We start from the raw sequence: 222,202 nt of genomic DNA on the forward strand, positions 1-222,202 counted from the left end.
CAGTCGCACATGTGGGACGGCTCGGCAGTGCCGATCGACGAGAACCTGACCATCGCGCAGGATCTGCTGAAGCTGGCGGCGGCCGCCAAGATCATCCTCGAGGTGGAGATCGGCGTGGTCGGCGGCGAGGAGGACGGCGTCGAAGCCGAGATCAACGACAAGCTTTACACCAGCCAGGAGGATTTCGAAAAGACCATCGATGCGCTCGGCGCCGGTGAGCGGGGCAGGTACCTGCTGGCCGCGACGTTCGGCAACGTGCACGGCGTGTACAAGCCCGGCAACGTGGTGCTCAAGCCCGAGGTACTGGCCGAGGGGCAGCGGGTGGCCGCGGAAATGCTCGGGTTGCCCAGCGGCTCGAAGCCTTTCGACTTCGTCTTTCACGGTGGCTCGGGGTCGCTCAAGTCCGAGATCGAGGATTCGCTGAAGTACGGCGTGGTCAAGATGAACGTCGACACCGATACGCAATACGCCTTTACCCGCCCGATCGCCGCGCACATGTTCACCAATTACGACGGTGTCCTCAAAGTCGATGGTGAGGTCGGCAACAAGAAGGCCTACGACCCGCGCAACTACCTCAAGAAGGCCGAGGCCTCCATGACCGAGCGCGTGATCGACGCGTGTAACGACCTGCACAGCGCGGGCCGCAGTGTGACCGCCGGCTGAGCCGGCAATCAGGCAAGGGCCGGCTGAGCCGGCAATTGGGCAGGAGCCGGCTGAGCCGGCAATCAGGCGGCGTCGAAGTTCTCGGTGGTGGTGTGCACGCCGTCTTCCTGTGATGACGCGGAATTACGGGTGAGCAGCACGGTGCCCAGGATCGCGATGGCCACCAGGGCGGCGATCACCAGCAGCACCGCGATCACCCAGCCCCAACTGCGCCGCGACGGCGCTTGCCCTGCGGCCGGCTGGGGTGCTCCTTCGCGCGGCGGAATCATCTGGGGCGTCGCGGCTTTCGCGGTCGGTGGGGCGAACACCTCGGTCTCGGGGTCCGGCGGAGTGTCGATCGTCTGCGTCGAACCGTCGAAGCCTGACGGTGCGGTGAAGCGCCGTTCTTCGTGCTGCTGTGCGGCTTCTGTCATGGCAGTCGCCGAGCCGATGATCTCGGTGGCGGGCTCGGATTCGGGGTCCACCCTCATTTGCTCGGTCTGGTCGTCGGTGCGCCCCGGCGTACCGACGTCGTCCGGCTCCGATGGATTCGACATCCCTGCTGCGGTCCTCCCGTACGTCGCTACCGGTGGAGCTTATCGGTCGGCGCGCAGAACATCGGTGCACAATAGGGCCATGACGCGGATGGGTGATCTGCTAGGACCGGAACCGGTGTTGCTCCCGGGCGACCCGGAGGCCGAGGACGAACTCGCCGCGGGGGAGAAGCCCGCCGTGGTGGCAGCCGCGCATCCGTCGGCGTCCATCGCGTGGGCCGTGCTGGCCGAGGGCGCGCTCGAGGACGACAAGGCGGTCACCGCCTATGCCTATGCCCGTACCGGTTATCACCGTGGGCTCGATCAGCTGCGTCGCAACGGCTGGAAGGGTTTCGGCCCGGTGCCGTTCAGCCATGAGCCGAACCAGGGGTTTCTGCGCTGTGTCGCGGCGCTGGCGCAGGCTGCCGACGACATCGGCGAGACCGACGAGTTCCAGCGGTGCCTGGACCTGCTCGACGACTGCGATCCGTCGGCCCGCGCCGAACTCGGTTTCGCCTAGGCCCTCACCAGGTCGATTCGCAGGGGCAGTCCCCGGCACTGTCCGGGGTTTCCACCTGCACCGTGGCGTGCTCCAGACCGCGTGCGGCCAACACCGCGCGCGCCTTGTCGAGCACCGTTGCGGCGTCGGCGGTGCTGGTCAGGTGCGCGGTCACCATGTCCTTGCCCGGCACCAGGGTCCACACGTGCAGGTCGTGCACACTGGTGACGCCGTTGACCCCGCCCAGTGCGCGGCGCAGCTCCGCGACGTCGATGTGGCGGGGAGAGGACTCGCTCAGGATGCGCAGGGCCGCGCGGGCCAGCGAGATAGCCCGGGGCAGCACCCACAGCGCCACCAGCACTGCAACCACCACATCGGCATACGGCCACCCGGTGGTGACCGTGACAATCCCGGCGATCAGTACCCCGATGCTGCCGACCGTGTCGGCCACCACCTCCATGTAGGCGCCCTTGACGGCGAGGCTGTCCTTGGAATGCGAGCGGAGCATGAACACCACGACGGTGTTGGCCAGCAGCCCGACGAGTGCGACGACGATCATCGGCACGCCGGGGACCTCGGGCGCGTGACCGAGCCGCTCGAACGCCTCGTAGAGAATGAACCCCGCGACGCCGAGCAGCAGCGCGGCGTTGGCGACGGCGGTGAACACCTCGGCGCGGTGCCAGCCATATGTCCGGGCCGGCGAAGCGCTGCCCTTCCGGGCGAGCAATACCGCCGTCAGGCCCATGAACATGGCGACCAGGTCGGTCAGCATGTGCCCGGCGTCTGCGAGCAGTGCAATGGAGTTGATGGTCAGTGCGGTGGCGAGTTCGACGACGAAGAAAATCGACAAGATAGCGGCGGCGGCGGCCATTCGGCTGATCTTGGTGTCCGGCGAATGGCTGTGATCGTGACCGGCTCCCATAAAAGCAATATATGCGCATAATCGCATATGTCGCAAGTGTCACGTCGGTCAAGGGTTGGCTGGCCAGTCACCTTTGCCCCATTTCCGGAATTGCGGGTGCCGGCGGCTCGTTGTTCATATCGCTATGACTTATGCCAGCTCCTTCGACGGGTCGGTGATCGTCCGCCTGACCGCACGCCTGTTTGCCTGGTGCTACGACCAGCAATTGATCAACGGCGTATCTGTTGAACCCGGCAGTCCGCTGGCGATGCACATCGAGCGGCTGACCTCCGACCGTCACCGCCGTGCGCTGGCAGCCACGCTGCGCCGGGTGCTGAAGGAAGCGCAGGCAGAACCGGTGTTCTTTCCGTCCCGGATACCGATGCATCGGAGCAGCGTCATATCGGCCGTCGACCTGATCAACGAGGTGCGACAACGCTTGGAGGGGCCACGGCCGGTCCGTGCCCACGGTGTTGCCCGGCTACGCATGCTGCTGGCCGACGGTATCGGCCCGTTTTATTCCGAGCGCCGCGATGATCTCACCATCGCGCTGCGCAGCGTCCTCGCCGACCTCTAGGCCGGTCGTCCGGTTACATCCAGGCTGACCAGAACCGGGTTAGCTGCCCGCCGACCTGCATCCAGAACCTCGACATACCGGACAGTTCGCAGACCCAGTAGACGAGGCCGAAGAACCACCGGTTGAGTGTCGGTGTGATGAGCAGGATCAGTAGGATGAAGAAACTCCACTGCTTGGCCGGTTCCAGTGCACGCTGCGTCTCGGGGCTCAGGTGCGGTTCCAGGGCGTTGTAGCCGTCCAGCCCCGGGATCGGCAGCAGATTCAGCACGAGCGCAGTGACCTGCAGAAAACCCAGGAACGCCAGGCCGGACCAGAACACGCCGTGCGCAGGGTCGAAGAACAACCGGGTGGCGCCGAGCAGCAGCACCGCGAGCACCAGGTTGGCCGCCGGACCGGCCAGGCTGACGACGGTGCGCTGGCGGGCTGTCATCCACGACGTGCGCACGTAGACCGCACCGCCGGGAAACCCGATCCCGCCGAGCGCGATGAACAGCACCGGCAGACCCAGTGACAGCATGGGATGCGAATACTTGAGCGGATTCAGTGTCAGGTAGCCGCGCACCGCGACGTCGTGGTCGCCGAACCGCCACGCCGTGAAGGCGTGCCCGAATTCATGTAGGCATAGCGACACCAGCCAGCCGGCCACCACCAGCACGAACACGCCCGCGTAGGCCAAGGCCGGGAACGGCACGGAGACCGCGCCCGCCAGCCAGGCGATCACCCCGCCTGCTGCGGTGATGGCGACGACGGCCAGGAAAACCGGGCTCGGTCGCACCGATTGATGCAGCGGACGGATGTTCACGACTCGACGCTACCGGTTGCTGTGCCGGTCAGCCGACCTTCAGCCAGCCCTCGGTATGCCGGTAGAACGTGGAACGTCGGACCTTGCGCGGCGCTGCCACGCCGTCGCGGGTGAGTTGCGCAGCCGTGGTGCCCAGCTGGGCGGCCCGCCCGGTCACCCAGGTCCGTGGACGTCCGCGTTCGGTGAGCACAGCCGCGCGCAGCCCCGGCAAGATCAGCGTGGGTTCCACGCGCACACCCGGGACCTCGCCGTCGAACAGCAGATGATCGTCCACCACGGCCTCGCCGTGCAGTGCGTGGCCGTCGATGCCGGACCATTGGGCCGCCGCCACGATCACCGAGCCGGTCTCGTCGCGGATCAGCGGTACCCGCCGTGCCGGGGCGCGCAGTGCGCGTCGAGCCGACCAGTAACCGGTGGTGTACGCGACCTCGACGTCGAGCCGGTCGGCCCGCAGTAACGCGGTCAACACGGCCGCCAGCTCGGCTTTCGTGCCGGTGACGATGATCCGGCGCTGGGCTGCCACGGCGTCGAGTTCGACGGTCGGCAGGCCGCGAAGCGGAGGGAGCGCGGTGCGGCCGAAGACGGCGACATCGGCTATATCGCGCGTCCGGTTGGGCAAAATGTGGGCTCCTCGCGTGTGCTGGGATAAGGTGACCTACCGGCTGCGCCACTTAAGACGCGGAGATAGCGGGAGATTACGCCATGCCGGCAATCGTCCTTATCGGCGCCCAGTGGGGCGACGAGGGCAAAGGTAAAGCCACCGATCTACTCGGTGGTCGCGTGCAATGGGTCGTTCGATACCAGGGCGGCAACAACGCGGGACACACCGTCGTGTTGCCCACCGGCGAGAACTTCGCCCTGCACCTCATCCCCTCGGGCATCCTCACACCCGGTGTCACCAACGTCATCGGCAACGGTGTGGTGGTGGACCCACGGGTACTGCTGGCCGAGCTCTCCGGTCTCGAGGACCGCGGGGTGGACACTTCGGGGTTGTTGATCTCGGCCGACGCGCACCTGCTGATGCCGTATCACGTCGAGATCGACAAGGTCGTCGAGCGGTACGCGGGCAGCAAGAAGATCGGCACCACCGGCCGCGGGATCGGTCCCTGCTACCAGGACAAGATCGCCCGCATCGGCATCCGGGTCGCCGACGTGCTCGACGAGAAATTGCTGGCCGAAAAGATCGACGCCGCACTGGAATTCAAGAACCAGGTGCTGGTCAAGATCTACAATCGCAAGGCGCTCGAGCCGGCCGAGGTGGTCGAGAACCTGCTGACCCAGGCCGAAGGTTTCAAGCACCGTGTCGCCGATACCCGGCTGCTGCTCAACCAGGCCCTGGAGCGCGGTGAGACCGTGCTGCTGGAGGGTTCGCAGGGCACCTTGCTCGACGTCGACCACGGCACCTATCCGTTCGTGACGTCGTCGAACCCGACTTCCGGCGGGGCCGCGGTGGGCTCCGGCATCGGCCCCACCCGCATCACCACCGTGCTGGGAATCCTCAAGGCGTACACGACACGCGTCGGGTCGGGTCCGTTCCCGACCGAGTTGTTCGACGAGCACGGCGCCTACCTGGCCAAGACCGGCGGCGAAGTCGGGGTCACCACCGGCCGGGCCCGGCGCTGCGGCTGGTTCGACGCCGTCATCGCCCGCTACGCCACTCGGGTCAACGGCATCACCGACTACTTCCTGACCAAACTCGACGTGCTCTCGAGCCTGGAGACCGTGCCGGTGTGTGTCGGCTACAAGGTCGACGGCAAGCGCACCGACGAGATGCCGATGACGCAGAGCGACATTCACCGTGCCGAGCCGATCTACGAGGAGCTGCCCGGTTGGTGGGAGGACATCTCGACCGCGCGGGAGTTCTCCGATCTGCCCGCCAAGGCGCAGGACTACGTGCTGCGGCTTGAAGAGCTTGCCGGAGCGCATGTTTCGTGCATCGGCGTGGGCCCCGGTCGCGACCAGACGATCGTGCGGCGCGACATCCTGGCTGAGAAGTGACTGGGCCGAATCCCTACGTCGAACAGCATGGCGGTTTCCCGGTATTCACGCCGGCCGATCCCGGACCGGGCTTCGGTCGGTTCGTAGCCGCGATGCGCCGCGCGCAGGATCTCGCGGTGTCGGCCAACCCGGATGGTGACGTCTGGGACGAGGCCGCCGACCGGGTCGAGGAACTCGTCAAGTTGCTCGCGCCGTATGAGGCGGCTGAGGGAGTCGGCCCGGCTAATCGGGTGCCGTCACTGCCAGGTGCGGGCAGCCTGCTGATGCCGCCGTGGACGGTCCGCAAGTTCGACCCCGAAGGCGTCGAACTGCAGGTCGAATTCGGCCGCTACTACGTAGGCGGCAACTACGCCGTGCACGGCGGGGTGCTGCCGCTGTTGTTCGACTCGGTGTTCGGCATGGTGATCCATGCGGCCGGGCGACCGATCAGCCGTACCGCATTCCTGCATGTCGACTACCGCAAGGTGACCCCGATCGACACCGTCCTGACGGCCCGCGGCTGGGTTAGGGAGGCCGAGGGGCGCAAGGCATTCGTCAACGTCGAATTACGTGACGTGGGTGGCAATCTGCTCGCCGAGGCCAACGGCCTGATGGTCAGATTGCTGCCCGGCCAACCCTGAGCCGTGCCAGGATGGCGCGGTGATCCAGCAGCATCTGCACCGATTGTCGACGCCGCGCGCGGCCGCATTGGCCGGCGTGTTGTTCGCGCTGCTGTTCGGCGCCGCCGTCGTGATGATCTGGTCGGCGCTGCCGGCGGGCGATGCGCCCGGTACCCAATGGACAGTCACCGGCAGCGTGCACATCCGGTTGGCCTCGACACTCATGCCGTTCGCCGGTATCGCCTTCCTGTGGTTCATCGGTGTGGTCCGCGACGGCTTCGGACATTACGAGGACAAATTCTTCGCGTCGGTGTTCCTCGGTAGCGGCCTGCTCTTCCTGGCCATGGTGTTCGCCTCGATGTCGGTGGGAATGGCGTTGGCGCACAGCGCCACACACGTGTCCGATCAGTCGGCCCGCACCGAGGTGGTGGCTTTTGCGACCATGCTGCTGGTTGCGTTCAGCAAGACCTATGCCATCCGGATGGGTGCGGTGTTCATGATCTCGCTGGCCACCATCTGGCTCAAGACGGGACTGATGCCACGCTGGCTGGTCTGGAGCACGTATGCGATGGCGGTGGCACTGTTGATCGCCGCTGACGTCTCGCTGTGGCTGGCTCTGGTGTTCCCGGCCTGGGTGCTGGTGGTCAGCTTGTTGTTGCTGGTGCGGGCCGGGGTGATCGGTGGAGGTCAAGAGCAACCGCTCCGAAAATGACGAGATGGCTGCTGCGGGCGCGGTTTGGCGGCCATCACATCATGTTCGAGGTGGTCGGCGCGACACCGTAAACCATGACAGTCTTCTACTCACGGTTCAGTGTCGCCTCTTCCAGGTCGAGCCCGCGCAGCACGGTGCGGAGCACCTCGTCGTCGATGTGTCCGGCGTCGCGCTCGGCGATGAATGTCTTTCGTTCGGTGGCAAGCATTTCCAGCCGTAACCGGCGGAACGCCGAGGTGGGGCTTTCGCCGATGTCGGCGTCGTCGCGGCCCAGTTGTTCCCAGGCGGCGTTGCGGCGCCTCGTATTCCACGTCCGCAGAATCTCGCCGGCCCGTTCCGGCACGTCGGTGCCGGCGGGCTGTTCGGCCAGCAGTTCGTCGAGCCGGTCGGCGGCGGCCCTGGCCGCCCGGTCCTGGGCGGCCGCGGTGGCGATCGCATCGGCGTGGGCCTCGTTGCCTTGCACTCCGAGGACTTTGATGAACCACGGCAGGGTCAGGCCGTGCAGCAGCAGGGTTCCGACCACCACGACGAAGGTGAGGAACACCAGCTGCGGGCGGCCGGGGAACGGGGCGCCGGAGAGCGTCGTGGCCGGCACGCCGAAGGCCGCGGCCAGGGAGACCACGCCGCGCATGCCCGCCCAGGCCAGGATGAACACCTGGCCGGGGGTCGGAGCAGGCTCACGGGCCCGCAGCTTCGCCGACAGCAGCCGCGGCAGGTAGGCGAAGCAGTACACCCAGATGATCCGCACCACGATCACCGCGGTGAGCACGGCCGCCGAGGAGATCGCCAGGGTGGCCGCCGAAATGCCCGTGAGCTCGCCGATCACCTTGGGCAGCTGCAGCCCGATCAGGAAGAACGCGAACGACTCGAGTACGAGCTGCAGTGCCTTCCAGACCGCGGTGTCCTGCAGCCGGGTCGCATAGCCGGCGTCGGTCTCCCGCTGGCCCAGCAGCAGGGCCGCGACCACCACAGCGATGACGCCGGAGCCGTGCACCTCCTCGGCGACGAGATAGATCGTGAACGGGGCCACGAGCCCGATCGCGCTTTCCACCAGCGGATCGTCGAGCCGGGTGCGGATGTAGTGCACCACCATGCCCAGGGCTACGCCCACCACGACGCCGCCGACCGCCGCCAAGGCGAACGTGCCCAGGCCGCGTTGCCAGGTGGCTGCCGCGCCTATCGACGCGGCGAGCGCCACCTTGTACGCGGTCAGGGCGGTCGCGTCGTTGAGCAGGCTCTCCCCGCCGAGCAGCGTCATGATGCGGCGTGGCAACCCGAGCCTGCGTCCGATCGCCGTTGCCGAAACGGCGTCGGGCGGCGCCACGATCGCACCCAGCGTGAGGGCGGCGGGGATGGTCAGCTCGGGCACCGTGTGGAATGCCACGATCCCGACGACCAGCGTCGTCGCCAGCGGCAACCCGACCGCCAGCAGCCCGATGGTCTGGATGTTCTTGCGCATCGCCAGGTAGCTGCTCTCCAGCCCGGCAGACCACAACAGCGGCGGCAGGATGACGTACAGCACCAGCTGGGGATCGAGGTGGACGTCGTGGAGAACCGGGATCGCGCTGGCGGCCAGCCCGGCCACGACCAGTGCCAACGGCGCCGAAACGTCGCAGCGGCGGGCCACGGCGGCCAGCAGCACCGAGACCACAAGAGCCGCCAAGAGTGAGACACCCACGTCGTCGATCCTCCTTCGCGTCCGGTCCTATCCTTGATCAACATGTTGAGGAGATCACGCCGGCAGGAGCCGACCGCGGTGCCCACGACGTGTGAGCACCTCGCCGCCGCCGTGGACGAACCCGAACCGACGACTCCGGGGCGGTGTCAGGAATGTGCGGAGGACGGGGAGAACAACTGGGCTCACCTGCGGATGTGCATGACGTGCGGGCACGTCGGCTGCTGCGATTCCAGCCCACGCCAACACGCCACCGCGCACTTCAAGCAGAGCGGTCACGCCGTCATGCGCTCGGCCGAGCCCGGCGAGAGCTGGCGTTGGTGCTATATCGACCATCGTGTCGGATGACGATCTGGCAGGCTGGGTGACGCGATGAGTGACTCGATTGACGCAGCCCTGGAAGAAGCCGAATCGGTGCAGGAAACCTCCGCTGTTCCGGAGGCGGTAGAGCAGCCGGAGCCGGACGTGGTGGAGCCCGACACCCCGCCGGGGGCAGAGACGACGGCAGAAGCCGATCCCGAGCCCCAAAAGCCCGCGCCACCTGCGGCGCGCCGCCCTACGGTGCTCATGCTGGGCGTAGGTGAGTCCGGCCGCGAGCTCGCGCTTGCGTTCGAGCGGCTGGGCGTGGCCGTCGTAGCCGTGGACCGCGGGGACGACGCCGAAGAACTCACCGCCCTGATCGAGCGGGAACGTCCGCACTATGTGGTGACCGAATCGGGGGCTGTCGCCGCAGACGCGTTGATCGCGGTCGCCGAGACGGGTGAGCGCGAGGTGCTGCCGACGCCGCGCGGTATCCGGCTCAGCCAGGACCGGGAAGGCCTGCGGCGGCTGGCTTCCGATGAACTGGGTTTGCCGACGGTGCCGTTCTGGTTCGCCGGGTCGGTCGATGAGCTCACGGCCGTCGCGGAGCACGCCGGTTATCCGTTGCTGGTCAAGCCGGTGGCAGGACCGTTGCGTGCCGGGCAGTCGGTGTTGCTGCGTCCCGACGATATCGAGCCGGCCTGGGAGCGTGCTACCTCCGTGGGCGGCGCGCAACGGGTGCTGGCCGAGTCGGTGGTCGAGGTGGAGCACCAGATCACCCTGCTGGTCATCCGCACCACCGGGCCTGCAGGCCCGGGCATGCACTTCTGTGAGCCGATCGGTCACCGCGAAGGTGACGATGACGCGTTGGAAGCGTGGCAGCCGCAGCGGCTCGCGCCGGCAGCCATGGACGGCGCGAAGTCCATCGCCGCGCGCATCGTCAACTCACTGGGCGGCCGTGGCGTGTTCGCGGTCGAGCTGCTGGTGCAGGGTGACGACGTGTACTTCGCCGACGTCGCGGTCGGTCTCGAGGACAGCGGGCTGGTCACCGTGCGTTCGCAGCGGCTCTCGCAGTTCGAGTTGCACGCCAGGGCGATCCTCGGCCTGGCCGTCGACACCATCATGATTTCGCCCGCAGCCGCCGAGGTCAGCTATGGCATCGGTGATTCCGACGCCGCGGCGGACAACGTCACCGCGGTGCTCGCCGACGCGCTGGCGACCTCGGAAAGCGACGTGCGGCTGTTCGGCCCCGGTGACGAATCCGACGGCCGGCGTCGGCTCGGGGTGGCCCTGGCCACCGCGCCGGATGTGATCGTTGCTCGCGACCGGGCCCGCCGGGTGGGCGCGGCATTACGCAAGCTCTTCTAGCCATGGCTGACGAAGCAGCGGCCGACCGGCCGACCATGGCGCCTTTTCTGGGTGCGTTGGCGATCATTGCGCTCGTCGTGATCGGCATTGTGGTGGCCAACCTGCGCAGTAGTGGTGACGGACTGTCCGAGGAGCAGCGGGTGGGCCGGGCCGCGGTGGGGCAGAACGACGCCATGCAACGCGAGAACTGGGGCTCGTTCACCGACTACACCTGCCGCGATCAGCGGGGTAATGAGGCTGATTTTCTTGCCCGGCAACGTGATTCGGTGGCCAAGCGGGGGGCCCGGTTTGTCGATGACGTGACGGGCGTACGGATCGACGGCGACCGGGCCACCGGCACTGTCGTCTACCACTTCGACAAGGCACCTGATACGAAGGTCGATGCCGAGACCACGTTCGTGCGCGAGGACGGTGCATGGCGCGTCTGCTCGGGTGTGAAAGACTCACGGCCGTGAGCTATGCCGGAGATATCACGCCGCAGCAGGCTTGGAAACTGCTGAGCGACGACCCTCGCGCCGTGCTGGTGGACTGTCGCACCGACGCCGAATGGCGGTTCGTCGGCGTGCCGGATCTGACCCAGCTGGGCCGTGACGTGGTCTACATCGAGTGGAACCGGACCGACGGCAGCCACAACGATGCGTTCATCGAGGATCTGCAGGAGAAGATCGGTGCCGAATCCGGTACGCGGCCTGTGGTTTTCCTGTGTCGCTCCGGCAATCGCTCGATCGTTGCCGCCGAGGCTGCGACCGCCGCGGGCTATGCCCCGTCCTACAACCTGCTCGACGGCTTCGAGGGCAACCTCGACGAGAACCGCCACCGCGGCGGCACCGGCTGGAAGGCCGTCGGCCTGCCATGGATGCAGGGCTGAGGACGGTATGACTGACAACCCATCTGTCCGGATTCCCGCACAGTTGCCGGACGGTCTCAGCCAGGCCACCATCGGGGTGCGCGGCGGCCTGCTGCGGTCGGAGTTCGAAGAGACCGCGGAGGGTCTGTTCCTCACGTCGGGATATGTCTACGAGAGCGCGGCGGCAGCCGAGAAGGCGTTCACCGGCGAGATCGACCGGTTCGTCTACTCGCGGTACGGCAACCCGACCATCGCGATGTTCGAGGAGCGGTTGCGACTCATCGAGGATGCTCCGGCGTGCTTCGCCACCGCCACCGGCATGGCCGCGGTGTTCACCTCGCTCGCTGCGCTACTGGGCGCCGGTGACCGCCTGGTTGCGGCCCGCAGCCTGTTCGGGTCCTGCTTCGTGGTCTGTAACGAGATCCTGCCCCGGTGGGGTGTGGAGACGGTGTTCGTCGACGGCGAAGATCTCTCCCAGTGGGAGGAAGCGCTGTCGGTGCCGACTCAGGCGGTGTTCTTCGAGACGCCGTCGAACCCGATGCAATCCCTGGTCGACATCGCCGCGGTGTGTGAACTCGCGCACGATGCCGGCGCAAAAGTGGTGCTGGACAACGTTTTTGCCACCCCTCTGCTGCAGCAGGGCATGCCGTTGGGCGCCGATGTCGTGGTGTATTCGGGCACCAAGCACATTGATGGTCAGGGCCGGGTGCTGGGCGGTGCGATCCTCGGCGACAAGGACTACATCGACGGCCCGGTGCGGAAGCTGATGCGCCACACCGGCCCGGCGATCAGCGCGTTCAACGCCTGGATACTGCTCAAAGGCCTTGAGACTCTTGCCGTCCGGGTGGACTACTCCAACCGTTCGGCGCAGACGGTCGCAGAGTTCCTGGAAGGCAAAGCCGGGGTGAACTGGGTGAAATACCCGTTCCTGCAATCTCATCCGCAATACGACCTGGCAAGGCGCCAGATGCGGGGCGGTGGCACCGTGCTGACTTTCGAACTTGACGGCGGCAAGGAACGGGCCTTCGAGATGCTCGACAAGCTGCGCATCATCGACATCTCCAACAATCTGGGCGACGCGAAGACGCTCGTCACGCACCCCGCCACCACGACCCACCGCGCCATGGGGCCCGAGGGCCGCGCGGCGATCGGCCTGGGCGACGGCGTGGTGCGCATCTCCATCGGCCTGGAAGGCACCGAAGACCTGATCGCCGACCTCGACCAGGCCCTGAGCTGAGCGTGTCCCGCGCATCCGACGCCAAGAAGGCCCGCCGCAAGAAGCGGCAGGCCACCCAGGAGTCGCGCTGGGTCCCGCACGAGGTCGTCGAGCAGTTGTCGGCGATGCAGGAAGCCGGCCAAGAGGTCATTGTGGCGGACCTGGTCGAGTTCGATGAGCGAATCACCGAGCGCGGCTGGGCTTTTGACGAGGAAACCTCCAACGACGACGTGGCGGCGTGGTTCTACGAACCGTCCGGTGCCGAGGTGGACGACGGCCTGCCCGTCACGTCCTTGTGGCTCGACGCGGCCGAGGATGGCGCGATCGTCAGGGTGGTGTTCGTTGGTCGCACCGACAGCTACGAGTTCGGCCACGCCGAATTCGTGGAGCACCTCGACGCCATCGAGGCCTATCGCGCCGGGGACCCGGTCCCGGAGTTCCCCTTCTAGCGCGAGCAGACGCGGCGGTCCTCGACACGCCGCGTTTCCGGTACCTCAATGCCTGCTCGCCGGTGAACTCAGCCCTCGATGATGCCCTGGGCGGCCTGTGCCCGGTCCTCATAGCTCTTGCGTTTGGCGGCGTCGTAGTTCAGGAACACCGTGTCGAGGCCCAGCGCCTTGTTGAGCCAGCGGCGCCCGCGGGGAGGCAGCAGCTGGGCGGCCTGAGCGGTGAAACGCAACGGCGGCGGCACCGACACCTGGGTTTTGGGCTTGTTGAGCGTCTTGATGATCGCGGCGGCGATGTCCTCGGGCTCGACCGGCTTGATCGGCCCGCTGGATTTGGTGCCGGCGATCAGTTCGGTGTTGGTGAAGGGTGGCATGACCACCGACACGTTGACCCCGTGCGGGGCCATCTCGTCGGCGAGCGCGGTGGACAGGCCGACGACCGCGTACTTGGCGCCGACGTAGACCACCTGGCCCGGCAGCGGGATGAGGCCCGACAGCGAGGCGATGTTGATGACGTGGCCGCTGCGACGCTTCACCATGTCCGGCAGTGCGAGGCGGCAGCCGGTGAGTACGCCGTACACGTTGACCTCGATGGACGACCGGATCGACTGCTCGCTCTGCTCGAGGAACGGGCCGATCGGCATGACGCCGGCGTTGTTGATCAGGACGTCGATGTGGCCGCCGCCGTCGGTGCGGGCCTTGTCGAGGAAGGTGGCGAAAGACTCCCGGTCGGTGACGTCGAGCGGATAGCCCGAGACCCGGCCGAGCTTGGTCAACTCGACGACCGCCGACTCCTGCAGCGCCACGTCTCGGTCGCCGATCACGACGCGAGCACCGCGGGCCAGCAGTGCCGCGGCGGTGGCGTAACCAATGCCGCGAGCAGCGCCTGTGATCGCGATGGTCTTGCCCCTGATGTTGTCCATGGCGGCAAACTTTACATGTGTCAAGTTTTGACTGGAAGGGGCCGACGGGTCAGCTGTGCCGGTCAACCATGTCGGGCGAGGGCCTCCTGCACCGCCTCGGCGATCGGTCCGCGCCACACCGGGCCGTGTCCCGGCACCAGCACATCGGTGTCGAGCCGGCCCAATACCGCCAGGCTGCGCAGGCAAGCCGCCTCGTCGTGATTGAACAGCGCGGGCAGCAGCTGCGGACCGGGCCGCGTTATCAGCGGGTGCCCGGTAACCAGAGCGTCCCCGCCGACCAGGACGCCGTCGACGATGAATGAGCAGTGTCCGCCGGTGTGTCCGGGCGTGGGGACCGCCACCGGTGTGCCGGGCAGCCCGGCTGCCACCTCCGGCGTGAGGGCCGCTGCGCTGGGTATGCCCGAATGGTCCAACCCGCCGTTGGCGATCAGCGCCGTCGTCCATTTGAGCCAGCGCGGCTGCCAGATGTGCTTGGCGACGTCGGTCGGCGAGGCCTGCTCAAGGTAGTCACGTTTGGCGTGGCCGACCTCGGCGGTGTGGCAGAACACCGGTGTGCCATGGGTTTTCGCGAACCAGATGGCCGACCCGAAATGGTCGATGTGGGCGTGGGTCAGCAGGATCGCGGCGATGTCGTCGATGCCGAAGCCGAGCTGCCGCACCGAGGTCAGCACGTCGTCACGCTGGCCCGGATATCCGGCGTCGATCAGCAGCAAACTGTCATCGTCGATCACCAAAGTCCAGTTGACCAGGTCGGTTTGTGCGATGTGCACGTGCTCGGTGATCGCGCTCAGAGCTGCTGCCATGCCGCGAGTCTATGGACTGGAGTAGAAACAAATCGTGGCTGAACTCAAACTTGGTTATAAGGCTTCTGCAGAGCAATTCGCGCCCCGGGAACTGGTTGAGCTGGGGGTGCTCGCGGAGGCGTCGGGGATGGACAGTGCGACGGTCAGCGATCATTTTCAGCCGTGGCGCCATGAGGGCGGCCATGCGCCGTTCTCGCTGGCCTGGATGACGGCCGTGGGTGAACGTACCGAACGGTTGATGCTGGGCACGTCGGTGCTGACGCCGACCTTCCGCTACAACCCCGCGGTGATCGCGCAGGCTTTCGCGACGATGGCGTGTCTGTACCCGGAGCGGATTTTCCTCGGAGTGGGTACGGGTGAGGCGCTCAACGAGATCGCGACCGGCTACGCCGGTGAATGGCCCGAGTTCAAGGAACGCTTCGCGCGGCTGCGCGAAGCGGTCAAGCTGATGCGGAAGTTGTGGCAGGGCGATCGCGTCGATTTCGACGGCGAGTACTACCGGCTCAAAGGCGCCTCGATCTACGACGTGCCAGAGGGTGGTGTCCCGGTGTACATCGCCGCCGGTGGTCCCCTGGTCGCCAAGTACGCCGGACGTGCGGGCGACGGCTTCATCTGCACCTCGGGCAAGGGTGAGGAGCTGTACAAGGACAAGCTCATCCCCGCGGTCGCAGAAGGTGCGGCGGCCGCGGGCCGCGATGTCGCGACGATCGATCGGATGATCGAGATCAAGATCTCCTACGATCCGGACCCGAAGCTGGCGTTGGAGAACACCCGGTTCTGGGCCCCGTTGTCGCTGACGGCCGAGCAGAAGCATTCCATCGGCGATCCGATCGAGATGGAGAAAGCCGCCGACGCGCTGCCCATCGAACAGGTCGCCAAGCGCTGGATCGTGGCGTCCGACCCTGACGAGGCTGTGGCCAAGGTCGCTGAATATGTGGGCTACGGCCTCAATCATCTGGTGTTCCACGCCCCCGGGCACGACCAGCGGCGCTTCCTCGAACTGTTCAAGACCGACTTGGAGCCGCGCCTGCGCAAGCTCGGCTGACGGCCACCGTTGCGCTGGCGGAAGTGTCGTGATCAAGGAATGCTGGAGCGGTGCCGGATGGGAACACCGCGACCGCGATCTACGTAGCGTCGCCCGAAGGGGATACCGGTAAGTCGACGATTGCGCTCGGAATCCTGCACCGGCTGGCCGCGACCGTGCCCCGGGTGGGAGTGTTCCGGCCCATCGCGCGGTTGGGCGAGGATCGTGACTACATCCTCGAACTACTGCTGGCCGGCGCCACGGCCGGATTGCCGTACGAAGACTGTGTCGGGGTCGACTACCAGCAGGTGCACGAGGATCCCGATGCTGCGATCACCGACATCGTCGACCGCTTCCACCGCGTCGCCAACCGGTGCGACGCGGTCCTGATAGTCGGCAGCGACTACACCGACATCGCCACCCCCAGCGAGCTCAGCATGAACGCACGTATAGCGGTGAACCTGGGTGCACCGGTGGTGCTCGCCGTCAAGGCCGCCGATCGCACACCCGAGGAGGTCGCGCACGTCGTCGAGGTGTGCCTGGCCGAGTTGAACCACCAACACGCCCACGCCGCGGCGGTGGTCGCCAACCGGTGCGACCCGGCGCAGATGGCCGCGGTGGCCGAGGCCCTCAAACCGTTGGGCACCCCGGCCTATGTATTGCCGGAGGAGCCTCTGCTCGTCGCACCGTCGGTGGCCGAACTGCAGGTGGCGGTGGACGGTACGGTGATCGCCGGCGACCCGCAGCTGCTGTCCCGCGAGGTGATGGGCGTGCTCGTTGCGGGTATGACGGCAGAGCATGTGTTGGAGCGGCTGACCGAGGGTGTCGCGGTGGTGACACCGGGCGATCGGTCCGACGTGGTGTTGGCCGTGGTGAGTGCCCATGCCGCCGAAGGCTTCCCGTCGCTGTCCTGCATCATCCTCAACGGCGGACTTGATCTGCATCCGGCCATCGCGTCGTTGGTGGAGGGACTGGGGCTGCGGCTGCCGATCGTGACCACCAAGTACGGCACGTTCGAGACCGCCAGCCGCGTGGCCGGCGCGCGTGGCCGGGTGACCGCGAAGTCGCAGCGCAAGATCGACACCGCGCTGGCCCTGATGGACCGCTACGTCGACGTCAACGATCTGCTGGCGCAGCTGACCATCCCGATCCCCACGGTGACCACGCCGCAGATGTTCACCTATCAGCTGCTCGACCGGGCCCGCTCCGACCGCAAGCGCATCGTGCTGCCCGAGGGCACCGACGACCGCATCCTCAAGGCCGCGGGCCGGCTGCTGCGGCGCGGCGTGGCCGATCTGACCATCCTCGGTGAGGAAAGCCAGATCCGGTCCCGGGCAGCTGAACTCGGCGTGAACATCGATGCGGCGCTCGTCCTCGATCCGCGCACCAGCGAGCTGTGCGATCGCTTCGCCGAGCAGTACGCCGAACTGCGCCGCAAGAAAGGCATCACCTTCGAACAGGCCCGCGAAACCATCCACGACGTCTCGTATTTCGGCACCATGCTGGTGCACAACGACATGGTGGACGGCATGGTCTCGGGCGCGGCGCACACCACCGCGCACACCGTGCGGCCGGCGTTCGAGATCATCCGCACCGCGCCCGGCATCTCGACGGTGTCCAGCATCTTCCTCATGTGCCTAGCCGACAGGGTGTTGGCCTACGGCGACTGCGCGATCGTGCCGGATCCCACCTCCGAACAGCTGGCCGACATCGCGATCTCGTCGGCCCGCACCGCTGCGCAGTTCGGCATCGAGCCGCGCGTGGCCATGCTGTCGTATTCGACGGGAACCTCGGGTGTCGGCGCTGATGTCGACAAGGTCAGGGCAGCAACGGAATTGGTGCGCCAACGCGAACCGGACCTGCTGGTCGAGGGGCCGATCCAGTACGACGCCGCCGTGGAGCCGTCGGTGGCGATCACCAAGATGCCGGACTCCCCGGTGGCCGGACGGGCCACGGTGCTGATCTTCCCGGACCTCAATACCGGCAACAACACCTACAAGGCAGTGCAGCGATCGGCAGGTGCCATCGCGATCGGCCCGGTGCTGCAAGGCCTGAACAAGCCCGTCAACGACCTCTCGCGGGGTGCGCTGGTCGAGGACATTGTCAACACGGTCGCGATCACGGCGATCCAGGCGCAAGGGGACTTATGACGTGCACGGTGCTCGTGATCAACTCCGGCTCGTCGTCAGTGAAATACCAGCTCATCCAACCCGATTCAGGGCAGCAGCTTGCGGACGGAATCGTGGAGCGTATCGGTGAGGACTCGTCGAGCGCCACGTTGACGGTCGGCGACCGCACATTGCATCGGGAAGGCCGGGTCGCCGATCACGATGCGGCGCTGCGGCTGGCGTTCGAGCTGTTTGGCGAGGCGGGGTTGAACCTCGACGATCTCGCGCTGGTGGCGGTCGGGCATCGGGTGGTGCACGGCGGCAAGGCGTTCTACCGACCCGCCGTGATCGACGACGCGATGATGTCCAAGCTCGAGGAACTGGCTCCTCTTGCGCCGCTGCACAATCCGCCGGCCGTGGTCGGTATCGAGGTGGCCCGGCGCATCCTGCCCGACGTGCCGCACATCGCCGTGTTCGACACCGCGTTCTTCCACGATCTGCCTGCCGCCGCGGCGACCTACGCCATCGAGCGCGAGGTCGCCGAGCGCTGGCATATCCGGCGCTACGGGTTCCACGGCACATCGCACGAATATGTGAGCCGACAGGCCGCCGAGTTCGTGGGACGGCCCTACGGCTCGGTGAACCAGATTGTGCTGCATCTCGGTAACGGTGCGTCGGCGTCGGCGGTCAGTGGTGGCCGCGCGGTCGACACCTCCATGGGGCTCACACCGCTGGAGGGGCTCGTGATGGGCACGCGCAGCGGCGACATCGATCCGGGCATTGTCGGTTACCTGTGCCGGACGGCGGATATGAGCATCGAGGATATCGACACCATGCTCAACCGCCGGTCCGGTCTCCTGGGCCTCAGCGGTCAGAACGACTTCCGTAAGTTGCATCAGCTGATCGAAACCGGTGACAGTGCAGCGCAATTGGCCTACGAAGTGTACATCCACCGGTTGCGCAAGTATGTCGGGGCCTACCTGGCGGTGCTGGGAACCACCGACATCATCAGCTTCACCGCAGGCGTCGGGGAGAACGACGCGGCCGTGCGGCGGGACGCGTTGAGCGGATTGGCAACGCTGGGCATCGAACTCGACCCTGAACTGAACGAGAGCCCGGCACGGGATGCTCGGCGCATCTCGGCACTGTCGTCACCGATCACCGTGCTGGTGATTCCGACCGACGAGGAACTGGCCATCGCCCGCGCCTGTGCCCAGGTGGTCCGATCCGCCTAGCGATGGACGGGTAGCGGCGGGCGGTTCTCGACGGAGTCACATCAGTCACAGCCGTCTCGGCTCCGGAAAGGGGGCTCGAGTTGCCCGCCTGTTGGCGACAAAGTCGCGGAAATCGCCACACCAATATCGCTGGTATCGCCCGTACCGCGTGAGTCAGTCTCACGCTCCACGCAGGCACCACAAGAACGATTCAGCCTCACTGGTTACGTGCCCGCGCTGCGAGCGACAAAGTCGATAGCAGTCGGGCGCAGCATATTTCGGTGTTGATGTGGCTGCCGTTACTGCCGGTTCTGATGAGATTCGCACCGCGGTGTCGCAGTGAACAGCGTTGCAGCTGAGACGGTTTCCGCGACTTTGTCGCTAACAGCCGGGCACAACGTACATGGTCTGCGAACAGTGACTGATGTGACAGGTGATTACAAAAATCCCAGCGGGCGACAGCCGGCTCCGACCACGGGTGTCGGGTCAGTTCAGAACGTGCTCATCGGCCGGACGCTGTTGGCCAGATCCACCAGGGCATAACGATGGGACTGGGTCGGGGCTATCCGCGCGAGCGCCCGTAGCGATGCCTCGACGCCGAGCTTGAGTCCGTGTTCGGTGAACGGGAAGCCCAGGATGTGGTTGCTGCTGGCGGTGTTGTCGGCCAGCCAGTCCATCGCGGTACCCAGCACCAGCGCCCGGATCTGCAGCACGCGAGGCTCGGTGTCGGGCAGTGCCTCCACCCGTCGAGCCGCGTCGCGGATGTTCTGCTCGGTGATTTCACTGGTCGATCGCCCGGAGAGCAGCGTGACCGCGCTCGTGAGCCGGGCCGCGGCGAAATGCCGTGAGGTGGGCGGCACTTCGTCGAGTGTTCGCACCGCTCCGTCGCGATCCCCGCTGACCGACTGGGCCCGGGCCAGACCGAAGCCCGCGGAGAGGACGCCGTTGTCGGTGCCCCATACCGTCTTGTAGAAGGTCAGCTCGTCGGCTGTACCGGCCAGCTCGGCCGTCGCGGCCAGCGCCAGCTTGGGTGCCAGCTCGCCGGGCAGGGTGTCCAGCACCTCGGTGAAATGCTTTGTCGCCGAGTCATAGTCGGCGGACAACATCTCGGCGACCGCGCGGAACCAGATCAGACGCCAGTTCCAGCCGACGCGGGTGGACAGATCGTCGAGCTTGCGGGTGGCCTTGGCCACGTCACCCAGATCGAGTAGCGCGCGGGCCTCCATCAGCGGCAACTCGACCGATTCGGACAGGTCGATGCCCTCGGCGTCGAGCGCGCCGTGACGTGCGGCGCGCAGCTGGTCGAGGGTGTGCACCGGCTGGCTCAGCACACTGGCCACCAGCACCGGCGCGCCCACATCGGTGCGGTCGACCAGCGGCACCGGCAGCGCCCGGATGATCTCTTGTGCGGTCAGCTTTTCCGAGTGCACCTGGCCGTCGACGTACACGTCGGTGTGTGCGACGAGCAGATCCACCCCGAACGTCGAGCGTGACGGGCTGAACACCGTCGACAGGCCCGGGCGCGGCAGCCCGCTATCGGTGGCCACCACCTCGCGCAGCACGCCGAGCAGCTGTGACGACATCTCCTCGGCGGTGGCGAAGCGCCGCCGGGGATCGGGATCGATGGCCCGGCGCAGCAGTCGCCCGAACGAGTCGTACTTGGTGAGCACCGGATCGTCGGACGGCAGCCCGTCGACATAGCGGCCCTTGCGGGTACGCAGGTTCAGCGTCAGTGCGGCCAGGGTCCGGCCCACCGTGTAGATGTCGGTGGCCACGGTCGGCCCGGTGCGCACGATCTCGGGGGCCTGGTAACCCGGTGTGCCGTACAGGTATCCGTAGGAATTGAGCCGCGACACCGCGCCGAGGTCGATCAGCTTGAGCTGTTCCTCGGTGATCATGATGTTCTCGGGCTTGAGGTCGTTGTAGGCCAATCCGATGGAGTGCAGGTAGCCCAGTGCGGGCAGGATCTCCATCATGTAGCCGATCGCCTCGGCGACCGGCAGCCTGGTGCCCTTGGCCTGCTTGAGCGATGTCCCTCCGACGTATTCCATGACGATGTAGCCGACTGGATTGCCGTGCTTGTCATCGTGTTCGACGAAGTTGTAGATCTTGACGATCCCCGGATGCGTCACCTCTGCCAGGAACTGGCGCTCGGCCATCGCGATGGCCTGCGCCTCGGCGTCGCCGGAATGCACCAGGCCCTTCAACACGACCGGCCGTTCGTTGACGTTGTGGTCGAACGCCAGATACACCCAGCCCAGGCCGCCGTGGGCGATGCACCCCTTGATCTCGTACTGGTCGGCGACTATGTCGTCGGGGGACAGTTGCGGCAGAAAGGAATACGCGCTGCCGCAGTTCGGGCACCACCCCTCCGACAGAGCCCGGCCGTTGGGCGAGGATCGGCCGACTGGCTTACCACAGTTCCAGCAGAACCGCTTCGATTCCGCCACCACGGGGTTGGTCATCAACGCGCTCAAAGGATCTCGCTCGGGCACCCGCGGCATTTCCACCAGACCGCCACCCAGCCGACGGATCGGCGAAACGATGCGCGTCGGCATGGTCGCGTGGTCGTATGCCTCGGTGTCGCCGAAAAGGGAAGACTTGCCGTGTTCCTCATCGTCGAAATCCGGCCGGAACACCGCTTGGGTGGCCATGGGCCGCACCGTTGACCGCGAATCCATGTCGAGGTCTTCGAGAGTGGCCGGTTGGGTACCTGGATCCTCGTCGGGTTCCTCGGGGATTTCAGGTGGCTGTGTCATCAGTCGATGTACCTCGCGACGGGAGGGGAGGGCGCCGGGCCCAGCACCGTCAACCACTTGCGGTACAACGTGTTCCACGTACCGTCGCGCCGGATACGTTCCAGCGTGCCGTTGACGAAGCGCACCAGGCCGGTGTTGTCCAGGTTCACCCCGATTCCGTAGGGCTCCTGGTTCATGCTGGGGCCGACGATGTGCAGATACGGGTCCTGGGCCACCAGGCCGGCCAGGATCGAGTCGTCGGTACTGACCGCGTCTGCCTGGCGCTGCTGCAACGCCACCAGGCAGTCGGCCCACGTCACCACCGAGACGATGATCGGCGCCGGGCTGATCTGCTGGATGCGTTTGAGCGACGTCGTGCCGTCGACCACGCACACGCGCTTACCGGACAGGTCCGAGGCTTGCGAGATGGCCGAGTCGCGCGGAGCCAGGATGCGCTGGTTGGCCATCAGATACACCGTCGAGAAGTTGACCTGCTTGCGGCGCTCGCAGGTGATGGTCATGGTCTTGACGACGATGTCGACCTTCTTGTTCTGCAGCGCGGCGATGCGGTCGGCCGACGACAGGATCCGATACTCGACCTGTGCCGGGGTGCCGAAGATGTCGCGGGCCACCTCGCCGGCGATGTCGACGTCGAATCCGGTGATCTCACCGGTGATCGGGTCACGGAAAGAGAACAGGTTGCTGCCGATGTCGAGCCCGACGACAAGGCGGCCCCGGTTACGGATGTCGGCAACCGCGGCGTCGGCATCGGCCTTGTTGTTGAAGGGTCGCAGGCTCGCGGTGCGGTCACACTCGTCGGTATCAGGGGCAGGCACCTGCACCGGCTGCGGCGTCAGTTCCTCCATGCCGGCCGGCGTGGGCGGCGCCAAGGTGAGTGCCGGGACGGTCAGGGCGGGCGCGGTCTGGCTGCAGCCGGCCACCATCAACATCGTCGCGAGCAGGATCAGAACTTTCCTCATTGCTCTCACCGATACTCACTGAGTCGTGGCCACAGGCCCAACGCCACCGCCACCGCGGCGGCCACGCTCAACACCGCGGCGCCGACGGTCGCGCCGGAGAGCACGCGGCGGGCGCTGACGATGTCGTTGCGCAACTGGTTGCGGCTCTGCTGGATGCCCTTTGACAACGCCTCGTCGAGCTTGTCGAAAGCCGGGGTCGAATCGTCCTCGCTGGTGCCGAGCGCCACCTGGGTGGCGGCCTGGTAATTGCCGACGGCGATGTAGGCGTTGATCCGATCGTCGGCGGCGCGCCAGCGGGTCAGCAGCTGGTCGGCGTCGGCCAGATCGGTCTTGTCCACGCCGTTGTCCCGGCCCAGGTAGGCCGCCAGTTGCTGTTCCATCGTGTCGATGCGCTGGTAGTAGGACTGCTTGCGCAGGCTCTCGTCGCCGCGGCGGATCAGCGCCAGGGTTTCGTCGGCGCGGGCCTGCTGCGCGGTGATGGCGAGGTTGGTCACGGTCTTGAGGGAATCGGCGGCGGTGTCTTTTGCGTTGCGGCTGTCCGATGTGGAGATCACCAGCGCCGTCAATACCCAGATCAGCATGATCAGCACGGCCAGCCCGCCCGCGACGAACCCGACATTGACCCGGCGCCGCGTACGCCGTGCCAGCCAGCGGTTGGCGAACGCCCCGAACATCAACGTCGCCAGCACCACCAGCACCACCGGCGCCGGGATCCGGGTCGAGGCCGTGGTCTCGGCGTCCACCCGGGCCGAGGTCTGCTCGTAGAGCCGCTGGGCGTCGGGCAGGATCTGAGACTGCATCAGCGCCGAGGCCTCCGAGAGGTACGACGACCCGACCGGATTGCCCGCCCGGTTGTTCGTGCGGGCGGTCTCCACCAGTCCGGTGTACACGGCGAGCCGGGCGTTGATGCGGCCCAGCAGCTGGACCAGCGGTTCGTCGGTGAGGCCGCTCGAGGCCCGGGTGACCGCGACAGACGCGTCGGTGATCGCTTGTTCATAGCGCTGCCGGACGTCGCGCGGCTCCGTGCCGGAGATGAACGCGGTAGCCGCGGCGGCATCGGCCACCGACAGCGTGGTGTAAAGCTGTCCGGCGGCGAACGCCAGCGGTTCGGTGTGGTCGAGCACCATGGCCAGCGCCTGCTGGCGGTGGTTGATGGTCGTCGAGGTGGCGACGGCGCTCGCGATGACGAGAGCTGCCAGCACCAGCCCGATGGTCAGGATGCGTCCCGGCGTCGTCCACAGGAACCACCAGCGCGGATGGGCAGGTGTCGTCGGCGACCGGGACGCGAGCGGCTCGGTCGACGGATGTGCCAACTCCACAGTCACCTGCGCGCGGACCTTTCCGGCTGTCGTACGGCTGTGCCAACTCTATAAAAGAATTCTAAGAGGTCGGGGGAGGGCTCGCCCGGGATCGACAACCGTCGAATCCGGCCACGTTACCTATCCTGTACGGGTGCGAGGCGACGGGGACGGCTGGGTGGTGTCCGACGACGGCGCCCGGTTCTGGGGCCGTCACGGCGCGGCCGGGCTGCTGCTGCGCGCGCCCTGGCCGGACGGTTCGGCCGCGGTGTTGCTGCAGCACCGCGCCCCGTGGAGTCACCAGGGTGGGACGTGGGCGCTGCCCGGCGGAGCCCGTGACAGTCATGAGTCCGCCGAGCAGGCCGCGGTACGCGAGGCACACGAGGAGACCGGCCTGTCCGGCGCCCAACTGATCGTTCGGACCACCGTCGTGACGGCCGAGGTGGCCGGCGCCGGCGGCACCAGCTGGACCTACACCACCGTGATCGCCGACGCGTCCGAACCGTTGGAGACCATCCCGAACCGGGAGAGTTCCGAGCTGCGCTGGGTGGCCGAGGCTCAGGTGGCCGAGCTGCCGTTGCATCCCGGTTTCGCGGCCAGTTGGCAGCGGCTGCGGGAGGTCACCGCGACCATCCCGCTGCTGGTCATCGACTCTCAGTAAGAGCGGATTTCAGCTCCGCGGCGGCGGCTCGAGGGTCGTCGGCCGCGGTGATGGCCCGGACCACCACGACCCGGCGGGCGCCTGCCGCCAGCACCTCGGGCAGCCGCTGCATGTCGATGCCGCCGATCGCGAACCACGGCTTGGCCGGGTTCAGCGCCGCTGTTTTCCGTATCAACTCGAGCCCGGGGGCCGGACGTCCCGGTTTGGTCGGGGTCGGCCAGCACGGTCCGACACAGAAGTAGTCGACGGGTTCGTCGATTGCCGCGGCCACCTGCTCGGCGTCGTGCGTGGAACGGCCGATCACCGGACGCGACCCGATGATGCCGCGTGCGATCGGCAGCGGCAGATCGTCCTGGCCCAGGTGCAGCACATCGGCCCGGGCTGCGAGCGCGATGTCGGCGCGATCGTTGACGGCGAGCAGTGCGCCGTGCCGGCGGGCCGCGTCGGCCAGCACCTCCAATGCGTCGAGCTCCTGGCGCGCCTCCAACGGGCCGAACTGTCGTTCCCCGGCGGAGCCCTTGTCGCGTAGCTGGATCAGATCCACTCCGCCGGCCAGTGCGGCGTCGGCGAATTCGGCGAGATCACCGCGCTCGCGGCGGGCGTCGGTGCACAGGTACAGCGCGGCGTCGGCGAGGCGGTCCGTGGGTTCTTGCACACCGCGACGGTAGTGCCTGCGTGCCGAGTAAGGTGAACTGGCAACACGGGAGTCCCGGGAACGGGGCTGAGAGTGGGCATACGTACCAGCCCTTACCGTCACACCTGATCCGGGTCATGCCGGTGTAGGGAGGAGAAATGGGTCCAGCACTAGCCGTCGTCGGCGGCGGCGTCATCGGGCTGTCCGTCGCCCGCCGGGCGGCCCTCGACGGCTGGTCGGTGACGCTGCACGCCAGCACCGAGCGTGGCGCATCCTGGGTGGCCGGCGGCATGATTGCGCCGCACAGCGAGGGTTGGCCCGGCGAGGAGCGGCTGCTGCAGATCGGCCTGGAATCGCTGCGGTTGTGGCATTCGAGCTTCGTGGATGGGTTGCCGCCCGAGGTGGTCACGGCGCGGGAATCTCTGGTGGTCGCCGTCGACCGCGCCGACGTCGCCGATTTGCGGACCGTCGCCGAATGGTTGGCCGCCCAAGGGCATCCGGTCGAGCTGACCTCGGCCGCCCGCGACGTGGAACCGTTGCTGGCCCAAGGCATCCGGCACGGCTTCCTGGCGACGACCGAGCTGGCGGTGGACAACCGCGCGGTGGTCGAGGGCTTGACCGCGCACTGCCGGCGGCTGGGCGTGCAGTGGGCGCCTGCGGTGGACTCGCTCGACGAGGTCGACGCCGAGCAGCGCGTCATCGCCAACGGCATCGACGCGCCGCGGCTGTGGCCGGGACTGCCGGTGCGGCCCGTCAAGGGCGAGGTGTTGCGGCTGAGGTGGCGCAGCGGCTGCATGCCGGTGCCGCGCCGGGTGGTCCGGGCCCGTGTGCATGGCCGTCCGGTGTATCTGGTGCCACGCGTCGACGGTGTCGTCGTGGGTGCCACCCAGTACGAGCACGGCCGCGACACCGCGCCCGTGGTCACCGGGGTGCGCGACCTGCTCGACGACGCCTGCGCGGTGATGCCGGCGCTCGGTGAATACGAGCTGGCCGAGACCGCGGCCGGGCTGCGGCCGATGACCCCCGACGGATTGCCCGTCGTCGAACGGCTCGACGACCGCACGCTGGTGGCGGCAGGGCATGGCCGCAATGGATTTCTGTTGGCGCCGTGGACCGCTGAGCGGATCGCGGCTGAGCTCGAGGTGAGCGTGGGAGCGAAATGATCACCATAACGGTCAACGACGAAACCATCGAGGTGGCCGAACAGACCACCGTCGCGGGGTTGCTCCAGACCCGGGGCTTTCCGGACAAGGGCATCGCGGTGGCACTGGACTGGTCGGTGATACCGCGCTCGGAGTGGGACCGCGCGCTGGCCGACGGCGCCCGCGTCGAGGTGGTCACGGCGGTGCAAGGTGGCTGATTCCGTGTTGAAAATCGGCGGCCACGAGTTCGGGTCGCGGCTCATCATGGGCACCGGCGGGGCACCCAACCTCGCCGTGCTGGAAGAGGCTCTGGTGGCCTCCGGCACCGAGCTGACCACGGTGGCGATGCGCCGGATCGACGCTTCGGGCGGAACCGGTGTGCTGGATCTGCTCAACCGGCTCGGGATTGCGGCGCTGCCCAACACCGCCGGCTGTCGCGGCGCGGCCGAGGCGGTACTGACCGCGCAGCTGGCCCGCGAGGCGCTGGGCACCGACCTGGTCAAGCTCGAGGTCATCGCCGACGACCGCACGCTGCTGCCCGATGCCATCGAACTGGTCAAGGCCGCTGAGCAATTGGTCGACGACGGGTTCATCGTGATGCCCTACACGAACGACGATCCGGTGCTGGCGCGCCGGTTGGAGGACACCGGATGCGCCGCGGTGATGCCGCTGGGCGCGCCGATCGGCACCGGGCTGGGAATCTCCAACCCGCACAACATCGAGATGATCGTCGCGCAGGCCGGTGTACCGGTGGTCTTGGATGCCGGCATCGGGACCGCGAGCGATGCCGCCCTGGCCATGGAGCTGGGTTGCGACGCAGTCCTGCTGGCCACCGCCGTCACCCGGGCATCCGATCCGCCCACCATGGCCGCGGCCATGTCGGCGGCCGTCACCGCCGGCTACCTGGCCCGCCAGGCCGGTCGCATCCCGAAACGCTTCTGGGCGCAGGCGTCGAGCCCTTCGCTGTAATCGGTCGCCGCGACGAGTTCCGCGAGCGTGAATCCTCTGTGAATCCAGGCAATTTTCTCGCAGGGGATTCACACTCGCGAAGGTGTCGGTGGCGCTCGGCACACTCCCTGCATGGGGGAGCCATTCATAGGGACGGAAGCCATCGCGTCGGGCAAGTTGACGGCGTATCAGCTACGCACCAGATGCGCGGCGATCTATCCGGGTATCTATGTGGGCCGCGACACCGTACTCACCGCCAAGTCGAGGGCAAAGGCTGCATGGTTGTGGTCGGAGCGCCGGGCAGTGGTCGCAGGACGGTCGGCCGCAGCGCTGCTCGGATCGAAATGGCTGGACGCACGGCAGCCAGCCGAGTTGATCTGTGACAATCGTCGCCCGCCCAAGGGGATACGCACTCGGTGCGATCGTTTCGAGGATGACGAGATCACAATCGTGGGCGGCATGCGGGTGACCACGCCGGCTCGCACGGTACTCGACCTGGCCTGTCGGTATCCCGTCGACCAGGCCGTGGAGCTGATCGACGCTCTCGCCAACGCGACACACGTGAAGCGGGCCGATGTGGAGTTGCTCGTCGACCGATACCGCGGACGTAGAGGGATCAAGAACGCGCGAACAGCACTGGGCCTCGTCGACGCCGGCGCAGAGTCGCCGCGCGAAACCTGGCTGCGGCTACTCGCAGGCCGAGCCGGATTTCCGAGACCGCGTACCCAGGTACCCGTCCATGACGAATATGGGGTGCTGGTAGGGGTTTTCGACATGGCCTGGGAAGACGTCAAGGTCGCCGCAGACTACGAGGGTGAGCAGCATCGAACAGATCGCCGCCGCTTCAATCGGGATATCCATAAGGCAGAGACGGTGACGCGCATGGGATGGACCCATATCCGGGTCACCTGCATGGATGGCGAGGCAGACATCATCAAGCGGATCTCGGCCGCCGGAGTTCCGCGAGTGTGAATCCTCTGCGAATCCAAGACAGTTTTCTCGCAGGAGATTCACACTCGCGAAGGTGTGGCTGATGACGGTCGCACACGGCGGTAGGGATACTGGACGGCGATGATCGAACTCGCCGGGCTGACCAAACTCTACGGAACCCAACGTGCCGTCGACGACCTGACGTTCACCGTCGAAGCGGGCGTGGTCACCGGGTTCCTCGGGCCCAACGGCGCAGGCAAGACCACCACCATGCGGCTGATCCTCGGCCTCGACCGTCCGAATGCCGGCACGGCCGTCATCGACGGCAAGCCGTATCGCGAGCTGCGCGATCCGCTGCGGACTGTCGGTGCGTTGCTCGACGCGCGTCAGGTCCACCCCAACCGCAGTGCCCGCAACCACCTGCGCTGGATTGCCGCCGCCAATCGGATCCCGGCCACCCGCGTCGACGAGGTGCTCGAAGCCGTCGGGTTGGACGCGGTAGGCGATCGGATCGCGGGGACGCTGTCGCTGGGCATGAGTCAGCGGCTCGGCATTGCCGCCGCATTGCTCGGGGATCCGCCGGTGCTGTTGTTCGACGAGCCCGTCAACGGTCTGGATCCCGAAGGCATCCACTGGGTGCGCTGCCTGATGCGTAGCCTGGCCGCCGAGGGCCGCACGGTGTTCGTGTCCAGCCATATGCTGGCCGAAATGTCCCACACCGCAGATCGGTTGGTGGTGATCGGCCAGGGCAAGCTGATCGCGTCGACGACGGTCGTGGAATTCGTCAGCGGGTCGGGCAACACCGTGCGGGTGCGCAGCCCGCAGTTGGACACCCTGGCCGAAGTACTCGCCGACGCCGGGCTGCAGACGGACGTGGATGCCGACGCGCTCACGGTGTGCGGTGCGGCCATCGAGGTGATCGGGGAACTGGCGGCCCGCAATTCGATCGTGTTGCACGAATTGAGCACGCAGGCGGCTTCGTTGGAGGAGGCGTATCTGAAACTCACCGACGACGCCGTCGACTATCGGGCGGGCAAGCCGTGAGCGCGTTCGCGGCGCTCGACGCCGAACGCATCAAACTGTCCACCACGCGCTCGCCGCTGTGGTCGATACTGGGTGTGGCCGCGCTGAGCCTGGGGGTGGCCGCCCTGCAGGGTTGGACTTCCTACGGTCACACCCCGCTGGCGCCGGGCAAGGCCGCGCTGGGGGTGGCGGTGTTCGGCGTGCCGGTGCTGATGATCTTGGCGTCGATGACGGTGACGGGCGAGTACCGCACCGGGCTGATCCGCACCACGTTGCTGGCGACACCCAACCGGACCTGGATATTGGTCGCGAAGGCGATTGTCGCGGCGGCATTTTCGTCGGTGTGTGCGGTGGTGATGGTGCTGGCGTCGATCCTGGTGGCCCGATTGTTCGCCGAACCGGTTGCGGGCGCACAACTGTCGCCGGCCAATTCGGCGACCTGGTCGGTGGCGGGAGGCTTTGCGCTCTACGCCGCGCTCGCCGCGGTGCTCGGGGTCGCCGTCGGTGCACTGGTGCGCTTCACGGCCGGTGCCGTTGCGGTGCTGTTGTTGTGGCCGCTGGTCGCGGAGCCGCTACTGGGCAACCTGCCATCCACGGGTGTGCAGCTCGGCCCGTGGCTGCCGTTCGCCAACATGTTCCGCTTCCTCGACGTGGAATGGCTGTTCCCGACCTATGCCATCCCGTGGGGTGAAACGGGTTCGCTGCTCTACTTCGTGGCCCTGGTTGCGGTCGTGTTCGTCGCGTCCGTTGTGGTGTTGAACAAGCGTGACGCCTGATCGGAGCCGTGGACCCGCTCCGGGATTGCACGACGACGGCGCACGCGTATTGCCATCCGGGTCGCGCGTAGTCCGGTGTCGGGCGGCCACTGGTTTCAGGTAGTCGAGCACGGCTGTCGGGCGGCACCTTGCGAGTCACGATGAATGTGGCCCCAACAGTGTTGTCCGGGTTGGGATTCTGTCCACCTAGGGCAGTTGTCCGGGGTCTTCGACGAGCGAGGGCAGACGTGATGACAGTTGACGACGCCGAGCGCCGCTATGAGGCCGCGTTGCGGCAGCTTCCCGAAGCGCATTCGTTGGCACTGCGCCTGTCCCGCGCCGGCGCGGCAGACGAGGTGATCTGCGATTACCTGCGAATCGAACCCGAAGGACTGGCGAGCGTTCTCGAGATCGCGCACCGGAAGCTGGCGATCGAGCTGGAGAAACTGCAGTGACGCCGACGAGCCGCCGTCATCATCCGGCGGCGCCCTCGACACCCGGTCCGGGATTTCCCTGCCCCGGGTCGGTGGGCAGCTCATCGGCGGGCGCCGGATTGTCACCGGGGCACACTTCGTGCCCCTCGCACTGGCCGAAGTCCCAGGTGCCGGGCGGGTCGTTTTCCGAGGGGACTCGGCCGACCGTCGGCTGGACAGGCGGCACGGCGGCCGTCGTCGGTGCTGGTGTGGAGGCCGTCCGCTGGCTTGGCGCCACGGATCTGGTCGGGGACGCAGTCGGGCGCGGCGCAGGTGCGGGATTCGCGCTCGCCGACGGGAGCGGCTGACTGGTCACCGCGGGCGGTGCGGTCGTCGCCGCGGGCACTGTAATCGTGACCGTAGGCGGCGTCGGCTGCGGTCCCTGGCTCTGACAGCCGGCAATCGACAAGGCCGCGACGGCGACGATGCCGAGCATCCGCAGTGCGCGGGCACCTCCGAAATGCCGGAGCTGGCCCCGGCTCGGACACCTGTCCACGCAAGCGTTCACGATTGCCCTCGCTCCTCCGCTGTCTGATCTCTGCGACGCGCCCGACGCTCTTCCGACTCACTGTCGCTGCCGCGACAATGAGCGGTATCCGAGCCGGACTACCCGAATCTCGCTTGCCCGTCACGACCAACTACCTGTGGTTTGCGGCCCCGACGCAACAACTACGCGAGGGCGCGATGGCAGCCGCGACGTGGCATACCGCCATGTTTGGCCGGTCTCGGCGCTTGTGTCGCTACGTGAAGTCGCTGATAGCCGTGGATAATTCGGCTCTCGTCGCGACGCCGGCCTTCACGGCCGCCCGGTAGATGTGACCTTCCACGGTCCGCACCGAAAGCGACATCGCCTCGGCGATATCACGGTTCGACATTCCCTGCGACACGAGAAGCGCGATCTCACGTTGTCGCGCGGTCAGCGGAAGCGAGATCTTGGCGGCGGTCAGCGCTGGGCTGACAGCGCCCCCGCACTCCTGGGCAAGGTGGCCGGCGCGGGCGCTGGCGGAAAGTGCGCTGCCGCGCAGACCGGCGCGGCGGTAGCTCGACGCGGCTTGGGCCGCCGCGTCAGCACCGGCCAGCATGTCACCCATTGTCTCGAAGTCTCGCGATGCGAGTTCTAGTGCGGCACTGTCGTCGTCAGCCAGCGCGCGTGCGTACCGGGCGGCGACGGCAGCCCGGGGCCCTTCGACCGATTGCGCCAATTCGGCGAGTCGGTCGGCGCAGGTGATGTCGCCCAGGTGAGCAGCGGTCTGCAGGCAGATGACCTCGCGCGCCGGCTGGCCGTGCCTGCGGGCGAATTCCGCGGCATGCGCTGCGATCTTGCGTGACTCGCCGGCCCGGCCACGGACCGCCTCCACCCATGCCGACGCGAGCAGGTAGCCGGACTCGACATAGGCGTAGGCCGGATGTCGACTGTCACGAGTGGCTTTCATGGCCGCTATCGCGGCATCAACCTGCCCGGAACGGGCCAAGGCCTCGGTGCGCAGGATCTTGAACCGATAAAAGATCCCACTGATTTCACCGTATCCGCCAATTCCGGCGCCGGCCGAATCGAGGCAGCGCACCGCAGTGGGCAGATCGCCCTTGGCCAGTGCGGTCATACCCACCGTGGCGGTCGCCATGGAGCTGGTTATGCCAGACAGTTCGGCGCACAGTCGATGCCGCTCCTCGGCGACGGCCGTCGCCTCCGCGATGAACCCGGCAGCCAGCAATGCGTAGGCATGGAATTCGGCCAGACCTGTGCCTCCGAAGCCCGCCTGGGGTGATTCGTGAAGCGTGGCATAGCCGGCGGTCGCCTTCTCGGCGGCTTGTTGCGGCTGTCCCAGGTCGCCCAACGCGATGGTCTGGGCGCAGAGGCCCATGATCGCGCCGAAATGGTCGAGATGCTGGGGGTTTACGGTCGCCATCGTGTCGAGAGCTTCGGCGGGTTGGCCGGCCAGGACCAGTTGGACCGCGCGGAAGGTACGGAGGTGGTCGTCGGGAGCGGTCTCATTCGCCAGGATCGCGTCGTCGATGACCTTCATGGCGTGTTCAGGGCGACGCAGTACCCAGAGCAGGTTGGCCGCCCGCAGGACCGCCGGGCCGACGAAACCGGTGGCGGGCAGTGCGTCAGGTTCGATCGCGCCGAGGAGTTGTTCTGTTTCGGTTCCCTTTTCGCGCAGGAACAGCACGTACGCGAGCAGCATCTTGTACTGGGGGTCTGCGCTGACCTCGACAGCGCCGGCGGCGAGGCGTTCGGCGAGTGCCAGGTCGAGCCGCGAACGGGCGACCGCGGCGGCCCAAGACAGCACACGCGGATCGGGAGTCAGATCCGATTCGAGCCACAACAGCCCTAGCCGAAGAGGATCTGCCCGGCTGGCGTCGGGTAGGCGTGCCATGGCCTTCGCGATGTCACCGCGCAGCCGGCGCAGCCGCAACGGGCCACACTGACTGAGCCGAACTTCGCCGTAGAGCGGATGACCGACGTAGACCAGGTCGGCCCCGGGCGCCACCTTGATCAGTCCGCGCTCCTCGGCTGCCTCGATCGAACTCTGTTCGGCCAGCACCGCCAGGCAGAACCGATCCAGGGGTTCGGCAACGGCCACCAGGTCGACGACCTCACGAACATCGCCGGGGACTGCGCCGATCTGCAATTCGACCAACTCGACAAGCGTTGGCGACATCGACGATTCGGCCGTCCACGTCCACTGGCCGGCCTCACATACCAGCCGCTTCTCTGCGCGTTCCTGCTCGACGAGGTGCCGCAGGTACAGCACATTTCCGCGGGTCAGTCTCCACATCCGTTCGGCGAACTCGTCGCTCACGACGCCCAGAACCGACTGCAGCAGCTTCTCGGACTCCGGGCGCGACAACGGCTGCAATTCAAGTCGGCGCAGCACGCCGTCTTTCCACAGCGTCGTCACCGCATCCGGTGCCGGTTCGCCGGTGCGGACGGTGGCGACGACCTTGGCCACGCGCTGCACCACCAGTTGATGTATCACCAGTGCGGACAGGTCGTCGAGCAGATGTGCGTCGTCGACGACGAGCAGCAGTGGCGCGTCGCCGGCGGCGGCCCGCAATCCGTCGACGACCTGGCGCGCCATGGTCGTCGGGGCCGCTTCGAGATCGTTGGTCCACGGCGCAAACGGGCCCAGTGGCACCGGACGCCCGGCCACCGTCCCGGCCACCCGATTGACCACCCAACCGGCGGAGGCCATCGCGTCGGCGGCCTCGCGAGCGAGCCTCGTCTTGCCTACACCGGCCTCGCCGGCGATCAGAACCCCACTGAGTTCACCGTCGGCAAAGGCTTCATCGATCAGGCGAAGCTCTTCCCCCCGGCCCGTCACGGGCCAGCGATCGCTCATGTTCGGATAGTAGCCAGCTCGAAGAGTCGCAAATGACGGCTTGGGCGATTTCCTTTTGCTCTCCACTGGTCGTTGTCAACGCCGCCCGCCGCCTCGGACACCCACTACGGTGGGTGCAATGCGACGCAATTTGACGGGGGCGGTCCTTGGTGCGGTCGTGCTGGCCGTGGCTTTGGCCGGCTGTGACAGCAAGACGGAACTCGATGCCGATACGCCGGCGGCCCCGCCCGCAGCCCGAGAATTCGCCGAACAGCTGCGTCACCAGGTGTCGGTGGACGCGATGATGGACCACCTCAAGAAGCTGCAGGAGATCGCCGACGCCAACGACAACACCCGCGCACTCGGCACGAGCGGCTATGACGCCAGCGTCGACTATGTGGTGAACACTTTGCGCGACAAGGGTTTTGATGTGCAAACCCCCGAGTTTGAGGTCCGCCTGCCGTTCTCCGAAGATCCGCAGGTCACCGTCGGCGGACAATCGGTGGCCGCCAAGCCGCTGCTGTACACGATCGGCACCGGGCCTGCGGGGGTGTCCGGCCCGCTGGTGGCGGCCCGCACCGGGGATTCCCCCGGGTGTGAAGCCAAGGACTACGACGGGCTGCCGGTGGCCGGTGCCGTGGTGCTGGTCGACCGCGGGCACTGCGCGTTCAGTGCCAAACAGACCGCTGCTGCCGAGCGCGGGGCCGTCGCCCTGATCGTCGCGAACAATCAAGACGGCGACCAGATGGGCGGCACTCTCGGCGAGCGCACCGAGGTCAAGATTCCGGTGGTCAGTGTGAGCAAGGCCGACGGCGCGCGACTTCGGGCCACTCCTGGCTCCACCACGATCAGACTCAACGCCGGGGTCCGCACCGAACACACCCGGAACGTGATCGCCCAGACGAAGACCGGTTCGACATCCGACGTGGTCATGCTCGGTGCGCACCTCGACAGCGTTCCGGAGGGGCCTGGTATCAACGACAACGGCTCCGGGGTTGCCGCAGTGCTGGAAACCGCTCTGCAGCTGGGTAATTCACCCGATATCAAGAATGCGGTGCGGTTCGGGTTCTGGGGCGCCGAGGAGGAGGGCCTGCGCGGATCGCACAACTACGTACAGTCGCTGGATCTCGAAGCGCTCAAGGACATCGCGCTGTACCTCAACTTCGACATGCTCGGCTCGCCCAACCCGGGCTACTTCACCTACGACGGCGACCAGTCCGCGCCGCCCGACCCCAACGGTCCGCCGCGAGTCCCGGAGGGCTCGGCGGGTATCGAGCGCACGCTTGCCACCTACCTGCAGAACGCCGGAAAGACGCCGCGCGACACCAGCTTCGACGGACGCTCCGACTACGACGGATTCACCCAGGCCGGCATCCCGGCAGGTGGATTGTTCTCGGGTGCCGAGGACAAGATGACGCAGGAGGAGGCAAAGCTGTGGAAAGGCAACGCAGACCAGCCCTTCGATCCGAATTACCACCAGCCCACCGACACCCTGGACCACGTGGATCAGACTGCGTTGCAGATCCACGGTGAGGGTGTCGCCTACGCCGTCGGGCTGTACGCACAGGATCTCGGTGGCCGCAACGGGATTCCGATCCGGTCCGACCGCACCCGACACGAGATCGACGCGTCGTGAGGGCTGGCTGGGGCGCCGCGACGCTGGTGGCCGTCGCCGTCGCAGGGTGTTCGTCAGCACCGCCACCGCAGGTCGATCCGCATGAGTTGGCGAGCCGGATCACCGTGGACGCCATGTACACCCACCTGCACAAGTTCGCCGAGATCGCCGAGGCCAACGGCGGCAACCGGGCCCAGGACACCCCCGGGTACGACACCAGCCTCGACTACGTATCGAATCTCTTGCGGAGCAAGGGCTTCGATGTTCAGACGCCGGAGTTCGAGCGGCTCGGTCCCATGCAGGGCGGTAATCCCGCTCTGGTTGTCGAAGGTACGCGGTACCCGGTCGTTCAAGCGTCGCTGCTGACCACGACACCACCCGGCGGCCTGAGCGCACCCACCCTGCACCCGACGAAGCTCGCGGGCTGCACGGCGGCGGACTACGGAACCAAGAAGATGACCGGGGCCATCGCCGTGGTCGATGACACCGGATGCTCGGTGGTGGTCAAACAAAACACCGCAGTGGCGCAGGGCGCGGTCGGGCTGCTGGTGGTCAGTACCGTCAGGCCCAGTCCCGCGGGGTTGTTCACCCAGGACTACTACCGGCAGCTCACGGTGCCCGTCGGCATCATCGACAAGACCGTCGACACTGCGCTGCTGCGCACTTCGGCCGCGGTCAAGCTCACGCTGGACGGCAGATCAGAGCTGATCAAATCACGGAACCTGGTGGCGCAGACCAAGACCGGATCGACTTCGGACGTGGTGATGGCCGGAGCGCACCTGGACAGCATCCGCGGTGGCCCGGGCATCAACGACAACGCCACCGGCGTGGCCGCACTGCTGGAAACCGCAGTGCAACTCGGTAGTTCGCCGCCGGTGCACAACGCGGTGCGGTTCGCGTTCTGGGGTGGGCAGGAGACCGGTGCTGACGGGTCGACGCAGTATGTGCGCGGACTCGACGAGAGTCAACTCGGGGATGTGGCGCTGTACCTCAACTTCGACACGTTGGGTTCGACCAACGCTGGATACTTCACCTATGACGGCGACCAATCCGCCGCGACGACTGTCGTCAAACCGGTTCCCGAGGGGTCGGCGGGCATCGAGCGCACCCTGGCCGGCTACCTCAACCTCGCCGGGGTACGCCCCGCCGACATGCCGCTGAGCAATACCACCGACTACAGCCCGTTCTTGGCCGCGGGCGTGCCGATCGGCGGCACCACCACGGGATCGTCCCAACGCAAAACGGAGGTGCAGGCGCGGCTCTGGGGCGGTAAGGCGGGGCAACCGTTCGACCCGAACTACCACACCCGGCGGGACACCATCGACAATGTCGATGCCCACGCACTGTCGATCATGGGTCCCGCCGTGGCCTTTGCTGTCGGCAGCTACGCGGCGTCGATCGACGGCGTCAACGGGGTGCCGTCGCACGACAAACGCAACCGGCACCAAGGCTGAATCAAAAAACAGCCGGATTCCGGTGAACCGGACTGCACGCCGTCCCGTAGTACGGGGTATGGGAATCGACTTTGGCCAGATTGTCAGTCACAGCACAATCGCCGGTGTTCACGGCGTTCTTCCGCCGCATCGATATACCCAGGACGAGATCACCGAGACGCTGCTCGACCTGCCAGGATACGACGAAGTCGCCGATGTGGTGCGGGCTCTGCACAAGAGTGCGAAGGTCAACAGCCGATACCTGGTCCGGCCGCTGGAAGAGTATGCGCAGCTCAGCGATTTCGGCGATACGAACGACCTGTTCATCGAACATGCGACGGAGCTGGGGTGCCAGGCGTTGTCGGGTGCGCTCGAAGAGGCCGGTCTGCGTCCGCAGGACGTCGATCTGATCGTTACCACGACGGTCACCGGGGCAGTGGTGCCTTCGCTGGATGCGCGGATCGCGGGAAAGTTGGGGCTGCGGCCCGACGTGCGACGCATCCCGATCTTCGGGTTGGGCTGTGTGGCCGGGGCGGCCGGCATCGCCCGGCTCAACGACTATCTGCGTGGCGCGCCCGACAAGATCGCGGTGCTGGTGTCGGTGGAGCTGTGTTCGCTGACCCGCAAACACCATCCATCGATGCCCACATTGGTCGCGGGTGCGTTGTTCGGCGACGGCGCCGCGGCGGTGGTGTCGGTCGGCGCGCAGCGTGCGCAACAGCTCGGCCCGAGCGGGCCCGACGTATTGGACTCCTGCAGCCATCTGTACCCCGACTCGTTGCACGCCATGGGTTGGGACATCGGCAGTGCCGGGTTCGAGATCGTGCTGAGCGCGGATGTGCCGAGCTTCGTGGGGCGCTATCTGGGCGATGACGTAACCGGTTTCCTTGCTGCACACGGCCTCAAAGTCGATGACGTAGAGTCCTGGGTGAGTCACCCGGGCGGCCCGAAGGTGATCGAGGCGATCATCAATACTCTCGAACTACCTTCCGACGCACTGGATTTGACTTGGCAATCGCTGTCGGAGGTGGGCAATCTGTCGTCTTCGTCGGTACTGCACGTGCTGCGGGACACCATCTGCAAGCGCCCCGCGCCGGGCAGCCCGGGTGTCCTGATGGCCATGGGGCCGGGCTTCTGCTCCGAACTCGTCCTGCTGCGTTGGCGCTGATGGGCCGCAAAGGCATGGCCGCCCTGATCGCCGCGGTCGCCGCCGAACGAGTGGTCGAGCTCGTGGTCTCCCGGCGCAACCTTCAGTGGAGTAAGGCCAACGGCGGCAAGGAGTTCGGCTCCGGGCACTACCCGGTGATGGTGGTCCTGCACACCGGCCTGCTGGCCGGCGCGCTACTGGAGGCACGCCGGCACCCGTTCCGTCCGTGGCTGGGTTGGCCGATGCTGACCCTGGTGCTGGCCGCACAGGGTCTGCGCTGGTGGTGTATCACGACGCTCGGCCGCCAATGGAACACCCGGGTGGTGGTGATACCCGGGGCGGAGCGGGTGACCGGCGGTCCGTACCGGGTGGTGCCGCATCCGAACTACGTCGCGGTGGTGACCGAGGGCGTGGCACTGCCGCTGGTCGGTGGTGCCTGGCGCACGGCGCTGGTCTTCAGCGTAGCCAATGCGGTGTTGCTGCGAACCCGGATCCGGGTGGAAAACGATGCGTTGCAAGGCTTGACGTGATTGATCTGCTCGTTGCGGGTGGCGGGCCGGCCGGCCTGGCCACCGCCATCCGCGCGGCCCGAGCCGGGCTTGAGACGGTGGTGGTCGAGCGCCGGTGCGGCCCGATCGACAAAGCCTGCGGTGAGGGGTTGATGCCGCATTCGGTCCGGCACCTCGAAGCTCTCGGCGCTCACGCCGACGGCCGGGCCTTTCGCGGCATCCGCTATCTGGATGGCTGCCGGGTGGCCGAGGCGCGGTTCACCGGCGGTGCGGGACGAGGCGTGCGGCGCACGGTGCTGCATGCCGCGCTGTCCGACGCGGCGACCGCGGCCGGCGTGAAGGTGGTGCAAGGCGAAGTGGGTGAGGTGAGCCAAGATTCGACGTCGGTGACCGCCGCGGGTTTCCGGTCGCGGTACCTGGCCGCCGCCGACGGTTTGCACTCGCCGATCCGCCGGTCGCTCGGGCTGTCGTGTGACAACGGGCCGCGGCGGCGGTGGGGGATCCGCCGGCACGTCGAGATTGCGCCGTGGTCGGACTGTGTCGAGGTGCACTGGGCCCGGGATGCGGACGCCACCGAGGCTTACGTGACGCCTGTCGCCGACGACTGTGTCGGCGTGGTGATCCTGACCTCGGGTCGTGGCCGGTTCGACGAACACATCGGGAAGCTTCCGCAATTGGCCGAGCGGATCCACGGACTGCCGCACGGGGCCGACCGGGCCGCGGGACCGTTGCGGCAGAAGGTCCGGGACCGCACCGCGGGCCGCGTGCTGCTTGTCGGGGACGCGGCGGGCTACATCGACGCGCTGACGGGCGAGGGGATGGGCCTGGCGTTCGGTGCCGCCGAGCTGTTGGTCGGATGTGTGCTTGCCGACCGGCCGGGCGACTACGACCGGCAGTGGCGGGCACTGACCAGGCGCTACCGGTTCCTGACGGCAGCGCTGTTGTACGGCAGCGGCTTTCGGCCCGTGCGGGCGAGCATCACGCCGGCTGCTGCGACGCTACCCGTCGTCTTCTCCGCGGTGGTCAACGCGCTCGGGGAATGACTTGCGCAGCCCGCGCGTCTGCGACTGTCTCCTCCTTGTGATCCGCGCCGGGATGGGTTCGGCGGCAACCACGGTGAAGGGTGTCTTTACCGGGAAGCCATGGTGATGGGATGTCACGTAGACCTCGCGGACAAGGGTGGCCAGCGCCAGGGTAGCTTCCAGCATCGCGAAGTGATCTCCCACGCAGGAACGCGGACCACCGCCGAAAGACAGGTACTGCCAACGGTTTCGGCCCGCCGAGCGATCCGGAGAGAACTGGTCCGGGTCGAGTGTCAGCCCGGCACGGGTGGCAGGATTAGAGTAACGCGTTACCCCAATTTACCCGTGCGTGGATTATCGCTGGTGGCGATGCATGTCACGGCCCGGTCGCCCCGGGTCCAGGAATCGGAGGTCGGGTACAACACGAACAGTTTGATGGCTGCTTCGTTGACGGCACCCGGTGCGTAATCGGTCAACGCCGGCCTGCACTGGTCGGTGTACTTCATCACCGCGGCGTCACCGGGGAAATCGCCGTCGGGCATGGTCAGCACCGAGAACACCTCGCCCTTGTGAGGCTGATCGCACGTCACGGTGTGGACATACAGCACCCTGCTGCTGTCTGGAATGTCGCCGAGGCAGTCGCCGGCCTTGACCTGCATGGCCTGTGTCGAGTCGCGGTTGACGACGTAGTAGACCACCGCCGCCGCGGCTACGGCGCCCGTCACGAGCACCGCCAGCAGGATCAGCACCCAGGTGAGCGTCGAGGCCTTCTTCTTCGGCTGGGCCGGAAACCGGCCGGGCTCCGACGAATACGGCTGCGGCGGCGGGGGCGGATAATGCCCGGGCGGGGTTGTCACACCAGCAACCGTAATGCGGCGTCGACGGCCAGGGCAGGCACGTCCAACGTCTTGGATCCCAGATCGTGCCGCGCCCCGGTGATCGCGATCAGCTCGGTCGGGCCACCGACGAGTGCCGCCGCGGCGGTGAGCTCGTCGAGCGTGCCGAACGGGTCGGCGCTGCCGTGGACGAACACCGTCGGCACCGTGATCCGCGGAAGGTGTTCGGTGCGGGCCCGTTCCGGCTTTCCGGGTGGGTGCAGCGGGTAGGAGAACAACGTCAGCACATCCACCGAGACCGCGCCGTCGGGATCTTCTCCCGCCACCGCCATCGATGTCTGCCTGCCGCCGTAGGAGTGCCCACCCGCGATCACCGGGCCGCCGGACAGCGTGCGGGCCAGCTCCACCGCCTCGGCGACACCGGCGCGGTCGCCGGCCGCAGATCCTGACGGCGGACCCTTGGGCCTGCGGCGCCGGTAGGGCAGGTTGTAGCGGAGGGCCAGCCAACCCCGGGACGCCCACTCGTCGCAGATCTTGACCAACAGCGGGGAATCCCGGTTGCCACCGGCCCCATGGGTGAGCACCACGACCCCGTGCGGCGTGCCGTCGGGCTGGTGCGCGATGCCATCGATCGGGACGAGACTCGCGTCCAGGTTCATCTGTTCAATCTGAAGAGCGCCGACACCGGGCCGTGGCCGTGGCCCAGCGGATAGGCCGCCCGCAGGCATTCGGTGACCCACCGTTTGGCGAACCCCACGGCCTCGGGCATCGAATAGCCGTGCGCGAGTGCACAGGCGGTCGCCGCGGCCAGGGTGTCGCCGGCACCGTGGTCGTTCCCGGTATCGACACGTTCGGCATCGAACTCGTGGAACTCCGCGCCGTCGAACAACAAATCCGGGCTGTGGGTGCTGGCCTGTAGGTGTCCGCCCTTGACCAGCGCCCACTGTGGCCCCAACGCGTGCAGGGCCCGGGCTGCGTCCTTCTGGGTGGCTGTGTCCACCACGTCGATGCCGGTCAGCAGCCGAACTTCGTCGAGGTTCGGGGTGACCAGCGTGGCCAGCGGGAACAGCCGGGTCCGCAGCGCGTCCAGGGCGCTGGGGTGTAGCAGCGGGTCACCGTGCATCGAGGCGCACACCGGGTCGACCACCAACGGCACACCCAGGCTGAGCTGGTCCCATGTTTCGGCGACGGTCTCGATGATGTCCGACGAGGCCAGCATGCCGGTCTTGGCGGCCTGCAGCCCGATGTCTGAGGCCACGGCGTCGATCTGGCCCGCCACGACGTCGAGCGGGATCTCGTGAAACCCCTTGACACCCACCGAGTTCTGGACGGTCACCGCGGTGACGGCGACCAGCCCGTGTAGGCCCAGCATGGCGAAGGTGCGCAGATCGGCCTGGATGCCGGCGCCGCCGCCGGAGTCCGACCCGGCGATCGTCATCACCCGGTGCGGGGCCTGGCCCGGTGGGGTCAATGGCAGGAAATTCACGTCTTCGGTCACAGAGCTAAGGGTAGATAGACGCGGTTGCCATGGTCGGCGAACTCTTGCGATTTCTCCGCCATTCCTTGTGCGATCTCGTCGGGCACGCCGTTGGACATATCGTCACGGATGGCTTCTCTCAGATCGGCGGTGATCCGCATCGAACAGAACTTCGGCCCGCACATCGAGCAGAAGTGCGCGGTCTTGGCCGGTTCGGCGGGCAGCGTCTCGTCGTGGAATTCGCGTGCGGTGTCCGGATCCAGTGACAGCGCGAACTGGTCGTGCCAGCGGAACTCGAAACGGGCCTTGGACAGTGCGTTGTCGCGTTCCTGTGCGCGGGGGTGGCCCTTGGCGAGATCGGCGGCGTGCGCGGCGATCTTGTAGGCGATCACGCCATCCTTGACGTCCTTGCGGTCCGGCAGGCCCAGATGCTCCTTGGGGGTGACGTAGCACAGCATCGCGGTGCCGGCCTGCGCGATGATGGCCGCGCCGATCGCCGAGGTGATGTGGTCATAGGCCGGCGCGATGTCGGTGGCCAGCGGGCCCAGTGTGTAGAACGGCGCCTCTTCGCAGAGTTCTTCTTCCAGCCTGACGTTTTCTACGATCTTGTGCATCGGCACATGTCCGGGGCCCTCGATCATCACCTGCACCCCATGGGATTTGGCGATTTTCGTCAGCTCACCCAGAGTGCGCAGCTCGGCGAACTGCGCCTCGTCGTTGGCGTCGGCGATCGAACCGGGCCGCAGCCCGTCGCCCAGCGAGAAGGTCACGTCGTAGCGGGCCAGGATCTCGCAGAGTTCGTCGAAGTTGGTGTACAGGAACGACTCTGTGTGATGTGCCAGACACCATGCCGCCATGATCGAGCCGCCGCGGGACACGATGCCGGTGACGCGGTTGATGGTCAGGGGGATGTAGCGCAGTAGCACCCCGGCGTGCACCGTCATGTAGTCGACGCCCTGCTCGGCCTGCTCGATCACGGTGTCGCGGTAGCACTCCCAGGTCAGCTCGGTGGGATCGCCCTTGGTCTTCTCCAGCGCCTGGTAGATCGGCACGGTGCCGACCGGCACCGGGGAATTGCGCAGGAGCCATTCGCGGGTCTCGTGGATGTTGCGACCGGTGGACAGGTCCATGATGGTGTCCGCACCCCAGCGGGTGGCCCACACCATCTTGTCGACCTCTTCGCCGATCGACGAGGTCACGGCCGAATTGCCGATGTTGGCATTGACTTTCACGCCGAACGCCTTGCCGATGATCATCGGTTCGCTCTCCGGGTGATTGTGGTTGGCGGGTATCACCGCGCGGCCGCGGGCCACCTCGTCACGCACCAGTTCGGGTGAAACCCCCTCGCGGGCAGCGATATAGGCCATCTCGGCGGTGATCTCCCCGGCCCGAGCCCGCTGCAGCTGAGTGCCGCGGTCGCGGATCACGTTGGATCGCGGCCGAAGACCCGCGGTCAGGTCGATCACCGCATCGTCATCGGTGTACGGGCCCGAGGTGTCGTACAGGTCGAGATGCTCACCGTTGGTGAGATTGACCCGGCGGAACGGCACCCGCACACCGTCGATCTCGCGGTAGACCTTGGTGCTTCCCGTGATGGGACCCATGGTCACGGAGGAAAGGTCGACGGAAACGTCAGACAGCGTCATTTACTACATCTCCCTACGCCGGCATTACCCGGTCAGGTTCATACGGTCGACGGGCCTACCCGTCCTCTCAGCGCACTCGGCGTGCACTCCCGTGTGGATTTGATTGTGCGGGTCCCAACCTAGCGCAGATACCACCGGTGGGATACAGCGGCGCGGTTCTCAGGAGATTGGCAGCGGCTATCGGGACTGCATTCGGATTGCCGTCCGTTGATTTACATAGCTAATATATACGTTCTGGGTGGTCCCGAACCTGACGATGATCTACGACGAAGAAGACGATGACGACTGAGACGACGACTGCAAATGAATCCGGCAGTGTTACCCCGCTGACCGGTGCCCGCACTGATTCGGCGGCAGCCGAGACAGCCCGCCGGCGGGTCCGGATGGACCACGACCATCCCTTCTACAAGTGGATCGCGCTGTCCAACACGACGCTGGGTACGTTGATGGCGACCATCAACGCGTCGATCGTGCTGATCTCCCTGCCCGCGATCTTCCGCGGGATCGGGCTCAACCCGCTGGCCCCGGCAAACGTCAGCTACCTGCTGTGGATGCTGATGGGCTACCTGGTGGTGACGGCGGTCCTCGTGGTGCTGTTCGGGCGGCTCGGCGACATGTATGGCCGGGTGCGCATCTACAACCTGGGCTTCGTGGTGTTCACCGTCGCGGCGATCGCGCTGTCGGTGGACCCGTTCCATCTCGGCGGCGGCGCGGTGTGGCTGATCGGATGGCGGGTGGTGCAGGGTGTCGGCGGCGCGATGCTGATGGCGTCGTCGTCGGCGATCCTCACCGATGCGTTCCCGGCCAACCAGCGTGGCATGGCGTTGGGTGTCAACATGGTGGCCGCTGTCGCCGGCTCCTTCCTGGGCCTGCTGATCGGCGGTGTGCTCTCCGAGTGGGACTGGCGGGCCATCTTCTGGGTTGGGGTGCCCGTCGGCATTCTCGGCACCATCTGGAGTTACCGGTCCCTGCGCGAACTCGGTGTGCGCAGCCCGGGCCGGCTGGACTGGGCCGGCACGGTGACCTTCGGTGTCGGGCTGACAGTGCTGCTCATCGGCATCACTTACGGCATCCAGCCCTACGGCGACTCGACCACCGGATGGCTGAATCCGTGGGTGCTCGGCGCGATCATCGCCGGGATACTGATGCTGATCGCGTTCTGTGTCATCGAATTGCGGGTCGAGAGCCCGATGATGAACATCCGGCTGTTCCGTAGCACCGCATTCGGGATGGGCAACCTGGCCGGCCTGATGAGCTCGGTGGGCCGCGGCGGCCTGCAGTTCATGCTCATCATCTGGCTGCAGGGCATCTGGCTGCCGCTGCACGGCTACAGCTTCGAATCCACCCCGCTGTGGGCCGGCATCTACATGCTGCCGATGACGTTCGGGTTCCTGGTGTCCGGTCCGCTCGCCGGGACACTGTCGGACCGTTACGGCGCTCGGCCGTTCACCGTCGGCGGCATGCTGCTCATGGCCGTGACATTCGTGGCGCTGGTGATGATCCCGGTCGACTTCAACTACTGGCTGTTCGCGGCACTGGTTTTCCTCAACGGGCTGGGCGGCGGCATCTTCACCGCACCCAACACCGCCGCGATCATGTCGGCGGTGCCTGCCGCCGAGCGCGGCGCGGCCTCGGGCGTGCGTGCGACGTTCTTCAACGCCGGCTCGTCACTGTCCATCGGTATCTTCTTCTCGCTGATGATCGTCGGGCTGGCCGGAACCTTGCCCACGGCGATGTCGAGTGGCCTTGAACAGCAGGGTGTTTCCGCTTCGGTCGCACAGCAAGTCGCTCAGCTGCCGCCGGTCGGCAGCCTGTTCGCGGCGTTCCTCGGCTACAACCCGATCGCCGAACTGCTGGGGCCGTCACATGCCCTGCAACAGCCGGGCGTCAACACCGATGTGCTGACCGGGCAGCAGTTCTTCCCGCAGCTCATCACCGAGCCCTTCCATTCCGGGCTCGTGGTGGTGTTCATCGCGGCCGCGGTGATGATGGTGCTCGGTGCGATTGCGTCGATGTTCAGCGCAGGCCGCTATGGGACGGAGGTGGGAGCCGACAATGCGGCCTGAGGCGGGAGCCGACAATGCGGCCTGATCGGTTCGGGCTACCCCTACGCTGACAAACGTGATCGAGAACGATGACGAGCTGGTCCAGATCCGCGGTTCGGTGCAGCTGCGGCGCGAACGGTGTGCGACGACGACCGCTGACCAGCGCCTGCTGCGCCGACGCGACGGCATCGGCTGGCTGCACACCGATCCGTGGCGGGTGCTGCGTATCCAGGGGGAGTTTGTCGAAGGCTTCGACGCGCTCGCCGAAATACCCGAGGCGGTAACGGTTTTCGGCTCGGCCCGGACCGGACCCGATTCGCCCGAGTACCGGTTGGGATACGAACTGGGAACCGCTCTGGTGCAGGCGGGCTATGCGGTGATCACCGGCGGTGGACCCGGTGCGATGGAGGCCGTCAACCGTGGCGCGAGCGAGTCCGGCGGCTACTCCGTCGGTCTCGGCATCGAGCTGCCCTTCGAGCAGCACCTCAACCACTGGGTCGATCTGGGGATCAACTTCCGGTACTTCTTCGTCCGCAAGACCATGTTCGTCAAGTACGCGCAGGCGTTCGTGTGCCTGCCCGGCGGATTCGGCACCCTCGATGAGCTGTTCGAGGCGCTGACCCTGGTGCAGACCCACAAGGTCACGCAGTTCCCGATCATCCTGCTCGGCGTGGATTACTGGTCGGGCTTGATCGACTGGATTCGCACCACGGTCCTGGCGAGCGGAAAGGTCTCTGAATCCGACCTGGCCCTGATCCAGTGCACCGACAGTGTGGCAGAAGCCGTGGAGCTCATTGGCGCGTCGGCGCGATAGCCGAGGAATAGCGCCGCGGTCTGCGCGGCCCAACTCAGGCGTTATCCGGTTCGAGCGGGTGGAGCGGCTCAGCTGAGTTCGATCAGTACCGGAGCATGGTCGCTGGGCTGCTTGCCTTTGCGTTCCTCGCGGACGATCTCGGCGTGGGTGACCCGCTGCGCCAGGGCCGGGGAGCCGAGGATGAAGTCGATCCGCATGCCCTGCTTCTTGGGGAACCTCAGCTGGGTGTAGTCCCAGTAGGTGTACACACCCGGTCCCGGGGTGAAAGGCCTTACCACATCGGCGAATTGGGATTCGACGATCGCGGTGAACGCGGCCCGCTCAGGCTCGGTGACGTGCGTGGCGCCCGCGAAGAATTCGATGTCCCACACGTCGTCGTCGGTGGGCGCGATATTCCAGTCGCCCACCAGGGCGATGGGTGCGTGCGGATCCTCGGTCAGCCATTTGCGTGCGTTGTCCCGAAGTGCGGCAAGCCATTCCAGTTTGTAGCGGTAGTGTGCGGAGTCCACGGCGCGGCCGTTGGGCACGTAGAGGCTCCATACCCGCACGCCGCCGCAGGTCGCCGCGAGCGCCCGGGCCTCCGCGACGGCCTCCCAGGCGGGTTGTCCGGCGAAGCCGATCTGCACGTCGTCCAGACCGATCCGCGATGCGATGGCAACCCCGTTCCACTGGTTGAACCCGACGTGGGCGACCTCGTAGCCGAGCGCGGCGAACGGCATGGTGGGGAACTGTTCGTCGGTGCACTTGGTTTCCTGCATCGCCAGCACGTCGACGTCGGCACGGGACAACCAGTCGGTCACGCGGTCGACACGGGTGCGGATGGAGTTGACGTTCCAGGTGGCCAGGCGCATGGGGTTAGAGCGTACGGGCGTCGACATACCGGCCATGGTGATGCAACCGGAAACCCATGGAGGCATAGAGCCCGATGGCGGCGTCGTTGTCGGCGAGCACCTGCACGTAAGCACGCGTCGCACCCGCGGTCGCACCCCAACTCATCAGGGCGTCACACAGTGCCCGCGCGTGACCCTGCCTGCGGCTGTTTTCCGCCACGCGCACCGACGAGATGCCCAGCCACCGGGTGCCGTCAGGCGCCGACGTCACTGCACCGCGGCCGACCGCGCGTCCCGGAAGGGAGGCGAATGTCAGTTCGCCGTCGACCACAGCGGTCAAGACGCCGACGGGTACCGCACGCTCGTAGCCGGCCAGCCAGTCCGCGTCCGGTTCCGACGCCAGTGTGACACTCGGCGTCGCGCGGTGCTCTGGCGTGCCAGATGGCGCAGCAGGCAGCGGGCGGACCATCACGCGGGTGAGCTTGATGCCGGGGGTGCGGATCGGCAGCAGCCGCTCGGGCAGCGCCAGCCACGGTGGCAGGCCGCGTTCGCGATACCAGTCCACGATCGCGGGCAAGTCGGCTATCTGCGCCGACATCTCCAGCGGCACGGCCGAATTGGCCCGGCTGGTGTCGCCACCACCGGCGCGCAGGAACCAGCCGCGGTGCCACTGGTGCGCGGTGCCCGGCCACGCCAGTGCGGCCGCATGTTCGAGCGCCCGGATCTCCGATGCGCGCACCGGGGTGTGGGACAGTTCGCGCACGCTCACGACATCGGCGGGGGAGATGTCTACGAGCTCACCGGATTTGGTGCGCACCAGCACCGTGGGTTCGGTCTGCTCCACATGCCCGACGACGTCGGTCAATGGTTTGGCCGAACCCGCTGGTAGGCGGTAGCGCAGGCTGACCCGGCTGCCCGGCGTCGGTAGTGCCGGCATCAGTGACCGAACGGGTCGTCATCCTCGCCGGGCATCCACGACAGGCCCGGCACACCCCAGTGGTTGCGCTTCACCGCGCGCTTGGCGGCGCGGGCGTGCCGGCCCACCAGCTTGTCGATGTAGAGAAATCCGTCGAGATGGCCGGTCTCGTGCTGGAGCATGCGGGCAAACAAATCGGTGCCCTCGACGGTGATGGAGTTGCCGTCGGCGTCCAGTCCTGTGACGCGGGCCCAGTCGGCCCGGCCGGTGGGGAATTGCTCACCCGGCACCGAGAGGCAGCCCTCGTCGTCATCGTCGGGGTCCGGCATGGTCTCGGGGATCTCGGAGGTTTCGAGCACCGGGTTGATGATCACGCCTCTGCGGCGCTGTGTGCGGCCGCGGGTGTCGGCGCAGTCGTAGACGAACAACCGCTTGGCGACGCCGATCTGGTTGGCGGCCAGGCCAACCCCGTTGGCGGCATCCATGGTGTCGTACATCGTCTGGATCAATTCGGCGAGATCCGCAGGCAGCGAACCGTCGGGGCCGACGGGTACCGGCTCGGTCGGGGTATGCAATACGGGATCTCCGACAATGCGAATCGGTACGACAGCCACGGGGAAAACTTAGTCGGTAATCCTCGTCGCCCGACTCGCGGGCCGAGGTGTCACCTCAAGCCAGAAAGCCGTGGTTGAATGATCGCCGAACCACAGCGATGTCATTTCTCGAGTGTCGGAAGGGTCCAAGGGAGCAATATGGACGGCGCCATGGCGCGGACTGAGCGATCCGGAGATGACTCTGATCTGACCGACGGGCTCACTCGCCGCGAGCACGATATTTTGGCGTTCGAACGCCAATGGTGGAAGTACGCGGGCAGCAAGGAAGACGCGATCAAAGAGCTGTTCTCCATGTCGGCGACGCGGTACTACCAGGTGCTCAATGCGCTGGTGGACCGCCAGGAGGCGTTGGCTGCCGACCCCATGCTGGTCAAGCGGCTCCGCCGGTTGCGGGCCAGCAGGCAGAAGGCCCGGGCCGCGCGGCGGCTCGGCTTCGACGTCACCTAGGCCTCCGCCGGTGACGGGTCGGGCAATCCGCTCGATACAGTGGACCCGATGAATCAGCGAGAATCCTCCGGGCTGCCCCTGCGTGCCATGGTGATGGTGCTGCTGTTCCTCGGGGTGGTTTTCCTGTTGATCGGATTCCAGGCGCTCGGCTCGAGCGACGACTCTTCGGGTGCGGAGTCCACGGTGTCCTCGACGACGACCACCACCACGACTACAGCTACACCCACTCCGAACGCGGCGCCAGATCCCGCGACGATCAAGGTCACGGTCTTCAACGTCTCGGACATTGCCGGTGCCGCCGAGACCACGGCCAACCGATTGCGGGACGCACACTTTGCCGACGTTCAGACCGACAACCTGACGATCGACGATGTCAACGGCACCACCGTGTACTTTGGGGACACGCCCGGGGAGAAGGAAGCCGCCGACGAGGTGGGCAAGGTGCTGGAGGCTCCAGTCGAACCTCGACGCGCCGAACTAAATGAGCAACCACCGGGCGTGATCGTGCTCGTCACCGGCTAGGCTTTGGCCCATGCTGAAGCCCGTCAGTGTCGCCGTCCTTTTCGCCGCCCCCGTTGTCGCGCTGAGCGCCTGCAGCCCACCCGGCCAGGTACCGTCCGACACACCGGGCACCACACCCTCGATCTGGACCGGGTCGCCGGCCCCGTCGGCAGCTCCCGGTGAGCACGGTGCCACCGCCACCGGGGCCCAGAGCGCGGGCGACACCCTGACCGCTGACCTCAAGACCGCTGACGGCACGTCCGTGGCGACCGCGGAGTTCCAGTTCGCGGACGGCTTCGCGACCGTCACGGTCGAGACCACCACACCCGGGCGCCTGACGCCCGGCTTCCATGGTCTACACGTGCACTCGGTGGGTAAGTGCGAGGCCAACTCGGTCGCCCCGACCGGCGGCGCCCCGGGTGATTTCAACTCCGCCGGCGGACATTTCCAGGTGCCCGGGCACACCACGCATCCCGCCAGTGGTGACCTGACCTCACTGGAGGTGCGTGACGACGGGTCGGCCAAGCTCGTGACCACCACCGACGCCTTCACCGCCGCCGATCTGCTGGCCGGCACCAAGACGGCCATCATCATCCACGAGAAGGCCGACAACTTCGCCAACATCCCGCCGGAGCGCTACCAGCAGACCAACGGCGCACCGCCGCCAGACGAGACCACCCTGGCAACTGGCGACGCCGGCAAGCGCGTGGCTTGCGGTGTTATCGGCACCGGCTAGCAGCCGCATCGATTTTGCCGGGTCACCCCGGCCGACAGTCGGTGTCGAGTGGGAGTTCGCTCTCGTCGACGCCGGCACCAGGGAGCTGAGCAACGAGGCTGCCGCGGTGATCGGCGAGATCGGCGAGAACCCACACGTGCACAAGGAGCTACTGCGCAACACGGTCGAGATCGTCACCGGAGTGTGCACCAACACTGCCGACGCGATGGATGATCTGCGCGGCACGCTGGGTACCGTGCGCCGCATCGTCGAATCCCGCGGCATGGAGCTGTTCTGCGCGGGGACGCACCCGTTCGCGAAGTGGTCGACGCAGCAGCTCACCGACGCGCCGCGCTACGCCGAGCTGATCAAACGGACCCAGTGGTGGGGACGCCAGATGTTGATCTGGGGTGTGCATGTGCACGTCGGTATCTCGTCGGCGCACAAGGTGATGCCCATCATCTCGTCACTGCTCAACCAGTACCCGCATCTGCTGGCGCTGTCGGCGTCATCGCCCTTCTGGGAGGGCGAGGACACCGGCTACGCCAGCAACCGGGCGATGATGTTCCAGCAGCTACCAACGGCCGGTCTGCCGTTCCAGTTTCAGTCGTGGCCCGAGTTCGAAGGCTTTGTCCATGACCAGAAGAAGACGGGCATCATCGACCATCTCAACGAAATCCGTTGGGACATCAGGCCATCCCCGCACCTGGGCACTGTGGAGGTACGCGTCTTCGACGGGGTGTCCAACATCCGCGAACTTGGCGCCCTGGTGGCGCTTACCCACTGCCTGATCGTCGACCTCGACCGCAGGCTCGACGCGGGCGAGCTGCTGCCCACCATGCCGCCGTGGCACGTGCAGGAAAACAAGTGGCGCGCAGCGCGGTACGGCCTCGACGCGGTCATCATCCTCGACGCTGACAGCAATGAGCGGCTGGTCACCGAGGATCTCGACGAGCTGCTCAACCGACTGGAGCCGGTGGCCAAATCCCTGCGGTGCAGCGACGAATTGGCCGCGGTCGCAGACATTTATCATTCCGGGGCGTCGTATCAGCGCCAGCGCCGGGTCGCCGAGGAAAGCGACGGCGACTTGCGTGAGGTCGTGGACGCACTGATCGGTGAGCTTGAGCTATAGGCCGGCCGACCCGTGACCGCGACTCCGATGTTCCCTCTCGAGACGGCGCTGCTGCCCGGTGAGGAACTGCCGCTGCGCATCTTCGAGCCCCGCTACGTCGTGCTGGTGAGTGACTGCATGGCCATGACGGAGCCGGCGTTCGGTGTGGTGCTGATCTCGGCGGGGCGTGAGGTGGGCGGTGGCGATCAGCGGTGCGACGTGGGCGCGCTTGCCCGGATCGTCGACTGCCAGAACCTCGGCACCGCCCGCTACGGGCTCAGATGTGTTATGGCCGAACGTATTCGGGTCCTGCACTGGTTGGACGACGCTCCTTATCCGCGCGCGGAGATCGAAGTCTGGGACGATGAACCGGGTGTCGTCGATGCATCGCGGCTGGCCGACGTGCAGGACCGCATGGTGGCATTGTTCGACCTGATCGGCGAGGCCCGGGGCATCCCGGTGCACAGTCGTGACATCGTCACCGCCGCGGCGGCCGACCCGGTCAATCCCCTCTACGCGCTGGCTGCGCGCGTGCCGATGGGGCAGGCCGACCGGTACGCCGTGCTGTCCGCGCCGAGCGAGGCAGCCAGGCTGGATGCATTGAGCGAAGCCGTCGACGCCGTGACGGCCATGGTGGAGTTTCAGTTGTCCGAGTAGCAGGATTGACGCCGATATGCGGGTTCTTATCGTCGACGACGAGCCGCGGCTCACCAAGACATTGAGCTTGGGGCTGCGGGCAGAGGGCTGGGTGGTCGTCACCGCCGACAACGGTGTGGACGGGGTGCATCACGCGGTCGAAGACGATTTCGACGTGATCGTGCTCGACATCATGTTGCCGGGGATGAGCGGCTACGAGGTGTTGCGTCGGATCCGGGCCGAACGGGTGTGGACCCCGGTGTTGATGCTGACTGCCAAGGACGGTGAGTTCGACGAGACGGATGCTCTGGACCTCGGCGCGGACGACTATCTGACTAAACCGTTCAAATTCAACGTGCTTGCCGCCCGGATGCGGGCCCTGCAACGCCGGTGTGCCCCGGAACGCCCGGTCGTCATGACGGCGGGCACGCTGTCGCTGGACCCGGCCCGTAAAACGGTTTTCCGTGAAAGTGTCCCAATTGAGTTGACACGCAGGGAATTCGGCTTGCTCGAATACCTCATGCGCAACAAGGACACCGTGGTGACCAAATCGGAGATCCTGAGCAACGTGTGGGACGCCCACTACGCGGGGCCGCACAACGTCGTCGAAGTGTATGTCCGGTACGTCCGCCGGAAGATCGACACACCCTTCGGCACCAACACCATCGGCACCGTCCGTGGCGTCGGTTACCGACTCGAGTCGGGAGAGTCCCCGGACGGCAACTGAACACGGACAGTGGTGCCGCCGCCGGGGCGTTCGGTGACGACGATGCGGCCATCGTGTGCCGCAACGATTTCGGCGACGATCGACAGCCCCAGGCCCGTTCCGCCGCTGCTGCGGGCTCGGTCGGAATCCAGGCGCACGAACCGGTCGAACACCCGGCGTCGGTCCTTCGCGGGGATTCCCGGTCCGTCGTCGGCAACCGCGAGCAGCACGGCGCCGTCGAGTTCGCTCAGGGTGATGTCGATGCATGAATTGGCATGTCGCGCAGCATTGTCCGCCAGATTACGCAACAACCGCAGCAGGGCTCTTGAGTCGCCCTGTAGGTGCACCGCGGTGATGTCGTGGTGTATCGAGAGCTGCGTCTCGCGGCGCAGTCGGTCGGCCTCGGCTCGGGCGATCGACTCGAGATCGACCTCCTCTTTGTGCAACTTCAGTCCCCGCTCGTCCGCGCGGGCCAGGAGCAGGAGATCGTCGATCAGCACCTGCATGCGTTGGGCTTCGGGAATCAACGTCGACTCGACCAGGTCCTGATCGAGCAGTTCCGGATGGGACTGCGCGACGTCCAGCGCCGAGATGATCGTGGCGAGCGGGCTTCGTAGCTCATGAGAGGCGTCCCCGACGAACTGGCGTTGCGCGTTGTGGCCCATCTCGAGCCGGGCGAGCGTGGCATTCATGGTTTCGGCAAGGGCGGCGATCTCGTCGTGGCTTTCTGGCATCGGAACGCGTTCAGACAGATCCGACGTGCTGATCTCGGCGACCCTCGAGCGGATCGCGTCGACTGACCGCAGTGACCGCCGCACCAGCAGATAGGTGGACACGGCCACCACGATGATCACCAAAGGCGCAGCGCTGCAAAGCAATATCGCCACGGTGTGGACAGTTTTCTCGACGGCCGCACTGCTGCCGGCGACCAGCACCGTGTAGTAGCGGCCGGGTGTGTTCACCCGTTTCCCGACGACGCGTAGGTCGTTGTCGGAGGCCGCTTCGGCCATCCGGGTCGGTGTCTTGCCGATGCCGTCGATGGGAACAAGCGGGGTGGACAGGGTACCCGTCGAACGGTAGATGACCGTGCCGTTGTCGGAGATCACCTGGACCGCCACTACCCGCTGGTCGGTGTCCAAGAGGGCAGTGTCGAATTCGTTGAGAGGCTGAGAGCGCAGCGCACTCGCGATGTCGTGCAGGCGGGTCGTTGCCGCGTCGTCGATCTCCGAGATCAGAAAGTGGCCCAGCAATGCGATCAGCGCCGCTCCGGCGATGATGTGCACCACGAGCACGACGGTGGCCGCGACGATCGCCGACCGCGTCGCGATTCCCCAGCCACGGGGCCGCAGCCGCTGACCGCGCAGAACAGCGCGTGACGTCATCTCGACAGTCTGAGCCCATTCGCCGTCATAGGGTGCGCCGGGGTCACATGTCGCAGAAGCCCGCCAAAACTTTTTATCAGCGTTCTCTCATCGAACTCCTGCCAACATTTGGGCTCCGGTCGGGAAGCCAGTGCAGATCATCAGAGGAGAAGTTCGATGTACCAGCCAGACAAGCCGCGCCACCGCGGGAAGATGTTGGCGGCAGTTGCCGGATTGGGCGCCATGGCCGTCATGGGTGTGGTCACCGCGATCGACGGCAGCCTGGCCACGGGGGGAGGAACCACCGATCAGGTCGCGATGAAGTTGGGCGCCACCGTCACGATGACCACGCCGCCCACCGCGCCGGAGACCCCGTTCGCTGCCCCGGCGGTGAAGGCTACGCCGAAGTAACGCCGGCCGGTCAGCCTTCGGGACGCTCCGCCAGGACGCCTTCGACGAATACCGACGGCACCCCGCCGTCATCGGAATCGTCGGGCGGTACGCGGTGATAGTGGGCCATCAGTTCGTCGGCCCCGATCGACGAGACCCGCCAGCGATGGTCGCGGAGCCAGGTCGCCACGTCGGCGCGTTGCTCGAGATACCAGAGTTGCGCCGGATCGGGCATGTTCTCGTCGGCCGTACCGGCCTGCTCGCGCAGCTGCTGCAAACGGGCTCGGCGGCGGGCCAGGTATTCCTCGGTGAAGAAGTCGACGCTGAATCCCTCGACGGCGATGCGGCTGTCGCGGGCCGACAGGTCGGTGACCCGCTCGAAAAGCAGATCCTGCGTGGCCGCAGGCAGGTACGGCAACAGACCCTCCGCCGACCACGCGGTGGGTTGCGATGGGTCAAAACCCGCCTGTCGCAATGCACTCGGCCAATCCCGGCGAAGGTCCACGGGTACCGCGACATGCGCGGCAGCCGGCCGGGCATGATGCGACTGCAACACGTCGGTCTTGAACTGCAGCACCTTGGGTTGGTCGATTTCGTAGACGACGCTGCCGTCGATCCACGGCAACCGCCAGGCCCGCGCGTCGAGGCCGGACGCCAGGATTACCGTCTGTCGCACCCCGTTCGCGCCTGCGGCGATGAAGAATTCGTCGAACCACTTGGTTCGCGATGCGGCGTAATCGGTAATGGTGCGGATCCGCTCGGCCATCGCGCCCTGCGGACGAGCCCAGCCCCGCTCGGCGGCGGCATCAAGAAACATCTGTGCGTACGGGTCGAGGAACAGCGGTGAATCGGATGCCGTCTCATGGGCTCGTGCGATGGCCACGCCCAGCGCGGTAGCTCCCACGCTTTCGTTGATGTCCCACGTGTCGTCGTCAGTTCTGCTCACTGTTTCCAGTGTTCCCGAACTTCGCTCGCTACGCGGGATCAGCCGTCGGCCAAATCGCGCATATCGTCACGGGTCAGCAGGTCTTCGCGGATGTTGTGCTCGCGGTAGGCGAGCTGTCCCACCCGATTGGCCACCACCGGTGCCGTGATCAAGGTGAACAGGCCGGTGAGGATCAGCATGCCGACGTCGGCATGGCCGCGTAGCTGAATCGCGGCACCGGCCAGCACCAACAGCAGGCCTAGCACCTGCGGTTTGCTGGCGGCGTGCATGCGCGACAGTGTGTCGGGAAATCGGGCCACGCCGATCGCGGCGGTCAGCGCCAGGGCCGAGCCGCCCAGGACCAGGACCGTGGTGACGATGTCGAGGATGTTCACGATGGCCCCCGCCTGTTGCGTGGTTTGTCGGTGTCAGGCACCCGGAAACGCGCCACGCTCACCGATCCGACAAAGCTGATCAATGCCAACGCCGTGAGGCTGTAGGTCACCGTGGTGTCGAGGCTGAATGCCGCCCACGTACCGATCGCGCACATCGTCACCGCCACCAGGGTGTCGAGCGCCACCAAGCGGTCCAGGGTGCTCGGCCCGGCCAACAACCGGAACATGGTGGTGGCGGCCGCGGCCGACAGCATCACCGCTGCAATGATCCAGACGGTATTCATGCGCGATCCGCCTTCGCTCCTCGCTGGCCATTCATGCGCGATCCGCCCCCTGCTCCGCCGCCGGCCGCCAATCCTTGTCCCGCTCGAAGGCCGCCACCAGCAGACGCTCGACCTGGTCGATCTGTCGATAGAACCGTTGCACCGACCGTTCCGAACCGACGTCGATGACGTGGAGATAGAGCATCCGGCGGGCCTGGTCGATCTCCAGCACGATTGACCCCGGAATGAGGTTGAAGATGTTGACGGCCAGCGCCAAGACCAGATCCGACTTGAGGGACAGATGCGCGCGTAGCACGGCGACCAATGGGGGCGGGCCAGGTCGGATCGCCAGCCACGCCACCTGCACCGAGGACAACACCAGGTAGTAACCCACCAGCACAGTGAGTTTCAGTAGTGACAGGGGGTGCAGCCGACCCTCGACCGGTACGGCGGGCAGTGGCAGCAACAGCGTGATCACCAACGCCACCACAAGTCCGCTCGCCATGTTGGCGATCGAAAACCGGCCCCACAACAGGCACCAGACCAGCATCAGGAAACACAGGATCCAGAGCCGCAGCAGTGGGCGTCTCATCACCCTCTCCTCTTCGCGCAAGTGCTCATGGGTGGTACGCACCTCCCAGGACCGCCGAGATGTACTGACCCCGGTCGAGCACCTCGGCGGCCGACCGCTCGGCGTAGGAGAAGATCGGTCCGGCGGCGACGGTCAGCGTCAGCCCCACCGCGATCAGCGCGGCGGTCGGTGCCAGCATCCCGATCGGCATGCGCCCCACGCTGTTTCGCTCGGCGAACTCGATGTCCTCGATGTCGTCGAGCAGCACCGCCGGGGCGGCTGCCGCCAGATGCCCCTCGGGTGCGTCGGCCCGGGCGCGCCAGAACGCTTTCGTCCACACCCGGGCCACGACATACAGCGTCAACAGGCTCGTGATGACAGCACCGGCCACCAGCGTCCAGGCCAGCGCCGAGCCGTTCTGCGCACCGGCCTCCAACAGGGCGACCTTGCCGATGAAGCCCGAGAAAGGCGGGATGCCACCGAGATTGAGGGCTGGTACGACGAATACGAAGGCCAGCACCGGGCTGGCCGCGGCCAAACCACCCAGCCGCTGCAGCGTCGACGCGCCAGCCTGCCGCTCGATGAGACCGACCACGAGGAACAAGGTTGTCTGCACGATGATGTGGTGGGCGACGTAGTAGATCGCCCCGGACATGCCCAACTCGTTGCCCAGTGCCACCCCGAACACCATGTAGCCGATGTGGCTGACCAGGGTGAAGGACAGGAGCCGCTTGATGTCGCTCTGCGCGATAGCGCCGAGAATGCCGATCACCATCGTCAACAGTCCGGCCACCAGCAGCACCGAGTCCAGCCCGCCGCCCGGAAAGAGCAGCGAGTGTGCCCGGATGATGGCGTACACACCGACTTTCGTCAGCAACCCGGCGAACACGGCCGTGACGGGCGCGGGTGCAGTCGGATAGGAGTCGGGCAGCCAGGCCGACAGCGGGAACACCGCCGCCTTGATGCCGAACGCCACGAGCAGGACTGCGAACAGAGCGTCGCGTGTGCCGGCCGATATTCCGTCGAGACGCAGCGCCAGCTCGGCCAGGTTGAGGGTGCCGGTGGCGGCGTAGACCAGCGCGATGCCGATCAGGAAGATCAGCGACGACACCATCGACACCATGACGTACGAGATGCCGGCGCGGACTCGATCAGGGCTGGCGCCGATGGTCAGCAGCACGAAGCTCGCAGCCAGCAGGACCTCGAACCCTACGAACAGGTTGAACAGGTCACCGGCCAGGAACGCCGTGCACACCCCGGCCGACAGCACCAGGTAGGTGGGCATGAAGATCGACACCGGCTGGCGTTCATCGCCGTCGCGGATACCCTGCCCGATGGCGTAGACCACCACGGCAAGCAACACGATCGACGACACCACCAGCATCAGCGCCGAGAGCCGGTCGACCACCAGCGTGATGCCCAGCGGACCCATACCCGGCACGCTCTGGGCCCAGCCGCCGACATGCAGCACCAGTGTGCCGTCGCGGTCGGCAAGGTAAACCAGTGCCGCGCACACCGCGACCACCGTCGCCAGCGCCACCTGCGTGATGACCCGCTGCAACCGTGGACGACGACCGGCCACCAGCGTGGCGGCCGCACCGAGCGCCGGGATCAGCACCGGCAGGGGGATCAATGCCTGGGCGTTCACTTGGACCCCTCGAAACCGGGCAGTGCGTCGAGTTCGTCGGCCAGTTCGGTGTCGATCGCCGGGTCGGGCTGGGGAATGTCTTCCGCTCTTTCCTCTTCCGAACGGCCGTCCGTGCCTGCTTGCTGCGACACCCGGGTGTCCTCGGGATCGTTATCGACCTCTTCGACGGTGGTCAGCCGATATGACCGGTAGGCCAGGGCCAGCACGAACGCCGCGACGCCCATGCTGATGACGATGGCGGTCAGGATCATGCCCTGCGCGAGCGGGTCGGCCGTCGTGGTGGCGCCCTCGCTGCGACTGCCGCGGATCGGCGGATTGCCCGACGCTCCACCGGCGGTCAGTATCAGCAGATTGACGGCGTTGCCGGCCAGCAGCAGGCCCAGGAGCATCCGGGTCAGGTTGCGTTCGAGCAGCAGATAGACCCCGATGCTGGTGAGGGCACCGATGAGCAGCAGAGGAACCAGGAACGTCGTCATCGCGTCACCGTCTTGGGCAGCCCGGCCGCGTCTGCCAGGTCGTTGTCCACCCGCGCGCCGAGGCTGCGCAGGACATCGAGCACCAGGCCGACGACGATGAGATACACCCCGAGGTCGAAGAACACCGCGGTGACCATTTTGACGTGGCCGAACACCGGGAGGTCGAGCTGAATCACAGCCGACGACAAGGCGGGTGCGCCCAAAGCCACCGAGGTGATCGCCGTGGTGGCGGACAGGGCCAGCCCGGTGCCCAGGATCTTGCCGGCGTCCAACGGCAGTGTCTCGCCGAGTTCGTAGCGGCCGCCGGCCAGATACCGCAGGACCAGCGCCAGGCCCGCGGTCAGCCCACCGGCGAAACCACCGCCCGGGTGGTTGTGCCCGGCGAAGAAGAAGTACGCCGACAGCACCATGATGAGCGGGAAGATGACGCGGGTCGCGACCTCGAGCACGAGCGATCGGTGCCGGGGATCGCGCAATTCGCTGCCGCGCAGCCAGGTGATGTCACCGGCGGCCGGGCTGTACGCGGCGGTGGGCCCGATCTCGGGCTGGCCGACGGCTTGGCTGACGCGGGGTGCGGCGCCGAACCGGCGGTGCCGGAACACCAGGGAGGCCACGCCCGTCGCCGCCACCAGCAGCACCATGATCTCGCCCATGGTGTCCCAAGCCCGGATGTCGACCAGCAGCACGTTGACGGTGTTGGACCCGTGCCCGCGGTAGTAGGCCGCATCCGGCAGCAACTCGGCGATGCCGGCACCCGTGCGCGCGGCCATCGCGTAGGCCGCCAGGGTGGTCACCGCGGCGCCGACAGCCAGCGCCAGCAACGCGCGTGGGAGCCGGTGGCGCTTGATGTTGGCCCGGTCGGCCTCGGCGGGCAGGGTGCGCAACACCAACAGGAAGATCACCAAAACCAGTGTCTCGACGAGGAATTGGGTCAGCGCCAGGTCCGGTGCGCCGTGGAACGCGAAGATCGCGCCGCAACCATAACCGGTCACGCCGACCAGCAGCACCGCGGCCAGCCGGTTGCGCATCACCACGGCACCGAGGGCGGCGGCCAGCATCACCACGCCTATCACCACCTGCAGCGAGGAATCCCACAGCGCGAAATTCGGGCGATCGCGCGCGCCCAGCGCCAGCACCGCGATCGGCACCAGCACAAGCGTCGAGAGAATCACCGACTGGGTGGCGGGCAGCGAGCCGCGTTGTGTCGCAGCGGTGATCCGGATCGACACGATGTCGAGCCCGCGGATCACCGCGTCGTACATGCGGTCCGCGTTGCCCAGCGGGAGGAATCCGGAGCCGGTGTGCGGCGACCGGTTCCGGCCGAAGAACACGGCGGTACCGACGGCGAGCACGATGGCCGACAGCAGCAGCGGCAGGCCAAGCCCGTGCCACAGCGCCAGGTGATAGCCCGACCCGCCGGGCATGGTTTTGGCGTATTCGTCGAGTACTGCGTCCAGGCCGGCGGGCCACAGTCCGAACACCAGGCCGGCGGCGGCCAGGATGGCCGGCGCGGCCAGGAATCTGGTCGAGGGCCGGTGCATTTCGGTGACCCGGATGCTGGGCTGCGGTAAACCTTTGGCGGCGAACGCACCCCATAGGAACCGCAGGCTGTAGATCGTCGTGAACACCGAGCCGACCACGATGCCGGTGAGCACCCACGGGGCTGCGGCGCCTAGTGTCGGACTGTGCAGCACGGTCTCCAGGTCGGCCTCCTTGGCGACAAACCCGAAGAACGGCGGCAACGCGGCCATGCTCGCGGTCGCGCCGACGGCGATGGTGAACAGGGGGCGGCTGTGCCGTCCGAGTCCGGCCAGCCAACGGATGTCCCGGGTACCGGTCGCGTGGTCGATGATGCCGACCACCATGAACAGCGTCGCCTTGAACATCGCGTGCGCGCACAGCATGGCGAGCCCGGCCAGCATCATGTCGCTGCCGCCGGCCCCGACCATGACGCTGATCAGGCCCAGCTGGCTGACGGTGCCGAACGCCAGGATCAACTTGAGGTCGTATTCGCGCACCGCCCGCCAGCCGGCCAACAGCATGGTGAGCAGCCCGAAGCCGATCACCATAGGCCGCCACAGCAGGGTGTCGGCGAAGCCGGGCGTCATCCGCGCCACCAGGTAGACGCCGGCCTTCACCATCGCCGCGGCGTGCAGATAGGCGCTGACCGGTGTCGGCGCGGCCATCGCACCGGGTAGCCAGAAGTGCAACGGGACGATGGCCGACTTGGACAGCGCGCCGACGAGGATCAGCGCCACGCCGATCGCGGCTGCCGTGCCGCCGGGCGGGGACGCGATCAGTTCCGACAGCAGATAGGTGCCGGCCAGGTGGCCGAGCACCACGATGCCAACCAGCATGGCCAGCCCGCCGAATGTCGTCACGAGTAAGGCTTGCGTTGCCGCGCGGCGGCTGGTCGCCCGCTCGGCATAGTGGCCTACCAGCAGGAACGACAGCACCGTGGTGGTTTCCCAGAAGATGTAGAGCACCAGCATGTTGTCGCTGACCACCAGGCCGAACATGGCTCCGGAGAACGCGACCAGCTCGGCGGCGAAGCTCGGGAGGCGGTTCTCCTTGTGCCCGTCATAGTGGTGGAAGTAGTCGCCGCAATAGAAGAGGACGAGCGCGCCTATCGCCAGCACCAGCACGCTCATGATCGCGGCCAGCGAATCGAAGCGCAGCGTGATGTCCATCGACAGTTCGGGGACCCATGGGATGTTCAGGGTGGGTACCCGGTCGTGGCTTGGCCAGTTCAACGCCACCCACACCAGCGACCCGAGTGGCACCAGCGCCAACGGATAGAACGCTGCCCGGCCCCATTTGGCGACCAGCGGAGGCGCAAGCGCGGTGGCTACCGCGTGAGCGACCAATACGGCGAGCATCGCACTCCGATCTGGTTGGGGTCGGGGTGTCGGACACCGATGAGCGCTGACGCGGAATCAACGGGCACACGTGGCGTCGGATTTCGGTCATTCTACGTGGGCCTCTACGTGGGCCGGTGTCACTAGCGTCATTTCCTGTGGGAACCCGTGAGGTTCTGGTGATAGGCGCCGGGCCGACCGCTCGGCTTTCGCCGAGATTCACCTCAGGGACAAAATCAGGCCGGGATTTGTCCCTGAGGTGAATGTGGGTGCCAGCCTCGGCTGAGTAACGCTCGCTCGACGCGGACCAGGACATCGGCGATGTCGTCCTCGGCGATGACGCGGATGACGATCCACCCCAGCTCTTGCAACCTGCGCAGGATCTTGTGGTCGCGGACATAGCGTCTGCGGTCGGTCTGGTGATAGGCGCCGTCGTAGTTGACGGCCACTCCGAACCGTCGCCAACCCATGTCCAAGATGGCCAGTCGTCGGGAGCGTCCCTCGACGACGGTGATCTGGGTTTCGTCCGGGGGCATGCGAGCATCGGTCAGCTGCAGGCGCAGCCGTGTCTCGGGTGGTGAGTCGGCGCCGGCGTCCACCAGCGACAACGCATCTTTCAGGCGGCGAATACCACGGACCGACGGATACCGGGCGATCAGTGGCAGCACGTCGTCGGTGGTGACGCGCCGGGTCCACGCCAGGGCGTCGAGTCGCGCCACCGCCTCGTCGCGCGGAAAGTGGCGGCCCAGGTCGAATGCCGTGCGTGCCGGTGTGGTCACGGTCAGGCCTGCGACCCGGGTGATTTCGTCGTCGGCCAAGATCTCGTTGCGCACGATCAGGCCTGTAGCGGGTCGGCTACTTCGCCAGATCAATTCGATCGGAATGTCGGCATCGACCCACGCGGCGCCATGTAGCGCTGACGCGGCGATACCTGCGATGACGGCGCGTCGGCCCGACCACAGCCAGGCACCCGCGGTGCGATCACGCAGCGTCGGCTCTGCACACGCGTACACGTCCGGGAACAGGCGCCGGTAGTGGTGTCGCAGGTCGTTGCGCGTCACCAGACCCTGTGCCAGCGCTTCGCTTCCGATGAATGCGCCTTTCATGCGGGCATGGTGTCAGCGGCCACCGACACCGCACCACATCAGAAGTACCGCAACCACACGTACACCCACGCAAGCGTCGTGCTCAGCAACGTCACCACGATGCCGTAGCGGGTGAACCGCCAGAAGCTGATCGCGTGCCCGGCACGTTGGGCGATGCCGATCGCGACCACATTGGCGCTCGCGGCGATCGCGGTGCCGTTGCCCGAAAAGCATGCGCCCAGCGCGAACGCCCACCACAGTGCCTGGCCCGTGCCGGCGTCCGGGGTCTGGGCCACCATGGATTCGACGACGGGCGTCATCGTTGCGGTGTACGGGATGTTGTCGACGAATGCACCGACGACCGCCGAACCGAACAACAGTGCGGTCGCCGCACCGAGCCAGTTGTCGGCGAATGCGGACTCGGCCACTGAACCGAGCCTACCGATCACGCCGGTGTGCACCAGTCCGGCCACCATGACGAACAAGCCTATGAAGAACACCAGCGTCGGCCATTCCACCTCGGGCAGGATCTCGGCCACGTCGATATCAGTGACCAGAAGCATCAGCCCGGCCCCGAGCAGCGCCACGACCGACGGTGCGACGGGTAGTACCGAATGCAGTACGAAACCGAGGATGACCAGGTTCAGTACCACCAGGGAGCGGACGAGCAGGCGGGTGTCCTTGATGGCCCGGCGTTCCTGTAGCGCCATGATCTCGTCGATGTAGATCTTGTCGGCGCGCAGGTCTTTGCGGAACAACACCCGGGTGAACACCACGAACAGCACGAAGATGATTGCCACCGCGGGCGCCATGTGGATCAGAAAGTCGTTGAACGTCAAGCCCGCCCGGCTGCCGATGATGATGTTGGGCGGGTCGCCGATCAAGGTCGCGGCGCCGCCGATGTTGGACGCGAGCACCTCGGCGATGAGATAGGGCTGTGGTGAGATCCGCAACCGGTCGCAGACCACCAGCGTGACCGGCGCGACCAACAGGATGATCGTGACATTGTCGAGCACGGGCGACGCGATCGCGGTGATCACCATCAGCATCACCATGAGCCGGAACGGCTTGCCGCGGGAGCGTTTCGCCGCCCAGATGGCGAGGAAATCGAACAGCCCGGTCTGTTTGACGACGCCGACGATGATCATCATCCCGAGCAGCAGGAAGATGACGTTCCAATCGATGCCTTCGTGCTCGGAGTAGAAGACCCGCTCGCCGGGGATGAGCCCGAGCAACGCCATCAGCCCGGCCGCGACCAGGACGGTCTTGACCTTGTCGGCCCGCTCTGTGGCGATGAACCAGAATGCGACGACGAAGATCCCCAGCGCCAGTATCGGGGCGAGCGAAGCGACGGGGGATACGACGGCGGCGAGCGAAGCGACGGGGGGCAGGTCGGCGGCGAGCGAAGCGACGGGGGGCAGGTCGGCGGCGAGCACCGGGGTGTCAGTCGCCTGGTCCGGCTACCGCCAGACTGGTCAGCAGCCGTTCGAGGGTCACCGCCCCGGTGAGCCGGCCGGTGTCGTCGACGACTGCGATGAGTGGACTGCGCTTGTTCGCCATCACCGTCGCGATCTCCAGCAGCGTCGCATCCGGTGACACGGTGGCCGGTTTGGCCACCGGAGTCGGGAGACAGTCGCCGACCGTCAGCTTGCCGGGGCCGTGCCAGAACAGGTCGGCGTGAATCTCGTCGACCGTGCGGACCAGCGCCGGATCGTCCTGGTAGGACTCGGGTATGGCCAGCCGCAGCACCTGGGTCCCGGGTAGCACGGCGACCGGCCGTTCTGAATCGTCGACCACCACCAGCCCGGGCAGCCGGTTGACCACCATCAGCTGAACCGCCTTGGAGACCGGGTCGTCGATCCGGACCGTCGGTGGGTGGACGGCGATTTCATGTGCTTGCATGTCTTCGTTCCAGTGGGTCGCTAGGGTCATGGTCCTCGTTCTCCGAGTCGCCTGGCATCGATCGGCCCAGTTTGTGCGGTGCGCCGGTGGATGACCATCGGGTCTGACACCCATTCCGTGGGGGATGTCGCCCGTATGGACAAACCTCGACGTTTCAAGCCACGCTGGTGGGGTGAAACCGGCGCGCACTCCGGCCACAGCGCTGTTCCGAAGAGTGTTTCTGATCAACGGGCTGATCTTCACCCTCGGCACGTTGATCCTGGCGGTGTCGCCGGCATCGGTGTCCTCGCGCATCAAGGCCACCGAGATCCCGGTGTTGGTGATCGGTTTGGCGGTGATCCTGGCCGCCAACGCACTGCTGCTGAAATCGAGCCTTGCCCCGCTGGATCGGCTCGCCGCGTCAATGCAGCGGGTCGATCCGCCCAAGCGCACCGATCGGGTGGATCACGGCAGCAACCACGATCTGCAGCAGCTCATCGTGTCGTTCAACGCCATGCTCGACCGGTTGGAGACCGAGCGCACGACGGCGAGCGCATTGGCACTGGCTGCGCAGGAGAACGAGCGTCAACGCATCGCCAGGGAGCTGCACGACGAGATCGGCCAGACTCTGACGGTTGCACTGTTACGGCTCAAGCGGGCCGTCGACCGCGCGCCGGGGCCGATCGCCGACGAACTCACCGATGCCCAGGAGATCGTGCGGTCCAGCCTCGACGAGGTCCGAGAAATCGCCCGACGGCTGCGCCCCGACGTGCTGGAGGATCTCGGGCTGCACAGCGCCCTCAACGCGCTGTGCACCGACTTCGGTCAGGCTTCGGGTATCGCGGTGGTCAAACACATTGCACCGCAATCACATCGGTTGCAGCCGGATGTCGAGCTCGTCTGCTACCGGATCGCACAGGAGAGCCTGACGAATGTGGCCCGGCACTCCGGTGCTCGTAAGGTATGGCTCGATATGCACACCAGCGCAACGGATTTGACGTTGCGAATCGCCGACGACGGGAGTGGCGGAGTGGAGTCCGAGGGGGCGGGCATCAACGGCATGCGTGAGCGGGCACTGTTGGTGAACGCCGAACTGACCATCACCTCTCCACAGGACGGCGGTACTGAGGTGAGGCTGGTGATCCCGCTCTGATGACTGCACGAATCCTGCTGGCCGACGATCATGCGCTGGTGCGCAGTGGATTGCGCATGATCATCGACGCCGAGCCGGACTTGCAGGTGGTGGCCGAGGCGGCCGACGGGTATGAGGCGCTGACCTCTCTCGGTGAAACCCCGGCTGATTTGGCCATTCTCGACATCGCGATGCCGAGAATGACCGGCTTGCAGGCCGCGCGGGAAATCAACCGCACGTATCCGCACGTCCGGATTCTGATCCTGTCGATGTACGACAACGAGCAGTATTTCTTCGAGGCGCTCAAGGCCGGGGCATCGGGTTATGTGCTGAAGTCCGTGGCCGACCGTGATCTGTTGGAGGCGTGCCGGGCGACGCTGCGTGGTGAGCCCTTCCTCTATGCGGGCGCGGTCACCGCGTTGATCCGGGACTATCTGCATCGGGCTCGGCAGGGCGGGGAACTGCCGGACACCATCGTCACGCCGCGGGAAGAGGAGGTGCTCAAGCTCATCGCCGAGGGTTACTCGACCCGTGAGATCGCGGCGACGCTGACCATCAGCGCCAAAACCGTTGACCGGCACCGCACCAACATCCTGGCCAAGCTCGGGCTGCGGGATCGGTTGGCGCTCACCCGCTATGCGATCCGGGCGGGCCTCATCGAGCCGTGAGCCCAGACCGGGATGGCATGGGACGCAACGCCGATGCCCCAACCCATGATTGGCCAGACGGGCCAGAAGTACCACCCGCCGCCGCCCAGCCCGACCGCCAGCCAGATGCCGACCATCAACACTGAGCCTGCCAGGTAGGCACCGAGATGGATGACGACGCTCAATCGGGCGGCCCTGGCCTGTGCGGTGCGCTGCCGAGGATCGTTGCGCCGCAGTTGGATGACGGGCAGATCGGCCACGAGTTGGTGTAACTCGGCGGTGGTGTGGGCGCAGAGCGCGCGCTGCAATCGATCTTCGTATTCGGTCATGGTCAGGTAGCCCTGCGAGAGAGCCTGTCCGAGGTCGTTCGCGGTCTTCTCGCGTTCAGGATCGCCGACGCGGGTGGGTTGCTGCATGACAGACATGACGCCTCCGTTGAACTTGTCAGTGACTAGTTCAACGATGAACCCTTATCTTGTCGGTGTCAAGATTAAATATGCACCCATGCCGGTCGCGGTCAGGATGCGACGATGCGGATGAATCGTGCGGTCTGGTTCCCGTGGGCGGCGGTGCGCGTCACTGGGATGGAGATTGCACGCCGGTGGCAGTGCCCCGTTCGGACTGCGTAGCGGCGCGGAGAATTACGAGGACCTGCTGGCCACCATGTTTGCCGCCGACCTGGTGGGCCCGGAGACCTTGGTCAGCGGCCGGAAGTGGCCCGCGTCCTTGGCGAGGATCATGGGGACTACAGGAACGCGTCGCGGTTGTTGATTGCCCACTCGAGGTAGGTCGTGGGCCCACGGCCAGTTATTTCGTGAACCGTCGGCGTGACGACGGCTTCCTGGGTCGTTTCGAAGGCCCATTGGCCCATGAGGAGGTCGAGGTATTCGGGTGGCAGCACCTGTCCGTAGAGTGCGCGCCCTTCAGAGTCCGAAAGCACGGTGACGTCGATGGGATCGGCGATGGCCTGGCTGATGAGGCCAATTTGATCTCGCATAGTCAAGGAATCCGGCCCGGTGAGGACGATCTTCTCCCCGTCGAGTTGTGAAGTCGTGATCGCACGTACGGCGACAGCGGCTATGTCCTCATCGGCTATCGGGGCCTGCTGGGATTCCGGGAAGGGCAGGCCCACATTGCGGTGCTCACGAATTTGTTTGGCCCAAAAACGAATTGCGTTGCGGGCGAATGCGCCAGGCCGCAAACATACAGCGGTGAAACCGCCGTCGGTGATCGCATTCTCCACGGCGAGGTGACGCTGTTTGTTGTATTCCACGAACGGTTCGTGGCGAGTGGTGTCGATCGTGGACAGCACGACCACCTTGTCGACGCCGGCCGCCTTCATCTCTTCGACCAGCCCCGGCAATGTGTCTGGTTGCGCAAAGCTGTAAAGGAAGACGGTCTCGACACCCTCAGGGGCCGCCCGCATCGTGTGTGGCTGATTGAGATCGCTCGGAAACGTTTGCAGCCATGGCCACCGCTGCGGATCGGGTCGACGACATGTCGCCCGTACCTCGACCCCGGCGTCACGCAGCTGGCCGACGATGCTCGAGCCCACCCCGCCAGCGGCCCCGGTTATCAGTATCCGCATTGTCATAACCCTTTCTTTGGCGTCGGACTCGACTTTAGGAATCACGTCATATCAGCACCAATCATGATTAGGAATATGCAATATTCGTGAGATGAATCTTGCTGGTGTCGACCTCAACCTCCTCGTAGTGCTGCAGGCGGTTCTAGAGGAACGGAGCGCCACCAAGGCCGCAGCACGGTTGCATCTGACCCAGCCGGCGGTCTCGAATGCGTTGGCGCGTCTGCGCGTGTTGTTGGGTGATCCGCTCGTGGTGCGCAGCGGGCGAGGCCTCAGCCCCACTCCTGGGGCGCTGGCTATTCAACCTCGGCTTGACACGGCACTGCGCCTCGTCGAGGGCATAGTGCGGGACCTTGACGACTTCGATATGTCGACGACGACCCGTGAGTGGGCCATAGCTTTCGCCGATCTGTACGGCCCACTCGTCCTGCCCGGGCTTGACCGCCGACTACAGCAGGAATCACCGCGGTCCAGTGTTCGCGTCACGGCGTTGGATCGCATCAGCGTTGTCGATGCCCTGGCCACCGGCGAAATCGATTTGTACCTGGGCCTACCCAGAACAGTCCCGTCGACGTGGCACTCAGAACTCGCCTTTGCCGACGACGTCGTCGGTGTCATCGCCGCCCACCATCCCGACGCCAACAGCGTCATGACACTCGACCGTTTCGTCGAGCTACCCCACGCCCACGTCCGAATCAGCCCGGGCCGAGGTCGCGAAGTCGATGACGCTTTGGCCCGCCTCGGGCACACCCGACGCATCTATCTCACCGTGCCGCACTACAGCTCGTTATTCCCTGTCGTCGAAAACGGTCACTGCATAGCTGTTGCTCCCCGCCGCCTGGCCCATTACCATGCACGCAACTCAGCAATCTCCCTCTTCGAGCTACCGCTTGCAGTACCGACCTACGACGTCCGATTGTTCTGGCACGAGCGGGTCGACAATGACCCCGGGACCGTAGCTCTCCGCAGAATTCTCCGGGACGTCCTGGACACCGAGCCTTCTGAAGCCGAAAAACCCGTCGCCCCGGCTCGCTAATCGCTAGCAAGCAACCTCGAGGCGCCGTCAAACGCGTCAGCCGTCGCTGTGCGTTTCTGCTCGTCGGGAAGCTGTGGCGAAAGGTAGCCGGCATCAACCGGTCCGGTAGCGTCGGGCGCTGTGGGTATCCTTCTCGCGCTAGGCGCGGCGAGCATGTACGGGCTCTCCGATTTCCTCGGCGGTGTGCTGTCCCGGCGGACATCGGTCTGGCGGGTGGCGTTCGCGGTCCAGCTCAGTAGCACGGTCGTCCTGGCGCTGGTGGCGGTGATCTTCGGTGGTGCGCCCAGCGGCGCAGCCCTGGCGTGGGGTGCTCTGTCCGGCGTCGGTTCCGGGGTGGGCACCGGGTTCCTGTACCGCGGGCTCGCCAGTGGGCGAATGAGCGTGGTGGCGCCGTTGTCGGCGGTCGGCGCGGCCGCCCTCCCGGTCCTGGTGGGCGTCGTCACCGGGGAGCGACCTAGCGTGTTGGCTTGGTTCGGCATTATCTGCGCCCTACCGGCCATCTGGCTGATCGCTACCGGCGAGGGCGACGAAAATGTCGGGGGCGGGCACGTTGCCCGGGGCGGAACCGGCGTACTCGACGGGATCGTGGCCGGTATCGGCTTCGGGTTCCTGTTTGTGGCGCTGGGGCAGGTGCCCGAGGGCTCCGGGCTGTTCCCGGCCGCACTCAGCCTGGCGGTGTCGGTGGTGGTCATCGCGATGCTGGCCAGCATATTGCGGCAAAGCTGGCTGCCGCGGGACCGGTACGCCGTGACATCGTTGGCGGTCGGCGTGGCCACTGCGGTCGCCACCATGCTGTTCCAGCTCGCCACGCAGTCCGGCCTGCTCGCCATCTCGTCGGTGCTTTCGTCTCTCTATCCGGCGTTCACCGTTCTGCTCGCGGTGGTGGTGTTGCGCGAGCGTATTCACCCGGGGCAGGCATTCGGTCTGGCGATGGCCGCCGGGGCGGTGAGCCTGGTCACCCTCGGCTGAACCTCGGGCGTCTGCCAATTCAGGATTGTCGGATGTCCACTCCCCGGGGATGTACCTGGTCGGCAATGCGATTGAGCGTCCAGCGCACGACGACCCGGTGACCGCCGGACCCGATGACCAGGGCGCGGTAGATCTTCCCGTGGAGTTGGGGGAACGCCGCCCAGGTCTGCGATCGCACCCGAGTCCGGTTCGGCGTCAGCACATCCAGTTCGAAGACCCATTCGTAGATCGAGAACGGGTGGCGCCCGGCGAGAACGAGGCGCTCGGGCGGGTGGCACTCGCCGATCCGGAATCCGAACGGCGCGTGCGGGTTCGTCGGGCTTCCGCACAGGACGCGTAGTACCGCGGCCCACGTTGTCGCCGCATCGGCGTCGATGGTTATGGCATGCTCGTCAATATAGGGTAAACGTTCCATATAGAAGGACCATACTAGATCGTGGCACCTCCGCGGAAGCATGAAACCGATGCAATCCTGGACGCGACGCGCGCGCTCGTCCTGACCGACGGGCCGCGGGCGGCCAGCGTCGCTGCGATCGCCAGGGCCAGCGGCGCGCCGGCGGGCACGCTCTATCACCGGTTCGGCAACCGCAACGGCATCTTGACCGCGGCGTGGCTGCGGGCGCTGGAGCGGTTCCAGTCGCGGGCGCTGGCGGCAGCGGGGGATACGTCGTTGGATTCGGCGGTGGCGATGGGGGTCACGGCGGTCCAGTTCGCCCGGGCTACACCCGAGGATGCTCGGCTGCTGCTGACCATCCGGCCCAGTGACCTGCTCGACGGCGAACCGGATGTGGACTTCGAGACCCGGCTCGCCGCCATGAACGCTCCGTTGATCGAGCGGTTGCGAGAGCTGGCTCGAGGGGTGTTCGGCAGCGACGACGCCCGCACCATGGACGCCATGGCGCGGGCCGTCGTCGACCTGCCCTATGCCGTGGTGCGCCGGCACGCCGACGATGCCGAGTTGCCGGTCTGGCTGGAGGACGACCTGGCGCAGGCCGTGCGTGCGCTGCTCTCGGTCGATCTGACCGGTTAGCCGGGTTCGACGATGATCCGGGCGTTCTGTGCGGTCTTGACGACGGCGCGGGCCAGTACCGATCCCGGTTCGGCGGCGCTGGTGACCAACGCGACCGTCGCCGTCACCGCCGGGTTTTCCAGCGGCACCACTCGCACTTCGGCGGGTGGGCGCAATGTGCGCAGCCAGGTTTGTGGCACGATGCTGGCCCACCGGCCGGTGCTGACGTGCGCCAGTAGTGAGACGACCGAATCCGCCTCGAGCCGCGGGGTGAGCGTGAGACCGTGGGCGATCAAGGCGTCGTCGAGGAGCTGACGGCCCCGCATGCCCGTGTTCAACAGGCACAGCGGCAGTTCCGAGGCATCGGCCCAGGTTGCCGGATTCGGTTGACTCGTCAGCAATTCGCTGCTGGCGATGAGCACCTGTCGCTCCTGGTACAGCGGCGTGACGAGCAGGTCGACGGTGTTCTGACCGTCCGGATAGATGATGCCCGCGTCGAGTTCAAACCGGCGGATGCGCTCGACGATCTCCGCCGAGCGCAGGCTGCTCTCCAATTGCACTCGTACCAAAGGATGTTCGAGGCAGAACGGGTCGGTGAGCAAGGCCACCGTACTGGACGCGGCCGGGATGACGCCGAGGCGCAGTTCACCGGTCAGACCCGTCTGCAGCGCGGCGACTTCTTGGATGAGTGCATCGTGGTCGGCCAGGATGCGCCGCGCCCACAACACGAGTCGCTCACCTTCCGGGGTGAGCCCGTCAAAGCTCTTTCCGCGCCGCACCAACGGAACCTTCAGCTCGTTCTCCAGCTTGCGGATGGCCTCGGACAGGCCCGGCTGCGATACGTAACACGCCGCGGCCGCTCGGGCGAAGTGCTTCTCCCGAGCGAGCGCCACGAAGTACTCGAGCTGGCGAAAGAGCATGAACCATTTGACCACGCCTGATAGGCGGTACCTATCACCGTGCTGAAACTTGCCCGTGGACACTTACATTTACATTTCCCGGCGGTCAGACTGAACGCATGGACAACGAGATCAACGTGACGGTCACGTCCTGCGTCGTGCGGGTGACCGACCTGGACCGGTCAGTAGCGTTCTACCGCGATATCTTCTCGTGCCAGGTTGCTGTGCACTCCGAAGACATGGCATTGCTGTTGACCTCCAAGGGTTTCCAGATCTACCTGCACGCCAAGGAACCCTTCGTGGCGCGCGGTAACGGGGTGCTCGGCGTGCACCACCTGGTGTGGTCCACCGACAGTGAGGCCGACCTGAAACAGATCACGCAGCGCCTGCAGACGTACGACCCGGCGACCTACGTCCACACCGACGCCGCGACGGGCCTGACCTTTGTGGACGCGTGCGGCCCGGATGCGGAGCGGATCATCATCACCCATCCCAGCCCGCGCGAGCTGCCCCGCTCGGCCATCGCGGATCGGTTCCGCAGCTGACCTAGCGGTGTCGAAGCAGTGATCGGTACAGGTTGTTCACTGCGTGGTTCCCTTCAAGCTTCCGATGGCCAACCCGTCTTTCGATGTGCCGCCGTGCGGCAACGGGGGCGGGTCGTCGAGGAAATCGATTGTGGGAGAGAAGAACAAGCCACCGGTGGCGGCGGTGGAGAAGTCCAGGATGCGGTCGGTGTTACCGGGCGGATCGCCGATGAACATGTTGTGCAGCATTCGTTCCGTGACCTTCGGGGTGCGGGCGTACGCGATGTAATACGTGCCTGCTTGCGCCCGTCCCACCTCACCGAACGGCATGTTGTGCCGGACGATCTTGAGCTCGGTGCCGTCCTGATCGGTGATGACGTTCAGCGCCAGATGTGAGTCGCGCGGCTTGTCGGCGTCAGGAAATTCGATGTCGTCGAGCTTCGTGCGTCCGAACGCGCGCTCCTGTTCCGTCACCGAGAGCGCATCCCAGCCCGCCATGTCGTGCAGGTACTTCTGCACGTGCACATAGCTGCCGCCGCGAAAGCCGGGATCCTCGTCGCCTATGGCGGTGGAACTGATTGCCAGTGCGCCGCCGGGGTTTTCGGTGCCGTCGACGAAACCGAGCAGGTCTCGGTTGTCGAAGAACCGGAACCCGTGCACCTCGTCGACCACAGTGATCGCATCGGCCATCGCCTTGTGGACGTGGCCGGCAAGCGCAAAGCACACGTCCATGGTTTGGGCGCGGATATGGAACAGCAGGTCACCCGGCGTGGCCGGGGCCCGGTGACGGGGTCCGGCGAGTTCGAGGAAAGGGTGCAACTCGGCGGGACGCGGGCCGCCGAACAATCGATCCCAGGCGGCAGAACCGATCGAGGTGACCATGGACAGCTGCTTGGTCGGATCGCGGAACCCGACTGCCCGTACCAGCCCTGACAGGTTGCCGAGCGCATCGTGGACGACGGCTTCCCCGCCCGCATCGATGGTCACGACCAGAAAGATCGCCGCGGGCGTCACCGGTGCAAGCACGGGTTGTGATTGCCCGCCGCTGCTGCACGCCGGCGTCATCATCGCGATCGTCTCCTCATATGTTGAGTTGCGCCGCCGGAGTTCAGGGGCTGGCTGCAGAGGACTCGGGCGGCGACGCCTGGCGGCCGATCCGCGCTGGCGGTCTGCCCAGACGATACGCACGAGCGCCACGATGCCGAATGCGCAGCGGAGCTTACTGTCCGAGCCGACAAGAACAATTGTCGTTCATCACAATCCACGACCGAGCAGCCAGGCGGGAGAAGTACGCTCGCATGCATGACCAACAAGAATGAACGCGAGGAAGCGATCGAGAAGATCCAGGAGCGCCGCGAAGAAGAGCGCGAACGGCTGGAGAAGGAAGAAGAACATCGCCTCCGTTAGCGACCGCTTCACGGTCGGCGACCACGTCACCTGGAATTCCGAAGCGGGCCACGTCAGCGGCACAATCATCAAGGTCCACACGCAGGATGTGGATTACAAGGGCTACACCCACCACGCCAGCCCGGACGAGCCTCAGTACGAAATCAAGAGCGACAAGACCGATCACGTCGCGATGCACAAAGGGTCTGCGCTGGCGAAGATCGGGCGCTGATCCGGCGAGCGCCGGCTGATCGGTATCGCCTATCGATAATTCGAAATCACGTCTTGGACGCAACCGGCCCTATCGCAACAGACTGGAACCTCCACCAGCGCGGACCGTTTTCGACCAGGAGGAGCCATGTGCGAGCCGACCCAAGCCGCCGAGCCTGATCGCTGGCGAACTCCGCCCGAACTACCGTCGATGTGGCAGGAATTCGCTTCGGTAATCCCGGCACTCGTCGGTGCAGGGTGGCGCCGGCTGCTGAGGGGCGTGACGGGTAGTTAGCGGAAACCTTTGCAGCGCATCAGAGAAGCGTCTGTTGCTCGGGTGGGTAGGTGAGTGACGTGCCCTCGACCAGTGCGAAATGGGTGAGTTTGTGCATTCGGTAGTCCGTCTCGGACAAGATCTCCACGGCCGGAACGCCGTGCGCATAGAGCGCATCGGCAACCAGCGAGCGGTGGCAGCGCCACGGCACTGCCTCGGCACACATGATGCACGTGCGCTTTTCGCGGCCGAGCGCGATCAACGTTTCGATCGCGTGCTGAAACGCCTCGGTCTGCATGTAATCGGCATAGCCGCGAAAGCTCTTGTTCTTCCACCCGGTATTGGATGAGTCCTTTCGGGCGTGCCGCAGGCCGCCCAACGCCGGCAGCGGGACGTATTCGATGTCCTGGGCGCGCAGGCTGCCGGCCAGCTCGCTGTCGTTGAACTGTGGATTGTGACGCGAACGAGGAATCGTGCGGATGTCCACGAGCCGCTCGATGCCGTAGGTCTTCAGCAGGTCGACAAAAGACTCGATCGGTAACGTCGAATGCCCGACGGTGAAAATCGCGCCGACGGGCCAGTGTGCTTCTTGCGGCGGAGGATCGCTCATCCAGCAGAGATGGCCTCCGGTCTTGTTCTACGCCTGGATGATTCGCGGGTCGTCGGGGCGGACTTCGCATTGCACCATCGCATCGGCGCGGTCGGGGTCGGCGGTCAGCCGTTCGTGGCCGAGTAAGGCCGCCGGCCGGACCACCGTACCTGTGCCGCACCCCGTCCATTGCACGGTGACGCCCTGCGGTTGAGGTGACGACTGAGTAAGTGCGCCCTCTCGCGCGGTGCCCACCGGGGCCACGTGATAGGTGCGGATGTCCTCGGACACCCCGTCAACGCTCGTCACGTCGTAGGCGAAGATGGCGACACGTTCCCCTTCGGCCGGATGCCCGGCCGGCCAGGGATCGTCGGCCATGCCCCCTGACGGATTTCCGATCGTCTTCGCGCTGATCGTCACGTCGCCCATGCTGTGTCCCCGATCCGGTTGAACCGTCTGCAGCCTATTGCGTAGTCGAGGCTGCAGACGGGTCAACCGGCGAGGTTTGTGCTTGAGCTCAAACCCGGTTGTGCGTGACGACAGGATCGGGTCAGGACTTCTTGGTTTCCCAGAAGATCTTGGCGATCTCGTCGATCTTGTCGAGGAGTTGTTGCGCCACCTCCGGATCGACCGAGCCCTTGGTGCCGGACGCGCCGGCAAGCTTGGTCGCCTCGTTCACCAGTTGATGCAACTGGGGGTATTTCTCGAAGTGGGGCGGCTTGAAATAGTCGGTCCACAGCACCCAGAGGTGATGCTTGACCAGTTCCGAACGCTGTTCCTTGATGATCAGCGCGCGGGTGCGGAACTCGGGGTCCTCGTTGGCCTGGTACTTCTCCGCGATGGCCTTGATTGATTCGGCCTCGATCCGCGCCTGGGCCGGGTCGTACACACCGCAAGGCAGGTCGCAGTGTGCACGGGCGATGACGCGAGGGGCGAGGAAGAACGGCAGTCGCATATGACTCTCTCCTGTACCAACATGAAAACTGCTGTGCGGGTAGGTAGCCCACGCACAGAGGGGATCGACCGTCGTTGCGTCGACTCCTTGCTGCGACATTACTCCTGCACCTGCTGACCGGGTTGGCGAAGTGGTAAACGTGCCGTGCGGCAATCTGGACCTCGTCGCGTACGGTTCGGTCGTGACCTGGCCGCGGAGCGTGAAGGTGATTGCGACGCTCGTCGCCGCAGCGGGTGTCGGCTGGATGTGGTCGCGGGTGTTCACCGTCGGAGTTTCCGGTCCGTCGATGGCGCCGACGTTGCACGACGGCGACGCGCTCGTGGTCTACCGGGTGCGGCGGGTACGACCTGGCGACGTGGTGATCGCGCGGTTCAAGAGCCGGCCTGATCTGCTCGTGGTCAAACGCGCCATCCGGCCGTACTGCGGTGGGTGGTGGATCGAAGGTGACAACCCCCTGGTAGCCGACGACTCCCGCAAGTACGGCGAGGCCGTCGTGACGGCCCGGGTCCTGTTCCGGTATGGGCGCGCATCATCGTGGTCCAGGCCCGATGGGTCGTAATCACACCTGTCACACCAGTACCTGGAAGTCTTGGGTGTACCTCACGAAACCCGCTATCACCGGTGGTATCAACTTTTCTGGTACTGCGGATAGTGGCACATTTCCAGAGGTGGTATGCCTCAAGGGCCACGACACGCCGAGGCCCGCACCATGCCGCTGTATCGGCGAGGTCGGCGTCCAGGCCGACCGGTGAGTGAGGTCAAGTGAACGAGGCGAGGATCGCGGAACTGGCATCGTGGGCCCAGAGCCGTCTTGCCGATCTCGTCGATCAGGCGTATGTCGCCACAATCGAACGCATTCCGCTGTACCGCACGGGAGGTCTCGTCCCTTCCAGGGAATTTCGCGAGTCCATCACGCAAAACCTGCGCTTCATCCTCAGTGCGGTGGCGCATCCAGACGCGGATGTGGATCTCACCGTCCCGGCTGCAACGGGTCGTCGCCGGGCACAGCAAGGTGTCCCGTTACCGGAGGTCCTCCGCGCATACCGCGTCAGTTTTTCGACGTTGTGGGAGGCGCTGGTTGCTCGGGCCCGGTGTGCTGTTTGACGCTGACCCCTAGCAGTCACGTCGTCATGAGCCGGCCCGGCGTGGGCTCCTTGATGACCAGCGCGACCACGATCGCGGCCCCGACGCCGATGATGGTGTCGATACCACGATCGGTGAGCAGCGCGAGTGGTTCGGCGGGTTGGGCGAGATCGGTCATCAGCATGATCAGCGGGGTGAAGAATCCCAGCGCGACCGCGTGGTGGTGCGTCATGAACAGCTCGGTGGGAAACAGCAGCGCCATCAGACAGATCGCCAGCACGTACTCGCTGGGTTGCGGGATGAGCACGACCGCGGCCACGACGAGGCCGATGAAGGTTCCGCCGAGGCGATGGATACCGCGCCGGATGCGGCCGCTGGTGTCGGCGGCGGCAAGCGGACCGGCAGCGGCGGCCATCGCCCAGTTGGCGTGGTCGACGCCCAGGAACAGACCGGCTGTCCCGGCCGCCGTGATGGCGATCGCGTAGCGGCTCGCGTGGATCAGCACGTCGCGGCTATCCGGTATCCGAATGCATGACCGCGGCTCCGATCCGGGGGTGGCGTCGAGAACGCCGAGCAGTATGCACAGCAAAGCTGTTGCAGCACATATCAATATCGCGGTCCACGGTGACACCCGGCCGCCGGGGACCGTGGCCACCGCGCCGAGGGCGAACAGACCGTAGAACGGGCCTGCGGGTTTGAGTGCGAGGCGATCCGTCGCGGCCGAACCGACTGTCGCGAACACCACGGCGGCGACGACGAGAACCCATGGCGCGATGTGGGAGTCGGCCAGCGCGACACCGATGGACACGCCGAGAGTCAGGATCACGGCGCCCTGGGTCTGTTCTGTGAGCCGGCGCCTTCGTGGTTCGACCCGTCCGTACATTCCGGTGATCGCGCCGAACACCGCGTAGATGATCAGGTCGGGACGCCCCGCCCACAGCAGCGCGACGCCGGGGACGGCCAGCCCGAGCGCGACGCGCAACGCCGGGCGGTGGTCGCCCATCGGCGGGGTCATGGCGATGCGCACCCGGGTGTACACCTCGACGGTGCGCATGGCTCACTCCGATCCGGTGAAAAAGATTGACGGACAACAGCAATCAGGTTGCCCAACCGGGGCGACGGACGTCAAAGCGGAAGTTCCGAGCTGTTGATCGGTGAGGCCTATCGACGCAGCGGGTCAGTTGTTGATCGACGGTGCCTATCACGCAGTCGGAGCCACGTCTTGGACGCCATCGCGGCAAGGGAACAGGCTGGAACTGTCCGGATTCCCCGACAAAACCGTTCGCCGACAGGGAGTAATGATGGCCAAGATCCTGTGCGTTTTGTACCCCGACCCCGTGACCGGGTATCCGCCGGTCTATGCGCGGGATTCCATTCCCACCCTCGAGGCATACCCGGACGGTCAGACGATGCCCAGTCCGTCTGCCATCGATTTCACCCCCGGGCATCTGCTGGGCTGCGTATCGGGCGAATTGGGGCTGCGGAAGTATCTGGAGGCCGCGGGACACGAGTTGATCGTGACGTCGGACAAGGACGGCCCCGACTCGGTGTTCGAGAAGGAGCTTCCAGACGCGGATGTGGTTATCTCCCAACCGTTCTGGCCTGCGTACCTCACGGCGGAGCGCATCGCCAAGGCGCCGAAGCTCAAGCTTGCGCTCACCGCGGGGATCGGTTCCGACCACGTCGACCTGGACGCCGCGATCAAAGCGGGTATCACGGTGGCCGAGGTGACCTTCTGCAACAGCATCAGCGTCGCCGAACACGCCGTGATGCAGATCCTCGCGCTGGTGCGCAACTACCTGCCGTCGCATGAGTGGGTGATCAACGGCGGCTGGAACATCGCCGACTGCGTCGAGCGCGCATACGACCTCGAAGGTATGGATGTCGGGGTGATCGCCGCGGGCCGTATCGGGCAGGCGGTGCTGCGGCGCCTTGCGCCCTTCGACGTGCGGCTGCACTACTTCGACACGCGCCGGCTGCCGGCCGAGGTTGAGGAGGAACTCGGTCTGACCTATCACCCCGACGTCCAGTCGCTGGTCCGGTCGGTCGACATCGTCGACATCCACGCACCGCTGCACCCACAGACCTATCATCTGTTCGACGCCGAGTTGCTCAGCACGATGCGTCGCGGCTCGTACATCGTGAACACCGCCCGCGCCGAGATCACGGTGCGGGATGACATCGTCGCGGCGTTGAGGTCCGGCCAACTGGCCGGCTACGCGGGGGATGTCTGGTTCCCGCAGCCACCGGCTGTCGACCATCCCTGGCGGACCATGCCGCACGAGGCGATGACACCGCATGTCTCGGGGACGACGTTGTCGGCGCAGGCACGCTACGCCGCGGGAACCCGCGAGATCCTGGAGGACTTCTTCGCCGGCCGCGACATCCGCGACGAGTACCTCATCGTGGAGGGTGGTCAGCTGGCAGGTACCGGCGCGAGGTCCTACACCGCCGACGGCTCGACCAGCCCGGGTAGCGCAGACCAGTAGATCGAGGAAGGTTTCGATCCCAAGTTCGGGGCCCGGCCGCTGCGCCGCACCGTGCAGCGTCAGCTGGACAACAAGCTGTCCGGGCTGCTGCTGAAAGGCACTGTGCGCTCGGGCGATACGGTCCGGGTCGACGCCGACGCGACCGGTCTGGTGATCGAGGCGGTCAGCCCCAAGGGTGCGGAGGGGACGGTTGACACCGACGGTGATGCGGCGGCGTCCGGGGACGGTCGGGTGGCGGCCAAGAAGGTCGCCAAGAAGACCCCGAAGAAGACACCGGCCAGCAAGGAGTGAGGTGATTCAGACCGGTGAGCCGACGTTCGCGTACTAGCCTCGAATCCATGGCAGGACCGAAGTTCTTTCTGGAGTGGCCCGTGCTGCGGCAGTTCCGCTCCGGTGACCTGTTGGGCCGCGGTCCCTCGGTGACTTCGGCGCGCACTCGGGCCATCGAGCCGCGCACGTCGACCGCCGACCGCATGGTGCAGTCCGTGTGCCCGTACTGTGCGGTGGGCTGCGGCCAGCGGGTGTATGTCAAGGACGAAAAGGTCGTGCAGATCGAGGGCGACCCCGATTCGCCGATCTCGCGTGGGCGGTTATGTCCGAAAGGTTCGGCGAGCGAGCAGTTGGTCAACTCGCCCGGGCGGCAGACCGAGGTGCTCTATCGGGCGCCGAGGGCCACCGAATGGCAGAAGCTCGACCTCGACACCGCGATCGACATGGTGGCCGACCGGTTCATCAAGTCGCGCCGCTACACCTGGCAGGAGCGTGACGAACAGGGCAGGCCGCTGCGCCGGACCATGGGCATCGCGTCGCTGGGCGGCGCCACGCTGGACAACGAAGAGAACTATCTGATCAAGAAACTCTTCACGGCAGCGGGCGCCATTCAGATCGAGAACCAGGCGCGTATTTGACACTCCGCCACGGTTCCCGGTCTGGGGACCTCCTTCGGTCGCGGTGGTGCGACGCAACCTTTGCAAGACATGGCCAATGCGGACTGCATTGTCATCCAGGGTTCCAACATGGCCGAGTGCCATCCGGTGGGCTTCCAGTGGGTGACCGAGGCCAAGAAGCGCGGGGCCACCGTGATCCACGTCGACCCGAGGTTCACCCGCACGTCGGCGGTCGCTGACAAACACATCCCGATCCGGGCCGGCTCGGACGTGGTGTTGCTCGGTGCGCTGATCAACTACATCCTGACCAACGACCTGTGGTTCAAGGAGTACGTGCTCGCCTACACCAACGCGGCCACTCTGATCAACGAGAACTACCGCGACACGGAGGATCTCGGTGGTCTGTTCTCCGGGTTCGACCCCGAGACCGGGCAGTATGACCCGACAACCTGGTCGTACGCCGATCAGGACGGCGGCGAGATCGGGTCGCCGGGCCAGGATGAGTCGAGCCGCAGCGCCTCGGACAGTGCCGCCGGTGACCAGTACGGAAGCGGCGGCCCACCCCTCGAACACGCCGGGGTGCAGCGCGACGACACTCTGCAGCATCCGCGGACGGTGTTCCAGATCGTCAAGCGGCACTACGCTCGCTACACCCCCGAGATGGTGCGGGACGTGTGCGGTATCAGTGTGGGCGACTTCGACTACCTGGCCCGGACCATAACGCAGAACTCCGGCCGCGAACGCACCACGTGCTTCGCCTACGCCGTCGGTTGGACCCAGCACACCCTCGGTGCCCAATTCATCCGCACCTCAACCATTTTGCAGCTGTTGCTGGGCAACGTCGGTCGCCCGGGCAGTGGCATCATGGCGCTGCGCGGGCACGCCAGCATCCAGGGTTCGACGGACATCCCGACGCTGTTCAACCTGCTGCCGGGTTATCTGCCGATGCCCAAGGTCGGCAGCCATGACACCTTCGCCGAGTACCTGGAAGCGGTCGGATCGAAGAAGCAGAAGGGCTTCTGGGCCAATGCCGACGCCTACACCGTGAGCCTGCTCAAGGCGTGGTGGGGAGACGCCGCACGGGAGGACAACGACTGGGCCTACGACTACCTGCCCCGTCTGAGCGGCCCGCACGGCACCTATCAGACGGTGATGGCGATGCTCGACGACGAGGTCGAGGGGTACTTCCTGCTCGGGCAGAATCCCGCTGTCGGGTCGGCACACGGCCGCATGCAGCGCCTCGGCATGGCGCATCTGAAGTGGCTCGTGGTGCGCGACCTCAACCTCATCGAATCGGCGACGTTCTGGAAGGATTCGCCCGAGATCGCGTCGGGTGAGTTGCGCACCGAGGACATCGAGACCGAGGTGTTCTTCCTGCCCGCGGCCACCCACGTCGAGAAGGCCGGATCGTTCACCCAGACCCAGCGGCTCGTGCAGTGGCGCCATCAGGCGCTCGCCCCGCCCGGGCAGTGCCAGAGCGAACTGGACTTCTTCTACAAGCTGGGCCAGCGGATCCGGGCCGCGCTGGCCTCCTCGACCGACGAGCGGGACCGTCCGCTGCTCGACCTCACGTGGGACTATCCCACCGACGAGCACGGCGAGCCGTTGCCGGAGTCGGTGCTCGCCGAGATCAACGGATGCCAACTGACCGGGCCGGACGCCGGCAAACCTTTGTCGACGTTCAACGAGCTGCGCGCCGACGGGTCCACCGCTGCGGGCTGCTGGATTTACACCGGGGTCTATGCGGGCGGCGTCAACCGAGCGGCCCGCCGGGTGCCTCGCGGCGGTCCTACACCCAACCAGTCGGAGTGGGGTTGGGCCTGGCCGGCCGACCGGCGGATGCTCTACAACCGCGCGTCGGCCGATCCGGATGGCAAGCCGTGGAGCGAGCGCAAGAAGTACATCTGGTGGGACGAGCAGCAGGGCCGCTGGGTGGGTGACGACGTGCCCGACTTCCCGGTGGACCGGGCCCCGCACAGCCATCCCGACCCGGCGCTGGGTGGGCCTGCTGCGCTGGCCGGTGACGACGCGTTCATCATGCAGCCCGACGGCAAAGGATGGCTGTTCGCGCCGCGCGGCATGCTCGACGGGCCGCTGCCCACGCACTACGAACCGCAGGAGTCGCCCGTCGCCAACGCGCTCTACCCGCAGCAGCAGAGTCCGTCGCGAGTCATCTTCCCGCGCAAGGACAACCTGAGCGCCCCCAGTGCCGGCGATCCGGGTGTCGACATCTACCCCTACGTCTTTACCACCTACCGGCTCACCGAGCACCACACGGCCGGCGGGATGAGCCGTTGGCTGCCTTACCTTTCCGAGCTGCAGCCGGAGATGTTCTGCGAGGTCTCCCCCGAGTTGGCCGCCGAACGCGGCCTGGAACCCTACGGCTGGGCCACCATCGTGTCGCCGCGCGCGGCGATCGAGGCCCGCGTGCTGGTGACCGAGCGGATGACGCCGCTGAAGATCGGCGGGCACACCGTGCATCAGATCGGTTTGCCGTATCACTGGGGTGTCGGCGGCGACGCCGTGGTGAGTGGCGACGCGGCCAACGATCTGCTGGGCCTCACGCTCGACCCGAACGTGCAGATCCAGGAGTCCAAGGCCGGCTCGTGCGACATCCGGCCCGGGCGCCGGCCGCAAGGCCCTGCGCTGCTGCGGTTGATCGAGGAGTACCAGTCCCGCGCCGGGGTGACCACCGAGACCGACAATGCGCGGATCACCGATCCGGCGCACGAGATCGTCTACCCGTCGCCCGAGCAGGACGATCCCGGCAAGGAAGGATGGTCACGGTGGTGACGTCCGGGAGGGAGCGCTGATGGGTCAGTTCGCGGGACCGAGCGATCCGGCGGCCGACGCGCACTGGGCGGAGCACACCGCGGAGCGCAAGGGCTTCTTCACCGACACCTCGATCTGCATCGGCTGCAAGGCCTGCGAGGTGGCGTGCAAGGAGTGGAACCGTAACCCGCGTGACGGCGACCTCGAGCTGCTCGGATCGTCCTACGACAACACCGGCGCTCTCGGCGCCAGCACGTGGCGCCACGTCGCCTTCGTCGAGCAGAACCGGGACCGCATCGAGGAGGCACGTGAGTCCGGCCGCGCGCTGGTAGGTCTCGGGATGCCGAGTATCGGTGCGCCAGAGCCGGATATCACCCCGCCTGACACTCCCGAATTCCGCTGGCTCATGGCCTCGGATGTGTGCAAGCACTGCACGCATGCCGGCTGCCTCGATGTGTGCCCCACGGGCGCGATGTTCCGGACCGAGTTCGGCACGGTGGTGGTGCAGGCCGACGTGTGCAACGGCTGCGGCACGTGCGTGGCCGGTTGCCCGTTCGGCGTGGTGGAACGGCGCAGCGACGGGACCGTCGCGACGACGACCGGACCCGGCGACCGTAAAGGCGAACAGCCCGAGGTGCCCAATCGCGGGGTCGCCCAGAAGTGCACGCTCTGTTACGACCGGCTCGTCGAGGACCAGACGCCTGCGTGTGCGAAGACGTGCCCGACGACGTCGATCAAGTTCGGTGACCACGACGATCTGGTCGTCGAGGCGCGCGAGCGGGTGGCACAGCTGCATGCCCAGGGGATGACCGAGGCCCGGCTTTACGGCGCCAACGAACTCGACGGGGTCGGCGGCACGGGCTCGGTTTTCCTGCTGCTCGACGAACCCGAGGTATACGGCCTGCCGCCGGATCCGCGCGTCTGCACTGCCGATCTGATGACGATGTACAAGCGGGCCGGGATCGCGGCGCTGGGAATGGTTGCGGCGGCGGCGTTCTCGTTCCTCCGCGGGGGGCGCCGATGAGCGCTTGCGCGAAGAGGAGACAATCGCGATGAGCGCTTGCGCGAAGAGGAGACAATCGCGATGAGCGAATTCGACAGCTATCGGCCGCCGGAGCCACCGCGGCGTCGGCGCGGCGGCGGCAAGCGTCGCCGCCGCGGTGCCGGAGCCGGCGGGGACGGCGCTCGTGAGATGCCGATGGTGCCGGATGCCGAATTCACTTCGTACTACGGCCGTCCGGTGGTCAAGCCGCCGCCATGGGGCCATGAAGTCGCGGCGTACCTGTTCCTCGGCGGGGTCGCCGGCGGGTCGGGTCTGCTGGGGCTCGGCGCACAGCTGACGGGGCGGGCCACCCTGCGGCGCAACGCCCGGCTGGGTGCGCTGGGCGCGGTCGGCCTCGGCGCGGTGGCGCTGGTCGCCGATCTGGGGCGGCCGGACCGGTTCTACAACATGATGCGCACCTTCAAGATCACCTCGCCGATGAGCGTCGGGTCGTGGATCCTCTCGGCGTTCAGCGGTGGCATCGGCGTCGCGGCGGTCGCCGAAGTCGACCGGATGACGGGGGAGCGGCTGCCGCTCGGACCACTGCGCCCGGTGCTGCGCGCCGTCGAGGGGCCGGCCGGGCTCGAGGCGGGCGTGTTCGCCGCGCCGCTGGCCGTCTACACCGCGGTCCTGTTGTCCGACACCGCGAATCCGACCTGGAACGACGCCCACCGGGACCTGCCGTTCGTGTTCGTCAGCTCCGCGAGCCTGGCTTCGGCCGGTCTGGCGATGATCACCACGCCGGTGGCCGAGACCGGCCCGGCGCGCACCCTGGCCGCACTCGGCGTGGTCGGTGACATCACGGCCATGAAGCTGATGGAGCGGCGCATGGACCCCGTGGCGGTCGAACCGCTGCATCACGGTACGGCGGGGGAGATGTTGCGGTGGGCCGAGCGGCTGGCCGTCGCCGGTGGCGTGGGTGCGGTGCTCGGTGGGCGTAACCGCCTCGTCGCCGCGGTCTCCGGCCTGGCGTTGCTGGCGGCCTCGGCGTTGACCCGGTTCGGCGTCTTCGAGGCGGGCATCCATTCCGCCAAGGACCCGCGCTACACCATCGAGCCGCAGAAGCGCAGGCTGGCCGCACGCCGCGCGGCAGGCATTACCGACGACTCGATCACCACGGCGGGCTGAAGCCGGTACGGTGGCGAGCGCTCTACCTGGCCCGCCTACGTACCGAGGTTGTTGTGGACTCTGCCGTGCGTTCTCGGTCGGGCTGATGCGGCCGCTGATCGTCGCCGCGGGCACGCGCCTGGCTCACAGCCGCCTCGAGCATCTCGAGCAGAGCTTGGCCGAACAACCTGAGCAGCGCCGTGCCTATGCTCGGCTGCTGACGCTGGTCGACGGGGCCGCCTTGTTCCTCGACGACACGCTCAGCGCGCTGGAGACCGGGCGCGCCGATGCGATGTTGCGGGTGTTGCGGTGAAATCTGTTGCAGCGGAAGCTGATTCGAAAGTGCCGACGGGGTGATGCGGTTGTGTGGAGGTTCGGCATTCCGTAAAGAGCTGGGCATCGAACGCCGTGCTCGACGGCCGCGCCGACGCCGCGGCGATCATCGACACCAACCATCTCGGCTTCGGCCGGGACGGTACCGTACCGCCGTCCAGTCTGCGGATCATCGGTCAGACAACGCCTTTCGACCACTGCAATATGACTGTGGTCGACACCGCACCCACCGCCGCGTCGATCTCGAGAACCTCGGGTTCGAAAACGGTGCGCACCTGCTGCTGCAACGTGCGCTGAATTCCGTGCTGCCCGGCCAGACCGTCGAAATCGTCGGCCGGGCACCGGCTCTCGCGGTCGACCTGCCCGCCTGGTGCCGACAATTCGGCCACCGGGTAATGCGTGGGGACGATTCCTGGACGGTCGAACCGGGAAACCGCGACCGATGGCTCGGCGCCGAACGCGCGGGCGCCCCCGACCCGGACGGTATCGTGGCCTCCGCACCTGCGCATTGGGGCCTGGCCGCACGGGTGCGTTGGTCGAGCGCGGCGCTACGACCCACTCGCCCTTTGACATTCGCGACCGCGACCTGGTCGACACTGCGGGCCTCAACGCGGACGTGTTCGACTCCGTTGTCCTGCTCGCGTCCGGCAGTTGGGAACCCGCCGCGATCGCAGCGGGTTACCGCGCCGTGCTCACGTTGCAGGCTGAAATGGACGAGGGGCGCCAGCGGCGACTGGTCCATCTCGGTTTCCCGGCAGACGAAGCCGCGGACATCTCCGCGCTGCACACGAGGAACTTCATGTAGTCACCTGTCACAGGTGTGGCTGGGCGAGCGTGCCGTCATCACGTCGATGAACCACTCCGTGCCGCGTACGCATCGAAAGTGGCAGCATCATCAGCAAATTCAGTGCGTGGCAACAGTGGGCCGCCGCGCCCCACCGACGTTTTTATTGCAGACTCCAGCTGGCGCGAGCGTCGCAGAGTACCGACTCGTCGACCTCGATGCCGAGCCCTGGCAGATTCGGGGGCAGCACGCCGCCGTCGACCTCGATCGGCTCGAACTTCGCTGTGCTCAGCGTGACCATGTCGGAGGTGTTCAGCACGCAGCGCAGCAGGTGGGTGGGCACCGTCGCGCCGAGGTGCACCACCGCAGCGTAGGAGATCTCCGACCCGACGGTGTCCTGCACGGCGACGATCAGGCCCGCGGCCCTGGCGATGTCGCGCTGGCGACGACCCGGCGTGAGCCCGCCGGCCGGGGTGACTTTCAGGCCGAAGCCGTCGGCGAGGTCGAGTTCGATCGCGTGGATCAGGTCGTCGTCGTTGCACGCCAGCTCGTCGATGATGAGCGGATACGGCGATGCCTTGCGCACCGACAGCGTCTCGCGCCAGGTGGCGCAGGGCGATTCGAGTACAAAATCGAGACCGTCGGGCAACAGGTTGAAGAGCCGGCGCGCCGTCTCCGGGCTGAGCCCGGTATTGGCATCCACCAGGAACCACTCGCCCGGCTGCCGGTCGGCCAGGCAGGCGACGATGCGCTCGGCGTCGACCGCGGGGCCGCCGTCGCGATCGGCGGTACCGATTTTGATCGAGTGCCCCAGGTAGCCGCGGGCGCGGTGATCGGCGACGCGGGCACGCATTTCCTCGGGCTCGCCGGTGTGGATCGACGAGATCAGTGGCAGCGGCACGTTGGTGCGCCCGCCGAGCAGCTCGCACACCGGCAGCCCGACCGATTTACCGAAGAGATCCCAGCACGCGATGTCCAGTGCCGCCTTCGCGTCGTTGTGCCCGAGCAGCGTCTCGTTCATCAGATCGTTGATCCGGTCGACCTGGCGGGGATCCTGCCCCAGTAACACCGGCGCGACCAGTTCGATCGCGGCGCGGGTGCCACCCGGGTGCGCGGCGACGTAGGTCGAGCCGAACGGCGTGCTCTCGCCCCAACCCACGGTGCCGTCGTCGGCGGTGATCCGCACGATCGAGGCGTCGAACGTCTCATAGGTGCGCCCGCGTGAGAGATGGTAGACCCCGCCCGAGTACGGCAGGTCGATCTGGAAGAGGTCGATCCTCGAAATTTTCATGGTGGGTGAGTTCCTAGTGTTCACAGTTGATTCGGGGGCTACGCGCGCGGCGCCCTAGGCGTCGGCTGGATCCGCGGTGATCTCGACGGGCGGTGGGATCAGGACGAGCTTGCCGGGGTACTTCTTCGCGATGAAGTCCTCCTGCGCCTGGTGGATCTCGCTCAGCGGGTAGGTCTTCGAGACCAGCGGCTTGAGCTTGCCCTCGTTGATGTAGCGCACGATGTTCTCGACGACGGCGTCCTCCTGGAAAGTGCAGCCGAACAGCGAGAGGTCGTTGAGGTAAACGGTGCGCAGGTCGATCTCGGCCAGCGGCCCGCCGATGGCCCCGGCGATGGCATAGCGGCCCCCGCGGCGCAGCAGAGTGAGCAGAGTGTTCACGCCGTCGCCACCGACGACGTCGACGACCACGTCGATCGAGCGGGGGCCAAGCTCGACGACGATGTCGGCGGTCCGGTCGATCACGCGGTCCGCGCCCGCGGCGAGCACGGCGTCGGCCTTGCTCGCCGAGCAGACCGCGATGACCTCGGCACCGCGCAGCTTGGCCAGCTCGACCGCCGCGAGGCCGACACCGCCCGAGGCGCCCGTGATGACAACCCGCTCCGCGCCCATATTGGCGCGGTGCAGCATCCCCTCGGCGGTCGTGAAGGCGATCGAGATGGTGCCCAGCTCGGCCGGGGAGAGGTCGGAGTGCACCGTGAACGACTCGCTCGACGGGGCGACCGCGAACTGGGCGAAGCCGCCATCGCAGTCACTGCCATAGGTCCAGCACTCGTAGGGACGACGGTCGACGTAATGGCGCATCAGGTTGCGCACCACCACGGGCTCCCCGATGCGGCCGGCGTCGACGTCAGCGCCGACGGCCACGATCTTGCCGTAGACATCTCCACCCTGGATGCGGGGGAAGCTCAGCGGCACCCCCGACCACGAGGCATCGTCGTGGTCCGCCTGGTCGGTGCCATCGCTCGCGGTCGAGTTGGTGTCGCCGCTGACGGCCTTCGAGTACCAACCGATGCGGGTGTTGATGTCGGTGTTGTTGATGCCCGCGGCCTCGACCTGGATCAGCACCTCATCGGCCCGCGGCTGCGGTACCGGCACATCGGTGCGGTACTCGAGCTTCTCGGGACCGCCGTGGCCGGTCAATAGCACGGCGGACATGGTCGCGGGCAGGGTCATCGCTGATCTTCCGATAGAAATTTGGTCATGATGTCCATTAATCGGACATTGTGTCCAAAATAATTAACGAGCCCGTATGAACGCAAGCCCTAAACTGGGCGCTCGGTAAGGGGAGGTGATTCGCATCGACGAGCACGTACAGGACATGGACGGTGAAGTCGATTCTGATCGCGAGTCGGATCCGTCCAATCAGCTGAACCGTTCGGCGCTTCGTGCCGCATCGCTGCTCATCGCCGCAGGCAATCACCCCAACGGGGCCAGCGCCGCCGAACTCGCCCTCGAGACCGGCGTCCCCCGCCCCACGGCCCATCGGCTGCTGCTCAGCCTTGCGCACAGCGGCCTGCTGACCCGCAACGGCGGCACCTTCGCGCTCGGCTGGCGCACCGCAGCGCTGGGTCGCCTCGCGGACCCCTATCGCGGCATCCTGCCCCGGGTCCAGCTGGTCCTCGATCGCCTCGCGGCCGAACTCAACGAGTCGGTCGAGTACACCGTGTTCACCGGCCCGACAACGCAGGAGACCATCGCGCAGGCCGCGAGCACCCGACTACTCGCCCCCTCACAGCGGTATGTCGGTCGCAGCTTCCCGCTGCACGCGAGCGCGACGGGCAAGGTCCTGCTCGCCGGCCTCGACGACAACCAGATCCGGGCACTGCTGCCCGAGCGTCTCGAAGCGATCACACCGCACACCATCACCGACCGCGAAGCGCTGATCTCGCAGCTCAACCAGGTGCGCACGCGCGGCTACAGCACGCTCGACAACGAGCTCGAGGAAGGCCTTTTCGTCATCGCGGTGCCCGTGCGCAGCACCAGCGGCGAACTCGTCGGCGGCCTCGGGCTCTCGGGCCTCGACCAACGTTTGAAGTCCGTGAGCGGCGAATCGTTGGTGGAGAGGCTGCGCAGCGCCGCCGCCGAGCTCGGGGAGATCGTCAGCGCGTCTTGACACGGTAAGCCGCGTGCAGGCACAGCCGGATCGCGGACGTGTCGTGCAGGCTCTCGATGAGGGCAAGGGCGAACAGGGCGATGACCCATGCAGTGATGGCGGCGAGCCACGCCGCTATCTGCGCACCTCGATGCCGTCCCCGGCCACTGTGTGCCCGATGACGGGATATCCGGGCACTTCACCGACCACGAGCAAGCCACCGGAGGTCTGGGCGTCGGCGAGCAGCAGTAGATCGTCCTCGGTGACACCCGATCCGGGGCGTAGATGCGGCCGCACCCAGTCGAGATTGCGGCGGGTGCCGCCAGACACGTAGCCGTCGCGCAATGCGTCGAGAGCGGCGTCGATCACCGGCACCGCACGACGGTCGATCACCGCGCCCACGCCCGAGGCCCGGCACATCTTGTGCAGGTGTCCGAGCAACCCGAACCCGGTGATGTCGGTGGCTGCCCGTGCACCGGCCGCCAAAGCAGCTTCGGACGCGTCGCGATTGAGCGCGGTCATCGTCGCCACTGCCTCGGCGAACACCTCGCCGGTCTGCTTGTGCCGGTTGTTCAGCAGCCCGACGCCGATCGGCTTGGTCAGTGTCAGCGGTAGGCCTGGCTCGGCGGCGTCGTTGCGTAGCAACCGATTCGGATCGGCCACACCCGTCACCGCCATGCCGTACTTGGGCTCCGGATCATCGATGGAATGGCCGCCGATCACCGGACACCCCGCCTGCGAGGCGACCGCAAGCCCGCCGCGGAGCACCTCGGTCATCAGCTCCATCGGCAGAGTCTCGCGTGGCCAGCCGACGAGGTTGATCGCGACCACGGGACGCCCGCCCATCGCGTACACATCGGACAGTGCGTTGGCCGCGGCGATCCGGCCCCAGTCGTAGGCGTCGTCGACCACGGGCGTGAAGAAGTCGGCGGTCGAGAGCACCGCGAGGTCGTCGCGGATCAGCACGGCTGCCGCGTCGTCGCCGTCGTCGAGCCCGACCAGGACGTTGTCCCCGGACTGGCCGACCAGCCCACGCACCGCGTCCTCCAGTTCGCCCGGCGGGATCTTGCACGCGCACCCTCCGCCGTGGGCATAACCGGTCAGGCGAACGGATTCCATGGCGCCAATGTAGCCGCTCGCGGCATTGGCTAAGTTGAGCGGCGGAGGCGTTTGGGTTCCTGGTGGGCCCCCCGGTCTTCAAAACCGGTGAGGCCGAGTATCTCGGTCTGGCGGGTTCGATTCCCGTCCGCCTCCGCCAGTTGTCGTTGTCGACGCTCGAGGAGGGCAAGTGACCCAGCTCGATCCGCGTCGGCACATCCCGCGTACCGACCAGCTGTTGGCGCTACCAGAGGTGCGTGAGGCCCGAAAACGCCTGGGCGACAGCGCTGTCCGCGCCACAGTGCTCAAGGCCCAGGAGCAGGCGCGGCAAGGGGCGCTGCCGCCAGGGGAGGTGGCGGCGACCGTGGTGGCGGCTCTGGCCGCGCGGGCACCGATGTCCCTGCGGCCCGTGCTCAACGCCACCGGTGTCGTCGTCCACACCAATCTGGGCCGCGCGCCGTTGTCGGGGGCGGCGGTGGACGCCCTGGTCGCGGCCAGCGGATACGTCGACGTGGAGATGGACCTCGCGACCGGCACCCGGTCCAAGCGCGGGGTCGCGGCTCGGCAAGCTCTGCTCGCGGCGTGTCCCGCGGCCGAGGATGCGCTCGTGGTCAACAACGGCGCCGCCGCGCTGGTGCTGGCCACCACCGCACTCGCGGCGGGCCGTGAGGTGGTGGTGAGCCGCGGCGAGTTGATCGAGATCGGTGCCGGGTTCCGCCTGCCGGACCTGATCGCATCCGCCGGGGCCAGGCTGCGCGAGGTCGGCACCACCAACCGCACGCATCTGCGGGATTACGCCGATGCGCTCGGCCCGGACACCGGATGTGTGCTCAAGGTCCACCCGAGCAATTTCCGGGTCACCGGCTTCACGTCGGCGGTCTCGCTGGATGAGATTCGAAACCTATTGCAGGACAAGGATATACCACTCGTAGCAGATCTCGGCAGCGGGCTGCTTGCGTCTGATCCGCTGCTGCCCGACGAGCCCGATGCCGCCACGGCGCTGGGCGACGGCGCCGACGTGATCACCGGAAGCGGCGACAAGCTGCTCGGCGGTCCGCAGGCCGGGATCGTGCTGGGCCGCTCCGACGTCGTGGCCCGCATGGCCCGCCACCCGCTCGCGCGTGCCGTGCGCGCCGACAAGCTCACCCTCGCGGCGCTGGAGGCCACGCTGTGCGGCGGGCCGGCCCCGGTCATCCAGGCGCTGCACGCCGACGCCGAGGGGTTGCGGACCCGGGCCGTACGCATCGCTGAAGCCGTGGGCGCGACCGTGGTTCCGCACGACGGACGTGTCGGCGGTGGCGGTGCCCCCGGTGTTCCGCTGCCCGGTTGGGCGGTCCGGTTACCCGAGGCTGTCGCGGCCCGGCTGCGGGCCGGCGATCCCGCGGTGCTGCCGCGGGTACACGACGGCGCCTGCCTGCTCGACCTGCGTTGTGTCCCCGAGTCCGACGACGAGCGGGTGCTGGCCGCGGTGCAGACCGCGCTGGGTGGCTGACGGTGCAGCAACACGTTGTCGCCACAGCCGGGCACGTCGACCACGGCAAGAGCACGCTCGTGCGCGCTCTGACCGGTATCGAACCGGACCGGTGGGCCGAGGAGCGTCGCCGCGGCCTGACCATCGACCTCGGTTTCGCGTGGACCACGCTGCCCTCGGGACGGGAGGTCGCCTTCGTCGACGTGCCTGGGCATGAACGCTTTCTGGGCAACATGCTGGCCGGGCTCGGGCCGGCTCCGGTGGTGTGTTTCGTGGTCGCCGCCGACGAGGGCTGGCGGGCGCAGTCGAGCGACCATCGCGACGCCGTCGCGGCACTGGGCATTCGGCACGGCCTGGTGGCGATCAGCCGCGTCGACCGCGCTGCGGACCGCGTCGACGACGTGATCGCACAGGTCCGCGCCGAACTGGCCGACACCGGGCTGCACGATGCCCCGGTGGTCGCGGTGTCGGCAGTCGACGGCACCGGTCTGAGTGAGCTGCGAACCACACTGGATGGCGTACTGGGTGCGCTGCCTGATCCGGCACCGACTGCCCGGGTGCGACTGTGGGTGGACCGATCGTTCACCATCACCGGTGCCGGGACGGTGGTGACCGGCACGCTGGCGGCGGGCACGCTGGCCGAAGGTGACCGGCTTCAACTGATCGGCCGGCGGCGGGTGCGTGAGGCGGTCGTTCGTGGTCTGGAATCTCGCAACCAGCCCTACCCCGCACTCGGCCCGGTGACCCGGGCCGCGCTCAACCTGCGCGGGGTGCCGGCCGATCAGGTCCGCCGCGGCGATGTGCTGTTGACTCCCGGCGCGTGGGAGACCACCCACATCCTCGATGTGCGCCGCGTCAGCGGCGCCGCGTTCAGCGATGCTCCCGAACGACTCACCGTGCACGTCGGTACCGCGGCGGTGCCGGCCCGGCTGCGTCCCTTCGACGCCGACCACGCCCGGCTCGTGCTCGACCGGCGGCTGCCGCTCGTGCTCGGCGACCGGTTGGTGCTGAGACATCCGGGTGGTCGTCGGGTGCTGGGCGGTGCTCAGGTACTCGACGCCGACCCGCCCGCACTGCGGCGCCGTGGTGACAGCGCCCGCCGGGTCGGTGCGCTGGCCGGGATGGATCCGCACGGCGATGTGCTCGTCGAGGTGGCCCGTCGGGGTGTGGTCACCGAAGAACACCTGCACCGGTTGAGCTTTCGGACCGATGAGGCACCGATAGGTGTCTGCGTGATCGGACACTGGTGGGTGCATGCGCCCACGTACGAGGCGTGGCAGCAACGGCTGCGCACCGCGGTGCAGGAGCTGCATGAGCGGGATCCGCTGGCCGTCGGCATGTCTCGCGGGGCTGCCTGCGATCTGCTGGCGCTACCCGACCCGGCGCTGCTCGACGAGATCAGCCGCGCCGCGGGTCTCGATCAGGCCGCCGGTCTGATCCGGCGGCCCGGCCGTCCCGACGATCTCGGCCCCGCTGAGACCGCAATCGCAGAACTGATAGAAAGATTGCGGGACAATCCTTTTCACGCACCCGAAGCCGACAACCTGACCGCCCTGCACCTGGGCGCGCGTGAACTCGCCGCCGCCGAGCGGGCCGGCCGGCTGCTGCGCCTACGCGACGGGGTGGTGCTGCTGCCGACCGCGCCCGCCCTGGCGATGCGTGAGCTGGCCCGGCTGGACCAGCCGTTCACCACCAGCGAGGCGCGCCAGGCACTCGGCACCACGCGCCGCGTCGCCATCCCGCTGCTGGAGCACCTCGATTCCCGCGGCTGGACCCGCCGGCTCGACGCCGGTCACCGTGAAATCGTGCGCTGACCGTCACGGTGCTGTTTGGTTTGCCCGCCTGCGGAAGGGGAATTACGAGAGACAGAAATCTGCCGAGGAGGTGGCCCGCGTGCCGAATTCATCTATCAAGAACGAAAAAATGTATCGGGATCTTCGCAAAGAGGGTGACTCCAAGGAGAAGGCCGCGAGGATATCCAACGCGGCTGCCCGGAAGGGCGCGTCCACACAGGGTCGCAAAGGCGGCAAGTCCGGCTCTTATGAGGATTGGACAGTTGCCGAACTCAAGAAACGGGCCAAAGAAATAGGTCTGTCGGGCTACTCGTCGCTGCGTAAGGCCGAGCTGGTCAGCAAGTTACGTCACCACTGACCCGGCCGCCGCTGAGCCGCAACGCCGCCGGTGCATTCGCGGGCACCGCCGGGCACTGCGGCGGGATCGGTTCGAGCCGCCGGTATTCGCCGCCGAGGAAGTGTGCCGTCATCGGGATGTCGAATATCTCGCCGATGCTCCTGTACGGCACGCCGTACATTTCGTCGGCCAAACGGTGCACCGTCGCGTTTGCGTTGCGACCAATCCTTGAGTCCCACATACAGAGACGCGGATTGGCCGGGATGATGCAGCGGCTGGCCGAGCCATTTCAGCCAGCGCGGCACCCGGCCGCCACCGTCGGTCATCACGGTGGTCAGCAGGGCCATCGCGTTGGAGCTCTTGCCGCGGCCCACAGCCTTCGAATTCAGTGATTCGTTGACCTTGTCCATGTCGGCGTTGTGCACTTGGGCACGCCGACCTCCGGGTTGATCGGGGATAAAGACGCGTTGCCGCCCCTGTTCGGCACGGTAATGTTTGCTCCGCATGTGCACTACGGGGAGAGGGGGCCGTGGCATGGGGATGCCGCCGGACAGCAGCCCATACGGGTCGCAGACGGTGACGGGTCCGGGGTGGCCGAACATCGACGAGGAGCAGCTGACCGCGGCGTCGACGTCCTATCAGAAGTTGGCTGCCAACATCACCGGCAGCATCGTGCCCGAGCAGACCAACCAGCTGATGAAACTCAACGAGGTCTGGCAGGGTGACGGGGCCATGGCCGCATCCGGCGAAGCCACCACCATGATCGGCCACCACGAGGCCAACGGGGCTCAGGCCCAGGCCATCGCGACCCAGCTCACCGCCATGGCAGCGGCCGTCGTGCAGACCAAGACAGCTGTCAACGCCACCGCGCAGCAGGTCCAGCATGAGGTTGAGATGTTGCAGGCGTTGCCGATCGACAACAAGCAGGAGTTGATCGAGGGCGTCATCAAGATGGGGCTGTCGCAGAACATTGCCACCGTGACGGCGGCGACCTCGGAGCTGGCCAGCAGCCTCGGCACCACTGCCAACATCCCGGCGGTCACCACGCCGCCCACGGCCCAGGCTCAGCAGGCCGCGCAGCAGGGTGGCGAGCAGATGATGCAGATGATGAGCCAGCTGCCGCAGCTGCTGGGGCAGATCCCGCAGCTGCTCGGCCAGATCCCCCAGCAGCTCACCCAACCGCTGCAACAGCTGACCCAGCCTTTGCAACAGTTGACCCAGATGTTCGGTTCAGCAGGCAAAGGCGGGGCCGGCAGCGGTCCGATGCCCTTCGCCGCGTTCTCCACTCATCCCGCAGCCGGGGGCTCCGGTCCGAGCTCGGGTGCTGGGCTGATGAAGGCGGCGTCGTTGCCGGGCTCCGGCGGCGGAAGCGCGCAGACACCGCTGATGGGCAAGCTCGTGGGCGGTACCTCGCCGGTGGCGGTGGCCACCGACCCCGCTATGGCCGGCAGCAATGCGTTCGGCGGGGTGGCTCCGGTTGCCTCCGGAGGCATGGGACCGATGGGCGCGATGGGGCATCGCGGCTCCGGTGGTGGCACTACACAGGGACTCGCAGTTCCCGCCCCTCTCGAGCACGAGCTCGACGACGGTGACGTGGACGATGACTGGTGAGCCGGCCGTCATGCGGGTAGGTGCGATCGAGTTTGAAAGAGGTGCCTCGTGAGCAGCACACCGTTCACCACCCCCGGCGCGCTGAATTGGTCTGCCGCTCCCATCCAGCTGCCGGAAATGCCGACCATCCAGGCCGGTGAGGACGCGATGAGCATGACGATCGCCGGCTTGCTGCCGACCATGGCGGCCGCGCTGACCGCCAACGTCACCGCGCTGTCGGCCAAAGAGAACACGTTCAACGGCAAACTCTCCGACGCGCAGGGCGCGTACGAGAACGCTGACCAATCCGGCCAGCAAGGCGTCGGGCAGCTGGGTCAGATGATGGGCCAGCTCGGCCAGATGGGTCAGATGGCCAGTCAGCCCGCGCAGGCCGCCGGCGGTATGGGTGGGCAGTTCGGCTCGCTGATGGAGCCCGCCATGAAGGCCATGGACGGTGCCAAGGGTGGCGGTGGTTCCGGGTCCGATGTTCCGGGGGACGGCACGTCCGGCGGAGGAGCGGCAGGTCGTCCCGGTGGCATCCAGCCGCTGAACGAGCGTGAGGCCAAGCTCAACGAGCGGGACGCCAAACAAGATGAGCGCGAGGCGCGGCAGAACGAACGCGATGTTCAGCAGGACCAGCGACAGGCCGGCCAGGATGCCCGTGAGGCACAGCTGAACGAGCGCTCACACCAGGCGCCGGCGAGCCCGCACAGTTCCGGAGCCGGGCCGAGTGAGAACCGGCCGAGTGTCGGGCCGGCTCCGGTCGCCCCCCAGCCGCATCGCCACGACGACGGAGACCTGTCGCGTCGGATGTAAGCCGGCACCCTTGTCCCAGGTTTGTCACTGCCCCCTGCTTGTCACTGTCCCCAGGGTGTCACTGTCCCCAGCTTGTCACTGTCCCCGGTTTGTCACGCCAGAGTGGCTGTCGGCCTCGAGCGTCACGCTGGCGTGACAACGTGGTCGGTTGGGCCGTAGCAGCCAAAGCACGCGTGGTCGAGCGTCACGCCAGTGTGGCTGTGGATGCCGAGTGTCACGCCAGAGCCTGTGGATAACGGAAGTGACGCCTCGGGCGTTGCGCGGCAAACTCTTTCGTCATGGGGGAGCCATTTGTCGGCAGTGAGGCCGTCGCGAGGGGCGAGTTGCTCAAGAGCGCGCTACGCACCAGGTACACCAGGGTCTTCCGGGATATTTATGTGAGTCCCGGTACCGAACTCACTCCGGAGATCCGTGCACGCGCAGCCTGGCTGTGGTCCCGACGACGTGGGATCATCGCCGGGAAGTCTGCGTCGGCGCTGTACGGGGCGAAATGGGTTGACGCTGCTGCGCCTCTGGAGCTGATTCACTCCAACAGGAACCCGCTCGCGGGTTTGAAAGTTCGTACCGAGCAGATCGACGAGGATGAGGTGGTTCGGATCGCGGGTCTGCCGGTGACCTCGTTGGCTCGCACGGCACTGGACATCGGAAGTTGGTATCAGCGCGATGAAGCGGTCGCCGCTCTCGATGCCTTGGCTGGTGCGACGGATCTCAAGTCCGCCGACGTCGACTTGTTGATGCAGCGATACGCCAGGCGCCGAGGTATCGAACAGGCTCGGACCGCGCTCGGTCTGATGGACGGTGGGGCTCAGTCGCCCAAGGAAACCTGGTTACGCCTGATCATCATCGACGACGGCATGCCTCGGCCGCAGACACAGATCCCGGTGTTCGACGGTCCAGGAGACCCGTTCGCGTTTGTCGATATGGGTTGGGAGGACATCAAAGTCGGCGTCGAGTATGACGGTGAGCAGCATCGACTCAATGACTGGCAATACCGGTGGGACCTGAGAAGGGCTGACCGACTGCAGCGGCGCAGGTGGATCAACGTGCGAGTGACCGCGGGAGACCGTCAAGGTGAGATTCTCCGCCGGGTCCGTGCTGCAAGGGCCTGTCGACTGTCACGCTAGCGTGACAGTCGACCGCGAGCGCCACTCCAGCGTGACGAAGCGGGGCGAAGCGGGTTCTGTAAGAAAGAGTTCCGCTGGCTCCTGCGCCCTGCGCGGTGGACACTCTGTCAGCCCGCCCCGGCAGTATGGATCCATGGCAACCCGCGAGCAGGCTCAGACGATTCTCGAACAACTGGCCGGACCCGCCGCTGTGCTGCGCGATGATCAGTGGACCGCGATCGAGGCGCTCGTGGTGCAGCGCCGCCAGGCATTGGTGGTGCAGCGCACCGGATGGGGAAAGTCGGCGGTCTATTTCATCGCGGCCAAGCTGCTGCGCGGCAGCGGGCGCGGTCCGACGGTCATCGTCTCGCCGTTGCTGGCCCTGATGCGCAACCAGGTCGCGGCCGCAGAACGTGCCGGGGTGGCCGCCGCGACCATCAACTCCGGCAACGTCACCGAATGGGACGCGATTCATCGACGGGTCGCTGACGGCGAGCTCGACGTACTGCTGGTGAGCCCGGAACGATTGAACAACCCGGACTTTCGTGACAACGTGCTGCCTGCGCTCGCAGCCGATGCGGGTCTGGTGGTGGTCGACGAAGCGCACTGCGTGTCCGACTGGGGGCACGACTTCCGGCCCGACTACCGGCGCATCCGCACGCTGATCGCCGAGCTGGGCGCCGACATCCCGGTGCTGGCCACCACCGCGACCGCAAACGACCGCGTGGTCAACGATGTTGCGGCCCAGCTCGGAGTCGGCGCCAGGGATGCCAAAGATACCCTGGTACTGCGCGGTGGGCTGGACCGCGAGTCGCTGCGGCTCGCGGTGGTCAAAGCGGGCAATCCTGCTCAACGTGCGGCTTGGATTGCCGCACAATTGGATTCGCTTCCAGGGTCGGGCATCATCTACACCCTGACCGTGGCGCAGGCCCACGATGTCGCCGCGCTGCTGTCCGAGCAGGGCCACAAGGTGGCCGCCTACACCGGGTCCACCGACACTGCCGAACGTGAGCAGCTGGAAGCCGACTTGCTGGACAACCAGGTGAAGGCCCTGGTGGCGACGTCGGCACTCGGGATGGGGTTCGACAAGCCCGACCTCGGCTTCGTCGTGCATCTGGGCGCACCGTCGTCACCGATCGCCTATTACCAGCAGGTCGGTCGCGCCGGCCGCGGCAGCTCCAGTGCGGAGGTAGTCTTGCTGCCGGGTGCGGAGGATCAAGACGTCTGGCGGTACTTCGCCTCTGTGGCTTTTCCGTCAGAACCCATGGTGCGCAATGTTATCCGGGCGCTCGACACCGAACGCCCACAGTCGGTTCCTACGCTGGAAACCCTCGTGGACCTGAACCGGTCGCGGCTGGAGATGGTGCTCAAGGTGCTCGACGTGGACGGTGCGGTGCGCCGCGTCAAGGGCGGCTGGATCAGTACGGGCGCGCCGTGGAGTTATGACGAGGAGCGTTACCGGGCGCTGGAGGCGGCTCGCCGCCGCGAGCAGCAGGCCATGCTCGATTATCTGGACACCGACGGCTGCCGCATGGCATTCCTGCGTGGGCAACTCGACGATCCTGAACTGCAGCCTGGGGAACGCTGCGACAACTGCACCGGAAGCCGCTACGCGACCGCTGTCGACGAGGCGACCCTTACGGCCACCCGGGAGCGGCTACGGCGTCCCGGCGTCCCGGTGGCCCCGCGTAAGCAGTGGCCGTCGGGGTTGGCCTCACTCGGCGTTGCGCTGTCTGGGCGCATCAACGCCGGCGCTGCCCCGGGGCGTGCCATCGGCCGGCTCACAGACCTGGGCTGGGGTGCGCGGCTACGCAAACTGCTCGCCGAGCCCGACCAGGAGGTGCCCGACGAGGTCGTGCACGCGGCGGTGGCAGTGCTGAAGGCCTGGAACTGGGAGCGTCGTCCGGTCGCTGTCATGGGCCTGGATTCGGTACGTCATCCGGTCTTGATCTCCTCGACCGTGCAGCGTCTGGCGCAGTTGGGACGGCTGATCGATTTCGGCACGCTGCGGTATGCACCGGATCGTCGGCCGGTGACCGCCGCGAACTCGGCCTACCGGGTTGCGGCGTTGGAGGGCTGCTGGGAGTCACCGCATATCGACTGCGACGGGCCCGTCCTGCTGGTCGACGACATGACCGACACCGGTTGGACACTGACGATGGCAGCGCGGGCGCTGCGGGACGCCGGAGCGCTCGAAGTGCTGCCGTTCGTGCTGGCCAGCACGAGTTAACCCGGACGCCCGGTGCTTTCGGATGGCGTGTGACGCCAAAAGGCCCTGCGCAGTTGGTGATCCGCGGCACACCTTTCCGCGGCACCTGTTACACCGCAGGCAATCCCACCCGCAGGGCGATTTCCTGCATATTTCCCACGCTGGTCACCACTTGCGGCGATGTCGGTTCACCGGGGGCGCTGTCGAACTCCAGCCGAACCAGTGCGCGGTCCTTGGTGAACATCAGAAGCGACACCGCTTTGGCGCCGTCGGGAGAGGTGCCAGTCACGATGGTGCCGTTCGAACCGACCGGAAACGGTTGCGGTGGCCCGCCGGTGACGATGGTGCTGACCGCCGACGATGCTTGTCGCAACGTGGCGGTGGCGGTGGCCGCATCGGGATAGATCAGGATCGTGTCGGCGATGGCCTTGGTGTCATCGGTGTTGACGAAAAACGCGCTGGCGCCGGCCATACCGTTCGGGTCGGTACTGGACGACCTGACCGTGAAGGTGTCTGGCGGAATGCTTACGTCGGCGGGTGTCAGCAGCAGACGGTTGTAGTTGAAGCTGCCTGGCTTCGTCGTTGCGCCGAGAGCCGGTGGGGTTGTCGCCGACGACGGAGCATCCGTGGCTGTGGTGGGCGTCATACCCCACCGGGCGGAGCCGGGATCGGAGGAATTACAACCCGCCGCCGAGATGGCGACGATCGTGGCGAGACCTGTAGTGAGTAGGTATTTCAGCGGCGATGACGTCGGGAAGAGCATGATTACTGTTCACAGTACGCGTGGCGATGAGCGGGTGCCCGGCCCAAGCGGGCAGGCTGCGGTATATGTGAGCGATATCGCTGTATTCATTCGATGGCCGCGTGCCCGGAGTGGACCCGACTGCTCCCGGAAGATCAGGAGCGAACGGAACCTGCACCACTCGAATTCCTCTGGCGCGCAACCGATACCGGTGCCGATACCGACTTCCCTTGCGGTGCAGGCCAATCCGGTCAGATGCTCGAATGGTCACACGGCCACACCGAGGGTGTATTGCGTCACTTGTCCGTCGGTTTCTCGTTGCCGACCACGCAGCGAGCAGTACTGGGAGCCACCGCCGCTGCGCCGACCGTAGGGTAGCTGGATGTCAGCCTGAACTACGGGCCAGTTTGCGCCAGATCCAGCTCGACGGCACATGGCGTCCGTGCAGGACGTACTCCCGGGTCGCGTCAATCAGCAGCGTGGAATCGAGCAGGCGGCGCGCGGACGGCCATCCGACGAGTAACAGCTCGTCGCCAAGGCCAACCACAGCGTTGTCGTCCGGCGCAACGTCCACCTCTGTGCTGTCGGCGCGCGCGAGCAGCAGTGGGACCGCATGCAACCGCTCATCGCGGTCGTCCGGGCTGCGCAGCAGGTCGCCGAGCCGTAGGCCGCCCCCGCGCAACGACGTCCGGAGCGCTGGGGCCTCCGCCATGGTCAGTCGTACTTTCCACACCGCCTGCAGGTTTTCGCCACACAACTGGGTAAGGCGGTCGATGACATCGGCGGCCCACTCATTGTCGAGTCGCGGTACCTCTTGCAGGAACCGCCACATCAGCGGCGCGGAGAGCTGTGCGTACACCTCGTGTGCGACGACGTCGGCAGGGACGAACAGGGAGTCCACGTCGACAGCGGCGAACAGCGGTGCGCTGGTCGCCTTGTTCTGCCGGGCCGCGATGAACAGCGTCGGGTTGGCCCGCCGGGCCGCAGCGATCAACGAAAGGTTGGTGGTGTCGTTGCTCGTTCCTGCCACGAACCCGCTCGCGTTCTCGATACCCGCGCGGGCCAGCACGCCCGGTTCATAACCGTGCCCCACGATTGATTCCGGGTCGTCGTCCGTCACGCTCTGCGGCTCCACCACAGTGACGTCGAGTCCCTCAGCGCGTAAATCGCGAGCAACTTCGCGCCCGAAGCGCCCGTACCCGCAGACGACCCACAGACCCTGCGGCGGCGGGGTTCCCCGAGGTGGCAACGGAGCTCCGGGCCCACTCTCCAACCAGGTCATGAGCTGGTAGGACGCGGGGGCGCGCAGCGCGACGCTGAGGTGATCGCCGAACCGATCGAACGGGTTGACCACCGTGGGCGCACCGAAGGCATGCATCCGTTCAGCAGTGATGGGCGAGATCGCCTGGGTGATCACCTGCAGATCCGGCCGCAGGAGAGCCACCGCCTGCACGACCGCGAGGTTGATCTCGTCGTCGTCGGTGAGCGCCAGTACCCCTTCGCACGAGGGCAGGTCTATACCGGCGACGGTGAGGTGTTCGGGGTCGCCGGCGTCTGCCGCCAGGCCCGGCACATCGGCGCGATATGACGCCAGCTCCAGGTTGGCGATGCGGGCGTCGTCGCGGTCGAGCACCACGAATCGCCGCCCCAGTGCATCCAGTGAGTCGGCCAGCAGTTCGCCGGTGCGCCCGTAACCGGCGATAAGGAGGAACGGTTCGCGCATCCGTTGCACCTTGCGGGTGAAATGCTGCAGAGCCAGGGCTTGCCGGAAGCTGCGCTCCTGCAGCAGCGCGAGCAGCGACCCGATCGCGTACGCCCAACCCACCACGGTGAGGTAGATCGAGATCGTCAACCACATCCGCTGGTTGTAGCTGAAGGCGTGCGGGATCTCGCCGAAGCCGATGGTGGAGGCGGTGTAACTCATGACGTAGAACGCGTCGAAGAACCCCATCCGCCAGGGCCGCCCCGCGGCGTCATGACCGGGGATCAGGGTGAGACCCACCGTACTGACCGCAAAGATCACGATCAGCACGATCAACGGTGCCCGCATCCGGCGCATGACCAGGAAGATCGATGCCGACGCTCGCCCGGCCGTGGACAGCGGGATCCGCCACCGTGGCGGACGGCCCGCGGGCTCCGCTTTGAACATGCGTGTCCAGAACACCAGCAGGCTCACGGCTGGTCCATCTACCGGCGGTGAAATGACACGGTTTCGACCAGCAACAAGGTTACCGACACGATGTTGGCGATCAGTGCGCCGCCGGACAGCGAGACCACGCTCGCTGTTGCCTCCCGCGTCACGTGCGCGGTCACGTAGGACGCATATCCCCAAACCAGTGTCGCCGCGATCAGCTGGAGGTCGGCGACCAGACTCGTAGCCAGGTGCACCGCCCCGATCTGGGTTCGGTCACCGAACTTGAGGACGGTCGCAATGAGGTTGACGACGACTGCCGCATAGAGCTCGTAGCTGTTGTGCACGCCGGGGTCGTCGATGTCGCCGATGAAGAATCCGAAGTTCAGGGTGGCGGCGAACAATACGAAGAATCCGAAAACGACTTTCTCGAGATTCATCCGCCATCCCCATCGACCGGTGTACGTGCCCATCGATCGTAGTGACATCGTCGTGAAACGTTTGCGTAATTCGGCAGGTCAAGACACCATGCCCGGGCGTCGCCGACACTTTCGGCTGGACCGGCGCGGTCGGTCTTCGAGAAACGAGACGTGTTCGCCGACCGCAGACGGCACCGGTGCGCCGAAGAACCTCCAGTTGCGCAGCACCGCAAGTCGTCTGGCTTCGGTGTCATCGTGGCCGATACCCATCGCGCCTTCACGATCCGGTCGCGCGCGGGACCCGAGGTGAGTATCGTGTGCCAGGGCTGCACGTTGGAATTGGACGGCGCATGCTGGCGAACTGAAGGGCCTCGTCGACGAGTTCGCGAGGCACGGCTTGTCCGGCGGGAACAGCCGGGGCGAGTGTCGTTGCAGGATCGCCGCCTCGAGGTCGTACGTGGCTCAGAACGGTACAGGCCGTGGGTGGGAACCGGGTAATCGCTTCGTGGAGATCTTGTAAAAGATGTGTGGTGGTTAAGTTTTCGCTATGTCTTCGGTTAGGCGACTTTCGCGAACAGGAGTTCCATTAGATGGTCGTCATAACCGTGATGGTGAGGAGGTGCACGATATGACACGACGCAAATTCCCACAGTGGGGGATCGGTGGGGTGGTCGCCGGCGGAGCGCTCTTGGCCTGCGCGCTCGGCTTGTCCGGTGTCGCCGATGCCCAGCCGGCACCGGTGCCTGCGAGTGTCCAGCTTGGGCCGGCTCCGCTCTTCCCGCCTCCGCCACCCCCGCCGCCTCCACCTCCTCCGCTTCTTCCGCCGCCACCCTTCTGGGGGCCGCCGCTGCCGCCCCCGGGGCCCCCGCCGCCACCGCCTCCGTTCTAGGGGCCTCCGAGCCGGCGTCGGTGACCCGAACATGACTGAGGCCCTGCTTGTTCCGGGACAGCTGATTTCCTCCCGCGAGCAGACGCGCAGGTATCCTGACACGCCGCTGGAGCGGGACCTGCGTGTCTGCTCGCGAGAGAAGGTTAACGTCCGGGCAGCTTCTGCACCGCCTGGATCAGCGGCGTGAAAGCCTTCTGCCACAAGGTCTGCGGAATCCGCAGCGGCGGATCCAGGTTCAGCACGCGCGCGGTTGAAATGGTCTGTGATTCAGTGTATTTGAGAATGCCGTCGGCGCCGTGGCGACGGCCGACGCCGGAGGCCTTCATGCCGCCCATCGGAGCGGCGGTGCTGCCGAACGCCAGCGCGTAACCCTCGTCGACATTGACGGTGCCGGAGTCGATCTGGGCCGCGATCGCCTCGCCTTCGGACTTGCTGGCCGCCCACACACTGGCATTGAGCCCGTACTCGGTGTCGTTGGCCCTCGCGATGGCCTCCTCGACGGAATCGACCGGGTAGATCGCCACCAGCGGACCGAAGGTCTCGTTGCGCCCGCACTCCATCTCGTCGGTGACGTCGGTGAGCACGGTCGGCTCGAAGAACAGCGGGCCGATGTCGGGCCGGGCATTGCCACCGGCAACGACCTTGGCGCCCTTGACCTTTGCATCGGCGACATGGCCCGACACGGTCTTGACCTGATCCTCGGAGATCAGGCTGCCCATGTCGGCGGTGAAATCGTATGCGGGGGACAGCTTCATGCTGCGCACCCGGTTGCCGAATTTGTGGGTGAATTCATCGGCGATCTCGCGTTCGACGTAGATGCGTTCGATCGAGATGCACAGCTGACCCGCGTTGGAGAAGCATGCTCGCGTCGCGGCCCTGGCCACCACATCGAGGTCGGCGCCCTTGGCGACGATCATCGGGTTCTTGCCGCCGAGTTCGGCCGAGAAGCCGATGAGTCGCCGGCCGCACTGCTCGGCCAGCGACCGGCCGGTCGCGGTGGAACCGGTGAACATCAGGTAGTCGCAGTTCTGCACGATCGCGGTGCCCACTACTGAACCGGGGCCCGGCACCACCGCGAACACATCGCGCGGCAGGCCCGCCTGATACAGCAGTTCGGCGTTGGCCAGCGTGCAGTACGGCGTCTGGCTGTCGGGCTTGACCACCACGGCGTTGCCGGCCAGCAGCGCTGGAATGGAATCCGAAATCGACAGTGTCATCGGGTAATTCCATGGTGAGATGACCCCGATCACGCCCTTGGGATGGTGATTGACCACGGTCTTGACGACACCGGGCAGCAGCCCCTGGACGCGCTTGGGGGCGAGTAGCTTCTCTGCCTCGCGCGCGTAGTAGCGCGCGTTCAGAATGATGTCGACGAGCTCTTCCTGAGCGGCCGAGCGGGCCTTGCCGGTTTCCGCTTGCGCGACGTCCATCAGGAATTCGCGATTCTTGGCCACGAGCTCGCGGTACCGCTCGATGATCGCGCAGCGTTCCTTGACCGGGTGCTTGGCCCACGCGACCTGAGCGGCCCTGGCCTTGGCGAAGGCCGCGGTGACATCCTCGGCGGTGCCGACCGGAATGGTGGTCAGCTCCTTGCCGGTGAACACCTCGTCGATCGGTTTGGTCGGGCGCGCATCCAGGTCGTCGATCGCGACGAGCTTGCGGAGCCGGGCGAAGTCGGCGGTGGACGGAGCGGGCATCGGGATTCTCCCTACTGGCCAGTAACTACGGTTATGCCCAACCTACCCGGTACCGGCGGTCCGACCAACCCTTCCGGACGCCGACAAATCCGCGAAACTTCGTCCTGTGGGGACAAGTAGTCCGACCGTCATCGAGATCGGTGTCGATGACCTGCACCGTTGCTTGAATTTCGCGGTAGGCCGCCGCGCCGACGCTACCGGTCGGGCAATCAGCGGGACGGTTCGTCGGCCGTGGGTGACAGCTTCTTGACTACGGCGTTCCCGACGATGCCGACCGCGATCATGCCGATTCCGAGCGCATCGGGCAGTGCGTCGGTAGCCCAGCCGAAGATGCCGGCGATCAGGATGAACATCGGCAACCAGTCGAATAGCTTCACCAGTGACGGTGCCGGTTCAGGCTCGCCGCGGCGGGCGGCGTCCCTGGCGCCGGCAAAGTCGGGATAGAACCCGGTGAACGAGATCGCGAAGAAGATCCCGGCGAGCTGCAATACCCAACCGGTCCAGAAATTGTTCGCGTCGTGCAGGACGGCGTCACCGATCAACCCGACCACCGCTGCGAACGTGAAGGCGCCGGCCCATACCGCCGAGATGACGTAGTTGATCCTGATGAACAGCGGCGTATTCCAATATTCCTCGGGCGCTTGTTCTTTCGCATACGGCAGGGTGAAGGGGCGGCGGATCACAATCGTCGTGACGACGAAGAGCGCCAAGGCGATGTTCGTGAGTTCGCCGGCCCAGAGTTCCATCCAGCTGATGACGTGCGCAGAGGCAACCAGTCCCACGGCCGCCAGAACCGCGAAGAAGGTCGCGCCGAAGACATCGAGGACATGGATCGCAATGCCGCGGCGACGTCCGAGCCACATCGTGAACAATGCCAGCCCCAGGGCGAAGCAGACGGCTTGCTCGAATCGGCCCGGCGACGATAGGACCGACATCAACACCCAAGGAGCGATGCCGGACAACGGTGATTTGAGATATCCGTCCAGAAACGTCGTCATGCCCTAAGACCCTATTGCCATCATCGTCAAAATGTGATGAAGCGTCGACGCTGGTGCTTGATCACCTTGAACGTCTCGGTGCGCGGCAGCGCAGCACCGACCCGCACATAGGTGGTCTACTCCTGGTGCGCCGTGCCGGTTGTGGCCAGAGCATCGAGGAATGCGCGCGCCCAGCGGTCGACGTCGTGGGCCAGCACCTGGCGGCGCAACGCCCGCATCCGGCGTCTACCCTCCTCGGGCGTCTGCATCAACGCCGCCTCGATCGCGTCCTTGACGCCCTCGAGGTGATGCGGGTTGATGAGGTAGGCCTGTCGCAATTCGGCTGCCGCCCCGGTGAATTCACTCAGCACCAAGGCGCCGCCCAGATCGCTGCGGCAGGCCACGTACTCCTTGGCCACCAGATTCATGCCATCGCGCAGCGGGGTGACGAGCATGACATCGGCGGCGACGAAGAACGCGATGAGCTCATCTCGCGGCACGGGCCGGTGCAGGTAATGCACGATCGGGTGGCCGACCTCGCCGTACTCGCCGTTTATGTGGCCGACCTGCCGTTCGATGTCCTCGCGCATCGCGATGTAGCTTTCGACGCGCTCGCGGCTCGGGGTGGCCAGCTGCACCAGCACGGTGTCGTCACGCTTGACGCGGTGCTCGTCGAGCAGTTCGGAGAACGCTTCCAACCGGACGTCGATGCCCTTGGTGTAGTCGAGCCGATCCACCCCGAGCAGGATCTTGCGGGGGTTGCCGAGTTCGACGCGGATCTGCCGGGCCCGCTGCCGGATAGCGCGGTCGCGGGCCTTGGCGTCGAGTTCCACCGAATCGATGGAGATGGGGAAGGCGCCCACCTTGACTATGCGAGAGCCGTACTGCACCTCACCGAAACGCGATCGCACGCCAATGCTGTGGCGTGAGGTGTTCGTCCCGATGAGGCGACGCGCCAGCACCAGGAAGTTCTGAGCGCCGCCGGGCAGATGGAAGCCGACGAGGTCGGCGCCGAGCAGGCCTTCGATAATCTCGGTCCGCCAGGGCATCTGCATGAACAGTTCGACCGGTGGGAACGGGATGTGCAAGAAGAAGCCGATGGTCAGGTCCGGTCGCAGGGTCCGGAGCATCTTCGGCACCAGCTGCAGCTGGTAGTCCTGGATCCACACCGTGGCGCCGGGCGCGGCGGCCCGAGCCGTCGCCTCGGCGAAACGCTGGTTGACCTCGACATAGCTGTCCCACCATTCCCGGTGGTACTCGGGTTTGACGATCAGATCGTGGTACAGCGGCCACAACGTGGCGTTCGAAAACCCCTCGTAGTAGTTGGCCACTTCGGTGGCCGACAGTCGCACCGGGTGTAGTCGCAGATCGTCCTGGACGATCGGTTCCTCGTCGCTGTCCGGAATGCCGGCCCAGCCGATCCAGGCGCCACGACGCTTTCTCAGCAGCGGCTCCAGGGCTGTGACGAGGCCACCCGGACTGCGCTTCCACCTCGTGATGCCGTCGGGTAACCGCTCAAGGTCGATGGGTAGCCGGTTGGCCACCACGACGAAATCGGACTCCCCGGAGGCAGCTGTCAGACTGCCTTCCGGAGACATTTACGCCTCGATTTTCGACGGTCCAATACCGAGCATCGACAGGAACATCCGGCATTCGTCGGCATCGGTGGCGTAGGTGGCCACCACCCTGCGGGCCTGGCTGGCGGTGCTGTCGGCTAACGGTTCCACATCGCCGATATCGGCGGGATCAGATTTTGCAGGCATGGGACAACTCTAGGCGACCGGACAGGGCCCGGTCGCCTAGCCGCCGATCAGCCGATGGAGCCGGTGACCGTCGGGCTGCTGCCGACGGATGAGTTCGGCGACGGCTGCGAGCCCTGCTGCTCTTCGGACAGCCCGATGCATTCACCTGTGTTACCGCCGGTGCACGGGATCGAGCCGCCGCCGCCGGGCTCACTGACCGACGGCAGTGACGGGTCGCCCGTGGTATCGCCGATCGCGGCCCCGCTGTTGGGCGCCGTGTGCGGTACGCACTCACCGCTGTAGAGGTCCTCTTCCTCGCCGCCGGGGCATGCGACAGCGGGAGCCGACGACATCGTCGGCAGGGTGCTTACGGTGATCACCGGGGCAGCGGCCGCGACGACCGCGAATCCTCCAGCCAGGATCATTCGTCGCATCGAGAACGGGAAGGTCGCCATCGTCACGCTTTCTGTAGTTATTCGACTGCTTGCCGACGGATTCTACGAAAGCTTGGAGCAGTCTGCATCGGTTATCCGGGTTGTCTGGGAGTTTGAGGCTACGGGCTTGCGCTGATCGTCGAACGAGGCACGGCCGCTGGCCCTTCGGCCTCGGCGTCCTCGGCCAGCCCTATGCACTGCCCGGCGTCGCCGCCGGTACAGGGCACGCCGTCGATCTCCGGAATGTCCGGATTACCCAGAGGGGCGGAGAACGAAGACGTATTCGGCGCCATGAAGGGCGTGCACGACGTCGTGAAAACGTCCTCCTCTTCACCGTCGGTACACGTTGCATGCGCGGCAGGGGACGAGAGTAGCGCCGAACCGGCGACGATCGCCGCGAATCCGGCGACCGCAGTGAGACGTAAGATCACACTCGGCAGCTTATAGCTGCCGAGTGCTTTCCTGCACGCGCTCTGGGGATTCGCTGTGTCAGCCGATGGAACCGGTCACGGTCGGGCTGCTGCCCACGGTCGACTGCGGAACCGGTTGCTGCCCCTGCGCCTGCTGTTCCTCGGACAGCCCGATGCACTGACCGGTGTTGCCGCCGGTGCACGGGATCCCGGCGACCTGCGGGAGCTCGGCTGGTGACGGGGTGTTCGGCGCAATATCCGCGATGCACACTCCTGTGAAGGTGTCCTCGGACTCACCGTTGGGGCAGTCGGCCAACGTGGTGGCCGGCAGAGTCAACACGGTCAACGTGGGGGCGGCGACGATTGCGAACGCAAGTCCTCCCGCCACGATGAACCGGCGTGCTGAAAGCTGGGAAAAGGCCATGAGTCTTACTTCCTCTAGAGTGCCTGACCAGTTTGCTGACTGCACGGTTGCGATGGTCGCTCCATCGCTGGCCACGATGTCGCCTGGTACTGCACAGGCTACGCTCTACTAGTGGAAAGTGTCGCACGATCAAGTGCGTGAGGACGGACTGCGGCGGCCTTCTGTGAGAACACTGTCTAGTTGCTGTAGAACCGGTGAGAGGCTCCGGTATGAGAGACATGCAGTGCGCAGTTTGTTAAGTGTCGGCGGCCGTCATAGGCGGCGCCAGAGCCTCGATATCTAGCGATGCGGCAGCCGCTCGTCGGCGCCGACGGGTCTAGGCGGGATGTTCGGATCCGGCTTCCCATGCGCTCAGTGCGCCCACTGCCGACCAGTCCAGCTCGCTGCCACCGGTGGCCAGCAGGGTCAGGAACCGATCGCGCAGCAGGCTCGCCACCGGTAGTGGCACGCGCAGCGCCTCACCTGCACTCAGCACGAGGTTCACGTCTTTGAGGCCGAGCGTGGCGGCGAAACCCGCCGGGCTGAATTCCTCGCGGGCCAGCAGCCCACCGTAGGTCCGGTACACCGGGGCATCGAACAGGGTGGAGGTCAAGATCTCGAGGTACTGCTGTTTGTCGATGCCCGCCTTGCCGACCAGCGCCATCGCCTCGCCGACGGATTCGATCACCGAGGCGATCAGGAAGTTGCCGCTGAGCTTCACCAGGTTGGCGGCTCTCGGTTCCTCGCCGAGTACGAACGTGCGCTGCCCGATCGCGTCGAGCAGTGGCGTCACCGCTTCCACCGCCGCAGGCACCCCCGCCGCCACGACGAACAGCTTGGCTGCTGCCGCCGCCTCTGGACGGCCGAACACGGGTGCGCTGACGAAGCCCTGGCCGGCCTCAGCGTGGGCTTCGGTGAGGCGTTCTGCCAGCTCCACGCTGATCGTCGAAGACGAGATGTGTGTGGCGCCGGCAGGCAGTTCTGCGAGGATGCCGTTGTCCCCGAACGTAACTGATTCCACCGCGTGGTCATTGGCGAGCATGGTGATCACCGCGTCGCCATGACACGCCTCCTCGACCGAGGCCGCGGGGTGCGCACCCTTGGCGGCCAGCGCCGCCACCTTGTCGGGTGACCTGTTGAATGCCGTGACCTCGTGGCCCGCTGCGAGCAGATTGGCGGCCATGGCCGCGCCCATGTTGCCCAAGCCGATGAATCCGATCCTCATACCTCCACTTGTACCGGCTGCGTTTGGCCGGCGGGGGAAAGATGAGGTTTCCGACGGTGGCGCTGGTCGTCACGAAAGCTTTGGGGGACAGGCCCCTTGGGGGTGGCGGTCTGGATCTAGGCTGGCCGGTATGCGTCCCATCGCGTTCGGGCTGGTGCTGGCCGCGGCTGTCGCGCTGGCTTCGGCACCCGTGGCGGCGGCCGTGCCCGCAGCTGCCGCCGGCCTCGTCGACGTACGCACGGTTGTGCCCGACGCGATCGTCGACCTGCGGTATGCCACCACCGACAACTTCGTCGGCCAGCAGCTCTACCCTGCCGATGCGCACTGCCTGGTGCACGAGTCGATGGCCGCTGGGCTGGCCGCGGCCGCCGCGGCGCTACGGCCGGACCGGCTGGTGTTCTGGGACTGCTATCGGCCGCACGAGGTGCAGGTGCGGATGTTCGACGCCGTTCCCAATCCCAACTGGGTGGCGCGCCCAGGCACGTCGGCGCGCAGCCACGAGGCAGGCCGGTCGGTCGACGTGACCATCGCCGGAGTCGACATGGGGACCGGCTTCGACGACTTTTCGCCGCGCAGCCTGGCATATGCGACCGAGGGGGTCAGCCCCGCCGAGCAGGCCAATCGCGCTCGGCTACGGCAGGCGATGCAGTCTGGAGGGCTGACCGTCTACTCGGGAGAGTGGTGGCACTTCGACGGGCCCGGCGCCGCCGATCCCCGGCCGTTCCTTGACGTACCGCTCGATTGATCCAGACCGGACCCGAACGGGTGTGGCAGGGTGTTCCTCGGAATGGCCAGCAAGGCAGCAGCTTTCGCAGACAGCCACTTCTGAGGTAGCCGCCGTCGAGCGCGGGGCGGATGCCGGCCCGCGTGGGTGGCGCATCCGGCCGTGATGGATAACGATTTGAAACCTCAACGATTTCAAAGTGATACGAAACACGAAGCGTGTCCTTCGCGCACACTACGGTCACTTGGTGCACCGTCGAACGGCCTTGAAAATTCCGCTGGCGCTGGCAGCAGCCGCGGCGCTACCTGCCCTGTCGGCGATGCCTAAGGCCACCGCCGACGCCGGGCGGTGGACGGCCGACCGCGCCAACGCGTGGCACCAAGCTCAAGGGTGGCTTGTCGGTGCGAACTACATCACGTCAACCGCGATAAACCAACTCGAGATGTTCCAGCCGGGCACCTACGATCCTCGTCGGATAGACGCCGAACTCGGTGCGGCCCGCCTGCTCGGATTCAACACCGTACGGGTTTTTCTGCACGATCTGCTGTGGGCCCAGGATCGTGGTGGATTCCAAAGCAGGCTAGGACAATTCGTTGGCATCGCAGCCCGCCATGGCATCAAACCACTGTTCGTCTTCTTCGACTCCTGCTGGGATCCTTTCCCGCGGCCCGGTGCCCAACGCGCGCCCCGGCCGGGTGTGCACAACTCCGGGTGGGTGCAGAGCCCGGGCGCCGAGCGTATCGCCGACCCGCGGTACCGCCGCGTGCTTTACGACTACGTCGTCGGGGTGATCAGCCAATTCCGCAACGACGACAGGGTATTGGGCTGGGATCTGTGGAACGAGCCGGACAACCCCGCGGGCCAGTACAGCGCAGTCGAACGCAAAGACAAGCAGCAGCAGGTCGGGGCGCTGCTGCCGCAGGTGTTCCATTGGGCACGGTCGGTCAATCCCGCGCAACCGCTGACCAGCGGTGTCTGGCAGGGGAACTGGGGCGCCGGCAACCGCAGCGCGATGAGCGGTTTCCAGCTCGACAACTCCGATGTCATCACGTTCCACTCCTACGGCACCCCTGAGCAATTCGAGGCCCGCATCGGGGAACTGGAGCCGTTGGGACGACCGATTCTGTGTACCGAGTACCTGGCCCGCACACTCGGCAGCACCATCGAAGGAGTGTTGCCCGTCGCGAAGCGCCACAATGTCGGTGCCTACAACTGGGGGCTGGTCGCCGGGAAGAGCCAGACGTACTTCCCGTGGGATTCATGGAGCCATCCCTACAAGACGCTGCCGAAGGTATGGTTCAGCGACCTGCTGCAGCCTGACGGAAGACCTTATCGGGACAGCGAATACCAGACCTTCCGCAAACTGGCCAGCACTGCGGGCGTGACGTAGAACTGGAGCTGCGGTCAGCCGGTCAGCGCTCATCGAGCCGGCCGCCGGGCCAACGGGGATAGCGGGAAGCCGAGATGGTCCAGCTTGTCGGGGTTGATCACCGAGCGGATCGTGCAGATGCTGTCGCCCTCGACGTCGACGGTCAGCACGTTGATGAGCCCGCCATCGGGATCGAACATCAGCAGACCCGGCTGACCGTTGACCGGCGAGCGCTGGAACCGGGCGCCGATACCGTGATAGGCGTGCACGATGCCGGCCAGCACCCGCTGTACCCGGTCACGCCCGAACACCGGTCGCGGCAGGCCCCGGCCCGCGCCACCGCCGTCGCCGTAGAAGGCCACGTCTTGCGCCAGTAGCTCCACGAGATTCTCCAGGTCGCCGTGCTCTGCGGCGCCGAAGAACCGGTCGGCCAGCTCGGCGCGGTGCGCGGCGTCGACATCAAAGCGGCGCCGGCCCGCCTCGATGTGCCTGCGGGCACGGTTGAGGAGCTGCCGGCAATTCGCGGGTTCCTTGTCGACGATGCGGGCGATGTCGTCATAGTCGTAGGCGAACACCTCGCGCAGCAGGAACACGGCCCGCTCCACCGGCGAAAGCGTCTCCAGCAGCACCAGGAATGCCATGGACAATGAATCCGATGTCGCCACCAGTTCTGCGACGTCGGAATCGGTGGAGGTGAGCAACGGCTCCGGAAGCCAAGGGCCGATGTAGGTTTCGCGCTGCACCCGGGCCGAACGCAGGTGGTCGATGGCCAGCCGCGTGGTGATCGTGGTCAGCAGCGAGCGCGGCGAATCCGCCTCACCGCCGCGGTCCAGATAGTAGAAGTAGCGCAGGTAGGCGGCCTGCACCAGGTCCTCGGCATCGGTGACGCTGCCCAGCATCCGGTAGGCGATCGAGAACAGCAGCGGCCGCAGCTCGGCGGGGTCTTCCTGGTCGGTCATGGCACCTCCCTGTCTTCCCCATAGACGATCCGGAGAGCGCATCTGTGACACCGGCGGGCATGTCACAGCCGACGGCGGTCGTTCGTCATCAGGTCTGCACACCCAGAAGAAGGGATACGACCATGAACACCGCACTGTGGACCGCGCAACTCGTCCTGGCCGGGATATTCGCGTTGTCCGGCACCGCCAAACTCACCATGAGTCGCCAACGGTTGCTCGCCACCGGTCAGACCGGGACAGCCATGTTCCCCCTGCCGGTGGTCCGGTTCACCGCGGGCATGGAGTTGCTCGCGGTGATCGGGCTGGTGGCGCCGGGACTCACCCGAATCGGTTTGGTACTCACCCCGCTTGCGGCCGCCGGTCTGTGCGTGGTGATGATCGGCGCCGCATGGGCACACAGCCGACTGCACGAGCCGCGCAGCGTCCTGGTCAATGCCGTGCTGTTCGGGCTGGCCGCATTCGTGTTCATCGGGCGGTTGCTTTAGCGAGTGATTCGGTAGCGCACGTGCGTCGCCAACGGCGAGTGCTCGGTCTCGACGAGCTCCAGCTCATTGACCGTGGTGTCGTCGAAGATGCGTTCCCCGCGTCCCAGCAGCACCGGGATGATGTCGAGGCGCAGCTCGTCGAGTTCGCCGGCCGCGAGGGCCTGGCGGACCGCGGAGGCGCCGCCGGCGATGTCGACGTCACCGCCGCCGGCAGCGCGGGCTTGCGCCAATGCGTCGCCGATGCCGCCGGTCACGAAGTGGAATGTGGTGCCGCCCTCCATCTCGATGGGCTCGTGATCGTAGTGCGTCAGCACGAAAACCGGTGCGTGGTAAGGGGGTTCGTCACCCCACCAGCCACGCCACTGTTCACCGTCGGTGGACCAGTCGCCACGGATCGGTCCGAACATGTTACGTCCCATCACGTATGCCCCGCGAGGACGCAGCAGGCTCGCGGTCCAACGGGCGTCGACATCGTGCTGGGCCTGATCGAGGTGCCATCGATGCAGCCGCATCCCGCCCCGGCCGATCGGGTTGTCACGCGACTGGTCGGGGCCTGCGACGAAGCCGTCCAACGAGATGGACATGTGTGCGGTGGTGAAGGTCATGTACTACTAGACCGCAGGCGGGTCACAAAATCATCTGTGGCTAGTACGACTGCCCGTTGGCATACCGCTGTCGGCGGTAGTGACGTCCTCTGCCGCGGTTGCGGCTCTTGTACGTCGGCAGCTGGGAGTCACAGTTCGGGCAGATCAGCCGCAGGTTTTCCCGGCGGTTGTTCGTCGGGTCGCCGTCGATGTGGTCCAACACCAATACCAGCGGAAGCCCCTGCCATGTGGTGGCCCCGCCGCAGATCGCGCAACAACCGGATTGGGCGTTCGCGAGATACTGCCTGATGTAGTGACCGCGTTCGCCACGGACCCGAGCCTCGCCGGATTCGAGCCAGCGTTTCGTACTGGTCTCGCGCCGCGCGAGTGCCTGACATGCGTTACCGCAGTAGATCTTCTGGCTGCGCTTCGTGAGTGGGGAACCGCAGCTCAGGCAAAGCCTCATGCGTGGACAGTACGACGTGGTACCGACAGAGTGCCGCACCGGCTTTGAGCCCCCGGTCAGGATTGAACTGACGGCCTACGCTTTACAAGAGCGTTGCTCTACCACTGAGCTACGGAGGCGGACGGCGTCTATCTTAACGGGTCACATGTCCTGATCGATGACCCGCTGAGAGGCGACCACGCGGGCTGCGGTGCGGCGGCGTTGCCGGGACAGCGGGATGCGGTCGGCGATGTTGCTCAGCGGATTGACCACTGCGGTCAGGGACAGCACCGCATCGTGCAGCGTGTCGACCATCGGCGCCAGCGCTTCCAGGCCGGGCACCAGGCGGTTGAGAGTGTCGGACAGGTCGACGAGCTTGGCCAGTGGCCCGTCCGGATCGGCCAGGGTCTCCAACAGGCCGCCTTCGGCGAGCAGTTTGTCGACGACGCCGTCCTCGCGCAGCAGGCGTTCGATCAGACCGTCGTCGGAGAGCAGCTGATCGGCCAGCCCGCCGGGGGAGACGACCCGCGACAGTGCGCCGTTCTCGGTCGTCAGCCGGTCCATCAGGCCACCCTCGGCAGTGATCTGGTCGACCAGGCCACCTTCGGCCAGCGCGCGCGACACCGGCCCGGTGTCGGAGTTGAGCCGATCCAGCAGGCCGCCCGGTTTGGTCAGCTGATCGACCAGGCCGCCTGGCTGCAGTAGCTGATTGAGCGGGCCGTCCGGAGCGAGTGCCCGCCCGATCGGTGCATCGTCGTCCATCAGGTGGGCCAGTCGGTTTGCCCGCTCTACCGCGTCGTCGAGTCCGAGCAATCCGGCCACCGAAGGCTTGCCCTGCATGGGATTGGCGTCGTTGAGGGAGCGTTGTACGACGTCGAGGGTGCCTCCGGCGATACCGAGGCCGAGGTCAGCGACGGCAAGACCGACCTTGACCGGGGCGGTGGCAACCTGGACCAGGGTCTTGCCGAGGTTCATGACGCCAGTCTAGGGCCGGGTGGCCGGTGTGCCCCTGGGGGTTTTCTCGGCACTCTGGGGAAAAACTTTCAGGAAGCTCACAGCGAGCGTGCAGGATTACGTCATGCGGCAGCGGCACCATAGCGGAATGGCCATGCCAGCAGTACCCGAGAGCGTCCCTGAAGCCCGGATCCTCGTCGTCGACGACGAGGCCAACATCGTGGAGTTGCTGTCCGTCAGCCTGAAGTTCCAAGGCTTCGAGGTGCACACCGCGTCCAATGGCGCGGCCGCGCTCGACAAGGCCAGGGAAGTTCATCCGGACGCGGTCATCCTGGACGTGATGATGCCCGGCATGGACGGCTTTGGCCTGCTGCGCCGCCTGCGCGCCGACGGCATCGACGCACCCGCACTGTTCCTCACCGCGCGGGACAGCCTGCAGGACAAGATCGCCGGGCTCACCCTCGGCGGTGACGACTACGTCACCAAGCCGTTCAGTCTGGAAGAGGTGGTCGCCCGGCTGCGGGTGATCCTGCGGCGATCTGGTCGCGGCGTCGAAGAAACCCGCAATGCCCGGCTCTCCTTCGCCGACATCGAACTCGACGAGGACACCCACGAAGTGTGGAAGGCCGGCGAGCCCGTCTCGCTGTCACCGACGGAGTTCACCCTGCTGCGTTACTTCATCATCAACGCCGGCACTGTGCTGTCGAAGCCGAAGATCCTCGACCACGTGTGGCGTTACGACTTCGGTGGCGACGTCAACGTCGTCGAGTCCTATGTCTCCTACCTGCGCCGCAAGATCGACACCGGTGACAAGCGTCTGCTGCACACGCTGCGCGGGGTCGGCTACGTGTTGCGTGAGCCGCGCTGAGCATCCTCGGTTCAGCGGCATACTTCATGAGTGGTGTTAGACCGGGTTAGCCGCGCGCGTGGGCAGGGTGTGCCCCTGCGGGTCGGGCTGGTTGCCGCCGCACTGGTGCTGGTGGCGTGCGGCCTGCTCGGGTCGGGTATCGCGGTCACGTCGATCATGCGGCACACCGAGGTCGACCGGATCGACCAGACATTGCTCGACGCGTCGCGCAGCTGGGCGCTGGAACCGCGCCATGCGCCGTCCACGCCGACGGAGGGTCCGAACCCAGCCCGACCGCCGTCGAACTTCTACGTACGTGGTGTCGATGAGGACGGTCGCACCTGGATCGCGATCAACGATCGGGAGGCCGAGCCCGAACTGCCCGACGACAACGACGTCGGGCCGGCCCCGGTGACCGTTGGGTCGATGGGGGGCTCCCACATCCAGTGGCGAGCGATGACGGTGCACTCTTCCGACGGTTCGCTCACCACGGTCGCGATCGACCTGTCCGACGTGCAATCCTCGGTGCGCGCGCTGATCTGGTCGCAGATCGGGATCGGTGCTGCCGTGCTGCTGGTCCTCGGCATCGCCGGCTATGCGGTGGTGCACCGCAGCCTGCGTCCCCTCGTCGAGGTCGAACAGACAGCTGCCGCGATCGCCGCAGGGCAGCTCGACCGTCGTGTCCCCGAACGTGATCCGCGGACCGAGGTCGGTCGACTTTCGTTGGCGCTCAACGGAATGCTCGCGCAGATTCAACGCGCGGTGGCGTCGTCGGAGGCCTCGGCCGAACAGGCGCGTAGCTCCGAGGAGCGCATGCGGCGCTTCATCACCGACGCCAGCCACGAACTCCGCACACCGCTGACCACGATCCGCGGTTTCGCCGAGCTGTACCGGCAGGGCGCCGCGCGGGACACCGAGATGTTGATGGGCCGCATCGAGAGCGAATCCCGGCGCATGGGCGTGCTCGTCGAGGATCTGCTGCTGCTGGCGCGTCTGGACGCGCAGCGGCCGCTGGAACGCCGCCGCGTCGACCTGCTGACGCTGGCCACCGATGCCGTGCACGACGCGCAGTCCATCGCGCCGGACCGCAAAGTGTCCATGGAGGTGTTCGACGGTCCGGGGACACCGGAGGTGCTCGGTGACGATGCTCGGTTGCGGCAGGTGCTCGGCAACTTGGTGGCCAATGCGCTGCAACACACGCCGGAGACGGCGGGCATCACGGTACGGGTGGGCACAGAAGGGGACAACGCGGTGTTGGAGGTGTGCGACGAAGGTCCGGGCATGAGCCAGGAGGACGCGCGGCGAGTCTTCGAGCGGTTCTACCGGGCAGATACGTCGCGCACCCGGGCCAGCGGCGGTACCGGGCTGGGCCTGTCGATCGTGGATTCGCTGGTATATGCCCACGGCGGGACGGTGCGGGTGGTCACCGCTCCCGGCCAGGGCTGCCGCTTTACCGTCAGCCTGCCGCGGATTGCAGATCTGCCAGCGCGGCCGTGATCTTGGCCTGGGCCTCGTCGAGGGACTCCGGCGAGGGGCTGTTGTCGACGTGGGCGAACCCGAAGTCGGACAGGTTGTAGGCGGGGAACACGTGCACGTGCAGGTGGGGAACCTCCAGGCCGGCGATGATCACGCCGGCCCGCTCCGCGCCGAAGGCTTTGCACACGGCTTTGCCGATCAGCTGCGACACCCCCATCACCCGGCCGAACACGGCGGGTTCGATGTCCTGCCAGTTGTCGATCTCGGCGCGGGGCACGACGAGGGTGTGGCCCTGGGTCATCGGGGCGATCGTCAGGAACGCGACGATCTCGTCGTCGGAATACACGAATCGGCCGGGTAGTTCGCCGTTGATGATCTTGGTGAAGACGGTCGCCATGCCCCGAGCATAGTGAGCGCCGGGCCGATCGGATCAGCCGATCATCCCGGACATCTCGCGTGTTTGCGACGCGATCTGCCCGGCTGCGCCGACATCACTCGGTGAGTCTGGTCGTTGCTGGCTCTCCGAGGACGAGACCGACCACATACGTGAGCTTGTCGGCGATCTGGTGGTACGTGCCGGCGCCACTGCCGGCATTGACCAGTGCGCCGAAGAACGCCATCTCCAAGACCGACACGATGCGTGGATCAGCGTCCGGGCCGACGGCGGAGTGGATCCGGTTGTGGATTTCGGCGCCGATGCGGTCGCGAACGGTGCGTACCGCCGGCTCGCTGCCACCGCCGAGCAGCGCTGCCGTGCACGCCGCGGCGACTTCCGGTTCGTCGGCAACGACCAGCGTCAGGGCGCGCAGGGTCTTGTCGAGGCGCGTCGCCATCGCGTCGTTGGCATCGGTGCAGAACGGCACCTTGCTGACCAGGTAGAGATAGACCTCGGCGATCAGATGGTTCTTCGACGAGAAGTAGGTGTAGGCAGTCGCCGGCGCAACCTTCGCGCGGGCGGCGACGGCGCGCACCGTGAGGTCGGCATACGACGATTCGCGCAGCATCCCGATCCCGGCAGTCAAGACCTTGCGAAAAGTTTCTTCCTGCCGACGGTTGCGCAGCGTTTCTGTGACTGCCGCCACGGCGTTGCTGGACACATGTCCAAGTTATCAGTGGAGTTCACCGATGCCGTTCCCGGCGGTTTCGTTCGGTCTTGACCAGCCACATGGCGGCGAACTCCTCGTGTCTCCGTAGGCCGAGCCGGTTGCACAGCAGGTGGCTCGCGCTTTGTAGCACGGCGGGCGTCAGCACGGCGTCCCGCTGGGCCGGATCGGCCCAGAACTCGCGCAGGGTGGCGACCAGGTCGTTGTCCGCGTCGATTTCTGGGTGTTGTTGGCGCAGCGCGGTTTTGATCTTGTGTACCGATGCGCCGAGCTCCCGGCCGTAATTCGCGACCGCGGCGTCGATCACCTCGTCGACGTTCACCCGGCTCGGGTCGAGACTGTCGAGCCACTGAGTCAGGACGCCGGCGGCGGCTTCGACGCCTGGCCTGATCGGCGCAGCGGAGGTGGCCGGGGTCGGGGAGTTGAAGTCGATGATCGGCAGCATGGTGACGATGCGCTCGGTCTCTCGACAGAACAGTCGTTCGTAGCACGGGAAGCTTCGGGGTCCGCCGTAGCGTTCGAGTTCGCGGTGGTAGACGGGGATCGCATAGTCGCCGATGCGCCCTGCCAGGCGAGCGTCAGCCAGCCATGCCAAGACGGCGGCGAGTGCGGTAACCGGGCGTCGTACCCGCAGGCGCAGCTGGTCCCGGTCTTTTTCTCGGTAGCGCACGAAGTACCAGTCCCCGGCGAGGTCGGGGAAGGCGTCGGCGAAGGCGCACAGGATGCGATCGTGGGAATTGCCGGCAGCGGTGATGGCGAACGCGGTCCACGGGCCCCCTGGCATCAGCAGCCGGTGCTCATCGTCAGCGGGGACGTGCGGTGGATGGCTGGTCAGGTCGGGCTCGACCCGCGACGTCCCGGGAGCGGCGACGGTCACCACCGCCTCGGCGGTGTGCGTTGCCGCCCGGCAGTCGCCCACGACGCCCATCTGGTCCGGCCCCGGGGCACGGTACAACCAGTGGTTGCCTGCGGTGATTTCGTCGAGCAGCAAGTCGAGGTGCAGCGGGTGTTGGGTGTCTAGATGCAGCTGGTTGTCGTACGGCCCGACGCGGACATGGCGGCTGATGCCGGTCGCGGCAATCCAGTCCCGCAGTGCAGTCTGGGTTCGGTCCGCGGTCGCCGGGTAGCGCCACCGCTGCTCGGCCAGGGTGACACCCCGGTATCGCACTGCGGGAAGGTGGTTCAAGATCGTCTCGGCCTCGCCCCAGGACCAGAACGGCACCCGGATCCCGGCATCGGATATCTCCTGTAGTAGCCGGATGGCTTTGGCCGAAGTGCGGGTCGTGGCCATGTTGAGCTGACGCATGCGCACCGGTGTGCCGTCGGCCAGCACGGTCCGCACGCGCCCGTCCGCGTAGCCGAGGTAGATGTCGGCGAGGGTGAGCACCGGGCCGGCCGGGCGGTGCGGACGCGCGTTGACCGCGAGTGTCGCCGGATACAACTGCGCTGTCGCGGCGACCTCGTTGACGGAGTCCGTTCCGGCGATGTAGTCGACACCGCAGAGGATTCCCCGGCCGCCGGCGTTGTCGGCCCACCAGGCGGTGTCGAACTCCACCCAGCGCTGCGCGAAGTCCCGCGCCCGGGGCACGACGGCGGTGAAGCGTCCGATGGCGGAACCGCCGGGAAAGCCGAGCCCGGCGACAGTCGCCCGCAGGCCCGTCGGCTCCCGGTGGAGCTTGAGCATGACGTCGAAGCTGCTGGGCATGCCGTCGGGTTCGGGGAAGCCTGCCAGGTCGGCGTCGGTGAGGTCCACGACGTCCAAGCCCTCGGATGCTGCCTCGTGCAGAAGCCGGGCGATCAGGTCCCGACGCCGCTCGACAGCGGGGACGTCTGTGACGGCGGCGTGCGCGACGGCCTCGTGGGCCCGCGGGTAGCCGATTCCGAGTTCCTCGTCGACCGCGGTCAGGAACGGCACCAGGGTGTCGCCGTACCGTTCCAGGAATCCGCCGCTGAACTCATCGAGCGCAGGGGTCGCCGGCAGGTGCGCCATTGTCGCCGCGAGGGCTGTGATGGCATCGCGGGCCGCGTCGACGATCGACGCGGGCACCTGCCCGGACGCATCGAGTTCCAGGTCGACGTGCACATCGCGTTGGACACCACCTGTCGAAAACAGCCGCAGCAGCGCGTCGAGGCTGCCATCGTCGACCGGGACAGCCGCCGCGGAGTACCGCGCGACGGCAGCTCGTATTCGGGTGGCGCCCTCGACGGTGTCGGGCACGCGCGCCAACGGGTCGCCGTCAAAAGCGGAGTGCTCCGCCTCACACAACAAGACCTCGGCCTGCAACAGATCGCCGACCAGCTTCCGCGCCTTCGCCGCGCCGGCGGCGGGGTAGGCGTCGGCGACCCGCTGCTCGATGTCCTGTCGCGTCGCGGTGCCGGCCGCGGTGTCGACGGCCAACCGGGCGGGCCCCGTGGCCCTGATCGAGGCCAGGGTGTGGGTGTCGTCGACGCCGCGCATGACGGTGACGACCAAGCGATCGGCGCGTTCGACCAGCGCTGGGTTGGGGTACAACCGAGCCTGCGGTAACGCCCGCGCTTCTTCCAGCAGACGCCTGGTGACCGCGCCGGTCGCCCGGACGTGTCGGATGTGGGACTTGCCGAGCACCGGGGGCCCATCGCCGACCGGCAGTACCGCCACCCCCGCGAACATGCCGAACGGTGTGCATCTGGTGCTCAGACGCAGCGCATACTTCAACAGTCCCTTATGCAGGCGCTTGCGCTTCTTCACCGGCGTGTCGGTTCCCGAAGACGAAAACAGTTTGTCGACCTGGGCCGACAGCACCGGGCTGGCAAGCTGCACGGCCTCACGGATGCCATCGGCCGTCCACAGCCGCGCGATGGCGTCGAGGTCACCCCACGTACCGGGGGCATCGGGATAATCGGCCACCGTTCCCAGCGAACACCGAATGATCACGGTGTCGGAGAGTGCGCCCAAGTCTGAGCAAGAATTTTGCCTACGCCGATCGGTCATTCAAAAAACTGTCAGATTAGAGTCCCGGGCGCACGGCCGGAATCAATAGAATGATCACGCGGTCGATTGCATACTGAATCCGCCAATGTTTAAGCATGGTTACGTTCAAGCTTTGTCCTGGATTGACGATTCCCGGCCGCAACATAGAGCAATAGGTTGATCACGGTGAGTACCGCAAAAGGATAGCCCTGGGCCCAGCGCGTGGCCGGAATCAACAGAATAAACACGCAGATTGCGGCTAATAGGATTTTTCGTCCCACTGTCTCCCACAACCCACGACGAATCACGAATACAAGCAGAGCGCCGTACAACAGTGGCGGCAGAATCCACCAGTAGTCAAGCATGGTTACGTTCTTCCTATCTTCGTCGCAGTAGGCGTATCCGTGGTTCGTTACTTACTTGCAATGCTTTCCGTTCGATCCACCACCGTGAATCGTGTAGGTAGCAATCGTGATCTGAACGACCGTAAGGGTGGCGTTTATGCAGTCGGTACCAGAATCGGTCAAGCCCGCAGGTACCGGCCCGCCGGGAGGACCCTGTGCGCGGGAGTACTGCGTATCCAGATCAAAATCATCGTGGCTGGCTGCAACGGGCCTGGTCTTGGCCCCAGCGATTTCGTCGTATTCCTTGCCGATGCCGCGGATGCGCTCACCGATCGCGCTCATCTCGCTGTTCGACTGTTGGATTACGTCGCTGATCCGACCGAGGCCCTTGCTGGCGATGGCGAGTTTGACGTATTCACCGGACTTGTCGTTGGGTGCTGATGCCGCCGCGCTGGTGACCCAGTTGCGGATCTGGTCGAGATTTTGCCGGCCTGCGGTAACCACGGCTGCCGACCGGTCGACCTCGGCGGCCATCCGCCGATCGAGATCGGCGAGCTTGCCGTAGACCGCCGCATGCTGCTGGTTCTTGGCGGTGTAGGCGTCAGCGGCGGAACCTTGCCACCGCGAATCGGGAGTCGCGGCCTCGGTAGCCGATTGCATCTGGCGCAGTTGCGGGCTGCGGTCGAACTCCGCGCCGCTCTGCGGTACGCCGGAGCCGAAGGTGTTCCGGGCCTGATCCCAGGTCGAGTAGAAGGCGTCGAGCGCGCTCATTACCTCAGTCTAAGGGCGGCGCAGTGGCCGCAATGACAGCAGATCCGGCCCATCGTCGCAGGTAGGCGCGCAGTGCCTCGCCGGTGCGTGGTGGCCGGCGACCCCGCGCGGCACGGAGCTGGCCCGCACCTGCGAAATTATCGCCAGCTACCGGTAGCCGACGTGGCGCTCCGGCTCGTCGAGTTTGCTGATGTTGGGGATCCGATCGGTGACCTCGTTGCGGATCAGCTTGATCTCCATGCGGGCCGGCTGGCGCTGACGCATTAGTGCGCGCTGTTGCCGCCGATGCCCAGGGTCCGGCGTATGCCCGGTGGCCTGCCGCTACGCTTGACCACCGTGCGCGTCCTCGTGATCGGATCCGGTGCCCGTGAACACGCCCTGCTCTTGGCTCTGCGCCGGGACCCGGAAGTCGAGGAGTTGGCGATCGCCCCCGGCAATGCGGGGACGGCGATCATCGCCGACCAGTACGACGTCGATGTCACCTCGGGGGAAGCGGTCGTCAAGCTCGCTCAGCGGCTCGAATCGGATCTGGTTGTCATCGGTCCCGAGGTGCCGCTGGTGCTCGGTGTCGCCGACGCCGTGCGCGCGGCCGGGATCGCCTGCTTCGGCCCGACGAAGGATGCGGCGCGTATCGAAGGCTCCAAGGCATTCGCCAAGGACGTCATGACCAAGGCCGGCGTCCGCACCGCGAGCAGCGAGATCGTCGACAATCCCGGCCACCTCGATGCGGCGCTGGACCGGTTTGGCCCGCCCGCGGGCCAGGCCGCCTGGGTGGTCAAGGACGATGGCCTGGCCGCGGGCAAGGGGGTGGTGGTCACCGCCGACCGCGACACCGCGCGGGCACACGCCGCCGGCCTGCTCGACTCGGGCCACCCGGTGCTGCTGGAGTCGTTCCTCGACGGCCCCGAGGTGTCGCTGTTCTGCGTGGTCGACGGGGAGGCCGTGGTCCCGCTGCTGCCGGCCCAGGATTTCAAGCGCGTCGGCGACGGCGACTCGGGACCGAACACCGGAGGTATGGGCGCCTACTCGCCGCTGCCGTGGCTGCCCGACGCCGTAACCACGCAGATCGTCGACGAGATCGTCAAACCCGTTGCCGCCGAACTGGTTGCGCGCGGCAGCTCGTTCTCGGGCCTGCTCTATGCGGGCCTGGCCATCACGTCGAACGGGCCCGCGGTGGTCGAATTCAACTGCCGCTTCGGCGATCCCGAGACACAGGCGGTGCTGGCGTTGCTGGAGTCACCGTTGGGACAGCTGTTGCGGGCAGCCGCGACGGGCCAACTGGCATCGTTCGATGAGTTGCAATGGCAGGACGGTTACGCCGTCACCGTGGTGGTGGCCGCCGAGAACTACCCGGGCCGGCCCCGGGTCGGTGACGTGATCACCGGATCGGAAGCCGACGGCGTGCTGCACGCCGGTACCGCGCGTCGCGACGACGGCGCAGTCGTCTCCTCCGGTGGCCGGGTGCTGTCGGTGGTGGGCACTGGCCCTGACCTGTCGGCCGCTCGCGACGCCGCGTACTCGCTGGTCAAGTCAATCAAGTTGCCGGGCAGCCACTTCCGCACCGACATCGCTCTCGCCGCAGCCGAGGGACGGATCAGTCTGTAGGGCTCACCCTCTACCGCGAGCAGACGCTGCGGTCCCGGAAACGCCGCGTGTCGCGGACCGCACTGTCTGCTCGCGGTAGAAGGTGACCGGAATTACGCCACGAGCAGCGGAGCCATCCAGGCGATCTCGGCGGGCAACTGCTGGCTCCAGAATGCCGAGTCGTGCCCGCCGGGGGAGAATCCGCCGGCCGGATGATTCGGCAGCTGCGCGATGAACTGCTGAGTAGCCGAATAGAATGGATCGCTTGTGCCGCAATCGATTCGGATGGGGATCGACCCCAGCGCGGGCAGTCCCCACACGGTATTGGCCGCATAGTCGTCGGCGCCGTCGAAGGCACCTGGCGCGGTCGCGCCGGACGACGTCCACAGCGCCGGGCTCACTGCGCAGATTGCCGCGGTGCGTGCCGGTCCCAGCCGAGCGCCGAGCAGGAGCGCACCGTACCCGCCCATCGACCACCCCAGAAAGCCCACCCGCGAGGTGTCCAGGCCTTGGTCGCCGAGCATCGGAATCAACTCGTTCAGCACCATCGCGCCGGAATCCTCACCTGAAGCGCGTTTGTGCCAGTAACCGCCGCCACCGTCGACGGCGACCACGGCGAACGGCGGGATCCCGGCCGCAACCGCTTGGGCCAGACCGGATTCCACGCCTCCGGCCATCACCTCCGCGGCGTTGGAACCCTTGCCGTGTAGCGCGATCACGGGTCGAAGCTTGCCGGTCTGCCCGGGTGGTCGGGCGATGGCCCAGTTGGTGTCGACGCCTCCGCGCGCTGCGGACGTGAACGATCCGCTGGCATAGGTGGGTGCGGCGGCGGGCGGATCGGCCATCGCGGGAGCCGACGCCAGGGCGGACCCCAGCGTGTAGGCGCCGGCCGCACCGGCACCGAGGCGCAGCAGGGCGCGACGGTTCAAGTTGGGCATGGCGGCCATCTTGCCATCGCGCCACGGCCACCGGCCAATGGCGTCGTCACCCGACGAACCTGTGTAAAGAATGATGATTAGCCGAAAGCCCGATGGCGGGTCGGCTCGACTGGCAGCATGCTACTGGTGACGGCAGCAGTCACTCCGAAGGGGGAGCGTCGGCGGTGCGCCCTCGTCAGGGCGGCCGCTGACCTGTTGTGTGAAGGCGGATTCGACGCTGTCCGGCACCGCGCGGTGGCCCGCCGGGCCGGCCTGCCGCTGGCGTCCACCACCTACTATTTCTCCTCCCTCGACGACTTGATCGCCAAGGCTGTCGAGGACATCGGAAAGCGCGAAGCCGAGCAGCTGAAGGCAGGCGTGGCCGCGCTGAGTCGTCGTCGCCGCGGCGCCGAATCCACCGCCGACGTACTGGTGGACCTCTTGGTCGGGGAGTCCCCGGAAACCCGGGTGACCGAGCAACTGATCTCCCGCTACGAACGTTACATCGCGTGCGCGCGCCAGCCCGGGCTGCGCGACATCCAGCGCCGAATTCGTCAACAGCGCACCGAGGCGGTGGTCGAAGTGGTCGAACGGTCCGGCCGCGCGGTGCGCTCCGAACTGCTCACCGCGTTGGTGTGCGCAGTGGACGGCGCCGTCGTCGCGTCGCTCATGGACGAAGGCGACGGTCCCCGCGCCAGTGCCCGAGCGACGCTCATCGATGTCATCGACGTGCTCGCCCCGGTCGACGAACGGCCCGTGCACATCTAAGAATTATCGCGCAGCTTCTCAATCCTGTTCTGCAGCAATTCCGTTCGGTGCGCATTGCCGTCCAGGCCGATATAGCGGTCGCCGTACACCGCGAGCAGCGCGTCGTCCAGACGGCGCACGGCGCCCGCCGGGAACCGGTAGCCCATGGCGTCGTTGACCTCGTCGGCGTTCACCGAGTCCAATACCTCGGTCAGCGCGTCCGGTGAGGTGATGCCCAGTTCCAACAGCAGCCCCGAAATCCAGCCGTAGTGGTCGGTGCGCGACCAGCCCGCATCTGCATAACGGTTGCCCAAATACGTTGCCAGTACCGGCGTGGGGATGCGCGAATCCGCTGTCCAATCGGACTCCTCTTCGGTCACGCTGGTGCGCAGCCGCTGGCGGATCGCGGTGAACTCCCGGTCGGCCAGCTCAAGGAGCCCGGCGGCGAGGGTGAAGCGGCGATCCAGGTCGGCGCCGTGCTCGGCGGGAATCTGCCCCTTGTAGCGCACGTCGTGCTCGAACTCGGCCCATGCGTGCTGCAGCACCGTGCGCACCTGGATCGATGCCGGCTGCTGTTCGCCCTCGACGCCTACGAGCAGATGTCGGCTGGCGTAACCCCAGCGACCTTTGCGCGCGGTCTGCAGACCGATGTCCTGGTCGTCCAGTAGACGCATCTCCGTGGCCAGCAGATGGGCCACCGTGTCGACGTCCTCGCGCAGGTAGGTGATCACCCGCAGCCCGATCTGATCGGTGATCTCCACCAGTGGATCGGTGTAGAGCCGCTTGCCGTCGACGGTGCGGTCCACCTTGGCGGCGAACGATTCGACGCTCTTGGTCCGTGCCCTGACGCTGAGGTAGTTGATGCCCGCGTCGTCGAGCAGCCCCGTCACCAGCGCCAGGTAGTGCTCGGTGGACGTGACCAGGGCGGGCCGCCGTTCCCGGTACTCGGCGACGGCGTTCTGCGCGGTCATCGGGGGCGGGGTCGCAGGCTGGTCGGCGGGTGTTCTCTGCGAGCCCAGGAGCCGGTTGGCCGGTAGTGACGGGGTGACGATGTAACCCGCCTTGGCGTCACCGTAGACCGTCACGTCTTCTGGCCGGTGATACCAGTACAACCCGATGTACGCGCAGATCAGGGCGTCTACGGGGTCTTCGTCGCGGTCCAGCTGGCCTGGCCGGGTCGCGGCTTCCACCCGCTTGCGCAGCTCGACCCAGCTGACGTTGCGGTTGGCCCGCAGCCGCGGTGTCGCCTTGTCGAGCTCCTCGACGTGGGTCGTGAGTCTCAGCAGCTCACGCCGGCGATCTTCGAAGGCGCCGCGCTTGTATTTGAGGGTCTTGTCGAGCCCGAACAGCACGACCGTTGCGGGGTGTGGGTAGACCTCGATGGCGCGTCGGTGTGACGACGAGGCGGGGTCCACATCGAGGCCCAGTGCGGACGCGATGCGTGCTGCGCGCGGGTGCTTGAACTCCGGCCGTTCGGTGAATGCGGGGCGGGCCCCGGCGTCGAACCGCTGAAAGTCTCGGTTGAGCGCCCGCTCGCACGGCCGGTAGCCCTCCGCGTTCTTCACGATCAGCGGCGCATCGATGGACACCAGGCAGTCGCCGCTGACATACGGTTTGATCGTCGCAGCGATGCTCTCGTCGTCCTGCGCCACACCGACGTGGAGAACCCGCCCGTCGGAGTCGATCGCGGCGACACCGGTCTGATTCTTCTCGCCCCATGCGAGGTCGAGTCCGACGAAGTGCATCCGTCCACTGTCTCATTGGCGTGTCCGCCCGGACCGTAAGCTGTGTGTTCGTGACGATTCCGAATGTTCTGGCCAACCGCTACGCCAGCGACGAAATGGTCGCGATCTGGACGCCGGAGGCCAAGATCGTCGCGGAGCGCCGGCTGTGGGTCGCCGTGCTGCGCGCGCAGGCAGAGCTGGGCGTCCCGGTGCCCGACGGCGTGATCGACGACTACGAGCAGGTACTGGACAACGTCGACCTGGCTTCGATCGCCGCGCGGGAACGGGTGACCCGACACGATGTGAAGGCCCGCATCGAGGAGTTCAACGCACTCGCCGGCCATGAGCACGTCCACAAGGGCATGACCAGTCGCGACCTCACCGAGAACGTAGAGCAACTGCAGATCCGCAGTTCCCTGGAGCTGGTGTTCGCCCACGGTGTGGCGGTGGTGGCGCGGCTGGCCGAGCGTGCCGTGGTCTACCGCGACCTGGTGATGGCCGGGCGCAGTCACAACGTCGCTGCGCAGGCAACCACGCTGGGCAAGCGGTTCGCCTCGGCGGCCGAAGAAAGTTTGGTGGCCCTGCAGCGCGTCCGTGAGCTGATCGACCGGTACCCGCTGCGTGGCATCAAAGGGCCGATGGGCACGGCGCAGGACATGCTCGACCTGTTCGACGGTGACACCGGCAAGCTGGCCGAACTGGAACGTCGCGTCGCCGAATTCCTGGGATTCACCGACGTTTTCACCAGTGTCGGGCAGGTGTATCCCCGGTCGCTGGATCACGACGTGGTGTCTGCGCTCGTGCAGTTGGGCGCCGGACCGTCGTCGATGGCACACACCATCCGGCTGATGGCCGGGCACGAATTGGTGACAGAGGGCTTCGCTCCGGGGCAGGTCGGCTCGTCGGCCATGCCGCACAAGATGAACACCCGGTCCTGTGAGCGGGTCAACGGACTGCAGGTGGTGCTACGCGGCTACGGGTCGATGGCGGCGGAACTGGCTGGGGCGCAATGGAATGAGGGCGACGTGTTCTGTTCGGTGGTGCGTCGCGTCGCACTGCCCGACGCGTTCTTCGCCATCGACGGACAGACCGAGACCTTCCTGACCGTCCTCGACGAATTCGGTGCTTACCCGGCGGTGATCCAGCGAGAGCTCGACCGTTACCTGCCGTTCCTGGCCACCACCCGCATCCTGATCGCCGCGGTGCGCGCCGGGGTCGGTCGCGAAGCCGCCCACGAGGTGATCAAGGAACACGCGGTTGCGGTGGCGCTGGCCATGCGAGAAAAGGGTGCGGAGCAGGATCTGGTCGACCGGCTGGCCGCCGATCCGCGGTTGCCGCTGGACCGGGTTGCACTGGAGACGGCCCTGGCTGATCGACAGGTGTTCACCGGAGCCGCGGGCGCACAGGTCGATGGGGTGGTGGCCGCCGTCGACGACCTGGTCAGCCGTTACCCGGAGGCCGCCAAATACACCTCGGGTGCCATCTTGTGAGATTGGTGGATCTGACCGATCTGGGTAAACCCAATCCGCACTTGGGTTTCGGATTTGGCGTCCACTACTGCCGCGGTGCCCACGTGGCCCAGCTGGAGCTTCGCCTGAAGCGCAGCAGTCGGCATGCCGGCAGGCATCTGGTGGTGGAGCTCGCGGCGTGAAAGCCGAGGTGTTCGCCTCGGTCATGGCGACGGGCATCGTCTCGATCTCCGCCGCGAACCACGGTTTCGGTTTTCTCAGCATTGCGTTGGCGGCTCTGGCTGCGGTCGGGCTGCCGGTGCTGATGTATCTGGTAGCCACGCGCCGGCGATCGTTCGATCTGCGCGACATCGACACCGTGGTCGGATTTTTCACCTATGTGGCGGCGTGCACGGTGCTGGCCTCGCGATTCGACGAGTACCGCGTGGCGGTATGGGGGCTGGGCACATTGGGGCTGCTGGGATGGCTGTCGCTGGTCCCTCGGCTGCTCCGGAGGATGTGGCAGCTAGGCCCGGCAGGATTGCGGGACCGGGCGCACGGCACCTGGGAACTCGCCAGCGTCGCGACATCGGGACTGTCCATCGTGTTCGTCGCCGCCGGAATCGTGTTCTGGGCGCTCATCTTCTGGATCGTCGCACTGGCTGCGTACTGCGTGATGACGGCACTTATCGCGTGGCGCGCATTGGGGGAGCCGGAATCTCGGCGCAACGTTCCGCCCGATCACTGGATACTGATGGGCGGCCTCGCAATCGCCACGCTGGCCGGTGAGCATATTCACGCCGCTCTGCACCCGGGCCCGCTCGCCGACGCGGTACGCATCGTCACCATCCTGACGCTGGCCGTCGCGACAGTGCAGATCGTGCCCCTGGCCATCACCAGTTGGCGTCAGATGCTCGACTGGCCGGCGGTGTTCCCGCTCGGCATGTACGCGGCGGCCAACTATGCCATGGAGCTCGGAACCGGTTGGCAGCCGCTGGCCAGCGTCTCAGTGGTGTTCTTCTGGATCGCCTTGGCGGCGTGGCTGGCGGTGGTGGTCATCGTGGCTCGCCGGCTGTACGCGACTCGATAGCGAAACGGACCTCGGCGAGCACCCTTTGCGGGTACTCGGTGAGATCCAGCCAGGTGAACCGCAGCACCTGCCAACCCATCAACGCGATCTCGTTCTGCTTGACCCGGTCTTTCTGGAAGTCGTCCTGATCGTGGTGGAAAGCCCAGCCGTCGGTTTCTATGGCGATCTTGTGCTTGAGAAATGCCACGTCGATCACGAATCTGCCGAGGCGATAGTTGGCTTTCCACCCCGTGATCCGGGCCTCCCGGAGCAGTTTGACGAGCAGCCGTTCGGCCGCTGAGCGGGCCCCGTCGGCTGCGGCCTGCAGCAGTAGGCGTGCTGCGGGGGAGCCGTGTCTGCCCTTGTTGCGGATGTGCACCCGCCACAAGTCCTTCAGCTCCACATGGCGCTGCAAGGCGGAATCCATCAGTTTGGCTCCACCGCCTCGCCTGGCCGCGGCTTCGACGACGGTCAGCGGTAACGAGGTCACGCGAAGACCATGGCGCTCCACGACGTCGGTGGGCCACAGGTCGCGGCGGCGCATGCGAATGTCCTGCCTGCGAGGGTGATGACTGTCCCTGGGAACGGTCACCTCGACTGTTTCGGGTGGGTACTTCGTCACGCCATGCCACCACGCCGCTGCGAGCCCACTGGCCGTTGCCATCGACCCGAGCGACCACACCGCGGCCCGCACCCGCGCGGCGTCCGTGAAAGGACGGTCGTCGGCGAAGTACACGCCGGGCGAACATCTCAGCCATCGCCCCGACCGGACCCTCCGGTTCACCGCGTCTTGACTCAGGCCTGCCTGCTTGGCTTGGGACAGGGTGATCACGCCGTCGTGATCCCGCAGAAAGTCGTCAAGCACATCCGATTGGACGGTGTATGGCTGTCAACCGGTTCCCACCCCAGTGATTTGTGTGCGTCTACCGGCGGTGGGCGCCGCCAAACGCACACAAATCACGGGAGATCATTTGAGGCGACGCAGGCGCATGCCCGCCGAGCGCAATTCGAGGGCGGCGAGACCGCGGATGGCGCGTGGATCCTCGCGTCGCCACGCGCCCACCGGGTCGTCGGACACGTCGGTCAACTTGGACAAGGGGCGGTTGGCCAGGGCGCGCAGCGCCAGCAGTTGCTCGCCCGCCGCGGTGGAGGCGAGGGTGATCGCGGTCCATTTGCGCCGGAAGAACCGTCCCCGCAGGTAGAGCCACGGCATCGCGACGAACAGGATCGGCGCGGCGGCCACGGCCAGTGCCAGCACCCAGGCCAGCCAACTGGCCGTGGAGTCCAGGCTGCTGCCGGCTCCGGCGATGTCGAGCGCCGCCTGGCTGGCCGCTCGCAGCGGCTGGCTCAGGGTGTCGCCGACCAGTGGGATGTGGTGGGCGCTGTCACCGGCTGAATCAAGATTGTCGGCCACGCCGTTGGCGCCGTCGTGCACCTGGCGGCCCACCGTCGCGATGGTTGCGATGGCGGAGTGCACAGCCATGCCGACCAACACCCACACCGTGATCCACACCACCACTGCGATGTCACTGAACAGCTGCGCCAACAATCGGCCGGGTCTGTGGGCATACGGCAGGTACCGCGATCTCATGGCACAGATCCCAACACATAGGCTGACCCGATGCGTCCCGCTCTGTCCGAGTACCAGCACCTGGCCAGCGGCAAGGTCCGCGAGTTGTACCGAGTCGACGAAAACCACCTGCTGTTCGTGGCGTCCGATCGGATCTCGGCCTATGACCACATCCTCGACTCGCAGATCCCCGACAAGGGCCGAATCCTCACCGCGATGAGTGTGTTCTTCTTCGACCACGTCGAGGCACCCAACCACCTCGCGGGCCCGCCGGATGATCCCCGCATCCCCGAGGAGGTGCTGGGCCGCGCTCTGGTGGTGCGGCAGCTGAAGATGTTGCCGGTCGAGTGCGTGGCACGCGGTTACCTGACCGGATCGGGCTTGATCGACTATCAGAAGACGGGCTCGGTGTGCGGTATCCCGCTGCCGCCCGGACTGGGCGAGGCCAGCAAGTGCGAAGAGCCGTTGTTCACGCCGGCCACCAAGGCCGAGTTGGGTGAGCACGACGAGAACATCTCGTTCGCCCAGGTGATCGATCTGGTGGGCCCGGTGCTGGCCAACCAGCTGAAGGCGCGCACGCTGCAGACCTACCTGCAGGGCGCCGATCGTGCGCTGACCAAAGGCATCATCATCGCCGACACGAAGTTCGAGTTCGGCGTCGACGAGAACGGCGATGTGGTGCTGGCCGATGAGGTCTTCACTCCGGACTCGTCGCGGTACTGGCGCGCGGACTCGTACCGCCAGGGCGTGGTCCAGGAGAGCTTCGACAAGCAATTCGTGCGGGATTGGCTGACCAGGGAATCGGGTTGGGACCGCCACGGTGGGACCCCACCGCCACCGCTGCCCGATGAGATCGTGGCGGCGACCAGGGACCGCTACATCGAGGCGTACGAACGGATTTCGGGCCTGCGCTTTGCCGATTGGATCAGCGCATGAATCAGCCCGTGACTCCACCCGTTGCCAAGCGTGCCAACCATCGGCGCGAGTACCACGGCAATGTGTTCATCGACCCGTACGAATGGCTGCGCGACAAGGACGATCCCGAGGTGATCGCCCATCTCGAAGCCGAGAACGCGTTCACCACATATGCGACAGAGCATCTGGAACCCTTGCAGCAGAAGATCTTCGACGAGATCAAGGCCCGCACCAAGGAGACCGACCTGTCGGTCCCGATCCGCCGCGACAACTGGTGGTACTACGCCCGCTCCTTCGAGGGCAAGCAATACGGCGTGCATTGCCGCTGTCCGGTCACGGACCCTGACGACTGGACCCCGCCCGAGTTCGACGAGCACACCGACATACCCGGTGAGCAGGTGCTGCTCGACGAGAACGTCGAAGCCGACGGTCACGACTACTTCGCGCTCGGCGCAGCCTCGGTGAGCCTGGACGGCGACGTGCTGGCGTACTCGGTCGACGTGAAGGGCGACGAGCGGTATACCCTGCGGTTCAGGAATCTGCGGAGCGGTGAGGAGTACGACGACACCATCGTCGGCATCGGTTCCGGCGCTACCTGGGCGGCCGACAACAAGACCGTCTACTACACCACCGTCGACGATGCCTGGCGGCCCGATACGGTGTGGCGCCACCGCCTCGGCGCCGGGCTGCCGGCCGAGAAGGTCTATCACGAACCCGACGAACGGTTCTGGGTCGGCGTGGGACGCAGCCGCAGCAACAAGTACCTGTTCATCGCGACAGGCAGCGCGGTCACCACGGAAGTTCGCTATGCGGATGCCAACGATCCGTTCGCGCCGTTCATCCCCGTGTGGGAGCGACGGGATCTGGTCGAATACTCCGTCGAGCACGCCATCATCGGGGGCGAGGACCGGTTCCTCGTCCTGCACAACGACGGTGCCGAGAACTTCACGCTCGTCGAGGCACCGGTCAACGACCCCAACGACTTTCATACCCTCATCCATCACCGCGACGACGTGCGACTCGATGCCGTCGATGCGTTCGACGGGTTCCTGGTGGTCAGCTACCGCAGCGACGCGTTACCCAAGATCCAGCTGTGGCCGGTGAACGCCAACGGCGGGTACGGCAGGGCTGAGGAGCTGACCTTCGACTCCGAACTGACCGCCGCGGGCCTGGGCGGCAACCCCAACTGGTCGACGCCCAAACTACGGATCGCTGCAACGTCTTTCGTCACCCCGGCCAGGGTCTACGACCTGGATCTCGCGACCGGTCACCGTACGCTGCTCCGTGAGCAGCCGGTGCTCGGCGGCTATCGGCCGGAAGACTATGTGGAGCGCCGTGATTGGGCGACAGCACCCGACGGTGCGCGGGTACCGATCTCGATCATCCATCGGGCCGGCCTGCAATTCCCTGCCCCCACACTGTTGTACGGCTACGGCGCTTACGAATCCTGCGAAGACCCGCGGTTTTCGATTGCGCGGCTGTCCCTGCTGGACCGCGGCATGGTGTTCGCCATCGCGCACGTGCGCGGCGGCGGTGAGCTCGGGCGGCCCTGGTACGAGCACGGGAAGCTGTTGGAGAAGAAGAACACTTTCACCGATTTTATCGCGGTGGCACAGCATCTCGTCGATTCCGGCCTGACCCGGCCGCAGAATCTGGTCGCGCTCGGGGGTAGCGCCGGCGGCTTGCTGATGGGTGCGGTCGCCAACATGGCGCCGGAGTTGTTCGCCGGGATCCTGGCTCAAGTGCCATTCGTCGACGCGCTCACCACCATTCTCGACCCGTCGCTGCCGCTGACCGTCACCGAGTGGGACGAGTGGGGAAATCCGTTGGAGGACCCCGAGGTCTACGCCTACATGAAGTCCTACACCCCGTACGAGAACGTCACGGCCCGCGACTACCCGGCGATCCTGGCGATGACCTCGCTCAACGACACCCGGGTGTACTACGTCGAACCGGCGAAATGGGTTGCGGCGCTGCGTCATGTCCAGGACGATTCGGCGAGCGACGCGCACAAGGTGCTGTTGAAGACGGAGATGGTCGCCGGCCACGGCGGGATCAGCGGCCGCTACGAACGGTGGAAGGAGACGGCCTTCCAGTACGCCTGGCTACTGGCCGCCGCAGACCGCGACAACTATGGCGGCGGCCAGGTAGACAGCCTCTTCGCCGGTCCGAAGGCCTAACCGCGAGGTCATCGACTTCGGCGGGTTCGGCATCCGGGCCGCGTAGACGTTGGCCGGGAACATGGCCAGCATCAACAGGAACAGGCAGACTGCTGCGGCCACGCGAGTCGGCGGATACAACAGGCCGACGGCACCCGCCAACTCCAGTATGCCGGTGATGGTCACCAGCAGTGCCGGTGCGGGGAGTCGCGGCGGGACGATGGCGATCATGTCGGCGCGTAGCGGACCCGCGAAGTGGGCGACACCCGTCATCGTGAACATCGCTGCGAGGCCGACAGCGACCGCCTTCGGCCAGGTGTCGACGTAATCGATACCCAACCAGCCGAGGATCCGTGCCGTCAGGCTGCCCAGGATCAATGTCAGGAGCACGACCATTGCACACCCCAATCTTGTCACTGTCTAGTTTGACGATACCGCCTATCTGGTCGGTGTCAAGATTGCGGCTATGATCGCGACATGAGCTATCACCACGGTGATCTGAGGGCCGTGATCCTGTCTGAGGCCGCGACGCTGGTTGCGGAGCGCGGGCCCGACGGGGTCTCGCTGCGCGAGTTGGCCCGCGCCGCCGGGGTTTCGCACGCCGCGCCGGCCCATCACTTCACCGACCGGCGCGGGCTGTTCACCGCCCTCGCGACCGAGGGCTTCCGGTTGCTTGCCGCCGCGTTGACCGACGCTCGACCGCAGTTCGTCGATGCCGCCAAGGCCTACGTGCGGTTCGCGCTGGAGCATCCCGGCCACTACGCGGTGATGTTCGACAAGTCGCTCTTCGACGAGAGCAACGGCGAACTTGCGGCGGCGGCCGCGGCGGCGCGGGCCGAACTCGACCGCGGCGTCGCAACCCTCGCTGACCCCAAAGCGCATGCCGACCCCGGTGCGGCGGCGCTGGCCGCGTGGTCGCTGGTACACGGCTTTTCGCTGCTGTGGCTCAATGATGCGATCGACACTGCCGTCGACCCGATCGCCACCGTGGAGCGATTGGGCCTGATCCTGTTCGACGGATAGCCGAATCGACATTTTGCGTCAGATTGCCGGCAACCGTTGCGTCATATGACGTTGTCACACTGGCTAGGTGACCGGACAACTCTTCGTCTCGATCTCACAGATCAGTGATCGCACGCTGGCGGACGTGGAATCGTTCTGCGCCGAGCTCGACAGCCGCGGCGTGCCCGCTTCGCTTCTGGTCGCCCCGCGGCTCAAGGGCGGATACCGGCTGGACCGGGACGCCCCTACCGTGCAGTGGCTGGCAGCCCGCCGCGCAGCCGGTGACGCGGTGGTCTTGCACGGGTACGACGAGGCTGCCACCAAGAAGCGTCGCGGTGAGTTCGCCAGTCTGCCCGCGCATGAGGCCAATCTGCGGATCATGGGCGCCGACCGGGTGCTCGAACACCTCGGCTTGCGTACCAGGCTGTTTGCCGCGCCGAGCTGGACGGTGTCGCAGGGCACTGTGATTGCCTTGCCACGCAACGGCTTTCGGCTGCTGATCGGACTTAGCGGGGTTACCGACCTGGTCCGCCAGACGACGTTGCGGGCCCGGGTGCTCGGAATCGGCGAGGGTTTTCTCACCGAGCCGTGGTGGTGCCGGACGCTGGTCCTGGCTGCTGAGCGCACCGCGCGTCGCGCCGGCGTGGTGCGCGTTGCGGTGGCTGCGCGTCATCTGCGCAGGCCCGGTCCGCGTCAGGCCATGCTCGACGCCATCGACCTGGCTTTGCTGCACAACAGCGTGCCCGCGGTGTATCGGTGGAAGGCTGATCCGATCCTCGCCGACGCTGCTTAGCAGCCCCGTCAGAACTCGGTGCCGGTCTCCTCGGTGAGTACCTGGAAATCGGTGGAGGTCATCTCGCTGAGCCGCCCGTAGTAGATGCCGCGCGCGTTGCGCTCGATGATGCCCTGGTGGATCGGGACCGCCCGGGCCGGAGCCACCGCGCGCAGATACTCGACCGCCTCGGATATCTTCATCCACGGCGCAGCGGCCGGGGTGGCCAGCACGTCGACCGGTTCGCCGGGCGCGAACAGCGCGTCACCCGGGTGCATGAGCCGCGCGGCGTGCTCGTCGTCGCCCAGTAGGTACGAAATGTTGTCGACCACCGGGATTTCCGGGTGGATCACCGCGTGCCTGCCGCCAACCCCGCGGACGGTGATGTTGCCGACCTGGAATCGGTCGCCGACCTGCACGGCCTGCCACGGTTCGCCCAGCTGGGCGGCGGTCTGCGGGTCGGCGTAGAGCGAGGCCTGCGGATTGGCCTCGACGAGCGCGGGCAGCCGGGCCGGATCGGCATGATCGGGGTGTTGGTGGGTGATCAGGATCGCCGACAGTCCGGTGATGCCCTCGAATCCGTGCGAGAAATTGCCTGGGTCGAACAGCACCGTGGTGTCCGACATGCTGGCCAGCAGGCAGGAATGTCCGAAATGCGTCAATTGCATACCTATATTGTTGCCTTCGGTGGCTGCAATCATGCGGATGATCGGAGCGATGCTGCTCGCGGTCTTCGGGCTGGCCGCGACGCCGGGACCCGCCTCGTCACAGCCCGCCGATTGCCCACCGATGTGCGACCAGATCCCCGCCTCCGCATGGATCGCCGCCGCGGACATTCCGCTGTATCGCAACTATCACTGGCGCGAACCATCGGTGCTGGCGGTGGCGACGGTGAGCCCACGATTCCGGTTCGAGGAAGACTGCGCGACGCCGCCGCTGCCCGGCGATGCGCGTGGGTACGCCGTCAGTGCCCGCGCCCTCATCCCACAGCCCGCGGACCAGTGGCAGGTGCAGGCGCAGGTGGTGCACTGGCGCGGAGAGACCTGGCGCGGCGCCGACATCGCGCTGGGGGTCATCCGGCTGGCGGCCGGCGCGCTGCGGGCCTGCCAGCTGACCGCCCCGCAGAGCTCTCCGTCGATCACCACCGATGTGCCCGGTCAACTCGCGGCGGTGCTCAGCATCGACGGCAACCGGGTGCTCCATCAGTATTTGCTGGCCGATATCCGCAACAGCACTGTGGTGGAGCTCGCCATGTGGTCAACGACCCCGCCGCAGGTTCCGTGGCCCACGATTCCCGATAGCCAGGTCTTCGATGCGATGACCAGGCCACTGTGCGACGCCTACATCGGGTCGTGCCGGTAGAGTGTGCGCCGTGGCAAAGGTGGTTGTGCATGTGATGCCGAAAGCGGAGATCCTGGACCCCCAGGGGCAGGCCATTGTCGGGGCCCTCGGTCGCCTCGGGCATGCGGGTATCTCAGATGTTCGGCAGGGTAAGCGTTTTGAGCTCGAGGTCGACGATTCCGTGGCCGACGAGACATTGGCCGAGATCGCCGAATCCCTGTTGGCCAACACCGTGATCGAAGATTTCGCGGTGAGCCGGGAGGATTCGTGACCGCGAGCGCAGCGGCGGGAAGAATCGGCGTCATCACCTTCCCCGGCACCCTCGATGACATCGATGCCGCCCGCGCGGTGCGGCTGGCCGGGGCCGAAGCCGTCAGCCTCTGGCACGCCGACGCGGACCTGCGCGGCGTCGACGCCGTCGTGGTGCCCGGTGGCTTCTCCTACGGTGACTACCTGCGCTGCGGCGCGATCGCCAAGTTCGCTCCGGTGATGGGTTCGGTGATCTCCGCGGCGGAGAAGGGGATGCCGGTCTTGGGCATCTGCAACGGTTTTCAGGTGCTGTGCGAGGCGGGCTTGCTGCCCGGCGCGTTGACCCGCAACGCCGGCTTGCACTTCGTCTGCCGCGATGTGTGGCTGGAGGTGGCATCCACCTCGACGGCGTGGACGACGCGCTACGAGCCGGGCGCCGATCTGCTGGTCCCGCTGAAATCGGGGGAAGGACGCTATGTGGCCTCCGAGGCGGTGCTCGACGAACTGGAGGGCGACGACCGCGTGGTCTTCCGCTACCGGGAGAACCTCAATGGCTCTATGCGCAACATTGCCGGCGTCTGCTCGGCCAACCGTCGTGTCGTCGGCCTCATGCCGCACCCCGAACACGCCACCGAAGCGCTGACCGGCCCATCCGATGACGGCCTAGGCCTGTTCTACTCCGCGCTGGACGCGGTTCTCACTGCCTGACGGCTGTTGCCGCGGTACGGCTCGCGTAGACACCACCCTCGATCAGCGCGAGCGTGCGCAAAATGCCGACCGCGAGCGGCGTGTCGCGGAGCAGACACGCGCGCTCGCGGTGCAAAAGGGTTGCAGAGGGGTGCAACGGAACGGGACGGTCAGGCCGTGAGGGCCACCGATGCTTCGGCGGTGTAGCACAGGAACGTCAGGGTTTCCTGCATGTACAGCTGGACGCTTTGCGCGTCGTGTGACAGGTAGCCGATGGCCACGTCGGTGCCCAGGTGCAAGTCGAAATCTCCACCGCGGGTGGACAACACGAACGCACCGTCGATCGCGGGCGCCCAGATGATGTCGCCGTCGACCAAGCGGCTGAGGTGTTCGCGGATGGGATAGCCATGTGCCGTCGTCTCACTGACCTTGGTGTAGGTCGCTGCCGACAACAGCACCGAGTAGGGGCCGTCGACGCCGGCCAGTCGCAGCTCTGAAAGTGCTTGGGCGATCACGTCGGGAATCTCGCGGGCATCGTCGGGCAGGGCCAGCGCAGGGTTGGAGCTGGCGCTGCGGATGCCTTGGATGGATGCGCCGCCGTAGCCCTCGAAGATGGCCCGGTCCTCCACGAATGCCAGCTTCTTGGCGGCATCCTTGACCGGATCCCAGTCGGAATCCTGGGCACCGCGTTCGACATCGTCGATTGCGGTGCGTGACACCGTGAACGGCACGCGCAACCGCACCAGCGGTTGGCTGGCTCGCAGATCGGCTTGCACACCGTCGGCAGGTGCATCCACGTCCAGCAGATGACCCGTGCTCAGGGACGCCTCCACCGGGCCGGTCGGCCCGGTCACATCGACCACCCGACGTCCGGCGATGTGGCGTTTGAACGTGCGGGTCGCCTCGGTTTCGATCTCGGCCCAAGCGGACTCGGTGATCGGAGCCAGCTCGCGGTACAGGTTGTTCATTGCAGTGTTCCTTTCAGGCTGCCGATCGCAAGTGAGGGGTCTCTTCTACTCGCCACCGGCTCCACGACCGAAACGGGTGGCGACTCTTCTTCCCGGTCCGCCGCAGTCGGGAGTGGCGGTGGGTCATCCAAGAAGTCGATGGTGGGGCTGAAGAACAAGCCGCCCGTGGCGGCCGTGGAGAAATCGAGGATCCGGTCGGTGTTGCCCGGTGGGTCGCCGATGAACATGTTCTGCAGCATTCGCTCGGTGACGCTGGGAGTGCGGGAGTAGCCGATGTAGTACGTGCCGAATTCACCCTTGCCGATCTCGCCGAACGGCATGTTGTGCCGGATGATCTTCAGCTCATTGCCCGCGGCGTCTTCGATGACGTTGAGGGCGAGGTGCGAATTCGGTGGCTTCACCGCATCGGACATTTCGATGTCGTCGAGTTTCGTGCGTCCGATCACCCGCTCCTGTTCCTCGACGGACAACGAATTCCACGATGCCATGTCGTGCAGATACTTCTGCACGTGTACGTAACAGCCGCCGGCGAAATCAGGGTCCTCATCGCCGATTTGGCTCGCGTTGGTGGCCACCGGCCCGTTCGGATTCTCGGTGCCGTCGACGAATCCGAGCAGATCCCTGTTGTCGAAGAACTTGAATCCGTGCACCTCGTCGACGATGGTGATGGCGCCGGCCATCGCATCGACAAGTCTGGTCGCGAGTTCGAAGCACACGTCCATGGACTCGGCCCGCAGGTGGAATAGCAGATCTCCGGCAGTAGCCGGGGCGTGATGGCGCGGACCGTCGAGGGCGACGAAGCGATGTAGTTCGGCCGGGCGCGGGCCGGAGAACAGCCGGTCCCAGACGTCGGAACCGATCGACACGACCGCCGACAGATGTTTGGTGGGGTCGCGGAACCCGATTGCCCGTACCAGGCCCGAGATATCGGTCAGGGCGTCATGAACGGCAGCCTCCTGACCTTCCTTGACAGTCGAGACCATGAACACGGCAGCAGGTGTCAGCGGGGCCAGAACCGGCTGCGGCTGTGGTGCGGGCACACCAGGACCCTAGCGCGGCCCGCCCGGAAATCCAGGCCAAGATGGAGATATGGCAGCTAGCCCCCTTGGTCTGTGTGAGTTCATCGACGCGTCGCCGTCCCCGTTTCACGTGTGTGCCCATGCCGCACAACGACTGATCCATGCGGGTTTCACCGAATTGGCCGAAACCGATGCGTGGCCGGCGGGCGGCCGGTTCTTCACGGTGCGAGCTGGTTCGCTGGTGGCGTGGCGTTCCGGGGACGTCGGGACCGCCGCGCCGTTTCGCATCGTCGGTGGCCACACCGACAGCCCTAATCTGCGCGTCAAGCAGCATCCAGACCTGTTGGTCGCCGGCTGGCAGATGGTGGCGCTGCAGCCCTACGGCGGCGCGTGGCTGAACTCCTGGCTGGACCGTGATCTCGGCATCAGCGGTCGCCTGGCCGTGCGTATCGGCAACCGGATCGAACACCGCCTGATCCGTGTCGACGACCCGATTCTGCGGGTGCCGCAGCTGGCGATTCACCTCTCCGACGACCGCAAGGGCGTCAGCCCGGACCCGCAGCGGCACGTCAACGCGGTGTGGGCCGTGGGGGAGCGGCCGCGGTCCTTCATCGGCTTCGTGGCCGAGCGGGCCGGGGTCGCAGAGCCTGACGTGCTGGGTTTCGACCTGATGACACACGACACGACGCCGTCGGCTGTCACCGGCGTCGACGACGAGTTCGTCAGTGCGCCACGGCTGGACAACCAGGTGACCTGCTATGCAGGCCTGGAGGCCTTCCTCGCCGCGGCCGGCGCCGATCACATACCGGTGCTGGCATTGTTCGATCACGAAGAGGTGGGGTCCACCTCGGACCATGGGGCTCAGTCCGAGTTACTGCCGACCGTGTTGGAACGCATCACGTTGGCCGCTGGGGGCAGCCGCGAGGACTACCTGCGCCGAGTGGCCGGGTCGATGGTCGCGTCGGGAGACATGGCGCACGCCACCCATCCGAACTATCCCGAGCGCCACGAGCCGTCCCACCACATCGCGGTGAATGCCGGTCCGGTGCTCAAGGTGCAGCCGAATCTGCGCTACGCCACCGACGGCCGCACCGCGGCGGCCTTCGCACTGGCCTGCGAGCAGGCGGGTGTCCCGCTGCAACGTTACGAGCACCGCGCCGATCTACCGTGCGGGTCGACGATCGGGCCGATGACCTCGGCCCGCACCGGCATCCCCACTGTCGACGTCGGAGCGGCCCAGCTGGCCATGCATTCCGCCCGGGAGTTCATGGGCGCGCATGACGTCGCTGCCTACTCGGCGGCATTGCAGGCGTTTCTGTCACCGGGCTGACCCAAGGTCGGCCGTGACACGCTCCGAGGCATCGGTGTTCCTGGCAGGATTCCGGCCATGCTGTTGTCGCTTGTCGCGGTCTCGGTGGTGTTGGCCGGCTGGTCGCTCTTCTCGCGTGGCTTCGAGCGTTTGCGGCTGACCGCACCGATGGTGCTGGTACTGGCCGGGATTGCGGTCGGCCTCACCACCCGGGATACGGTGGCGTCGACCCTGAATGCCGTCGCCGCCCAGCACATCGCCGAAATAATCCTTGCGGTACTGCTTTTCGTCGATGCCACTGATGTCCGCGGCGGCTATCTCGGCGCAGACCCACGTTCGGCGCTGCGGCTGCTGTTCATCGCCATGCCGCTGGGCCTGGCCGCCTCTGTGCTACTGGGACTGTGGCTGCTGCCGGGACTACCGTGGGCCGTGCTGCTGATCATCGCGTGCGTGGTGGTACCGATCGATTTCGCGCCGACATCGTCGCTGCTGCGTGACGACCGCATCCCCGAGCGCGTGCGGGGACTGCTCAATGTCGAGGCCGGCTACAACGATGGCATCGTGTCGCCGCTGTTCATCTTCGCGCTGGTGCTCGCCTCGGACCGCACTGAAGCCGAGAACCCCCTCGATGCTTTGGCCAGGGCCGTCCCCGAGGCAGGCAAGGCGCTTCTCGTCGGCGCCGTCGTCGGCGCCGTGCTGGCCGTGGCGGCCAACACCGCTGAACGCCGTGGCCTGATGACGGGCCAGGCCAAACGCCTGATCCTGGTGACCGCCCCGCTGCTGTCGTTCGGTGCCAGCCTCGGTATCGGCGGCAACGGCTTCGTCTCGGCCTTCGTCTGCGGCATAGCGTTCAACTACTTCCGGGCCTCACCGACCTTCACCACCGAACTTGAACTCGTCGACGACGTGGGATTCCTGTTGGCGTCGGGAATGTGGTTCGTGTTCGGCCTTACCGCCGTGTTGGCACTTGGCTATGGCGTGCCGTGGGGGATGGTCCTGTTCTGTCTGCTCGTGCTGACGCTGGTGCGTATCGGCACGGTGCTGCTGGCGATGCTCGGCTCACCCGTCAACTGGCCCGAACGGCTACTGCTCGGTTGGCTGGGACCCCGCGGTACCACCTCGATCGTGTTCGGACTGCTGGCCTTCAACGCCCTGGACGGGGTGGCCGAGAACACCGTGGTGCAGGTGCTGGTCATCGCGGTGTTGGGCAGCGTGATCATCCACGGAGCCGGTGCACCGGCGGCTGCGCGCGCCTACCAGCGATCACAAACTAAGCTGAGCGCGTGACGTCTGAGCTCACCCACGACATTGACTCGGTGCAGCGGGCCGCCGCCACCCCCGATCACCCCCAGCCCTACCGCGAACTCGGCCTCAAGGACGACGAGTACCAGCGGATCCGGGACATCCTGGGCCGGCGTCCCACCGATGCCGAACTCGCGATGTATTCGGTGATGTGGAGTGAGCACTGCTCTTACAAGTCCTCCAAGGTCCATCTGCGGTACTTCGGTGAGACCACCACCGACGAGATGCGTGCCGGCATGCTGGCCGGCATCGGCGAGAACGCCGGTGTGGTCGACGTCGGCGACGGGTGGGCCGTCACGTTCAAGGTCGAATCCCACAACCACCCGTCTTACGTCGAGCCCTACCAGGGCGCGGCGACGGGTGTCGGCGGCATCGTGCGCGACATCATGGCGATGGGTGCCCGCCCGGTCGCGGTGATGGACCAGTTGCGCTTCGGCGCGGCCGACGCGCCCGACACCCGCCGCGTGCTCGACGGTGTGGTGCGCGGTGTCGGTGGCTACGGCAACTCGCTCGGCCTGCCGAACATCGGCGGCGAGACCGTCTTCGACGCGTCCTATGCGGGCAACCCATTGGTCAACGCACTGTGCGTGGGCGTGCTGCGCAAAGAGGACCTGCACCTGGCGTTCGCGTCGGGCACGGGCAACAAGATCATCCTGTTCGGTGCCCGCACCGGTCTCGACGGTATCGGCGGTGTGTCGGTGCTGGCGTCCGAGACCTTCGGCGGCGACGAGGAGAACGACTCCGCCGGACACGAAGCCGGAGGCGGAGCTGGACCGTCGAAATCGCGCAAGAAGCTGCCCGCGGTGCAGGTCGGTGACCCGTTCACCGAGAAGGTGCTCATCGAGTGCTGTCTTGAGCTCTACGCGGCTGACCTGGTGGTCGGTATCCAGGATCTCGGCGGCGCCGGATTGTCCTGTGCCACATCCGAACTGGCCTCCGCCGGGGACGGCGGTATGCACGTGGAGCTGGAACGGGTACCGCAGCGCGCGGCCAACATGACCCCGGCGGAGATCCTGTCCAGCGAATCGCAGGAACGGATGTGCGCGGTGGTCACCCCGGAGAACGTCGAGGCGTTCCTGGCGGTGTGCCGCAAGTGGGATGTGCTGGCCACCGTCATCGGCGAGGTCACCGACGGCGACCGGCTGCAAATCACCTGGAACGGCGAGACTGTCGTCGACGTACCGCCGCGCACCGTGGCCCACGAGGGCCCGATATACCAGCGTCCGGTGGCCCGCCCCGACACCCAGGACGCACTGATCGCCGACACCTCGGCGAAGCTGCCCCGCCCTAAGACGGGCGACGAGTTGCGGGAGACCCTGCTCGCCATGGTCGGCAGCCCGCACCTGTGCAGCCGCGCGTTTGTCACCGAGCAGTACGACCGCTACGTGCGCGGCAACACCGTGCTGGCCGAGCATGCCGACGGCGGCGTGCTGCGCATCGACGAGACAACCGGCCGCGGCATCGCGTTGTCCACCGACGCGTCGGGCCGCTACACCCAGCTCGACCCCTACACCGGTGCGCAGCTGGCCTTGGCCGAGGCCTACCGCAATGTCGCCGTCACCGGCGCCACGCCGGTCGCGGTGACCAACTGTCTCAACTTCGGGTCTCCCGAGGACCCGGGCGTGATGTGGCAGTTCAGCCAGGCGGTGCGCGGCCTCGCCGATGGCTGTGCGGCTCTGGGTATTCCGGTGACCGGTGGCAATGTCAGCTTCTACAACCAGACCGGGACCACCGCGATCCTGCCGACCCCGGTGGTCGGTGTGCTCGGTGTATTGGAAGATGTGCACCGACGTATCCCTACGCGTCTGGGCGCCGAGCCCGGCGAAACACTGCTCCTGCTGGGCGATACCCACGATGAGTTCGACGGGTCGATCTGGGCACAGGTCACGGGCGACCACCTCGGTGGGGTTCCCCCGAAGGTCGACCTGGAGCGCGAAAAGCTGCTGGCCGACGTGCTCGTCGCCGCCTCGCGCGACGGGCTGATCTCCGCAGCCCACGACTTGTCCGAAGGCGGCCTGATCCAGGCCGTTGTCGAAGCGGCTCTGGCAGGTGAAACCGGTTGCCGCGTAATCCTTCCCGAAGGCTTTCAGGAAGGCAGCGCTCCGTTCGTCTTCTTGTTCTCCGAGTCGGCGGGCCGGGTGTTGGTGGCCGTACCACGCACCGAGGAGAGCAGGTTCCGGTCGATGTGCGAGGCGCGGGGCCTGCCGGTGACCCGGATCGGCGTAACAGACCAGGACAGCGACTCGGTCGAAGTGCAGGGCCAGTTCAGCGTCACCTTGTCCGAGCTGCGGAGCACGTCGGAGGGCGTGCTGCCCGGGTTGTTCGGGTGATTGAGCGGACCACAAACCGACACCCATTACTGGTCTGGGCCTGGGGGCTGGTCCGGCTCGATTTCGCAGGCGCAGCCGTTGGCGCCCTGTTCTTCTGCCTCTCGCTCACACCGTCGTTGCTGCCCAGGGACTGGCTGTTCGCCGGACTGATCGGTGGGATCAACGCCGCGATCGGCTATGGCATCGGCGTTGTGCTCGGAAAAATCTTGTACCGCTTCGTATTACGACGTCGAACCTGGTGGCCTCCGGCCAAGCGGGTGCTGTATGGCCTCAAGGCCGTCGTCGTCAGCGGGGCCATCGCAGCATGCATACTGATGGTGGGACCCGCTGCGGTCTGGCAACGACAGGTGTCGGCCGTCATGGGTATCGAAGGACCGGATACCGCAGGCTATCTGCGCACCCTGATCATCGCTGCCGCAGTCGCCGCCGCGTTGATTTCCACCGCGCGGGTGTTGCGGGACGCGGTGCGGCTGGTGGCCCGCGTGTTGGTCCGGCGTTGGCATCTGCACCGTGAAGTCGCTCAATTCATCGGCACCGCCATCGTGGTGGTGCTGGTCGTCATGCTGGTCAATGGCGTGCTCTACCGCGGGTTTCTGGCCGGGGCGGGTCGCGTTTTCCAGCCGCAGAACGCCACCACCCGCGAGGGCGTCAGCCAACCCTCCGAACGTGAACGATCAGGCAGCCCAGACTCTTTCGCGCCGTGGGATACGCTGGGATTTCAGGGTCGCAACTTCGTTGCCACCGGCCCGCATGTCGACGAATTGACCAAGCTCAACGGAAAACCCGCCAAGGAGCCCATCCGCGTCTACGCCGGACTGCACACCGCCGACACCGACCAGCAGCGAATTGCCGTGGTGCTCAGTGAACTTGAGCGCACCCACGCCTTCGACCGCAAGGTGCTGGTGATCGTTCCTACGACGGGTACCGGCTGGGTCAATCCGGTCGCCGTACGGGCGCTGGAGATGATGTACAACGGCGACACCGCGACGGTCGGTATGCAGTATTCGTATCTGCCGAGCTGGATTTCGTTCATCGCGGACCGGCAGAAATCAGTGGACTCCGGACGAGCGATGATCGATGCCATTCACGCACGCTGGGCGGAACTGCCTCCGGACCACCGGCCCGAACTGGTGCTTTACGGCGAAAGCCTGGGATCGCTGGCCGGCCAAGGTGCGTTCTCCTGGCTGCCCGACATCGCCAGGATGGGGTTCTCCGCGGTGCTGTGGGTGGGGCCGCCCGATGCGAGCACGCTCTGGCACGGCCTGCTGGTGCGCCGTGACCCAGGCACCCCCGCGGTCAGACCGCGCTACGACAACGGCCGGACGGTCCGGTTCTCCGAAGCCGTCGACCCCGGCGACATCGCGGCTGACACCGCCGGCCCCTGGGAGGGGACGCGGGTGCTGTTCCTGCAGCATCCGTCCGATCCGATCGTCTGGTGGTCGACGGATCTGCTGTTCTCCCGGCCGGATTGGTTGGTCGAGCCGCCGGGACGGGACCGCACCGCGTCGATGCGGTGGTACCCGATCATCACGTTCTGGCAGGTCACCGCGGATATGACCAACGCCTCGGGTGTGCCCGCCGGACATGGGCACAACTATGGCGAATCGATGTTGGACGGTTGGGCCGCGGTCGCGCCGCCTACCGGCTGGACGCCGCACGACACCGACCGTATCCGGATCGCGCTGCAGAAGACCAGCGCCGAGGACGGCCCCGAAAACTGATGCGCGCCAACCAGATACATGCTCTGCTGTCAGCTGGTGGGCTGATAGCGTGGAGCGGTCTGGTGGACCCGCGGCTACCGGCCCGCTGGCAGTCCGCGCTGCGGGCGCTTCTTGGAACCGGTCTCCTCGCAGTCACCCGCCACCCAACCGGCCTGCGCCCGACCGCGGTGTGGCGGGGTCTGCGCTGGGGTGCTGTCGCGGCTGCCCTGGTCACGGTGGGCACGGCGGCGACTGCCGCTGAGCGTGCTCCGGCGCCGTTGACGGTGCCGACGCGCGCGACCCGGCCGATCGGTACTCCGTTGTAGGTGACCTTGGACCCGGGGTCCAGCACCAGACCGACGCGCGAGGACAACAGAGTCAGCTGTGTTTTCGGCTCGAAAGTGCCCCGGAACTGCAGCACGATCAACGTCAGAACAAGTGCCACGACCGCCAGGAGTGCGGTGCCGACCGCCCGGTAGGGCGGATTGTGGCGACCGGCAAACACTTTGAGACACTAAGGTATGGCAGCCCGCGATAGTGCCGATCCGGTGAAGACCCGGGCCGCCGTATCCGCAGTGGCCGACTGGTTGCGGAACGCTGACGCACCTGCACCCGCGCGTGGCCAACTGGCCGACGCGGTGCGGCTCACCGCGCGCACGCTGGCCGGACTCGCACCAGGCGCCAGCGTCGAGGTGCGGATCCCACCGTTCGTCGCGGTGCAGTGCATCCAGGGCCCGCGGCACACCCGGGGCACACCGCCGAATGTCGTCGAAACCGATCCGCGCACCTGGTTGCTGCTGGCCACCGGACTGCGATCGCTCGAGGACGTCGCCGGGGCCGTGCAGTTGTCGGGTTCGCGGGCCACCGAGGTCGCGCGGTGGCTTCCACTGGTCGCGCTGTGACGCTCAACGAGAATACGGATCTTCTGCACTCGGTGAAAACTCTTGTTACACAGGGTGAATCACCCAGGTTGACCTGATCGAGAGTCATCAGACGTTGTCGGACAAACAGATTCGTCAGCGGGGCGCAGCTGCGGCGCGAGTAGCACCACCAGGCTCATCGCCACCAGGCGTCCGGACCGGATCTTGACGGGGACCTCGAGGTCATGCGTGACAGGAACACCTGAGCCAGGCCGATCAGCGCGCCCAGGGTGCGCGGTGCACGGCAAGAACGACAGCAAGCCGGCGGGCACCTCCACGGTGCCCGCCCGCCGGAGGTGCGGTACCGCCTGGACCTCGAAGACGTGGCTGCCGACCCGGCTCAGCGCCGGATTCGGGCAGAACCATCTGCCACATCACAGCCGAAGTACAGGAAGCAGAACCGGAATGCGATCTTCGTCACCTCCGGCCGTGGTTGCGGCCAAGGCTCTGCGACGGCATCGGCGGGACCGGCACCGGGCTTCTCGGAGAATTTCGGAGATATTGATGCGTCACGAAATCCGTCTATGCCGTTGGCATGTGGTTCGTCGATAAGGCGATCTCGGCAGATCAGGGACGGTCAGCCGGGCCTTTGAGGACGGGCCGGAAATGCAATCGTCGGGTGCGTTGTTGCACATTACCGGTATCACAGCGGCCATTCGATTCCGTTTCGGGCCCGCCTGGACCGTAGACTCGGTTATCTCACCAACCGCCGCCCTGGGAGCAGCCCTATCGTGACTGGTCAGGAACTCGACGAAAACGAACCGCGCGAGGAGTGTGGCGTATTCGGGGTGTGGGCCCCTGGCGAGGACGTCGCCAAGCTCAGCTACTACGGCCTGTATGCACTGCAGCACCGTGGCCAGGAAGCCGCGGGCATCGCGGTTTCCGATGGTTCGCAGATCCTGGTGTTCAAGGACCTCGGCCTGGTCAGCCAGGTGTTCGACGAGCAGACCCTGGCCGCGATGCCGGGCCACGTCGCCGTCGGCCACTGCCGCTATTCGACGACCGGTTCCACCACGTGGGAGAACGCCCAACCCGTCTTCCGTAACACCGCGGCCGGCACCGGGGTAGCCCTCGGGCACAACGGCAACCTGGTGAACACCGCCGAACTCGCCCGACGGGCGCGCGAAGCGGGCCTCATCTACACCAGGGGTGGCCCCGCGGCCACGACGGATTCAGACATCCTGGGTGCGTTGCTAGCCCATGGCGCTGCCGACGCCACCCTGGAGCAGGCCGCGCTCGAGCTGCTGCCGACGGTGCGCGGCGCCTTCTGTCTGACCTTCATGGACGAGAACACCCTCTACGCTGCCCGCGACCCGCACGGGGTCCGGCCGTTGTCGCTGGGCCGACTCGACCGCGGCTGGGTGGTCGCGTCCGAGACGGCGGCCCTCGACATCGTCGGTGCGTCGTTCGTCCGTGATATCGAGCCAGGCGAATTGCTGGCCATCGACGCCGACGGAGTTCGTTCCACCCGCTTCGCCAACCCGGAGCCCAAAGGCTGCGTCTTCGAATATGTCTATCTCGCCCGCCCGGACAGCACACTGGTCGGCCGCTCGGTGCACGCGACCCGCGTCGACATCGGTCGTCGGTTGGCCCGTGAGCACCCCATCGACGCCGACTTGGTGATCGGTGTACCGGAATCGGGCACCCCTGCAGCGGTGGGGTACGCCCAGGAGTCGGGCGTCCCGTACGGCCAGGGATTGATGAAGAACGCCTATGTGGGCCGCACCTTCATCCAGCCTTCGCAGACCATCCGGCAGCTGGGTATCCGACTCAAGCTCAACCCGCTCAGAGAGGTGATCAGGGGCAAGCGGCTCATCGTCGTCGACGATTCGATCGTCCGCGGCAACACGCAGCGCGCCCTGATCCGCATGCTTCGGGAAGCCGGGGCTGTCGAGGTGCACGTTCGGATCGCGTCACCGCCGGTCAAGTGGCCGTGCTTTTACGGCATCGACTTCGCCACCCCGGCGGAGTTGATTGCCAACGCCGCACCCCAGGAGCACGAGGGCGAGATGCTCGAGGCTGTTCGGCACGCCATCGGTGCCGACACCCTGGGCTACGTCTCCCTGCAGGGCATGATCGCCGCCACCGAGCAGCCGGCTACCCGGTTGTGTTCGGCCTGTTTCGACGGCAACTACCCGATTGAACTTCCTGGTGAGAGCGCGCTCGGTAAAAACGTGATCGAGCACATGCTGGCCACTACGCACGCGAGCGAAAAAGCCACCGCGCACGCGAGGAGCGAAAAAGCCACCGCGTACGCGAGGAGCGAAGAAGCCACCGCGCACGCGAGGAGCGAAAAAGTTACCGCGGTACGTACCGGTATCTCGCTGCAGGCGGACAACGACAACGCCTCGCCGTTGCGTAGGCCCTGAGGCGGCCGGCGCGGCCTTGACGATGCCGCCGCTGTACGCGCCCGGCCTCTGGGACGGTAGCCTTGTTTGCGATGACTAAAGGCGCCGCACAGCACGGCATCGCCGAGCAAAAGGGCATTTCGTACGCGTCGGCCGGGGTGGACATCGAAGCCGGTGACCGCGCCGTCGAGCTCTTCAAACCACTCGCCGCCAAGGCGACTCGTCCCGAGGTGCGGGGCGGTCTGGGCGGGTTCGCCGGGCTGTTCGCACTGCGCGGCGGCTACCGCGAGCCGGTACTCGCCTCTTCGACCGACGGTGTCGGCACGAAGCTGGCAGTGGCCCAAGCCATGGACAAGCACGACACCGTCGGACTGGACCTGGTCGCGATGGTGGTCGACGACCTCGTGGTGTGCGGGGCCGAGCCGCTGTTCCTGCAGGACTACATCGCCGTCGGGCGTACCGTCCCGGAACGCGTCAGCGCCATCGTTTCCGGTATCGCCGACGGATGTGTACTGGCCGGTTGTGCGCTGCTCGGCGGCGAGACGGCCGAGCATCCCGGACTGATGGAGCCCGGGCACTACGACATCTCCGCGACAGGCGTCGGCATCGTCGAGGCTGACGACGTGCTGGGACCCGATCGAGTCAAGCCGGGCGATGTGATCATCGCCATGGCTTCCAGTGGCTTGCACTCCAACGGCTACTCGCTGGCCCGCAAGGTGCTCCTGGAAATCGACCGGATGAACCTGGCGGGCCATGTCGAGGAGTTCGGTCGAACCCTCGGCGAGGAATTACTGGAACCGACGCGCATCTACGCCAAGGACTGCCTTGCGCTTGCGGCCGACACCCAGGTCCGCACGTTCTGCCACGTCACCGGTGGCGGCCTGGCCGGCAACCTGGAACGGGTCATTCCGCACGGGCTGACCGCGACGTTGGACCGCGGCACGTGGACGCCTGCACCGGTGTTCCAGATGATCGCCCAGCGGGGCCGCATCGAGCGGACCGAGATGGAGAAGACGTTCAACATGGGTGTCGGCATGGTGGCCGTCGTCGCGCCGGAGGACACCGACCGTGCGCTGGCCATCCTGACTGCGCGACACCTCAACTGCTGGACACTGGGCACCGTCGAGAAGGGCGGAAAGGACAGTTTGCGCGCCCAACTCGTCGGTCAGCACCCACGCTTCTAACCCTGCGCCGACTTTCTACGCGGATAGAAGAGACCGGCCCTGCGACCAAGCTGCCGCGGGGCCGGGATGCTGGTCAGCTCAGCGCCGCCAGTCGTCCTCGCTCGACCAGTCGTCGGCGTCATCGTTTACATCCTCGGTATCGGGACCACCCGACAGCTCACGTTGGAGCTGGGAGAAATCGGTCTGCGGTGAGCTGTATTTGAGCTCACGTGCAACCTTGGTCTGCTTTGCCTTAGCCCGGCCGCGGCCCATGGGGGGACCCCCTCGCGCAATAACGGAGCGGCCCATTTGCTAGGCGGCTCCGATCTGTGTGTCTTTATTGTCCTGCCAACACTTTACCGTGCCCGGCGGCAAAGTGCTGGCAGGCCCTGCCCTGGAACGACCGTGACAACCGTTACGTACCGCTGCGCAGCCGGTCGACCGCGGTCCGCCCGGCCCCTGCGGTGGTGTCCGCCGCGGGCATGGAGTCGGGGTCGATGACGGCCGCTACCGCGACCTCGCCACCGGTGACGAGCTGGGTGTCGACTGGAATCCCGCGTTTGAGCAGGGCGAGCGCGATCGGGCCGTCGTCGACGTGGTCGACGACGGTGCCGAGCCGGCCCACGGTGCGGCCTCCTGCGGTCACCGGGTCGCCCGTGGCGGGACGTTCGGAGGACCCGTCGAGCTGGAGCAGGACCAGCATCCGCGGCGGTCTGCCCAGGTTGTGTACGCGCGCGACGGTTTCCTGGCCCCGGTAGCAGCCCTTGTCCAGGTGGACTGCAGACCCGATCCAGCCGACCTCGTGCGGGATGGTGCGTTCGTCGGTGTCGACGCCCAGTCGGGGCCGCCGCGCCGCCACCCGCAGCGCCTCGTACGCCCAGATCCCGGCCGGCCGCACCCCTGCTGTCCGCAGGCGCTGGCTCCAGGCGTCGGCCTGGTCGCGGGGGACCACGAGATCCAGTTCGATGGTGCCGGACGGGAGGCGACGTACGAAACCGCCATCGGGCAAGGGCGCCGCTGACAGCTCGGCCGGCAGGGCAGCGAGCCCCAGCGCGTTCAGAACCGCCGTGCCGGCCAGCGCCGGGCCCAGCAGGGACAGCACTGCCAGATCGGCGGGCTCGATCTGTACGTCGGCCCAGAACACCATTTTGCGCAGGTAGCTCAGCAGCGGTTCGGCCCGCCAGGACTCCGTATCCAGATACGTGGTGCCGCCGAGCTCTGTCTGAATCCAGTGGTCCTCAACCCGGCCCTGCAGATCCAGGCTCAAGTTTTCTGTCACGGTTCCGTCGGGCAGCGCACTGACATGCTGCGTGGAGATGCTGTGCAGCCAAGTCTGGCGGTCTTTCCCGGTGAGGGTGAGCACCGCCCGGTGGGACCGGTCGACCACGACGGACTCCTGGGCCGCTGCCCGCTGTTCGCCGAGGGGATCGCCGTAGTGCCACACCGCACCGGCGTCGGGGCTGCCGTCGGGCGCAGGGACTGCTGTCAGTGCTTCTGACATGGTCCAACTCTACGGCGCTAAGGTGAGGCCCCATGGCGAGTCAACCAGCAGTGCTGGTCACCCTGGACGGGCAGCTCCACGACCCCGACACGCCCGTCCTGCACGCCGACGAGCTGGCGGCGGTGCGCGGCGACGGTGTCTTCGAGACCCTCCTGGTTCGTGCCGGCAGGCCATGTCTGTTGGAGTCGCATCTGGCCCGGCTCGGTCAATCCGCCCGGATGCTCGATCTGCCCGAGCCGGACCTGCCGGCCTGGCGGAACGCTGTCGGCGTCGGCGTGCAGCGCTGGGTCGCCGAGCACTCGTCGGATCAGGCCGGGGACGGGGTGCTGCGTCTGGTGTACAGCCGGGGCCGGGAGAGCGGCGGGGCGCCGACGGCGTTTGTCACCATCGGAGGGTTGGCCGACCGGGTGGCCGGTGCACGACGCGACGGGGTCGAGGTAATCACACTGGACCGGGGACTGCCGCTCGGCGCGGCCGACATGCCGTGGCTGGTGGCCGGTGCCAAGACGTTGTCCTACGCCGTCAACATGGCCGCGTTACGGCACGCTGCGCGCCACGGCGCCGGTGACGTGATCTTCGTCAGCTCGGACGGGTATCTGCTGGAAGGGCCGCGGTCCACCGTGGTCATCGCGACTACCGACGAATCAGGTGGGCTGCTGTTGCTCACGCCGCCGCCGTGGTACCCGATCCTGCGCGGAACCACCCAGCAGGCGCTGTTCGAAGTGGCCCGCAGTAAGGGTTACGACTGCGACTACCGTCAGCTGCGGCCGGCGGATCTTCTTACTGCACAAGGGGTTTGGCTCATCTCGAGCATCACGCTGGCAGCCCGGGTGCACACCCTGGACGGGCAGCCGTTACCGTTTGCGCCGCTTCACGACGAGCTGGCCGGGTTGGTGGACGCGGCCATCGTCAGTGATCGCTGAGAGTAAATCGCTTGTCGCGGTGCGGGTATGACGGTACGGTCGTTCGTACACAGGGAAGGAGGTGGTCCGACAAATTGATCGATTTATGGACATGTGAGGTGGCTGCCCGCTAGCTGTGCCGGGTGAATTGCCTGCGCGCGCTGGCGAATTCCCCGCAGTCACCCGGCCCCCGAGCCTCTCGGTCAGTCCAACCAGGATCCAAGGCTCGGGGGCCGCCCCATATCCAGACCGGGAAATCCCGCTACCGCGGAGGTGTCGGCACCAGCGAGGCGTCCCCCGAACCAGTGTCAGGTGTCGGCGGTGTGACCGGTTAGCTTGGCCCGGGAGCCAAGTCTGAACATGCCGTCATGGCCTTCTGCCAGGTACCGGCGTCCACTCCGGCCGGCGGCCCGGCTACCGGACCGGGTGCCGGGGGCACACCGTGGTCGGTGAGACAGTGTGCGAACGAGCCGTGCTCGGGTGGTGTCGAGGTCGGTGCCGGTTGGGGTCCGCTCTCCGTCGAGCAGGAGACCAGTGCTGCCGCGGCGGCCAGCCCGGCCACCGCGTATCCGAGGCGGTGCACTAGCCGACAAACCTGGTCAGCCGGGCCGACAGGTGCGGCACTAGGCCGCCGTCGGCGTCGACGCGCTCCTCCACGTATGCCAGATCGCCGCCCTCGACGATCCCGTAGAGCCGTTTGGCGCCACCGACCAGCACGCCGGAACGGCTACGAGCCAGTGCGTCGGTGGCCAGCTCCCACGAGGACTGGTTGAGCGGCTGGCCGTAGAACAACTCCACATAGCCGGCCGAATGTGCCAACAGGAGTTCGATGGCCTGGGTCTCATCGAGGCTGGTCGGATCGGCCGGGTCCGTCACGAAGCGCCAGTAACCCGTCTCGCGCAGGCCCGGTGAATCGTATTCGCCGTCTTCGTTCAGCCGCCAGGACCGCGCTTCCCAGTTCAAGTAGTCACCGCCGTCGTGGGACACCACGATCTGTTGTCCGAAGCGGTAGTCACCGTCAGCGTCGCGACCTTCACCCTCGCCGCGCCAGACGCCCACCAGCGGCAACAGCGCCAGCAGCGCATCGCTGAGGTTGGCACCGTCACGAACATTCGCGGTATCCGCCGGCAGCGGCAGATCCTGGAACGCCGGCACGTTGCGCACCGCCGTCGTCTTCGCTCGTTCGGCAGCCGCGGCGACCGCCCGGTCACCCGAACCCGGCACGACAGGCTCGGGACCGTCCTGTTTGGACGTCACGACTCGTCGGTGACGAGCCGGTAGAGGGTGTACAACGCGAACCACGTGATGACCACGACGGCCGCGACGAGCATGATCTCGAAGAAGAGCACCACGGCGACGAGTCTAGTTCCTAAGTAGAGCCCTCGGCGCTCTGGGTGCCTCGCCTCGATCGTCGCTAGGCGGGGCTGATGTGCCTAGCTCCTCAGCGGCTCGTACCTCGCCTCGATCGTCGCTAGGCGACCTTGACGTCGACCTCGTGGATGCCCGCACCGGTCGGCGCGACACTGGCGTCACCGTTGCCGGCGGGTGACAGTGCACGCAGGGTCCAGGTACCCGGCGCGGCGAAGAAGCGGAAGTCGCCGGTCGCCGATGCGACCACCTCGGCGGTGAACTCGTCGGAGGCGTCGAGCAGACGCACGAACGCCCCGCCGACCGCCTGGCCGGCGCCGTCGACCACGCGGCCCGTGATCACGGTTTCCTTCTCCAGGTCGACGCCGGCCGGCAACGTCTGTCCTTGCTTGGGTGCAGAGCACATATCAACTTCCCAACTCGATCGGGGCGCCCACGAGGGAGCCGTATTCCGTCCAACTGCCGTCGTAGTTCTTGACGTTCTGGTGTCCCAGCAGTTCCTGCAGCACGAACCAGGTGTGCGACGAACGCTCACCGATTCGGCAGTAGGCGATGGTTTCCTTCTCGCCGTCCAGGCCCGCGGCGGCGTAGAGCGCGGCGAGGTCCTCGTCGGACTTGAAGGTGCCGTCTTCGTTGGCGGCCTTGCTCCACGGAACGTTGATGGCTCCGGGGATGTGTCCGGGCCGCTGGCTCTGCTCCTGTGGAAGGTGAGCCGGGGCCAGGATCTTGCCGGAGAACTCGTCGGGTGAACGCACGTCGACCAGGTTCTTGACGTTGATCGCAGCGATCACGTCGTCGCGGAAGGCGCGGATGCTGTGGTCCTGCGGCTTCGCCGAGTACGACGTAGCAGCACGGCCGGGCGTCTCTTTGACCAGCGGGCGGGCGTCGAGCTGCCAGCGCTTACGGCCACCGTCGAGCAGCTTGACGTCGGAGTGGCCGTACAGCTTGAAGTACCAGTAGGCATATGCCGCGAACCAGTTGTTGTTGCCGCCGTACAGGACCACGGTGTCGTCATTGCTGATGCCCTTGTCGGACAACAGCTTCGAGAACTGCTGCTGGTCGACGAAGTCCCGCTTGACGGCGTCCTGCAGGTCGTCCCTCCAGTCCAGTTTGACGGCGCCGGGGATGTGGCCCTCGTCGTCATAAGCGCTGGTGTTCTCGTCGACCTCGACGAATATCACGCCAGGAGTATTCAGATTGTTCCCGGCCCATTCGGTGGAGACCAGGACGTCGGAGCGTGCCATAGACGAGATCCTTTCGTTTGCTTGATATTTGGAGGGTCAAGCGGGTGTTGAGATGGGGCTCTGGGTGCGACGGAAACGGGTCACCAGCGGATAGATCTGGCAGCCGAGGCAAATGCCGAACGCGGCGTTGAGGAACGCCGCCATCAGGGCCAGCGCGGTGGCTGTCAAGCCCAGCGCAGGGATGGCGAGCGCAAAGCCGACGGCACCCACGACCGCGAAGGCGAAGCCGACCAGTTGTGCGAACTTCAGTGGTGCGACCGGCTCACGCTCGGTGACCGGCCCGAGGTGTGGCGCCACCAGCGTGGCGAATATCCGGCCGTAGGGATGTCGGCGAGGACCGCCGATAGCGCCGATGGCGAACACCACCGCCTGCAGACCGAGCAGCACTGCCGCGGGCACATTGCTGATCCCGGAGATCAGCAATGTGACGATCAGTGCGCCAGTGGTGACCCAGGCAGCGAATCGGGGTCCGCGGACATCGACCTGACCGGCGGTTGCGAGGTAGGGAACTGACATGCGAAAAAGCTCCTGTTGTTGAAAGGCTGGATGGTGAGCAGGCCGGAGCGACGACTCCGAGCGGGCACGTCAAGACGCGCGACTGCGCTCAACAGCAACAACAGCAGCAACCCGCAACGCGGCACAGATCGACTGCGCGGCGCTTGGTGAGCAGAAGCTCAAGGCGGGCGGACACGTGCGACAGCTTACCCAATAACCGGCTAGTCAGGCCAACAGTGGTTCCAGCGCCGTACGCAGGTCAGCAGCCTTGGGCACGCCGCTGGTGCGGTACCGCTGATGCCCTTCGGTGTCGAAGATGAACGTCGTCGGCAGCGACAACACCGAAAGTCGCCGTGCCGCCTCCGGATTCGCGTCCATATCGATCTCCACATGGGCCACTGCGGGTAGTTCGGCGCAGACCTGGTCGACCACGCGGCGCACGCCCGCGCAGGGTCCGCACCAGACGGCGCTGAAATGCACGATGGTCGGACCTGTGGTCGACAGGCCCAGATCGGAGGTGTCCAGCGCCGCCGCGGCCTCATCGGCGGCCCGCAACATTCCCGCCCGCAGTGTGACGAGCCGGCCGATCACATACGCCGCCCCCAGGGCGGCGATGAGGACCGCGATCACGGTGATCATGGAAGTGCTCATGTCTGCCTGAACTCGTTCAACTCGACGGTTACTCCCTCGGCGATGCCCTCGATGATGATGTCCGAGCCCCGGGCGCCCTCACTGGTGGGTGCGATACCGAACGGCAGCTTCTGCCCGGTGATGGTGCCGCTGAACTCGGCGAGCACCGCGGCGGTCTTGTCCTCGGGGACCGGCTCGTCAGCGGTGCCCGCTCCCGTGAGCACGCCGGTGGCAGTCATCACCAGCGTGCTGTGATCGTTGCCGGTAATACTGAGGTCGACCGTGACGCTGACGCGCTTGTCGATTCCTGCGGCCCTGGGGGTACCGGTGAACACCAGGCCCTGGTTGCTGGATATGCCTGATTCCGTCGTACCGCCGGTCGAGTCGTTGGTCTCCCGCGACGGTGCCTCGACCAGCAGATCGTCGATACCCATGAACCGGCCGACGTGAGTGGAATCGATGATGATCCGGCTTTCCAGCTTCCCGATGTGCATCGGAGCGTCCGCTCGGATGAGCCAGGAAGCCTCGGTGAGGTCGATGTGGTGCATGGTGGCTTCCAGTGAGGCCTTGCCCACCACGGGGTGGTCAACGCCGATCGCGCGCAGCTCGACCTCGTTGTAGTGGTGTCGACGGGCCTGGGTGATGAACGGAAACCCGAGGATGGCAGCGGTGGGGTCCCAGTTCAGCGCTGCCGCTGAGCGCAGCGTGCGGGCCAGTCGGTATTCGGCATAGATGGCGGCGCCGAAGTCCACACCGACTGCTGCGACCACGAGCGCGACCACGGTCACGACGAACCCGATCACCAGTTTCCGCACCGGCATATTGTTGCCCACATCCGAATGGACGCTTTTCGCGGTGCGGCCGATCTGTAGGTAACGCGTTATCGTTAGAAGACATCTGGCCGGTAACGGCCAGGTGTCAGTCATGAATCCACCGAAATCACCTCCGACATTGGCGTCCGGGGCGGTTCCAAAGTGATTCCCGGTACGCCGGAGGACCAGTTGGATCTGCTGCTACTCACCCTCGATTCGCATCCGGAGACTGTCCTGCCCTCCCTGTCGCTGTTGGCGCACCGCGTGCGCACGGCACCGACCGAGGTCCCCTCGCTCCTGGAGGCGGGCAACGCCGATGTGGCGATCGTCGATGCGCGGACGGATCTGGCCGCCGCCCGCGGATTGTGTCGCCTGCTGGGGACCACCGGGACGGTGCCTGTGGTCGCGGTGCTCAACGAAGGCGGACTCGTCGCCGTCAACCACGAATGGGGCCTGGACGAGATACTGCTGCCGGGTACCGGACCGGCCGAGATCGACGCGCGGCTTCGGTTGCTGATGGGCCGCCGCGGCGGCGCGGCCAGCCAGGAGAACGCCGACAAGATCTCCCTCGGCGAGCTGGTCATCGACGAGGGCACCTATACAGCGCGGCTGCGCGGCCGCCCGCTCGACCTCACCTATAAGGAGTTCGAGCTGCTGAAGTACCTGTCACAGCATGCCGGTCGGGTGTTCACCCGCGCCCAGCTGCTGCAGGAAGTGTGGGGATACGACTTCTTCGGCGGCACCCGCACCGTCGACGTCCACGTTCGGCGACTGCGCGCCAAGCTGGGGCCCGAGTACGAATCGCTGATCGGCACCGTGCGCAATGTCGGCTACAAGGCGGTGCGTCCCTCCCGCACACGCACACCGGCCGCAGAGCCCCCGCCCGACGACAGCGACGATGACGCCGACTACTCACCGCCGTTCGACAACGGTTCGCTCGCTGATCGGTTGCCGGCCAAGTGACGGTGGTGAGCTGGCGCACGGCGTTGTCCGATGCCGATCAGCAGCAGATCCGTGCCCTCATTGCGGCCGCGACGGAGTCCGATGGGATCGCACCGGTCGGTGACCAGGTGCTGCGCGAGCTCGCGCACGACCGGACCCGCCACCTGGTTGCCGTCGACGGCGACGATCTGATCGGCTACCTCAACCTGGCCCCGGCCGGCGACGGTGATCCGGTGATGGCCGAGCTGGTGGTACACCCGCGCAACAGACGGCAGGGGACCGGGTCGGAGCTGGCCCGTAGCGGGCTGTCCGCCGGTGGGTCGGACACCCGGATCTGGGCGCACGGCAACCTCGAGCCCGCCCGGGCCCTCGCGTCGTCGCTCGGGTTGGTCATCGTCAGGGAACTGCTGCAGATGCGTCGCCCCCTGGCCGACCTGCCCCCGGTGCGCGACCCGGCGGGCGTCACGATCCGGACGTACCGGGGTCCAGAGGACGACGCCGAGTTGCTTCGGGTCAACAACGCGGCCTTTTCCTGGCATCCCGAGCAGGGGGGCTGGACCGAGCGGGAGATCGCCGAACGCCGCGAGGAACCGTGGTTCGACCCCGAGGGCCTGTTCTTGGCGTTCGACGACGAGACCCGCACGCGAGGAGGACCAAAATCATCCGGGCGGCTGGTGGGTTTCCACTGGACGAAGATCCACGCCGACGGCCTGCGGGGTGGTACGGGTCTCGGTGAGGTTTACGTGGTGGGCGTCGATCCGTCCGCGCAGGGCCGCGGACTGGGTTCCGTGTTGACGTTGACGGGCCTGCATCATCTCGCAGGGGCGCTGTCGGCCAGTTCACAGCCTGCCGTCATGCTTTACGTCGAGGCAGATAACTTCGCAGCGGTGAACACTTACCGAAAACTCGGTTTCGAGGTTGCTGTTGTCGACGCGGCATACGGGCCCGTGCCACGTGGCAAGCAATAACACGCCGAACCTGTTCACCGCCCGTTCATATTCCATCACCGCACCGTCCACTGCGGCCGCATACGTTGCCGAGGTGTCTGACGCCGTCAAACGAAAGTGGGATACGTGAAGCTCAACAGCATTGGTAAGAGGGTTGGTACTCCGCTGGGAGTGGCCTTGTCCGCGACCGCCGTCGCCGCGCTGACGCTGACCGCCTGCGGCAGCGACAACAACGCCGGCACCACATCCGGCGCGTCGGCCTCCGGGACCGCCGCGTCGTCCGCCGAGTGCGGCGGTAAGAACTCGTTGACCGCGGAAGGCTCGACAGCTCAGCAGAACGCCATCGCGCTGTTCAACCAGGCGTGGGGTCAGGCTTGCCCGGGCAAGAACCTTTCCTACAACCCGACCGGGTCGGGCGCTGGCCGCGAGCAGTTCATCGCCAAGCAAGTTGATTTCGCGGGCTCGGACTCGGCGCTGAGTGGCGATCAGGTCAAGGCCGCGGCCGATCGCTGCGGCGGAAACCCGGCCTGGAACCTGCCGCTGGTGTTCGGCCCCGTCGCGATGGCCTACAACGTCGAGGGTGTCGACAACCTTGTCGTCAACGGCGAGGTGCTGGCCGGGATCTTCCAGGGCCAGATCAAGAAGTGGAACGACCCCGCCATCGCGGCGCTCAACGCCGGCACCAACCTGCCGGACACCGACATCAAGCCGGTCTACCGGTCGGACTCCTCGGGTACCACCGACAACTTCCAAAAGTACCTGACAGCTGCCGCGCCGCAGGTTTGGACCAAGGGTACGGGCAGCGAGTTCCAGGGCGGCGCCGGTGAAGGTGCGCAGAAGTCCTCCGGTGTGGTGCAGGCCGTGCAGAACACCCCCGGGGCAATCGGCTACGTGGAGAAGGGCTTCGCCGAGCAGGCCAAGCTGGCCATGGCCCAAATCGACAGCGGCGCAGGCCCGGTGGCACTGACCAACGAGTCGGCCGGCAAGGCGATCGACGCCGCCAAGTTCGCCGGTGAGGGCAACGACCTGGTGCTCGACCTCAATTCGCTGTACGGCTCCAAGGAAGCCGGTGCCTACCCGTTGGTACTGGCGACCTACAACATCGTCTGCTCCAAGGGCTACGACGCCGATACCTCCGCTGCCGTCAAATCGTTCCTGACGGTGGCTGCGAATCAGGGGCAGGCGGGGCTGAGCGACGCCGGTTATGTCCCGCTTCCGGACGCTTTCAAGCAGCGCCTGCTTACTTCGGTCAACGCGATCGCCTAGGTCGCTGCCGCAATTATTCTGGTGAGGATGGACTTTCGATCTCATGACCGACAGGGGCCCGGACGGGACGACCGTGACAACACCTGATCCTGCCGACTCGGGGTCGGGCGAGGCACTTGCCGCGCCCGTCCCGGAGCCGGAGCCGATCGCCACCGAACCGTCCCACGGGGCGGCGAAAGTGCGGTTGGGTGACCGCATATTCCGCGGCCTGGCCGAGGGTTCGGGCATCCTGATCGTCGCGCTCATCGCGGCGATCGGGGTGTTCCTGCTCTGGCGGGCCATCCCGGCGCTGGCCCGCAACGAAGAGAACTTCTTCCTCTACGGCGGTAACTGGGTCACCACCGACACCTCGAAGATGCACTTCGGCATCTTCGACCTGTTGCAGGTGACGGTGTTCGTGTCGGTGTTCTCGCTGATCCTGGCGATGCCCGTCGCATTGGGCATCGCGATTTTCCTCACCCAGTACTCCCCGAAGCGGTTGTCAGGTCCGCTGGCCTACATGGTCGACCTGCTGGCGGCGGTGCCGTCGATCGTCTACGGCGTGTGGGGCCTGTATGTGCTGGCGCCGGTGCTCAAGCCGCTGGCGGTCTGGCTCAACGAGAATCTGTCGTGGTTGTTCCTGTTCAAGACCGGCAACGTGTCGTTGGCCGGTGGTGGCACGATTTTCACTGCGGGCATCGTGCTGGCGGTGATGATCCTGCCGATCATCACCGCGGTGTCGCGAGAGGTGTTCGTGCAGACCCCCCGTGGGCAGATCGAGGCCGCATTGGCCCTCGGCGCGACCCGCTGGGAAGTGGTGCGTACGACGGTGCTGCCGTTCGGGATGTCGGGTTACATCAGTGGTGCGATGCTCGGCCTGGGCCGCGCACTCGGCGAGACCATCGCCCTGCTGATCATCCTGCGCGGCACCCAGACCGCATTCGGCTGGTCGCTGTTCGACGGCGGCTACACCTTCGCCAGCAAGATTGCCGCTACAGCAAGTGAATTCAACGACCAGTACAAGGCCGGCGCCTACATTGCCGCAGGCCTCGTGCTGTTCATTCTCACCTTCGTGGTGAACTCGCTGGCGCGTGCTGTCGTCGCCGGAAAGGGCCGGTCATGACCTCGACACTCGACCACCCGGTCAAGGTGCCCGCTTTTCAGGGCGTCAGCCTTCGCCGCAAGCTCACCAATCACGCTGCCACGGGGCTCGTCTCGGCGTCCATGCTGGTCGCGCTGGTGCCGTTGCTGTGGGTGCTGTGGTCGGCGGTCGCCAAGGGGTGGAGCGCTCTGACGTCCCCGGCGTGGTTCACCAACTCTCAGTCGGGCATGACGGCGTTCGCCCCCGGCGGCGGTGTCTACCACGCCCTGGTCGGCACGCTGCTGCAAGGCATCGTGTGCTCGGTCATCTCCATTCCCATCGGTGTCATGGTCGCGGTGTACCTCGTCGAATACGGCGGCGGTACCCGGCTGGGCAAGCTCACCACGTTCATGGTCGACATCCTCACCGGTGTGCCCTCGATCGTGGCTGCACTGTTCATCTATGCGCTGTGGGTGGCCACCCTGGGCTTCGGTCGGTCCGGCTTCGCGGTGTCACTGTCCTTGGTGCTGTTGATGATTCCGGTGATCGTCCGTGCCACCGAGGAGATGCTGCGGATCGTCCCGATGGATCTGCGCGAGGCCAGTTATGCGCTGGGCGTGCCGAAGTGGAAGACCATCCTGCGCATCGTAATCCCGACGGCACTGTCGGGCATCGTCACCGGCGTCATGCTGGCGCTGGCCCGCGTGATGGGCGAGACCGCACCGCTGCTGATCTTGGTCGGCTATGCCCAGGCGATCAACTTCGACATGTTCAGCGGGTTCATGGGATCGCTGCCGGGCATGATGTACGACCAGATCTCGGCAGGCGCGGGTGCCAACCCGGTGCCGACAGACCGGCTGTGGGGTGCGGCGCTGACGCTCATCCTGCTGGTCGCGGTGCTCAACATTGCGGCCCGATTGGTCGCCAAAATCTTCGCCCCCAAGAAGTTCTAGGAGCACACCATGGCCAAGAGGCTCGATCTCAAAGACGTCAACATCTACTACGGGTCGTTCCACGCGGTCGCCGATGTCGCGCTGTCGGTGCAGCCACGCAGCGTCACCGCGTTCATCGGCCCGTCGGGCTGCGGCAAGTCGACCGTGCTGCGCACGCTGAACCGTATGCACGAGGTCATCCCCGGCGCCCGCGTCGAGGGCTCGGTGCTGCTCGACGGCGAGGACATCTACGGCGCCGGCGTCGACCCCGTCGGCGTACGGAAGACCATCGGTATGGTGTTCCAGCGGCCGAATCCGTTCCCCACCATGTCGATTCGTGACAACGTGGTTGCCGGGCTGAAGCTGCAGGGTGTGCGCAACAAGAAGATGCTGGACGAGGTCGCCGAGCGCTCACTCAAGGGTGCGAACCTGTGGAACGAGGTCAAGGACCGGCTCGACAAGCCCGGCGGCGGCCTGTCCGGCGGCCAGCAGCAGCGGTTGTGCATCGCCAGAGCCATTGCGGTGCAGCCCGACGTGTTGCTGATGGACGAGCCCTGCTCGGCACTCGATCCGATCTCCACGCTGGCCATCGAAGACCTGATCTCGACGCTCAAGCTGGACTACACGATCGTCATCGTCACCCACAACATGCAGCAGGCCGCCCGGGTCAGCGACCAGACGGCGTTCTTCAATCTAGAGGCCACCGGCAAGCCCGGCCGGCTCGTCGAGATCGACGACACCGAGAAGATTTTCTCCAACCCCAGCAAGAAGGCCACCGAGGACTACATCTCCGGCCGGTTCGGCTGACTTCTTTCGGCTGACTTCTTTCCGCGAACAGACACCAAGGTCCCGGAAACCCGGCGTGTCGGGAACCTTGATGTCTGCTCGCGGGCTCAGGGCGTCAACACCACACGGGTGCCCGATGGTTCGCGGGTCGTCCACGCCTGCTCCACCTCGGCCAGCGGCCGGGCCTGGGTGCGCAGCTCCAGCTCGCCCGTGGCGACCATGGCGAACATCCGGGTGAGTCCTTCGGTGCGGGCCTGCAGCAAGACCTCCGGCGGGACGCTGCCGATGCCGACACCGCTGACGGTGATGCCGTTGCCGCGCAGCACCCCGGCATCCAGCTCCAGCGTGGGCCCTGCCATCGAGCCGATCTGGACGAACCGCGTGGAGTGGTAGTGCGCCGACGGGTGGCTCGCGGCGAGCGCACCCAGTGTCTGCGCTGCCGGGTTTCCCCAGAGGTAGTCGAGCACTGCATCGAACGGCCGCTGCGCGTGTAGCGCCTCGACGCGAGCGCCGAGATCCTCTGTGCCGAGGGCGATTGCGTCGTCAGCGCCGACGGAACGCAGCCATTGCAGCCGCTCGGGGTCGCGGCCGGCGACCACTACCTGGCCAGCGCCGAACACGGACTTCGCGAGCTGCACGGCCGTGGCACCGGTGACCCCGGTTGCCCCGAGCACCAGCACGTGGTCGCCGGGTTTGACGGCGGCCGCGTGGGTCAGTGCGACCCACGCGGAGACGCCCGGGTTGGGCAGGGCCGCGGCGGTTACGGAGTCCAGCGCATCGGGGATCTCGATGCCCCCGCGGGGGTCGATGAGGGTCCGCTCGGCCATCATGCCGTAGGGCGCAAGCGCGCCGGTATAGATGCGTCGGCCGTCGGCCAGCCGGGCCACCCCATCCACACCTGGGATGGCAGGGAGCTGAATCTCCTTGCTCGCGTAGTGCTTTCCAGATACCAGCGCGCGAGTGAGGTTGGTCAGTGCGGACGCCTCGACGGGGACCACCTCGGCTCCGTCGCGGGGCTGGGGTTCGGGTAGATCGGTGTAGGTGGGCACCTGGCCCCATTCGTTGACGACCGCGGCCTTCATGTCGGCTCCTTTGGTTTTTTCGAATATAGTTTCACTGGAAACGATATACGGGCCGCGGGTGAGATGGCAATATGGTTTCCGTGAAAACCAAGCTCGCGCTGGTCGACGACATCACCGCACTGATCGGCGCAGTCGGAGACAAGTTCGACGACGGCGACGACGGCGATGCCGAGCGCGATTTCATGGCGGAGCGGTGCCCCGCTCGGCTGGACCGCGCAGTGCGGGATCTGCCCACGTTGAGCATGCACCTGCTGGCCGATATCGCTGACGGGCCCGTCAGTGTGGTCGGGTTGGCGGGACGGTCGGGCAGGCTCAAGGGCACGGTGTCCAAACATGTTCAGCGGTTGGTGGCCGCCGGGCTGGTAGCGCGAGACCCAATTCCCGGCAACCGCAAAGAGATCGAGCTCAGCCTTACTGCAGACGGCGAGCTGGTGGTTGAAGTGCACCGCCAACTGCATGCCGAAATGGATTCCGGCTGGCGCGATTTCCTGCTGCGCTACAGCAGCGCCGAGCTACAGGTGCTGACCAAGGTGCTCGGCGACCTGGCTGCCGCCCGTAAAATCGGTGTCCGGTTGGTACCGGGTTGACACCGACTACCGTTGTGCGATGGCCTCGCCGTCCGGATAAACACCGGTGACTTGGAAGATCACCCGGCGAGCGACCTCGACGGCGTGGTCGGCGAAGCGCTCGTAGAACCGGCTCAACAACGTCACGTCGACGGCCGCGGTCACACCGTACTTCCAGTCCCGGTCCATCAACACGGTGAACAGGTGACGGTGCAGATCGTCCATCGCATCGTCTTCCTCCTGGATCCTGGCCGCCTTCTCCGGATCCCGGGTGATCAGCACCTCGCGCGCGGCATGGCCCAATTCCACGGCCACCCGTCCCATCTCGGCGAAGTAGCCGTTGACCTCCTCGGGCAGGGCATGCTGCGGATGGCGCCGCCGGGCGATCTTGGCGACGTGCAGCGCCAGCGCGCCCATGCGGTCGACGTCGGCCACGATCTGGATCGAGCCCACCACCGAACGCAGATCACCGGCGACCGGGGCCTGCAGGGCCAACAACACGAATGCGGATTCCTCGGCCCGCGTGCTCAACGCGGAAATCTGGTCGTGATCGGTGATGACCTGCTCAGCCAGAACCAGATCGGCCTGCAGCAGCGCCTGGGTGGCGCGCTCCATCGCAGTACCCGCAAGATCACACATCGCGCCGAGCTGGTGGGTGAGGGAATCCAACTGTTCGTGGTACTGGGTGCGCATGCGACAAGATTAGGCGGTCAGGCGCCAGGTCGTCACGACGCTCCCGGTGAACGGAGGGTGAATGGCGCCCGATTATTCACAGGTGGTGTCGGCAGCGTTGGTGACGGCCAGGTCGGGGGGAAGCTCGGTGTGAACGGTGCTGGTGCCGTGCACCACGTTCACCTGCACCTCTGAACCGCTCGGTGTGGGCGCGTTCACGTTGTGGAAGTCGGAGCCCAGTACCACCCGCACGACGCTGCCCATGCCGCTCACGCGTTCGATCGTCGGGTTGGAGAACGAAGATGCGACCGTGGCAGCGGCCTGCTCGTTACCGGGGGAGAAGAACACCGTGGTGGCTGACAGCGCCTCTGGGTAGTCGTCCGGGCTCGACACGTTGAAGCCGTGCTGCTGCAGCTCCTCGGCTGCGGTGGCGGCGAGTCCGTCGGCGCCGGTCGAGTTCGACACGCGCACGGTGATGTCCTGCGGGTCGGTCGTGACAGCGTTGACGAGTTCGGCGGGAGCGGGGTCGGCCGCGGGTGCCGGTGCCTCGGTCTGTGGGGCCTCGGACGACTGGGCGGCCGAGGTGCTCGACGGCGTGCTGCCCGGGACCGGGGTGTTGTCGGGGTTCTTCTCACCCGGCAGCGGGTCGTCGTTGATGATCGCGTCGAACAACGCCCGCATGCCGTCGGTGCGCGGGGTCTCGTTGCCGCTCTCGTCGGCGTATCCGACCGTGGGCACCGTCACGAAGCTGATCCGCCCGGCGTTGACGCCCTGCACTGACTGGCCCAGGTCGACGAGATCCTTGGTCTTGATGTTGTCGACGTAGCTGTCGGCGATGAACATGTTGACGACATTGTTCAGCTTGCTCAGCGAGAAGAAGGTGTCCTTGGAGATCAGCGAACGCAGCAACGAGGACAGGAACAGCTGCTGGCGTTTGATGCGGCCGTAGTCACCGTTGAACTCGGTAGTCACCTGGCGCGCACGCACGTAGTTCAACGCGGTGTGGCCGTCGACGGTTTGACGCCCGGCGTTGGCCAGCACGGTACCCAGTTCGTAGTCCTCCAGCGGAGTGGTGCTACACACCTCGACACCGCCGAGTGCGTCGACCATCTTGGAGAACCCGGCGAAGTCGACGGCCATGAACCGGGTGATGGACAGGCCGGACAGCTTCTGGATCTCCTTCACCAGACATTTGGGGCCGCCGAAGGCGAACGCCGAGTTGATCTTGGTCTCGGTATATACCTCGTCCGGACCGTAGGTGCCGGTGTCCTTGTCGTAGATAGGGCCGTACGCCGAAGTCTCGGGATTCCATGGCTCGCATTTGATCGGCGTGATCGCCAGGTCCCGGGGGAACGAGACGGCGACCACGCGTTTGCGGTTGGCCGGGATGTTCACCAGCATGATCGTGTCCGAGCGGGCACCGTCCGCGTCTTCGGTGTCGCCCGCGCCCATCTGGGCGTTGTCGCCGAACCGGCTGTCGATACCGACGATCAGGAAGTTCTCGTCGCCGAATTGGGCGTTGGGGTCGAGGATGTCGCGGGAATTCGGGTCGAGCGCCGAGACTTTGTTGAGCATGTTGTTCTTCGACGACTGCCACTGCCACGCGCTGCCGGTCAGCACCAGTGCGAGTACTGCCAGCAGCGCAGCGACGGCACGGCCGGCCAGCATCACTCTATGGTGGCGCGCAGGCGCCGGCTCGATGATCTCCGTCAACGGATCTCGATCGATCGGACGGCCGACTGCGCGCATCGGGGGCACATGACCTGCCCGCCAGAAGTGACGTGCCGGTGCGGGCAAGCGAGGGTGATCGTGGGTCGCGGCGGGCTTGACCGCGGTGTCCGTAAGGTCTCCGCGATCCGGCGAGGCGTCGGCGTAGACCGGGTCTTCGGCGTAGGCCGGGTCCGCAGCCGCCGTGTCGTCCGGGACGTCGTGCACGCCCTCGATCACCTCGGTGGGGTCGGGCCGTTGCGGCCCGGGAAGAGGTTCGGGGTCCGGCTCCGGGGCGGCGCGATGGCGCGACCGGCGCGGGGCCGGTACGTCGTCGGTGCGCGACATCCGCGCGATGAGGTCGGCGACGGTGACCCCGTCGGCGTGGCTACCGGTCGGCTCGCCGGGCGCCGGAGCGGGGTCGACCACATGATCTGCATGATCTGCGCGCTCCCACGGCGCGGCGCCTGGCAATGGCAGCGGGGATCGGGTAAGCCATTGATTGTCGTCGGCGTCTTGTGCGTGTCGCCGACGACCAGGAGTGGCGTTGTCGCCGTCACTCAATGTTCTACCGGCCTCCGACTCGGTGGGCGTGCGCGTCGGTGCGCATCAATCTTCCGGGGCGCGTTGAGCGTCCCTAGCAGCAATAAGCGTGGTTGCGATCCTCGCCGCCGGCCACGACCGAACCCCCATCGTAACGAGGCGGCCCGGGTGTCGGCCAGCCAGAGAAGATGACGGACTCATCTCGAAACCGGGCCGGATCGGCCACCGGTCAGCCCCCGGAGTGCATCACGTCAGCGCCGAAGGGCACCGCGCAGTCGTCGGGGTCATCAAGCCAGCCCTCTGGTAGTGACACCGACGCCGCAGAGCCCTGACGGCCGCGAGGGCCGGTCGCCGCGTCCGGAAATGCGGTGTCGCCGTCCAGCTGGCAGAGCAACTCGTCGAGTTCGGCCCGGGTCTTCACCAGAGCCAGCCCGCGGCGCAGGTCCGCGCCTGCCGGGAAGCCGTGCAGATACCAGGCCACGTGCTTGCGGATGTCTCGCATGCCCTTGTCTTCGCCGAAGTGCTCGCTGAGCAGCTCGCCGTGGCGGCGGACGATGTCGGCGACCTCGCCCAGGGTCGGCGGAGTCGGTGCGGGCCGTCCGGTGAACGCCGCGGACAACTCGGCGAACAACCAGGGTCGGCCCAGGCAGCCACGACCGATGACGACACCGTCGCAGCCGGTGGCCGCCATCATCGCCAGCGCGTCGTCGGCTTCGAAGATGTCTCCGTTGCCCAGTACGGGAATGCCGGTGACATGGGCTTTGAGGGCGGCGATCTGCTCCCAGTCGGCGGTGCCTGAGTAGCGCTGCGCCGCGGTGCGGGCGTGCAGTGCGACGGCGGCCGCGCCTTCTTCGGCGGCGATCCGGCCGGCGTCAAGGTGGGTGTGATGCGCGTCGTCGATGCCGATCCGGAACTTGACGGTCACCGGGATATCGGTGCCTTTCGTCGCCGCCACTGCAGCTCCAATGATCTGCCCGAACAGCCGCCGCTTGTACGGCAGCGCCGAGCCGCCGCCGCGCTTGGTGACTTTGGGCACCGGGCAGCCGAAGTTCATGTCGATGTGGTCGGCCAGCCCCTCGGCGGCGATCATCCTGGCCGCCCGGAACGTGGTCTCCGGGTCCACTGTGTAGAGCTGCAACGACCGCGGCGACTCGTCGGGAGCGAACGTCGTCATGTGCATGGTGACGGGATGTCGCTCGACCAGAGCGCGGGCGGTGACCATCTCGCAGACATACAGGCCGCTGACGGTGCCGGCGCGGGCCACCTCCAACTCACGGCACAACGTGCGGAACGCGACATTGGTCACACCCGCCATGGGTGCGAGCACGACGGGGCTGGGCAACGCGAACGGCCCGATCCGCAATTGGGATCGGGCCGACGCTTCCGGCGGGTTTACGACGACGCCGATGACGACACCAGGAGGTTCTTCATCGCCTTCTTCTCGGCCATCTTGCGCTCACGCTCCAGGCGGCGCTCCTTGGCGACCTCGAACTTCTCGCAGGCGTCTTCCAACTCCTGGACCAGCCGGCCCAGGTCGTCGCGTAGCCGAGCGCCCTCTCCCGTGAAGTCCTCACGCTCGAAGATGCGCCACTTCTTGAGCACCGGCATCACGACGTCGTCGAGGTGGATCCGCGGATCGTAGACGCCGCCGACGGCGATCACCACGGCCTTGCGGCGGAAGTCCGGCACCGTATAACCAGGCATCTTGAAGTTGTCCAGCACGCGGTGCAGCGAGGCCATCGCCTGGTTGGGGCAGATGTCCAGACCCGCGGCGCTGACATCGCGGTAGAAGATCATGTGCAGGTTCTCGTCGCCGGAGATGCGCTGCAGCAGCTGGTCGGCGATGGGGTCGTCACATGCCTTGCCGGTGTTGCGGTGCGACACCCGGGTGGCGAGTTCCTGGAACGTCACGTAGATGACCGAGTCGAACAGGCTCTCCGCGAACAGGTCGCCCTGCTGGTTCTGACCCGGGGAGAATCCGCGGGTGACCTGCTCGAGGCGCAGCTCCTCGAGCTCCACCGGGTCGACGGCGCGGGTCACGACGAGATAGTCGCGCAGTGCGATGCCGTGGCGGTTCTCCTCGGCGGTCCAGCGGTTGACCCATTGACCCCAAGCACCGTCCATACCCATATTCATCGCGATCTCGCGATGGTAGGACGGCAGGTTGTCCTCGGTCAGCAGGTTCTGGACCATTGAGGTCTGCGCGACCTCGGAAAGCTTGGACTGGCCGGGTTCCCAGTCTTGACCGCCGAGTGCGTAGTAGTTCTTGCCGTCGGACCATGGGATGTAGTCGTGAGGATTCCAGTCCTTACGCATCCGCATGTGCCGGTTGATGGCTGTCTCGACGACAGGCTCGAGCTCGTGTAGGAGCTGCAGGTCGGTCATTTCCTTCGACATGTGCGTTGGCCTTCCTCGTCGCCGTCTGTCCGACTATCCGAGTTATCTGTACCCGTTGGTTGCACTCAATATATCTGTGTATCCCGGTGACATCAAGTTACTCCACCTTGTGGCGCAGTGGCCTGCGCCACGCGGCGGATAGCGGTAACATCCGTCAATACTTTTCAGTGGACTTGGAGGTACGGCACAGGTGAAGAAGCTTCTCGTCGTCGGGGCGGGCTCGGCCATCGCGGCTACGGCGGCCATGGCAACTGTCCTGCTCGGCGCCGGCGTTGCCGCTGCCGACGACTACGCCGGACAGACCTACGCGGACGCCTCGTCGGCGGCCGGGGATGCGGGACTGACGGTCACGGTCGCAGCCCGCGTGGGTGACAGACTGTCGGAGGACGACTGCATCGTGACGCGGTCGCAGACTCCGCCCTTCACCAGCGCCGATGACGGTTCTCACCGCTCCGGTGAGGTCCAGTTCTACCTGAACTGCGAAGGCGCGTATGCGTCGGCCAACAAGCCCGGACCGTCAGTGGCCAGCCCGGAGGGGCGTGAAGCCAAGGCCGCCGACGACGCCGCGGCCGCGAAGGCTGCCGCCGAGCAGGAAGCGGAGTCGTCCTCGTCCGAGGAAGGCGAGCTGGCCGACGTCAGTACGCCTGACCAGTAATCGGTCAGAAGCTGACTACGCGTCCGACGAGCATGTCGACGCAGTAGTCGATGAACTGATCGCGGCTGACCGGCAGCCTGTTGTTGAGGTACGCGGTAAACAGCGCGGTCAAGGCACCGATCAGGCTCGTCGCCACCATGGTCTGACGGACCGGATCGGTGATGCGGATGAGTCTCTGCTGCAGTAGATCGATGAAGTTCGGCATCCACTCCGCTCCTGACCGGGTCAGCACCGGCTCGGATTCCGGAGCCAGCAGCAACACGCGGCCGCGGGTGGGGTCGTCGACCATCAGGGCGACGAAGCGCTCCACCGCTTCGCGGGGCGTGGCCGCATTGCTCAACGCGGTCATTGCTGCTGCGCAGACGTCGTCATAGACCGCGCGCACGAATTCGTCACGGTCGGTGAAGCTCTCATAGAAGTAGCGTTCGGTCAGCGCTGCCTCCCGGCACACTGCCCGCACGGTCAGTGCCGGGCCTGAGGCGCTTCCCAGCAATGTCACCCCCGCTGCAACGAGTTCGTCGCGACGCAACTCCGCACGTTTCCGCAACGGCACGCCGGACCATCGGCGCGGGCGTTGACCGGATGGCACATGGGCTCCTAGGCTCTTGGTGACAACATATGTAGTCAAAATCACATGCGGCCACCGTTTCTGCTGGCAGAAAGTCCACTTGTGACTCAAGATACGTCTGGGGCATGCCCGATGACCAGCGTCGCGGCGGGGTGTCCGATGGCGCCTGGAGGGTATGACGTACCGCCCACCCCGCTGGGTCCCGATTCATTGACCTGGAAGTACTTCGGCGACTGGCGGGGCATGCTGCAGGGCCCGTGGGCCGGCTCCATGCAGAACATGCACCCGCAACTCGGCGCGGCAGTCGAGGACCACTCGATCTTCTTCCAGGAGCGTTGGCCGAGGCTGCTGCGCTCGCTGTACCCGATCGGCGGGGTGGTCTTCGACGGCGACCGTGCTCCGCTGACCGCTGCTGAGGTGCGCGACTACCACGTCAACATCAAGGGTGTCGACGCGCAAGGGCGCCGGTATCACGCTTTGAACCCCGACGTCTTCTACTGGGCGCATGCGACGTTCTTCGTCGGCACCATCATCGTGGCCGATCGGCTCGCGGGCGGTATCTCCGAGGCCGACAAGCGGCAGCTGTTCGAGGAGCACAAGCAGTGGTACTCGATGTACGGCATGAGCATGCGGCCGGTCCCCAAAACCTGGGAGGACTTCCAGGCCTATTGGGATCACATGTGCCGCAGTGTCTTGGAGAACAACAAGGCGGCCCGTGACGTGCTGGACCTGTCCGAGCTACCCAAGCCGCCGTTCGCGGCGAAGATGCCCGACTGGCTGTGGGCGCTGCAGCGCCGCTATATCGTGCAACCGCTGTTCGTCTGGTTCACCGTCGGTCTGTACGACCCCGCTGTGCGCGACCTGACGGGCTACACCTGGACCGACCGCGACGAGCGCCGACACCGGTTGCTGGGCAAGACGATCGGCCACGTGTTCAAACTGGTGCCGAAGCGTTATCACTATCATCCGAGAGCCCGCGCCGGCTGGGATCGGGCGGCCGGACGTATCCCCGCGGATGCGCCGCTGGTGCACACCCCGGCTCGCAACCTGCCGCCGGTGGGCCACCGCGACAACGGGATGCATTACAGCCCGGCCGTGTGACCGATCGCGGCTGTCAGTGGCCTACCAGGGCGCGGTACTGCGGGCAGTAGACGTCGACCGCGCCCCAGATGAGGTTGACGGCTACGCCCTTCTGCAGACCGCTTGCGGTGAGCTGGCCGAGGATGCTGCGCACCGTGCGGGCGGGCTCGATCTTTCCTGCCGCGACCTTGTCGCAGATCCCGTGGCCTGCCTGGACGGCCTGTTCAGGGGATTCCACCGGGATATTGAGCTGCTTGACGATCTCGAGGAACCTGGTGTCGTCGGCCGTATCGGCATGGGCCGGTGCAACACCGAACGCCATGGCGACGACCAACGCGGCCGCGCTGACCGATGTGGCGATGGCCCGAGTGGGCCGTACGCGAAGGGGATCGGATTCGGCCAAGTGCCGCGAACCCCGCCGGGACAACATAGCGCGCTCCTTCGGTTCAACTGCCGATCCTGGGGCTAAACCTTAACTGGTAACTGCCAGTGATCACGTAAGAGTGCTTTTAGTGCGCCTCGCATGCTCCTGTAACTGAACGGAAGTTTGCCAACCCTGGCTGAGCGGTGGGACTTAGGGCGCTGGGCACCGGCCTTCACCCTGACCCACACCTACTAGACCGTAGAGGACACCCGACTGTCCTCTACGACGAAAACACTGTCTGACCAGTGCCCCCAGTAGGGCTCGAACCTACGACCTGCGGATTAAAAGTCCGTAGCTCTACCAACTGAGCTATAGGGGCGCGGAGTGAAAGGATACTTGGTGCGAGCGACGGTGTCTGCCACCACCTACTTTGTGCCTGCGACCATTGGGTTTGAGGATTTGGGCATCCGTACCCTAAGCTATCGAAGCTCCCAACGGACAACGTCGTGAGTACCCCGGAGAGATTCGGATTTAGGCCCCCATCGTCTAGTGGCCTAGGACGCCGCCCTTTCACGGCGGTAGCACGGGTTCGAATCCCGTTGGGGGTACGCTACGCAGTAACGCGGAGCACGCAAGGAAGCAAGGCCCTGTGGCGCAGTTGGTTAGCGCGCCGCCCTGTCACGGCGGAGGTCGCGGGTTCAAGTCCCGTCAGGGTCGCCATCACGGCGAGGCATTTCGGTTGGAATGACCGACGCCTTCCGGCCAGGTAGCTCAGTTGGTACGAGCGTCCGCCTGAAAAGCGGAAGGTCGCCGGTTCGATCCCGGCCCTGGCCACTTGGAGAATCCGCAGCTAGTCGGTGGTTTCGCTACGCTGATCCAGCTCGTCATCAAAGGGCAGTTGCCCGTTCAAGCGGGCCAGTGGTGGGAACGCAGCAGCCCCGCTTACCTTTTCAGGGCGTGTCACCCGGGCGGGCACCGGTTCGCACCGGTCACGACGCGGGCCGAGAGCCGCTTACAGGTTCGGGTGGGCGTAGCCGATACAGGTGCCGGTGCGCACGTGTTTGCCCGGGCGGCCGTTGAGCAGCACGTTGGACTTGCGCTGGAAGACCATGACGAAATCCGAGCCGCCGAAGGCGAAGTAACCGAGCTCGTCGCCCTTGTGGACCGTGACGCCCTTGTCCGCGGTGATGACCACCGACGAGACCGGCCACATGCCCATCGACGTGCACCACCGACGGCGGCGTATCGAGGTAGGAGCCCCAGGCATTGTCGAAGTCGATTATCCACTGCGACAACGGCGTTAGCGGCTTTCCCTCATTGCCCGGCTGGACCTTGCTCTGCAGCGACTTGAGCGGCTCCTGGTCGAGGACGAAATAGAACTGGGTGACCTTCTGATAGGTGACGCGCTGGGTGCCGAGGGTGTCCGGTGCCCAGACCGCCAGGCCGTTGAGCCAGTCGATGTACGAATCGAAGTCGGTCAGATAGGCGAGATCCGGCACGTTGTAGCTCGCCACCGTGGCGATGGCCTCTTCGAACTTGTCCTTCCAGCCATTCGCTTTGACCAGGTCAACGAGTCTCCGAACGGCCGGTTGCATCTCGTGCATGAGTTCCATCCTTGGGGATCCAGAAAAAGCGTGCGGCACCCGCTCCGCTGAGGCGCCGATACCTTGCATGAAACACGGCCGCGGAGGGGCCGGACGGAAATGACACGCTGGGGTTTTTGCGTGTCACTAACTAAAACAAGGGAAACGAGCAGCGGGCGCCCCGCGGCCGGATTCCTGACCGGGAACTGCCGGGGTCCCAGGCCGGTCTGGAACGCGATCTGCGCGCCGAGAACGCCAGTACCCCGGACGAGCACGTCGCTGATGTCACTCACCGGTCTGGTTTGTCCCTGGAATTTGCTATCCCCTCGATCGGGGTCAAACTTCCCCATGAATTGGGGGGCCAAAAGCCCGGGGAATGCCGGAGTTCGACGCATACCCGGGATCGGCGGGGCCTGCCAGCTAGGCTCGCTCGAATGTGCACACGAGTCATCTGGCCCGACGCAGGCGATGCGGTCCTGGTCGGCAGGAACATGGACTTCCACAAGGACCTGATGACCAACCTTTGGAAGCAGCCGCGCGGCGTCTCCCGCGATGACGGGGCGTCGGGCAAGCTGACCTGGACCTCGAAGTACGGCAGCGTGATAGCCACCGCCTACGACATCGTCACCACGGACGGGATGAACGAGTCGGGCCTGGCCGGCCACATCCTGTGGCTGGCGGAGTCCAGCTACGGCGAGCCGGATCCCAACCGCACCCAGCTCAGCCAGTCGATGTGGCTGCAATACTTCCTGGACAACTTCGCCACCGTGGCCGACGCCGTCGCCTGGATCGCCGAGACGGATGTGCAGGTGGTGCAGATGGACGATCCCACCGGCGGTGCTCGCCCGGGCTTGCATCTGGCTCTCGATGACGCCACCGGCGACTCGGCGATCATCGAGTACATCGACGGGCAGCCGAAGGTCTATCACTCCAGGGACTACCGGGTGATGACCAATTCACCGACGTTCGACCAGCAGTTGGAGCTGGTCAAGTCCTTCCGAGGACTGGGCGGCGACGAGCCGCTGCCCGGCGACACCCAGGCCGCCGACCGGTTCGCTCGGGCCAGCTTCTATGTCGCCCGGCTGCCCAAGCCGTCGAGTCAGGTGGAAGCGATCGCCGGCATGTTCTCGGTGATCCGCAACGCCGCCCAGCCCTTCCGCATCCCGGATCCCGGTAAGCCGGAAGCTTCGCAGACCATTTGGCAGGTGGTTCTGGACCTGACCAACAAGCGGTACGTCTACGAGTCGACCACCCGCCCCAACATCGTCTGGGTGGACCTGGCCGACCTCGACTTCTCCGAGGGCAGCCCGCAGCTCAAACTCGACCTGATGAGCGACCTTGCGGTCCAGGGCGGTATAGCCGGGAATGTCAGCGACAAGTTCGCGGACAAGGGACCGATCACGTTCCTGTCGCTGACCCTGGAGCGTGAGCTGGAGAAGGCGGCGACCAAACCGGCCAAGAGCTGACGGACGGGGGGCAACCGCGATCGGGTTATGCCTGCGCGTCGGCGAATTCGCAGAACGCCGCGCCACGGGCGGGCGAAGCGATGGACCGAACACTATTGACCAGCCGGCGTTATGACGCCTCCCACGCCATATCCCAGAACTGCACTTCGAGGTGGAGCACCTCGGCGACCAGTGTGTCGTACCCGTTCACCGCGAGCCCGGCGAGACCGTCGACATAGCTGGCGAATTCCGGCACCGTCCAGTGCGCGACGAACTCCCCGAACGGCGAGGTCGGCGATGCCGCGGATCTCCATGCCAGTAGGTAGACCCGCTCGATGGCCCATAGCGCGGTGACGGCCGCGTCGTAGGGCTCGTTGTCGAGCCGTCGCAGCAGTTCCCGGTAGGCCAGCGTCGCCGGCAGCGGTGCGGCCGGCAGTTCGATGTGGCGCTGCGCGGCCTGCTCGTCGAACCAGTCCAGTTCGGCAACCAGTGCCGCGCACCCGCCCGCCAGAACCGTCTGCGCCGGCCGGGGTGCCCGCGCCAACAGTCGGGCCTGAAAGGTCAGCAGATCGGCGACAAACAGCGCATCCTGTGCAAGCCATCGGTCGAATGCCGCGTCGGAGATGTTGCCGTCGCGCACGGCGTCCAGGAAGGTATGCCGGGTCGCGGCAGTCCAGAGGTCATCGAACACTTCACGGACTTTAATCGTGGAGCACTCGGCCCTGGCCGTCGCGCCGAGAATGACGAGAGGGTCGTTGCCGACGTTCGGTAGCGACCCTGGTGTCAGTTTCGGCGCGGGCCTTCATCCCAGAGCCACGGTCAACGTCAGCGCGGCAGCGAATACCGCTGTGGGAGCGGCGATTGCAGCCAGGAACGCCAGCCCGAAGCGATGACCACCCGTGGCGAAGGCCAGTGCTGCCTTGACCAGCAGATTGGAGCCCAGCGCCGCCGCGATGGCGACGAGCGTGGCATTGACCGCAACGTCGCCGTTGGCGGCCAGGCTGGCAGCGGCGACCGCCCCGGCGTGAGCATCGGCCAGACCCGCGGCGAACGCGGTGAGCACGAGCCCGTTGGGGCCGAGCACCTCGGCCGCCCACCGGCTGACGAGCAAAGCCAGGGTCAGCATCGCGGCGAGCACCAGCGCGGGTCGCAGTACGAACGGGCGACTTGTGGGCCGAACCGGAGCATCGTCGGTCTCCTCGGTCTCGTCATCCGGCTGGCGGGCGCCTCGATAGACGAACCAGGCGACCCCTACGAGCACGAGCGCGCCGGCAAGGACCGGGGGCCACAAGCGCCGCAGCACGTCGATGTCGACCACGCCGATCACCATCAGAAGCTGCACGAAGGTGGCGAGGCTCGCGACCAGCGCGCTGGCCAGCGGCGCGCGCAGCCCGGCCGCTGTTCGGCTGAGCCGGCCCATCGACGCGGTCGTCGAAGTTGCCGAGACGAAACCGCCGGCCATACCGGTGACCAGCAGCCCGCGTTGCGGACCCAGTGCCCGCACACCGATGTAGCCGACCCAGCCGATGCCGGTGAGCAGGACGACGAGCAGCCAGATCTTCGCCGGGTTGAGCGCGCCATACGGTCCGAGCGCTCGGTCCGGCAGGAGCGGCAGGATCACGAATCCCACGACGAAGAACTTGATCGCGTCCTCGAGTTCCACCTCACTGACGATCTCGCGGACGAAGCGGTGGATCCGGGCCTTGGATACCAGTAGCCCGGCAACGACCACGGCGAGTGCCACGGCCTCGGCGGGGCGGGTGTAGGCAAGGGCGCCGAGCAGACAGGCGACGAGCCCGGCGATCTCGGTGGTGGTTCCCGGGTCGTCCGTGCTGGTACGGAAGTAGGCGACCGCCAGCAATGCCGCGACACCGGCCGAGCCGGCCGCCACAGCCCATGTGTCGATGCTGGCAGCGATGGCTCCGACCAGCGACAGCAATGCGAAGGAGCGTGAGCCGGCGGGCAGTTTGCGGGCCTGGCTGCGTTCCCGTTCGAAGCCGAGCAGCAGGCCGATGGCCAACGCGACGAGGAACGGCTCGAAGTGCTGCCAGCTCACGAGGATCACCCTATGCGTCGGCGGCTTTCACCCTGTACTCGTAACCGGCAGCAACGTCCTAAGTCCGATGCCGGTGATCGGTTGGCGCGAGGCGACTACGCTGCGGATACGGGGCGAAAGGGCCGATGAAGCGTGACGACGATGGTTGACCGTGCCTGGTTGTTTCGGGGGTTAGTGGCCTGCTGGGCTCTCGCGGTCGCCGGCGCCCCGGCTGCTATGGCTCAGCCGTCCGACACCGACGGCATCGAAGTGCGTTCGGGCGGACCGGTGCCCACGCTCAACGGTGTGCCCTGTGTGTCCGGACATCTCGGGACGTGCCTGAGTTTCCTGCAGAACAACCCGCCCGGCATGAGGCCGGTGGCGCCGCGGTCCGGCGTGGGTCACAGTCCGACGGTGCGCCGCTGACGCTGCCCGGAATGAGTGACGCCGACAAGACCGATTTCCGCAGGCGCCTGCTCGGGGGCTCTACCCGCAATTCTTGCGCGTGCCGGTACCGGCGCGTACCGTAGCCGGTACTTTGCAGTACCGAGGAGGTTCGGCATGACGACGCAGCACCTCGTCGACGTCGGTCGCGGAATATCGCTGTGCTACGAGCAGTTCGGTGATCCGGCCGACCCACCCATCGTGCTGATCGCCGGGCTGGGGCAGCAGCTGCACTCGTGGCCTGACGATCTGGTCGCCGATCTGGTCGCGCGGGGCTACCACGTGACGCGCTTCGACAACCGCGATGTCGGCCGGTCCACCCACATGTCGTTCCGGCCGCCGCGCCCCTTGGCAATCGTTCGGGGCGGCAACGATTCGCGGCAATATCACCTCGGCGACATGGCCCACGACACCGTGGGTCTGCTGGATGCGCTGGGGTTGGCAGACGCTCACCTGGTCGGAGTGTCGATGGGCGGCATGATCGCGCAGACGGTCGCCGCGCATTACCCGGGCCGCGTGCGGACGCTGACCTCGATCATGTCCAACACCGGTGCGCCCCGGATCGGCAGACCCGCGCCGTCGACCTGGTTTCGGATGGCCACCCGGCGTCCTGCGCGCACCCGTGCCGAAGCTGTCGACAGTGCGGTCAAGGTGTTCCGGCACATCGGCTCGCACGGTTTTCCGTTCGACGAGGACTGGGTCCGCGAGAAGGCCGGCAAGGACTGGGATCGCGACCCTTCCGCGGCTGGGATCTCGCGACAACTCGCCGGCATCTTCGCCTCCGGGGATCGCACCGCCGAACTCGCGCAGATCGATGTGCCGACACTGGTGATCCACGGCGACCGCGACCGTATGGTGCACCCGACCGGCGGCGCGGCCACTGCTCGGGCCATCCCGGGAGCGCGACTGGAGACCATCACCGGCATGGGGCACGATCTACCGCGCGGAGCGTGGAATCAGCTGGTGGAACTCGTCACCCAACACACCAAGGAGAACTTGTGAGCAAGCGTCGAACCATCAGCGGCCGCACCGTGGTCATCACCGGGGCCGCGTCCGGCATCGGGCGCGCTCTGGCGCAACGTCTTTCGGCGCACTCCTGTCCGGTCGCGATCGCCGACGTAGATGAACCGGGGCTCAAGGAGACCGAGGCCAGTTTGGCGGGTCCGGTGCTGACGCGGGTGCTCGACGTGCGGGACGCTGCTGATCAGCGGCGGTTCGCCGATGAGGTCATCGAGTGGGCCCCGCAACCGCTCGGCGCGGTGTTCAACAACGCCGGCGTCGCAGTCGTCTCCAATGTGCTCGACGCCGTGCCGGAGGACGATCAGTGGCTGTGGGACATCAACTTTAACGGCGTCGTCAACGGGACACGGGCGTTCCTGCCGATTCTGGCCAGGCAGGACGAAGGCGTGATCGTCAATACGTCCAGCGTATTCGGTTTGGTCGGGATGCCAGGTCAAAGTGCTTACTGCTCAGCGAAATTCGCCGTCCGCGGGTTCACCGACGCGTTGCGGCAGGAGCTGCGCGGCACCGGGGTGTCAGCCGTCAACGTGCACCCGGGAGGGATCAACACCAACATCGTGCGCAACGCCCGCTTCCGTCAGGATCCGGAGGGCCGGGGTCGCGACCAGGCGCAGATGGCCGACGACTTTGCCGCCATCACCCTGACCCAGCCGGATAAGGCGGCCCAGATCATCCACCGCGGGGTCGAGGCCGGCAAGGCGCGGATCCTGGTCGGTCCGGACGCTTACGTGTTCGATGCGCTGGCCCGCATCGCCCCGACGCACTACTACGACGTGATCGGCTTCGCACAGTCCCGGTTACGCGGCCTGGCGCGGAAAGGCGAGCCCAGCCATCGGTGACGTTTGGTCGGCACACAGCTGACTGACAGACATCAGTCGCATACTGTCGCCCATGCGCACCGCGGTCGGGCCTCTGACAGTGCAGACTGTCCTGACGTCGTGGCAGTTCGATGTGGTGTCGGTGGTCGCGGTCCTGGCGCTGACGGCCGGCTACGGCTGGTGTGTGCGACGCAGTGGTCTGCGCGGCCGAGCTGTGTGGTGTTTCGGCGTTTCCATGCTGCTTTGGTTGCTGGCCACACTCAGCATGATCGGGGTCTACGCGTACGTGCTGTTCTGGGTGCGCGCCCTGCAGGTGGTGCTCCTGCTGTTGGTGGTCCCGTTCTTCCTGGCCTCGGCCACCCCGGTCACCGCCTTGCGCGGCGCCCTGAGCCCCGCGGGACAGGGCCGGCTGGACCGGCTGCTTGCCGGCCGGCTCGCCCGGGTGCTGCTGCACCCGGCAACCACGTCGATTGCCATGTTGGGAACGCCGTGGCTGCTGTACCTGACCCCGTGGTACACAGCCGCGCTGCAGCAGCCCGTGCTGGCGGCAGCCACCCGAATACTGTTGGTGATCATCGGGTTCGGCTATTTCTATGCCCGGCTACAGGCCGATCCGGTGCCCAAACGGTATTCCCAGCTGATATCGCTGCTGATCAGTGTGGCGGAGTCGATCGGCGACGGCGTCCTGGGCATCGTGCTATGGCTGGGGCCCTTGATCGCACCGGCGTACTACACCGCGCTGCAACGGGATTGGGGCCCGAGCCTGCGCACGGACCAGGTGATCGGCGCGGGTGTCCTGTGGATCCTCGGCGATGTCCTGGGAGTGCCGTTCCTGATTGTGCTGATGCGGGCGCTGTCGGCCGACGAGAAAAAACACGCCGTCGAGGTCGATGCCGAGTTGGACCGTGCCGAGGCGCAAGTCGAGAACGCGCTTCCGACTGACGATACCGATGGGTCGGTCGAGGAGCCGGCCCGTACTGCGCTGTGGTGGGAGGCCGACGAGCAACTGGCCCAACGGTTTCGCCGCAAGTAGCAACCAGGACGTTGATCGGGGCACCCCTCTAGACCCAGCGCACATCGGGATGGGCCAGGACGTGGTCGAGGAACTCCAGCTGGTAGTCGCCGGGCACACCGAAGATCTCGGTCACCCCGAGCTCGGCGAGCCGGTCCAACAGATAGTCGCCGACCGTGTAGGTGTTTTCGGTCATGGCGTTAGTGTGCCTCGCATGACCAACACAGGCCCCTTGGATGGGGTGAGAGTCGTCGAACTCGGTGGTATCGGCCCCGGGCCGCACGCCGCGATGATGCTGTCCGATCTGGGTGCCGACGTGGTGCGGGTGCGCCGCCCGGGCGGGTTGACCATGCCCGCCGAGGATGTAGACCTGCTCCACCGCGGTAAGCGCATCGTGGATCTCGACGTGAAAGCGCAACCGGACAAGCTGCTGGACTTGGCCGCGAAAGCCGATGTGCTGCTGGACTGTTTCCGTCCGGGCACCTGCGAGCGGCTTGGGATCGGGCCGCGGGAATGCCAGGCCGTCAACCCGCGGCTGATTTTCGCGCGCATCACGGGCTGGGGTCAGGATGGTCCGCTGGCGCAGACGGCCGGACACGACATCAATTACCTGTCGCAGACGGGCGTGCTGAGCGCGATCGGTTACCGGGACAGGCCACCGGTCGCGCCGCTGAACCTGGTCGCCGACTTCGGCGGCGGTTCGATGCTGGTGCTCATCGGCATCGTCACCGCGCTGTACGAGCGGGAACGCTCAGGTAGGGGCCAGGTGATCGACGCTGCGATGGTCGACGGTGTCAGCATGCTCGCCCAGATGATGTGGACCATGCGGGCCACGGGCGCACTGCGTGATCAGCGAGAATCGTTCCTGCTCGACGGCGGCGCGCCGTATTACCGGACGTATGAGACCTCCGACGGTGGATACATGGCGGTGGGATCGATCGAGCCGCAGTTCTTTGCTTCGTTGGTGGCCGGGCTCGGGCTGGCCGCCGACGAGATTCCCGGACAGTTCGACCTGGCCCGCTACGACGAGATGCGGGCGATCTTCACCGAACGCTTCGCCACCAAGACCCGCGCCGAATGGACTGAGATCTTCGCCGGCTCCGATGCCTGCGTGACGCCGGTGCTGACCTGGGGTGAGGCCGCCGAAAACGGACATCTGCGGGCCCGCTCGACGCTGGTGTCCATCGACGGCGTCGACCAGGCTGCACCGGCACCCCGGTTCTCCCGTACGCCCGCGGGAACGCCGGGTACGCCGCCCAGGACCACCACGGCGATCGAGGACATCGGCTGGGATTGAGCCCGCTATAGGGACCTTCGGCCCTGCCACAGTCTCGGGGCCGCGGCGAGTATGGGGGCATGGCTTCCTCGGATGGACCCGTCGTCGTCGGAATCGACGGCAGTGACTCGGCGATCAACGCCGCTCGGTGGGCGGGCGCAGTCGCCGACCGGTACGGCGCGCCACTGCAGATCGTGTATGCGCTGCCGACCATCGGCCGCAACCTGAGCCTCAGCCTGGCCGCGATCACCGCGGCCATGATGTCGTATCAGCGAGATTGCGCCGACCTCTACCTCAAGGCCGCTGCCGACGCCGTTCGATCGGACCGGCCGGAGCTCGCGATCACGACGGCTTCGGTGGACGAACCTGCCGACGAGGCACTCGTCGCAGCCAGTCGTGGAGCACGCCTGGTGGTGTTGGGCGGCAAGCCGGTTACGCCGGCGGCGGCGCTGCTGCTCGGCTCTGTCTCACTGGCCGTGGCGACGCGGGCGGTGTGCCCCATGGTGGCGTTTCGAGGGGATCGGGTCGCACCGGATGACAGCCCGGTCGTCGTGGGAGTGGATGACAGCCACGCCGCAGTCGCGGCATTGGGTGCGGCGTTCGAGTTCGCGGACAGGTTCGGGGCCGACATCAGGGCGGTGCGCTCGCTGTCGCTGACACCGCCCGCCGAAGCCGGAGTCACGATCCCGTTCCTGATCGACTGGGAAGGCCTCGAAGCCGCCGAACTGGCTTCCTTGGCAGAAACGGTCGACATCGCGAACAGGACGCACCCGTCCGTCGACGCGAAGTGCTTTGTCGAAGCGGCGTCTCCGGCCAAAGCAGTGTTCCAGCATGCCGCCGACGCTCAGCTCATCGCGGTGGGAACCAGGGGCCGCAATGCGGTGGCCGGCACTGTGCTCGGGTCCACCAGCCTCAACATGCTGCATCACAGCTCGGTGCCGGTGCTGATCTGTCGCGCCGCCGACCAGTTGTAAAACTCTGCGAGCAAAGGAGATTCAGATGTCCGAAGCACTGGTTCGGCATGGCATCGTGGTCGGGGTCGACGGATCGTCGTCGTCCGATGCGGCCGTGGCGTGGGCCGCGCGTGACGCTGTACTGCGCCGTGTCCCACTGACATTCGTCCATGTGCTGCCCATGGCTGCCGCGCCGGCCTGGCTCGACATGGGACTGCCCGACGATTACTGGGCGGCGCAGGAAAAGCGCGGACACGAGATCGTGGCTGCGGCGCAGGATGTCGCGAACAAGGCCACCGCTGGCGGTGAACCGTTGCACATGAGCAGCGAGGTCGTTTCCGGCAACTCGGTCGGTACGCTTGTCGACCGCGCGCGGCATGCCGATCTGCTCGTTATCGGCAGCCGAGGTCTCGGCAAATGGAGCCGGCGTGTGCTCGGCTCGGTCAGCTCGAGCCTGATTCGGCATGCGCATTGCCCCGTCGCCGTGATCCGCGACGGTCAGAAGCCCAGAGACGACGCACCGATCCTGGTCGGCGTCGACGGGTCGCCCGCATCGGAACTGGCCACCGAGATCGCCTTCGACGAAGCGTCGCGGCGGGGAGTCGAACTCGTCGTGGTGCACACGTGGAACGACGTGGAATACGAGTTTCCCGACGTCAAATGGGCCGATCTCAAACCCCGCGAGGACCGTGCGGTCTCCGAACAGCTGGCCGGCTGGTGCGAGCGCTATCCCGACGTGGTGGTGCGACGCGAGCTGATGCGCGACCGGCCCGCACACCAGCTGGTGGAGCAGTCCGAAGGGGCACAACTGGTCGTGGTGGGCTGTCGGGGCAGGGGCGGATTCGTCGGCATGATGCTCGGTTCGGTGAGCGCGGCGGTGGTCGAATCGGTGCAGGTGCCCGTGATCGTCGCCCGCGGATCGGCGGAAACCGGCAGTTAGCAATGGTGGCCGCAGACCGCTAGCGGCTCACAGCTTGAGCACCTGCAGGCGGCGGATCGCCTCGTCAAGGGTGTCGTTGCGTTTGCAGAACGCGAAGCGCACCAGGTGATTCCACAGGTCGGCGTGCGGAGCTCGACCGGATGTCGCCGGCAGCCCGGCTCCGGCGGGGTCGCAGAACGCCGACATCGGAATAGCCGCCACGCCGGACCGGTGCGGGAGTTCGGCGCAGAACGCGCTGCTTTCGTCGTAGCCCAGCGGCCGCGGGTCGGCGCACAGGAAGTACGTGCCCGGGCTGTCGTGCACCTCGAACCCGATCTCGGCCAGGGCCGAACTCAGCCGGTCCCGCTTGGCCTGATACGCGTCGCGCAGATCGGCCACCCAGGCGTCCTCGTGGTTCAACGCGTGGGCGACCGCGGGCTGAAACGGTGCTCCACTGACATAGGTCAGGTACTGCTTGGCGGCGCGCACGCCTGTGATGAGATCAGCGCTGCCGCAAACCCATCCGATCTTCCATCCGGTGACGTTGAACATCTTGGATGCACTGGAGATGGTGACAGTGCGTTCGGCCATCCCGGGATAGTTGGCGATCGGGCGATGCCGGTGCCCGCTGGGGGATGAGTAGACGAGCTGCTCGTACACCTCGTCGCTGATCACCAGCAGGTCGTGCTCGACTGCCAGCGCGGCGATGGCCCGCAGCTCGGCGTCGGAGGCCACCGCGCCCGTCGGGTTGTGCGGTGAGTTGAGGATCAGCGCCCGGGTTCGTGGCGTGACAGCCCGACGGAGTCCAGCTATGTCGATGGCGAACCCGCGGCCGTCTGCGACCAGCGGGACGCTGCGGCGCACGCTCCCGGCCATCGCGATCACGGGGGAGTAGGAATCGTAGAACGGCTCGATGACCAGAACCTCGGAGCCGGGTTCGACCAGGCCGATGAGCGAGGCCGCGATGGCCTCGGTCGCGCCGACGGTCACCAGCACCTCGGTGTCGGGATCGTAGACGGTGCCGTAGTGGCGCTGTCGCTGTCCGGCGATCGCCTGTCGCAGCGCGGGGATGCCGGGGCCGGGCGGGTACTGGTTGATGCCCTCGGCGATGGCGTCCTGCGCGACCTTGAGAATCGCGGCCGGGCCGTCCTCGTCGGGAAAGCCCTGGCCGAGGTTCACCGCGCCGAGCTCGGTGGCCAGCGCCGACATCTCGGCAAAAATGGTGACGGTATAGGGCCGCAGCCGCTCGACAGTCATGGTGTTTGAGCGTAGGGGTTGTTCGATGTCCAGTGTGCGGTGACATCGTGAAACCCGGCGAAATCCGCGATCTGGACGCACGCTCGGTGACGTGATTCCACCGTTTCGTGTGGTCTAAATCTCCCGACCAACAGGTTGGTTTGCAATCCTGTTACGCTGCGGACAGAGGTCCGTCTGTATTCGTGCGGCGGATCCACAACCAAACCTGAACCTGGACTGCACAAGGCAGGGAGCAGACACATGTCCGATGAAGCCTTCATCTACGAGGCGATCCGTACGCCGCGTGGCAAGCAGCGCAATGGCGCTCTCAATGAGGTCAAGCCCGTCAACCTGGTGGTCGGTCTGATCGAAGAAATCCGCAGCCGCTACCCCGACCTGGACGAGACGTTGATCAGCGACGTCATCCTGGGTGTCGTGTCCCCGGTCGGCGACCAGGGCGGCGATATCGCCCGCACCGCGGCTTTGGTGGCCAAGCTGCCGGAGACCACCGGTGGGTTCCAGCTCAACCGCTTCTGCGCATCGGGCCTGGAAGCCGTCAACCTGGCTGCCCAGAAGGTTCGTTCCGGCTGGGACGACCTGGTGCTGGCCGGTGGCGTCGAATCGATGAGCCGGGTTCCGATGGGCTCCGACGGCGGCGCGTGGGCGATGGACCCGGAGACCAACTATCGCGTCGGCTTCGTGCCGCAGGGTATCGGCGCCGATCTGATCGCCACCATCGAGGGCTTCTCGCGCGAGGACGTCGACGCCTACGCGGCACGCTCGCAGGAGCGCGCCGCGGCCGCATGGTCCGGCGGCTACTTCGCCAAGTCCGTCGTCCCGGTCAAGGACCAGAACGGCTTGGTCATCCTGGACCACGACGAGCACATGCGCCCCGGCACCACCGTGGCTGACTTGGGCAAGCTGAAGTCAGCGTTCGAGGGCCTGGGTGCGATGGGCGGTTTCGACGACGTGGCGCTGCAGAAGTACCACTGGGTCGAGAAGATCAACCACGTGCACACCGGCGGCAACAGCTCGGGCATCGTCGACGGTGCCGGCCTGCTGCTGATCGGTAGCGAAAGTGCGGGGAGCGCTCAGAATCTGACCCCGCGGGCGCGCATCGTGGCCACCGCAACCAGCGGTGCCGACCCCATCATCATGCTCACCGGCCCGACCCCGGCCACCCGCAAGGTGCTCGACCGTGCCGGCCTGACGGTCGACGACATCGACCTGTTCGAGCTCAACGAGGCGTTCGCGTCGGTGGTGCTGAAGTTCCAGAAGGATCTGGGCATCCCCGACGAGAAGCTCAACGTCAACGGTGGCGCCATCGCGATGGGCCACCCGCTGGGCGCCACGGGCGCCATGATCACCGGAACCATGGTCGACGAGCTGGAGCGCCGCGGCGCTCGGCGTGCCCTGATCACGCTGTGCATCGGCGGCGGCATGGGTGTGGCCACCATCATCGAGCGCGTCTGAGAGGGCTGAGAACCAATGGCTGAGAACACCATTCAGTGGGACAAGGATGCCGACGGCATCGTCACGTGGGTGCTGGACGACCCGACCGGTTCGGCCAACGTGATGAACGAGCACTACAAGGAATCCATGCACAATGCCGTAGAACGCCTTGTTGCGGAACAGGATTCGATCACCGGTGTGGTGATCACCAGTGCGAAGAAGACCTTCTTCGCCGGCGGTGACCTCAAGGGCATGATGAACATCGGCCCCGACAATGCCGCCGAAGCCTTCGAGATGGTCGAGGACATCAAGGCCGACCTGCGCAAGCTGGAGACCCTGCCCAAGCCCGTTGTCGCTGCGATCAACGGCGCGGCGCTGGGCGGCGGGCTGGAGATCGCGCTGGCGTGTAACCATCGCATCGCCGCCGACGTCAAGGGCAGCCAGATCGGCCTGCCCGAGGTCACTCTCGGCCTGTTGCCCGGCGGTGGCGGCGTGACCCGCACGGTGCGGATGTTCGGTATCCAGAAAGCGTTCATGGAGGTGCTGAGCCAGGGCACGCGGTTCAACCCGACCAGGGCGAAAGAGACTGGCCTGGTCGACGAACTGGTCGGTTCTGTCGACGAACTCGTCCCCGCCGCCAAGGCGTGGATCAAAGCCAATCCCGACGCCGGCACGCAGCCATGGGATGTCAAGGGCTACAAGATCCCCGGCGGCACACCGTCCACCCCGGCGCTCGCCGCGATCCTGCCGTCGTTCCCCGCGCTGCTGCGTAAGCAGCTCAAGGGTGCGCCGATGCCGGCGCCGCGCGCAATCCTCGATGCCGCGGTCGAAGGTGCGCAGGTCGACTTCGACACCGCCTTGCGGATCGAGAGCCGCTACTTCACCCAGCTGGTCACCGGCCAGACCGCCAAGAACATGATCCAGGCGTTCTTCTTGGATCTGCAGCACATCAACGGGGGCGGTTCGCGTCCCGACGGCATCGCCAAGCAGGAGATCAAGAAGATCGGCGTTCTCGGCGCGGGCATGATGGGCGCCGGTATCGCCTACGTGTCGGCCAGGGCCGGTTACGACGTCGTCCTCAAGGACGTCACCCTCGAGGCCGCGCAGAAGGGCAAGGCATACTCCGAGGGTCTGGAGGCCAAGGCACTCCAGCGGGGTAAGACCACCGAAGAACGTTCTGCTGCATTGCTTTCCAAGATCACCCCGACCGGCGATCCGCAGGATCTCAAGGGCGTCGACTTCGTGATCGAGGCCGTGTTCGAGAATCAGGAACTCAAGCACAAGGTGTTCGGTGAGATCGAGGACATCGTCGAACCCAACGCGATCCTCGGCTCCAACACCTCCACGTTGCCGATCACCGGTCTGGCGGCCGGGGTGAAGCGCCAGGAGGACTTCATCGGGATCCACTTCTTCTCGCCGGTCGACAAGATGCCGCTGGTGGAGATCATCAAGGGCGAGAAGACTTCTGACGAGGCGCTGGCCCGGGTATTCGACTACACACTGGCCATCAAGAAGACGCCGATCGTGGTCAACGACAGTCGCGGCTTCTTCACCTCGCGCGTGATCGGCACCTTCGTCAACGAGGCGCTGGCCATGCTGGGGGAGGGTGTCGAGCCGGCGTCGATCGAGCAGGCCGGGTCGCAGGCCGGCTATCCGGCTGCGCCGCTGCAGCTTTCGGATGAGCTCAACCTGGAGCTCATGCACAAGATCGCTGCTGCGACGCGCAAGGGCGTCGAGGACGTCGGTGGCACCTATGAGCCGCATCCGGCCGAGGCCGTGGTGGAGAAGATGATCGAGCTCGGTCGCCCGTCGCGGCTGAAGGGTGCCGGCTTCTACGAGTACGTCGACGGCAAGCGCACCGGTCTCTGGCCGGGCCTGCGGGAGACCTTCAACTCCGGGTCCTCGACCATCCCGCTGCAGGACATGATCGACCGCATGCTGTTCGCCGAGGCGCTGGAGACTCAGAAGTGCCTCGACGAAGGGGTTTTGACGTCGACGGCTGACGCCAACATCGGCTCGATCTTCGGCATCGGTTACCCGCCCTACACCGGCGGTTCACACCAGTTCATCGTCGGGTACGAGGGTCCCGGCGGTGTCGGCAAGGAAGCCTTCGTGGCCCGCGCCAAGGAGTTGGCCGCCCGCTACGGCGACCGCTTCCTGCCGCCGGCGTCGCTCGGGTCCTAAGTACGTGCGTGGGCATCGAGATTGCACTCAAGGCTGTTGATTTCGTGATTTCACGACCCTGTGTGCAATCTCAACCGGGTGCACGCTCACCCGGTCAGCGAGGCGGGCCAGGCCGGCAGTGGCATGGTGTCGTAGAGCCGCACGCCTTTGTCGTTGAATCGGGCCAGTGACTGGGTCAGACCCGACGGCAGGAACGAGATCAGCTGGCCGGTGACCACCAATGCGTTTACCCCCCAACGGCTTCTGGGGACAATGGTCCGCGCATTGACCCGGGCCAGCTTCCGGCTGCCTTGAACCGGTGCCTGCAGCGTGCGTTCGTAGGCGGCGAATGCCGCACGGTAATCCTCACCCGCCCTGATCATTTCGGTTGCCAGCACGTAGGCGCCATACACCGCGAGACTGGTACTCCCGCCGACGGCGGGGCCCGGGCAATAGCCCGCGTCTCCGACGAGAGTCACCCGGCCGCGCGACCACGTGGCCATTTCAAGTTGCGTGATGGCGTCGAAGTAAAACGTCGGCGACCGCGGCACCTCGTCGAGCCAGCGTTGTGCCTCATCCGATATCCCGGCGTAGGCGGCGCGCAACTGGGTCTGTTGGCGCCCGACGTCGCGGTGGTCATAGTCCAGTGGACGCTCGGGGCGGAAGATGAACACCGCCCGGGCGTCGTCGAGGTGGTTGGCGGTATACACCATCGCCACCCGACCCGGTTCGTAGTAACCGGTCATCTCATTGTGGCGGGCCAAGCTTTTCGGAACAGAGACGACCGATAGATATCCGCCGAGGAAGCGTTCGGAAACGTGCTCGCCGAAGGTCAGCCGGCGGACGCCGGAGTGTAGTCCGTCTGCGCCCACGATCACGTCGAAGCGTCGGGGTCGATTGTGCTCGAACGTCACATCGCCGTCGGGTGAGATCGCGGTGATGTGGTCCCCGAAGAGGTATTCGACGCCGTCCTGACTGGCCCGGAAGTAGATCTCGCTGAGGTCGTCGCGCATGATCTCGACGTGTCGGTCGGACATTGCACCGATGAGCTTGACGTAGTCGATTTCGGCGGGACGTGACGTCCCGGGCCGGTGGATGGTCAATCGGGTGGTGCCGGTGGCTGCGGACTCGATCTCGCGCAGTACCCCCATACGTTCGGAGATCTCCATCGCGGGCCGGAAGAGGTCGACGGCGTGGCCGCCGGTCTTACGCAATGCAGGCGCGCGTTCCACCACGGTGACGTCGAACCCATGCCGAGACAGCCAGTAGGCGAGGACCGGTCCGGCGATGCTGGCACCGGAGATGAGTACCTTCACGATGCCCCCTTACTTAACGATCGGTAAGTGTTCATTTCATGAGCTTACCGATCGTTAAGTAAGTTAGGGTGGTTACGTGGAAAAGCCTGCTTCGGATACCCGGCAACGCATCCAGGCGGCGGCGCGTGAACTGTTCGCCGAGAAGGGTGTTCTGCGCACCAGCCTGCAGGACATCGCCGATCGGCTCGGCCTCACCAAACCCGCGCTGTACTACCATTTCCGGTCACGTGAAGACCTGGTCCGCAGCATCGTGCAGCCCCTGATCGACGAGGGTGAGGCCTTCATCGCAGAGCAGGAGCGCAAGCGTCCGGCGGAGCGGGCTGCAGCGCGGGAGCTTCTCGAGGGCTACTTCGACTTCCACTACCGGCACCGCGCTGATCTTGTGCTGATCGTCTCCGAGCTGGCCATGCTGGCCGATCTGGGATTGATCGACCAACTGCTGGCCTGGCGCGCGAGGCTGAGTGCGCTGGTGTTCGGCCGGCGTCCCACGCTCGAGCAGTCCACCCGCGCGGTCATCGCCTTCGGCGGTCTGCAGGACTGCTGTCTGCAGTTCCCCGACGTTCCCTACGAGCGGCTGCGGCGTGCCACCGTCGACGGTGCTATGGCGGCGTTGGCCATGTGAGTCAGCTCCGCCGCTTGAACAGATAGTGCCGGGCCGGGTCTTTCCCGTTGTGGTCCATCGCGGGTTCGCTGCCGCTGGACACCAGGGCCCAGGCGTCGGAGAAGCGGTGCTTGACCTCTGCTTCGACGATGCCGGGAACCCCGAACGATGCGCCCGGGACGAACGCCACGATGGACAGCAGTGCGTCCGGTGCCGCCACAGCGGTGATCTCCCGGGCGTAGGCGTCGCGGTCCTCGATGCTCATCCCGTGCAGGCAGCCGCTGTCGACGATCAACGTGAAATCGCGGTCCACCGCGGCGGCGCTCAACTGCGTCGCGTCGGCTTGTAGAAATCGCACGTCGACGCCCTGTTTCGCCGCCTTCGCCCGTGCCTTGTCGACGGCCGTCGCGACGAAGTCGACGCCGGTTACCCGCCAGCCCTGCTGCGCCAGGTAGATCGAGTTGTCGCCCGTGCCGCAGCCGACATCGAGGGCTCTGCCTGGCGGCAGCGGGTCGTCACCTTCGATCAGCTCAAGCAGGCCTTGCGCAATCGGGTGGCCGTCCCACGGCGTGAAGCCAAGCCGGTAGAACGCGCGGAACAGGCGTTGTCGGGAAGCCATGCCTCCACCCTGCCGCGTCGATCGGTGGCTGCCAAGGTGGGGGTGGCGTCACAGCCGTCCGAGGTCGGCCGACAGCCAGTGCTCGGGCTTCAGGTGTATCACGACGCTCTCACCGTGCTCGCGACGGGCGTATTCCAGATACCGTTCGACGTTTTCCGGCGCCAGGTAGCGCTTGGCCAACTCGACGAGCTGTTCGTCGGTACCGGGCTCGATACGGCTCACCGCACCGTCGACGGCGACATAGCGCACCGTCGGCTCAACTCGCTCGACCATCAGCGACAGATGCCCCGCAGCCTCGATGAGCCGGTGCTTGCGCGACCCTGAGCCAGTCAGCAGCCAGGGCTCACCGCCGGGCGCGTACTGGTACCAGATCGGCACCGTCAGTGGGCCGCGCTTGTCGCCGGCGTACACAGACAGGGCGGCAATGTGCGGCTCGGTCAGAAACTGTTCACGTTCGTCTTTCGAAAGGGCCATCTTCAGAGCCTAGATCAACATTTGGGAAATGCTGCCACGCAGCGGCATTCGTCAGAAACGCGCTTCGGAGTGGTCATCCCACAAGGCCAGTGACTCGACCTGGCGAGCATTCCCACCGAACAACATTGGCCGCCGGTGCCCACCGACGAGGCCACCCATGACGCGTGGTCGCTGACGGCGGTGTATCTCGCGAAGGGTGCCGCAGACGCAGAAACCATTGCAGGGCAACGCTATTCCATTTTGGATCGTAGGCAGTGGCGAGAAGGTGACGTTGCACCTCATATCGGTCTCAAATCGTGAGCACACCGCGGTAGCGGGCTCGTCCCTCCGCCATTGCGGCATATGCGCTCGCGGCGTCTTCGAGCGGGCATTCCTGCACCTGCGCACGGATGTTGTTGAGCACCGCGAAGTGCATGGTGTCCGCGATCTGCGACGCGGTGCCCGACGGGTGTCCGATGACACTGAGCGCCGGGGTGATGAGTTGAACGGGGCTGATCGGCAGGGGATCACCAGACACCCCGATCACGATCAACTCGCCGCCCGGCGCCAGGCCGCCGACCGTCTGGCCGATCGCATCCGAATTCGCGGCGGTGGCCAGCACGACGGTGACCCCGCCGAGCCGCTGCAGCGCCTCGCTGACATCGCCGGCGGTGGAGTCGATGTAGTGGTGCGCACCGAAACGCTCGGCATCGGCAGCCTTGTCCGCACCCCGGGCGATCGCGACAGTCTCGAACCCCATGGCGCGCGAGAACTGGATTCCGAGGTGCCCCAGCCCGCCCACCCCCAGGACGGCAACCCGGTCCCCGGCGCCGGCCGAGCTGGTCCGCAGCGCCTGGAAGGTGGTGACCCCCGCACATCCCAGCGGTGCCGCCTCGGTGAACGAGAGCCCAGCGGGGATCCGGGCGAGCGCGGTGGCCGGCACGGTCACCGACTGGGCGTAGCCGCCCGGATAGTGCCAGCTGGGGACCTGCCCTTCCAGACAGTGCATGAACTGGCCCCTGCGGCACTGTGCACAGTGGTTGCAGTTGCCGCCGAACCAGCCGACGGCGACCCGATCGCCGACGCCGAATTCCTCGACCTCGCTACCCAATTCGGCGATGGTGCCGGCGATCTCGTGGCCCGGCGTCAGCGGCCACGTCAAGAACGGGAACGAGCCGTTGACGAACTCCCGGTCGGTACCGCACACACCGCAGGCCCGCACGTCGATGCGTACGTGACCGGGCGGCGGGGACGTGGTCTCGACATCGGCCAATCGCAGCGGAGCCCCTGCGGTATCGACGTGGACTGCGCGGTGCGTGACCATGGTGCGTCTCCTGTCGTCGGACGTTGCGATGGCTACAGTGTCCGCCATGACGCTGCCCGCCGACGCCACCCATCCTGATCTGGTCCCGGTCGCGGTACCGACGCATTGGTACAACCTGGCCGCTGAGCTGGACCGACCGATTCCGCCGCACCTGCATCCGGGTACCAGGGAACCGATCGGGCCCGACGACCTGGCCGCACTCTTTCCGAGCGGATTGATCGCCCAGGAAGTGTCCACCGAGGCGTACATCGAGATCCCCGAGCCGGTGCGGGAGATCTACTCGATGTGGCGACCGTCACCCCTGATCCGCGCCCGGCGGTTCGAGGTCGCGCTGAACACCGGTGCCCACATCTACGTCAAGTACGAGGGTGTCAGCCCGGTCGGCAGCCACAAGACCAATTCGGCTGTGGCGCAGGCCTACTACAACAGCATCGACGGGGTCCGGAAGCTCACCACCGAGACCGGTGCCGGTCAGTGGGGAAGTGCGCTCGCCTTCGCCGGTGCGCAGTTCGGCATCGAGATCGAGGTGTGGCAGGTCCGCGCGTCCTACGAATCGAAGCCGTACCGCGGTCACCTGATCCGGACCTACGGAGGGACGGTGCACTCAAGCCCGTCGAACCTCACCGAGTCGGGGCGGGCGATCCTCGCCGCAAACCCGAACACCACCGGCAGTCTCGGGATGGCGGTGAGCGAGGCGGTCGAGGTCGCGGCGGGCGATCCTGACACCCGCTACGCGCTCGGCAGCGTGCTCAACCACGTCGTGCTCCATCAGAGCGTCATCGGGCAGGAGGCCGTGGCCCAGCTCGCCGCCGTGGAGCCGAACGGTCCGGACATCGTATTCGGTTGTGCCGGTGGAGGTTCCAACCTGGCGGGCCTGGCATTCCCGTTCCTGCGCGAGAAGATCCATGGGCGGTCGAATTTACGCGTCGTGGCCGCCGAACCGATCGCGTGCCCGTCGATCACCCAAGGCGAGTACCGCTACGATCACGGCGACGTCGCAGGCCTGACCCCATTGCTCAAGATGCATACGCTCGGCATGGATTTCGTGCCCGACCCGATCCACGCGGGTGGCCTCCGTTACCACGGCATGGCGCCCGCGCTCAGTCACACCGTCGAACTCGGGTTGGTCGACGGCATCGCCATCAGGCAGCACGATGCGTTCGCCGCCGGTGTCGCGTTCGCCCGGGCCCAAGGCATCGTGCCTGCACCCGAGTCGACACATGCGATCGCGGCCGCAGCCGCCCACGTGGCCGATGATCCGACCGAGCAGGTGGTGGTGATCGGCCTGTCGGGTCACGGCCAGCTCGACCTGCCGGCCTATGCGGAGTTCCTCGACGGGAAGTTCTGACCCTGACCGCGCGGTCCGGCAGGTCACGATTTCGGCGTTAACGGGGGGACCGTCGGAATCCGTCGGACCCGAGTGGCACGATCCGGTTATGGAGAAGATCTCGCTCATCGCGCTCGCCCGTCAGCAGCTGACTGCGGCTCGTTCGGCAAACAGCGGCCGCAGCGCACACACCGTGTACGGCGGGCATGAGCACGCATTGCGCCAGACGCTCATCGCGCTCACCGGGGGCAGTTCTTTGGATGAGCATGAAAGCCCAGGTGAGGCCACCTTGCAGGTGATCGAGGGCAGGGTGTCGTTGGCGAGTGCCGAGGCGAGCTGGGAAGGGTCGCCAGGTGATCACATTGTTGTTCCGCGCAGCAGGCACAGCCTGCACGCGCTCGAGGACTCCGTCGTGCTGCTGACGGTCGTCAAGACGTCCGGCCTCCGCGCGGGCTGACCAAGTTCGCCGAGCAGACGCGAAAGTCCCCGACGCGCCGAGGTTTCCGGGAGGTTCGTGTCTGCTCGCGGTTAAACGTGAGATGCGGCGGGCTGGCGAGTGGAGCGACGTCGTTTGATGGCGGTGGTCAGGCGGGCCAGCGCGTAGAGGGCGAAGCTGATGGTGGTGATGAAGACGCTGGCCTTGACGTCGGGGTGAACCAGTCCGAGCACGAGACCGCCGTCGGCGGCGATGAGCGCGAAAGCTACCGAGATGGCGATCACCAGCGGTGTGCGGGCGGAGAGCCGGGCCGCGGCCGCTGCCGGGGTGATCGCCAGGCTCATCACCAACAAGGTGCCGACGATCTGAGCAGCCTCGGTGACGGTCAGCGCCAGGATGTAGACGAAGAGCAGCCCGACGAGACGGGTGGGCACACCGCGCGCCAAGGCCAGTTCGGGATCGACCGAGGCGAACAGCAGCGGCCGGTAGATCAGCAGCATGGCGATGAGGACGGCGACCGCGATGACGATGAGCAGGGTGATCTGACCGGGGCTGACGCCGAAGATCTGGCCGAACAGGATATTGGTCGCCGCCGTCGCGAAGCCCTTGTAGAGGGAAAGCAGATAGACCCCGATGCCGAGGCCGAACGCGAGGATGACGCCGATGGCAGAGTTGCGCTCTCGGGGTCGGTCACCGAGCAGGCCGATGGCGGTGGCCACCACGATCGACCCGAGAAGCGCACCCAGAACAGGGTCGTTGGCGGCGACCAGGCCGGCTGCGGCGCCGGTGAACGCCAGCTCGGCCGAAGCGTGCACGGCGAACGCCAGATCGCGCATGACGACGAACGGCCCGATGAGACCGGTGGTGACAGCCACCAGGGTGGCCGCGATGAGCGCGTTCTGGACGAACGTCTCACTCAGATACTCCGACAGCGTCACCGGTGGACCACTCCCGCGTCGTCGACCGGCTCGAGATGCGCATCGTCGGGCCGCACGCTGTTGGGCGCGCCCACGATGACGATGCGGCCCTGCACCCGCAGGACGTCGACGCGGGTCCGATACAACTCGGACAACGTTTCGCTGGTGAGTACGTCATCGGGAGTGCCGATCGCCCAGCGCTGCCCGACCAGGTAGAGCACCCGGTCGGTGACCGGCAGGATCGGGTTGATCTCGTGGGTGACGAATACCACGGCGGTGCTCGCCTCGCGACGGCGCTGATCCAAGGCGGTGACGACGTCTTGCTGGTGTTTGAGGTCCAGTGAGAGCAGCGGTTCGTCGCACAACAGCAGTGCTGGATCGCCGATCAGCGCTTGGGCGATGCGCAGGCGTTGCTGTTCGCCGCCCGAGCACTGCCCGATCGGGGCGCCGGCGAATCTGGCGGCGCCGACCGCGTCGACCGCCCGGGCTATTCGGCGGCGGCGCCCGGCGCTGGGCAAACCGATACCCCACCGGTGTCCGTCGAGTCCGAGCCCGACCAGATCGCCCCCGCGAACCGGAAGGTCGCGGTCAAATCCCTTCTGCTGCGGGATATAGCCGATGACGTTGCTGCCGCGTCGTGGCACGGCCCCGCACACCAGCACCCGCCCCGAGGACAGCGTGGACAGTCCGAGCAATACCCGGATCAGTGATGTCTTGCCGCTGCCGTTGGGGCCCAGGACGGCCAGGAACTCTCCGGGGGCCACGCTGAGGTCCAGGTGTTGCCAGAGCCGACGAGCACCGTAGGACAACCCGGCGTCACACAGCTCCACGGTGGGCCCGGCGGCGTGATTGTCCACAACGGTGCTCATCGGCCCTGCTGCCTAATGCGCCAGGGCGTTCGTGATCTCGTTGATCTGCCGCAGCTGCCAGGTCTGGAAGTCCTTGTCGGTGGGCGGCAGTGTTTCGGTCACGCCGACGATGGGGATGCCGCTCTGCTGGGCCAGGGATTTGACCGCGTCTGTGGCCGGGCTGGTGACCTGGCCGTTGTAGAGCAGGACCTTGATGGCCTTGGTCTTCATGTCATTGTCCATCGCCTGGTTGTCCGCCGGGCTGGGGTCGTTGCCGTCTTCGATGGACTGCGCGAACGACGCCGGGGTGGCCAGCTTGAGCCCGGCGGCATCGACGAGATAGCCGGGGACACGTTCGGTGTAGCCGACCGGGGCGTCCGGATACTTGGTCTTGATGTTGGCGATCGCGTCGTTGATCGGGGTCAGGCTGTCGTTGAAGGTCTTGGCATTGGCGGTGAACATGGCCGCATCGGTGGGATCCAGGGCGCCGAGCTGGCCGGCGATGGCGTTGGCGACGTCGGGCACCTTGGCGGTGTCGTACCAGATGTGCGGGTTGGCGTCGTCTCCGGAAATGCCCATCACCTCGGCGGCGGTGATGACCTTGCGGTTCGGGTTGGGTGAGGCGCTGAAGAGTTTGTCCATGAAGTCGTCGTAGCCCAGACCGTTGTCGACGACCAGTTGCGCCTTGCTCACCGCGGCCGCGGTGTTCGCGTCGGACTCGTACTGGTGGGGGTCGGCGTTGGGGTCGCTGATGATCGAGGTGACGGCCACGTGATCGCCGCCGATCTGCTTGGCGATGTCTCCCCAGAAGTTCTCCGCGGCCACCACCGCGATGGGTGCGGCTGCCGGTGGTGCCGCCGAACTGCTCGCCGAGGATCCCGAAGCCGCCGATGACGTCCCTGAGGAGTTCGACGAATTCTGCGATCCGCAGGCCGTCATGCCCAGCGTGGTGAGTGCCGCCAGGGCGGCGACGGTGCTCAGCACGCGGTGGGTTCCGATCGTCACGGTGTCCTCCAGTCAGGGTTGATCGAGTAATCGAATATGATTGTCATTACCTATACCAGGGTGGGGGCGGCCGCACCAGTGGCGCCTGGTCGACGTGTGCTGAAGGCCCCTCAGGCGCGGTCGGCGGAATGACATCGGGGGCATGTGCCGTAGAGGTCGACACGGTGCGTGACCTCGGTGAAGTGGTGTTGCCGCACCAGATCGGCGGCCACTTCTTCCAGCGCCGTCGGCGAGAACGGGACCGCGCGGCCGCACTGGCGGCACAGCAGGTAGTGCCGGTGTTCGGTGCCTGTGCGCAAGCGGTAGAGCGCTTCGCCGTCTTCGGCAGATTGTGTTTCGACGACACCTTCGGCGGCCAGGCTGTGCAGGATCCGGTAGACGCTGGTCAGTGCGATCCGTTGAGGCTGGCGTCGGTGCAGCTGGAGGAACAGGTGCTGGGCGCTGCGGAAGGTGTCGGCGCTTCCCAGCGCGTCCAGGACGGCCTGCTTGTTGGCCGTACGCCGCTGCCGCGGCGGGAACGCCGCTGTCACGGCGCGCTGCTTGCCGCGAGCGGCGTCGCCGTGCGCTGCGCAGGTTCGGCGAAGCCAGTCATAGAAAAATGATAATCATTTTCGCTAAGGCGGCTGTCCGAACTCGCGTGCGGCGGTCGAGTCGTGACGCCGGCGGGCGTCAGATCGTCGGCCCCAGCAGATCGTCGGCGTCTTTGATGATGTACCCGTAGCCCTGCTCGGCGAGGAACCGCTGTCGGTGCGCGGCGTACTCTGCGTCCAAAGAATCGCGGGAAACCACGGAGTAGAACACCGCACCACCGCCGTCGGCCTTCGGCCGCAGCAACCGGCCCAGCCGCTGCGCCTCCTCCTGGCGCGAGCCGAAGGTTCCCGAAACCTGAACGGCCACAGACGCTTCCGGCAGATCGATGGAGAAGTTCGCCACCTTGCTCACCACCAGGGTGGCGATCTCACCGCGGCGGAACGCGTCGAACAACGCCTCACGTTCGGAGTTCTTCGTCGACCCCTGGATCACCGGCGCATCGAGCTCCTGCCCGAGTTCCTCCAGCTGGTCGAGGTACGCGCCGATGACCAGTGTCTGTTCGCCGGAGTGACGTTCCAGGATCGAGCGCACCACCGCGATCTTGGTGTGTGCAGTGGAGCACAGTTTGTAGCGTTCGTCGGGCTCGGCGGTCGCGTAGATCATCCGCTCGTTGTCGGTCATCGTCACCCGGACCTCGATGCACTCGGCGGGGGCGATCCAGCCCTGGGCTTCGATGTCCTTCCACGGCGCGTCGTAGCGCTTGGGCCCGATCAGCGAGAACACGTCGCCCTCCCGGCCATCCTCGCGGATCAGCGTTGCGGTCAATCCCAAACGGCGCCGGGACTGCAGGTCAGCGGTCATCCGGAACACCGGGGCCGGCAACAGGTGAACCTCGTCGTAGATGATCAGACCCCAGTCGCGGCTGTCGAAGATCTCCAGGTTCTTGTACTCACCCTTGCTGCGCCGCGTGATCACCTGGTAGGTCGCGATGGTGACCGGGCGGATCTCCTTCTTTTCCCCGGAATATTCGCCTATCTCGTCCTCGGTCAGCGTGGTGCGGGCGACCAGCTCCCGCTTCCACTGCCGGCCCGCCACGGTGTTGGTGACCAGGATCAGCGTCGTCGCGCCGGCCTTGGCCATCGCCGCGGCACCGACCAGCGTCTTCCCCGCGCCACACGGCAGCACCACCACGCCCGATCCGCCGGCCCAGAACGAGTCGGTGGCCATCTCCTGGTAGTCGCGCAGTTCCCAGCCGTCCTGCTTCAGTGCGATCGGGTGCGCCTCGCCGTCGACATAGCCAGCCAGGTCCTCGGCGGGCCAGCCGATCTTGAGCAGCATCTGCTTGACCCGGCCGCGTTCACTGGCGTGCACGATCACGGTGTCGTCGTCGATGCGGGAACCCAGCATGGGCGCGATCTTCTTGTTGCGCAGCACCTCCTCGAGCACCGCGCGGTCGAGGCTCACCAGGGTCAACCCGTGCGCCGGATGCTTGACCAGCTGCAGCCGCCCGTAGCGGGACATGGTGTCGACGATGTCGACCAGCAGCGGCTGGGGGACGGCGTAGCGGGAAAACGAGACCAGCGCGTCGACCACCTGCTCGGCGTCGTGGCCGGCAGCGCGGGCGTTCCACAACGCCAGCGGCGTGATGCGGTAGGTGTGTACGTGTTCGGGCGCGCGTTCCAATTCGGCGAACGGGGCGATGGCTGCGCGTGCCGCACCGGCCTGGGCATGGTCGATCTCCAACAGCACCGTCTTGTCGGACTGCACGATCAGCGGGCCGTCAGTCATGCGCGGCTCCTCGCTTGCAAGTCATTCTGACCATTATTCCGAACGCGCCGACAACCCCGGAGCTCAGTGGTGCGCGGCCTGCAACGGGGTCCCTGTCGGCGCCGATCCCGTGACCGCCCCGGGCAGCGGCACCTTGGCGACGCCCGGCGTGCCGATCTGGCCGGCCAGCCACGGCAGTGAGGCCTTGAACACGTCCATCGCAAATGGCCAGTCGTGCTTGCCGGGGCTGGCGACAACAGCGCAGGTGATGCCGTTGTCCCGACCTAACCTGCACAGCGAATTGGCGGCATCGGTCTGATCACCCGGATTGCCCGCGGCGTCCTGCCCGCCCAGGCCGACCGCGTCGGGATTGCCCCATCCGCCCTTCCGTTGCTGCGGCGCGTCCGAGGAGATCGCGAACCAGCCCGAAACACCTTGGTACGGCCCGTGCTTGTCGATCACGGTCGTGGGGTCGTAGATCGGCCACTGTGAGGCGTCGCCGCCGTAGACCCTGGCGATGGTCTGATCTTTGGTGCCCGCATTAGGTCCCATGTCCCCGGCGATGTCGACGAAGGAGCTGAACAGTTCGGGATGCATCACGGTCAGGTCCACCGCGCAGGTACCGCCCATCGACCAGCCCACGACGCCCCAACCGGCCTTCTGCACATCGAACGTGCCGGTGAGATACGGCGGCACGTCCTTGATGAGGTGATCCGCCACGTTGCCGCGCGGACCGTTGACGCATTCGGTGTCGTTGTTGAAGGAACCGCCGACGTCGACGAACACGAATACCGGGGCGTTGCCGCCGTGCGCGGCGGCGAAGTTGTCGATCGTGGCGATCGCGTTGCCCGTGCGCGGCCAGTCGGACGGGGTGTTGAATTCACCGGCGATCATCGTCACGACCGGAAACTTCGGCGCATTGGCGGCGAACCAGGCCGGCGGCAGATACACCAACTCGGTGCGGTGTTTGAATCCCGACGCGTCAGCAGGAATGTCCACCGGAACGAGTGCCCCGTGCTCAGGTGCACCTTTACCCCGCATGCTCTGGACAGTCGCGAGGTCGGTTTCGTCGGGCAACGGCCCGGCCGTCAATTCGTTCCAAGCCGCCGGGACCGTCGGGAAGTAGCCGACCCAGAGGTTCAGGGCCAGCCCCGCGCTCAACAGGCACAGCGGCACCGCGACCACGGACAGCCCTCGGCGCCACCAGTGGTTGCCGCGCCAGCCGAACACCGCGACCGCGATCGCCAGACCCGTCAGACCCACCCAAATCCACAGCGAGTCCGGTGCGGGATCGCCGGCCAGCCCCTCCGTATCGATGTACCAGTGGGTCCACCCGGCCAGGATGAGGCCGATCACGATCGCCGCCGGCAGCCAGATCAGCCGCCACCGTCGGGTTCGCCACCCGATCGCCAGCACCAACACGATGGCGGCCACTGCCCATACCGTCGGCGGCAGCCAGCCGTGCAGTAGCGACACGCCGCGTCTCGCCGGAGCCTGAACAGCCTCGCTCAACAGGGTTGTCACGAGAGACATGGTCGTGAACGGTTCTGTGGATGAGCTGTGCCGAGGCTGTTCGCCGGGTTAGACGGTGGCCAGTAGGTCTAGCCACACCCGTCACAGCGGTACCTGGACGTCTCTGGCAGGCAGTGTGCCTCGGGAGCCGCGACACGCCGAGAGCTGCGGAACGCCGCCAGACGAGTTGTCTAGTCGCCGTCGGCTGATACCACCGAGGTGACGCGGTGAATCGCGAACTCCCGCACCCGCCCCGCGGCGGGATCGTAGGCGGTGAGCTGGCCGCCACGGACGTTGATCGGCGCCACCACCCGCTGGGTGGCCACGCCGGCCGGGTCCACATAACCGATCACGACCGAGGTTTGGGCGATTGCGGCGTCTTGCAGCTGGGTGATGGCCATCGCCGGATCCAGCCGAACATTCGCGAATGGTCCGCTGGACACCTTGCGCAGCACCGCGATGATCGCCGAAAGCGTCTGTGCGGTCGGAGGTGTCGCGGGCCGGTACACCCGACGCCGGGTCGGGATGGCGACGCGGGCGCCGCGCGCCCCGATGTCGACGATGCTGCCCGACGAGTCCTCGGCGGCTGGGGCGAAGCCGGCCTCCCGCAGCCCGACCAGCACATCGGCGATCGGGGCCTGCGACACCGCGACCGTCGGGGCCAGCAGCCGCAGCTCGAGGCGTTCGGCGACGGCCGAGGTGACCGCCTGCGCCAGCAGAGCGGCATCCTCGCATCGCACGAACGACGATGCAATGCCGACCCGCAGCTGCCCGTGCCGACGTGCGACGTCGTCGATGAGGTACGTCAAGCCTTGTGGCACCGGGGTTTTGGAGTGTTTCTCGAACAGGGTGTGCAGCTCGCTCGCGGTGCGTCCGGAGTCCAGCGCGTGCCGCACCGAGGCTTCGCTGATGCGGTACACCATGGCCGCGCCTGCCGATTCGACGGTGGCCACCACGGCCAACTGCTCGGCCAGCTCGCGTTCCAACGGCCCCGGCACGATCACCGTGAGATCGGCCTGCAGCAGAAAATGGTCGAGCGGCTTGGGCAGCACCTTGGCCATCGTCGCCACAACGTCCTCGGGCGGACCGTCGGCCAGCAGGCCGCGGCCCGGCGTGCTGACCGCGCCGCGGCCCGCCAGGCCCACCGCGTGTGCCTCGTCCAGCAGGTTCGCGACGGTGCTCGGCTGCAGACGTGCCGACCAGCGAGGTCGATGCCAGATCATCGCCCGCGAAGCCTCGGCCGCATCGACACCAGACCCCGGAGGAAGTTCGGCCAGCACCGTCAGTAGCAGCCGGCGATCCAGTGGGGCGGCCGTGGAGAACAGTGAATCTGACAGTGCTGCAAAGGGTTTGCCGTCGGGTCCGCGGGTACCGATGAGCGCCGGGCGGGCCTGCAAGTCGAGCCAGGTCGAGGCGATCAGCTGCCAGCGCGCGGCCGTCGGCGACTCCGCGAAACGGTCGGCGGCCACTGTGGGCGCCCAATACGGTCCTGTGTCGTCGCCCGGATCAGGGTCGGGCATGCCGACGGCGATCAGCCCGGCTGTCGCGGCCAGTTCCAGGATGAGGCCCAGCCGCGGCTCGTCGATCCCCGTCGTCTTGGCCAGCCGTCTGACGTCGCGCACCCCGAGCCCGCCGTTGCGCAGCTCGACAACCGGTGTGGCGCCCAGGGTTTCGACCAATAGTTCGATCTCGCGCAACAGATCGAGCGCGGCACCCGCGGCGACGGCGTCCACTTCGGCGGTCGTCGTGACTGTTGCGTTGAGCGTGGGCACCGCCAATTCCACGGGTCCCGGGACCTCGCCGCGCAGCGACTGGCCCACCAGTCGGGGCAGGATCACGGTTTCGTCGTCGACCCGGCGCAGCAGTCCGGCCTCCAGAAGCCGCGGTACCGGCCGGTCCGGCGGAGTTCCGGCGGCCGCATCGCGGGTGCGGCCGATCGGCGAGCCATCCACCAACCGGGCCAGCAGATCAGCCTGAGCATCGTCGAGATCGGCCAGCTGTGCGGCGATCTCGTCAGCGCTGCGGTCGGACGACTCCAGCACGGCCTGGCCCGGGTACCACGGCAGCGATCCGGCAGTCTCCGGGGCCACCCGCACCTCATCGGTTCCCCACACCACGACCCGCTCACGCAGATTGTCCAGCGCGGTGGCGACTGCGTCGGCGTCGGCCCGCTCGCCCAGCAGCTTGTTGAGTTCGGCGACCGTGACGGCGTAGGTGTCGGCATGCAACACCAGCAACGCGTCCAGCACCGCCAGGTGCAGGAAGTCCAGTCCGTCGGTGGCGGCCTTGACCGACTGTCGCGACAAGGCCCGCGCAGCCAGCGCCGACAGACTGGCCGGCGGCGGTTGGGTCAAGTCCGGCCGCAATTGCAGAACCCGCAGAAGTCCCTCGTCAGGGAGATCGGCCAGCCAGGAGCCGAGTGGGATCCCGGCGGTCGCCCGGGTCGCGGCGCTCGTGTCCTCCGAAGGAGTCTTCGCGGTCATTTCCTGACCAGCGTAAAGCAGCCCGCTCAGGATATTCCCGGCCGCTGCGCTCTCGCCCACCCGTGCCATGTCGGTCTCGCCACCGGATGCCTGGCCTGCCACAATGTGGGGCGTGGCTGACAACAACAAGAAACAGTACGTCGACAACGGCTGGCCGGTCCTCAGTGACGGCGACGATCACGCCGTCAGCGAACTGGCAACCGACCGTACCGGAGCACTGTCTCCGTTCGGTGACGTGATCTTCCCTGTACCGGCGGACACCCTGCCGTTCATCCAGTCGGTCACCGTCGTCAACCGGTAACGGTGGGGCTGTCGCACCTCGACGACTCCGGGGCGGCGCACATGGTCGACGTCACCACCAAGGACGTCACCAGGCGCACCGCCGTTGCCGCGGGCACTGTGCTGACCGGCGCCGAGGTGGTCGCATTGATCGCCTCGGGAGGGTTGCCCAAGGGTGACGCGCTGGCCACGGCACGCGTTGCCGGCATCATGGCCGCCAAGCGGACCTCCGATCTGATTCCGCTGTGTCATCAGTTGGCACTCACCGGTGTCGACGTCGATTTCGACATCGGGACCGACCGCGTGGACATCACCGCAACCGTGCGCAGCACCGATCGCACGGGCGTCGAGATGGAAGCGCTGACCGCCGTCAGCGTGGCTGCGCTGACGCTCTACGACATGATCAAGGCCGTCGATCCGGCGGCTCGTCTCGACCAGATCCGGGTGCTGCGCAAAGAGGGCGGTAAAACGGGTCTATGGACTCCAGACACTCCACCGGCATAACCCGTTCGGCCCGGGTGGTCATCGCGTCGACGCGCGCATCGGCCGGCATCTACGACGATCGCACCGGTCCCATGATCGTCGGTTGGCTGTCACACCGTGGTTATGACGTGACCGAACAAGTGGTGGTTCCCGATGGCGCCGCCGTCGGCGCAGCGCTGCGGTCCGCGTTGGCCGAACACGTTGACCTGATCATCACTTCTGGCGGCACCGGCATCTCGCCCACCGACCGCACTCCGGAAGCCACCATGGCGGTGCTGGATTGTCAGGTGCCCGGCCTGGCCGACGCCATCCGGCGCTCGGGAGGCCACAAGGTGCCCACGTCGGTGCTGTCGCGCGGCGTCTGCGGTGTGGCCGGGCGCACGCTGATCGTGAACCTGCCCGGCTCGACGGGTGGGGTGAAGGACGGCCTGGGCGTGCTCGACCACGTACTGGAGCATGCGTTGGATCAGCTGAGCGGCCGGGACCACGACCGATGAGCGCTTGCGCGAAGAGGAAACAACTGCGATGAGCGCTTGCGCGAAGAGGAGACAACTGCGATGAGCGCTGTCGTCGTCCGGGTGGAACTCACCGAGGACCCCATCGCTCTGCCGGAATACGAAGCGCTGGTGGCTCACGAGGCCGCAGGCGCCGTCGTGGGGTTCTCGGGCGTGGTTCGCGACCATGACGGCGGCCGGTCGGTGTTGCGGCTGGAGTACTCCGCCCATCCGACCGCCCTGCAGACGCTGGAGGCGGTTGCCGCCGAGATCGCCGCGGAAAGTGTTGGAGTCCGGGCTATTGCGGTGAGTCACCGCATCGGAACCCTGAACATAGGAGACGCCGCCCTGGTGGCCGCTGTGGCAGCGGACCATCGCAGAGCGGCGTTCGAAACCTGTGCCCGCCTTGTGGACACCGTCAAGGAACGGCTACCGGTGTGGAAACACCAGCACTTCGCTGACGGCACCGACGAGTGGGTCAACTCCGCCTGAGCGGACTCAGCCGATGATGACGTTGCCGTGCAGGCCTTGCTTCTCGATGGCCTGCTGGACCTGCTCCACGTAGGAGACGGACTGGGCCTCCACGGGAGCGGGCGCTTCGGGGGCCGGAGCGGGCGGCGGCACGTCGGCCGGTGCCGGAGCATCGGGGGCCGGAGCATCCGGTGCCGGCGGGAGATCCTGCGGTGCCGGGGGCAGATCCTGCGGTGCCGGGGGGAGATCCTGCGGTGCCGGGGGCAGATCCTGCGGTGCCGGGGGCAGATCCTGCGGTGCCGGGGGCAGATCCTGCGGTGCCGGGGGCAGATCCTGCGGTGCCGGCGGCAGATCCTGCGGTGCTGGCGGCGGGGCGTCAGGTGCCGGGGCCGCGGCAGCATCGAACGCTGCAGCCTCGACGGTAGGTGCGTCGGGTGCGGGGGCGTCGACGGCCGGGTTGTCCAGCGGCTGCGGCTGGTTCACCACGTTGCGCGGGGTCGCACCGGACAGCCCGTGGCCGCACACGGGCCAAGCGCCCTTGCCCTGGCTGGCCAGAACGCGCTCGGCAACAGCGATCTGCTGTTCCTTGGTGGCCATGTTTGCGGCCGGGGCGTACTGGCCACCGCCGTGGCCCGACCAGGTGCTCGGCGAGAACTGCAGCCCGCCCTGGTAGCCGTTTCCGGTGTTGATGGCCCAGTTGCCGCCCGATTCGCAGCGGGCCACGGTGTCCCATTCGCCGTCGGTCGCGGCCGTCGCCTGGCTTGCCAGTGCGAGGCTGCCGCCGGCAAGCGCGGCACCGGCCACGGCAATCTTGGCGACGTTCTTGGCTGATGAACCCGTGGTGGGCTTACGATGCCGTCCACTCATGAGCGTGAGATCCTCTCGTATGCGCCCACGAGGTCAGCTGTCGGGTTCGGGCTGGAGAGGTAGCCCGGCCGTCGACGTCGAAACGACGACAGCTTCACCCCAAGGGGCCGCAAGCGGCTCCGGGTCCTTGTAGCTCGGTGGACCGGTGGGTCCCCCGCCTCCATCCAGTTGTTCGTCGTTGACCACCCGCCCGATGGATGGAGCTCGGCGCAATCGGGGATGGCAGGTCATCCGGTTGAGGGTCGGTTGATGACTTGGGAGTGAACGGTAACGGTTCGTCGCAAGCAAGTCATCTTTTGTCGGGTCGGGCGTTTTTCGGCCCGGCAAAAATTAAAAAAATATTAAAGGCGCAGGTTGCTGATGCGTTTCCCCAGGTCGCGGCGTTGGTAACGCGACTCGTAGCCAGCTTGTGACCATTTTGTTATGTGACGTAAATCACGTTAGCCGCCGGCAAATGGTGGTAACACGTCAAGCGTCCGCGGCGCTGTGACGGCGGCCGTCTTGTCGTGCACTGCGACGCCGTCGCACAGGTAGGAGCACCGTTTCAGCACTCGCGCGAGTTCATCGTTGCCGTCGCCGAGCCGCGCGACCAGTTCCTCGATCGTCGTTCCCGATTCGAGACCTAACGTTTCGGTCTCGACGCCCGCAGCGGCGGCTGCAGCGGCGAAATACCGGACCGTCACGTCGACCGTCGCAGCCATGGTTACCCCCCGATCGCGCTCATGGGACGCGTCGGTTGCACAAAGCTTGGGTCGTTGATGCCGTGCCCGGCAGGCTTGGCCCACATGGCTGCGCGCCACGCGGCATCGACCGCAGCGTCGTCCGCTCCGGTACGCAGCAGGCCGCGCAGATCGGTCTCCTCGGTGGAGAACAGGCAGCTGCGAATCTGGCCGTCGGCGGTCAGCCGGGTGCGATCGCAGGCCGAGCAGAACGCGTGCGACACCGAGGCGATGACACCGACCGTGCCGCCCGGATGCGTGCCATCCGGCTCGACCTGCCACAGTTCGGCGGGCGCCGAGCCCCGCGGGCGGGGATCGGGGTGCAACGCGAAGTGCTGATGCAAGGTCTGCAGGATCCGGTCGGCGTCGATCACCTGGTCGCGCTTCCAGGTGTGCCCGGCGTCCAGCGGCATCTGTTCGATGATGCGTAGCTGGTAGCCATGTTCGAGGCAATACCGCAGCAGGCCTACCGCGTCGTCGAGCCCGGTCACCGGATCGAGCACCGCGTTGACCTTCACCGGCTCGAGCCCGGCGGCCTTTGCGGCGGCCAGGCCGGCCAAGACGTCGCCCAGTCGGTCGCGCCGGGTGATCCGGGCGAAATGTGCGGCATCGACGCTGTCGAGCGAGACGTTGATGCGGTCCAGCCCGGCTTGGCGTAACCCGGCGGCACGGCGCTGCAGCCCGATGCCGTTGGTGGTCAGGGTGATCTCCGGGCGGGGTGTCAGCGCGGCGGCCGCGGCCACCGCGTCTTCGAGGTGCCGAGACACCAGGGGCTCACCGCCGGTGAAGCGGATGCTGGTGACGCCCAGTCGCGTCACCGCGATGCGCAGGAGGCGGGCCAGTTCGTCGGCGGTCAACAGGGCCTGGCCGGGAAGCCAGTCCAGGCCCTCGGCGGGCATGCAATACGTGCAGCGCAGATTGCACCGGTCGGTGAGCGAGACGCGAAGGTCCGTCGCGACCCGGCCATAGCTGTCGATGAGCGGGCCACTTGTCGGGCGCGGATCGACGGCGGCTTTCCCGCGCGAGTGCACGGCGGGCAGTCCGAGTGCGGTGATGGTCATACCGGGGCCTTGGCCGAGCCCACCGGGACGATCTCCTTGCCCAGCGGCATGAGGGACACCGGGATCAGCTTGAGGTTGGCCAGCGCCAGCGGGATGCCGATGATGGTGATCGCCATGGCGACCGCGGTGACCAGGTGGCCGATGGCCAGCCAGATACCGCACAACAGGATCCAGATGATGTTGCCGATCAGCGCGCCGGGCCGGGTGCCCGGTTTGTCGACGATGGTGCGGCCGAACGGCCACAGCGCGTAGGAGGCGATGCGCAGCGAGGCGAACCCGAACGGGATGGTGACGATCAGGATGAAGCAGATCAGCGCCGCCAGCAGGTATCCCAGCGCCAGGTACAGGCCGCCGAAGACCAACCAGATGATGTTCAGTATCACTCGCATATGGGGCGCATTTTCTCCTCGAGCGGTAGTCCAAGCCTACCGAGTAACGGCGATGAGGGACGTAACGCGGTGATAGGTCGGCGGACGTGAGGAGCAATTAGGTCACGGCGGACGTGAGGAGCAATTAGGTCACGGCGGACGTGAGGAGCAATTAGGTCACAGCGGACGTGAGGAGCACTAGGTCGCGCACGTGAGAGCAATTAGGGCCCGAGTAGGATCTGCACATCGCGTTCCGGCGCAATCCGGGACGCGAAATTTGTATGTCTGTGTAGAGCTACCAACGACGAGCAGGTGAGTCCAGTGCCGACCGGCAGGGTTAAGTGGTACGACGCCGAAAAGGGCTTCGGGTTTTTGTCCCAGGAGGACGGCGAGGACGTCTACGTCCGGTCTTCGGCGTTGCCTTCGGGTGTCGAGGCGCTCAAGGCCGGCCAGCGCGTCGAGTTCGGGGTGGCCGCAGGCCGTCGTGGTCCGCAGGCATTGAGCCTCAAGCTGATTGATCCGCCACCGAGCCTGAGCAAGACTCGCCGCGAGGCGGAGCGTCCCGAGCACAAGCACACCCCCGACGAGCTGCACGGCATGGTCTCGGACATGATCACGCTGCTGGAGGACACCGTGCAGCCGGAGCTGCGCAAGGGCCGCTACCCCGACCGCAAGGTCGCCCGGCGCGTGTCCGAGGTGGTCAAGGCCGTCGCACGGGAACTCGACGCCTGACGCGTTGCGGCGGGGGAGACTGAAGCCATGGCTCAGGGCTCCTACGTCGCCGACAAGTCTTCGTCCGGAGGCGAATTCAACCGCGATACCAACTACATCACCACCCGGATCACGTGCACGGGCCTCGACGGCTATCCCGTCGAGGCCGGCCGGTACCGATTGGTGGTGGCGCGGGCGTGTCCGTGGGCCAACCGGGCGATCATCGTGCGCCGGCTACTGGGGCTGGAGGACGCCCTGTCCATCGGCTTCTGCGGACCGACGCACGATGCGCGCAGCTGGACCTTCGATCTCGATCCCGGGGGCCTCGACCCGGTGTTGAAAATTCCGCGGCTGCAGGACGCCTACTTCGCGCGTGATCCCGACTACTCCAAGGGTATTACGGTTCCCGCCGTCGTCGACGTGCCGACGGGTGCGGTGGTGACGAACGACTTCGCTCAGATGACGCTGGACTTCTCGACCGAGTGGACCGAATTCCACCGCGAGGGTGCTCCGCAGCTGTACCCCGAACCGTTGCGAGACGAGATCGACACCGTGTCCAGGCGCATCTACACCGAGGTCAACAACGGTGTGTACCGGTGCGGTTTCGCCGGCTCACAAGAGGCGTACGACGCCGCCTACGACCGGCTGTTCACCGCGCTCGACTGGCTCTCGGAGCGGTTGGCGACGCAGCGATATCTCGTGGGCGACACCATCACCGAGGCCGACGTGCGACTGTTCACCACGCTGGCCCGGTTCGACCCGGTGTATCACGGCCACTTCAAGTGCAATCGGTCCAAGCTCACGGAGCTTCCGGTGCTGTGGGCCTATGCCCGTGACCTGTTCCAGACCCCGGGTTTCGGCGACACCATCGACTTCGTCCAGATCAAGCAGCACTACTACATGGTGCATGCCGACATCAATCCGACCCGGATTGTGCCGAAGGGGCCGGAGCTGTCCAACTGGCTTACCCCGCACGGCCGGGAATCGCTGGGCGGCAGGCCCTTTGGTGACGGCACGCCGCCGGGGCCGACGCGTGAATCCGAGCGGGTCCCGCGCACGCGAGGAGCAATTTAAGACCCGCGCACGCGAGGAGCAATTTAAGACCCGCGGGTCACGGCGCCGGCTGAGCCTTGTCGGGCCAGTTCGTGCGCACCGACCATTCGGCGTGGGGCAGGTCGAACACCTCGCCGTTCTGATCCTGCACGAGGGTGAGCAGCTGCACGGCAATGCCGGTCAACCGGCCGCGTTGCGGGTCGACCGTCGGAATCGTCACGGCCAGAGTGGTATCCGGCCGGTAGATCGACAACGTGGTGTCGATCGGGTTCTCGTAGACCCGCAGCAGCCGCCACGGCGCGCGGGCGATCGACGAGGGCACCGACAGCTGCACTGGGTGTTCTTTGCTGACCCGCAGCTCGCCCTGGCTGCCCAACTGCGAGCAGTCGTTCAGGTTGAGCACGGGGCAGTACCGGAACGGCCCGACCCGGGTCAGGTGACCGTTGGTGTAGGCACTGATCTTCGGCAGCTCGTCGTGTCCGCGGCTGAGCCGCCATACCGCCACGGCCGTACCTGCCGTCGCGAGCACGACGATCACCGCCAGGATGGTGAGAAAACGCTTCATCTCGGCGTATCCGTCGTGCTGGCCATCGCGGGGCCTCCGCCTTCTTGTCGGGCCAGCACCGGACGGTTACCGCCGAGGCCGGGGATCAATGACTCGCCGCGGTAGCTCACGATGGTCTGCGCCAGGCCGAGTATCAGCACGGCGGTGATGGTAGTGAAGCCGACTGTCAGGTCCGTGTAGATCAGCACGCCCGTCGCGCCGCCGGCCACCCAGGCCAGCTGTAGTACCGACTCTGAGCGGCCGAACGCCGAGGCGCGCGACTCCTCGGGCAGATCGTCTTGCAGCGACGCGTCCAGCGACGCCTTGGCGATCGCACTGGCAGCGGAGGTCACCAGTGTGGCACCCGCCGCGACCAGCAGGTTTCCGGTCAGCGCGGTGGCCAGCGCGACGGCGGTGACGGCGACGGCCGCACGCACGACCAGTTGGGCAGGGCGGCCCAGTTTGAGTTGGGCCGCCGCGATGTTGCCGGCGAAGTTGCCGATGCCTGCTGCGGCCCCGATCAGACCGAGCATCAGCAGCTGCTGCCAGCCGGTCGCGTCGTGCGATTTGGCCACGAACGCGGGGTACAGAAAAAGGAAACCGACCATCACCTTGATCGTGCAGTTGCCCCACAGTGCGGTGATGGTGTTGCGGCCCATGGGCTGACTCGCGGTCTTGGTCTTGCGGGGACGTTTCAGCTCGCCCGGGCCGCCTGCCGAATCACCGTGGTAACTCAGCGTCGTCGGCACCTCGCCTTCGGTGACCTCGACCCACTTGGGGATCCGCATCGACAGCACCGCGCCGGCCGCCGAGACAGCGGCGACGACGTAGAGCGCACCGGGCAGATGCACCACCCGGAGCCCGTACTCGGCGCCCGCGGCGATGGCGCCGCCGACCACGGTGCCGCCCAGCAGACCGAAGGTCGTCAGCCGGGAGTTGACGCGGACCAGGTCGATGGTCGGCGGCAGCACGCGGGGTGTGACGGCGCTGCGCAGCACCGAGAACGATTTGGAGAGCACCATCATCCCCAGTGCACACGGGTAGAGCACCCACGACGGGTAGCTACCCGAATCGCCGTCGTAGTTGGCGATGAGCACCACGATCAGCGCGGTGCGCAGCGCGAACGACGCGGCCAGCGCTACCCGGCGGCCGTGCTGCAACCGATCGAGGGCGGGTCCGATCAGCGGTGCTATCACGGCGAAGGGGGCAATGGTGATCAACAGGTACAACGCCACCTTGCTCTTGGATTCACCGCTGGCGGCGGCGAAGAACAGGGTGTTGGCCAAGGCGACGGCCATGGCGGCGTCGACGGCGAAGTTGGCCACCACCGGCCAGGTCAGCGCGGTCAGCCCGGACTTGTCGGCGCCGTCGGCGGTGGCCGCACGATGCACGAAACCGTACATTCGTGAACCCATCTCGCGGCTGCGCGCGGCTGCCGCACGAGTCACGGTCACCTTCTCGGCGGTGGCCGATCCGACGCCTGACTGTGGGTCGGAGCGATAGGTGTCGGTGGGCTCCTCGTCCAGCGGCGGCAACCAGCGGTTGGAGCTCGGTCCCGACGGCCGGTGGCGACGACGCGGCGTCTCGTCGCTCGGGTAGTTGGCCATGCCGGGATGTTCCGCGCCACGATCGGCTGGCGGCCGCGGCGGGTAGTAAGTCACCTCTCGATTCTTGCCTATCAGGGCCCAGCGGGGCGCATCGGCGACCGGTGTGGCTTTCGACCGAACCGGTCAGGCACTATGGATGGCGATGGAAAGCATGACCGAGCCCGTCGAGCAGGCCGAGACTTCCGAGCAGGCCGTGGTATCCGAGCAGCCGCCCCAAGCCGTACCGGACACCGGCGCCGCGTCGACGCCGGGCCTCGAGGCGTTGCTGATGGGTGCCGTGGAACAGGCACGTGCGGCGCTGGCGGAGTTCAGCGGTGCCGAGACGGTCGGCGAGTATCTCGGCGCCACGTTCGAGGACCCCAGTTCGGCGACCCATCGTTTCCTGGCCAACCTGACCGGCTACCGCGGCTGGCAGTGGGCGGTCGTGGTGGCGGCCTATCCGGGCGCAGACCACACCACCATCAGTGAGCTGGTCTTGGTGCCGGGCCCGACGGCGCTTCTCGCGCCGCAGTGGGTGCCTTGGCAGGACCGCGTCCGGCCGGGCGATCTGGGACCGGGCGACCTGCTGGCACCGCCGCTGGAAGATCCGCGGCTGACACCCGGCTTCATGGCCTCCGGCGACCCGCTGATTGACGACACCGCGGTAGAGCTGGGGCTCGGCCGCCGCCGGCTACTCAGCCCCTTGGGGCGGGCCGAAGCCGCGCAACGCTGGCACGACGGTGAGTACGGCCCGGGTTCGGCGATGGCCCGCGCGACCCGTCGGGTCTGTCGCGACTGCGGCTTCTACCTTCCGCTCGGTGGTGCCCTGGGCGTGATGTTCGGAGTGTGTGCCAACGAACTGTCCGCTGACGGCCACGTCGTCGAGGCCGGCTTCGGCTGCGGGGCCCATTCGGACACCCCGCAACCTCCGGGAACCGGTTCCCCGCTGTACGAGCCATACGACGACGGAGTGCTCGACTTCGCCGACTAATGTTCGGCGGCCGCCTTGATGCGGGCCAGTGACGCGTTCATGCCATCGACGAGTTCGCTCTCGAAGCTCGGAACTCCGCCCATGAAGGCGTTGATCAGCGCGTTGGAGATCGCCGCCACGCCGTTCTCGGCATGGCGGCTCTCGATGAGCCGGGTGCCCGATTCGATGGGCTGCAGTTCGTAGGACCAGACCGTGTTGTTGGCGTCGACCTTGAAGGCCAGCTTCTGCTGCGGGACGACCTCGGTGATGGTGCTGGTTGTGGGCCAGTAGGTGAACTTGCGTTTGTTCAGGTTGAAGGTGCGGGCACCGGGACGCAGCGGCCCGCGCAGTTTCATCAACCGGCATTGCGGGCTCCACTGTGGCATCCGACCCAGATCGGAGATGAGCCTCCACACGGTGTCAACCGGTGCATCGATGTCGATCTGGGCTTGTAGCAGTGGCGCAGCCATGGTTCTCCTCAGGTCAGTCCACGTTGGGCACCGCGCGCACCGCGACGCACGGCGTGACGTTGCCACAGGAAAATCGAGGTACCGAGGACACCGATCGCGAGGCCCGCCAGCGACAGTGGTCGCCAACTGTGCAGAGCCGGCAGCGTGAACGCCAGGACCGTCGCGATCAGCCACCCCGTCGCGATCACCACGATCACCGGCCACGGCTCCAGGAGCGAGGCAGGCAATGGCGGCGGTTGCGGCTCGTCGGTCATCGCTGACCAACGTACTCGAATGCTGGATGCGCCGATCCCGGCACTACTATTCGCCGCGTGAGCGTGCTGCAGGTCATCGATATCGAGGATTCGGCCGACCCACGTATCGACGATTTCCGCGATCTCAACAGCGCGGATCGTCGGCCGGATCTGCCCAGCGGCAAGGGCTTGGTGATCGCCGAGGGCGTGCTGGTGGTGCAACGCATGCTGGCCTCGCGGTTCGTCCCGCGCGCATTGCTCGGCACCGATCGGCGGCTGGGCGAACTGGCCGAGGACCTCACCGGTGCGTCGGTCCCGTTCTACCGGGCCGGCGCAGAGGTGATGGCCGACGCGGTCGGCTTCCATCTCAACCGCGGCGTGCTGGCGTCGGCGTCACGGCCGCCGGAATTGACAGTGGCCCAAGTGATCTCCGGCGCCCGCACCGTGGTGGTGCTCGAGGGCGTCAACGACCACGAGAACCTGGGGTCGATCTTCCGCAATGCCGCCGGGTTGGCCGTAGATGCGGTGGTGTTCGGAGCCGGATGTGCCGATCCGCTCTATCGTCGCGCGGTGCGGGTGTCGATGGGGCACGCGCTGCTGGTGCCGTTCGCCCGTGCGCAATCCTGGCCGGCTGATCTGAAGCTATTGCAGAACAACGGTTTCCGCGTGCTTGCCATGACTCCGGATGCGGCTGCGGCGACACTGCCGGAGGTGATGCCGGACCTGCAGACCGAGCGGGTGGCGATACTGGTCGGCGCCGAGGGGCCGGGGTTGACCGAGCACACCATGCGGGCCAGCGATGCGCGGGTCCGGATCCCCATGGCGCGCGGCACCGATTCGCTCAATGTGGCCACCGCGGCGGCTTTGGCGTTCTATGAGCGGGCCCGACTGCTGGGACCCACGTAGATTGAAACGGTGACCGACGATTCGACGCCCTGGGGAACCGGGCTGACCGTGGCCGGTTTCGTGGCCGCGGTGCTTGCGGCGGCCATCGTGGTTCTCGGCCTGGGCCTGACCCGGGTGCATCCCCTGCTGGCGATCGGCCTGAACATGGTGGCGGTCGGTGGTCTCGCGCCGACGGTGTGGGGTTGGCGGCACCGGCCGGTGTGGCGCTGGTTCGTCCTCGGGGCAGGAGCGGGGGTGGCCATCGGCTGGGTAGTGCTGTTGGCCACAGTGCTGTCGCAATAGAGGCTGCCGCGCGCACTTTGTCGGCCACAGGGGCCGCAGCATCGGTGAACGCCGACGCGATAGACGTCGAGACGTTTCAGGTCAACTGGTCAACCGTCAGCGTTGTCCACCGGACGAACGCACACCCAACAGCACGTCCTCCCAGGCCGGCACAGCCGGGCGGGCCTTGCGGGAGCGGGCCGGCTTGGGCTGTTCGGGCTCGGCGACCGGCTCGGGCTCGTGCACAGGGGGCTGGGCGGTCACCGCGGGCGTGGTTCCAGGCGCCTCGAAATCGAGTTGTGGCAGCGTCGCCACGGGACGCAGCGGCCGGTTGAAGTCCGGGTTGATCAATTCTTGGGCGGTGTCATCGGACGCCGTGACGGTTCCGCCGTGGGCTCCCGGGGAGAACCGGAAGTGTGCGACGTTGTCCGAGCGCCCAGCCTTCCACGAGAGCTGCACGGTCCACCGGCTGTCCTCGTTGCGCCAGGCATCCCAACTTGTGGCGTCCGGGTCGAGCCCGCGAGCCACCAGCGATGTGGTCACCGTCTCCAACAGGGTCAGCACCGCGGGACCGTCGGCGAGCACCGGGTGTGCCGCGGTGGCCAGCTCGGCCGCACGGGCCCGCTCCAGCAGCACCGGGTGGGCAAACCGTTCCACGCGCTCGATCGGCACACCGGCGGCTGCCGCCAGCTGCTCGACCGATGCGCCGGCACGGATCTTTGCTTGAATCTCCTTGGGACGCAGCACGCTGTGCACCTCTAGATCCATCTGGGTTTGATTCGAGGCAACCCGGTCGCCGCGCGCCGCGGCGCGCAGTCGGTCATCCACTCGCACACTGAACAACTCCGAGGAGTCGTCGGTTTCGCAGATTATGCGCTTGCCGTCGACATCGAGTCCGACGACTCTGAGTTCTCGCATTTACCGACCTCCTTGGCGCACCCTACTGCGTTATCGGCCCGTAACCGTGCTGACACGCGGTGGGTGCGGCCTCAGAGTCGTTCGACGACCCAGTCCACGCACCGCGTCAGCGCGCTGACGTCGTCGGGGTCGACCGCGGGGAACATGCCGACGCGCAACTGGTTGCGGCCCAGCTTGCGGTACGGCTCGGTGTCGACAATCCCGTTGGCGCGCAACGTCTTCGCCACCGCGGCGGCGTCCACGGCATCGTCGAAGTCGATGGTGCCGACCACCTGGGAGCGCAGTGCGGGATCGGTGACGAATGGTGTCGCGAACGACACGCTCTCGGCCCACGAGTACAGCCGCTGCGATGAATCGGCGGTGCGCTTGACGGCCCAGTCCAGCCCGCCATTGCTCAGCAGCCAGTCGATCTGCTCGGCCAGCAGTATCAGCGTGGCGATGGCCGGGGTGTTGTAGGTCTGGTTCTTGAGGCTGTTGTCCACCGCGATGGGCAGCGACAGGAAGTCGGGCACCCACCGGTTCGACGCGGCGATCGCGTCGATGCGGGCCAGCGCGGCGGGGGAGAGCACCGCGATCCACAGCCCGCCGTCGCTGGCGAAGTTCTTCTGCGGCGCGAAGTAGTACGCGTCGGCGTCGGTGATGGTCACCGGCAGGCCGCCGGCCGCGGACGTGGCGTCGATGACCACGAGAGCGTCGCCGGCCGGGCGCTGGACGGGCACCGCAACACCCGTCGAGGTCTCGTTGTGCGCCCAGGCGACGACATCGACCGAGGGGTCCGAGGTCGGTTCCGGGGCGGTGCCCGGTTCGGCCTTGATGATGATCGGGTCGCCGACAAAGGGGTTCTTGGCGACACATGAGGCGAACTTCGAGCTGAATTCGCCGTAGGTCAGATGTAGCGACCGCTTGTCGACCAGGCCGAAGGCGGCGGCGTCCCAGAATGCCGTCGAGCCACCGTTGCCGAGAATGACTTCGTAGCCGTCGGGCAGCGAGAACAGCTGACGCAGCCCTTCGCGCACCCGGCCGACGAGGTTCTTCACCGGCGCTTGTCGATGGCTGGTGCCGAACAGATCGCCGGCCGAGGCCAGGGCGGTCAGCTGTTCGGGACGCACCTTGGACGGTCCACAGCCGAAGCGGCCGTCACGGGGTTTCAGGTCGGCGGGAATCGAGAGTTCAGCCACCCGACAATCTTAGAGCGTCAGAATCTGCGTTCCATCCGGGGTGACGGCTACGGTGTGCTCGCTGTGAGCGGCACGCACGCCGGTCGCGGTGCGCAGCGTCCAGCCGTCGGAGTCGTGCACATAGTCGTCGGTGCCGTCGGCGATCAGCATCGGTTCGATGGCGATCACCAGGCCGGATCGTATTTTGAGGCCCTTTCCGCGGCGGCCTTCGTTGGGGACGTGCGGCGCCTCGTGCATTGTGCGGCCGACGCCGTGACCACCGTGATCGGCCAGCAGGCCGTAGCCCGCCTGGCGTGCCACGGTCGCGATGGCGTGTCCAACATCACCGAGAGTGTTGCCGGGCCGGGCCGCTGCGATACCTGCCGCGAGCGCCGCATCGGTGGCCTTGATCAACGCGGTATCGGCAGGCCGGGGTGTGCCGACGACGAAGCTGCGGGCAGCGTCGCCGCACCAGCCGTTCAAGATTGCCCCGAAGTCCACCGAGACCAGGTCGCCGTCGGCCAGCACGGTGTCGTCGGGTACGCCGTGGACGACGGCGTCGTTGACGCTCACGCACAGCACCGCGGGGAACGGGCTCGGGGCCCAGCGGGGGTGGTAGTTCAGGAAGGGCGACGTGGCGCCGTGGCCGGCCAGGACGTCGGCCGCGACCCGGTTCAGATCGGCTGTGGTACGTCCGGGGGCGGCCTGCGTGATCACCGCCCGCAACCCTTCTGCGACGACGGCTCCGGCGGCAGACATGGCTTCGATCTCGTCTTGCGTCTTCAGTTGCACCACGTCATCCACCTTCTCGGCAAATTTTGAAATCCGGCGTAGACA

234 protein-coding genes, 6 tRNA genes, 4 pseudogenes and 3 riboswitches (1 of these 247 only partly in view) are annotated in these 222,202 nt (G+C 66.6%); of the genes and pseudogenes, 123 read left to right on the plus strand and 121 right to left on the minus strand.

From position 1 onward, the window contains the following. Nucleotides 1-663: the 3' portion of a class II fructose-bisphosphate aldolase gene (gene fbaA, locus H276_RS0105675; protein ID WP_019970338.1), read on the plus strand. The gene continues 375 nt to the left of window position 1, outside the view; only the last 663 of its 1,038 coding nucleotides appear in the window; its start codon lies beyond the left edge, outside the window; its stop codon occupies nucleotides 661-663. Between the two features lie 62 nt (nucleotides 664-725). Here the strand turns inward: fbaA and H276_RS0105680 are convergent, their stop codons facing one another. Then, entirely contained in the window at nucleotides 726-1,199 is a 474-nt protein-coding gene (locus H276_RS0105680; protein WP_019970339.1) for a hypothetical protein, read from the minus strand. Nucleotides 1,200-1,278: 79 nt separating this feature from the next. Between H276_RS0105680 and H276_RS0105685 the strand changes: the two genes are divergently transcribed. After that, entirely contained in the window at nucleotides 1,279-1,695 is a 417-nt protein-coding gene (locus H276_RS0105685) for a DUF3151 domain-containing protein (RefSeq protein ID WP_026356625.1), read from the plus strand. A gap of 4 nt (nucleotides 1,696-1,699) precedes the next feature. On the opposite strand, the gene H276_RS0105690 is transcribed toward H276_RS0105685, so the two are convergent. Then, on the minus strand, nucleotides 1,700-2,596 hold the full coding sequence (locus H276_RS0105690) for a cation diffusion facilitator family transporter (RefSeq protein WP_019970341.1): 897 nt from the start codon (nucleotides 2,594-2,596) through the stop codon (nucleotides 1,700-1,702). 124 nt (nucleotides 2,597-2,720) lie between these two features. Here H276_RS0105690 and H276_RS0105695 point away from each other — a divergent pair, with 124 nt between their 5' ends. After that, a complete protein-coding gene (locus H276_RS0105695; RefSeq protein WP_019970342.1) occupies nucleotides 2,721-3,152 on the plus strand; it encodes a hypothetical protein in 432 nt (143 codons plus the stop codon). Between the two features lie 13 nt (nucleotides 3,153-3,165). Here the strand turns inward: H276_RS0105695 and H276_RS0105700 are convergent, their stop codons facing one another. Both H276_RS0105700 and H276_RS0105705 read right to left on the minus strand, forming a co-directional pair. After that, entirely contained in the window at nucleotides 3,166-3,954 is a 789-nt protein-coding gene (locus tag H276_RS0105700; RefSeq protein WP_019970343.1) for a site-2 protease family protein, read from the minus strand. 28 nt (nucleotides 3,955-3,982) lie between these two features. After that, nucleotides 3,983-4,573: a hypothetical protein gene (locus tag H276_RS0105705; RefSeq protein WP_019970344.1), complete on the minus strand. Its 591-nt coding sequence runs from the start codon at nucleotides 4,571-4,573 to the stop codon at nucleotides 3,983-3,985. An 83-nt stretch (nucleotides 4,574-4,656) separates the two neighbouring features. Between H276_RS0105705 and H276_RS0105710 the strand changes: the two genes are divergently transcribed. The 3 genes from H276_RS0105710 to H276_RS0105720 are packed head-to-tail and all read left to right on the plus strand — an operon-like array spanning nucleotide 4,657 to nucleotide 7,263. Next, entirely contained in the window at nucleotides 4,657-5,952 is a 1,296-nt protein-coding gene (locus tag H276_RS0105710; protein ID WP_019970345.1) for an adenylosuccinate synthase, read from the plus strand. After that, nucleotides 5,949-6,572 carry a PaaI family thioesterase gene (locus H276_RS0105715; RefSeq protein WP_019970346.1) on the plus strand — a complete coding sequence of 208 codons (624 nt, stop codon included), beginning with the start codon at nucleotides 5,949-5,951 and terminating at the stop codon, nucleotides 6,570-6,572. The genes H276_RS0105710 and H276_RS0105715 overlap by 4 nt, the downstream gene beginning before the upstream one ends. A gap of 19 nt (nucleotides 6,573-6,591) precedes the next feature. Next, nucleotides 6,592-7,263, plus strand: a complete 672-nt coding sequence (locus H276_RS0105720; RefSeq protein ID WP_019970347.1) for a hypothetical protein — start codon at nucleotides 6,592-6,594, stop codon at nucleotides 7,261-7,263. 85 nt (nucleotides 7,264-7,348) lie between these two features. Here the strand turns inward: H276_RS0105720 and H276_RS0105725 are convergent, their stop codons facing one another. Continuing rightward, nucleotides 7,349-8,941 (minus strand): Na+/H+ antiporter, encoded by a 1,593-nt coding sequence (locus H276_RS0105725; protein WP_026356626.1) that lies wholly within the window; start codon nucleotides 8,939-8,941, stop codon nucleotides 7,349-7,351. Between the two features lie 42 nt (nucleotides 8,942-8,983). On the opposite strand from H276_RS0105725, the gene H276_RS0105730 reads away from it, so the two are divergent. The 6 genes from H276_RS0105730 to H276_RS0105755 are packed head-to-tail and all read left to right on the plus strand — an operon-like array spanning nucleotide 8,984 to nucleotide 13,118. After that, complete coding sequence (locus H276_RS0105730; protein ID WP_019970349.1) at nucleotides 8,984-9,286, plus strand: UBP-type zinc finger domain-containing protein; 303 nt, start codon at nucleotides 8,984-8,986, stop codon at nucleotides 9,284-9,286. A gap of 24 nt (nucleotides 9,287-9,310) precedes the next feature. After that, a complete protein-coding gene (gene purT, locus H276_RS0105735; protein WP_019970350.1) occupies nucleotides 9,311-10,606 on the plus strand; it encodes a formate-dependent phosphoribosylglycinamide formyltransferase in 1,296 nt (431 codons plus the stop codon). Nucleotides 10,607-10,608: 2 nt separating this feature from the next. Beyond that, nucleotides 10,609-11,061 carry a hypothetical protein gene (locus tag H276_RS0105740; RefSeq protein WP_019970351.1) on the plus strand — a complete coding sequence of 151 codons (453 nt, stop codon included), beginning with the start codon at nucleotides 10,609-10,611 and terminating at the stop codon, nucleotides 11,059-11,061. Then, nucleotides 11,058-11,474 carry a rhodanese-like domain-containing protein gene (locus H276_RS0105745; protein ID WP_019970352.1) on the plus strand — a complete coding sequence of 139 codons (417 nt, stop codon included), beginning with the start codon at nucleotides 11,058-11,060 and terminating at the stop codon, nucleotides 11,472-11,474. The genes H276_RS0105740 and H276_RS0105745 overlap by 4 nt, the downstream gene beginning before the upstream one ends. A 7-nt stretch (nucleotides 11,475-11,481) precedes the next feature. Further along, a complete protein-coding gene (locus tag H276_RS0105750; RefSeq protein ID WP_019970353.1) occupies nucleotides 11,482-12,690 on the plus strand; it encodes an O-succinylhomoserine sulfhydrylase in 1,209 nt (402 codons plus the stop codon). 2 nt (nucleotides 12,691-12,692) lie between these two features. Beyond that, complete coding sequence (locus H276_RS0105755) at nucleotides 12,693-13,118, plus strand: hypothetical protein (protein WP_019970354.1); 426 nt, start codon at nucleotides 12,693-12,695, stop codon at nucleotides 13,116-13,118. A 68-nt stretch (nucleotides 13,119-13,186) separates the two neighbouring features. On the opposite strand, the gene H276_RS0105760 is transcribed toward H276_RS0105755, so the two are convergent. Next, entirely contained in the window at nucleotides 13,187-14,038 is an 852-nt protein-coding gene (locus H276_RS0105760; RefSeq protein WP_019970355.1) for an SDR family oxidoreductase, read from the minus strand. 62 nt (nucleotides 14,039-14,100) lie between these two features. Next, on the minus strand, nucleotides 14,101-14,841 hold the full coding sequence (locus tag H276_RS0105765) for an MBL fold metallo-hydrolase (RefSeq protein WP_019970356.1): 741 nt from the start codon (nucleotides 14,839-14,841) through the stop codon (nucleotides 14,101-14,103). Nucleotides 14,842-14,875: 34 nt separating this feature from the next. On the opposite strand from H276_RS0105765, the gene fgd reads away from it, so the two are divergent. The 3 genes from fgd to H276_RS0105780 are packed head-to-tail and all read left to right on the plus strand — an operon-like array spanning nucleotide 14,876 to nucleotide 19,208. Continuing rightward, nucleotides 14,876-15,886 (plus strand): glucose-6-phosphate dehydrogenase (coenzyme-F420), encoded by a 1,011-nt coding sequence (fgd, locus tag H276_RS0105770; protein ID WP_026356627.1) that lies wholly within the window; start codon nucleotides 14,876-14,878, stop codon nucleotides 15,884-15,886. Between the two features lie 50 nt (nucleotides 15,887-15,936). Next, on the plus strand, nucleotides 15,937-18,015 hold the full coding sequence (gene pta / locus H276_RS0105775; protein WP_019970358.1) for a phosphate acetyltransferase: 2,079 nt from the start codon (nucleotides 15,937-15,939) through the stop codon (nucleotides 18,013-18,015). After that, entirely contained in the window at nucleotides 18,012-19,208 is a 1,197-nt protein-coding gene (locus tag H276_RS0105780) for an acetate kinase (RefSeq protein ID WP_019970359.1), read from the plus strand. The genes pta and H276_RS0105780 overlap by 4 nt, the downstream gene beginning before the upstream one ends. A 470-nt stretch (nucleotides 19,209-19,678) precedes the next feature. On the opposite strand, the gene H276_RS0105785 is transcribed toward H276_RS0105780, so the two are convergent. From H276_RS0105785 to glnX, 3 genes are read right to left on the minus strand one after another with little or no spacing between them, the layout of a single operon-like run. Next, nucleotides 19,679-21,946, minus strand: a complete 2,268-nt coding sequence (locus H276_RS0105785; RefSeq protein ID WP_019970360.1) for a serine/threonine-protein kinase PknG — start codon at nucleotides 21,944-21,946, stop codon at nucleotides 19,679-19,681. Beyond that, nucleotides 21,946-22,905: a glutamate ABC transporter substrate-binding protein gene (locus H276_RS0105790; protein WP_019970361.1), complete on the minus strand. Its 960-nt coding sequence runs from the start codon at nucleotides 22,903-22,905 to the stop codon at nucleotides 21,946-21,948. The genes H276_RS0105785 and H276_RS0105790 overlap by 1 nt, the downstream gene beginning before the upstream one ends. 5 nt (nucleotides 22,906-22,910) lie before the next feature. After that, a complete protein-coding gene (gene glnX / locus H276_RS0105795; protein WP_026356628.1) occupies nucleotides 22,911-24,230 on the minus strand; it encodes a protein kinase G-activating protein GlnX in 1,320 nt (439 codons plus the stop codon). Nucleotides 24,231-24,357: 127 nt separating this feature from the next. Here glnX and H276_RS0105800 point away from each other — a divergent pair, with 127 nt between their 5' ends. Next, the gene (locus H276_RS0105800) at nucleotides 24,358-24,864 is read left to right on the plus strand and encodes an NUDIX hydrolase (RefSeq protein WP_019970363.1); all 507 of its coding nucleotides are present in this window, start codon (nucleotides 24,358-24,360) and stop codon (nucleotides 24,862-24,864) included. Here the strand turns inward: H276_RS0105800 and thiE are convergent. Further along, nucleotides 24,848-25,519 carry a thiamine phosphate synthase gene (gene thiE, locus H276_RS0105805; RefSeq protein WP_019970364.1) on the minus strand — a complete coding sequence of 224 codons (672 nt, stop codon included), beginning with the start codon at nucleotides 25,517-25,519 and terminating at the stop codon, nucleotides 24,848-24,850. The genes H276_RS0105800 and thiE overlap by 17 nt on opposite strands. A gap of 35 nt (nucleotides 25,520-25,554) precedes the next feature. Next, nucleotides 25,555-25,667: riboswitch (TPP riboswitch) on the plus strand. Here thiE and thiO point away from each other — a divergent pair. The 7 genes from thiO to H276_RS0105840 all read left to right on the plus strand — a co-directional run bounded on the left by thiO (nucleotide 25,657) and on the right by H276_RS0105840 (nucleotide 30,751). Then, nucleotides 25,657-26,661: a glycine oxidase ThiO gene (gene thiO / locus H276_RS0105810; RefSeq protein WP_019970365.1), complete on the plus strand. Its 1,005-nt coding sequence runs from the start codon at nucleotides 25,657-25,659 to the stop codon at nucleotides 26,659-26,661. Its footprint overlaps the riboswitch before it by 11 nt. Beyond that, nucleotides 26,658-26,858 carry a sulfur carrier protein ThiS gene (gene thiS / locus H276_RS0105815; protein WP_019970366.1) on the plus strand — a complete coding sequence of 67 codons (201 nt, stop codon included), beginning with the start codon at nucleotides 26,658-26,660 and terminating at the stop codon, nucleotides 26,856-26,858. Before thiO ends, thiS begins: the two co-directional genes overlap by 4 nt. Further along, entirely contained in the window at nucleotides 26,851-27,609 is a 759-nt protein-coding gene (locus tag H276_RS0105820; RefSeq protein WP_019970367.1) for a thiazole synthase, read from the plus strand. The genes thiS and H276_RS0105820 overlap by 8 nt, the downstream gene beginning before the upstream one ends. Nucleotides 27,610-27,720: 111 nt before the next feature. Further along, nucleotides 27,721-28,560 carry a hypothetical protein gene (locus H276_RS0105825; RefSeq protein WP_019970368.1) on the plus strand — a complete coding sequence of 280 codons (840 nt, stop codon included), beginning with the start codon at nucleotides 27,721-27,723 and terminating at the stop codon, nucleotides 28,558-28,560. A gap of 99 nt (nucleotides 28,561-28,659) precedes the next feature. Further along, the gene (locus tag H276_RS0105830) at nucleotides 28,660-29,562 is read left to right on the plus strand and encodes an ATP-binding cassette domain-containing protein (RefSeq protein ID WP_019970369.1); all 903 of its coding nucleotides are present in this window, start codon (nucleotides 28,660-28,662) and stop codon (nucleotides 29,560-29,562) included. After that, nucleotides 29,559-30,317: an ABC transporter permease gene (locus H276_RS0105835; protein WP_019970370.1), complete on the plus strand. Its 759-nt coding sequence runs from the start codon at nucleotides 29,559-29,561 to the stop codon at nucleotides 30,315-30,317. Before H276_RS0105830 ends, H276_RS0105835 begins: the two co-directional genes overlap by 4 nt. A 230-nt stretch (nucleotides 30,318-30,547) precedes the next feature. Next, complete coding sequence (locus tag H276_RS0105840) at nucleotides 30,548-30,751, plus strand: hypothetical protein (RefSeq protein ID WP_019970371.1); 204 nt, start codon at nucleotides 30,548-30,550, stop codon at nucleotides 30,749-30,751. Nucleotides 30,752-30,770: 19 nt separating this feature from the next. Here H276_RS0105840 and H276_RS24515 read toward each other — a convergent pair whose 3' ends face one another. Continuing rightward, the gene (locus H276_RS24515; protein WP_155942972.1) at nucleotides 30,771-30,956 is read right to left on the minus strand and encodes a hypothetical protein; all 186 of its coding nucleotides are present in this window, start codon (nucleotides 30,954-30,956) and stop codon (nucleotides 30,771-30,773) included. Nucleotides 30,957-31,509: 553 nt separating this feature from the next. Continuing rightward, complete coding sequence (locus H276_RS25545; RefSeq protein ID WP_019970373.1) at nucleotides 31,510-34,113, minus strand: AAA family ATPase; 2,604 nt, start codon at nucleotides 34,111-34,113, stop codon at nucleotides 31,510-31,512. A gap of 118 nt (nucleotides 34,114-34,231) precedes the next feature. Between H276_RS25545 and H276_RS0105855 the strand changes: the two genes are divergently transcribed. The 5 genes from H276_RS0105855 to H276_RS0105875 are packed head-to-tail and all read left to right on the plus strand — an operon-like array spanning nucleotide 34,232 to nucleotide 39,839. Then, complete coding sequence (locus H276_RS0105855) at nucleotides 34,232-35,728, plus strand: M28 family metallopeptidase (protein WP_196807846.1); 1,497 nt, start codon at nucleotides 34,232-34,234, stop codon at nucleotides 35,726-35,728. Continuing rightward, nucleotides 35,725-37,161 carry a M28 family peptidase gene (locus H276_RS0105860; RefSeq protein WP_019970375.1) on the plus strand — a complete coding sequence of 479 codons (1,437 nt, stop codon included), beginning with the start codon at nucleotides 35,725-35,727 and terminating at the stop codon, nucleotides 37,159-37,161. The genes H276_RS0105855 and H276_RS0105860 overlap by 4 nt, the downstream gene beginning before the upstream one ends. Before the next feature lie 58 nt (nucleotides 37,162-37,219). Further along, nucleotides 37,220-38,308: a type III polyketide synthase gene (locus H276_RS0105865; protein WP_019970376.1), complete on the plus strand. Its 1,089-nt coding sequence runs from the start codon at nucleotides 37,220-37,222 to the stop codon at nucleotides 38,306-38,308. After that, nucleotides 38,308-38,817: an isoprenylcysteine carboxyl methyltransferase family protein gene (locus H276_RS0105870; RefSeq protein ID WP_019970377.1), complete on the plus strand. Its 510-nt coding sequence runs from the start codon at nucleotides 38,308-38,310 to the stop codon at nucleotides 38,815-38,817. The genes H276_RS0105865 and H276_RS0105870 overlap by 1 nt, the downstream gene beginning before the upstream one ends. After that, a complete protein-coding gene (locus H276_RS0105875) occupies nucleotides 38,814-39,839 on the plus strand; it encodes an NAD(P)/FAD-dependent oxidoreductase (protein ID WP_019970378.1) in 1,026 nt (341 codons plus the stop codon). The genes H276_RS0105870 and H276_RS0105875 overlap by 4 nt, the downstream gene beginning before the upstream one ends. Here H276_RS0105875 and H276_RS23875 read toward each other — a convergent pair. From H276_RS23875 to thiC, 5 genes and pseudogenes are all read right to left on the minus strand, one after another. Then, a pseudogene (locus H276_RS23875) lies at nucleotides 39,795-40,115 on the minus strand (cytochrome P450); the annotation flags it as partial. The gene H276_RS0105875 and the pseudogene H276_RS23875 overlap by 45 nt on opposite strands. Nucleotides 40,116-40,147: 32 nt before the next feature. Continuing rightward, entirely contained in the window at nucleotides 40,148-40,675 is a 528-nt protein-coding gene (locus H276_RS0105880) for a septum formation family protein (RefSeq protein ID WP_019970379.1), read from the minus strand. After that, nucleotides 40,672-41,313, minus strand: a complete 642-nt coding sequence (locus H276_RS0105885; protein ID WP_019970380.1) for an alpha/beta family hydrolase — start codon at nucleotides 41,311-41,313, stop codon at nucleotides 40,672-40,674. Before H276_RS0105885 ends, H276_RS0105880 begins: the two co-directional genes overlap by 4 nt. Further along, entirely contained in the window at nucleotides 41,310-42,092 is a 783-nt protein-coding gene (gene thiD, locus H276_RS0105890) for a bifunctional hydroxymethylpyrimidine kinase/phosphomethylpyrimidine kinase (protein ID WP_081625420.1), read from the minus strand. Before thiD ends, H276_RS0105885 begins: the two co-directional genes overlap by 4 nt. Nucleotides 42,093-42,148: 56 nt before the next feature. Then, a complete protein-coding gene (gene thiC / locus H276_RS0105895; RefSeq protein WP_026356633.1) occupies nucleotides 42,149-43,777 on the minus strand; it encodes a phosphomethylpyrimidine synthase ThiC in 1,629 nt (542 codons plus the stop codon). Further along, a riboswitch (TPP riboswitch) is annotated at nucleotides 43,771-43,880 on the minus strand. (Overlaps the previous gene by 7 nt.) 280 nt (nucleotides 43,881-44,160) lie before the next feature. On the opposite strand from thiC, the gene H276_RS0105900 reads away from it, so the two are divergent. Next, nucleotides 44,161-45,843, plus strand: a complete 1,683-nt coding sequence (locus H276_RS0105900; RefSeq protein WP_019970383.1) for an MFS transporter — start codon at nucleotides 44,161-44,163, stop codon at nucleotides 45,841-45,843. A 55-nt stretch (nucleotides 45,844-45,898) separates the two neighbouring features. Then, nucleotides 45,899-46,636, plus strand: coding sequence for a TIGR00730 family Rossman fold protein (locus H276_RS0105905; RefSeq protein WP_019970384.1), 738 nt, complete (start codon nucleotides 45,899-45,901; stop codon nucleotides 46,634-46,636). A gap of 68 nt (nucleotides 46,637-46,704) precedes the next feature. On the opposite strand, the gene H276_RS0105910 is transcribed toward H276_RS0105905, so the two are convergent. Genes H276_RS0105910 through H276_RS0105920 form a run of 3 tightly spaced genes read right to left on the minus strand, consistent with a single transcriptional unit; the run spans nucleotide 46,705 to nucleotide 48,996 of the window. Further along, the gene (locus tag H276_RS0105910) at nucleotides 46,705-47,487 is read right to left on the minus strand and encodes an exodeoxyribonuclease III (protein WP_019970385.1); all 783 of its coding nucleotides are present in this window, start codon (nucleotides 47,485-47,487) and stop codon (nucleotides 46,705-46,707) included. Nucleotides 47,488-47,491: 4 nt separating this feature from the next. Further along, nucleotides 47,492-48,403, minus strand: a complete 912-nt coding sequence (locus tag H276_RS0105915; RefSeq protein WP_019970386.1) for a GNAT family N-acetyltransferase — start codon at nucleotides 48,401-48,403, stop codon at nucleotides 47,492-47,494. Beyond that, entirely contained in the window at nucleotides 48,403-48,996 is a 594-nt protein-coding gene (locus H276_RS0105920) for a peptide deformylase (RefSeq protein WP_019970387.1), read from the minus strand. The genes H276_RS0105915 and H276_RS0105920 overlap by 1 nt, the downstream gene beginning before the upstream one ends. Nucleotides 48,997-49,134: 138 nt before the next feature. Here H276_RS0105920 and H276_RS0105925 point away from each other — a divergent pair, with 138 nt between their 5' ends. From H276_RS0105925 to H276_RS0105950, 6 genes are read left to right on the plus strand one after another with little or no spacing between them, the layout of a single operon-like run. Further along, complete coding sequence (locus H276_RS0105925) at nucleotides 49,135-49,443, plus strand: DUF3263 domain-containing protein (protein ID WP_019970388.1); 309 nt, start codon at nucleotides 49,135-49,137, stop codon at nucleotides 49,441-49,443. Between the two features lie 48 nt (nucleotides 49,444-49,491). Beyond that, nucleotides 49,492-49,965, plus strand: coding sequence for a LytR C-terminal domain-containing protein (locus H276_RS0105930; RefSeq protein ID WP_019970389.1), 474 nt, complete (start codon nucleotides 49,492-49,494; stop codon nucleotides 49,963-49,965). A 10-nt stretch (nucleotides 49,966-49,975) separates the two neighbouring features. Continuing rightward, nucleotides 49,976-50,680: a superoxide dismutase[Cu-Zn] gene (locus H276_RS0105935; RefSeq protein ID WP_019970390.1), complete on the plus strand. Its 705-nt coding sequence runs from the start codon at nucleotides 49,976-49,978 to the stop codon at nucleotides 50,678-50,680. Continuing rightward, entirely contained in the window at nucleotides 50,661-51,791 is a 1,131-nt protein-coding gene (locus H276_RS0105940; protein WP_019970391.1) for a glutamate--cysteine ligase, read from the plus strand. Before H276_RS0105935 ends, H276_RS0105940 begins: the two co-directional genes overlap by 20 nt. 27 nt (nucleotides 51,792-51,818) lie before the next feature. After that, nucleotides 51,819-52,427, plus strand: a complete 609-nt coding sequence (locus H276_RS0105945) for an LON peptidase substrate-binding domain-containing protein (RefSeq protein ID WP_026356635.1) — start codon at nucleotides 51,819-51,821, stop codon at nucleotides 52,425-52,427. A gap of 16 nt (nucleotides 52,428-52,443) precedes the next feature. Continuing rightward, nucleotides 52,444-53,133 carry a response regulator transcription factor gene (locus tag H276_RS0105950; RefSeq protein ID WP_019970393.1) on the plus strand — a complete coding sequence of 230 codons (690 nt, stop codon included), beginning with the start codon at nucleotides 52,444-52,446 and terminating at the stop codon, nucleotides 53,131-53,133. On the opposite strand, the gene H276_RS0105955 is transcribed toward H276_RS0105950, so the two are convergent. After that, nucleotides 53,094-54,494: a cell wall metabolism sensor histidine kinase WalK gene (locus H276_RS0105955; RefSeq protein ID WP_019970394.1), complete on the minus strand. Its 1,401-nt coding sequence runs from the start codon at nucleotides 54,492-54,494 to the stop codon at nucleotides 53,094-53,096. The genes H276_RS0105950 and H276_RS0105955 overlap by 40 nt on opposite strands. Nucleotides 54,495-54,650: 156 nt before the next feature. Here H276_RS0105955 and H276_RS0105960 point away from each other — a divergent pair, with 156 nt between their 5' ends. Continuing rightward, nucleotides 54,651-54,884, plus strand: coding sequence for a hypothetical protein (locus H276_RS0105960; protein ID WP_231376612.1), 234 nt, complete (start codon nucleotides 54,651-54,653; stop codon nucleotides 54,882-54,884). Nucleotides 54,885-54,894: 10 nt separating this feature from the next. Here H276_RS0105960 and H276_RS0105965 read toward each other — a convergent pair whose 3' ends face one another. The 10 genes from H276_RS0105965 to H276_RS0106010 all read right to left on the minus strand — a co-directional run bounded on the left by H276_RS0105965 (nucleotide 54,895) and on the right by H276_RS0106010 (nucleotide 65,016). Next, nucleotides 54,895-55,809, minus strand: a complete 915-nt coding sequence (locus H276_RS0105965) for an SAM-dependent methyltransferase (RefSeq protein ID WP_019970396.1) — start codon at nucleotides 55,807-55,809, stop codon at nucleotides 54,895-54,897. A gap of 38 nt (nucleotides 55,810-55,847) precedes the next feature. After that, nucleotides 55,848-56,183, minus strand: a complete 336-nt coding sequence (gene mnhG, locus H276_RS0105970; RefSeq protein ID WP_019970397.1) for a monovalent cation/H(+) antiporter subunit G — start codon at nucleotides 56,181-56,183, stop codon at nucleotides 55,848-55,850. Further along, a complete protein-coding gene (locus tag H276_RS0105975) occupies nucleotides 56,180-56,467 on the minus strand; it encodes a monovalent cation/H+ antiporter complex subunit F (protein ID WP_019970398.1) in 288 nt (95 codons plus the stop codon). Before H276_RS0105975 ends, mnhG begins: the two co-directional genes overlap by 4 nt. A gap of 31 nt (nucleotides 56,468-56,498) precedes the next feature. Continuing rightward, on the minus strand, nucleotides 56,499-57,038 hold the full coding sequence (locus H276_RS0105980; RefSeq protein ID WP_026356637.1) for a Na+/H+ antiporter subunit E: 540 nt from the start codon (nucleotides 57,036-57,038) through the stop codon (nucleotides 56,499-56,501). A 25-nt stretch (nucleotides 57,039-57,063) separates the two neighbouring features. Then, on the minus strand, nucleotides 57,064-58,665 hold the full coding sequence (locus H276_RS0105985) for a Na+/H+ antiporter subunit D (RefSeq protein WP_019970400.1): 1,602 nt from the start codon (nucleotides 58,663-58,665) through the stop codon (nucleotides 57,064-57,066). Then, a complete protein-coding gene (locus tag H276_RS0105990) occupies nucleotides 58,662-59,141 on the minus strand; it encodes a Na(+)/H(+) antiporter subunit C (protein ID WP_019970401.1) in 480 nt (159 codons plus the stop codon). The genes H276_RS0105985 and H276_RS0105990 overlap by 4 nt, the downstream gene beginning before the upstream one ends. Then, nucleotides 59,138-62,020 carry a Na+/H+ antiporter subunit A gene (locus tag H276_RS0105995; RefSeq protein WP_019970402.1) on the minus strand — a complete coding sequence of 961 codons (2,883 nt, stop codon included), beginning with the start codon at nucleotides 62,018-62,020 and terminating at the stop codon, nucleotides 59,138-59,140. Before H276_RS0105995 ends, H276_RS0105990 begins: the two co-directional genes overlap by 4 nt. Before the next feature lie 215 nt (nucleotides 62,021-62,235). Further along, nucleotides 62,236-63,105 (minus strand): hypothetical protein, encoded by an 870-nt coding sequence (locus H276_RS0106000; RefSeq protein ID WP_019970403.1) that lies wholly within the window; start codon nucleotides 63,103-63,105, stop codon nucleotides 62,236-62,238. A gap of 38 nt (nucleotides 63,106-63,143) precedes the next feature. Beyond that, nucleotides 63,144-64,475: an SLC13 family permease gene (locus H276_RS0106005; protein ID WP_036460690.1), complete on the minus strand. Its 1,332-nt coding sequence runs from the start codon at nucleotides 64,473-64,475 to the stop codon at nucleotides 63,144-63,146. A 52-nt stretch (nucleotides 64,476-64,527) separates the two neighbouring features. Beyond that, nucleotides 64,528-65,016, minus strand: a complete 489-nt coding sequence (locus tag H276_RS0106010) for a CBS domain-containing protein (protein WP_019970405.1) — start codon at nucleotides 65,014-65,016, stop codon at nucleotides 64,528-64,530. A gap of 142 nt (nucleotides 65,017-65,158) precedes the next feature. Here H276_RS0106010 and H276_RS0106015 point away from each other — a divergent pair, with 142 nt between their 5' ends. Together H276_RS0106015 and H276_RS0106020 are read left to right on the plus strand one after the other, a co-directional pair. Continuing rightward, nucleotides 65,159-66,118: a histidine kinase gene (locus tag H276_RS0106015; RefSeq protein ID WP_019970406.1), complete on the plus strand. Its 960-nt coding sequence runs from the start codon at nucleotides 65,159-65,161 to the stop codon at nucleotides 66,116-66,118. Next, nucleotides 66,118-66,765: a response regulator transcription factor gene (locus H276_RS0106020; RefSeq protein WP_019970407.1), complete on the plus strand. Its 648-nt coding sequence runs from the start codon at nucleotides 66,118-66,120 to the stop codon at nucleotides 66,763-66,765. Before H276_RS0106015 ends, H276_RS0106020 begins: the two co-directional genes overlap by 1 nt. Here the strand turns inward: H276_RS0106020 and H276_RS0106025 are convergent. Both H276_RS0106025 and H276_RS0106035 read right to left on the minus strand, forming a co-directional pair. Beyond that, entirely contained in the window at nucleotides 66,732-67,169 is a 438-nt protein-coding gene (locus H276_RS0106025; RefSeq protein ID WP_019970408.1) for a DUF1707 domain-containing protein, read from the minus strand. The genes H276_RS0106020 and H276_RS0106025 overlap by 34 nt on opposite strands. A 320-nt stretch (nucleotides 67,170-67,489) precedes the next feature. Continuing rightward, the gene (locus H276_RS0106035) at nucleotides 67,490-68,338 is read right to left on the minus strand and encodes an SDR family oxidoreductase (RefSeq protein ID WP_369758412.1); all 849 of its coding nucleotides are present in this window, start codon (nucleotides 68,336-68,338) and stop codon (nucleotides 67,490-67,492) included. Between the two features lie 85 nt (nucleotides 68,339-68,423). Here H276_RS0106035 and H276_RS0106040 point away from each other — a divergent pair, with 85 nt between their 5' ends. Beyond that, nucleotides 68,424-69,365 (plus strand): LysR family transcriptional regulator, encoded by a 942-nt coding sequence (locus H276_RS0106040; RefSeq protein WP_019970411.1) that lies wholly within the window; start codon nucleotides 68,424-68,426, stop codon nucleotides 69,363-69,365. A 120-nt stretch (nucleotides 69,366-69,485) separates the two neighbouring features. After that, the gene (locus H276_RS0106045) at nucleotides 69,486-70,334 is read left to right on the plus strand and encodes a DMT family transporter (RefSeq protein WP_019970412.1); all 849 of its coding nucleotides are present in this window, start codon (nucleotides 69,486-69,488) and stop codon (nucleotides 70,332-70,334) included. A gap of 19 nt (nucleotides 70,335-70,353) precedes the next feature. Here the strand turns inward: H276_RS0106045 and H276_RS0106050 are convergent, their stop codons facing one another. Further along, nucleotides 70,354-70,749: a hypothetical protein gene (locus H276_RS0106050; protein WP_019970413.1), complete on the minus strand. Its 396-nt coding sequence runs from the start codon at nucleotides 70,747-70,749 to the stop codon at nucleotides 70,354-70,356. Nucleotides 70,750-70,770: 21 nt separating this feature from the next. On the opposite strand from H276_RS0106050, the gene H276_RS0106055 reads away from it, so the two are divergent. Next, a complete protein-coding gene (locus tag H276_RS0106055; protein ID WP_019970414.1) occupies nucleotides 70,771-71,364 on the plus strand; it encodes a TetR/AcrR family transcriptional regulator in 594 nt (197 codons plus the stop codon). Here the strand turns inward: H276_RS0106055 and H276_RS0106060 are convergent. Then, a complete protein-coding gene (locus H276_RS0106060; RefSeq protein ID WP_026356640.1) occupies nucleotides 71,361-72,263 on the minus strand; it encodes a LysR family transcriptional regulator in 903 nt (300 codons plus the stop codon). The genes H276_RS0106055 and H276_RS0106060 overlap by 4 nt on opposite strands. Nucleotides 72,264-72,361: 98 nt before the next feature. On the opposite strand from H276_RS0106060, the gene H276_RS0106065 reads away from it, so the two are divergent. Continuing rightward, complete coding sequence (locus tag H276_RS0106065; RefSeq protein WP_019970416.1) at nucleotides 72,362-72,787, plus strand: VOC family protein; 426 nt, start codon at nucleotides 72,362-72,364, stop codon at nucleotides 72,785-72,787. 36 nt (nucleotides 72,788-72,823) lie between these two features. Here H276_RS0106065 and H276_RS0106070 read toward each other — a convergent pair whose 3' ends face one another. Further along, nucleotides 72,824-73,834, minus strand: a complete 1,011-nt coding sequence (locus tag H276_RS0106070; RefSeq protein ID WP_019970417.1) for a Dyp-type peroxidase — start codon at nucleotides 73,832-73,834, stop codon at nucleotides 72,824-72,826. Nucleotides 73,835-74,159: 325 nt separating this feature from the next. Between H276_RS0106070 and H276_RS0106075 the strand changes: the two genes are divergently transcribed. After that, nucleotides 74,160-74,384, plus strand: coding sequence for a DUF2945 domain-containing protein (locus H276_RS0106075; RefSeq protein ID WP_026356642.1), 225 nt, complete (start codon nucleotides 74,160-74,162; stop codon nucleotides 74,382-74,384). Between the two features lie 292 nt (nucleotides 74,385-74,676). Here H276_RS0106075 and H276_RS0106080 read toward each other — a convergent pair whose 3' ends face one another. The 3 genes from H276_RS0106080 to sodN form a co-directional block, all read right to left on the minus strand. Continuing rightward, nucleotides 74,677-75,246, minus strand: a complete 570-nt coding sequence (locus tag H276_RS0106080) for a DUF488 family protein (protein WP_019970420.1) — start codon at nucleotides 75,244-75,246, stop codon at nucleotides 74,677-74,679. Between the two features lie 27 nt (nucleotides 75,247-75,273). Then, on the minus strand, nucleotides 75,274-75,654 hold the full coding sequence (locus H276_RS0106085; protein WP_019970421.1) for a hypothetical protein: 381 nt from the start codon (nucleotides 75,652-75,654) through the stop codon (nucleotides 75,274-75,276). Between the two features lie 121 nt (nucleotides 75,655-75,775). Then, entirely contained in the window at nucleotides 75,776-76,180 is a 405-nt protein-coding gene (gene sodN, locus H276_RS0106090; RefSeq protein ID WP_019970422.1) for a superoxide dismutase, Ni, read from the minus strand. Between the two features lie 181 nt (nucleotides 76,181-76,361). On the opposite strand from sodN, the gene H276_RS0106095 reads away from it, so the two are divergent. Continuing rightward, entirely contained in the window at nucleotides 76,362-76,739 is a 378-nt protein-coding gene (locus H276_RS0106095; protein WP_231376613.1) for a S26 family signal peptidase, read from the plus strand. 203 nt (nucleotides 76,740-76,942) lie between these two features. Continuing rightward, nucleotides 76,943-77,284 (plus strand): hypothetical protein, encoded by a 342-nt coding sequence (locus tag H276_RS0106100; protein ID WP_019970424.1) that lies wholly within the window; start codon nucleotides 76,943-76,945, stop codon nucleotides 77,282-77,284. Between the two features lie 16 nt (nucleotides 77,285-77,300). Here the strand turns inward: H276_RS0106100 and H276_RS0106105 are convergent, their stop codons facing one another. Beyond that, entirely contained in the window at nucleotides 77,301-78,317 is a 1,017-nt protein-coding gene (locus H276_RS0106105; protein WP_019970425.1) for an FUSC family protein, read from the minus strand. A 247-nt stretch (nucleotides 78,318-78,564) separates the two neighbouring features. Between H276_RS0106105 and H276_RS0106110 the strand changes: the two genes are divergently transcribed. The 6 genes from H276_RS0106110 (at nucleotide 78,565) to H276_RS0106140 (ending at nucleotide 85,873) form a co-directional block, all read left to right on the plus strand. Beyond that, on the plus strand, nucleotides 78,565-79,752 hold the full coding sequence (locus tag H276_RS0106110; protein ID WP_026356644.1) for an NAD-dependent formate dehydrogenase: 1,188 nt from the start codon (nucleotides 78,565-78,567) through the stop codon (nucleotides 79,750-79,752). Between the two features lie 51 nt (nucleotides 79,753-79,803). After that, nucleotides 79,804-80,043, plus strand: a complete 240-nt coding sequence (locus H276_RS0106115; RefSeq protein ID WP_019970427.1) for a hypothetical protein — start codon at nucleotides 79,804-79,806, stop codon at nucleotides 80,041-80,043. A 47-nt stretch (nucleotides 80,044-80,090) separates the two neighbouring features. Then, on the plus strand, nucleotides 80,091-83,432 hold the full coding sequence (gene fdh, locus H276_RS22645; protein ID WP_231376614.1) for a formate dehydrogenase: 3,342 nt from the start codon (nucleotides 80,091-80,093) through the stop codon (nucleotides 83,430-83,432). Between the two features lie 19 nt (nucleotides 83,433-83,451). Further along, complete coding sequence (locus H276_RS0106130) at nucleotides 83,452-84,435, plus strand: 4Fe-4S dicluster domain-containing protein (protein ID WP_019970430.1); 984 nt, start codon at nucleotides 83,452-83,454, stop codon at nucleotides 84,433-84,435. 60 nt (nucleotides 84,436-84,495) lie between these two features. Further along, the gene (nrfD, locus tag H276_RS0106135) at nucleotides 84,496-85,581 is read left to right on the plus strand and encodes an NrfD/PsrC family molybdoenzyme membrane anchor subunit (protein WP_019970431.1); all 1,086 of its coding nucleotides are present in this window, start codon (nucleotides 84,496-84,498) and stop codon (nucleotides 85,579-85,581) included. 85 nt (nucleotides 85,582-85,666) lie between these two features. Next, complete coding sequence (locus H276_RS0106140; RefSeq protein WP_019970432.1) at nucleotides 85,667-85,873, plus strand: hypothetical protein; 207 nt, start codon at nucleotides 85,667-85,669, stop codon at nucleotides 85,871-85,873. 196 nt (nucleotides 85,874-86,069) lie between these two features. Here the strand turns inward: H276_RS0106140 and H276_RS24970 are convergent, their stop codons facing one another. Further along, nucleotides 86,070-86,402, minus strand: a complete 333-nt coding sequence (locus tag H276_RS24970) for a hypothetical protein (protein ID WP_019970433.1) — start codon at nucleotides 86,400-86,402, stop codon at nucleotides 86,070-86,072. Between the two features lie 23 nt (nucleotides 86,403-86,425). Between H276_RS24970 and H276_RS24975 the strand changes: the two genes are divergently transcribed. Then, nucleotides 86,426-86,698 carry a hypothetical protein gene (locus tag H276_RS24975; protein WP_196807847.1) on the plus strand — a complete coding sequence of 91 codons (273 nt, stop codon included), beginning with the start codon at nucleotides 86,426-86,428 and terminating at the stop codon, nucleotides 86,696-86,698. Nucleotides 86,699-86,840: 142 nt separating this feature from the next. Here the strand turns inward: H276_RS24975 and H276_RS0106155 are convergent, their stop codons facing one another. Next, nucleotides 86,841-87,968, minus strand: coding sequence for a mandelate racemase/muconate lactonizing enzyme family protein (locus H276_RS0106155; RefSeq protein ID WP_019970435.1), 1,128 nt, complete (start codon nucleotides 87,966-87,968; stop codon nucleotides 86,841-86,843). Between the two features lie 54 nt (nucleotides 87,969-88,022). Further along, the gene (locus tag H276_RS0106160; RefSeq protein ID WP_019970436.1) at nucleotides 88,023-89,141 is read right to left on the minus strand and encodes an alcohol dehydrogenase family protein; all 1,119 of its coding nucleotides are present in this window, start codon (nucleotides 89,139-89,141) and stop codon (nucleotides 88,023-88,025) included. A gap of 115 nt (nucleotides 89,142-89,256) precedes the next feature. Here H276_RS0106160 and H276_RS0106165 point away from each other — a divergent pair, with 115 nt between their 5' ends. Then, nucleotides 89,257-90,081, plus strand: coding sequence for an IclR family transcriptional regulator (locus H276_RS0106165; protein WP_155942974.1), 825 nt, complete (start codon nucleotides 89,257-89,259; stop codon nucleotides 90,079-90,081). Between the two features lie 114 nt (nucleotides 90,082-90,195). Here H276_RS0106165 and selD read toward each other — a convergent pair whose 3' ends face one another. After that, nucleotides 90,196-91,179: a selenide, water dikinase SelD gene (gene selD / locus H276_RS0106170; protein ID WP_019970438.1), complete on the minus strand. Its 984-nt coding sequence runs from the start codon at nucleotides 91,177-91,179 to the stop codon at nucleotides 90,196-90,198. A 43-nt stretch (nucleotides 91,180-91,222) separates the two neighbouring features. Between selD and H276_RS0106175 the strand changes: the two genes are divergently transcribed. The 4 genes from H276_RS0106175 (at nucleotide 91,223) to H276_RS23885 (ending at nucleotide 94,780) form a co-directional block, all read left to right on the plus strand. Further along, nucleotides 91,223-91,318: transfer RNA gene (locus tag H276_RS0106175), tRNA-Sec, on the plus strand. Between the two features lie 30 nt (nucleotides 91,319-91,348). Next, entirely contained in the window at nucleotides 91,349-92,650 is a 1,302-nt protein-coding gene (gene selA / locus H276_RS0106180) for an L-seryl-tRNA(Sec) selenium transferase (protein ID WP_019970439.1), read from the plus strand. A 2-nt stretch (nucleotides 92,651-92,652) separates the two neighbouring features. After that, nucleotides 92,653-94,443: a selenocysteine-specific translation elongation factor gene (selB, locus tag H276_RS0106185; protein ID WP_019970440.1), complete on the plus strand. Its 1,791-nt coding sequence runs from the start codon at nucleotides 92,653-92,655 to the stop codon at nucleotides 94,441-94,443. Between the two features lie 79 nt (nucleotides 94,444-94,522). Further along, complete coding sequence (locus H276_RS23885; RefSeq protein WP_026356646.1) at nucleotides 94,523-94,780, plus strand: Rho termination factor N-terminal domain-containing protein; 258 nt, start codon at nucleotides 94,523-94,525, stop codon at nucleotides 94,778-94,780. On the opposite strand, the gene H276_RS0106195 is transcribed toward H276_RS23885, so the two are convergent. Beyond that, the gene (locus H276_RS0106195) at nucleotides 94,771-95,265 is read right to left on the minus strand and encodes a hypothetical protein (protein ID WP_155942975.1); all 495 of its coding nucleotides are present in this window, start codon (nucleotides 95,263-95,265) and stop codon (nucleotides 94,771-94,773) included. The genes H276_RS23885 and H276_RS0106195 overlap by 10 nt on opposite strands. 28 nt (nucleotides 95,266-95,293) lie before the next feature. Here H276_RS0106195 and H276_RS0106200 point away from each other — a divergent pair, with 28 nt between their 5' ends. From H276_RS0106200 to H276_RS0106215, 4 genes are all read left to right on the plus strand, one after another. After that, complete coding sequence (locus tag H276_RS0106200) at nucleotides 95,294-96,370, plus strand: hypothetical protein (RefSeq protein ID WP_019970442.1); 1,077 nt, start codon at nucleotides 95,294-95,296, stop codon at nucleotides 96,368-96,370. Nucleotides 96,371-96,418: 48 nt separating this feature from the next. Beyond that, nucleotides 96,419-97,165 carry a hypothetical protein gene (locus H276_RS0106205; protein WP_019970443.1) on the plus strand — a complete coding sequence of 249 codons (747 nt, stop codon included), beginning with the start codon at nucleotides 96,419-96,421 and terminating at the stop codon, nucleotides 97,163-97,165. Nucleotides 97,166-97,443: 278 nt separating this feature from the next. After that, nucleotides 97,444-98,289 (plus strand): hypothetical protein, encoded by an 846-nt coding sequence (locus H276_RS0106210; protein ID WP_019970444.1) that lies wholly within the window; start codon nucleotides 97,444-97,446, stop codon nucleotides 98,287-98,289. A 133-nt stretch (nucleotides 98,290-98,422) separates the two neighbouring features. Next, nucleotides 98,423-100,498: an ATP-dependent DNA helicase RecQ gene (locus H276_RS0106215; RefSeq protein ID WP_019970445.1), complete on the plus strand. Its 2,076-nt coding sequence runs from the start codon at nucleotides 98,423-98,425 to the stop codon at nucleotides 100,496-100,498. A gap of 88 nt (nucleotides 100,499-100,586) precedes the next feature. Here the strand turns inward: H276_RS0106215 and H276_RS0106220 are convergent, their stop codons facing one another. The 3 genes from H276_RS0106220 to H276_RS0106235 form a co-directional block, all read right to left on the minus strand. Next, entirely contained in the window at nucleotides 100,587-101,123 is a 537-nt protein-coding gene (locus H276_RS0106220) for a hypothetical protein (RefSeq protein ID WP_019970446.1), read from the minus strand. 481 nt (nucleotides 101,124-101,604) lie between these two features. Continuing rightward, the gene (locus H276_RS0106230; protein WP_019970448.1) at nucleotides 101,605-103,395 is read right to left on the minus strand and encodes a TrkA family potassium uptake protein; all 1,791 of its coding nucleotides are present in this window, start codon (nucleotides 103,393-103,395) and stop codon (nucleotides 101,605-101,607) included. A gap of 11 nt (nucleotides 103,396-103,406) precedes the next feature. Beyond that, nucleotides 103,407-103,790, minus strand: a complete 384-nt coding sequence (locus H276_RS0106235) for a DUF6394 family protein (protein ID WP_018602254.1) — start codon at nucleotides 103,788-103,790, stop codon at nucleotides 103,407-103,409. Nucleotides 103,791-104,397: 607 nt separating this feature from the next. Here H276_RS0106235 and H276_RS23890 point away from each other — a divergent pair. Then, complete coding sequence (locus H276_RS23890; RefSeq protein WP_081625412.1) at nucleotides 104,398-104,658, plus strand: hypothetical protein; 261 nt, start codon at nucleotides 104,398-104,400, stop codon at nucleotides 104,656-104,658. Between the two features lie 143 nt (nucleotides 104,659-104,801). Here the strand turns inward: H276_RS23890 and H276_RS0106240 are convergent, their stop codons facing one another. The 8 genes from H276_RS0106240 to H276_RS0106280 form a co-directional block, all read right to left on the minus strand. Further along, the gene (locus H276_RS0106240) at nucleotides 104,802-106,355 is read right to left on the minus strand and encodes a succinic semialdehyde dehydrogenase (RefSeq protein WP_019970449.1); all 1,554 of its coding nucleotides are present in this window, start codon (nucleotides 106,353-106,355) and stop codon (nucleotides 104,802-104,804) included. Nucleotides 106,356-106,564: 209 nt separating this feature from the next. Further along, complete coding sequence (locus tag H276_RS0106245; RefSeq protein WP_019970450.1) at nucleotides 106,565-107,353, minus strand: hypothetical protein; 789 nt, start codon at nucleotides 107,351-107,353, stop codon at nucleotides 106,565-106,567. A gap of 116 nt (nucleotides 107,354-107,469) precedes the next feature. Further along, complete coding sequence (locus H276_RS0106255; RefSeq protein ID WP_019970451.1) at nucleotides 107,470-108,930, minus strand: trehalose-6-phosphate synthase; 1,461 nt, start codon at nucleotides 108,928-108,930, stop codon at nucleotides 107,470-107,472. Then, the gene (locus H276_RS24520) at nucleotides 108,931-109,095 is read right to left on the minus strand and encodes a hypothetical protein (RefSeq protein WP_018602245.1); all 165 of its coding nucleotides are present in this window, start codon (nucleotides 109,093-109,095) and stop codon (nucleotides 108,931-108,933) included. It abuts the gene before it with no gap. A gap of 47 nt (nucleotides 109,096-109,142) precedes the next feature. Next, nucleotides 109,143-109,529, minus strand: a complete 387-nt coding sequence (locus H276_RS0106265) for a hypothetical protein (protein WP_019970452.1) — start codon at nucleotides 109,527-109,529, stop codon at nucleotides 109,143-109,145. Nucleotides 109,530-109,627: 98 nt separating this feature from the next. Continuing rightward, nucleotides 109,628-109,939, minus strand: coding sequence for a hypothetical protein (locus tag H276_RS0106270; RefSeq protein WP_019970453.1), 312 nt, complete (start codon nucleotides 109,937-109,939; stop codon nucleotides 109,628-109,630). 58 nt (nucleotides 109,940-109,997) lie between these two features. Beyond that, the gene (locus tag H276_RS0106275) at nucleotides 109,998-110,342 is read right to left on the minus strand and encodes a hypothetical protein (protein ID WP_019970454.1); all 345 of its coding nucleotides are present in this window, start codon (nucleotides 110,340-110,342) and stop codon (nucleotides 109,998-110,000) included. A 316-nt stretch (nucleotides 110,343-110,658) separates the two neighbouring features. Next, nucleotides 110,659-111,546 carry an NAD(P)-dependent oxidoreductase gene (locus H276_RS0106280; RefSeq protein ID WP_019970455.1) on the minus strand — a complete coding sequence of 296 codons (888 nt, stop codon included), beginning with the start codon at nucleotides 111,544-111,546 and terminating at the stop codon, nucleotides 110,659-110,661. Nucleotides 111,547-111,676: 130 nt separating this feature from the next. On the opposite strand from H276_RS0106280, the gene H276_RS0106285 reads away from it, so the two are divergent. Both H276_RS0106285 and H276_RS0106290 read left to right on the plus strand, forming a co-directional pair. Beyond that, nucleotides 111,677-112,291 (plus strand): M15 family metallopeptidase, encoded by a 615-nt coding sequence (locus tag H276_RS0106285; protein WP_019970456.1) that lies wholly within the window; start codon nucleotides 111,677-111,679, stop codon nucleotides 112,289-112,291. 226 nt (nucleotides 112,292-112,517) lie between these two features. Further along, nucleotides 112,518-113,660 (plus strand): cellulase family glycosylhydrolase, encoded by a 1,143-nt coding sequence (locus H276_RS0106290; RefSeq protein WP_026356649.1) that lies wholly within the window; start codon nucleotides 112,518-112,520, stop codon nucleotides 113,658-113,660. A 29-nt stretch (nucleotides 113,661-113,689) separates the two neighbouring features. Here the strand turns inward: H276_RS0106290 and H276_RS0106295 are convergent, their stop codons facing one another. Further along, entirely contained in the window at nucleotides 113,690-114,598 is a 909-nt protein-coding gene (locus H276_RS0106295; protein WP_019970458.1) for an RNA polymerase sigma-70 factor, read from the minus strand. 122 nt (nucleotides 114,599-114,720) lie between these two features. Between H276_RS0106295 and H276_RS0106300 the strand changes: the two genes are divergently transcribed. Continuing rightward, nucleotides 114,721-115,083 carry a DoxX family protein gene (locus tag H276_RS0106300; protein WP_019970459.1) on the plus strand — a complete coding sequence of 121 codons (363 nt, stop codon included), beginning with the start codon at nucleotides 114,721-114,723 and terminating at the stop codon, nucleotides 115,081-115,083. Here the strand turns inward: H276_RS0106300 and H276_RS0106305 are convergent. The 4 genes from H276_RS0106305 to H276_RS0106320 form a co-directional block, all read right to left on the minus strand. Further along, nucleotides 115,080-115,688: a dihydrofolate reductase family protein gene (locus H276_RS0106305; protein ID WP_019970460.1), complete on the minus strand. Its 609-nt coding sequence runs from the start codon at nucleotides 115,686-115,688 to the stop codon at nucleotides 115,080-115,082. The genes H276_RS0106300 and H276_RS0106305 overlap by 4 nt on opposite strands. 40 nt (nucleotides 115,689-115,728) lie before the next feature. Continuing rightward, entirely contained in the window at nucleotides 115,729-116,133 is a 405-nt protein-coding gene (locus H276_RS0106310) for an HNH endonuclease (protein ID WP_019970461.1), read from the minus strand. A 47-nt stretch (nucleotides 116,134-116,180) separates the two neighbouring features. Beyond that, nucleotides 116,181-116,252, minus strand: a tRNA-Thr gene (locus tag H276_RS0106315). A gap of 22 nt (nucleotides 116,253-116,274) precedes the next feature. After that, nucleotides 116,275-117,087, minus strand: coding sequence for a hypothetical protein (locus H276_RS0106320; RefSeq protein ID WP_019970462.1), 813 nt, complete (start codon nucleotides 117,085-117,087; stop codon nucleotides 116,275-116,277). A gap of 127 nt (nucleotides 117,088-117,214) precedes the next feature. Here H276_RS0106320 and H276_RS0106325 point away from each other — a divergent pair, with 127 nt between their 5' ends. Beyond that, complete coding sequence (locus H276_RS0106325; RefSeq protein ID WP_018602228.1) at nucleotides 117,215-117,934, plus strand: response regulator transcription factor; 720 nt, start codon at nucleotides 117,215-117,217, stop codon at nucleotides 117,932-117,934. Between the two features lie 33 nt (nucleotides 117,935-117,967). Beyond that, a complete protein-coding gene (locus H276_RS0106330) occupies nucleotides 117,968-119,410 on the plus strand; it encodes a cell wall metabolism sensor histidine kinase WalK (RefSeq protein ID WP_026356650.1) in 1,443 nt (480 codons plus the stop codon). Here the strand turns inward: H276_RS0106330 and H276_RS0106335 are convergent. From H276_RS0106335 to H276_RS22650, 5 genes are all read right to left on the minus strand, one after another. Continuing rightward, nucleotides 119,370-119,786, minus strand: coding sequence for an HIT family protein (locus tag H276_RS0106335; protein ID WP_019970464.1), 417 nt, complete (start codon nucleotides 119,784-119,786; stop codon nucleotides 119,370-119,372). The genes H276_RS0106330 and H276_RS0106335 overlap by 41 nt on opposite strands. 94 nt (nucleotides 119,787-119,880) lie before the next feature. Beyond that, nucleotides 119,881-120,486, minus strand: coding sequence for a TetR family transcriptional regulator (locus tag H276_RS0106340; protein WP_019970465.1), 606 nt, complete (start codon nucleotides 120,484-120,486; stop codon nucleotides 119,881-119,883). 22 nt (nucleotides 120,487-120,508) lie between these two features. Further along, entirely contained in the window at nucleotides 120,509-123,406 is a 2,898-nt protein-coding gene (locus tag H276_RS0106345; protein ID WP_196807848.1) for a thiopeptide-type bacteriocin biosynthesis protein, read from the minus strand. 146 nt (nucleotides 123,407-123,552) lie between these two features. Further along, a complete protein-coding gene (locus H276_RS24525; RefSeq protein WP_155942976.1) occupies nucleotides 123,553-123,807 on the minus strand; it encodes a hypothetical protein in 255 nt (84 codons plus the stop codon). A gap of 51 nt (nucleotides 123,808-123,858) precedes the next feature. Further along, the gene (locus tag H276_RS22650; RefSeq protein ID WP_019970467.1) at nucleotides 123,859-124,557 is read right to left on the minus strand and encodes an EspA/EspE family type VII secretion system effector; all 699 of its coding nucleotides are present in this window, start codon (nucleotides 124,555-124,557) and stop codon (nucleotides 123,859-123,861) included. Nucleotides 124,558-124,893: 336 nt separating this feature from the next. On the opposite strand from H276_RS22650, the gene purD reads away from it, so the two are divergent. Continuing rightward, entirely contained in the window at nucleotides 124,894-126,162 is a 1,269-nt protein-coding gene (gene purD / locus H276_RS0106360) for a phosphoribosylamine--glycine ligase (RefSeq protein WP_026356651.1), read from the plus strand. A gap of 92 nt (nucleotides 126,163-126,254) precedes the next feature. Here purD and H276_RS0106365 read toward each other — a convergent pair whose 3' ends face one another. Beyond that, entirely contained in the window at nucleotides 126,255-127,088 is an 834-nt protein-coding gene (locus H276_RS0106365) for an alpha/beta hydrolase family protein (RefSeq protein WP_019970470.1), read from the minus strand. Nucleotides 127,089-127,196: 108 nt separating this feature from the next. On the opposite strand from H276_RS0106365, the gene H276_RS0106370 reads away from it, so the two are divergent. Further along, a complete protein-coding gene (locus tag H276_RS0106370) occupies nucleotides 127,197-127,826 on the plus strand; it encodes a TetR/AcrR family transcriptional regulator (RefSeq protein ID WP_019970471.1) in 630 nt (209 codons plus the stop codon). Here the strand turns inward: H276_RS0106370 and relZ are convergent. After that, nucleotides 127,823-129,550, minus strand: a complete 1,728-nt coding sequence (relZ, locus tag H276_RS0106375; RefSeq protein WP_019970472.1) for a bifunctional ribonuclease/(p)ppGpp synthase — start codon at nucleotides 129,548-129,550, stop codon at nucleotides 127,823-127,825. The genes H276_RS0106370 and relZ overlap by 4 nt on opposite strands. A 50-nt stretch (nucleotides 129,551-129,600) precedes the next feature. Here relZ and purB point away from each other — a divergent pair, with 50 nt between their 5' ends. The 3 genes and pseudogenes from purB (at nucleotide 129,601) to H276_RS0106390 (ending at nucleotide 132,067) form a co-directional block, all read left to right on the plus strand. Beyond that, nucleotides 129,601-131,019 (plus strand): adenylosuccinate lyase, encoded by a 1,419-nt coding sequence (purB, locus tag H276_RS0106380; RefSeq protein WP_026356652.1) that lies wholly within the window; start codon nucleotides 129,601-129,603, stop codon nucleotides 131,017-131,019. A gap of 26 nt (nucleotides 131,020-131,045) precedes the next feature. Continuing rightward, a pseudogene (locus H276_RS24980) lies at nucleotides 131,046-131,180 on the plus strand (hypothetical protein); the annotation flags it as partial. After that, complete coding sequence (locus H276_RS0106390; protein WP_019970475.1) at nucleotides 131,177-132,067, plus strand: tellurite resistance/C4-dicarboxylate transporter family protein; 891 nt, start codon at nucleotides 131,177-131,179, stop codon at nucleotides 132,065-132,067. The pseudogene H276_RS24980 and the gene H276_RS0106390, both read left to right, overlap by 4 nt. Here H276_RS0106390 and H276_RS0106395 read toward each other — a convergent pair. Together H276_RS0106395 and H276_RS0106400 are read right to left on the minus strand one after the other, a co-directional pair. Then, on the minus strand, nucleotides 132,033-132,911 hold the full coding sequence (locus H276_RS0106395) for a DUF559 domain-containing protein (RefSeq protein WP_019970476.1): 879 nt from the start codon (nucleotides 132,909-132,911) through the stop codon (nucleotides 132,033-132,035). The genes H276_RS0106390 and H276_RS0106395 overlap by 35 nt on opposite strands. Nucleotides 132,912-133,013: 102 nt before the next feature. Then, the gene (locus H276_RS0106400; RefSeq protein ID WP_019970477.1) at nucleotides 133,014-133,637 is read right to left on the minus strand and encodes a hypothetical protein; all 624 of its coding nucleotides are present in this window, start codon (nucleotides 133,635-133,637) and stop codon (nucleotides 133,014-133,016) included. 30 nt (nucleotides 133,638-133,667) lie between these two features. Here H276_RS0106400 and H276_RS0106405 point away from each other — a divergent pair, with 30 nt between their 5' ends. Further along, nucleotides 133,668-134,552 carry a phosphoribosylaminoimidazolesuccinocarboxamide synthase gene (locus H276_RS0106405; RefSeq protein ID WP_019970478.1) on the plus strand — a complete coding sequence of 295 codons (885 nt, stop codon included), beginning with the start codon at nucleotides 133,668-133,670 and terminating at the stop codon, nucleotides 134,550-134,552. Further along, nucleotides 134,549-136,711, plus strand: a complete 2,163-nt coding sequence (locus tag H276_RS0106410; RefSeq protein ID WP_019970479.1) for a S9 family peptidase — start codon at nucleotides 134,549-134,551, stop codon at nucleotides 136,709-136,711. The genes H276_RS0106405 and H276_RS0106410 overlap by 4 nt, the downstream gene beginning before the upstream one ends. Here H276_RS0106410 and H276_RS0106415 read toward each other — a convergent pair. Further along, a complete protein-coding gene (locus H276_RS0106415; RefSeq protein ID WP_019970480.1) occupies nucleotides 136,637-137,086 on the minus strand; it encodes a DoxX family protein in 450 nt (149 codons plus the stop codon). The two genes, H276_RS0106410 and H276_RS0106415, sit on opposite strands and share 75 nt — an antisense overlap. Before the next feature lie 81 nt (nucleotides 137,087-137,167). Here H276_RS0106415 and H276_RS0106420 point away from each other — a divergent pair, with 81 nt between their 5' ends. Together H276_RS0106420 and H276_RS0106425 are read left to right on the plus strand one after the other, a co-directional pair. Beyond that, on the plus strand, nucleotides 137,168-137,713 hold the full coding sequence (locus H276_RS0106420) for a TetR/AcrR family transcriptional regulator (RefSeq protein ID WP_019970481.1): 546 nt from the start codon (nucleotides 137,168-137,170) through the stop codon (nucleotides 137,711-137,713). Nucleotides 137,714-137,780: 67 nt separating this feature from the next. Then, a complete protein-coding gene (locus H276_RS0106425) occupies nucleotides 137,781-138,485 on the plus strand; it encodes a DUF2334 domain-containing protein (protein ID WP_019970482.1) in 705 nt (234 codons plus the stop codon). Between the two features lie 8 nt (nucleotides 138,486-138,493). Here H276_RS0106425 and H276_RS0106430 read toward each other — a convergent pair whose 3' ends face one another. Beyond that, entirely contained in the window at nucleotides 138,494-139,132 is a 639-nt protein-coding gene (locus H276_RS0106430; protein WP_026356653.1) for an MBL fold metallo-hydrolase, read from the minus strand. A 31-nt stretch (nucleotides 139,133-139,163) separates the two neighbouring features. Between H276_RS0106430 and H276_RS0106435 the strand changes: the two genes are divergently transcribed. The 3 genes from H276_RS0106435 to purQ are packed head-to-tail and all read left to right on the plus strand — an operon-like array spanning nucleotide 139,164 to nucleotide 140,762. Then, nucleotides 139,164-139,826, plus strand: coding sequence for a hypothetical protein (locus tag H276_RS0106435; protein WP_019970484.1), 663 nt, complete (start codon nucleotides 139,164-139,166; stop codon nucleotides 139,824-139,826). Nucleotides 139,827-139,836: 10 nt separating this feature from the next. Further along, complete coding sequence (gene purS / locus H276_RS0106440; RefSeq protein WP_019970485.1) at nucleotides 139,837-140,076, plus strand: phosphoribosylformylglycinamidine synthase subunit PurS; 240 nt, start codon at nucleotides 139,837-139,839, stop codon at nucleotides 140,074-140,076. After that, nucleotides 140,073-140,762: a phosphoribosylformylglycinamidine synthase subunit PurQ gene (gene purQ / locus H276_RS0106445; RefSeq protein WP_019970486.1), complete on the plus strand. Its 690-nt coding sequence runs from the start codon at nucleotides 140,073-140,075 to the stop codon at nucleotides 140,760-140,762. Before purS ends, purQ begins: the two co-directional genes overlap by 4 nt. Before the next feature lie 149 nt (nucleotides 140,763-140,911). Here the strand turns inward: purQ and H276_RS0106450 are convergent, their stop codons facing one another. Together H276_RS0106450 and H276_RS0106455 are read right to left on the minus strand one after the other, a co-directional pair. Continuing rightward, on the minus strand, nucleotides 140,912-141,709 hold the full coding sequence (locus tag H276_RS0106450; protein ID WP_019970487.1) for a family 1 encapsulin nanocompartment shell protein: 798 nt from the start codon (nucleotides 141,707-141,709) through the stop codon (nucleotides 140,912-140,914). Continuing rightward, nucleotides 141,706-142,692, minus strand: a complete 987-nt coding sequence (locus tag H276_RS0106455) for a Dyp-type peroxidase (RefSeq protein WP_231376622.1) — start codon at nucleotides 142,690-142,692, stop codon at nucleotides 141,706-141,708. The genes H276_RS0106450 and H276_RS0106455 overlap by 4 nt, the downstream gene beginning before the upstream one ends. A gap of 106 nt (nucleotides 142,693-142,798) precedes the next feature. Here H276_RS0106455 and H276_RS0106460 point away from each other — a divergent pair, with 106 nt between their 5' ends. Genes H276_RS0106460 through H276_RS22660 form a run of 5 tightly spaced genes read left to right on the plus strand, consistent with a single transcriptional unit; the run spans nucleotide 142,799 to nucleotide 149,695 of the window. Then, the gene (locus H276_RS0106460; RefSeq protein ID WP_026356655.1) at nucleotides 142,799-144,058 is read left to right on the plus strand and encodes a M18 family aminopeptidase; all 1,260 of its coding nucleotides are present in this window, start codon (nucleotides 142,799-142,801) and stop codon (nucleotides 144,056-144,058) included. Nucleotides 144,059-144,115: 57 nt separating this feature from the next. Beyond that, nucleotides 144,116-145,324, plus strand: coding sequence for a cation:proton antiporter (locus H276_RS0106465; RefSeq protein WP_019970490.1), 1,209 nt, complete (start codon nucleotides 144,116-144,118; stop codon nucleotides 145,322-145,324). Continuing rightward, the gene (gene purL / locus H276_RS22655; RefSeq protein ID WP_019970491.1) at nucleotides 145,321-147,669 is read left to right on the plus strand and encodes a phosphoribosylformylglycinamidine synthase subunit PurL; all 2,349 of its coding nucleotides are present in this window, start codon (nucleotides 145,321-145,323) and stop codon (nucleotides 147,667-147,669) included. The genes H276_RS0106465 and purL overlap by 4 nt, the downstream gene beginning before the upstream one ends. Then, a complete protein-coding gene (locus H276_RS0106475) occupies nucleotides 147,666-149,390 on the plus strand; it encodes an alpha/beta-hydrolase family protein (RefSeq protein WP_019970492.1) in 1,725 nt (574 codons plus the stop codon). Before purL ends, H276_RS0106475 begins: the two co-directional genes overlap by 4 nt. After that, nucleotides 149,390-149,695, plus strand: coding sequence for a hypothetical protein (locus tag H276_RS22660; protein ID WP_019970493.1), 306 nt, complete (start codon nucleotides 149,390-149,392; stop codon nucleotides 149,693-149,695). Before H276_RS0106475 ends, H276_RS22660 begins: the two co-directional genes overlap by 1 nt. On the opposite strand, the pseudogene H276_RS23895 reads toward H276_RS22660, so the two are convergent. Continuing rightward, nucleotides 149,626-149,874 (minus strand): annotated as a pseudogene (locus H276_RS23895) (MlaD family protein); the annotation flags it as partial. The gene H276_RS22660 and the pseudogene H276_RS23895 sit on opposite strands and share 70 nt — an antisense overlap. 16 nt (nucleotides 149,875-149,890) lie before the next feature. Here H276_RS23895 and H276_RS0106485 point away from each other — a divergent pair. The 3 genes from H276_RS0106485 to purM all read left to right on the plus strand — a co-directional run bounded on the left by H276_RS0106485 (nucleotide 149,891) and on the right by purM (nucleotide 153,821). Continuing rightward, complete coding sequence (locus H276_RS0106485) at nucleotides 149,891-150,271, plus strand: sterol carrier family protein (protein ID WP_019970494.1); 381 nt, start codon at nucleotides 149,891-149,893, stop codon at nucleotides 150,269-150,271. 749 nt (nucleotides 150,272-151,020) lie between these two features. Next, nucleotides 151,021-152,658, plus strand: coding sequence for an amidophosphoribosyltransferase (purF, locus tag H276_RS0106490; RefSeq protein ID WP_019970495.1), 1,638 nt, complete (start codon nucleotides 151,021-151,023; stop codon nucleotides 152,656-152,658). A 71-nt stretch (nucleotides 152,659-152,729) separates the two neighbouring features. Beyond that, on the plus strand, nucleotides 152,730-153,821 hold the full coding sequence (gene purM / locus H276_RS0106495) for a phosphoribosylformylglycinamidine cyclo-ligase (protein ID WP_019970496.1): 1,092 nt from the start codon (nucleotides 152,730-152,732) through the stop codon (nucleotides 153,819-153,821). Between the two features lie 78 nt (nucleotides 153,822-153,899). On the opposite strand, the gene H276_RS23900 is transcribed toward purM, so the two are convergent. Next, nucleotides 153,900-154,073: a DUF3073 domain-containing protein gene (locus tag H276_RS23900; protein WP_019970497.1), complete on the minus strand. Its 174-nt coding sequence runs from the start codon at nucleotides 154,071-154,073 to the stop codon at nucleotides 153,900-153,902. 142 nt (nucleotides 154,074-154,215) lie between these two features. After that, nucleotides 154,216-155,289 carry a folate-binding protein YgfZ gene (locus H276_RS0106505; RefSeq protein WP_026356656.1) on the minus strand — a complete coding sequence of 358 codons (1,074 nt, stop codon included), beginning with the start codon at nucleotides 155,287-155,289 and terminating at the stop codon, nucleotides 154,216-154,218. A gap of 44 nt (nucleotides 155,290-155,333) precedes the next feature. Between H276_RS0106505 and H276_RS0106510 the strand changes: the two genes are divergently transcribed. Next, the gene (locus tag H276_RS0106510; RefSeq protein WP_019970499.1) at nucleotides 155,334-156,224 is read left to right on the plus strand and encodes an aminodeoxychorismate lyase; all 891 of its coding nucleotides are present in this window, start codon (nucleotides 155,334-155,336) and stop codon (nucleotides 156,222-156,224) included. A gap of 310 nt (nucleotides 156,225-156,534) precedes the next feature. Here H276_RS0106510 and H276_RS0106515 read toward each other — a convergent pair whose 3' ends face one another. The 8 genes from H276_RS0106515 to lmeA form a co-directional block, all read right to left on the minus strand. Beyond that, nucleotides 156,535-156,786 carry a hypothetical protein gene (locus H276_RS0106515; RefSeq protein ID WP_019970500.1) on the minus strand — a complete coding sequence of 84 codons (252 nt, stop codon included), beginning with the start codon at nucleotides 156,784-156,786 and terminating at the stop codon, nucleotides 156,535-156,537. Further along, the gene (locus H276_RS0106520; RefSeq protein WP_019970501.1) at nucleotides 156,786-157,460 is read right to left on the minus strand and encodes an FABP family protein; all 675 of its coding nucleotides are present in this window, start codon (nucleotides 157,458-157,460) and stop codon (nucleotides 156,786-156,788) included. Before H276_RS0106520 ends, H276_RS0106515 begins: the two co-directional genes overlap by 1 nt. A gap of 214 nt (nucleotides 157,461-157,674) precedes the next feature. Next, nucleotides 157,675-157,977, minus strand: coding sequence for a DUF1416 domain-containing protein (locus H276_RS0106530; RefSeq protein ID WP_019970502.1), 303 nt, complete (start codon nucleotides 157,975-157,977; stop codon nucleotides 157,675-157,677). Between the two features lies 1 nt (nucleotide 157,978). After that, nucleotides 157,979-158,815, minus strand: coding sequence for a sulfurtransferase (locus tag H276_RS0106535; RefSeq protein WP_019970503.1), 837 nt, complete (start codon nucleotides 158,813-158,815; stop codon nucleotides 157,979-157,981). A 36-nt stretch (nucleotides 158,816-158,851) separates the two neighbouring features. Next, nucleotides 158,852-159,331, minus strand: coding sequence for a DUF4395 domain-containing protein (locus H276_RS0106540; RefSeq protein ID WP_019970504.1), 480 nt, complete (start codon nucleotides 159,329-159,331; stop codon nucleotides 158,852-158,854). An 88-nt stretch (nucleotides 159,332-159,419) separates the two neighbouring features. Beyond that, nucleotides 159,420-159,506: an Ms5788A family Cys-rich leader peptide gene (locus tag H276_RS25630; protein WP_369758424.1), complete on the minus strand. Its 87-nt coding sequence runs from the start codon at nucleotides 159,504-159,506 to the stop codon at nucleotides 159,420-159,422. A gap of 29 nt (nucleotides 159,507-159,535) precedes the next feature. Continuing rightward, on the minus strand, nucleotides 159,536-159,961 hold the full coding sequence (locus H276_RS0106545; protein WP_019970505.1) for a thioredoxin family protein: 426 nt from the start codon (nucleotides 159,959-159,961) through the stop codon (nucleotides 159,536-159,538). Continuing rightward, a complete protein-coding gene (gene lmeA / locus H276_RS0106550) occupies nucleotides 159,958-160,761 on the minus strand; it encodes a mannan chain length control protein LmeA (protein ID WP_036460698.1) in 804 nt (267 codons plus the stop codon). The genes H276_RS0106545 and lmeA overlap by 4 nt, the downstream gene beginning before the upstream one ends. Nucleotides 160,762-160,941: 180 nt before the next feature. Here lmeA and H276_RS0106555 point away from each other — a divergent pair, with 180 nt between their 5' ends. From H276_RS0106555 to pstB, 6 genes are all read left to right on the plus strand, one after another. After that, the gene (locus tag H276_RS0106555) at nucleotides 160,942-161,715 is read left to right on the plus strand and encodes a response regulator transcription factor (protein ID WP_026356657.1); all 774 of its coding nucleotides are present in this window, start codon (nucleotides 160,942-160,944) and stop codon (nucleotides 161,713-161,715) included. Next, nucleotides 161,712-162,662 carry a mycothiol synthase gene (mshD, locus tag H276_RS0106560; protein WP_019970508.1) on the plus strand — a complete coding sequence of 317 codons (951 nt, stop codon included), beginning with the start codon at nucleotides 161,712-161,714 and terminating at the stop codon, nucleotides 162,660-162,662. The genes H276_RS0106555 and mshD overlap by 4 nt, the downstream gene beginning before the upstream one ends. Before the next feature lie 105 nt (nucleotides 162,663-162,767). Continuing rightward, nucleotides 162,768-163,907, plus strand: coding sequence for a phosphate ABC transporter substrate-binding protein PstS (gene pstS / locus H276_RS0106565; protein ID WP_026356658.1), 1,140 nt, complete (start codon nucleotides 162,768-162,770; stop codon nucleotides 163,905-163,907). A 43-nt stretch (nucleotides 163,908-163,950) separates the two neighbouring features. Continuing rightward, nucleotides 163,951-165,009 (plus strand): phosphate ABC transporter permease subunit PstC, encoded by a 1,059-nt coding sequence (gene pstC, locus H276_RS0106570; protein WP_019970510.1) that lies wholly within the window; start codon nucleotides 163,951-163,953, stop codon nucleotides 165,007-165,009. After that, the gene (pstA, locus tag H276_RS0106575; protein ID WP_019970511.1) at nucleotides 165,006-165,920 is read left to right on the plus strand and encodes a phosphate ABC transporter permease PstA; all 915 of its coding nucleotides are present in this window, start codon (nucleotides 165,006-165,008) and stop codon (nucleotides 165,918-165,920) included. The genes pstC and pstA overlap by 4 nt, the downstream gene beginning before the upstream one ends. A 9-nt stretch (nucleotides 165,921-165,929) precedes the next feature. Next, nucleotides 165,930-166,706 carry a phosphate ABC transporter ATP-binding protein PstB gene (gene pstB / locus H276_RS0106580; RefSeq protein WP_019970512.1) on the plus strand — a complete coding sequence of 259 codons (777 nt, stop codon included), beginning with the start codon at nucleotides 165,930-165,932 and terminating at the stop codon, nucleotides 166,704-166,706. A gap of 86 nt (nucleotides 166,707-166,792) precedes the next feature. Here the strand turns inward: pstB and H276_RS0106585 are convergent, their stop codons facing one another. Then, the gene (locus H276_RS0106585) at nucleotides 166,793-167,767 is read right to left on the minus strand and encodes a zinc-binding alcohol dehydrogenase family protein (RefSeq protein WP_019970513.1); all 975 of its coding nucleotides are present in this window, start codon (nucleotides 167,765-167,767) and stop codon (nucleotides 166,793-166,795) included. Between the two features lie 80 nt (nucleotides 167,768-167,847). Here H276_RS0106585 and H276_RS0106590 point away from each other — a divergent pair, with 80 nt between their 5' ends. Further along, nucleotides 167,848-168,354: a MarR family winged helix-turn-helix transcriptional regulator gene (locus H276_RS0106590; RefSeq protein WP_026356659.1), complete on the plus strand. Its 507-nt coding sequence runs from the start codon at nucleotides 167,848-167,850 to the stop codon at nucleotides 168,352-168,354. Nucleotides 168,355-168,360: 6 nt separating this feature from the next. On the opposite strand, the gene phoU is transcribed toward H276_RS0106590, so the two are convergent. The 4 genes from phoU to H276_RS0106610 all read right to left on the minus strand — a co-directional run bounded on the left by phoU (nucleotide 168,361) and on the right by H276_RS0106610 (nucleotide 173,652). Then, entirely contained in the window at nucleotides 168,361-169,026 is a 666-nt protein-coding gene (gene phoU, locus H276_RS0106595; RefSeq protein ID WP_019970515.1) for a phosphate signaling complex protein PhoU, read from the minus strand. A gap of 72 nt (nucleotides 169,027-169,098) precedes the next feature. Beyond that, on the minus strand, nucleotides 169,099-171,141 hold the full coding sequence (locus H276_RS0106600; protein WP_019970516.1) for an LCP family protein: 2,043 nt from the start codon (nucleotides 171,139-171,141) through the stop codon (nucleotides 169,099-169,101). Nucleotides 171,142-171,484: 343 nt separating this feature from the next. Beyond that, nucleotides 171,485-172,618, minus strand: coding sequence for a tRNA dihydrouridine synthase DusB (dusB, locus tag H276_RS0106605; RefSeq protein WP_019970517.1), 1,134 nt, complete (start codon nucleotides 172,616-172,618; stop codon nucleotides 171,485-171,487). A 29-nt stretch (nucleotides 172,619-172,647) separates the two neighbouring features. Next, entirely contained in the window at nucleotides 172,648-173,652 is a 1,005-nt protein-coding gene (locus tag H276_RS0106610) for an acyl-ACP desaturase (RefSeq protein ID WP_026356661.1), read from the minus strand. Between the two features lie 190 nt (nucleotides 173,653-173,842). Here H276_RS0106610 and H276_RS0106615 point away from each other — a divergent pair, with 190 nt between their 5' ends. Beyond that, nucleotides 173,843-174,307 carry a hypothetical protein gene (locus H276_RS0106615; protein WP_019970519.1) on the plus strand — a complete coding sequence of 155 codons (465 nt, stop codon included), beginning with the start codon at nucleotides 173,843-173,845 and terminating at the stop codon, nucleotides 174,305-174,307. Between the two features lie 4 nt (nucleotides 174,308-174,311). On the opposite strand, the gene H276_RS0106620 is transcribed toward H276_RS0106615, so the two are convergent. Then, a complete protein-coding gene (locus tag H276_RS0106620) occupies nucleotides 174,312-174,896 on the minus strand; it encodes a TetR/AcrR family transcriptional regulator (RefSeq protein ID WP_026356662.1) in 585 nt (194 codons plus the stop codon). Between the two features lie 81 nt (nucleotides 174,897-174,977). On the opposite strand from H276_RS0106620, the gene H276_RS0106625 reads away from it, so the two are divergent. Then, nucleotides 174,978-175,976: an oxygenase MpaB family protein gene (locus tag H276_RS0106625; protein WP_081625414.1), complete on the plus strand. Its 999-nt coding sequence runs from the start codon at nucleotides 174,978-174,980 to the stop codon at nucleotides 175,974-175,976. Between the two features lie 13 nt (nucleotides 175,977-175,989). Here the strand turns inward: H276_RS0106625 and H276_RS0106630 are convergent, their stop codons facing one another. Beyond that, nucleotides 175,990-176,385, minus strand: coding sequence for a DUF732 domain-containing protein (locus H276_RS0106630; protein ID WP_019970522.1), 396 nt, complete (start codon nucleotides 176,383-176,385; stop codon nucleotides 175,990-175,992). 240 nt (nucleotides 176,386-176,625) lie between these two features. Further along, nucleotides 176,626-176,698, minus strand: a tRNA-Lys gene (locus tag H276_RS0106635). Between the two features lie 156 nt (nucleotides 176,699-176,854). Between H276_RS0106635 and H276_RS0106640 the strand changes: the two genes are divergently transcribed. From H276_RS0106640 to H276_RS0106650, 3 genes are all read left to right on the plus strand, one after another. After that, nucleotides 176,855-176,927 (plus strand) — tRNA-Glu (locus H276_RS0106640). Between the two features lie 35 nt (nucleotides 176,928-176,962). Next, nucleotides 176,963-177,039, plus strand: a tRNA-Asp gene (locus H276_RS0106645). A 40-nt stretch (nucleotides 177,040-177,079) separates the two neighbouring features. Then, nucleotides 177,080-177,153 (plus strand) — tRNA-Phe (locus tag H276_RS0106650). 178 nt (nucleotides 177,154-177,331) lie between these two features. Here H276_RS0106650 and H276_RS0106655 read toward each other — a convergent pair. Then, nucleotides 177,332-177,538 (minus strand): phosphatidylserine decarboxylase, encoded by a 207-nt coding sequence (locus tag H276_RS0106655; RefSeq protein WP_019970523.1) that lies wholly within the window; start codon nucleotides 177,536-177,538, stop codon nucleotides 177,332-177,334. 798 nt (nucleotides 177,539-178,336) lie between these two features. On the opposite strand from H276_RS0106655, the gene H276_RS0106660 reads away from it, so the two are divergent. Further along, nucleotides 178,337-179,368: a linear amide C-N hydrolase gene (locus H276_RS0106660; protein WP_019970524.1), complete on the plus strand. Its 1,032-nt coding sequence runs from the start codon at nucleotides 178,337-178,339 to the stop codon at nucleotides 179,366-179,368. Nucleotides 179,369-179,477: 109 nt separating this feature from the next. On the opposite strand, the gene H276_RS0106665 is transcribed toward H276_RS0106660, so the two are convergent. Both H276_RS0106665 and H276_RS0106670 read right to left on the minus strand, forming a co-directional pair. Next, nucleotides 179,478-180,038 carry a hypothetical protein gene (locus H276_RS0106665; protein ID WP_019970525.1) on the minus strand — a complete coding sequence of 187 codons (561 nt, stop codon included), beginning with the start codon at nucleotides 180,036-180,038 and terminating at the stop codon, nucleotides 179,478-179,480. 111 nt (nucleotides 180,039-180,149) lie between these two features. Next, on the minus strand, nucleotides 180,150-181,403 hold the full coding sequence (locus tag H276_RS0106670; protein ID WP_026356664.1) for a DUF4010 domain-containing protein: 1,254 nt from the start codon (nucleotides 181,401-181,403) through the stop codon (nucleotides 180,150-180,152). Between the two features lie 141 nt (nucleotides 181,404-181,544). Here H276_RS0106670 and H276_RS0106675 point away from each other — a divergent pair, with 141 nt between their 5' ends. The 4 genes from H276_RS0106675 to H276_RS0106690 all read left to right on the plus strand — a co-directional run bounded on the left by H276_RS0106675 (nucleotide 181,545) and on the right by H276_RS0106690 (nucleotide 184,697). Then, nucleotides 181,545-181,808 carry a hypothetical protein gene (locus tag H276_RS0106675; RefSeq protein ID WP_231376617.1) on the plus strand — a complete coding sequence of 88 codons (264 nt, stop codon included), beginning with the start codon at nucleotides 181,545-181,547 and terminating at the stop codon, nucleotides 181,806-181,808. A gap of 135 nt (nucleotides 181,809-181,943) precedes the next feature. After that, nucleotides 181,944-182,828: an alpha/beta fold hydrolase gene (locus H276_RS0106680; RefSeq protein WP_019970528.1), complete on the plus strand. Its 885-nt coding sequence runs from the start codon at nucleotides 181,944-181,946 to the stop codon at nucleotides 182,826-182,828. Beyond that, nucleotides 182,825-183,685 carry an SDR family oxidoreductase gene (locus H276_RS0106685; protein ID WP_019970529.1) on the plus strand — a complete coding sequence of 287 codons (861 nt, stop codon included), beginning with the start codon at nucleotides 182,825-182,827 and terminating at the stop codon, nucleotides 183,683-183,685. The genes H276_RS0106680 and H276_RS0106685 overlap by 4 nt, the downstream gene beginning before the upstream one ends. 52 nt (nucleotides 183,686-183,737) lie before the next feature. Then, nucleotides 183,738-184,697, plus strand: coding sequence for a cytochrome c oxidase assembly protein (locus H276_RS0106690; protein ID WP_019970530.1), 960 nt, complete (start codon nucleotides 183,738-183,740; stop codon nucleotides 184,695-184,697). Between the two features lie 31 nt (nucleotides 184,698-184,728). On the opposite strand, the pseudogene H276_RS23910 reads toward H276_RS0106690, so the two are convergent. Further along, nucleotides 184,729-184,872, minus strand: a pseudogene (locus tag H276_RS23910) (thiamine pyrophosphate-binding protein); the annotation flags it as partial. Between the two features lie 18 nt (nucleotides 184,873-184,890). On the opposite strand from H276_RS23910, the gene H276_RS0106700 reads away from it, so the two are divergent. From H276_RS0106700 to H276_RS0106710, 3 genes are read left to right on the plus strand one after another with little or no spacing between them, the layout of a single operon-like run. Continuing rightward, the gene (locus H276_RS0106700; protein ID WP_019970532.1) at nucleotides 184,891-185,973 is read left to right on the plus strand and encodes a CaiB/BaiF CoA-transferase family protein; all 1,083 of its coding nucleotides are present in this window, start codon (nucleotides 184,891-184,893) and stop codon (nucleotides 185,971-185,973) included. Nucleotides 185,974-186,032: 59 nt separating this feature from the next. Beyond that, nucleotides 186,033-186,926, plus strand: coding sequence for a universal stress protein (locus H276_RS0106705; RefSeq protein WP_019970533.1), 894 nt, complete (start codon nucleotides 186,033-186,035; stop codon nucleotides 186,924-186,926). 25 nt (nucleotides 186,927-186,951) lie between these two features. Continuing rightward, nucleotides 186,952-187,845 (plus strand): universal stress protein, encoded by an 894-nt coding sequence (locus H276_RS0106710; RefSeq protein WP_019970534.1) that lies wholly within the window; start codon nucleotides 186,952-186,954, stop codon nucleotides 187,843-187,845. 27 nt (nucleotides 187,846-187,872) lie between these two features. Here the strand turns inward: H276_RS0106710 and H276_RS0106715 are convergent, their stop codons facing one another. Continuing rightward, nucleotides 187,873-189,081 (minus strand): pyridoxal phosphate-dependent aminotransferase, encoded by a 1,209-nt coding sequence (locus H276_RS0106715; protein ID WP_019970535.1) that lies wholly within the window; start codon nucleotides 189,079-189,081, stop codon nucleotides 187,873-187,875. Nucleotides 189,082-189,321: 240 nt separating this feature from the next. On the opposite strand from H276_RS0106715, the gene H276_RS0106720 reads away from it, so the two are divergent. Both H276_RS0106720 and H276_RS0106725 read left to right on the plus strand, forming a co-directional pair. Then, entirely contained in the window at nucleotides 189,322-190,533 is a 1,212-nt protein-coding gene (locus H276_RS0106720) for an acetyl-CoA C-acetyltransferase (RefSeq protein ID WP_019970536.1), read from the plus strand. Between the two features lie 15 nt (nucleotides 190,534-190,548). After that, nucleotides 190,549-192,696, plus strand: a complete 2,148-nt coding sequence (locus H276_RS0106725) for a 3-hydroxyacyl-CoA dehydrogenase NAD-binding domain-containing protein (RefSeq protein WP_019970537.1) — start codon at nucleotides 190,549-190,551, stop codon at nucleotides 192,694-192,696. Between the two features lie 86 nt (nucleotides 192,697-192,782). On the opposite strand, the gene H276_RS0106730 is transcribed toward H276_RS0106725, so the two are convergent. After that, nucleotides 192,783-193,991: an FAD-dependent monooxygenase gene (locus H276_RS0106730; protein WP_019970538.1), complete on the minus strand. Its 1,209-nt coding sequence runs from the start codon at nucleotides 193,989-193,991 to the stop codon at nucleotides 192,783-192,785. A gap of 76 nt (nucleotides 193,992-194,067) precedes the next feature. Here H276_RS0106730 and H276_RS0106735 point away from each other — a divergent pair, with 76 nt between their 5' ends. Then, entirely contained in the window at nucleotides 194,068-194,613 is a 546-nt protein-coding gene (locus tag H276_RS0106735) for a TetR/AcrR family transcriptional regulator (protein ID WP_019970539.1), read from the plus strand. 1 nt (nucleotide 194,614) lies between these two features. On the opposite strand, the gene H276_RS0106740 is transcribed toward H276_RS0106735, so the two are convergent. The 3 genes from H276_RS0106740 to H276_RS0106750 all read right to left on the minus strand — a co-directional run bounded on the left by H276_RS0106740 (nucleotide 194,615) and on the right by H276_RS0106750 (nucleotide 196,988). Then, nucleotides 194,615-195,211 (minus strand): class I SAM-dependent methyltransferase, encoded by a 597-nt coding sequence (locus H276_RS0106740; protein ID WP_019970540.1) that lies wholly within the window; start codon nucleotides 195,209-195,211, stop codon nucleotides 194,615-194,617. 48 nt (nucleotides 195,212-195,259) lie between these two features. Beyond that, a complete protein-coding gene (locus tag H276_RS0106745; RefSeq protein WP_019970541.1) occupies nucleotides 195,260-195,685 on the minus strand; it encodes a pyridoxamine 5'-phosphate oxidase family protein in 426 nt (141 codons plus the stop codon). Nucleotides 195,686-195,974: 289 nt separating this feature from the next. Next, nucleotides 195,975-196,988 (minus strand): alcohol dehydrogenase catalytic domain-containing protein, encoded by a 1,014-nt coding sequence (locus H276_RS0106750; protein WP_019970542.1) that lies wholly within the window; start codon nucleotides 196,986-196,988, stop codon nucleotides 195,975-195,977. Between the two features lie 46 nt (nucleotides 196,989-197,034). On the opposite strand from H276_RS0106750, the gene H276_RS0106755 reads away from it, so the two are divergent. Beyond that, entirely contained in the window at nucleotides 197,035-198,336 is a 1,302-nt protein-coding gene (locus H276_RS0106755; protein ID WP_026356666.1) for a TrpB-like pyridoxal phosphate-dependent enzyme, read from the plus strand. An 88-nt stretch (nucleotides 198,337-198,424) separates the two neighbouring features. Continuing rightward, nucleotides 198,425-198,772, plus strand: a complete 348-nt coding sequence (locus H276_RS0106760) for a cupin domain-containing protein (protein WP_019970544.1) — start codon at nucleotides 198,425-198,427, stop codon at nucleotides 198,770-198,772. A gap of 71 nt (nucleotides 198,773-198,843) precedes the next feature. Here H276_RS0106760 and H276_RS0106765 read toward each other — a convergent pair whose 3' ends face one another. From H276_RS0106765 to H276_RS0106800, 7 genes are all read right to left on the minus strand, one after another. Then, nucleotides 198,844-199,689 (minus strand): metal ABC transporter permease, encoded by an 846-nt coding sequence (locus tag H276_RS0106765; RefSeq protein ID WP_019970545.1) that lies wholly within the window; start codon nucleotides 199,687-199,689, stop codon nucleotides 198,844-198,846. Further along, on the minus strand, nucleotides 199,686-200,537 hold the full coding sequence (locus H276_RS0106770; RefSeq protein ID WP_051111391.1) for a metal ABC transporter ATP-binding protein: 852 nt from the start codon (nucleotides 200,535-200,537) through the stop codon (nucleotides 199,686-199,688). The genes H276_RS0106765 and H276_RS0106770 overlap by 4 nt, the downstream gene beginning before the upstream one ends. A gap of 12 nt (nucleotides 200,538-200,549) precedes the next feature. Continuing rightward, on the minus strand, nucleotides 200,550-201,521 hold the full coding sequence (locus tag H276_RS0106775; RefSeq protein WP_155942978.1) for a metal ABC transporter solute-binding protein, Zn/Mn family: 972 nt from the start codon (nucleotides 201,519-201,521) through the stop codon (nucleotides 200,550-200,552). Nucleotides 201,522-201,631: 110 nt separating this feature from the next. Further along, nucleotides 201,632-202,051 (minus strand): Fur family transcriptional regulator, encoded by a 420-nt coding sequence (locus tag H276_RS0106785; protein ID WP_019970549.1) that lies wholly within the window; start codon nucleotides 202,049-202,051, stop codon nucleotides 201,632-201,634. A 139-nt stretch (nucleotides 202,052-202,190) separates the two neighbouring features. Then, nucleotides 202,191-203,840: a DNA repair helicase XPB gene (locus tag H276_RS0106790; protein ID WP_019970550.1), complete on the minus strand. Its 1,650-nt coding sequence runs from the start codon at nucleotides 203,838-203,840 to the stop codon at nucleotides 202,191-202,193. A 63-nt stretch (nucleotides 203,841-203,903) separates the two neighbouring features. Then, nucleotides 203,904-205,352: an alpha/beta hydrolase gene (locus H276_RS0106795; RefSeq protein WP_369758416.1), complete on the minus strand. Its 1,449-nt coding sequence runs from the start codon at nucleotides 205,350-205,352 to the stop codon at nucleotides 203,904-203,906. 170 nt (nucleotides 205,353-205,522) lie between these two features. Continuing rightward, nucleotides 205,523-207,814, minus strand: coding sequence for a helicase-associated domain-containing protein (locus tag H276_RS0106800; protein ID WP_036460700.1), 2,292 nt, complete (start codon nucleotides 207,812-207,814; stop codon nucleotides 205,523-205,525). A 103-nt stretch (nucleotides 207,815-207,917) separates the two neighbouring features. Between H276_RS0106800 and H276_RS0106805 the strand changes: the two genes are divergently transcribed. Genes H276_RS0106805 through H276_RS0106820 form a run of 4 tightly spaced genes read left to right on the plus strand, consistent with a single transcriptional unit; the run spans nucleotide 207,918 to nucleotide 209,562 of the window. Then, nucleotides 207,918-208,115 carry a hypothetical protein gene (locus H276_RS0106805; protein WP_019970553.1) on the plus strand — a complete coding sequence of 66 codons (198 nt, stop codon included), beginning with the start codon at nucleotides 207,918-207,920 and terminating at the stop codon, nucleotides 208,113-208,115. A 2-nt stretch (nucleotides 208,116-208,117) separates the two neighbouring features. Next, complete coding sequence (gene moaC / locus H276_RS0106810; protein WP_019970554.1) at nucleotides 208,118-208,597, plus strand: cyclic pyranopterin monophosphate synthase MoaC; 480 nt, start codon at nucleotides 208,118-208,120, stop codon at nucleotides 208,595-208,597. Then, on the plus strand, nucleotides 208,570-209,073 hold the full coding sequence (locus H276_RS0106815; protein ID WP_155942979.1) for a molybdenum cofactor biosynthesis protein B: 504 nt from the start codon (nucleotides 208,570-208,572) through the stop codon (nucleotides 209,071-209,073). The genes moaC and H276_RS0106815 overlap by 28 nt, the downstream gene beginning before the upstream one ends. 60 nt (nucleotides 209,074-209,133) lie before the next feature. After that, nucleotides 209,134-209,562 carry a molybdenum cofactor biosynthesis protein MoaE gene (locus H276_RS0106820; protein ID WP_019970556.1) on the plus strand — a complete coding sequence of 143 codons (429 nt, stop codon included), beginning with the start codon at nucleotides 209,134-209,136 and terminating at the stop codon, nucleotides 209,560-209,562. 6 nt (nucleotides 209,563-209,568) lie between these two features. Here the strand turns inward: H276_RS0106820 and H276_RS0106825 are convergent, their stop codons facing one another. The 4 genes from H276_RS0106825 to H276_RS0106840 form a co-directional block, all read right to left on the minus strand. Beyond that, a complete protein-coding gene (locus H276_RS0106825) occupies nucleotides 209,569-210,408 on the minus strand; it encodes a transglycosylase family protein (protein ID WP_019970557.1) in 840 nt (279 codons plus the stop codon). A gap of 7 nt (nucleotides 210,409-210,415) precedes the next feature. Then, a riboswitch (cyclic di-AMP (ydaO/yuaA leader) is annotated at nucleotides 210,416-210,628 on the minus strand. A gap of 220 nt (nucleotides 210,629-210,848) precedes the next feature. Continuing rightward, nucleotides 210,849-211,109: a MoaD/ThiS family protein gene (locus H276_RS0106830; protein WP_019970558.1), complete on the minus strand. Its 261-nt coding sequence runs from the start codon at nucleotides 211,107-211,109 to the stop codon at nucleotides 210,849-210,851. A 2-nt stretch (nucleotides 211,110-211,111) separates the two neighbouring features. After that, a complete protein-coding gene (moaA, locus tag H276_RS0106835; RefSeq protein ID WP_019970559.1) occupies nucleotides 211,112-212,188 on the minus strand; it encodes a GTP 3',8-cyclase MoaA in 1,077 nt (358 codons plus the stop codon). Further along, nucleotides 212,185-212,577, minus strand: a complete 393-nt coding sequence (locus tag H276_RS0106840) for a YccF domain-containing protein (protein WP_019970560.1) — start codon at nucleotides 212,575-212,577, stop codon at nucleotides 212,185-212,187. Before H276_RS0106840 ends, moaA begins: the two co-directional genes overlap by 4 nt. Before the next feature lie 300 nt (nucleotides 212,578-212,877). On the opposite strand from H276_RS0106840, the gene H276_RS0106845 reads away from it, so the two are divergent. Together H276_RS0106845 and H276_RS0106850 are read left to right on the plus strand one after the other, a co-directional pair. Further along, nucleotides 212,878-213,288 carry a cold-shock protein gene (locus H276_RS0106845; protein ID WP_018602056.1) on the plus strand — a complete coding sequence of 137 codons (411 nt, stop codon included), beginning with the start codon at nucleotides 212,878-212,880 and terminating at the stop codon, nucleotides 213,286-213,288. A 27-nt stretch (nucleotides 213,289-213,315) separates the two neighbouring features. After that, nucleotides 213,316-214,341 carry a glutathione S-transferase family protein gene (locus tag H276_RS0106850; protein WP_019970561.1) on the plus strand — a complete coding sequence of 342 codons (1,026 nt, stop codon included), beginning with the start codon at nucleotides 213,316-213,318 and terminating at the stop codon, nucleotides 214,339-214,341. A 37-nt stretch (nucleotides 214,342-214,378) separates the two neighbouring features. On the opposite strand, the gene H276_RS0106855 is transcribed toward H276_RS0106850, so the two are convergent. Both H276_RS0106855 and H276_RS0106860 read right to left on the minus strand, forming a co-directional pair. Beyond that, a complete protein-coding gene (locus H276_RS0106855; protein ID WP_019970562.1) occupies nucleotides 214,379-214,885 on the minus strand; it encodes a DUF2771 domain-containing protein in 507 nt (168 codons plus the stop codon). Then, on the minus strand, nucleotides 214,882-216,471 hold the full coding sequence (locus H276_RS0106860; protein WP_019970563.1) for an MFS transporter: 1,590 nt from the start codon (nucleotides 216,469-216,471) through the stop codon (nucleotides 214,882-214,884). The genes H276_RS0106855 and H276_RS0106860 overlap by 4 nt, the downstream gene beginning before the upstream one ends. A 151-nt stretch (nucleotides 216,472-216,622) precedes the next feature. Here H276_RS0106860 and H276_RS0106865 point away from each other — a divergent pair, with 151 nt between their 5' ends. Continuing rightward, nucleotides 216,623-217,441 carry a DUF3027 domain-containing protein gene (locus H276_RS0106865; protein WP_026356669.1) on the plus strand — a complete coding sequence of 273 codons (819 nt, stop codon included), beginning with the start codon at nucleotides 216,623-216,625 and terminating at the stop codon, nucleotides 217,439-217,441. On the opposite strand, the gene H276_RS0106870 is transcribed toward H276_RS0106865, so the two are convergent. Both H276_RS0106870 and H276_RS0106875 read right to left on the minus strand, forming a co-directional pair. After that, nucleotides 217,438-217,890 carry an SRPBCC family protein gene (locus H276_RS0106870; protein WP_019970565.1) on the minus strand — a complete coding sequence of 151 codons (453 nt, stop codon included), beginning with the start codon at nucleotides 217,888-217,890 and terminating at the stop codon, nucleotides 217,438-217,440. The two genes, H276_RS0106865 and H276_RS0106870, sit on opposite strands and share 4 nt — an antisense overlap. Nucleotides 217,891-217,898: 8 nt before the next feature. Next, a complete protein-coding gene (locus H276_RS0106875; protein WP_019970566.1) occupies nucleotides 217,899-218,144 on the minus strand; it encodes a DUF2530 domain-containing protein in 246 nt (81 codons plus the stop codon). Nucleotides 218,145-218,201: 57 nt separating this feature from the next. Between H276_RS0106875 and H276_RS0106880 the strand changes: the two genes are divergently transcribed. Both H276_RS0106880 and H276_RS0106885 read left to right on the plus strand, forming a co-directional pair. Continuing rightward, nucleotides 218,202-219,029 carry an RNA methyltransferase gene (locus H276_RS0106880; protein ID WP_019970567.1) on the plus strand — a complete coding sequence of 276 codons (828 nt, stop codon included), beginning with the start codon at nucleotides 218,202-218,204 and terminating at the stop codon, nucleotides 219,027-219,029. Nucleotides 219,030-219,038: 9 nt separating this feature from the next. Beyond that, complete coding sequence (locus H276_RS0106885) at nucleotides 219,039-219,311, plus strand: DUF2537 domain-containing protein (protein WP_019970568.1); 273 nt, start codon at nucleotides 219,039-219,041, stop codon at nucleotides 219,309-219,311. A 96-nt stretch (nucleotides 219,312-219,407) separates the two neighbouring features. Here H276_RS0106885 and sepH read toward each other — a convergent pair whose 3' ends face one another. The 3 genes from sepH to map form a co-directional block, all read right to left on the minus strand. Then, nucleotides 219,408-220,208, minus strand: coding sequence for a septation protein SepH (sepH, locus tag H276_RS0106890; RefSeq protein WP_019970569.1), 801 nt, complete (start codon nucleotides 220,206-220,208; stop codon nucleotides 219,408-219,410). Between the two features lie 71 nt (nucleotides 220,209-220,279). Next, entirely contained in the window at nucleotides 220,280-221,386 is a 1,107-nt protein-coding gene (serC, locus tag H276_RS0106895; RefSeq protein ID WP_019970570.1) for a phosphoserine transaminase, read from the minus strand. 9 nt (nucleotides 221,387-221,395) lie between these two features. Next, complete coding sequence (map, locus tag H276_RS0106900) at nucleotides 221,396-222,160, minus strand: type I methionyl aminopeptidase (protein ID WP_026356670.1); 765 nt, start codon at nucleotides 222,158-222,160, stop codon at nucleotides 221,396-221,398. Between the last annotated feature and the right edge of the window lie 42 nt (nucleotides 222,161-222,202).

Origin of the sequence: Mycobacterium sp. 141 (assembly GCF_000382405.1) — a bacterium.
In the GTDB taxonomy this organism is placed as follows: domain Bacteria; phylum Actinomycetota; class Actinomycetes; order Mycobacteriales; family Mycobacteriaceae; genus Mycobacterium.

What these genes read in the sequence shown, in the direction of transcription:
- H276_RS0105680 (WP_019970339.1), bottom strand. Translation starts at nt 1,199, where the DNA reads ATGTCGAATCCATCGGAGCCGGACGACGTCGGTACGCCGGGGCGCACC.
- H276_RS0105685 (WP_026356625.1), top strand. Translation starts at nt 1,279, where the DNA reads ATGACGCGGATGGGTGATCTGCTAGGACCGGAACCGGTGTTGCTCCCG.
- H276_RS0105690 (WP_019970341.1), bottom strand. Translation starts at nt 2,596, where the DNA reads ATGGGAGCCGGTCACGATCACAGCCATTCGCCGGACACCAAGATCAGC.
- H276_RS0105695 (WP_019970342.1), top strand. Translation starts at nt 2,721, where the DNA reads ATGACTTATGCCAGCTCCTTCGACGGGTCGGTGATCGTCCGCCTGACC.
- H276_RS0105710 (WP_019970345.1), top strand. Translation starts at nt 4,657, where the DNA reads ATGCCGGCAATCGTCCTTATCGGCGCCCAGTGGGGCGACGAGGGCAAA.
- H276_RS0105730 (WP_019970349.1), top strand. Translation starts at nt 8,984, where the DNA reads ATGTTGAGGAGATCACGCCGGCAGGAGCCGACCGCGGTGCCCACGACG.
- purT (WP_019970350.1), top strand. Translation starts at nt 9,311, where the DNA reads ATGAGTGACTCGATTGACGCAGCCCTGGAAGAAGCCGAATCGGTGCAG.
- H276_RS0105740 (WP_019970351.1), top strand. Translation starts at nt 10,609, where the DNA reads ATGGCTGACGAAGCAGCGGCCGACCGGCCGACCATGGCGCCTTTTCTG.
- H276_RS0105750 (WP_019970353.1), top strand. Translation starts at nt 11,482, where the DNA reads ATGACTGACAACCCATCTGTCCGGATTCCCGCACAGTTGCCGGACGGT.
- H276_RS0105760 (WP_019970355.1), bottom strand. Translation starts at nt 14,038, where the DNA reads ATGGACAACATCAGGGGCAAGACCATCGCGATCACAGGCGCTGCTCGC.
- H276_RS0105765 (WP_019970356.1), bottom strand. Translation starts at nt 14,841, where the DNA reads ATGGCAGCAGCTCTGAGCGCGATCACCGAGCACGTGCACATCGCACAA.
- H276_RS0105780 (WP_019970359.1), top strand. Translation starts at nt 18,012, where the DNA reads ATGACGTGCACGGTGCTCGTGATCAACTCCGGCTCGTCGTCAGTGAAA.
- H276_RS0105785 (WP_019970360.1), bottom strand. Translation starts at nt 21,946, where the DNA reads ATGACACAGCCACCTGAAATCCCCGAGGAACCCGACGAGGATCCAGGT.
- H276_RS0105790 (WP_019970361.1), bottom strand. Translation starts at nt 22,905, where the DNA reads ATGAGGAAAGTTCTGATCCTGCTCGCGACGATGTTGATGGTGGCCGGC.
- thiO (WP_019970365.1), top strand. Translation starts at nt 25,657, where the DNA reads ATGGGTCCAGCACTAGCCGTCGTCGGCGGCGGCGTCATCGGGCTGTCC.
- thiS (WP_019970366.1), top strand. Translation starts at nt 26,658, where the DNA reads ATGATCACCATAACGGTCAACGACGAAACCATCGAGGTGGCCGAACAG.
- H276_RS0105825 (WP_019970368.1), top strand. Translation starts at nt 27,721, where the DNA reads ATGGGGGAGCCATTCATAGGGACGGAAGCCATCGCGTCGGGCAAGTTG.
- H276_RS0105830 (WP_019970369.1), top strand. Translation starts at nt 28,660, where the DNA reads ATGATCGAACTCGCCGGGCTGACCAAACTCTACGGAACCCAACGTGCC.
- H276_RS0105840 (WP_019970371.1), top strand. Translation starts at nt 30,548, where the DNA reads ATGACAGTTGACGACGCCGAGCGCCGCTATGAGGCCGCGTTGCGGCAG.
- H276_RS25545 (WP_019970373.1), bottom strand. Translation starts at nt 34,113, where the DNA reads ATGAGCGATCGCTGGCCCGTGACGGGCCGGGGGGAAGAGCTTCGCCTG.
- H276_RS0105855 (WP_196807846.1), top strand. Translation starts at nt 34,232, where the DNA reads ATGCGACGCAATTTGACGGGGGCGGTCCTTGGTGCGGTCGTGCTGGCC.
- H276_RS0105865 (WP_019970376.1), top strand. Translation starts at nt 37,220, where the DNA reads ATGGGAATCGACTTTGGCCAGATTGTCAGTCACAGCACAATCGCCGGT.
- H276_RS0105870 (WP_019970377.1), top strand. Translation starts at nt 38,308, where the DNA reads ATGGGCCGCAAAGGCATGGCCGCCCTGATCGCCGCGGTCGCCGCCGAA.
- H276_RS0105885 (WP_019970380.1), bottom strand. Translation starts at nt 41,313, where the DNA reads ATGAACCTGGACGCGAGTCTCGTCCCGATCGATGGCATCGCGCACCAG.
- thiD (WP_081625420.1), bottom strand. Translation starts at nt 42,092, where the DNA reads ATGACGATCGCCGGGTCGGACTCCGGCGGCGGCGCCGGCATCCAGGCC.
- thiC (WP_026356633.1), bottom strand. Translation starts at nt 43,777, where the DNA reads ATGACGCTGTCTGACGTTTCCGTCGACCTTTCCTCCGTGACCATGGGT.
- H276_RS0105900 (WP_019970383.1), top strand. Translation starts at nt 44,161, where the DNA reads ATGGACCACGACCATCCCTTCTACAAGTGGATCGCGCTGTCCAACACG.
- H276_RS0105910 (WP_019970385.1), bottom strand. Translation starts at nt 47,487, where the DNA reads ATGCGCCTGGCCACCTGGAACGTCAACTCCATCCGCACCCGTGTCGAC.
- H276_RS0105915 (WP_019970386.1), bottom strand. Translation starts at nt 48,403, where the DNA reads ATGCCGGCACTACCGACGCCGGGCAGCCGGGTCAGCCTGCGCTACCGC.
- H276_RS0105925 (WP_019970388.1), top strand. Translation starts at nt 49,135, where the DNA reads ATGGACGGCGCCATGGCGCGGACTGAGCGATCCGGAGATGACTCTGAT.
- H276_RS0105930 (WP_019970389.1), top strand. Translation starts at nt 49,492, where the DNA reads ATGAATCAGCGAGAATCCTCCGGGCTGCCCCTGCGTGCCATGGTGATG.
- H276_RS0105935 (WP_019970390.1), top strand. Translation starts at nt 49,976, where the DNA reads ATGCTGAAGCCCGTCAGTGTCGCCGTCCTTTTCGCCGCCCCCGTTGTC.
- H276_RS0105945 (WP_026356635.1), top strand. Translation starts at nt 51,819, where the DNA reads ATGTTCCCTCTCGAGACGGCGCTGCTGCCCGGTGAGGAACTGCCGCTG.
- H276_RS0105950 (WP_019970393.1), top strand. Translation starts at nt 52,444, where the DNA reads ATGCGGGTTCTTATCGTCGACGACGAGCCGCGGCTCACCAAGACATTG.
- H276_RS0105955 (WP_019970394.1), bottom strand. Translation starts at nt 54,494, where the DNA reads ATGACGTCACGCGCTGTTCTGCGCGGTCAGCGGCTGCGGCCCCGTGGC.
- H276_RS0105960 (WP_231376612.1), top strand. Translation starts at nt 54,651, where the DNA reads ATGTACCAGCCAGACAAGCCGCGCCACCGCGGGAAGATGTTGGCGGCA.
- H276_RS0105975 (WP_019970398.1), bottom strand. Translation starts at nt 56,467, where the DNA reads ATGAATACCGTCTGGATCATTGCAGCGGTGATGCTGTCGGCCGCGGCC.
- H276_RS0105980 (WP_026356637.1), bottom strand. Translation starts at nt 57,038, where the DNA reads ATGAGACGCCCACTGCTGCGGCTCTGGATCCTGTGTTTCCTGATGCTG.
- H276_RS0105990 (WP_019970401.1), bottom strand. Translation starts at nt 59,141, where the DNA reads ATGACGACGTTCCTGGTTCCTCTGCTGCTCATCGGTGCCCTCACCAGC.
- H276_RS0105995 (WP_019970402.1), bottom strand. Translation starts at nt 62,020, where the DNA reads ATGCTCGCCGTATTGGTCGCTCACGCGGTAGCCACCGCGCTTGCGCCT.
- H276_RS0106000 (WP_019970403.1), bottom strand. Translation starts at nt 63,105, where the DNA reads ATGAAAGGCGCATTCATCGGAAGCGAAGCGCTGGCACAGGGTCTGGTG.
- H276_RS0106010 (WP_019970405.1), bottom strand. Translation starts at nt 65,016, where the DNA reads ATGACCCTAGCGACCCACTGGAACGAAGACATGCAAGCACATGAAATC.
- H276_RS0106020 (WP_019970407.1), top strand. Translation starts at nt 66,118, where the DNA reads ATGACTGCACGAATCCTGCTGGCCGACGATCATGCGCTGGTGCGCAGT.
- H276_RS0106025 (WP_019970408.1), bottom strand. Translation starts at nt 67,169, where the DNA reads ATGTCTGTCATGCAGCAACCCACCCGCGTCGGCGATCCTGAACGCGAG.
- H276_RS0106035 (WP_369758412.1), bottom strand. Translation starts at nt 68,338, where the DNA reads ATGACAATGCGGATACTGATAACCGGGGCCGCTGGCGGGGTGGGCTCG.
- H276_RS0106040 (WP_019970411.1), top strand. Translation starts at nt 68,424, where the DNA reads ATGAATCTTGCTGGTGTCGACCTCAACCTCCTCGTAGTGCTGCAGGCG.
- H276_RS0106050 (WP_019970413.1), bottom strand. Translation starts at nt 70,749, where the DNA reads ATGGAACGTTTACCCTATATTGACGAGCATGCCATAACCATCGACGCC.
- H276_RS0106060 (WP_026356640.1), bottom strand. Translation starts at nt 72,263, where the DNA reads ATGCTCTTTCGCCAGCTCGAGTACTTCGTGGCGCTCGCTCGGGAGAAG.
- H276_RS0106065 (WP_019970416.1), top strand. Translation starts at nt 72,362, where the DNA reads ATGGACAACGAGATCAACGTGACGGTCACGTCCTGCGTCGTGCGGGTG.
- H276_RS0106070 (WP_019970417.1), bottom strand. Translation starts at nt 73,834, where the DNA reads ATGATGACGCCGGCGTGCAGCAGCGGCGGGCAATCACAACCCGTGCTT.
- H276_RS0106080 (WP_019970420.1), bottom strand. Translation starts at nt 75,246, where the DNA reads ATGAGCGATCCTCCGCCGCAAGAAGCACACTGGCCCGTCGGCGCGATT.
- H276_RS0106085 (WP_019970421.1), bottom strand. Translation starts at nt 75,654, where the DNA reads ATGGGCGACGTGACGATCAGCGCGAAGACGATCGGAAATCCGTCAGGG.
- sodN (WP_019970422.1), bottom strand. Translation starts at nt 76,180, where the DNA reads ATGCGACTGCCGTTCTTCCTCGCCCCTCGCGTCATCGCCCGTGCACAC.
- H276_RS0106105 (WP_019970425.1), bottom strand. Translation starts at nt 78,317, where the DNA reads ATGCGCACCGTCGAGGTGTACACCCGGGTGCGCATCGCCATGACCCCG.
- H276_RS0106110 (WP_026356644.1), top strand. Translation starts at nt 78,565, where the DNA reads ATGGCCAAGATCCTGTGCGTTTTGTACCCCGACCCCGTGACCGGGTAT.
- H276_RS0106130 (WP_019970430.1), top strand. Translation starts at nt 83,452, where the DNA reads ATGGGTCAGTTCGCGGGACCGAGCGATCCGGCGGCCGACGCGCACTGG.
- nrfD (WP_019970431.1), top strand. Translation starts at nt 84,496, where the DNA reads ATGAGCGAATTCGACAGCTATCGGCCGCCGGAGCCACCGCGGCGTCGG.
- H276_RS0106140 (WP_019970432.1), top strand. Translation starts at nt 85,667, where the DNA reads ATGCGGCCGCTGATCGTCGCCGCGGGCACGCGCCTGGCTCACAGCCGC.
- H276_RS24970 (WP_019970433.1), bottom strand. Translation starts at nt 86,402, where the DNA reads ATGCGCAGGTGCGGAGGCCACGATACCGTCCGGGTCGGGGGCGCCCGC.
- H276_RS0106155 (WP_019970435.1), bottom strand. Translation starts at nt 87,968, where the DNA reads ATGAAAATTTCGAGGATCGACCTCTTCCAGATCGACCTGCCGTACTCG.
- H276_RS0106160 (WP_019970436.1), bottom strand. Translation starts at nt 89,141, where the DNA reads ATGACCCTGCCCGCGACCATGTCCGCCGTGCTATTGACCGGCCACGGC.
- selD (WP_019970438.1), bottom strand. Translation starts at nt 91,179, where the DNA reads ATGGAATCCGTTCGCCTGACCGGTTATGCCCACGGCGGAGGGTGCGCG.
- H276_RS0106195 (WP_155942975.1), bottom strand. Translation starts at nt 95,265, where the DNA reads ATGCGGAGCAAACATTACCGTGCCGAACAGGGGCGGCAACGCGTCTTT.
- H276_RS0106200 (WP_019970442.1), top strand. Translation starts at nt 95,294, where the DNA reads ATGGGGATGCCGCCGGACAGCAGCCCATACGGGTCGCAGACGGTGACG.
- H276_RS0106210 (WP_019970444.1), top strand. Translation starts at nt 97,444, where the DNA reads ATGGGGGAGCCATTTGTCGGCAGTGAGGCCGTCGCGAGGGGCGAGTTG.
- H276_RS0106215 (WP_019970445.1), top strand. Translation starts at nt 98,423, where the DNA reads ATGGCAACCCGCGAGCAGGCTCAGACGATTCTCGAACAACTGGCCGGA.
- H276_RS0106220 (WP_019970446.1), bottom strand. Translation starts at nt 101,123, where the DNA reads ATGACGCCCACCACAGCCACGGATGCTCCGTCGTCGGCGACAACCCCA.
- H276_RS0106235 (WP_018602254.1), bottom strand. Translation starts at nt 103,790, where the DNA reads ATGAATCTCGAGAAAGTCGTTTTCGGATTCTTCGTATTGTTCGCCGCC.
- H276_RS23890 (WP_081625412.1), top strand. Translation starts at nt 104,398, where the DNA reads ATGACACGACGCAAATTCCCACAGTGGGGGATCGGTGGGGTGGTCGCC.
- H276_RS0106240 (WP_019970449.1), bottom strand. Translation starts at nt 106,355, where the DNA reads ATGCCCGCTCCGTCCACCGCCGACTTCGCCCGGCTCCGCAAGCTCGTC.
- H276_RS0106245 (WP_019970450.1), bottom strand. Translation starts at nt 107,353, where the DNA reads ATGACGACGTTTCTGGACGGATATCTCAAATCACCGTTGTCCGGCATC.
- H276_RS0106255 (WP_019970451.1), bottom strand. Translation starts at nt 108,930, where the DNA reads ATGTCTCCGGAAGGCAGTCTGACAGCTGCCTCCGGGGAGTCCGATTTC.
- H276_RS24520 (WP_018602245.1), bottom strand. Translation starts at nt 109,095, where the DNA reads ATGCCTGCAAAATCTGATCCCGCCGATATCGGCGATGTGGAACCGTTA.
- H276_RS0106265 (WP_019970452.1), bottom strand. Translation starts at nt 109,529, where the DNA reads ATGGCGACCTTCCCGTTCTCGATGCGACGAATGATCCTGGCTGGAGGA.
- H276_RS0106275 (WP_019970454.1), bottom strand. Translation starts at nt 110,342, where the DNA reads ATGGCCTTTTCCCAGCTTTCAGCACGCCGGTTCATCGTGGCGGGAGGA.
- H276_RS0106280 (WP_019970455.1), bottom strand. Translation starts at nt 111,546, where the DNA reads ATGAGGATCGGATTCATCGGCTTGGGCAACATGGGCGCGGCCATGGCC.
- H276_RS0106285 (WP_019970456.1), top strand. Translation starts at nt 111,677, where the DNA reads ATGCGTCCCATCGCGTTCGGGCTGGTGCTGGCCGCGGCTGTCGCGCTG.
- H276_RS0106295 (WP_019970458.1), bottom strand. Translation starts at nt 114,598, where the DNA reads ATGACCGACCAGGAAGACCCCGCCGAGCTGCGGCCGCTGCTGTTCTCG.
- H276_RS0106300 (WP_019970459.1), top strand. Translation starts at nt 114,721, where the DNA reads ATGAACACCGCACTGTGGACCGCGCAACTCGTCCTGGCCGGGATATTC.
- H276_RS0106305 (WP_019970460.1), bottom strand. Translation starts at nt 115,688, where the DNA reads ATGACCTTCACCACCGCACACATGTCCATCTCGTTGGACGGCTTCGTC.
- H276_RS0106310 (WP_019970461.1), bottom strand. Translation starts at nt 116,133, where the DNA reads ATGAGGCTTTGCCTGAGCTGCGGTTCCCCACTCACGAAGCGCAGCCAG.
- H276_RS0106320 (WP_019970462.1), bottom strand. Translation starts at nt 117,087, where the DNA reads ATGAACCTCGGCAAGACCCTGGTCCAGGTTGCCACCGCCCCGGTCAAG.
- H276_RS0106325 (WP_018602228.1), top strand. Translation starts at nt 117,215, where the DNA reads ATGGCCATGCCAGCAGTACCCGAGAGCGTCCCTGAAGCCCGGATCCTC.
- H276_RS0106335 (WP_019970464.1), bottom strand. Translation starts at nt 119,786, where the DNA reads ATGGCGACCGTCTTCACCAAGATCATCAACGGCGAACTACCCGGCCGA.
- H276_RS24525 (WP_155942976.1), bottom strand. Translation starts at nt 123,807, where the DNA reads ATGCTTGACTACTGGTGGATTCTGCCGCCACTGTTGTACGGCGCTCTG.
- H276_RS22650 (WP_019970467.1), bottom strand. Translation starts at nt 124,557, where the DNA reads ATGAGCGCGCTCGACGCCTTCTACTCGACCTGGGATCAGGCCCGGAAC.
- H276_RS0106365 (WP_019970470.1), bottom strand. Translation starts at nt 127,088, where the DNA reads ATGGCCGCCATGCCCAACTTGAACCGTCGCGCCCTGCTGCGCCTCGGT.
- H276_RS0106370 (WP_019970471.1), top strand. Translation starts at nt 127,197, where the DNA reads ATGCTACTGGTGACGGCAGCAGTCACTCCGAAGGGGGAGCGTCGGCGG.
- relZ (WP_019970472.1), bottom strand. Translation starts at nt 129,550, where the DNA reads ATGCACTTCGTCGGACTCGACCTCGCATGGGGCGAGAAGAATCAGACC.
- H276_RS0106400 (WP_019970477.1), bottom strand. Translation starts at nt 133,637, where the DNA reads ATGAGATCGCGGTACCTGCCGTATGCCCACAGACCCGGCCGATTGTTG.
- H276_RS0106405 (WP_019970478.1), top strand. Translation starts at nt 133,668, where the DNA reads ATGCGTCCCGCTCTGTCCGAGTACCAGCACCTGGCCAGCGGCAAGGTC.
- H276_RS0106410 (WP_019970479.1), top strand. Translation starts at nt 134,549, where the DNA reads ATGAATCAGCCCGTGACTCCACCCGTTGCCAAGCGTGCCAACCATCGG.
- H276_RS0106415 (WP_019970480.1), bottom strand. Translation starts at nt 137,086, where the DNA reads ATGGTCGTGCTCCTGACATTGATCCTGGGCAGCCTGACGGCACGGATC.
- H276_RS0106420 (WP_019970481.1), top strand. Translation starts at nt 137,168, where the DNA reads ATGAGCTATCACCACGGTGATCTGAGGGCCGTGATCCTGTCTGAGGCC.
- H276_RS0106430 (WP_026356653.1), bottom strand. Translation starts at nt 139,132, where the DNA reads ATGCAATTGACGCATTTCGGACATTCCTGCCTGCTGGCCAGCATGTCG.
- H276_RS0106435 (WP_019970484.1), top strand. Translation starts at nt 139,164, where the DNA reads ATGCGGATGATCGGAGCGATGCTGCTCGCGGTCTTCGGGCTGGCCGCG.
- H276_RS0106450 (WP_019970487.1), bottom strand. Translation starts at nt 141,709, where the DNA reads ATGAACAACCTGTACCGCGAGCTGGCTCCGATCACCGAGTCCGCTTGG.
- H276_RS0106455 (WP_231376622.1), bottom strand. Translation starts at nt 142,692, where the DNA reads ATGGTCTCGACTGTCAAGGAAGGTCAGGAGGCTGCCGTTCATGACGCC.
- H276_RS0106460 (WP_026356655.1), top strand. Translation starts at nt 142,799, where the DNA reads ATGGCAGCTAGCCCCCTTGGTCTGTGTGAGTTCATCGACGCGTCGCCG.
- H276_RS0106465 (WP_019970490.1), top strand. Translation starts at nt 144,116, where the DNA reads ATGCTGTTGTCGCTTGTCGCGGTCTCGGTGGTGTTGGCCGGCTGGTCG.
- H276_RS22660 (WP_019970493.1), top strand. Translation starts at nt 149,390, where the DNA reads ATGCGCGCCAACCAGATACATGCTCTGCTGTCAGCTGGTGGGCTGATA.
- H276_RS0106485 (WP_019970494.1), top strand. Translation starts at nt 149,891, where the DNA reads ATGGCAGCCCGCGATAGTGCCGATCCGGTGAAGACCCGGGCCGCCGTA.
- purM (WP_019970496.1), top strand. Translation starts at nt 152,730, where the DNA reads ATGACTAAAGGCGCCGCACAGCACGGCATCGCCGAGCAAAAGGGCATT.
- H276_RS23900 (WP_019970497.1), bottom strand. Translation starts at nt 154,073, where the DNA reads ATGGGCCGCGGCCGGGCTAAGGCAAAGCAGACCAAGGTTGCACGTGAG.
- H276_RS0106510 (WP_019970499.1), top strand. Translation starts at nt 155,334, where the DNA reads ATGGCGAGTCAACCAGCAGTGCTGGTCACCCTGGACGGGCAGCTCCAC.
- H276_RS0106530 (WP_019970502.1), bottom strand. Translation starts at nt 157,977, where the DNA reads ATGTGCTCTGCACCCAAGCAAGGACAGACGTTGCCGGCCGGCGTCGAC.
- H276_RS0106535 (WP_019970503.1), bottom strand. Translation starts at nt 158,815, where the DNA reads ATGGCACGCTCCGACGTCCTGGTCTCCACCGAATGGGCCGGGAACAAT.
- H276_RS0106540 (WP_019970504.1), bottom strand. Translation starts at nt 159,331, where the DNA reads ATGTCAGTTCCCTACCTCGCAACCGCCGGTCAGGTCGATGTCCGCGGA.
- H276_RS0106545 (WP_019970505.1), bottom strand. Translation starts at nt 159,961, where the DNA reads ATGAGCACTTCCATGATCACCGTGATCGCGGTCCTCATCGCCGCCCTG.
- lmeA (WP_036460698.1), bottom strand. Translation starts at nt 160,761, where the DNA reads ATGCCGGTGCGGAAACTGGTGATCGGGTTCGTCGTGACCGTGGTCGCG.
- pstC (WP_019970510.1), top strand. Translation starts at nt 163,951, where the DNA reads ATGACCGACAGGGGCCCGGACGGGACGACCGTGACAACACCTGATCCT.
- pstA (WP_019970511.1), top strand. Translation starts at nt 165,006, where the DNA reads ATGACCTCGACACTCGACCACCCGGTCAAGGTGCCCGCTTTTCAGGGC.
- pstB (WP_019970512.1), top strand. Translation starts at nt 165,930, where the DNA reads ATGGCCAAGAGGCTCGATCTCAAAGACGTCAACATCTACTACGGGTCG.
- H276_RS0106585 (WP_019970513.1), bottom strand. Translation starts at nt 167,767, where the DNA reads ATGAAGGCCGCGGTCGTCAACGAATGGGGCCAGGTGCCCACCTACACC.
- phoU (WP_019970515.1), bottom strand. Translation starts at nt 169,026, where the DNA reads ATGCGCACCCAGTACCACGAACAGTTGGATTCCCTCACCCACCAGCTC.
- H276_RS0106610 (WP_026356661.1), bottom strand. Translation starts at nt 173,652, where the DNA reads ATGTCGAAGGAAATGACCGACCTGCAGCTCCTACACGAGCTCGAGCCT.
- H276_RS0106630 (WP_019970522.1), bottom strand. Translation starts at nt 176,385, where the DNA reads ATGTTGTCCCGGCGGGGTTCGCGGCACTTGGCCGAATCCGATCCCCTT.
- H276_RS0106655 (WP_019970523.1), bottom strand. Translation starts at nt 177,538, where the DNA reads ATGGGCATGTGGCCGGTCTCGTCGGTGGTCATCACCGCGGACAAGGGC.
- H276_RS0106660 (WP_019970524.1), top strand. Translation starts at nt 178,337, where the DNA reads ATGTGCACACGAGTCATCTGGCCCGACGCAGGCGATGCGGTCCTGGTC.
- H276_RS0106675 (WP_231376617.1), top strand. Translation starts at nt 181,545, where the DNA reads ATGGTTGACCGTGCCTGGTTGTTTCGGGGGTTAGTGGCCTGCTGGGCT.
- H276_RS0106680 (WP_019970528.1), top strand. Translation starts at nt 181,944, where the DNA reads ATGACGACGCAGCACCTCGTCGACGTCGGTCGCGGAATATCGCTGTGC.
- H276_RS0106690 (WP_019970530.1), top strand. Translation starts at nt 183,738, where the DNA reads ATGCGCACCGCGGTCGGGCCTCTGACAGTGCAGACTGTCCTGACGTCG.
- H276_RS0106700 (WP_019970532.1), top strand. Translation starts at nt 184,891, where the DNA reads ATGACCAACACAGGCCCCTTGGATGGGGTGAGAGTCGTCGAACTCGGT.
- H276_RS0106705 (WP_019970533.1), top strand. Translation starts at nt 186,033, where the DNA reads ATGGCTTCCTCGGATGGACCCGTCGTCGTCGGAATCGACGGCAGTGAC.
- H276_RS0106710 (WP_019970534.1), top strand. Translation starts at nt 186,952, where the DNA reads ATGTCCGAAGCACTGGTTCGGCATGGCATCGTGGTCGGGGTCGACGGA.
- H276_RS0106715 (WP_019970535.1), bottom strand. Translation starts at nt 189,081, where the DNA reads ATGACTGTCGAGCGGCTGCGGCCCTATACCGTCACCATTTTTGCCGAG.
- H276_RS0106720 (WP_019970536.1), top strand. Translation starts at nt 189,322, where the DNA reads ATGTCCGATGAAGCCTTCATCTACGAGGCGATCCGTACGCCGCGTGGC.
- H276_RS0106725 (WP_019970537.1), top strand. Translation starts at nt 190,549, where the DNA reads ATGGCTGAGAACACCATTCAGTGGGACAAGGATGCCGACGGCATCGTC.
- H276_RS0106740 (WP_019970540.1), bottom strand. Translation starts at nt 195,211, where the DNA reads ATGGCTTCCCGACAACGCCTGTTCCGCGCGTTCTACCGGCTTGGCTTC.
- H276_RS0106745 (WP_019970541.1), bottom strand. Translation starts at nt 195,685, where the DNA reads ATGGCCCTTTCGAAAGACGAACGTGAACAGTTTCTGACCGAGCCGCAC.
- H276_RS0106750 (WP_019970542.1), bottom strand. Translation starts at nt 196,988, where the DNA reads ATGGTCACGCACCGCGCAGTCCACGTCGATACCGCAGGGGCTCCGCTG.
- H276_RS0106755 (WP_026356666.1), top strand. Translation starts at nt 197,035, where the DNA reads ATGACGCTGCCCGCCGACGCCACCCATCCTGATCTGGTCCCGGTCGCG.
- H276_RS0106760 (WP_019970544.1), top strand. Translation starts at nt 198,425, where the DNA reads ATGGAGAAGATCTCGCTCATCGCGCTCGCCCGTCAGCAGCTGACTGCG.
- H276_RS0106770 (WP_051111391.1), bottom strand. Translation starts at nt 200,537, where the DNA reads ATGAGCACCGTTGTGGACAATCACGCCGCCGGGCCCACCGTGGAGCTG.
- H276_RS0106790 (WP_019970550.1), bottom strand. Translation starts at nt 203,840, where the DNA reads ATGACTGACGGCCCGCTGATCGTGCAGTCCGACAAGACGGTGCTGTTG.
- H276_RS0106795 (WP_369758416.1), bottom strand. Translation starts at nt 205,352, where the DNA reads ATGTCTCTCGTGACAACCCTGTTGAGCGAGGCTGTTCAGGCTCCGGCG.
- H276_RS0106800 (WP_036460700.1), bottom strand. Translation starts at nt 207,814, where the DNA reads ATGACCGCGAAGACTCCTTCGGAGGACACGAGCGCCGCGACCCGGGCG.
- H276_RS0106805 (WP_019970553.1), top strand. Translation starts at nt 207,918, where the DNA reads ATGTGGGGCGTGGCTGACAACAACAAGAAACAGTACGTCGACAACGGC.
- H276_RS0106815 (WP_155942979.1), top strand. Translation starts at nt 208,570, where the DNA reads ATGGACTCCAGACACTCCACCGGCATAACCCGTTCGGCCCGGGTGGTC.
- H276_RS0106820 (WP_019970556.1), top strand. Translation starts at nt 209,134, where the DNA reads ATGAGCGCTGTCGTCGTCCGGGTGGAACTCACCGAGGACCCCATCGCT.
- H276_RS0106825 (WP_019970557.1), bottom strand. Translation starts at nt 210,408, where the DNA reads ATGAGTGGACGGCATCGTAAGCCCACCACGGGTTCATCAGCCAAGAAC.
- H276_RS0106830 (WP_019970558.1), bottom strand. Translation starts at nt 211,109, where the DNA reads ATGGCTGCGACGGTCGACGTGACGGTCCGGTATTTCGCCGCTGCAGCC.
- moaA (WP_019970559.1), bottom strand. Translation starts at nt 212,188, where the DNA reads ATGACCATCACCGCACTCGGACTGCCCGCCGTGCACTCGCGCGGGAAA.
- H276_RS0106840 (WP_019970560.1), bottom strand. Translation starts at nt 212,577, where the DNA reads ATGCGAGTGATACTGAACATCATCTGGTTGGTCTTCGGCGGCCTGTAC.
- H276_RS0106850 (WP_019970561.1), top strand. Translation starts at nt 213,316, where the DNA reads ATGGCTCAGGGCTCCTACGTCGCCGACAAGTCTTCGTCCGGAGGCGAA.
- H276_RS0106855 (WP_019970562.1), bottom strand. Translation starts at nt 214,885, where the DNA reads ATGAAGCGTTTTCTCACCATCCTGGCGGTGATCGTCGTGCTCGCGACG.
- H276_RS0106860 (WP_019970563.1), bottom strand. Translation starts at nt 216,471, where the DNA reads ATGGCCAACTACCCGAGCGACGAGACGCCGCGTCGTCGCCACCGGCCG.
- H276_RS0106865 (WP_026356669.1), top strand. Translation starts at nt 216,623, where the DNA reads ATGACCGAGCCCGTCGAGCAGGCCGAGACTTCCGAGCAGGCCGTGGTA.
- H276_RS0106870 (WP_019970565.1), bottom strand. Translation starts at nt 217,890, where the DNA reads ATGGCTGCGCCACTGCTACAAGCCCAGATCGACATCGATGCACCGGTT.
- H276_RS0106875 (WP_019970566.1), bottom strand. Translation starts at nt 218,144, where the DNA reads ATGACCGACGAGCCGCAACCGCCGCCATTGCCTGCCTCGCTCCTGGAG.
- sepH (WP_019970569.1), bottom strand. Translation starts at nt 220,208, where the DNA reads ATGCGAGAACTCAGAGTCGTCGGACTCGATGTCGACGGCAAGCGCATA.